Here is a 230,686-nt window from a genome sequence, read left to right as displayed (position 1 = left end):
TCGAAAACGCCCGGTCGGCGAAGCTCTGGTAGGCCAGCACGGTGTCGATCTCCATGCGCAGCAGGCCATAGACATCGCTGCCCAGCGCATTGGTTTCCAGTCGGGTTTCCAGGGTTTGCACCGGCCGGGTAATGAAACGTTCGTACCAGTGCTGCTGGCGCTGGTCTTGCTCGGCAGAGCGTTCGGCGAGGGGCGAGCCGAGCTCGTCGATAATGGCGACATAGGTGACAAAGTCGTACACGAACATGCCATTGGCCACTTCGCTGGCCAGGTTGTAGTCGAGCGTGTGCACGGCGCGAGAGGCGGCAAAGCGAGAGGCGTCCATTACCCGTTCAATGGAGGCGTCGAGTGAGTTTCGTTCCACGCGAAAGTCGTTATAGACCTGATAACCGGAGCTGACCAGACTGACGAGCAGCGCCAAAATAACACCACTGCGGGAGAGCCGAAACGACAGGCGATGTAAAAATCTTGGTTTGAAAACCTGTGAAGACATCCGCTGCACGCCACCATAGGGCCGGAAAAAGGGCCGCAAACATACTGAATGCTTACAGGTTAGTCAAAATCCCGCTGTGCCGCCATGCGTTTTAGGTGTTGCCAGCGTGATACACACCAGATAGCCAAAACCGGGTTGCCCAGGGTCGGCAGTGTGATCAGCAACAGCAGGCGAACCCAGGGGTTGGGTTCGAACAGCCAGGCCAGCGCCAGGGCAATGAAAAAACCGCTGTACAGGTCGAGCAGTGAAATTTGCCCCCAAACCTGGCTGGTCAGCCACTGGCCCTGTTCAGAGAACAGGGGCCAGGGGTTGTAGATCAGCATCCAGCTAATGAGGGTCAGCGAGAGGCCGGTGCCCAGAATCAGAAAAACCAGTGCCAAACGGCTTTTTGCCCGGTTTGGTTTCATGGCTGGTCACCCTCCGGGTAGGTGTATTCGATGTTGGCGCTGTAGTTGCCACCGCCGGGTTTGGGCAGGTTGGTCAGCCCGGCGTAACGCAGCAGTCGCTGGGTTTCTATATCGTAGGTCAGTTCAATGTCGCTGATCACCAGGCTGAGCAGGCGGTTGCGAACATTGAGTTCGAGCATCAACTGACCATCGGCTTGCTCGATGGGGCGCAGGCGCAAGCCCAGCCACCGGGTTCGGGTGGGGGCCAGAAACTGGAATTCGACACTGTCGCCGTCGAGTAAGGTGTCGAAATGGTCGAGAATGAAGTAGTGGAAGCCGCCATCAATGACGTAGCCCTCTGCATCGGACCAGTCGAGAAAACCGGACTCAACCGACTCGATCGATACCCCATCGGTGTTGGGCTCAACGGTTTCGGTTCGTTGCGGGTCGACGACCGTTAACCGGTAGGCGGGGCGGGCCGGTTGCCAGTAGGTCATGTCTTTTTGGGCGAGTTCATCCCCTTCTGGCGTCTTATAGAAGACGGTTTCCCGCTGAGGCACACCGTCGACCCGCTCCAGTCGGTGCTCTTCGGTATACAGAAGGTCGCCACTGTCCAGATCGTAGGCGTTGCCGGTGAACTCGGTCGTGTCGGATTCTTCAGCCACACTGGTCAGTGCCAGCCCGGCCAGAAGCAGGCCCAAAAGCACGGGTTTGGTGGCCCTGGTCCGGTGGCTTGGGGTGCTGCAAACTAACAGGGATGTCATGTCGTCTCTATTTGAGTTGGATGCGTGTGATTCGGCCGATCAATCCACCAGTAGAACAGGGGTAACCAGAGCCCCCAGGCCAGTGGCACGGCAATCAGTGCCCAGGGTTCCATGGTGGCGGCACCGAACTGGGTGCCGGCAACGTAACTGCCCCCGCCGCCGACTACACCAAGTACGATCTGCAGGCTAAGGCGACCTTTCAGCCAAGCCAGTGAATGGTTCAGCGTCAGCGGAAACATCAGCCAGAGCCCGACCAGCCAGAGCGGTACTGGTTGCCCGGTGCCCAGGAACTGAACAGCTGGGGTCAGATGCCAGATAAGATCCACCAGTAAACCCATAATCATGATCGGGATCACCGCCTGCCATTCGCGCCGGCTGCCAAACAGGGCGGCGTGCATGGCTACAAAGCCCAGCGCCCAGAAAATCGCCCAGGCCGACTGGGTGAGCACCAGCAGGAACCAGCCAATCTGGAAACCGGCGTAGTTGAGTACCGCTTTGCCTGCGTTCAGTTTCATTGGGCCGGGTCTATCCAGGTCTGGCGGTTTTTGTCTTTGGCGAACATCACCTGATGCGTGCCGATGGCGCGTTCGGTAAAGCCGCCTTCGCAGTAGGCAAAGTAGTAGCGCCACAGGCGGTAGAAGGTGTCGTCGTAGCCTAGCTCCAGAATTTGATCACGCGCGGCCACAAAGCGGTGATGCCAGTCTTTTAGGGTGCGGGCGTAGTGATCGGTCATGTCTTCCAGGTGCACCATTTGCAGATCGGTGTGACGCTTCATGTTGTCCAGCAGAATCGACAGCGACGGCAGGTGGCCGCCGGGAAAGATGTATTTGCGGATGAAGTCGACCGAGGAGCGGTACTCCTGATAACGCTGGTCGGGCATGGTTATGCACTGGATCAACGCAGCGCCGTCATCGGTGAGGCGTTCTGACAGCACCTTGAAATAGCTCGGCAGGTAATCGTGACCAACCGCCTCAATCATCTCGATTGACACCAGCTTGTTGTATTGGCCAGTGAGGTCGCGATAGTCCTGTTTGAGTAGGGTGATTTTATCGGCCAGGCCCAGTTCATCAATGCGCTTGCGGGTGTAGTCGTGCTGCTCATCGGAAATGGTGGTGGTGGTCACTTTACAGCCATAATGCTTCGCGGCGTGAATCGCCATGCCGCCCCAGCCGGTGCCGATCTCGAGCAGATGATCGCCCGGCTTCAGGTCCAGCTTCTGGCATACCCGGTCGAGCCGGTGGCGCTGAGCCTCTTCGAGTGTGGCATCAGAGCTTGGATAAATAGCGCTGGAGTACATCATGCTGTCGTCAAGAAAGGCTTCGAACAGTTCGTTGCCGAGGTCGTAGTGGGCGCTGATGTTTTTGCGCGAACCGGCCTTGTCGTTGCGGTTGAGCCAGTGGGCCAGCCGCAGAACCGGTTTGGTAACCAGCCCCAGTGTTTTATTCAGTTTTGACGTAGTGTCGAGGTTCACCGCGAACACGCGAACCACTGTGGCCAGGTCTGAGGTGTCCCAAAAGCCGGCGACGTAGCATTCAGCGGCGGCGAGTGCGCCACCGGTGAGCATTTCCCGGTAGGTGCGGGTGTTGTGGATGTGGACGCTGGCGTGGGGGCCGTCCTGGTCCGGGTTGCCGAATACATAGGTGCCAGACTCATCGTGCAGTGTCAGTGACCCGGTGTGGAAGCGGTTCAGGGCCTTGAACAGCAGGCGCTGAGCCAGCGGACCCTGGGTCCCGTCAAAACGCGTCGGAGTGGCCGTTGTCATGCCGTTGTTTCCTTTTTCTCTTTGTTCGGGTGTGGGATGAAGGGAACCTTCTTCAGCCACAGTTTGAAGGCTTGCCAGTGTATGCCCGTTACCACCTTTACGGTCATCGCCGGAAAACGGATGAGGGCGCGGCGCATGGCGCGGGCGCTGATCGGCGCGGCGTCCATGACCAGGGTGGCATCGAACACCTTGTGCTGCTCGCGGTGGTTTTCCAGATGAATGCGCAGCGTTGGTTGCGGCAGGCCGAACACCCAGCGGTAATTCATGTCCATCGGTAAAAAGGGCGAGACATGAAACGCCTTGCTCAGCCGGTATTCGCGATAGTGCCGGTGAACCCGGTGCGGTTCGTAATGGGGGTTAGAGGGTGTTGGGGTGGTGTTGGATGATTCGGCCAGCAGCACGTAGGCGTGGCGCTCTTTCCAGGGCGTGTTGGTGACTTCGGGCATCACGGCCAGTAAGTTGTCGTTGTGGTCGAACACATAGTAGACCGACACCGGGTTGAACACGTAGCCAAGGTAGCGCACATGGGTCAACACCCGTACCGAGGCAATGTGCCGGGGTTCCAGTTCGCTGTGCATGCACACCTTGTTGATGACGGCCTGTTTAAGGTCAGGCGTGTTCGGGTCGAAGTAATCGGCCCGGCGAAAACTGGCCCAGTTGAAACGCTCGATCGACCAGAACCGGGAGCTGCCGAACACCTCGTCGATTTCATCGAGATCGAGATAAAGCATGAACAGCGGGTAGGTGAAGCGGTGCTCTGCCGGGCTGTAACGGCGGTGACGCACCCAGCCCTCGTAGAGGCAACTGTTCAGTGCCATGGCTCAACTCCAAAACTGGATACAACGCGCAAGGCACTGTTAACACCGTCTTCGTGAAAACCATTGAACCAGTAGGCTCCGCAAAAATGGGTGCGGTTCTGGTTTCCAATCCGATCGTATCGGTTCTGGGCGTCAATACCGGCTTTGGTAAAGACCGGATGGGCGTAGTTGAAGCGGTCGATGATTTTCGCCGGGTCGATGTCTGCAGTGCGGTTCAGCGTAACGCAAAAGGTGACCGGCGCGTCGTCGAAATTCTGCAGAATGTTCATGTTGTAGGTCAGCCCGACCGCATCGGCCGGGTTGCGCGGAATGTGGTAGTTCCAGGCGGCCCAGGCTTTTCTGTGTTTGGGCAGGAGGGTCTCGTCGGTGTGCAGTACCACCTCGTTGTTGCTGTAGGGCAGGGCGCCGAGAATGTCGCGTTCGTCGTCGGTCGGTTCGGCCAGCATGGCCAGCGCCTGATCGCTGTGACAGGCAAAAACAACCTGGTCGAAGCGCTCGGTTTGGCCGTCGCCAAAGGCGAGCGTAACACCCCCGGCATCGCGCTCGACCCGGGTGACGCCCCGGTTCAAGTGTATGCGGTCTTTGAACGGTTCAGTCAGCGGGGCAACATAGGCACGCGATCCGCCGCTGATGACATACCACTGCGGCCGGTTTTTAACCGACAACAACCCGTGGTTCTTGAAAAACCGAACGAAAAACAGTGCCGGGAAGGCTTCCATTTCGGTTTCGCCGGAAGACCAGATAGCCGCACCCATGGGCACGATGTATTTGCGGATAAAGGTTTTGCCGAAGCCTTTTTGCTGAAAGTACTCACCCAGCGTCAGATCGGGTGTCAGTATGCCAGCGTCGAGGTCTTCGAGGCTCTCTTTGTTGAAGCGCAGAATGTCGCGAATCATGCCCAGAAAACGGGGGTTCAGCAGGTTCTTGCGCTGCGCAAACAGAGTATCGAGGTTGTGGCCGTTGTACTCCAGGCCAGAGGCGTCGTCGCGCACGCTGAAACTCATTTCGGTCGGTTCACGGTTCACAGCCAGGGGCGCCATCAGTTTATTAAAATTGTGGTACACCCAATCGTTATAGACGATAAACCCGGTGTTCACACCCCAGGTGCGACCGTCGATGGTCACATCCCGGGTGTTGGTGTGGCCGCCAATGTAATCATTCTGCTCGAACACCTGAATATCGTGATGCGGGTGCAACAGCCGGGCGGTGGTCAGCCCCGCGATGCCGGTTCCAATGATGGCAATGCGTTGTTTCATTGAGTGTCCTGTCGGTTTTAACGGTGTTGTGTTGTTCAATTCAAATCAGTTTAGTCGGCCTTTTAACCAGCCCAGCAGTGAACCCAGAGCGGGTACGTGATCGAAAATCATCTGGTTGCTGTCGAAATAATCCTGATGGCGGGTGATCTTTTCAGCGAAGGTCAGGTAGGTGACACCGGGTATCAAAATGGGCGCGCCACCTTTGAGCTTTGGGTGACGGAAGGTCATTTCCCAGCGCAGCATGGCTTCGTTGTTCTGTTCCCATTGGGTGAGGTAGCGGAACGAAATTTCATCCACATTTTTGTACATGCCTTCGAAATAACGCTGCAGGTTTCCGAGGCCTTCAATTCTGTGCAGCGGGTCGATAAACACGATGTCGCGGTCATAGATGTCGCCGAGCAGGCCGTCTTTCACCGTATCCCGGTTTAGCCGGTTATACACATCCTGCATTTGTTCAAGCATAGGAATCTCCCAGGAGATAGTTTTGAGCGTCGAGCTGCGAGTTCATAGCTAACAGCTCGAAGCTCACAGCTCATAGCTGTTTAAATAATTCCAACGTCTCTGCGCGGGCTCGTTTGTAGTTAATCAGCGGCCGTGCATAACCGAGATGTCTGGCGAGTTGCTGCGTTGGTTCGTGTATGGCTTCGGCCGGCACGCTGGCCAGCTCTGGTACCCAGCGGCGAATGTATTCGCCGCTGGGGTCAAAGCGTTGCGACTGGGTATGAGGGTTAAAAATGCGAAAATAGGGTGCCGCATCGACGCCGGTTGAGGCACACCATTGCCAGCCGCCGTTGTTGCTGGCGAAATCGATATCGAGCAATTGCTGTGCAAACCAGCGTTCGCCCTGGCGCCAGTCAATTTTTAGCAGCTTGACCAGATACATGGCAACGATCATCCGCACCCGGTTGTGCATCCAGCCGGTTCGGGCGAGCTGGCGCATGCCAGCATCGACGATGGGCACTCCAGTCTGCCCTTGTTGCCAGTGGTGCAGGGCGGTTTCATCCTGCTGCCAGGGAAAGGCATCCCAGCGCGGGTAAAAGGGTTCATGACGGGCGATGTCGGGTCGCCAGTAGAGCAGGTAGTGATAAAACTCACGCCAGATCAGTTCAGACAGCCAGGTTTGCACGCCGGCACTGTCGAATTTGGGGTGCGAAAAAGCGCTGTGCATACACTGGCGCAGGCTGATCGCTCCACTGGCCAGAGCAGCCGACAGGCGCGATGTGCCTTCGGTGGCGGGCAGATCGCGCTGATCTTTGTAGCGGGGCATGGCGTCAGCGAATTGGCCGAGGTGCTCATGGGCATCGTGCTCGTTCAACGGCAGTTCGGCGGTGCCGGTCCAGGCCACTTCGGGGATGTCGGGGAGTTCGGTCAGCGCAGGTGCCCTGGCCGATGGCACCGGTAGCGGTGCGGCCAGTGGCGTTTCGGCATGCTGACTCAGCCAGCGTTTCTTGAATGGGGTGAACACCCGGTACATCTCTCCCTGGCCGGTTAACAGGGTGGCCGGGTCGAAACCGACCCGGTCTTCCCCGACCCAGGTGGCGATGTCGGCTAACCGGGCTTGCTCGATAGCATATTGGTCGCGCTGTACTTCATCCCAGCCGAATTCTCGGTGGAAGGCGAGTTGGCGAACGCTGTGCTGGCGGGCAAAGTTGATGAGCTGATCGACTCCCGAGAGCCAGGTGTCGGCTTGCAGGATCGTCAGTGGAATGCCGAGTTGGGCCAGATCCCGGGCGACGGTGACCAGGGCAGATCGAAGGCTGTATTGGCGGGCCAGGCCGTAGTCGTGCTGCTGCCATTGCTTCGGCGTCCACAGAAAAATGGCTTGGACGTCAGCACCGGGCGCCTGGCAAGCCTCGGTCAGGGCGCTATGGTCACTGACGCGTAAATCGTTTCGGAACCAGACTAGTTGGGTCATTAAAAACTCTAGACAGAAGTTAGACGTACCATAGATACGCCTAATAAGTGTGATTGGTTCAAATTATTTATTTGGCGGGTGAGTCAGACTAAATCGGGTTTCTCAACCCCAGCGCTTCCGGGTAGGGGTTCAGAAACGTCTGATTCATCAGGTAGGGGAACTGGTCGCCGTGCAGAAAGGTGTAGTGCTTGAGCAGTGAGACCGGGACGATGAAGGGGACTTCGCTGGCTTTGTACTGTTCGATCGAATGAATCAGCGAGGTTTTTTCCTTTTCGGACAGCTGGTTTTTGAAATAGCCCATCACATGTTGCAGCACATTGACCCGGTGGCCCCGCTTGGGAATGTTCGAGAGCGCTGACATCAGTTCTACCAGGTATTCCTGGCCAAAGGCTTCCCGGTCTTCGATGTCTTTTAAGTTGGAAAGCTTTTGCCCCAGGCGTTTGTAGGTGGGGTAGTCGTGCATCATCAACAGGTATTTCTGCCGGGCGTGAAAGTCGATCAGCCCTTTGGCGGTGCGCCAGGGTTGCCCGGTGCGCCACTCGTGGTAAACGTAAACGCGCTGCACGAAGTTTTCCACCAGGTTCGGGTCACTCAGACGGCCGCTTTCTTCAAAGGGCAGGGCCGGTGCGTGGCGTTGCAGCACCTCTGTGTACAAGCCGGCGGCGATTTTCTCGGGAATCATGTTCTTGTTGTACAGCTTTACTCGCTCCATACCGCAACTGGGCGAGCCTTGCATGACGACATAGCCGTCGAGTGCATCGAGCTCGGGGACGATGCTTTCGGCGTAGTGCTGTAATTTCTCGGTGTAGTCGTCAGTCAGGTTGACTGAATCGACGGCCCGGGTGCCATGGTCGGTGCTGATCAGCCGGATTGGGTTGCGCGGTATGCCCATACCGATGGCGACTTCCGGGCAGTAGGGCACGAAATCGGCGTACTGGCCAAAGGTTTGTGTCAGCCAGCGGTGGTGTTTGTGGCCGCCGTTGAAGCGGACTTCATCGCCCAGCAGGCAGCTGCTGACGCCCAGTTTAAGTTTTGTCATTGCGTGAGATGTTCCTGTCGCCCGGTTATGGGTGGCCGTTTCCTGAGGTGCGTAATCGCTTGGTATCGTCGGGCGATACGCACCTCAAGTCCAGCCTGGATCACTGTGCGCCGGCGCGCAGGCTTTGCAGTTGCTGTTGAAAGTCGCTGGCCAGAGTCGACAGTGTATCGCTGAGCGTTGTGGCTTGCTGGCTTTCGCTGGCGGTTTCTTCCGACAGGTTGCGTATCTGGATGATCAGTTCGGCCAGTGAGCCGGCGACGCTGGTTTGTTCTTCAGCGGCGGTGGCGATTTGCTGGTTTTTGTCGTCGATGGTATGAATCGCCGCGAGAATCTCCGTCAATTGTTGCTCGGCCTGGGTAATGTGTTCGCCGGTGGAGCGGGTTTGCACCAGGCCGGTTTCCATCGCCTGGTTGCTGTTGCGTGCACCGGTTTGAATGGTCTCAACAATGGCGCGGATTTCAACGGTTGATTGCTGGGTTTTCTGCGCCAGTTGACGCACTTCATCGGCAACCACCGCAAAACCACGGCCCTGGTCACCGGCCCGGGCCGCTTCGATGGCGGCGTTCAACGCCAATAAGTTGGTTTGTTCGGCAATTCCCTGAATCACACTCAACACCGACCCGACGTTTTCAGACTCCTGCGCCAGGCTGTTGATCAAGCTGGCGGTAGTCTCGTTGTCGCTGGCCAGCTTGGCCATGGTGCTCTGGGCGGTATGCATGGCCTGGCTGCCTTGTTCGGCCAGTTGGCCGGTATGGCGGGTTGAGTCGGCGGTATCGGCCGCATTGGCGGCGACTTCCCGTGAGGCAGCTTCCATTTCTTCAATGGCGGTGGCGACTTGCTGGCTGAGATCGTGCTGCTGAGCGGTGGCCGAGGTGATGGACCCGGACATCACGTCGAGCCGGTTGGTGGCATCGCGCAGGGCGTTACTGTTGCGCTCAAGGTCGGTCACCATGGTTTGCAGGAACAGGCGCAGGTAGTCGAGTGTTTGACCCAGTTGGCCAAGCTCATCTTGCCGTTTCAGTGTAATCGGCTGATCGTAACGCCCGTTGCGGATGTGGTTAACGCCGTCGGTCAGGCCGTGTATGGGCTTGATGATGGCACTGCGAACAAACAGGAAGATCGCCGCCAGAATGACCAGGCTAAGTACTATGGCAACGGCGACCGCCAGGCGCACGGTCTGTCTGGCGCTGGCCTGGGCTTCGGCATTGGCAGCGATAGCCAGGCGCGATAATTCGTTGCCCAATTCAGACATCGCGGCCGAGGGTGCCCGGTCTATGCCAGAGACGGCTGCATCGCCTGCGGTGTGATCGAAATTGCTGTTTATAAAGGCTTGCCGGCCTTCAGCGTAAGCGGTGGCCATGGTTTGATGGTCTTCAAGAAACTGCGTGGCAATGGCCTGCAGCTCGGGGTAAGCCCCCAGGTCGTTCGCCAGGTTCGTGACCAGAGCGTTGACCCTGTCTGATTGTTCATTGAAGGCCGTCCAGTAGCGGTCCATGCGGTCCGGGTCCTGGCCGCGCAACAGAATGTTCTTCCATTCCTGCACCTGGGTCTTGAATTCAAGATGGGCGGTGTCGGCCCGTTTCTCCAGTTGTTTGACCCCCTCAGCGACGCCCACCAGGCGGTTGACTGACTGATTCATCGAAAAGATGCCTACAAAGGCAACGATGGCCATGGCCAGTATGCTGAGCATGATGCTCATGAGCAGACGAAACTGAATAGAACCTGTCTTCACGGTGCAACCTCCGTGTTGTGACCGTTTTGACAACGGGTCGTTTTCGGTAAGCCAACCCGTCTGAAATCGTGCTGGCACTGCATATACGGGGTTATCGACCCGTTCGATCAAAGCTGTAGCTAGAGTAAGCGTAGTTCGATTTAACCCATGCCCTTGAGTTTTTTTAAATCATAGGCATAATGCCGCGCTCTGCGTTAGGGTGGCTCTGCCGGTCCCCCCGCAACGAACGGTCGTAAACCCCGCCAGGCCCGGAAGGGAGCAACGGTAGCGACTTTCTCGTGTGCCGGGGTGTGGCTGGTGGAGCCGCCACCCATCTTTGTACTATCTTGCTGTTTTTAGTGATGTCCCGTACCACCTGGTTTCATTGGGTTGCCCGGCCATGCTTGACGACTAACTTCTTGTTTTATAGACGCTTTTTTTATTCTGGCAGCCTTCCTTGTTCCAAGTTAGGATACGGTTTCGTTTCTCCGGTTTCATGAGCCTTCATGTCTTATCAGGTATTGGCCCGTAAATGGCGACCCGCCACCTTTGAACAAATGGTGGGGCAGGCCCACGTCTTGAAAGCGCTGGTCAACTCGCTCGATCAACAGCGGTTGCACCATGCCTATTTGTTCACCGGCACGCGCGGGGTGGGAAAGACCACCATTGCCCGTCTGCTGGCGAAAAGTCTGAACTGTGAAGTGGGCGTCAGCTCCAAACCCTGCGGCAAGTGCTCGGCCTGTACCGAAATTGCCGAAGGCCGCTTTGTCGACCTGATAGAAGTGGATGCCGCCTCGCGCACCCGTGTTGAAGACACCCGCGAACTGCTCGAAAACGTTCAATACGCGCCGACGCGGGGCCGTTATAAGGTCTACCTGATCGACGAAGTGCACATGCTCTCGGTCAGCAGCTTTAATGCCCTGCTAAAAACGCTGGAAGAGCCACCGCCGCACGTCAAGTTCCTGCTGGCCACCACCGACCCGCAAAAATTACCGGTGACGGTGTTATCGCGGTGCTTGCAGTTCAACCTGAAGAACATGACGCGCGAGAGCATAGTCAGCTACCTGAACTCCATTCTGGGGCAAGAGCAGGTGCCCTTCGATGAACCCGCCCTCTGGCTGCTGGCCGAAGCAGCCAACGGCAGCATGCGTGATGCACTGAGCCTTACAGACCAGGCCATTGCCTATGGCGAGGGTGAACTGAACGAGACTGACGTGGCCACCATGCTGGGCACGGTCGACCTGAAGCGGGTGTTACACCTGGTAAAAGGGCTGATCGAGAAAGATGCCGACAACCTGATGCAGCAGGTTGCCGGCATCGCCGAACACGCGCCGGATTACCGCACCCTGTTGAATGAACTGTTGTCGACCTTGCATCGGGTCGCCATTGCCCAGGCTGCCCCTGCGGCGCTTGATAACAGTAAGGGCGACCGTGACGCCATTGCGGCGCTGGCCTCGCAGGCGCAGGCGGAAGACATCCATTTGTTTTACCAGATCGGCACCCTGGCCGCCAAAGACCTGGCGCTGGCCCCCAGCGAACGGGCCGGGTTCGAAATGGCGCTGTTGCGCATGCTGGCCTTTAGCCCAAGCCCGGCGCGCAATGTGAGTGATTTGCCCGCGCTGGAAAGCCGTGTCAGTGCCGAGGGCGTGGGTGATGCTTCCCCAAAGCCACAACCCGCTGTGCAGGCACCTGAGGAGCCTGCTGCCGTCGCAACACCGGAGCCAGTTGCTGAATCGGGCACTACTTCCACAGAATTACCCGACACCGGCGCTGTAGTAGCCGATGAACCGGCCAGTTCTCAAGGTGCAATAACGGCAGAAACGGTAAAACCGGAAGCAGACGCCGCAGAGCCGGTAACAGAGCCTGTGGCTTCCGTGGTCGAAGCAGAGCCCGAAGAACCCGCAAGCCCGGCTCAGGCCGCGGCCAATGAAGCGCCACCCAAACCCGCCAGCCAGGAAGAAGACCGGGCACCCTGGGAAGGTGACGATGACGAGACCGGCTGGGCGCCTGCCCCCCGGCCCGTTGCCGATTTACTGGCCGATCAGCCAGCCGCCAGGCCCCAGGCCTCGGTTGATGCCCCAGAACCCGTCGCTGAAGCAGAAAATGCGGCGCCCGCCCGGTCGTCGCCGCTCGATGCGCTGGCTCACGCCGAGGTGATGGACCCAGAGCCGTCGCTAGCCAGCGAACCTGAAGCAGCTCCGACGCCCAAAGCGGCGGAACCAGTGCAAAGCCAGGTACCGGTCAACCATGACCCGAATCAGTTGATTCACCCGGAAACCAACCCGGCGCGCTGGCCGGATACCGACCTCGAAGCCGACCCGGTGTTCTGGTGGCAGGTGACCTTGCACAAGCTGGGTCTGTCGGGCATGACCAAAACGCTCTTTGCCCATTCCACCTGGGCTGGGTACGACAACGGCCGTTTACAGCTGATTATCTCCGACAACTATCGAAAACTGATGAATGAGACCCATATAGAACGACTCATGGCCGTGCTGGGTGATTTTCTGCCGGGCGTGACCGGACTCGATTATCAGTTTGGCGTGGCCGAGAAAACGCCCCAGGTCTGGTTCGACCGCTTGAATCATGCGGCCTATGAAATGGCGGTGACAGCCTTGCACGACGATCCGTTCGTGCAGTCGCTGGTGTCGCGTTACGACGGTGACTTGCAGGCCGATACGGTAAAGCCAGCGTATAGCCCGTTGCCGTCGGTATCGTGAACCGCCGGCGAGTCAGTGAGACCGAAAACAGAATACACGATCAGTAACAAGCCAATTGCAATGGTCGGCAACACCGATAACAGGAGCCTTGAGCGATGATGAAAGGTGGTATGGGAAACCTGATGAAACAGGCCCAGAAGATGCAGGAAGACATGAAGCGCATGCAGGAAGAAGTGGCACGCGCTGAAGTGACGGGTGAATCGGGCGCTGGCCTGGTTAGAGTCACCATGAACGGCCGGCACGATGTAAAACAGGTATCGCTGGATGAATCGGTGATGCAGGAAGACAAAGAGCTGCTCGAAGACTTGCTGGCCGCTGCCGTAAACGATGCCGTGCGTAAGGTGGAAGCCCTGAGCCAGGAAAAAATGTCGTCGACCACGGCCGGTATGCAGTTGCCCCCCGGCTTTAAAATGCCGTTCTGACGAACGAGGTCTGGCATGGCGTACAGCCCGCTTACAGAGCAATTGATGGAAGCTTTGCAGGTCCTGCCCGGTGTGGGTTCGCGCTCGGCCGAGCGCATGACGCTGCACCTGCTGGAGCGTGACCGCGAGGGCGGTCAGATGCTGTCGCAGGCACTGCAGCGCGCGCTCGATGGCGTGATGCACTGTGCCCGGTGCCGGGTGCTGACCGAGCAGGCCGTCTGTGAGCTGTGCCAGAATGACGACCGCGACCATAGCCGTCTGTGCGTGGTGGAAACCCCACAGGACCGCGAAGCCATCGAGGTGTCCGGCGGCTATTTGGGTGACTACTTCGTGTTGCAGGGGCACCTGTCGCCCATAGATGGTATCGGCCCGGATGAATTGGGAGTGCCCCTGCTGCTCGAGCGGGTCAAAAGCGGCGACATCGAAGAAGTGATACTGGCGACCAATGCCTCTATGGAGGGGGAAGCCACCGCGCATTACCTGACTGAACAGCTGCAACCGTTAAAGGTCGTAGTCTCCCGGATTGCCCGGGGCATCCCGGTCGGATCGGAATTTGGCCGCATCGATAGCCACAGCTTGTCGCAGGCTCTGCAAGATCGCAAACCATTGGGTTTTGAACATGATTGAACACTACCACTGGGTGGGTGATAACGATGCGCTGCGCCTGGCCTGTCAGCGCTGGAAAGCCGCTCTGGTACTGGCAATGGATACCGAGTTTGTCCGCACCGAAACCTTTTTTGCCAAACTGGGTCTGATTCAGGTCGGGCTGGAAGGCGAGGTCTGGCTGATCGACCCATTGGCGATCAGCGACTGGCAGGCGTTCGCGGCCGTGCTGGAAGACCCGGCCATTATCAAGGTGTTTCATTCACTGTCGGAAGATGCCGAAGTTCTGTTTAATGGCACCGGTGCCCAGGTCGCACCGGTGTTTGACACCCAGATTGCCGCGGCCCTGCTGGGCAACGATTTGCAAATGGGCTTTGCCCGGGCCGTTGAAGCTGAGCTCGGCGAAAGCCTGCCCAAAGACGCGACCCGCTCCAACTGGTTGTTACGCCCACTGGCTGAAGAGCAATGCCAGTATGCCGCCGCCGATGTGTTCTGGCTGGAGCAGCTCTATGAGCGATTCGCGCCCCGGCTGCGGGAAATGGGCCGCTTTGACTGGGTGCTGGAAGACAGCCAGCGAGCGGCACTCGACAGCTTTCCGCCGAGCCCTGAACAGTATTACCTGAAATTGCGCGGTGCCTGGAAGCTAAAGGGAACCCGTTTGTACTGCCTGCAACAGCTGTCACAGTGGCGCGAGCAACAGGCTCGTGAACAGGATGTGAACCGCTCGCGCATTTTGTCGGACGCCGAAATCATCCAGATCGCCCAGGCTATGCCGACGCAGCGCAGCGTCGTGGCTGGCCTGAAGGGCCTGCACCCGCGCAAGGTTCGCCTCTATGCCGATGCCGTGGTCGATATTGTGCGCCGCTGCAACGAAGCCAGCCGGGAGTTCTGGCCCGAGCGACTGGCCGGGCCGTTACCAGCCGACCAGGCCGCCCTGTACAAATCGGTCAAAGACCTGATCGCTGATCTGGCCCGGGAAACTGCGGTACCGGCCGAAGTGCTGGCCCGGCGCAAGCCGCTGGAGCAACTGGTCAGAAGTGGCTGTTACACCGGCGACTACGAGTGGCCGGAGATGATGACCGGCTGGCGCAAGCCGTTACTGGTCGATCCGCTGACCCGTCTGCTGGAGGAGCATCACCGTGAAGCCAACGACTGACCGGGTACTGGCCAGTATTTACCGCTCTTCGGCGCGTCAGGATATGTACCTCTATGTATCCCGTCACGAAGGGATGGCCCGGGTACCTGAGCCACTGCGCGAGCGCTTTGGCACCCCTATCCCGGTGATGGATTTGTTGCTGACACCGGCTCGCTCCCTGGCCCGGGTAGAGGTCGGTAAAGTCATGGCGAAGATCGTCGAGCAGGGCTATTACCTGCAAATGCCACCGCCGCGAGAAGAGGGCATGCTCGACCTGTACCGTGAACCCACAACCCCGGTGCACCCTCGCTGATGGCTGATCAACCTTTCTGGAAGCGCAAGACGCTGGCGCAGATGACGACCGACGAGTGGGAGTCACTCTGCGATGGCTGTGCCAAGTGCTGCCTGCAAAAACTCGAAGATGAAGACAGCGGGGAGGTATTCTATACCCGCGTGGTATGCCAGTATCTGTCCGACAGTTGCCGGTGCACGGTCTATCAGGAACGGCAACAGAAAGTCCCCAACTGCGTCTGGCTGAAACCGGAAGACGTCGATCAGTTTTTCTGGCTGCCCAGCACCTGCGCCTACCGGCTGGTAGCCGAAGGCGAAGACTTGCCGGAATGGCACCCGCTGCGCGCGCACGACAGCCAGCGCATTCATGCGGTCGACGCCTCGGTGCTGCACCTTGACCCGGTACGGGACAATGAAGTGCCGGAAGAAGACTGGGAAGACTACATCATCGATAACGTCTAACTCATTACAGCGATTTTTTGGAATTCAAATAACTCATGATTTATCAAGACATCTACTGGACGGCTGCCGTTGCCTACGGCCTGGGTGTGATTGGCTTCTGGCTGGTCGTGTGGCGGATTGGCCGGTTTCTGCCGTGGCGCCAATTGCGCTGGTGGATCACCTGGATCTACCTCTGTGTGGTCCTCACCCCCTGGCAGGGCACCGAACCGGAGCCCTATTACGCGCCCGCGATTATCGTCGCGGCGTTTGATTTCATGGATGTGGGCCTGGACGCCAGCCTGGCGATTCTGATGCCAATGCTGCAGGCAATGGTTGTGGGTACGCTGGTGATCGTGATTCTGGGCATCGTATTGCGACTGCGCAGCATGAAACAAGCCGGTGAGGCCCCCCGGGAAGCCGGTTAAAGTGTAAAAACACCGTCAGGTCTGTTATATCTACACGCCGTTTGAATGCCTTCCAGCTCCGGCGGCAGGCATTGACAGATTCATGATACCGCTGCCCGTGCCGATAGCGCGTGGCAGGGGAGTCCCCATAATAAATACCCGCAGTGGTGGTAAGGAGTAGGCATGGCCCTTCATATTTTCGTTCTGATCGCCGTAATGCTGATGTCGGGCGTTTTTGGTGGCCTGGTCAACTATTACATGTTGTCCCAATACGATCCGGATACCACCAGTCTGCCGCGCAGCCTGGTGGTCGGCATCGGGGCGGCCTTTCTGGTGCCGGTGGTACTGGCGCTGGTTAACAGCGATCTGATCGCCCAGAGCCAGGAAGATTCGAGCCGCTTTCTGATTTTCACCGGTTTTTGTTTGATAGCCGCCATCGCCAGCCGCTTTGTGGTGACCAGTGTGTCCGACAAGATTCTGGCTGAAGCCAGAACCGCCCGGCAGCAAGCCGACCGGGTAATGCATGAGCTCTATCTGGTTCAGGCAGAAATCAAGCCATTAATCGAAGCCGAAACCGAAGATGACCAGCCAGTACCGGCAGAAGCGCTGACGCCCGATGAAGAACTGGACGTCACCACGGCGCAAGTACTGAAAACCCTGGGCAACGGCCGCTATATTTTCCGCTCGTTGCAGGGCCTGTGCGACGAAACCGATGCCACCGAAGCGACCATGGTCAAAACCCTCGATATTATGGTTGCCCGCAATCTGGCCGGTCGCATCATGGGCAAGCACGGCATTCGCTGGCACATCACCGAAGCGGGCCGCCGCATGCTGGCCAGAATGGGGTGATGGCCTGCCAATGGCCCGTTGATTGCACAGCAGCTGTAATACAACGATCGTCGGCGACTGACCGGTAAAGAACGGCAACAAGTCGCCGATGTTATAGCCATGGGAATCTTTGGATGACAGCTATGCTGGGACAGTCAGGTTGGCCACGCCCTATTCATATGCGGGTGTTTGGTGTGCTTTTGGGGTTAGTTCTGGTCTCGCTTGTGCCTGCACAGGCAGAAACCCCGCCTCAACCGACCGCCAGCGACGTGCGCATTCTGATTGATATTTCCGGCAGTATGCGCGATACCGACCCCCAAAATCGCCGGACACCGGCGATTAACCTGCTGATCGACGCCATACCCAATGAAGCGACGGCCGGGATCTGGAGTTTCGGGCGCTACGTTAACCTGCTGGTACCTCACGACCCGGTGACGAATGACTGGCGCGCCAGTGCCCGTGCCCGGGTGGCCGATTTGCGCGCTATTGCCCAGCGTACCAACCTCGGCGCCGCCCTCGATGATGCCGCCTACGACTTTGGCTTCTCGACCTACAGCCCGCCGACCGACGTTATTCTGATCACTGACGGCCAGGTTGATATCGCCCCAAATACCGATGTGAACCGGGTCGAACGCGACCGGATTCTCGACACCGTCATTCCCCGTTTTGCCGCTGCCGGTGCCCGCATTCATACCCTGGCACTGGGTGGTGCTGCCGATGCGGGCTTATTGGAACAAATGGCGAGTCAGACCGGCGGTGTGTTTGCCGAAGTTCGGCAGCCAGCAGAGATGCAGTCGTTCATCGTGCGGGTATTGAATTCGGTTAGCCCGGGTAATGAGCTGCCATTCGATGGTCGCAGGTTTACCGTCGATGACGAGGTCACCGAACTGACTGCGCTGGTGATGCACGATGCGGGTGAGGTCGAGTTGCGCCAGCCTGACGGCACTTTGAATTCGGTCGCCTCACCCGGGTCACAGCGTTGGCAGGCCGGGCAGGGCTATACCCTGATCAGTATTGACAACCCCGAGGCCGGGCGCTGGGAAGTGCTGGGCGATATTAACGATGACAGCCGCATTCAGGTGGTCTCCGACGTTAACCTGTACTGGACTCAGCCAACTGGGTCGGTGGTGTTGCAGGACCAGCCACTGATACTGGAACTGGGCGTTGCCGATGCCTCGGGTGATGTGGTGCCCGACGCGCTGATTAACGTTATGACCCCTGCGTTACGGATCAATGGCCGTCAGGTCGATGGTCTGCGCTGGGATGGCAGGCAGCTTCGCGCCCAGATTCCCAATACCTACGGTGATGCAGACATCGAACTGGAAGTGACGCTCGATGGCGGTACCTTTCAGCGCCAGATCCGCAAGACCGTGGTGAACCGGCCAGCCTTGCTGTCTGAGCTGCTGGTGACGGATCAGGGCATTCAATGGCGCCTGTACCCGGCCGACCGCGGTCTGGTGTTTGAGCAGGTCGATTTGCAGGCGATGATTGAAGGCCCGGTGAGTCGCGAGCAAAGCTTTGAAAACCACGCCAGTGGCTACTTTTATGTCAATTTGTCAGCCGACCTGCCTGATGGCAATTACCGGCTGAGCCTGACGGGCGACGCCGACGTCAACGCCCGGCGAGTCTCACAATTCGGCGTTGCGCCGATAGAGCTCACATTGCCATTGCCCGCAGATTGGCCTCGCATACTCAACCCCGAGGCGCTTCCCGCCGAGCCGGTAACAATGACCGGGCCCGAAACCGAAGCGGCTTTCATTAAAGCGCCGATGCCCGAGTTCGAAGAATTGAGTGTGCAGACACCGGTTGCGACTGACAACACCCAAGCCGACCCGATGGCAGAGACCCAGGAACCGGCAGAACCCTTCCCGTGGCTACGCTATCTGTTGCTCAGCCTGCCAGGGCTGCTGATACTGGGGGCCTTTTTTCTGGTTTACCGTCGGCTCGACCAGCGCAGCAAGGGGGAATCAGAAGACTTGCTGGCTGAAGACCGGGGCCTGGCCGATGTTGCCATGGGTGATCTGGAAGGTCTGGAAATGACCGCTGATCTCGATGATGCCAGTATGGATCAGGGTATCGATCAGGCCCGAAACAGCCAGGCCGATGACCAGGAGGCGCCCGTTATCGACGATGTGTTCGACGCCGATGAGGCTGAGCCCTCACCGCCGGAACGCACTGAAGCCCCGCGCGTCAGTATGGAAGACAGCCTTGATACCCGGGCGCTGGATGAAGATGTCTGGGGTGAGCTGGACAGCGAGCCCGACCCGCTCGATGACCTGGATGCCGGTGAAGACGATGATCTGTTCGACATCAGCAATCTGGAAGATGGCCTGTCCGATCTCGAGAACCTGAACCTCGACGAGGACGATCCGTTCAAAGACGACCCCTTCGATGTCGCCGAAGACGATCCCGCTAAACGCTGACTGGCGAGAACTCCGACATTTGAACATCGGTTTAGGCTATTTACTCACAGATAGCCGGTTTACTGTGCGCTCTATTCATTAAAGAGTTGAATTCTGCTCGGTAAAAAAGAGACAATCGGGCCAGCAAATAAAACAAACGTTTGAATGAAGCCAGTGTCAGCCAGAGTAGTTGAAGGCAGGCGGGCATGCAGTCAGGCGGTATACGCATTGATCGACAATAAGAACGAGAGGAGTGTCCATGAGCGACGTTTACACCCATACGCAATACCCGGGCGGTATGAAAGCCACGGTCGACCCGGAAGCCTTCGACACAGTGCTCGATCTGTTCGACCAGAAAACCAAGGAATTCGCCGACAAGCCGGCCTACAGCTGCATGGGGCAGACGTTGACCTACGCCGACATCGATCGTCTGTCGGGCAACTTTGCCGCCTATCTACAGAACGAGACCGATCTGCAACCCGGCGACCGCATTGCGGTGCAGTTGCCCAACATTCTGCAGTACCCGATTGCGGTCTTTGGCGCACTGCGAGCGGGGTTGATCGTGGTTAACACCAACCCGCTGTACACCGACCGGGAACTGGAACACCAGATGAACGACTCGGGTGCCAAGGCGCTGGTGGTCTATGCCGGCATGGCTGCCCAGGCTATTCGGGTTCAGCCAAAAACCCCTGTACAACGCATTATCGTCACTGAAATTGCCGACCTGCATCCGGGCCTGAAGCGGGTACTGGTCAACACCGTGGTGAAGAAGGTCAAGAAAATGGTGCCGACCTACGACACCAGCAAGGTAGGCAGCTTCCGCGATGCTCTGAAAAAAGGCAGCACCAAAACCTACAAGCGCGCCGCAAGCGGTCACGATGACACCATTATTCTGCAGTACACCGGGGGCACAACCGGTGTGGCCAAGGGCGCGATGCTGACCAACCGTAACCTGATCGCCAACATGCTGCAGTGTTACGAGTTCTTCAAGCTGACGCTGAAAGACGGCCAGGAAACCTTTGTAGCGCCATTGCCGCTGTACCACATCTACGCCTTTACCGTGAACTGCATGACCATCATGCTGACGGGTAACCACAACGTCCTGATTCCGAACCCCCGCGACATTCCCGGTTTCGTCAAGGAGCTGGGCAAGCACCGGTTCACCGGTTTTGCCGGCCTGAACACCTTGTTCGTGGCGCTGATGAACAACGAAGACTTCAAGAAGGTAGACTTCAGCGCCCTGAAACTGACCATCTCCGGTGGTATGGCGCTGACGCGTGCGGCTGCCGAGCGCTGGGAAGAAGTGACCGGCTGCCCGATCTCGGAAGGCTACGGCATGACTGAGTCATCCCCGGTGATTTCGTTCAACCCGGCCGGCCATCAGCAACTGGGCACCATTGGCATTCCGGCCCCGAATACCGAAGTCCGCATCGCCGACGACGATGGCAAGCTGCTCGGCTTCGATGAAGCGGGTGAACTGCAGGTGCGCGGACCTCAGGTCATGAAGGGCTACTGGAACCGCCCGGATGACACCGCCAAAACCGTCGATGAAGACGGCTTCCTGAAAACTGGCGACATCGCCGTGTTGCAGAAAGACGGTTATCTGAAAATCGTGGATCGCAAGAAAGACATGATCGTCGTCTCCGGCTTTAACGTTTACCCGAACGAGATCGAAGACGTGCTGACGCGCCACCCGAAAGTGGTGGAATGCGCCGCCGTTGGTGTTCCTAGCGAGAAAACGGGCGAGGCGGTGAAAGTCTTTGTGGTGACCAACGGACCGGTCGAGGAAAAAGAACTCTCCGACTTCTGCCGTGAAAGCCTGACTGGCTACAAGGTACCCAAACAGTTTGTCTTCCGGGATGAACTGCCGAAGACGAACGTGGGCAAGGTGCTGCGCCGCGAGTTGCGTGACGCTGAAGTTTGAAAAGACGCAGGACATGATGAGACGTAGGACATGAAGTGACGCAGGACATAAAGCGACGTAAAACACGACAGTCGATGTTCTGCGTCTTTTTGTGTTTTGCGTCTTTTACTGTTTAGCGTCTCTCGATGTCTTACGTCATTCCATGTTTCAAGTCCTTCAATGTTGTTTTACGTCCCTTCCCCAGATGCCTATAATGCCGTCCCTTTTGGCAGACAGGTCCATGCATGCCGACCAGTGCAGTATCAACCACGGAAATGACACCCGATCTGGTTCAGCAGAACCTGTCGCAGTGCCTTGTTCGTGACCGGCATTATCTGACACAGCGCTGCAAGACCTGGCGTCAGCAACTTAACAAGGGGGAGGCATCGCCTTCCCTGGTGGCGGCCATTGAAAAAGCCTTCGTTCGTTCGCGAGAAGGGTTTGCGGCGCGCGATCAGCGGGTTCCCGAAATACGCCTGAACGAAACGCTGCCGGTTTCCGAACGAGCCGAGGATATTCTTGCGGCGATCAGCAACCACCAAGTGGTGGTCATCGCCGGTGAAACCGGCTCGGGCAAAACGACGCAGATACCGAAGTTGTGTTTGCGGGCCGGGCTGGGCCGCTCAGGGATGATTGGTCACACCCAGCCACGAAGGCTGGCGGCGCGCTCGGTGGCTGATCGCCTGTCTGAGGAATTAAATGTTGAGCTCGGGCACCAGGTGGGTTACCAGGTGCGATTCACCGACCAGTCCAACGACGACACCCTGATCAAGCTGATGACCGACGGCATTCTGTTGAACGAGATTCAGCAGGATCCGTTCCTGAACAAATACGACACCCTGATCATCGACGAAGCCCACGAACGCAGTCTGAACATCGACTTCTTGCTGGGCTATCTGAAACAGTTGCTGCCACGCCGGCCAGATCTGAAACTCATCATCACCTCGGCGACCATCGACGTTGAGCGTTTTTCGGAGCATTTCAGCCAGGCCCCGGTGATTGAAGTGGCCGGCCGCAGCTACCCGGTTGAGCACCTTTACCGGCCAATGAGCCCGGATGAAGACGATTACGCCTCTGACCTGCCCAGTGCTGTGCTCAATGCTGTTGAAGAAATCGAGCAGCTTGAGCGGGCCGGAAAGACCGCCAACAGCGGTGGCGATGTGCTGGTGTTTTTACCCGGCGAACGGGAAATTCGGGAAACGTTCAATACGCTGAAGCGGGCTCAGTTGCGCCATACCGAATTACTGCCGCTTTACGCACGACTGAGTGCCAGCGAACAGCAACGCATCTTTGCCAGCCACAGCGGTCGGCGCATCGTTTTGTCGACCAACGTTGCCGAGACTTCGTTGACCGTGCCGGGCATTCACTATGTGATCGACAGTGGCCTGGTGCGTATCAGTCGCTACAGCTACCGGTCCAAAATTCAGCGCTTGCCGATCGAGCCGATTTCCCAGGCGTCGGCCAATCAGCGGGCAGGGCGGTGCGGTCGTATTGCGCCGGGTCTGTGCATCCGCCTCTACGATGAAGAAGAGTTCCAGCAACGGCCGGCCTTTACCGATCCGGAAATACTGCGCACCAACCTGGCCTCCGTGATTCTGCAGATGCTGCACATGCGGCTGGGCAAGGTGGAAGACTTTCCGTTTCTGGAGCCCCCCGATAGCCGGATGATCCGGGATGGCTATACCTTGCTGACCGAGCTGGCCGCCGTGACCGACAAGGGACATTTGACGCCGCTGGGCAAGGAACTGGCGCGCCTGCCGGTGGATCCGCGCCTCGGGCGCATGGTGATAGAAGCCAACCGGCAAAAATCGCTGAGCGAGGTGCTGGTGATCGCCGCCGCGCTGTCGATTCCCGACCCGCGCGAGCGCCCTCAGGAAAAACAGCAGGCTGCGGCCGAAAAGCACGCTCAGGATAAAGACAAGGATTCCGACTTTCTGGCCTTCTGGAACCTCTGGCAACGCTATGAGGAAGAGCGCCAGACGCTCAGCCAGGGTCAGCTGCGCAAGTTCTGCAAGGCTCAGTTTCTGAACTATCTGCGCATGCGCGAATGGCGCGATATTCACCGCCAATTGCACTTGCTTGCAAAGTCACTTGGCTTTCGACTGAACGAGCAGGCGGCCAGTTATGAGCAGGTGCACAAGGCACTGGCGTCTGGTCTGTTGTCGCAGATCGCGACCTACAAGGAAGACAAGCTCTATACCGCGGCCCGGGGTCGCCAATGCCGGATTCACCCGTCATCGGCGTTGTCGCGCAAGGGCCCCAAATGGCTGGTGGCGGCGGAACTGGTGGAGACCACCCAGGTCTTCGCGCGCACGGTAGCGCGCATTGAACCGGCCTGGCTAGAGCCGCTGGCGATGCACATGGTGAAACGCAATTACACCGACCCGCACTGGGAGAAGAAGCGCGGTCAGGTTGTGGCCAAAGAAACGCTGATGCTCTATGGCTTGCCCATTGTGGCGCAACGGCCGGTGCATTTCGGGGCGATTGACCCGGCGCAGGCGCGTGAGATTTTCATCCGCTCGGCGCTGGTGGAAGGTGAGTTTCAAACCAAAGCGGCGTTTTTTCAGCGCAACCGGGCCATGCTGGCTGAAGTAACCGGCCTGGAAGACAAAGCCCGCCGCCGCGATATTCTGGTCGATGATGACCAGTTGGTGGCGTTTTACGACCAGCGCATACCGCACGACATCGTCAACGCCGCCGGTTTTCATGCCTGGCTCAAAAAACAGCCTCAGGATGCACTGGACCTGACGCCGGAAGCGCTGATGCAGCATTCGGCCGATCAGGTCACCGAGCAGCAATACCCCGATTTCATCACCGTCGGTCGCATGAAACTGCCGCTGAAATACCAGTTTGAACCGGGCACCGACGCCGATGGCGTCACCATGACCGTGCCCGCTGGTGCGCTGGCGCAATTGCCCGCCGGTCGACTGGAGTGGCTGGTACCGGGCATGCTGCGCGACAAAATCATCGCACTGATCAAAGCGCTGCCGAAATCCTACCGGCGCAACTTTGTGCCGGTGCCGGATTTTGCCGATGCGTTGATGAACAGCCTGGCCGCCGATGACACCCCGCTGACCAAAGCCATCGGGGAACGCCTGTTCCGTATGACCGGAATTCGCGTACCGCAGGATGAGTGGCAACCCGACAAACTTGAAGCACACCACCGGTTCCGGTTCGAGGTGGTCGACGATGCCGGTAAGGTCATCGCGTCGGGTCGGGACCTCGATGCGCTGAAATCACCCGCCAATGCCCAGGCGGCAAAAGACCGGGCGACCGCTGGCAAGAGCCGTGAGCAGGAAGCGGGGCCCGCCCATTATACCGACTGGTCGTTTGCTGACCTGCCCGAGGTGGAGCACCGCATTCAGGCCGGAATTCATATTGATGTCTTCCCGGCGCTGGCCGACAAGGTGAATGCCGTCGCGATTGAGTCTTTCACCCAGCAACCCTGGGCGGAGCAGCAGCACCGCCAGGGCTTGCTGCGTCTGGCCTGGTTTCAGCTGGAGCAGCCGCTGGGGTATCTGGCCAAGCGACTACCTGCCTTCAAGGAAAGCGCCTTGCTGTTCGCACCCTACGGCAAAGCCGACCCATTACGACAGGATATGCTGTGGGCAACCCTGGCGCGCACGCTGGACCGGGGCGGCAAGTTGCCACGCACCCGGTCGGCATTCGCCGCCTGGGTCGAGGCTGGTCGGGGCGAACTGGTTGAGCAGGGTGAACAGCTGGCCCGTCAGGTGCACGATGTGCTGCACCGCCACCATCAGGTTCGTAAACAATTGAAAGGGCGCGTGACCTTTGCCACAGCCTTCCTATACGCTGATGTGGCTGCCCAGCTCGATCAACTGGTGTATCCGGGGTTTGTCAGCGCCACACCGGCCGAGTGGTTTACTGAGTTGCCCCGGTATCTGGATGGCGCCGACCGGCGTCTGAACCGGGCCGGAGGCATTCCTGCCCGGGAGCAGTTCTGGGTGGATGAACTGGCCGGTTTCTGGCAACGTTACCAGAGCAAGCAGCGCACCCTGGCCGAACAGCAAATGGTCAGCCCGGCATTGACCGAGTTTCGCTGGCTGCTGGAGGAGTATCGGGTCTCTCTGTTTGCGCAAACACTGGGAACCCGGGTGCCGGTCTCGGCCAAGCGACTGGAAAAACAATGGCAACAGGTACTCGCTGAATGAAGCATGGCATCAAGGAATATCGGCTTAAGGTGCCGACCTGGCAGGGCGGCCAGCTGTTCGTGCGTCAGTTTTTACCGGAAGCTCCCCAGGCGTTGGTGGTGTTGTTGCATGGCCTGGGTAATAAAGGCGACATTTTTTGCCATCAGGGTCATGGGCTGGCGCAGTTTCTGGCCGATATGGGCTTTCATTGCCTGGTGCCCGACCTGATCGGGCACGGCCAAAGCTGGCCCAACCTGAGCCGACGGCTCGACCACGACGCCAACCTGATCATTCGCGAAGACCTGCCCCGGCTGATGGCAGAAGCCCGTCGCCAGGCCGATGGCTTGCCGATTTTCCTGGTTGGTCAGGGGTTTGGCGGCGTGTTGCTGGCGTCTTCGTACGCCCGCGAACCGGGTGTCCGCCCGGGCGTTCTGGGTATGATTCACCTGGGTACCCGGCGCAATGCCACTCTGGGCGGGGTGCATCATTCAACCCTGGCCCGCCTGACGACGGATGCGTTGTTACCCGCGTTGGGCACACTCAAAGGCGCGGTCCCCATGCGCTGGCTGGGCAAGGGCCCCGAACCCGAATATCTGACGCTCTATCGGGATTACCTGCGCTGGTCCAACGGCCCCTGGGTCGCACATGACGATACCGGTTTTGACTATGCCGCCGCCGCTCAGCACCTCGATTGGCCGCCCAGCCTGTACCTGGCCCGACGCAACGGTGGCTACACCGACCACGTCGCCGATGTTCGCGAATTCATGCGCGAGCTGGGTACCCACAATGGCCGGCTCTGGGTGCTGGGCAAGCGTGATGGCAATTTGCGCAACTACAGTGCCCAATCGATGTTGATTCACGACGACGCCTGGGTAGACCACTTTCCCGTTCTGCTCGACTGGATCAACGAGCGACTGCGCCAACTCCCCAAGGGCGTCCGCATCCGCCATCTGGTGTCGGTCGATAGTTCCAGTTAGTCACTGGAATCAGACCCGGAATACGCTTCCCGAACCTTCTGATAGGCTGAGCGAGTCGCTGTGGGCGAGAACCCTTCGGGCACTTTATCGCGCAGGAAAAATGAAAACGCGAGGATGCCGGCGACCCATTCATACAGGGCTGGCGGGATGTCCTGGCCGGTGTTGAGGCGGGTCAGAATATTGACCAGGTCTTCATCCTGATAGATGGGTACGTCGTGCTCTTTGGCCAAAGCGACAATGGCGTCGGCCATCTCGTCGGTGCCCAGGGCGCTGACGATGGGGGTTTTCTGACCCTTGTATTCGAGAGCGGCGGCCTTGTTGCCAGACGTTTCTTCGGTCATGTGCGAATGTCTACCAGGGGTTTGAATTGGTCGGGTTCCGGCGTGGTCTTTTTCGGCGGCATCCCATGTCGGGTATGCAAGTCGCGCTCGCCGAGGCCCTGAGTCCACTGTTCCAGGGTGTCCAGATTGCTATTAATGATGCTCAGTGTGCCCTGATCCTGCGACCAGAAGATGACATCGGTATGGTCGGGCGTCCAGTGCAGGTCGGCGCACAGTGGCGCCAGCGGTGCGAGTTCAAAAAACAGGCGGAAGCGAAAAGGGCGTTTACCGGGCGAATCGGATTCTGCCTCTTCATTCTCGGGTTTCTCCTGCCACCATTCCATGTTTAGCCAATGGTTTGGCCCCAGCCAAAGCATCGGAATGCTCAGTTGTTGCACCGGTGGTGCCTCGGGGTTGGCCAAAGCGCCGAGTGCTTGCTGGATAGCGTTGTTCTGCGTCTTGCCCTGCAGGCTTTCCAGTAGCGTTCTTAGCTGCAACAGCGGTTGCAGGTCGTCCTGTTTAATGGCTGAACCACCGCTTGGATTCTGCACAGTGACACCCGGCGCATATCCGGTCGGTGGCGCATTCAACAGACGCTGAGCCTGCTGGGCCAGGGCTTGTTGCAAACTGGCCGGGTGCTGCTGAATGCGACTGTCGAGCACAGCCAGCCACTGAGACAACCGAATCTCTACGGGCACTGCCTGTGCAGGGTCGCGCGCTCCCAGTGAGGGTGCTCCGGGAGGCGGTGCCAGGGTGCTGAACCGGGTGGGCGCCAGCAACGGATCCGATGACATGGCCGTTGGGTTTGGGTTAACCGACAGGTTGCCTGGCTGACCTGGGGTGGAGTTCGGGGTAAGGGGCGGGCTGGTACCCCCCGTCGAAGCGGCTGTTGGTTGAGCGGCCGCTGGAGAACCGGTCGGCAGAGTGACCGGTGTCGATTGCGCTGCGGCCGATGTGTGTGGATTCACGACCACAGCGAGGCGCAACAGTGCGGGCGCTGCCTGGCTTCCATCGGCAGTCGTGCGTTGAGGCGTTGGCAACACACCCTGAGTCGGGAGGTTTGACTGGGTTCTGTCTGTGGCGATTGTGATCACCATTGCCGTACCGGAGGGCAGCGCCGGTGCACCGGGTGTCAGCGGTATCAGCATAACCGGTGCCCCGGTGCCGGGTACATTAGGTGCCAAATTGGGCGAATTTCCAAGCAACGGCGTACCGGCCGATTGCACAGAAGCAATGGCATTCAACAAAGGCGCCAGGGGTGCCGTGCTTAAAGTGTTGATGGCAGTGCTGGCCAGGTGAGTGGAAGGCGCGCCTGGGGCAGCAATGGCTGGCTGTGCCGGTGACGGGATCAGCGGAGTCGCCGGCAAACTGGCAACCAGCGGCCGCAACAGAGCCAGCGGGCTGAACACCTGCATCCACTGAGCCACGGTGCGAGCCGAAAGTGCGGGCTTTTGACTCAGCCATTGCACCAGCGACTGCAACTCCGGCGCATCGCCGGCCAGCCTTTGCAGGGCAGGGAAGGCGGGCGGGGCAGGCATTTGGGTGGTGTGCGCCCGGGGCAACGAATGGGCCTGCCAGAATTGCAGCGAGGCCTGCATCATCCGGTTGAGCTGAGCCGTATCGACCTGGGGCAACACTCGTAACTGGTTCTCCGGCGTTGCTTCCACCATCAACACCGTACCCGGGGGAAAGGCACGCTCACTCTGCACCCGAACCCACTGCTGATTCAGCGAGAGCACCAGGTCATACAGGGGTTTGTCCCGGCTCCCCATGACCGTTTGTTCCACCACAACGGCGAGTGCGGGCAGGGAGGGCCGAAGCGCGTCGAGGCTATCGGCCCGCACGCGAACCACAGGCTCACTGCCACGATCGAGTGTTCGCGGTGTCAGGGTGCTGTCTGTAGGACGCTTGATCGCGTCGGTCCGATCTATGCCAGCCATGTACAGGTCCGTACGTGCAGGGAAATCTCACCATACCCGGGTTATTGGGAAATACCAGCCAGGTTCCGGGCAAGAGTCGGCCATTTAACGCTTGCAGCTGAGCTGGGCAGTCTCGAAGTGAGCCGAGCCTGGGAACCGTGTCGACTGCCGGGTATACCTATCCGGGGTAGTCTGAGGCATGGATGCCGAAGCCTAGGCCCCATGGACGGGTTCACGCCGGCCCCGGATAGGTATACCCGGCAGTCGACACTCTATTCAACCAATGAGGTTAACGGCCCAGCGGCCTGAGACTGTAGCTCGTGAACTGGCCAATACAGGCCAGACTTTCGTATTCCAGCCTCTGAGTGGGTATAATCCCGCGACCTTTTTTCAGAGACAGACCATGGCCCGAGTGTTGTCCGCAGTGGGACTGGATTGCGAGCGTGATGACCGGCATCTTTTCAGGGAATTGTCGTTTGATGTAGCAAGCGGTGAGATCCTGCATCTGACGGGCCCTAACGGGTCCGGCAAGACGACCCTGTTGCGTCGACTGGTGGGCATTAGCTCCGTGGTTGACGGGGACGTTACCTGGTTTCCGGATTCTCCCGAACGCACCGTCGAACCCTGTGAAAAGATTTGGTATATCGCCCATAGGCCAGCAGTGACGTTGTTACAATCGCCGCTCGAAAATATGGCCTATGCGCTGGCATTGCACGGGATTCAGGTGCCAGAGTCAGTGGTTTGGGACGCACTGGAAACCGTCGGTTTGCGTGGCTTTGAAGACGTGCCCAGTCACCAACTGTCGGCAGGGCAACAGCGTCGGGTCGCATTGGCCAGGCTTTATCTGCCGCTGGAACCGGATCGGGTGCGCGCCTGGGTGTTGGACGAACCGCTCACCGCCCTGGATATCGAGGCCGTTGATCGCCTTAAAGCCCGAATCATCGACTATGCCCGGGCTGGTGGAAGCGTGATTATGACCAGCCACCACGGGCTGGATAGCGAAACAGTGCGAACACTGGAACTGGGGGCCGCGTTATGACGTTCATGCCCCTGCTGAGATCTGTGTTCCAGCGGGAAATGCAGCTTGCGTATCGGCGTCGTTCAGACCTCGCCAATCCTCTGCTGTTTTTCCTGATCGTCGTGGTGTTGTTCCCGCTGGGCGTAACACCCGACATGACCAAGCTGGCGGATATGGCCCCGGGCGTGCTTTGGGTGGGCGCTTTGCTGGCGAATTTGCTGTCACTCGATCTGCTGTTTCGCAGTGACTACGAAGACGGCTCGCTGGAACAGATGCTGCTGGCCTCATTGCCACCGACCTCGCTGGTGCTCTGTAAAGTCTGGGTGCACTGGCTGGTGACCGGGTTGCCGCTGACGGTAATGGCACCGCTGTTATCGATCATGCTGGGCCTGCCTGGCAGCGCCTTGCCGCTGCTGATGCTGACGCTCGCACTGGGCACTCTGAGCCTGAGTCTGATTGGCAGTATAGGTGCCGCTCTGACCGTGGGTTTGCAAAAGGGCGGGTTGTTATTGACCCTGCTCATTATGCCCTTGTTTGTACCGGTTATTATCTTCGGAACCGGTGCTGTGCAGGCGCAGGTGGCCGGTTTGCCCTGGGAGGCGCACTTGGCCATGCTGGCGGCGATGACCACCGGGTCGCTGGCATTGTCGCCACTGTTGACCGTTGCTGCCCTCCGCATTGCGGTGGGCGATTGAATTCGAACAGGCTGCCCGGCAGGACCGGGTGGTGGGAGTACCTCTAGCATGTGGCAAGCCTTTGTCCGGTGGTTTCACAAATGGTCATCGCCGAAATGGTTTTACACCATGAGCCAGCCCTGGAGCTTTTGGCTCGGCTGGGCAGCGGCGGTGATCATCGCCTCAGCGCTGGTTTGGGGGTTGATGTTCGCGCCCGTTGAACGGTTGCAGGGCAACAGCTATCGCATCATCTTCATTCATGTTCCCTCGGCGTTTTTGTCTCAAGCCATTTACGCCGCCATCGCTGTGCTGGGCCTGGTTGGCCTGGTCTGGAAAATGAAACTGGCTTTTTTTGTCGCCAAACAGTGCATACCTGTGGGCGCCAGCATGGCATTTTTGGCTCTGGTAACCGGCGCTATCTGGGGCAAACCCACCTGGGGTACCTGGTGGGAATGGGATGCCCGGCTGACCTCGATGCTGGTTCTGTTGCTGCTCTATTTTGGGTTGTGGGCCCTGCACAATGCCATGGAGCGCCCTGAAAGCGGCGACCGGGCAGCGGCCATACTGGCGCTGGTGGGGGTTGTGAATTTACCGATCATCAAATTTTCAGTCGAATGGTGGAACACCCTGCATCAGCCAGCCACCCTGAAATTTACCGAAGCGCCGCCCATGCACCCGAGCATGCTGATCCCGTTTTTAATGGCCATTGTCGGGTTTTACCTGGCCAGCATGGCCTGGGTACTGATGCGTACCCGGCTCGAGATTCTGCAGCGCGAGCGCAAATCGCGCTGGGTTGAAGACGAGCTGAACCGTTTTGCAGAGGGGCAGTAATGGGCGCTTTTGATTCTTTTTCGGCCTTTCTGGCCATGGGTGACCATGGGGTGTATGTCTGGTCTGCCTATGCGGTCGGTGCCGCGGTTATTGCCTTTAACGTTATTGCGCCGCGTTTGCACCGCCAACGACTGATTTCTGATCACAAACGCCGGGTGCGGCGGGAGCAACGATGAATCCAAAACGTAAACAACGACTGATGCTGATTTTACTCGGGACTGGCGGTGTCGCGGTCACTGTATTGCTGGTGTTGTTTGCTCTGGGGCAAAACATGAACTTCTTCTATTCTCCGTCGGACATTGCCCGAGGCGAAGCGCCACTGGATCGTCAGATTCGCGCGGGTGGGATGGTGCGTGAAGGGTCCGTCAGGCGTGAGGGCGAGACGCTTAAAGTACAGTTTGTGGTCACCGATTTTGCCGCCGACGTTACCGTCGAATACGACGGCATTCTGCCGGATCTGTTCCGCGAGGGTGATGGCGTAGTTGCCATTGGTCAGTTGAACAGCGATGGCATTGTGGTGGCCAGTGAAGTGCTGGCCAAACACGATGAAACCTACATGCCGGTAGAAATTACCGATGCACTGGAACGGGCCGAACAGGCGTCCAATGCAACTGGCAGCAATGCCGAAGGCAACAGCACCCCCACCAGCAGCTACGGTTACTGAGGAGTTTTATGTTACCGGAATTTGGACAGTTTGCCCTGATCCTCGCGTTTCTGATGGCCATCGGTCTGGCCACTATGCCGCTGTATGGTGTGATCGCCGGTCATCCGGGCTTTCAGCGTACCGCGCCCGCCTGGACCTGGGGGCTCTTCGTGTTTCTGTGTATTGGGTTTGGTCTGCTGGTGGCCAGCTTTGTTAACGATGACTTCTCCGTGCGCATTGTTACGGAAAACTCCAACACCCGACTGCCCTGGTTTTACAAGATATCGGCAACCTGGGGCAACCACGAAGGCTCCATGCTGTTGTGGATTCTCATGTTGGCAGGCTGGGCCGTCGCGGTCAGTCTGTTTGCCCGCAGTTTGTCGCTGGAGCTGAAAAGCGCTGTGCTGGGCGTTATGGGTATTATTGCCGTCGCCTTTCTGCTGTTTTTGCTGGAAACCTCCAACCCCTTCGATCGCCTGTTGCCAATCCCCCCGGGCGACGGTGCCGATTTGAACCCCTTGTTACAGGATATCGGGCTGATTTTGCACCCACCGACACTCTACATGGGCTATGTGGGTTTCTCGGTGGCCTTCGCCTTCGCCATTGCCGCTCTGATTACCGGTCGGTTTGATGCCAGTTGGGTGCGTTGGTCGCGCCCCTGGACCAATGTGGCCTGGGCCTTTTTGACAATAGGCATAGCACTCGGCAGCTGGTGGGCCTATTACGAACTGGGCTGGGGCGGCTGGTGGTTCTGGGACCCTGTGGAAAACGCGTCCTTCATGCCCTGGCTGGTCGGCACAGCGCTGATCCACTCCCAGGCGGTGACGGAAAAGCGCAACCTGTTTAAATCCTGGACGCTGCTGCTTGCGATCATGGCGTTCTCGTTTAGCCTTCTCGGTACCTTTCTGGTGCGCAGTGGCGTGCTGACCAGTGTGCATTCGTTCGCCACTGACCCTGAGCGCGGTGTCTTTATTCTGGCAATCCTGCTGGTGACCGTTGGCGGTTCTCTGCTGCTTTATGCATTACGCGCCTCGCAAATACGCGTGGCCGGGGAATACCAGTTGTTGTCGCGGGAAACCTTCTTGCAATTCAACAACATCATTCTGGTGGTCATCACCTTCATGGTACTGCTGGGGACACTGTTCCCGCTGGTATTCGATGCGCTTAATCTGCGCAAGATTTCGGTTGGGGCTCCCTATTTCAACGCCATGTTCAATTTCTTTATGGTGTTCCTGCTCTCACTGGTCGCGGTAGGGCAACTGCTGCGCTGGAAGCGACACCCGGCAGACAACCTGACCACCTTGCTGAAAGTCGGCATTCCGGTAGCCATTGTGGCGGGCCTGGTATTGCCGTTGCTGATTTCAGGCCGCTTTCACTGGCAAGTCTGGCTCGGCCTGGCTCTGGCATTCTGGTTGCTGGCCGGCCTGGTGCGTTTGCTGCTTGATCGCACGCGCAATGCCAGCAATCCCTGGCGAGCACTTGCGCGCGCCGGCGGCGGCTTCTGGGGTATGTGGCTGGCACACCTTGGACTGGTGTTTTCGGTCATTGGCGTGGTGTTGGTCTCAAATTATGAGGTGACCCGCGATTATCGGATGGGGCCTGATGACCGGGTTACCATGGGTAACTATGAGTTCCAGTTTGAGGGAACCCAGGCGGTTGGTGCATCGAATTTCCGAGGTGATGAAGGCATTCTGAATGTCTTCCGCAATGACCGGCAGGTGGCAACTCTGACCCCAGAGAAGCGGTTTTATACGGTACAGTCCAGCACCATGACGGAAGCGGGTATTGATGCCGGTCTGTTCCGGGATCTGTATGCTTCCCTGGCTGAGCCATTAGACGACAGCCGTCAGGTCTGGTCGTTACGGTTGCAGGTAAAACCTTTTGTCCGCTGGATCTGGCTTGGGGCCATCTTCATGGCGCTCGGTGGCGTGGTCGCGGTGCTTGACCGGCGTTACCGCAGAAAATCGGGGGTAACGTTATGAGCAAACGACTGGTTTTTTTTATGCCGTTGGTGGCCATTGCCGCCATGATGGCGCTGTTCGCCTTTGCACTGTTGAGCGGGGTTAACCCGCAGGAGATGGATTCAGCGCTGGAAGGGCGGGAAATGCCTGCCTTTCGGCTGACCGATGTGAACGACAGCCAGCGAACCCTGACCGAAGAGAGCCTTGACGGCGAGCCTTACCTGATGAATTTCTGGGCAACCTGGTGCCCTTCGTGCAAGTTTGAACACCCCTACCTGAACAGCCTGGCCAGCGAAGGGGTGCGCATCATTGGTGTCAATTACAAGGATGACCGGGAACTGGCGGTTACCTGGCTGCGTGATTACGCGAACCCCTACGACATAGACGTGTTCGACCCCAATGGCGACCTGGGCTTTGAGCTGGGTGTCACCGGCGCGCCTGAAACCTTCTTTGTGGATTCTTCCGGCATTATTCGCCACCGCTTTCAGGGGCCGATTGATTCTGCCCTGTGGGAAAACAAGTTAAAGGCTGTATACGATGCGATGGAGTAACCGACTGATCGCGGCAGGTTTACTGCTGATTTCGCTGTTTGCCGTGGCCGAGCAGGAAACCCTGATATTCGACAACGACACCTTGCGGGAGCGATACCTCGATCTCACTCAGCAATTGCGGTGTCCCAAATGTGAAAACCAGAACATCGCCGGTTCCAACTCTTCCATTGCGGAAGACATGCGTAACAAGACCTACGAGCTGTTACACCTGGGCTATAGCGACGATCAGGTGGTCAATTACATGATCGACCGTTACACCGAATTCGTGATTTACCAGCCTCGTCTTAACTGGGGCACGGTCTGGCTCTGGCTGGGTCCGGTGCTGGCCCTGGTGCTGGGCGCCCTTTTGGTGACCTGGCTGGCGCGACGCTCGGGAACCGAGCCGCCGGACGAACTCAGTGACGATGACCGATCGCGTCTTCAGACCCTGCTGGATAAGGATTCTTAACCCCTATGGCCATTATTGTATTTGGCGCACTTCTGCTGGTAGCACTGCTGTTCGTGGCGACGCTGGCGCTGCGGCGCGGCAATGCCAACGAGCAGGACTCGGTGGCCGAGTCTATCCGCATTCACAAGGACCGGTTGCAGGCCCTTGACGAGGAACATCAACGCGGTGAGCTGGAAGACACCGATTATCAGCAGTTCAGGGCAGAGACCGAACGGGCCTTGCTGGAGGATACCCGCAAAGCCAGCGATACCGACCCCGGCCGGGCAGTGCCTCTGGCTGTGGTGGTTGGCGTTGGTGTTGTCATATCGGCCTCTGCCTGGTGGCTCTATGGTGTGTGGGGCGCAGCAGATGCGGTAGAGGTTCGCCAGAACTTCATCGACCTGGCGACAGCCCCGAACCCGACGGAAGCCCAGCTTAAGGAAACACTGGACGGCTATGAAGCCTTGCTGCAAGAGCATCCGGACGACATGGAAGGCTGGTTTCGTCTGGCCAACATGCAAATGGAGCTGGGGCAGTTCAGCCGGGCGCAACCTACTCTGGAGCGGGTGTTGACGCTGTTGCGTGAAGGCCCCCGCAATGCCGAAGACGAGTCGATGATTTTGGCCTACCTCGGCCAGACGCTCTGGGCTCAGGAGCAAGCCGAACCGGCACTGGAACGGTTTCAGGAAGCGCTCGAATACAATGCCCAAAATACACTGGCGCTCGGCTTTGCCGGACGCCTGACATTCGAGCTGGCGTCGTACCGGTCGTCCATCGATTACTGGACCCGACTGAAGCGCCTGGCAGGCGAGGAGGCCGATACCCAATTGATCGATGAATTCATCAGCCGGTCAGAAGCAGCCCTGGCTGAGCAGGGAATCGACTATGAAGCCGATGTCGGCCCCAGTATCGACGTAAGACTGGCACTGCCAACGGCCTGGGAAGGGTTGCCGGAGACGGCCGTGCTGTTTGTGTATGCACGACCGGTTGATGCGCGCATGCCCCTGGCCGTGAGGCGAGTGCCGGTTTCTGCTCGCCAGATGAGAGTTGTACTGACCGATGCTGACGCCATGGGTGGTATGGGTGGTCTCAGTGGGCAGGGCGAGATAGTCATTACGGCCCGGGTGTCCTTTGAGGGGGTTGCAGAACCCGCACCCGGCGACTGGGTGGCCGAGGACGTAACACTCGACCTCAGCGAACAGAACAGCTTCCAGGTCGACCTGGAGGTACGCCAACCCTGATGACGGGTCTGTTGTCTGGATGCGGGTTGACCGGAGTCACATTTTTGCGGGAAATCTAAGTCCTTGATCTGGCACTAAAAATCGACGCCGGGAGACGGTTTCAACCGGCCGCGATTGACGCTAGAATCGAACGCATTGATTCGATCGTGGGGCCTGGCATGATGCCGGGCCCGCCAGCCCTGGACTGACATCGCCCTATGCGATTGAAAAGCATTAAAATGGCCGGGTTTAAATCCTTTGTCGACCCGACCACCATTCCGTTCCCGACCAATTTGTCGGCCATTGTTGGCCCGAACGGCTGTGGTAAATCCAACACCATCGATGCGGTACGCTGGGTGATGGGGGAGTCGTCCGCCAAGCACCTGCGTGGCGAGTCGATGACCGATGTGATCTTCAACGGCAGTAACGCCCGCAAGCCGGTCGGCCAGTGCTCGGTCGAACTGGTGTTTGATAATTCTGATCACTCTCTGAAAGGCGAGTACGCCGCCTTCAACGAAATTGCGATTCGCCGCCGGGTCACCCGGGATGGCCAGTCCACCTATTTTCTCAACGGCACCAAGTGCCGCCGCAAAGACGTTACCGATCTGTTCCTGGGCACCGGCCTGGGCGCGCGCAGCTATGCGATTATCGAACAGGGCATGATTTCCCGGCTGATCGAAGCCAAACCGGAAGACCTGCGCAACACCATCGAAGAAGCGGCTGGCATTTCCCGTTACAAGGAACGCCGCCGCGAAACCGAAAATCGGATGCGCCGCACCCGGGAAAACCTCGAACGCCTGACCGACATCCGTGAAGAGTTGGAACGACAGCTGCAGCACCTGCATCGCCAGGCGCAGTCCGCCGAGAAATACAAGGAATTCAAGCAGGAAGAACGCACCACCCGGGCGCAACTGGCCGCCTTGCGCTGGCAGGGGCTCGACCGCGAAGTGGCCGAGCAAGACATGCGCATTGCCGAATTCGAAACTCGCTACGAAAGCTTCGTGACCGAGCAACGCCGCATCGATGCCGATATTGAAGCCTTGCGCGAAGCGCACCATACCGCCACCGAAGCGTTCAACGACGTCCAGGCGCAGTACTACCAGCTCGGCAACGAAATCGCGCGCTTTGAACAGACCATGCAGCACCGTCAGGAGCAGAGCCACCAGCTGGTTCAGGATATTCAGGACGCCGAGCGCACACTGCAGGAAGCCACCCAGGCCAGCCAGTCCGACAGCGACCGGGTGGAAGAGGCCCGTGAAACACTGGAAATGCTGGCCCCTGAGCTTGAGGCTGCCGAAGAACAGGTGATGCTGGCCGCCGATGAACTGGCGGATCTGGAACAGCGCCAGCAGGACTGGCAAAGCCGCTGGGACCAGTTCAACCAGAATGCTCAGGGCCCGAAACGCCAGGCCGAGGTTGCCCAGTCGCGCATTCAGCACCTGGAGCGTGTGATCGAACAATTGCACCGCCGACAGGAAACCCTCTACCGTGAGCGGGATCAACTGGCGGCTGATCCGGACGCGGAGAACCTCGAAGCCCTGATTGACCAGACCGATGAACTGGAGATGCGCGCCGAGCAATTCCAGACGCGCATGGATGAACTGGCCGAACAGCAACAGCGCAGCCGAGAGCAGGCCGAAGCCAAGCGGCGCGAACACGACAGCGTGCGCCAACAACTGCAGCAGAAGCAGGGTCGTCAGGCGACCTTGCAGGCACTGATCAAGGCCGCCATGGGCGATGAAGCTCAGGGTGTGCGCGATTGGCTGGCGAGTCATCAGTTGCGCGAAGCGCGGCGTCTGGCGCAGGAATTGAGCGTCGAGCCTGGCTGGGAAGCGGCGGTCGAGGCTGTATTGGGCGATCGGTTGCAGGCCATCGCCATCGATTCACTCGATTCGGTGAGCGGCGCCATCAGCCGCTTTCAGGACGGGACCCTGACACTGCTGTCGACCGAGCGCGCCCGTGATGTGGGCGACGCCAGTCAGTCATTGCTGCGTAAGGTACAGTGTGATCGTGATCTCTCGCCCTGGCTTGCCTCGGTTTATACCGCTACCAGCCTCGACGAGGCACTCGCGCGCAGAGACAGCCTGGCCCCGCACGAAAGCCTGATTACCCCGGATGGCGTCTGGATCAGCCATAACTGGCTGCGTATCCGGCGCGGGGAGGGCGGCTCCGACGGCCTGCTCAGCCAGCAGCAGGAACTGGAAACCCTGGTCGATGAACTCGACGAACTCGAGGCGGTAGAGGAAGACCTCGAGGTCAGCCTGAATATGGCACTGATGCAGCAGAAGGCCATCGAGGAAGAGCGGGAGCAGGTGCAGCGCGACAACCAGCAGTTGTCGCGTCAGTTAGCCGAAGCCAAATCGGAACTCAGTGGCCGCCGGGTGCAGGCCGAGCAGATGCGCGAGCGCCGCGCCCGCCTGAACGAAGATATTCAGGAAGTCGAAACGCAAATGGCCGCCGAGCGCGAAACCCTGGCCATGGACCGCGAAGAACTGCAGCAGTCACTCGATTCAATGGAAGAAGATGTCGACGAACGCGAAGCCCTGATGGCCGAGCGCGAAGAGCATCGCATCACCCTTGATGAAAAGCGCGATGCTGTGCGCCAGGCCCGCGATGCCCAGCATCAGTTGCAATTAAAGCAGCAGACGCTGCAGACCGAGGTGAATTCGCTGAATGGCGCGCTGGAGCGCGCAGCCCAGCAAAAAGAGCGCGCACAGGAGCGTCTGGAGCGCCTGAAAGCACAGATGGACGACCGCCAGGACCCGTTGGACGACCTGCGCGAGACGCTCGAGATCAAACTCGAAGCGCGACTGGAACTGGAAGAGTCGCTGCAAGAAAAGCGCACCGCCATGGAAAGCTCAGATGCCGAAATGCGCTCACTGGAGCAGCAGCGTGTGGTGGCTGACCAGCAGGCGATGTCGGTGCGCACCGAACTTGAACAGCACAAGATGGCAGCCCAGACCCAGATTACCCGGCGCGCGACGCTGGCCGAACAATTGGCCGAGCAGCAGTTCGACCTGGATACCGTCATCGCCAACCTGCCCGAGAACGCCAACGAGACAGAATGGGAAGAGGGGCTTGAACGGCTGGCGGCGAAAATTCAGCGGCTGGGGCCAATCAACCTGGCGGCCATTGAAGAGTACCAGACGCAAAGTGAGCGTAAACGTTACCTCGATGAGCAGGATCAGGACTTGCAGCGAGCGCTGGAGACACTGGAGAATGCCATTCGTAAGATCGATCGTGAAACCCGCACCCGCTTCAAGGAAACCTTCGATCGGGTGAACCAGGGGTTGCAGGAGCTGTTTCCCAAGGTCTTCGGTGGTGGCCATGCTTATCTGGAACTGACCGGCGATGACTTGCTCGACACTGGAGTGGCCATTATGGCCCGGCCGCCGGGCAAGCGAAACAGCACCATTCACTTGTTGTCCGGGGGCGAGAAGGCACTGACTGCCATTGCCCTGGTGTTCAGTATTTTCCGGCTGAATCCGGCGCCGTTCTGTATGCTGGATGAAGTGGACGCGCCGTTGGATGATGCCAACGTCGGACGCTATGCAAAATTGGTGGAGGCTATGGCCGAACACGTACAGTTTATCTACATCACCCACAATAAGATTGCGATGGAAATGGCGCACCAGTTGATGGGTGTGACCATGAATGAGCCGGGCGTGTCACGCCTGGTGTCTGTGAATGTTGAGGAGGCTGCCGAACTGGCAGCCATGTAACGGGGACCAGCGAATGGAATTGCGTGACGTACTGATCATACTGGGCATCGTGCTGATTGCCGTGATCGTCTGGGACGGGGTGCGCCGCATGAAGCTGCGTAAGCCCAAGCCCCGCCGCTCGGTAACCGATTTGGGGCCCGACCCGGAAGAAGAAAAGAAAAAAGCGGAACTGGCGCGCGAGCTGCCAAACGGTGGTGCGCGCGTGCGCGACATGACCGAAGAGGAGCGTGAAGTCATTTCCTCCAGGCTGAACTTGCGCGAGCGGGTACCCATGTTGATGGATTCGGTAGATGCCGAGCCCGAGACCGACCGGGAAACACAAGCGCCCGCCGATGGCCGGGTAGAGCAGCAGGCCCTCGACTTCGACCGGGAGCCCGACCCGCAAGAGCCTTTGGTTGACCCAAAGAAAGCAGCGGCGTCAGCGCCACAGGGCTCAGATTCGCAACCGTCGATTTCCGCAAAAGACAACGACACAGAGCACTGGGATTCAGACTGGCATTTCAGCGCTGTAGATGAAGATGCACAGGTCAACGCTGCAGCAGAGGCGGACACTGACGACGCGGCACCGTCCAATGAGCCCGATGTCGTCGACTCGCCCAACTACGAAGCTGATGACCCGATTGTTGATTACGAGTCTGACGAGCCGGACGCCCCCGAAACCAATCTGTCTCATTCAGAACCGGAGCCGGAGCCAGAGCCAGAAATAACCACCGACTCGCGAGCGGCGGATAAGCCGCAGCCGGATCCCGAATACAAGGAAGACACGCGCCCGGTCGAGGAACTGGTGATCATGCATGTGATGGCCCGCGACAAGGGCGAGATAGCTGGCGGTGACTTGCTGGAGCTTCTGCTGCGAGCTGGATTGCGTTTCGGCCCGCTGGATATATTCCACTATCGCAACCCCCAGGGTCAGATGGAATTCAGCCTGGCCAACTGCGTCCAGCCGGGTACGCTGAATCCGGACGCGATGGACCAAATGACAACGCCCGGCGTGACTATTTTCATGCAGTTGCCGTTGCGTGCCGACATGATGACGTCTTTCGATCACATGTACGAAATGGCGGTGTATCTGAGCAAAAACCTGGATGCGGACCTGCTCGATGAAGAGCACAGCACCGTCACGCCGCAACGGGTCGAACATTACCGCGAGCGGCTGCGCAACTTTGCCCGCTCGCAACTGATTCAGGCCCACGAATGATCAGACCAACGGCATGACCGAACCGAACACGACCCATCACAGCCGCACCGAACTGGACCAGTTGGTGGAGCGCATTCGTCAGCTTGATTACGAGTACTACGTGCTTAACGAGTCCAGTGTGCCGGATGCTGAATACGACCGGCTAATGCAGGCACTGATTGCCCTTGAGCACGAGCACCCAGACTGGGTGCGGGACGATTCCCCGACACAGCGTGTCGGTGGTCAGCCCCAGGCAGGCTTTACCCAGGTGCAACACGAAGTGCCGATGTTGTCTCTCGACAATGCATTCAGCGATGACGACATGGCAGCCTTCTACAAGCGGTTGCAAGACCGGATGAACACCACCGAGCCGCTGGAACTGGCCTGTGAACCCAAGCTAGATGGCATCGCCGTCAGCCTGTTGTATGAAAACGGCCGTCTGGTGCGTGGCGCCACTCGCGGCGACGGTGCCACCGGCGAAGACATTACCGCCAACGTTCGCACCATTCGCAGCATTCCTTTGACTCTGCGCGGCGATGACTGGCCAGCTGTGCTGGAAGTGCGCGGCGAAATCTACCTTCCGCGCGATGGCTTCGAGCGCATGAACGCTCAGGCACTGGCGCAGGGCGAGAAGGTATTCGTCAACCCGCGCAATGCCGCATCCGGCAGCTTGCGTCAGCTCGATCCTCAGCTCACCGCCAAACGGCCGCTGGAAATGTGCTGCTATTCGGTCGGTCGGATCGACGGCGGCCAATTGCCCGTTACTCATTACGATACGCTGAATGCGTTGGCAGGCTGGGGGTTGAAGATCAACCCGGAAAGCCGCGTAGTGACTGGTCTTGAGGAAATGCTGGCTTACTATCAGCAATTGCTCGACCGTCGTGATCAGTTGCCGTACGAAATCGACGGCATCGTCTACAAGATCAACAGCTTTCAGTTGCAGCAGCGTCTCGGTTTTGTTTCACGGGCGCCACGCTGGGCTATTGCCCGTAAGTTTCCCGCTCAGGAAGAGCTGACCCGCTTGCTGGATGTGGAATTTCAGGTCGGCCGCACCGGAGCCCTGACCCCGGTTGCCCGACTGGAGCCGGTGTTTGTCGGTGGAGTGACGGTCAGCAACGCCACACTGCACAATATGGATGAAATCGAGCGCATCGGTGTTCACATTGGCGATACCGTCATCGTGCGCCGCGCCGGTGATGTGATTCCACAGGTGGTGCGGGTTGTGGAAGATCAGCGCCCGGCAGATGCCCGGCCAGTTACCTTGCCAGCGGCCTGCCCGGTGTGTGGCTCGGCCGTAGAACGGGTGGAAGGCGAAGCGGTGTCTCGCTGCACTGGCGGCATTCACTGCGATGCTCAGCGCCGCGAAGCGCTCAAGCATTTTGTGTCGCGCCGGGCGCTCGATATAGAAGGCCTGGGTGAGAAGCTGATCGACGCCTTGCTGGAAAAAGGGCTGCTGCATACCCCGGGTGATATCTTTGAGCTGACCGCCGATCAGCTGATCGAACTCGATCGCATGGGTGAAAAATCGGCCAGTAATGTGATCGCGGCGATTGAGTCTGCCAAACAAACCACCTTGCCGCGGTTTCTCTATGCGCTGGGAATCCGCGAAGTTGGGGTAACCACGGCAGCCAACCTGGCCCAGCATTTTGGTGGCCTCGAAAAACTCTGGAATGCCACGGAAGAAGCATTGCTTGAGGTCGATGATGTCGGCCCCAAAGTCGCCGCCCATGTGAGACATTTCTTTGAAGAGCCCAACAACCGGCTGGAAATCGAGCGACTGGTCAGCCTGGGGATAACCTGGCCTGATCCGGCGCCAGCTTCCGGCTCTATGCCGCTGACGGGGCAGACCTGGGTCGTCACCGGCAAACTCGAAGCCCTGAGTCGCGATGAAGCCAAAGACTATCTGCAGCGACTGGGCGCCAAGGTAGCCGGCAGTGTGTCGGCAAAAACCACCCAACTGGTCGCCGGACCAGGGGCGGGCAGCAAACTGAAAAAAGCCACCGACCTGGATGTGCCGGTGATGGACGAGACGCAATTTTTAGAGGTTTTAAGGGAGCACCAGTTATGGCAATAACGGCCGGCCTAGCCGCCGATGCAAATAGATTGCCGCGGGAGGGTTGCTGAGATGGATCAGGAAACCCTGGTGTACGGCGTCATTCGCGATGTACCGTCAAACGATACACGCTTCCTGCTGAACAGCCGGCTGGTCAACTGCGATGCCATTCTTGGCCTGACTGATCTGGACAGCTTTCCCTACCTGACCACCAGCATGTTTTCGATTCCCACCGAAGAACTGGAGCAGGGCACCTACCAGACACAGGTCATCCACTTTGCGGCGTCCTATCAGGCGGTGGAATACCACTGGGAGGCCTGGATCGCCAAGTTTGAACAGTTGCTGAAAAAAATGTTCTGGGTCTCGGCCACGGTGCACCTTGAAACCGAGCTTTCGGGCAACCATACCTTTCAGTGGGACAGCCCGGGTGCCTACCATGCCCCGAGTGATGATCTGTCCGTACACTGCGAATGGGAGCATGAAGTGTCGTTTGGACGAGCCCGACCGTGATCATACCCGCTGAAGCGCTGGCGCCCGAAACGCTGGATGGCATTGTCCGGGAGTGGCTGATGCGCCAGGGCGAAGACTGGGGTCTGGTCGAGGGGGGTCTCGATGACGCCATTCCGCTGGCCCGGGCCCGCGTCTTGAAAGGTGATCTGGTGATACTGTGGAGCGAGACCGAAGAAACCCTGAATATCCTGCCTCGCGACGAAGTGCGCCGCAGCGATCAGAAAGAAGCCTGGGAGGACCAGACCGGCAGCGGTACTAACGAGCATGACAGGGATCAATCGGGCGATGCCTGAAGTAATTTCTAGCTGACCTGCAATCGCCTATCCGCCGTATCAATACCAAGCCCTTCATTCATCACCACCCAACCGAATCAGAGGTCGTTCCGATGAATTCCTGGATACTCTACAGCCTGGCGCTAGCCGCTATCGTTATCATCGCCGTACTGGCCGTCATTGCCTGGCGTTTGCAGCGTCAGGTTCGCCAGCAAGAGCAACTGCGCGAGCAAGCCCAGGCTGCTTACGATCAGAAGACCGAGGCGCGCCGGGCGTTTGTGCTGCAAAGCCTGGAAATCATTTCGACCAATGTGCTCGAAGAAGACCTGAACCTGACCGAGGCGACCATTCGCTGCAAGATTCTGCTCGACTCACTGGAGCTGCCGGAAGCAGAGCGTCAGTCGTATCAGGTTCTCGATCAGGTATTCGACCAGGTGCAGGGGTTCGATACCCACCAGGCCCGCAAAGACCTGACGCCGGCAGAGCGCCACCGCCAGGATCAGCGACGCGAAGAGATAGAGTCGGAATTTGAAGCCGCACTGAAAGACTGCTTCACCCGCCTGCAACAAATCAACCGGGCGACGGTTCAATAGTGTTGCCAATCGTCCGCAACGGGTAGCAGGGATGCTCTTGCGGGGGTATCTGAGGCAGGATCGCCGACGTTAAGCTTACATGGAAGTATTTACAGCGCCCCCGCAAGAGCATCCCTGCTACCCGCCGCTAGCTTTTAACCAAGTTATACTACCGACTTGCACACATTGTCAGGTTATTCACCTGCCCTAGGCACCCTCAAACGATAACTGAGCACAGCGCGTTCACCAGCAGGCAAACTGTAGATCAGCCACTGAATATAGCCAATCTCATTGGCGGGCATCTCGACACCTGCCGGAAAGAAGGTATTGCCATTCCGTGAAAGACGAAACTCGCCGTCGCGACCGTCTAGCTTTAACGAGCCTTCAATTAACTGAGCACCCCCGGTTGGTACTGTATTCACCAGCAATAAATCCGTGAGTGTCTGATTGCCAATATTAGCCGCCTCGACCTCCAGCTCCAGCAGATCGCCAGGGCGGGCTTCGGTGATTTCAGCGCGATTAAAATTGGTGTCACCGTCGGCTTTTGTTAAGCGGTAGAAGGTTTCCTTCACCTCGATCTGGCTTTCCGCAAGGGCGCCGACACTGATCAGGCACAGCAGGGTTACCAGCCAGAGGCGAGGGTGTTTAATCCATTCGAGCGTCCACTTCATGAGTCCCTCCCGAGAATCTGCACGGTCAATCTTTAAGCATAGTATCCATATATGACCGACTTTACACCGATTGCACCCAGCTTAACGAGCTCTGGTGTCATGAGTTGGAAATTCGTCATCAATCAACCGCCCAATACTCAAGGACCATCGGGTGCGCCTACTGGAGGCCGTTAGACAACAGGGATGTTGTCTCCGAGCCCCCATGGAAGGGTTTACGGCGTGCCTCCAGTAGGCGCGCGCGATGGTCCGACAGGCTACCAACTAAGGGTTGGCAATAGAGCAAGCTACCCTGCGAATTTCTGACTCAGGGCACCAGAGCGAACCACTAGGCGAATCAGATACCAGTGTCACGCCATTGCGGGGCCAGTTTGACCAGCCAGTCGGTCAGGCCGTCGGACATCAGCAGTGCATCGGTGCGGGGGTCGTCGGAGTCGGCGCTTTGCTCGATCAGGGTGTCGGTGAACTTAAGACGCTTCAGCGTGAAGGTGTCGTCGATGACCGCCTGGCAGTTATCGTTCAGCACGATGCCCATCTGGCGGATGCGCATGCCGCTGTCGAGGGAGTGGGCAATTTCCGGGGCTTCCAGATCCAGGTTGCGGTAGCGCGCCTTGATCGTCGGGTCTTCGGCCATAACCAGTTCGAGGTCTTCCAGCAGTTCGGTGCCTTCCGGGCGGCGTTCAGGCTGCTGAAACCACTCGGTTAGAATGGCACTGCCTGCGACGGATTTGCCAACGGGAATGACGGGCAACGAGCCAATACTGTCACGCAGGTGGGCGGTGAAATCATCGGCATTTTTTTCGCTGGCCGCATTGATTACCAGCCACTGGTGCTTCAGGTCGATCCAGGCGCTGGTGCGGCGGGTTTTGTGAAAGGCCCGGGGCAGCAGCTCGGCGCGCAGTTGCTCTTTGAGAGCCTCTTTTTCCTTGCGTCCCGGGCGGCGGCCTTCGGCTTCCTCTACGGCGTCTATTTTTTCCGCCAGCTGTTCGTTTAAGACACTGGCCGGAAGGATTTTTTCCTGAACCTGAGCGGTGATGAACAGGCGATCGCCGACTTTCTCGCACAGCATCTGGCTGTCCTTGAACGGGGCGACCCAGCCAAAGGCACTTTCCTGAAGGGCCGTCAGGCCCGTGAAGGGCGTTTGAGCCAGTTTTTCGTTGAGTTGGTCTTCAGAACCAGACCAGGCGTCGGTGAAACGATACACACGTGCGTTTTTAAACCACATTAAACCAGCTTCCCATCGGCAGTCGAAATCGAAAGGGGGGCAGTGTACTGGGTTCGCCCGGCCAGCAAAACCACTTTGCCGCATCCTGCCCAGGGTTTACCCTGAGGCTGTGATGAAGCACTGAATAGGAATCTCAAATGACCGTTTTACCCGGGCGTGACTGGCCGCGGTCAGTCTCCCTGTCGATCAGAATACTGCTGTCGATTTCCGGTCTGTGTCTGCTGGGTTCTCTGGCCGGCGTGTCCGACTGGCTGGAGTATCATCGCTTTGCCGTTGCCAGCGGAGACCTGTGGCGTCCGCTGACGGCCTGGGTAGCGCAGCTAAACCCCTCCCACTGGCTGGTGAACCAGGGTGGACTGGTGTTATTGGCACTGTTGCTGCCGGGCCAGTGGCAGCGTCAGGATACCCTGGCGTTTGTATGGGTGTGGTTGCTGTGCAGTCTCTGGCTGGCATTCGGACCCTATACCCAATACGCCGGGCTTTCCGGCCTGATGTATGGCTGGCTGATTTGGGGGCTGTGGCGCAGCCCGCATTACAGCGGGCTGGTTCGTTTGGTGGTAGCGCTGGTGCTGGTAGCCAAAGTTGTTACCGAAAACCTGTCCGGGCCTTACACAGGCGGTGCCAGTGGGGTATCGGCCTTTATTCGCGGTGATATCGCCGTGCAGTCGCACCTGGCAGGGCTGATTGCGGGGCTGTTGGCGGTGCTCTCAGCCTGGGGCTGGCGTGTTGCGCGCAATCGCCATTAACGCTTCAGCACCACGGCTCAGTGTACGCCCCTGATGCCAGATCACCCCCAGGTGGCGCGTAAGCTGTAACTGCTCCACTGGCAATACCCTGACGCTTTCATCGATCAGCCGTGGTGGCAGCAAACTCCAGCCCAGGCCGCTGGCGACCAGGGCGCGAATGGTTTCCAGATAGTTCACCGCCAGGGTGCGTGACAGCGGCAGGTGGTGCCGCTGGAACGTCTGCTCGATCAGCCGGTAGGTGGTGGTCTGGGCATCCGGCAGAATGGCCCTGAAATGCACCAGTTCATTCAGGCGTATCTTGCCCTTGCGCTGGGTCAGAGGATGATCGGGGCTGACCACAAATTCGAGTTTATCGGTCCACAGGGTTTCCTTGCGCAACTCACGCGGAAGGGTGGAGGGTAGCGTAATAAAGGCCAGTTCCAGATCGCGCCGGGCAATGGCCTGCAGTGTCTGTTCAGATTCCAGAAACTGCACATCCAGATGAGCATCCGGAAACTGATCGGTCAGTGACCGCAAAAGGGGTCCCAGGTAGTGCAGACCAATATGGTGACTGCTGGCAATGCTCAGTTGCCCAACCTGATCGCTGCCAGCCTGGCTAACGGCAAGGCGGGCATCCCGAATATCCTCCAGTATGCGACTCGCCCGGTCGACGAGCAGACGCCCGCTTTCCGTTAGATAAACATCCCGGCCTATCCGGTCGAACAGTTGCACCCCAAGCGATTGCTCAAGATTCGCCACCCGCTTGGAGATGGCCGGCTGAGTCAGAAACAGGCGTTCGGCGGCCCGGCTGAACGAGCCAGTCTCGGCCACGGCCAGAAAGGCTTCCAGGCTGGTGTGATCCATATCTATTCCAATTGGTTATGGAAAATATAAAAATAATAAATTTGTATTATTCATCAGTCTACATAGACTGTGCAGCACAAACAAATACCGTGATAAAAACCAAAAATCACCAGGCGTTGAGGCCTTTGGTTGCACAAGTTTCGGGGTTAAGTTTACCTCACTGGCATTGGTCCGCACCGGATACCGGGTATGCCTCTGTGGGGTCGGCGTAAATCCATCAATGGCGGTCCGACGTCTCGGGCCTAGGCCGCAGCATCCATGCTGCGGACTACCCCACAGAGACACACCCGGTACCCGGTGCTAGTCTTCTGAGCGAATTCCGAAACCAGAGTAAACAGAGGCGTCGAAGGTGGTTTTCCGCAGGAGGGGACGGCATGGCCGGCAAGACCTTGTACGACAAATTATGGGATGCCCATAAAGTATCCGAGCGCGAAGATGGTACGGCGTTGATCTACATCGACCGCCATCTGCTGCATGAAGTGACCTCGCCCCAGGCCTTTGAAGGCTTGCGGCTGGCGGGTCGCAAGCCCTGGCGGCTGGATACCAACCTGGCGACACCGGATCATAACGTCTCTACCGATCTGGCGGAACGCCAGGCCGGAGTGGCGGGTATTCGCGATGAGATTTCGCGTATCCAGGTGACCACGCTTGATGACAACTGCACGGCTTTTGGCGTTCGCGAATTCAGCATGAACGACATCAATCAGGGCATTGTGCATGTGGTTGGGCCGGAGCAGGGCGCGACCTTGCCGGGAATGACCATCGTTTGTGGCGATTCGCATACCTCGACGCACGGGGCCATGGGCTCGCTGGCGTTTGGTATTGGCACCTCGGAAGTGGAGCATGTGCTGGCAACCCAGTGTCTGATTCAGCGCAAGATGAAAAACATGCGCATTCGGGTCGAAGGTGACCTGGCGCCTGGCATTACCGCCAAAGACGTTGTGTTGTACATTATCGGCCAGATCGGCACCGCTGGTGGTACCGGTTATGCCATCGAGTTTGCCGGGTCTGCGTTGCAGTCTCTTTCGATGGAAGGTCGGATGACGGTCTGCAACATGGCGATTGAGGCCGGTGCCCGTGCCGGCATGGTAGCGGTCGATGAGACCACCATCGAGTATTTCAAAGGCCGCCCCTTCGCACCCAAAGCTGAGATGTGGGATCGTGCTGCCGACTACTGGCGCACCCTGGTCAGCGATGATGATGCGACCTTTGATAAAGAAGTCGTATTGCGGGCGGCGGATATTGAGCCACAGGTGTCCTGGGGCACGTCACCGGAAATGGTGGCGGGTGTGAGCGGCAAGGTACCGAACCCGAACAATGTCGCCGATGAAGACAGCCGCAAAGGTATTTTGCGTGCTCTTGAGTACATGGGGCTTCAGGCTGACCAGCCGATCGAATCAATCCAGCTCGACCGGGTGTTTATTGGCTCCTGCACCAATTCACGCATTGAAGATCTAAGGGCCGCTGCGGCTGTAGTGAAAGGTCACAGTGTTGCCAGCAGTGTCAAACAAGCGATGGTTGTGCCCGGCTCCGGCCTGGTGAAGCAACAGGCAGAAGCGGAAGGGCTGGATGCGATTTTCAGAGCGGCTGGTTTCCAGTGGCGCGAACCCGGCTGTTCGATGTGCCTGGCGATGAACGCTGACAAGCTGGGGCAGGGCGAGCATTGCGCCTCGACGTCGAACCGCAACTTTGAGGGCCGTCAGGGCTTTGGTGGTCGTACCCATCTGGTCAGCCCGGCCATGGCCGCTGCGGCCGCCATCAAAGGGCATTTTGTTGATATCCGCACCTGGCAGGAGGGCGCCGCATGAAACCATTTACGACTGTAGCTGGCCTGGTAGCCCCCATGGATCGGAGTAATGTCGATACCGACATGATCATACCCAAGCAGTTTTTGAAGTCGATCAAGCGCAGTGGCTTTGGCCCCAACCTGTTCGATGAAGTGCGCTATCTGGACGAAGGTCAGCCGGGTATGGATAACAGCAAGCGCCCGCTGAATCCCGATTTTGAACTGAACAAGCCGCGCTATGCCGGTGCTCAGGTGTTGCTGGCCCGGAAGAACTTTGGCTGTGGGTCCAGCCGTGAGCATGCCCCCTGGGCGCTTGAGGATTATGGGTTTCGGGCGATCATTGCGCCGAGTTTTGCCGATATCTTCTACAACAACTGCTTCAAGAACGGTTTGCTGCCTATTGTGCTTGCCGATGACATCGTCGATCGGTTGTTTGACGCGGTCGCCAGTACCGAAGGCTACAAGCTGACCATCGACCTTGAAAACCAGCAGGTGGTTACGCCCCAGGGCGATGCCTTTGACTTTGAGGTGAATGCGTTTCGCAAGCACTGCCTGATCAACGGCCTCGATGACATCGGCCTGACGCTGCAGGATGCCGACGCTATTCGCGCCTATGAAACCCGCCGCGAGCAGGAAACCCCCTGGGTATTCGGACACATTCGTTAAGGAAACGACATGACAGCTAACAATAACGCTTCCATTCTTATTTTGCCCGGCGACGGCATCGGGCCTGAAATTGTTACACAGGCCGAACGGGTTCTGAACGCCGTGGCCGAGCGGGAAGGGCTAACGTTGACACTCGATCACGCCCTGGTCGGTGGCGCTGCTATTGAGGCAACAGGAGGGCCGTTGCCGGAAGACACCCTGGCCAAGGCCCGGGCGGCCGATGCCATTTTACTGGGCGCTGTGGGCGGCCCGCAATGGGATAGTCTCGATATGGCGGTCCGCCCCGAGAAAGGGTTACTGGGGCTGCGCTCCGAGCTGGCGCTGTTTGGTAACCTGCGCCCGGCGATTCTGTATCCTCAACTGGCCAGCGCCAGCTCGCTCAAGCCCGAGATCGTTTCCGGGCTCGATATTCTGATCGTGCGCGAACTGACTGGTGGCATCTATTTCGGGCAGCCGCGTGGCGAGTTTGTCAATGATCGTGGCGAGCGTGAAGGCTTCAACACCTATCGCTATAACGAGACTGAAATCCGTCGCATCGGTCGGGTTGCGTTTGAAGCAGCGCGTAAGCGTGGCAAGCGCCTGTGCTCGGTTGATAAGGCCAATGTCCTTGAAGTTACGGTATTGTGGCGCAATATTATGAAGGAACTGTCAGCCGAGTACCCGGATGTAGAGTTGTCGCATATGTACGTCGACAACGCCGCCATGCAGCTGGTGCGGGCGCCGAAGCAGTTTGATGTGATGGTGACCGGCAACATGTTTGGCGATATTTTGTCCGATTGCGCCGCCATGCTGACCGGTTCCATTGGCATGCTACCGTCGGCTTCGCTCGACGCTGACGGCAAGGGCATGTACGAGCCGATTCACGGCAGCGCTCCGGATATCGCCGGCAAGGGCATCGCCAACCCGCTGGCAACAATACTGTCGGTGGCGATGATGTTGCGATACTCGCTCGGCCAAGCTGCGGCTGCCGATGCGATTGAGCGGGCGGTGAGTGATGTGCTCGACCAGGGGCTGCGCACAGCTGATATTGCGGCTACCGGTGAAGCGGCGGTCTCAACAGACGCCATGGGCGATGCCGTTGTCGCGACACTGACAAAGTAATCGTCGCCCGATTCGGACGACCAATGGCCCGGATGAGCCGGGTCTCGCTGAAGCTGCCGACAGGCGGCCAGCGCAAATACAGGTGACGCCAGCGCTGTGAGCGGGGCGTGAACACTGAGAGGAATAGGATGAAAGTCGGTTTTGTAGGTTGGCGTGGCATGGTGGGCTCGGTCCTGATGCAACGCATGCGCGAAGAAAACGATTTTGCAGGCATCGAGCCGGTATTTTTTACTACCAGCCAGGCCGGTCAGGCAGCGCCAGACGTTGGCCAGGGCCCGGCCGTGCTGGAAAAAGCGACGGATATTGATGCACTGGCAGCCTGTGATGTCATCATCACCTGCCAGGGGGGTGATTACACCTCGGAAGTCTATGAACCCTTGCGCAAGACAGGCTGGCAGGGCTATTGGCTGGATGCCGCCTCGACGCTGCGCATGGCCGATGAATCGGTCATCGTGCTCGACCCGGTTAACCGGGATGTGATTGACCGTGCCGTTGATGCCGGTACAAAAACTTTTGTCGGCGGTAACTGCACCGTTAGCCTGATGCTGATGGGGCTGGGCGGCCTGTTCCGTGAAAACCTGATCGAATGGGTGTCACCCATGACCTATCAGGCAGCCTCCGGTTCCGGTGCTCAGCATATGCGCGAACTGCTGCAGCAAATGGGCTCAGTACATAACATTTCAGAGCGGTTCCTGGCTGATCCTGCCTCGGCAATTCTGGAGTTGGACAAGACTGTTTCGGAATTCATTCGAAGCGCCGATTACCCGTGCGATCACTTTGGCGTGCCCCTGGCTGGCAGTCTGATTCCCTGGATCGACTCGGCATTGCCGTCTGGTCAGAGCAAGGAAGAATGGAAAGCCCAGGTGGAAGCCAACAAGATTCTTGGCCGCAGCGATTCGCCAATCCCGATTGATGGACTCTGTGTGCGGGTGGGCGCCATGCGCTCACACAGCCAGGCGATGACGATCAAGCTGCGCAAAGACGTACCACTGAGCGACGTTGAGTCGATTCTGGCCAGTGCCAACGACTGGGTTAAGGTGATCCCGAACGAACGCGAAGCGACCATGCAGGAACTGACCCCGGCCAAAGTCACCGGAACCATGTCAGTGCCGGTAGGGCGCCTTCGCAAGCTGGCCATGGGCGATGATTATCTGGGTGCCTTTACCGTGGGTGACCAGCTGTTGTGGGGGGCTGCAGAGCCGATTCGCCGCATGCTGGCGATTTTGAACCACAAAATCTAGGCGCTGAACGGATGAGCGCGGCGAACTGGGCAAAAGAGGTAATTCGCCGTGTTTTTCTTTTAATTTCAATTGCTTATTTATGACAAAGCGACGTGCCAGCGTCGCTTTTTTGCGTTTGGTCGCTAAAAAAGTGTGACCAAAGCGATAACAAAAAACCCCTTGTGTTGCGAAAAATCCTTTTATCAATAATACTTAGCGTAAGTTTTGAAAGTCCTTTCTAGTTTTCAAAGCCGTTAATTTGGGTGTGCAACAAAAATTGAGAACCAGTTCTCGAATTAAGGCGCCCTGACCATACAATAGCGAACTCCTTTTCAATATATTGGTGCCAAATGTGGTATTGATATCAGGGTTGAGGGAAGGGAAAAGGACGATGTTCAAAAAACAAGCGCTTGTATTTGCTATTTCTGCGCTGGCGTTTACAAATGTAGCGCATGCGCTTGGATTGGGTGATATTGAGCTCAATTCGAACTTGAATGAACCGCTCGATGCGGACATAGAACTCACGCAATTGCGTGGCCTGACTGCGGGTGAAATCATCCCGACCCTGGCCAGCAACGATGCCTTCGTGCGCGCCGGCATCGAGCGCAGTTTCTTCCTGTCCAACATTCAGTTTTCCCTCGAGGAGAACGAGGCGGGTGATCTGATTATCGCGCTGGAGACCCGTCAGCCAGTCCGCGAGCCCTTTCTTAACTTTCTGGTTGAAGTGAACTGGCCCGGTGGCCGGTTGTTGAAAGAGTACACCTTGTTGCTCGACCCTCCGGTATTCGATACGGGTGTGGTTGGCGAATCACTGGTGATCGACCCGGCTGCCCGTCAGGAAACTGCCCCAAGTCGTGAAATCAGCACCACCACAACGGTCTCTCAGAGCAGCCAGGAGACTGCGCCGGTGCCGGTTGAGACCGAACCTCGTGAAGACAACCTGGCTGGTGATGAATACCGCGTACAGCGCAACGACACTCTGTGGGAAATTGCCATGCGGGTGCCGGGACGCGACGGTTACAACATGCAACAGGTCATGCTGGCCTTGCAGGATGTTAACCCCGATGCCTTCCTGAACGACAACATCAATCGCCTGAAGGCCGGCAGCGTGCTGACGTTCCCGACGGCCGAGCAAATGGGCAGTCGCAGCGTTCAGGAAGCTATCCGGGAAGTTGAAAGTCAGAATCAGGGTCGGTCGGCTTCATCCAGGCCCACCACTGCCTCACCGGAAACAACTGAAGTTCAACTGTCTGCGACAGAATCGACCAGTTCTGCGTTGCCTGAACAGGACGGTGAACGCGACCCGGACGGTTACCTTGAAGTGTCGGCCGATGGCGAAGCAGGCACGAGCGCCGGTGGCGAAGCGGTCGATCAGGGTGAACTTGAGCGGCTCGAGAATGAACTGGCCATTGCCGGTGAATTGAACGACCAGTTTGAACGTGAGCGCAGTGAGCTGCAGAGCCGGGTTGCCGAGCTCGAAGAGCAGCTCGCCATCATGGAGCGGATGATCAATCTGCAAAGTGGTGATGCAGCGGCTTTCCAGGCAGAGCTTGCAGAGCAGGCAGATGAAGCGGCCGCGAACGAACAGAACGAGTCGGCAATGCCACCCGCTACGGGTGATGCAACAACCGACGGCCCGGATGACAGCACGGCAGCGCCCGTTGATCAGGGCGACGCTACTGAGCCCGCTGAAACAGAACCAGAAGCTGTAGCAGAACCAGAGCCTCAGCCAGAACCTGAACCGCAACCTGTAGTGCCACCCGCGCCCGAGCCTGGTGTAATGGGGTTTCTACAGCCGGCGATTAACTGGGTAACCTCAAGTGTTGCCAATATGGTCGCGGCAGCGGCGGGCCTGATGGTTATTCTGCTGTTGCCCTTTTATCTGCGCAGCCGCCGTAACAAGAACGAAGAAGAAAACCTGGTTGACCTCGACGATGCCGATACGGCCGATGTTGACCCGGGCTTCGACGAAAACTTCGACGACGACATGATCGACAGTTTCGATGCCGAAGACGATTTCGAAGACCTCGCCACTGATGACAGTGACGCCACCAGCGATGCGGTCATGGAAGCTGAAATGTACATGGCCTATCAGAAATACGATCAGGCTGAAGAGAAGCTGAAGTCGGCCTTTGCCGAGCAGCCGAACCGATCTGATATTGGCCTGAAGCTGCTTGAGGTTTATGCAGAAACCGGAAACAGTTCGGCGTTTTCTGAACTGGAGAGCAAGCTAAGCTTGTCGGCAGACCAAAAAGCCCAGGCGGATGAGTATCGTAACCGGATGCCGCTGCTGGGTTCTAACGAGTCGATGGGCTCAGAGTTGGACGATGACGATCTGGATTTTGGGAACTTCAGCGCGGACAGTGAAGACCTGACTTCCCTGGACGACCTGGAAGACAAGCCCGGTTCCAACGACATTGATTACTCGACCAGTATTGATGACCGTGAGTCATCGGGCCAGTCGTCCGATTCGAGTCTGACACTCGATTCTCCGGGCAGCGAAGCCAGTACTGATCTGGATTTCAGCCTCGATCTCGATGATCTTGAATTGCCGGAAGGCGACGACGATGAAGGCCTGGATTTCGACTTGCAAGAGCTGGGGCTGGACGACGAAGAGCCTGCAGCAGAGCAAGCAAAACCTGCGTCTTCCGAGCTGGATTTTGATTTCGACGAGTCTGACGATGGCGAGCTGTCTTCTGATCTGGATTTCAGCCTGGATGAAACGTCGCTCGATCCGGAACCGGAATTGCCGAAGCTGGACAGTGAAGACGACCTTGATTTCGATGCTGAGCTTGCTTCGCTTGACGGCGACGATGATGCACTCGAATCGGCTGAGCCAGACGAGTTGCCCACTGACGACAGCCTGAGCCTGGATAGCGATGAGGCCGACGATCTGTCCGTAGACCTGGCGGAAGATTCCGATCCGTTGCAGGATCTTGCAGACGCTTTGCCGGGTGAATCCGAGCTCGATGACGACGAGTTCGATTTCCTGTCAGGCAACGACGAAGCCAGTACCAAACTTGATCTGGCCCGGGCTTACATTGAAATGGACGACAAGGATGGCGCACGTGACATCCTGGAAGAAGTCACTCATGAAGGCACCGATGAGCAAAAACGTCTGGCCAAGGAATTGATGGATCAGCTCTGATCCTCAGCCTGGTCGGGTCTTTCAAACCGACCCGAATGCTGTAAACTGCGCCGCTCCCTGAGCGGCGTTTTTTTGGACTCATGACAGAAGCATTTCCCTTTTTAAAATCCGGGCACCGTTATCGGGTAGCCATGTGCGTGGAGTACCGGGGCACTGAATATTACGGCTGGCAGATCCAGAAGACCGGAGTGCGAACCGTTCAGGCTGAACTCACCAAAGCCATTTCCAAAGTGGCCAATGAGCCGGTTGATCTTATTGTCGCCGGTCGCACCGATGCCGGCGTTCATGCCAGCAATCAGGTTCTGCATTTCGATACCGCCAGCTACCGCAAAGCCTATGGCTGGACGTCGGGCGTCAATACGGAGCTGCCCAACGACATCAGTGTGCAGTGGACTCAGGCCGTGGATATCGATTTTCACGCTCGCTTCTCGGCACGCGAACGCGCATATCGTTACATTGTCTATAACGCCCCAATGCCCAGCGGTATTCTGCGCGATGGCATGACCTGGGAACGCCGTGATCTGAACCTCGAACGCATGCAGGCGGCGGCCAATCTGTTGCTGGGCGAGCATGACTTTTCCTCTTTTCGAGCGGCCAATTGCCAGGCGCACTCACCCGTAAAAGACGTTCGCGAACTCAGGCTGGTGCGCCAGGGCCGGCTGATCGTGTTGCAGGCGCGCGCTAACGGTTTCTTGTACCACATGGTGCGCAACATCATGGGCGTGCTGATGGCCATTGGTCGTGGCGACAAGCCGGTCGAATGGGCTCTCGAGGTGCTGGAAGGCCGCGACCGGAACCGGGGAGGCATCACCGCACCAGCAGCCGGCTTGTATTTTGTGCGGGCCCGCTACGAGCGCGGCGATTTGCCCGAGCGCGAAGCCGGGCCTGCCATTCTGGACGGGTTTGCCGGCCTGACAGAGGTTTAATCCCGAAAGGCGCGTAATACCGCCACTCTTTGTCACCAAGGGCATTGGGACTGGCCCCCGGCTTTGGTAAACTGGTATTGATACTTTCAGGAACGGACCATGAGCCCGGAAAACACGCCTCACGCAGGGTTGCACCCGCGGACCCGAATCAAATATTGCGGCATGACGCGCCAGAGCGATGTTGAATTTGCCGATCGGCTGGGCGTCGACGCCATCGGGCTGGTGTTTTATCCACCAAGCCCTCGAGCCGTTACGCCCGAACAAGCAGCCCCCCTGGCCAAAGCGGCTGGTGTTTTTTGCAGCCGGGTAGGGCTCTTTGTTAACCCCAGCGAAGCGGAGGTTCGGGAGACCCTGGGCCTGGTATCGCTCGATGTACTCCAATTTCACGGTGACGAATCCCCTGATTTCTGTGCCAGCTTTGACCGCCCCTGGATCAAGGCGCTGCGCGTTCGGGATTCCGAATCGCTCGCGCAGGCACTAGACCAATACCAGGGCGCAGATGGCTGGATTCTGGATGCCTACAAAGCCGGTGTTCCGGGTGGAACCGGTGAAACCTTTCAATGGACACTCATCCCAGAACGATGGCGACGCCGTATAGTCTTGGCCGGGGGGCTCACGCCGGCCAATGTGAATGAGGCGGTCTGTGCGATCAGACCGCAGGGCGTAGACGTCAGTGGCGGAATCGAGGCCGGAAAAGGCCTGAAATCGCCCGACAAGATGACTGAATTTATGCGCCAGGTAACCCTGGCCGATGCAGGAAGATAATACCGATGACAACGATTACCGAAGACTACCACGCTCATCCGGACGCGACCGGGCACTTTGGCCCATATGGCGGGCGTTTTGCTTCAGAAACCCTGATGGACGCGCTCGATGAGCTGTCGGCCATGTACACCAAGCTGAAAGACGACCCCGATTTTCGTCAGCAGTTCGATAAAGACCTGGCTCAATACGTAGGCCGCCCCTCACCCCTGTATCTGGCGGAACGTCTGACCAAAAACTGGGGCGGCGCCGACATTTACCTGAAACGTGAAGATCTGAACCACACCGGCGCACACAAGATCAATAACACCATTGGCCAGGCACTGCTGGCAAAATACAGTGGCAAGCCCCGGGTGATTGCTGAAACCGGGGCCGGTCAGCACGGCGTTGCAACCGCCACGGTCGCCGCGAGGCTGGGGCTGAAATGCGTGGTTTACATGGGGGCTGAAGACGTAGAGCGCCAAAAGCTGAATGTGTACCGCATGCGGTTGTTGGGTGCGGAGGTGGTGTCGGTAACCTCGGGGTCACGCACCCTGAAAGATGCGATGAACGAAGCCATGCGTGACTGGGTGACCAATGTTGATGACACTTATTACATCATTGGCACGGTCGCTGGTCCACACCCCTATCCGACGCTGGTGCGTGATTTCAATGCCATTATCGGCCGTGAAGCACGCCGGCAGATACTGGAGCAAACCGGTGAACTGCCGGATGCCCTGGTTGCCTGTGTCGGCGGCGGCTCGAATGCCATTGGCCTGTTCTGGGAGTTTCTGAACGACGAGGGTGTTGAGATCTACGGTGTGGAAGCCGGCGGGCACGGGCTCGACGGTGATGATCACGCGGCACCGCTGAGCAAGGGCCGCCCGGGCGTGTTGCATGGCAACCGCACCTACATCATGGCCAACGACGACGGCCAGATCAGCGCGACCCATTCCGTGTCGGCCGGCCTCGACTACCCCGGTGTTGGGCCCGAGCATGCCTGGTTGAAAGATTCGAACCGGGCAAAATACGTGGCCATTACCGATGATGAAGCGCTGGAAGCCTTTCGTGAGCTGACCCGGACAGAAGGCATTATGCCTGCGCTTGAAAGCGCTCACGCGGTTGCCTATGCCAAGAAACTGGCCAAGCAACTGGGCAAGGGCAAGCGTATCATCGTGAATCTGTCTGGCCGGGGTGACAAAGATGTTCACACCGTGGCGGCACTGGATGGTTTGTCAATTTAAGGATCGGTGAAGGGCCCTGATAGCAGGGCCCGTATCCGCTATCCCATCAAGGAATTGTTATGAGTCGTATTGCTGCTACCTTTGAGCGCCTGAAATCCGAGGGTCGCAAGGCCCTGATTCCCTTTGTAACCGCCGGTGACCCGCGCCCGGATGTCACGTTGCCGCTGATGCATGCGCTGGTGGAGCAGGGGGCCAATATCATTGAACTGGGTATGCCGTTCTCCGACCCCATGGCCGATGGCCCGGCGATTCAGCGCGCCAATGAACGGGCTCTGGCCAATGGCATGTCGCTGCGCAAAACCCTCGACATTGTCGCTGAATTTCGCAAAACCAATCAGGACACGCCCGTGGTATTGATGGGCTACCTGAACCCGGTTGAGTGGATGGGCTACGAGACCTTTGTAAACGCCGCGCACAAGGCCGGTGTTGATGGTTTGTTGATGGTTGATATGCCACCGGAAGAGGGTGGCGGTATCGTAGACTATGCGCAGGCCGTTGGTCTGGATCTGATCTACCTGGTTACACCCACGACAACCAACGAGCGTTTCGAGATTATTTGCAAACGCAGTACTGGCTGGATCTACTATGTTTCACTGAAAGGCATTACCGGGGCCAATACCCTGAACGTCGATGACGTGGCAGAGCGTATGCGCTGGATTGAGCAACACACGGACATACCGGTGTGCGTTGGCTTTGGTATTCGGGACGGTGAAACGGCGGCCCGGGTGGCCAGCGTTTGCAGCGGCGTCATTGTGGGTTCGGTGCTGGTGAATGCGATTGAGAAGCTGGAATCTGAATCAGCCATTGAAATTTCGTCACAAGTGTCTAAGTTGTTGGGTGATATGCGCACCGCCATGGATCGCGCATAATACTTAATTCGAACATCGAATGATGAGGAAGCGATGAGTAGCTGGCTGGACAAAATTGTACCGTCACTGATTCGGTCGGGCGCGAGTCAACGCTCCAGCGTACCCGAAGGTCTCTGGAAGAAATGCCCCAAGTGCAGCGCCGTACTGTACCGTCCGGAGCTGGAGCGCAATCAGGACGTCTGTCCCAAGTGTGAACATCACATGCGCATCGGCGCCCGGCGCCGCATTGACCTGTTTCTCGATGAAGAAGGCCGTGAAGAGTTCGCGACGGATGTGATGCCACGTGACCGGCTCAAGTTCCGTGACGGCAAACGCTACAAAGACCGGCTGACGGCTGCGCAAAAGGCCACCGGTGAAAACGACGCCATGGTTACCGTTAAAGGGACTCTGGAAGGTTTGCCGGTAGTGGTGGCTGCCTTTGATTTTAATTTCATGGGTGGCTCTATGGGGGCTGTTGTAGGCGAAAAGTTTGCCCAGGCGGCGACGGTTGCACTCGAAGAGCGTCGCCCACTGATCTGTTTTGCCACCTCGGGCGGGGCGCGCATGCAGGAAGCCCTGTTTTCGCTGATGCAAATGGCCAAAACCAGTGCCGCTATCGAAAAGCTTCGTGAAGCCGGTGTGCCGTACATTTCTGTCATGCTTGACCCCTGTTTTGGTGGTGTGTCTGCGTCGCTGGCCTTGCTGGGCGATGTCAATATCGCTGAACCGAACGCTCTGATCGGTTTTGCAGGACCCCGCGTTATTGAGCAAACCGTGCGTGAACAATTGCCGGAAGGCTTTCAACGCAGTGAGTTTCTGCTGGAAAAAGGCGCCATCGATATGATTTTGCATCGCCACGAACAGCGCGATCGACTGGCTGGCCTGCTGAAAAAACTCACCCATGCGTCCGCAGCCTGACGCAACACTCGACGACTGGCTGAGCTACCTCGAACACCTGCACAGCCAGGCCATCGACATGGGACTCGACCGCCTCCGGGCGGTCGCGTCACGTCTGGACCTGCCCCTGGCGTCAGCCGGGCGCACGCGGCCATTCGTGTTCACCGTAGCCGGTACCAATGGCAAGGGGTCCACTTGTGACGCCCTGCGCCAGATGAGTCTACTCGCGGGTTGCCGGGTTGGGCTCTACACCTCGCCGCACCTGCACCGTTTCAACGAGCGCGTACAAATAGATTCAACCCCGGTAAACGATTCATGCCTGATAGCGGCTTTCGAGCAGGTTGAGCTGGCCCGGGGCGACGTCACACTGACCTATTTCGAATTCACCACCCTCGCAGCCTTTGTGGTATTCCAGGCTGCCGATCTGGATGTTTGGGTGCTGGAAGTGGGGCTGGGTGGGCGATTGGACGCGGTAAACCTGGTGGATCCGAATGTCGCCATCGTTACCACGGTTGATCTGGATCATGCGGCCTTTCTGGGCACCGATCGCAATCAGATCGGCATCGAGAAAGCCGGAATCTTCCGCCCTGGTGTCGATGCCGTTCTGGGCAGTGATGACTTGCCGCCAACCGTGGTGGCTTGTGCCGAGGCACTGATGGCCCCCGTCTCATCGCTTGGCCAAACCCACGGTGCCAACGACGCAGAGCTATGGTGGACCGATGCCGATGGCAAGCACAGCTTGGAAGCGACCGGGCTGACGACCACAGTACCGCCGGACAATCTGGTGACAGCGCGCCGGGCCTTTGCGCATTCGCCATTCAGGCTGAGTGATGACCAGACGCTGGCAGCGTTTAATGCCGTGGTTCCGGCGGGCCGCATGCAGAGGATTCACAGAGACGGATGTGACTGGGTGCTGGACGTTGGTCACAATCCCCATGCGGCGCGTTACCTGGCACGCCGGCTGGGTGATCGTCGCTGGCATGTGTTGCTGGGCATGTTGGAAGACAAAGACGTTGAGGCGGTCACCCGGGCACTGGCACCATTGGCATACAGTTGGTCACTGGTGACGCTCTCGGTGCCACGCGGGCTAACCGCCGCAGAACTGAACGCCAGGGCGACAGTCAGCCCGGCCCGGTGCTATGATTCCGTTGCCGCAGCGGTGGCGGCTGCGCCGGAAGATGCACAGGGGTTACCGATACTGGTGTGCGGCTCCTTTTTTACCGTCGCCGATGCCTTGAGTCTTTTGTCGCAATAACCGGGGGCAGGCGGCGTCTGGTTCATTGCAGTGTCTATTGGAGCAAGGTTTGGACGTTCGAATTCAACAGCGCCTGGTCGGGGCGCTGGTCATACTGGCACTGGTGTTTCTGATTGCTCCGGTCGTACTCGACGGAGATGGCCGCATCCCGGAAAAAATCACACAGATTCCCCCCAAGCCCAAGCGGCCGGATGTCTCGCATATCCGGGTGGCGGAACCGGCAGCCGATGTTTTGCCGGCACTGCCGGACCCGCCACAAGCCCAGGCGGAGCAGGATGACGCCAGCCCGGAACCGGCCAATACCAGCCCGGAACCGGCCGAGACGGCACAGGTCGACCCTGAGCCGGCGGCTGCGACCGCCGAGTCTTCGCCAGAGACCCCAAGTGGGCGCGCCTGGAGCGTCCAGGTGGCCAGCTTTCGTGACAGTGCCAAAGCCGCTGAATTAAGAGACCAGTTACGTGAGCAGGATTACGACACCTATGTGAATGAGGTGTTGTTGTCCGACGGTTCAATCTTTACCCAGGTACTGGTTGGGCCCGACGGCGATCTGGAGCGGGTGCGACAGCTACAGCAAACCATACTGGATCAGACCGGGCTGCAAGGGCTGGTGGTGCGCTTTCAGCCATGACGGCCAGTGCCCAGGGGGAGTTGCTTAGAGGCTCCCTAGGTAACTGGCGCGGTTCACAATCGAAGCGGGTCTGTTAGAATGCCCGCGATTTCGAAATAGGATCACTATGACAGCCATCGACTGGACCATTCTGGTCATTCTTATCGTTTCGTCCCTGATCAGTCTGAAGCGCGGCTTTACCAGGGAAGCGTTGTCGCTGGCAACCTGGATAGTAGCGCTGGTTATTGCGCGCCTGTTCAGTGACAAGTTAGCGGTCGTTCTGGCCGGGCTGATTCAATCTGATGCCTGGCGCTACACGGCTGCATTCGCCATCCTCTTTGTCGCCACACTGGTCGTTGGCGCCCTGATCAACCATTTGCTCGGCGAATTCGTTCGCATGACCGGCCTGACCGGTACCGACCGGGTGCTGGGCATGGTGTTTGGCCTGTTGCGCGGGCTGGTCGTCGTGGTTGCCTTGCTGGCACTGGGGCGGTTGTTTGCACTCGATCAATTCTGGCAGAACTCGCTGCTGGTACCTTTCTTTGAACCGGTGATCAGTTGGACCGGTGAATACATCAACAAAGCATCCAATGCCATTCTGTCGGTCGGAGGTGAGTAAGCCATGTGCGGTATAGTGGGCATCGTTAGTGATTCTGCCGTTAATCAACAGCTGTACGATGCCTTAACGGTATTGCAGCACCGGGGGCAGGATGCCGCAGGTATCGTAACCGAAGACGCGGGGCGGTTTTACTTGCGCAAGAGTAATGGCCTGGTGCGCGATGTGTTTCGCACCAACCACATGCAGCGTTTGACGGGTAACATAGGCATTGGCCATGTTCGCTACCCGACAGCCGGGTCGTCCAGCACGGCGGAGAGTCAGCCGTTTTACGTCAATTCACCCTACGGCATTGTGCTGGCCCACAATGGTAATCTGACCAATTCGAGTGAGTTGAACAAGGCGCTGTACCAGTCTGATCTGCGCCATGTGAACACCACTTCAGACTCTGAAGTATTGCTCAACGTGTTTGCGCACGAGCTGCAACTTCAGGGCAAGCTGCAACCGGGCGCCGATGATATCTTTGCGGCGGTAGCGGCGGTACATCGCCGTTGCCGGGGTGGCTATGCGGCGATCGCCATGATCTCCGGTTATGGCATGGTTGCTTTTCGCGACCCCTTTGGCATTCGACCGCTGGTGATCGGGGAACGTACCAGCGACAATGGTCGTACCGAGTATATGATCGCCTCCGAAAGCGTGGCCCTCGATGTGCTCGGTTATAAACTGATGCGGGATGTTCACCCCGGTGAGGCGGTTTATATTGACCCTCAGGGGCAATTGCACACGCGCCAGTGCGCCGATCATCCGCAATTATCGCCGTGCATGTTCGAGTTTGTGTATTTTGCCCGGCCAGACTCCATCATCGACGGTATTTCTGTCTACAAGGCTCGGTTGCGCATGGGCGACGCCCTGGCCGACAAGATCACCCGAGACTGGCCGGACCACGACATTGACGTGGTTATTCCCATTCCCGATACCAGCCGCACCAGTGCGCTGCAACTGGCCAACCGGCTTGGTGTGCACTACCGGGAAGGTTTCATGAAGAACCGCTACATTGGCCGAACCTTCATCATGCCGGGCCAGAAGCAGCGCCAGAAATCGGTTCGCCAAAAACTCAATGCCATTGGCCTGGAGTTCAAGGGCAAGAACGTATTACTGGTCGACGACTCCATCGTGCGCGGTACGACGTGCAACGAAATCATCGAGATGGCTCGCGATGCCGGCGCCAAGAAGGTGTATTTCGCGTCGGCCGCGCCCGAAGTGCGTTACCCCAATGTCTATGGGATCGACATGCCTGCCGCCCATGAGCTGATTGCTCACGGTCGCGACAACGAAGAGATTCGCCAGATGATCGGTGCTGACAAACTGATTTATCAGGAACTTGAAGATTTGCGCCAGGCCGTGCAATCTCACAAGGCCGATGTGCGTGCCTTCGATTGTTCGGTCTTCAACGGACAATACGTGACCGGTGACATCGACGGCGATTATCTGGCGGCTTTGGAGGCCCTGCGCAATGATGCCTCGCAGGGAGAGCGGCGCAGTACTGATGATGAAACGCCCATGGTTGATCTGCACAACGACAACTGATCAGCCGATTAGCCGTCGCTTCTGGCAGGGAGGCGCCGGCCGTTTAGCCCAACGAAGCCCAATCGTTTAGATTACCAGGAACCGAGATGAACAAATTGCGTGAAGATGCTGTCAACCAGGCCCGGCCCGCGACGCAAGCGGTGCGAGGCGGCTACCGGCATACCGCTGAGATGGAGCACTCCGAAGCGCTGTTCATGACATCGTCTTATGTATTCGACAGCGCCGCCGACGCGGCCGCTACCTTTTCGGGTGATCAGGAAGGTAATGTCTACTCACGGTATACCAATCCGACGGTTCAGGCATTCGAAGCGCGACTTGCGTTGCTGGAAGGCGGTGAAGCTTGCGCCGCCACCAGTTCGGGCATGGCGGCAATCTTTAGCGTATGCATGGCCTTTCTGAAAAGCGGGGATCACCTGATCTCGTCGCGCAGCATTTTTGGCTCTACCAACGTGGTATTCAACCGCTATCTGGAGCGCTTTGGCGTGACCACTACCTATGTGGACCCCAAGGACGTCAGCGCCTGGCAGGCTGCGATACAGCCTAATACCCGGCTGATGTTTCTGGAAACGCCATCCAACCCTTTGTCTGAAGTGACCGATCTGGAAGCGGTGTCGGCGATTGCACGTGAAGCCAATGCGTTGCTGGTGGTCGACAATTGTTTCTGTACGCCGGCCTTGCAGCGGCCCCTGGAACAGGGCGCCGACATTGTCATTCACTCGGCGACCAAGTTTATTGATGGACAGGGTCGCGCACTGGGTGGTGCCGTGGTGGGTCGTGAAGAGCAAATCAACGAGATTGTCGGGTTCCTGCGCAGTGCAGGCCCAAGCATGAGCCCGTTCAATGCCTGGATCTTCCTGAAAGGTCTGGAAACACTCGATCTACGTATGAAACAGCATTGCGCCAATGCGCAGGCTCTGGCCGAATGGCTGGAACAACAGCCGGCAGTGACCAAAGTACATTACCTCGGGTTGCCATCGCATCCACAACACGACCTGGCCAAACGTCAGCAATCCGGTTTTGGCGGCGTGCTCAGCTTTGTGGTTAAAGGCGGGCAGGAAGCGGCCTGGTCGGTGATTGATGCGACGCGCATTTTGTCGATCACAGCCAATCTGGGCGATACCAAAACCACCATCACCCACCCCTACACCACAACGCATGGCCGGGTGGATGAAGCGACCAAAGAAACGGCTGGAATTGTGCCCGGTCTGATTCGCATCGCGGTTGGACTGGAAGACGTTGAAGACATGAAAGACGATCTGGCTCGCGGTCTCAATGCATTGAGCTGATGCCTTGCTCGGCGGTCAAACTACGGAGTCAGGGTCAACTAAGTGGTATTGGCCCGCAGCGGCTGCCTGGGATGTCCCTGTGGGGTCGGCGTAGATCCATCCATGGAGCCTAGGCCGCAGGATATGAATCCCCTCCATGGGATTCACCCTTCGGGCTCGCTGCGCTCGTGCTAAAACGCTCCTGGCGTTTTAGTCCCTGCTGCGGACTACCCCACAGTGACACCCCAGGCAACCGCTGCTCGTCAATTCTGCAAACGCTATACTGAGAACTCGATAACTTAATAAAAGGAACGCGCTGCATGACCGATATCGCCACGGTAACCCAACAATTGCTGGCACAGGCTGGCAAGGTTGTGTCCGGCAAGGACGAGGTTGTGCGGCTGGCCTGGGTGGCGATTCTGAGCGATGGCCATGTGTTGCTCGAAGACCTGCCTGGCGTTGGCAAGACGTCGCTGGCGCAGACACTGGGTCGTCTGTTGTCGCTGGATTATCAGCGGGTTCAGTTTACCTCGGATCTGCTGCCGGCCGATGTGATCGGCGCTCAGGTTTATCGGCGGGACGAAGAGGCCTTTCAGTTTTATCCGGGTCCTGTCTTTACCCAGTTGTTGCTGGCTGACGAGCTGAACCGGGCGACGCCCAAGGCGCAAAGTGCCTTGCTGGAAGCAATGGAAGAAGGCCAGGTCAGTTCAGACGGGGTGACCCATGCCTTGCCGGTGCCTTTCCATGTAATCGCCACCCAGAATCCGCAAAGTCAGGCCGGAACCTATCCCTTACCGGAGTCTCAACTTGACCGGTTTTTCATGCGGTTGAGCCTGGGGTACCCCGACCTGGAGTCGGAAAAAGGTCTGCTCAGTGGAACCAGGGGACGTTCGCTACTGGCCGAACTTAAACCGGTGCTGACGGCTGATCAGTTACAGGCACTTAAAGCTGAGGTTGAAACAGTCAAGGTATCGGATGCCGTATTGAGCTATGTGATGCGGCTGGTGCACAGCTCGCGTGAATCTGGCCTGTGCCGCCTGGGCTTGTCGCCGCGGGGTGCGTTGGCGCTGATGACGGCTGCGCGCGCTATGGCACTGGTGGAAGGGCGTCGCTATGTGATGCCGGATGATGTGCAACGCGTCTTTCCTGCCGTGGCCGGGCACCGGATACAAGGACAGCGTGAACACGATACGGCCGTACTGGTGCAGCAACTGCTGGACGAAGTGGATGTCATTGCAGCCTGAGGCGATGCTCTGATGCGCTGGCCAGCTCCCGTGCAGCGTCGCCTGGACGCCTGGGTGAGCAGACGATTGCCACCAAGCCGACAGGTGACCCTGAACCAGTCCCGAATTTTTATTGTGCCCACGCGCCAGGGCCTGCTGATGCTTGGATTGGCCGTAGTAGTGCTGTTGCTGGCGATCAATTTCGAAAGTTCACTGAATTACGCGCTCGGTTTCTGGCTTGTGGCGATGCTTTGGGCGGCCGTGCATCTGACTTACCGTAACCTATCCGGGCTGGTCGTGCAGGTCGAAACGGGGGGGCTGGTAGAAGCTGGTGAAAACGTAAGCTACTCCCTGATGTTGTCGTCACCCCGGTTACGGTATCGTGGCCCGCTGGAATTTCGCCACGAAGACTGGGGGCAGTTAGGGGTGGAAATGGACGGTCGGGATACGCAGGTTACCCTGAGTCGGCCCACTACTCAGCGCGGGCGCCAGCCCTTGCCGCGGTTCCGGCTGGAGAGCCGTTATCCCTTTGGTCTGGTCGTCGCCTGGTCTCATATTAAGATGGATCTTGATGCCTGGGCCTATCCCGAACCAATCGAACAGCCCCTGCAACCCGTTGGCACCGAGCCGGAAGGTGATGTCAGTAACGACCATTTTGTGCAGGCCGGAACTGAAGATTTTCATTCGTTACGTGAATATCAGGCTGGCGATTCCGTGCACCGGATGCACTGGCCGTCTTTTTCGCGTGATGAACTGGTGGTCAAACATTTTGTGGATTACCAGGCCGCAGACCAGTGGCTGGACTGGCATGCGTTACCGGGCCTGGCGGTTGAAATGCGACTGTCGGCGCTGGCCTGGCATATGCTGCGCTGTCAACAGCAAGACCGGCCCTTCGGATTGCGCCTGCCGGGCTTTGAGATAGAGCCGGACAAAGGCCAGCGGCACCTGGAACGCTGTCGCCGCGCCCTGGCTGAATTTGGAGAGCCAACATGACCCAGTACGTACCCATCATGCACCGCGTTATGCCGTTGTCGGTATTGTGGGTGCTGTTGCTGGTGCAGGGCGTGATGGTGGTGCCGTTTTTGTTCTACCTGCCACTCTGGCTGGGTGTGGTCTTTGTGCTGGTGCTGATTTGGCGCTGGCGAGTGACGCATGGGGACGTGCGCAAAGCGCCACGCAGCCTGATTATTCTGGCCATTCTGGTCGGTATTGGTGGGCTCCTGTTGAGTGGGCTCAGAGCCTATAATCTGGACAGCGCCGTAGCGCTTTGTGTGCTCGGGTATTTGCTCAAGTCACTGGAGGTCATGCGTCGTCGCGACGGCATCTTTCAGGCCTATCTCGGGTATTTTCTGACCGGGATTTTTCTGTTGTACAACTACACGCCGGTTGGGGCGCTGGTCGCCATTGTGATGGTATTGGCCAATACACTCGCCCTGCACGCGGTGACAGCAGATCAGACATTCCGCTGGAAGCGCGGCACCAAAATGAGCCTGGCACTGATGGTGGCCGCGGTGCCCATCATGATTGCCGGTTTTCTTTTTTTCCCCAGGTTGCCCCCGTTGTGGTCCATTCCCAACGATGAGCGGGGTGCTCAGACTGGCATGTCAGACGAAGTTGACCCGGGCAGCGTGGCGTCCCTGGCCCAGAGTACCGAACCGGCGTTCCGGGTTCAGTTCGAGGGTGACTCGCCTCCACGCCAACAATGGTATTGGCGGGGCACGACACTGGGCGACTTTGATGGCCGGGTCTGGCGTGCCCGGTTTCGTGATCGAAATCGCTTTCAGTGGCCGCGAGGTCAGTTACCCTTGGCGCAGCCTGGGGCTGAACAGTTTGAGTATTCCGTGCTGCTGGAGGCAACCCAACAACACTGGCTGTATTTTCTGGATTGGCCGACGCAGGTGCGCGGGCAGGACGCTTACGTGTTACCCGATGGCCGCGCTGCCCGGCGCAACAGCCTAAGCCAGACTTACCGCTACGAGGGGCAGTCTGCTGCGGCCGTTAGCTGGCCGAATGAAACGGCTTTGCAGTGGTATCAGCGTTTGCCGGAGCAGGGTAACGAGGCGTTGCGGCAGTGGGGGCTCGAGCTGCGCCAGACGGCAGGGTCTGATGTGGCCTATATCGATGCGATCTTGGACCACCTTCGCACTGAACCGTTTCGATATACCCTGCAGCCCCCGCTGTATCCATCGGCCGACAGCCTGAGTGATTTCTGGTTCGACGGTCGGCTGGGTTTCTGTTCGCACTATGCCAGTGCCGTCGCTTACCTGGCGCGGGTGGCTGGCATACCGTCACGACTGGTGGGCGGGTATCTGGGCGGAACCTACAATCAGAGCGGTGACTTTATTCAGGTTCGGCAAATGGAAGCCCATGCCTGGGTGGAACTCTGGCTGAATGACCAGTGGCAGCGGGTAGACCCGACCGCAGCAGTAGCACCCGGGCGTATCGACCTGAACCTCGATGACTGGCTCAGTGAGGACAATCCGTCCGACCTGCCGTTTGGGGCTCGATTTGGCCGAAATTTGGGGCCATTTAATGACCTGCGATTCTGGTGGGATTCCGTCCAGTATCAATGGCAGGTCTCGATTCTGAATTATCAACAGAGTAATGCCCTTGGCTTGCTTGAAGCCCGTTTCGGGCGCATTAACCCCTGGCACGCGGCGGCAGCCATGGCTGTCTTTCTGGGGGTTCTGGGCCTGTTGATGGCCTGGTTTACCGGGCTGCTGAAGTTACCCCGGCGTCAGTCGGAACCCTGGGCCAGTTTGCGCCGGGTTGAACGCCAGTACGGCGACCGTCAGGTGGGCGAGACCGTCAGCGATTTCATGGCTCGACTGGCTTATGAACATCCGGGTCAGCGTGAAGCGCTGGCACGATTGGCACAACTGATAGATACTTTGGCCTATGATCCTCAGGCAATGCTCGATGCGCCACGGCGCCGGGACCTCAAACAGCGAGTTGAGGCCTGCCTGAAGTAATTAGGGCCTTCCACGGGCCTGGGTCTGAACGGATTCCAGGTGGATGTTTGCGTCACCCCCGTATCGATTTCACAACGTTGAATCCTAAATGGCCGATAAAAAAGCAGAAAAACTCGCTGAAATTAAACGCCACTTCGGGCGCCGGGTCATGGACCAGGCCCGGCTGGTTATTCAAACCTGGCAATCGCTGGACGATGTGCTGTGGAACCCCGACTGGCATCAGGAATTTGTGCAGCATTGCACCAAACTGAATACGCTGGCCTCGCGCTATGAGCTTGACGGTCTGGAGCAAACTGCTGCGCAATTGATTGCCAGCCTGGCCGATACCCAGCCCAACAAACCCCCTAACAGTGAACGGCTGCAGGCCCTGAGCGACCATGTTCATTTACTCATTGAGCACAGCGCCCGTCGCAGTGACAGCGACGACGGTCGTCAGTCGCTGGGCGGTCGCAAACCGGTCTATGTGTGTTTTGCGGACCAGGCGCTGTCTCTGGCATTGTGTGAGCAGCTGCAGTTTTTCGGCATCCCGGCCCAGGCCATCGACGACGACGACGCCCTCGATCACGTGATGCACCATCGCCTGCCCGCCGCTCTGATCGTGGGAACCGAATTTGCCGGCGACGGCATTCAGGCCGCACGGGCTGCACAGAACATGTTGAGTACGCCGATTCCAGTCTTCTTTCAGTCTGCAAGCGAACCGGACATCACAATGCGACTGGAAGCCACCCGAGCCAACGCCGTCTATTTTCAGGAAGGTACGCTCGACATCGGTTTGCTGGTTCAGGGGCTTAGCAAGGTCTACAACTTTCGCGCCGAGCGCCCCTACCGAGTGCTGGTGGTGGATGACTCCCGCTCACAGAGCCTCTACACCGAACGTACACTGAATCAGGCTGGCATGATTACCCGGGCGGTAAATGACCCGATGACGGTTCTGGAAGCGTTGCAGGTGTTCAAGCCCGATGCGGTACTGATGGACATGTACATGCCGGGTTGTACCGGTATTGAGGTGGCGCGCATCATTCGCCAGCAACAGGTCTACAACACGCTGCCAATTCTGTATCTCTCGGCCGAGCAGGATGTCGGCAAGCAAATGGATGCGATGGACCAGGGTGGAGATGATTTTCTGACCAAGCCGGTGGCCAGCGATGTGCTGATTGCCACGGTAAGGCACCGCTGCATTCGCCATCGCAGCCTGAAGGACCAGATGATACGCGATAGCCTGACCGGCTTGCTGGATCACAATACCATTCTTGATGCGCTCAAACAGGGCATCGCTGAAACTCAACAGAAACAGCAACCATTGTGTTTTGCGATGATCGATATAGATCACTTCAAGGCCGTTAACGACAATTACGGACACCCGGTGGGTGACCGGATTATCCGGTCACTGGCCCTGTATTTGCGCCAGCGATTCCGGGCAACCGACAGCGTCGGGCGATACGGCGGAGAGGAGTTTGCCCTGGTATTGCCGAATACGCCTCTGGACGATGCAGAACGGTTGCTCAATGAGGTTTGTGCCGGCTTTGCCCGCATTGACCACGAAGCTGGCGGCACGCCACTGAAAACGACCTTCAGTGGCGGGGTTGCGGCTTATCAGGAAGGTATGGATGCGTCCGAACTGAGTCAGGCGGCCGACCAGGCTCTGTACCAGGCCAAACATGACGGACGAAATCGGGTTCGCCGCGCCTGACCAGACCCTCGCAGTAGGGAAAGATGGAGTTCAATGCCAGCTGTAATGCTCGCAGGCAAAGGCAACCGACAGGGTGCGTGGCCCCAGATTGACCCCGCCAGACAGTGACATGGGCGTCACAATGACATGGTTTTTGTGTTCTTTCGCGACGGCCTGCAGGCGCTGGAACTCGGGCAGGGCGGTGATGTCGTCGAGGTGTCCGGCGTAGCTGACGCAGACAAAAGGCGACAGCAAACCGTGTTGAATTTTCTCGGTCGTGTGTTCGAGCAAGGTTTTGATCGCCAGATCATGGCCGCGAATTTTTTTGATCGGGAAGGTTTTGTCGTCCAGTGCCAGCACAATGGGGGCGATGTTGAGCGTGCGGCCCACGATGGCCCCAAGCCAGGAAATGCTGTTGTCGCCTTTGCGACGGGCCCGTTCCCGAAGGTAAAACACATCGGCCGGCACCTGGTAGGCATGTACCCGGGAGCTGAGCCGGTCGACCTTGCGCCGCAACGCCGTGCCATTGACGCCCTTGCGTAACAAGGCGACGGTATGCGCCGCCAGCACACCCTGGCCGGCAAACACCGTGCGGCTGTCCTGTACGCGAATGGAAACTGATTTCTGATTCCTGGCCGCGGTCTTCTGAGCCCGGTTGGCGGCTTCGGTCGCGTGTTCGAAAGTCGGACTCCGGGTGCGGCTGACGGTCTGAATCAGAATTTCCTGATGCCCTTGTTTAATGGCTTTTTCAACCAGGTTCTGAATGGTTTGGGCTGATGTAGGTGCTGTGTCGCTTTCATGGCCTTTATCGAGCACACCGCTTTCATACAACGCAATGGTCTTCTCGGTATTGCGGTAGTCGGGCACTGAATGGCCATCGTACAGAATGGTCGCCGGCAGCACTTTTATGTCGTATTTGTTGAGGAACGACTGAGGCAAATCGCAGGCGGAATCGACAAAGAGGGTGGTGCTCATTAAAAAATTATCTCCGTATACATACTGACATTTCCTATACGCACTATAGTGCCATTGTCATCCTGATACAAAGCCGGTGCACCGTCCTAAACGATTAAGCGTTAGCTGGCCGGTCGTTGCTCAAAAAAATAAGGCGTTTTCTGGAAATAATTAACCCTGTCCGCTGGTACTAAAATTCCGTAACTCTCTTTCAAACGATCCTTGCGAAGAATCGCCTGCATGCTCAAGGCCGGATGGCGGTGGTGGGGTGGTTGCTGGCGCTTAGACCTTTCTTGCGCCGTTGTACCCGCCAATCAGATGGTTGGTAGTTCGCTTTCGACTCAGATTCAAGGTCACTTTGTGGTAATAAACTTTCAAACCAGCCAGGTGATCGCAACGGGCTCACTATATTGACAATTTATTTCTGACAAACATGCTCGAAACAGTGAGGGCCCTTATCTAGAATCCTTTTCAACCCGGATTATATCGGGATTACAAACTACCGACTATTCGAGTCAACCCTGGAAGGTTGTCCGGACTCAACGACCCAATCACCTGGAAAGAGGACTGAGTGTGAATCAAGCTGCCATAGATCAGACCCTGCTGCGCTGGCAGGAAAAGGAAGCCCTGGCCGAAGCCATGATCCCGATCATCGGGCGTCTCTATCGCAAGAACAATGTGATTACGTCTATTTATGGCCGTCAGATTATCAATCAGTCCGTAATACAACTGCTGAAAAGCCACCGTTTTGTGCGTCAGGTGGAAGGCCATGAATTATCGGTTAATGAAACACTGGGCGTGCTGGAAATCATTGACGAAATGAACCTGGCACCGGCGCACATCGATATTGGCAAGCTGGCACTCAAGCACAAGTCCCAGGCCATGGGCACACCGCTGCGTCATTTTCTGGAAGACGAGCTGGCCGACCTGAAAAACGGCTACGATGCCAACGCGCGCTACCAGACTCCGGCCAAGGATGTGGTGCTCTACGGCTTCGGCCGGATTGGCCGCCTGCTGGCCCGCATTCTGATCGAAAAAGCCGGGGGATCACCGCTGAGGCTGAGAGCCATTGTGGTTCGCCCGGGCGGTACCGATGATGATTTGGTCAAACGGGCCAGCCTGCTGCGCCGCGATTCCGTGCACGGCAGTTTTGAAGGCACCATCACCGTCGATGCCGAACACAATTCACTGGTGGTCAACGGCACTGCTATTCAGATTATCTACGCCAAAACACCGGCCGACGTCGATTACACCCAATATGGCATTCGCGATGCGATCGTCGTCGACAATACCGGCATGTGGCGTGATCGCGATGGCCTGGGCCAGCACCTGAATTGCCCGGGTGCGAGTCGGGTGTTGCTGACTGCACCGGGTAAGGGCGATATCAAGAACATCGTTCATGGCATCAATGACGCCTCGCTGACCGACACCGATACCATTGTATCGGCTGCTTCCTGCACGACCAACGCCATTACGCCAGTGCTGAAAGCGCTGAACGATGAATTCGGTATCGAAAACGGCCATGTTGAAACGGTTCACAGCTACACCAACGACCAGAACCTGATCGACAACTTTCACAAGGGTGAGCGCCGAGGCCGCAGTGCGGCACTTAATATGGTACTGACCGAAACCGGTGCCGCCAAAGCCGTTGCCAAGGCTCTGCCAGTGCTCGAAGGCAAGCTGACCGGCAATGCGATTCGGGTGCCGACGCCAAATGTGTCTATGGCTATTCTGAATTTGAACCTGGAACGGGAAACTACGCGCGACGACCTGAACGATTACCTGCGTCACGTAGCCCTGTACTCAGATTTGAACAAGCAGATCGATTACACCAACTCACCCGAAGCGGTGTCTTCAGATTTTGTCGGTAATCGCAAAACCGGCATCGTCGACAGTGGTGCCACCATTGTGACCGGCAAACGTGCGGTGGTGTATGTCTGGTACGACAACGAAGCGGGCTACAGCGCTCAGGTTGTGCGCACCATTCACGACATGGCCGGCATTCATTATCAGATTTATCCGAAAACGGTTTAGTAAACTGCCGGAGCCTGGAAGGCTCTGCTGATGGTCTGAATCCGGTCGACTGCCCCGACCGGGCATGAACCCTGCCTCTGGCAGGGTTTTTTTATGGCGTTTGTCGGGTGCCGGCTATGCCTGATCCGGTGTGTTCTCCACATCACCCCGGGCTTTTGGGGGCAGGGGTGACACATATCCGACCACCAACAGCAACAACCCGACGACAATAAAGGCAATGATGCCTTCCAGTGTATTGGCATCGCCCATATCGACCAGGAACAGCTTGACTACCACAATACCCAGCAAGGCGGCCGCGACCATCCAGACAGGTCGCCAGCCCCGTTGGGTCGCCAGCACCATGACGGCCAGGCCAGATAAGGTCCAGAACACCGAAATCGCCGCTTGCGCCAGGCTGGAGGCCAGAATGGCGTCGATGTCCCAGGCCAGTCCGGTCCAGTGGTGCAACGTTCGGATCAACACGGTGTTCAGCCAGAGGAAGAGCAGGGCGGCCAGGCCAGCCCTGCCCTGGTGCAGCGTTATCGTCCGGTTGGTGCCGGCGCACAGCGCTTTCCAGCCCGCATAGCCGGTAAACAGAACCAGAAGCTGGGTGAGATCGAGCGGATTCAGCAGTGGCACATAGGGCAGGGCGCCAAAGGAGCCACTGCTGGCCGTGCTGATGAAGGCCGTCCAGTTCACCAGAAACAGCAAGAGCGGAGCACCCACCCAATCGGTATAGGTTGTCTGGTGTGCGGCCACTGGCCAGAAACGGGCGCGTAACACCAGCCAGTAGAAGGGCACCACAATCAAGACCTGTGCAACGATCGGCCAGTCCGACTCGGGGCCGGTGATATGCGCCACCCACCAGACCAGCTCAACTCCGAGCAGCAAGACCAGCAGCAACGCACCTGTTGAATGCAGGCCTGTCAGCAGCCGGGGCCAGGCTGGCTCGCGTCGGTCCCGTAGCCACAACAACCCATAGAAGGCACTGAACAACAGCAGCCAGCCGATGGCGCCATACTCCGCCATTGGATGATTCAGGATATAGAGCGCAGGAGCAGCGGCCAGTGCCATTGCCATGAGCAGGCCGACCGGAGTGAAGCGCAACGCGGACCAGTCGAGCTTCCGTTCCAGCCAGCCGAGAACGGCGGCAGAGAGTGCCACGAAACCGAGCACCGTTGCCCACTGAGCGTCGGGATCGACAAAATAGAGAATCTCCACCAGGCCGTTCCCAAACCACCAGAGCAATCCCCAGACCAGTAACGGTACTGTTAAAAACGGCGTTGGCAACGGCAGTGCCAGTTTGTTTGACCGGAGTAACAGGTAACTGCTGAGCAGGCCCGCGACGGCGACAAACAGCCCGCCGATAAAGACGGCATTGAGCACCATCCAGTCGGCATGCCGGTCCAATGCCTCGGGGAAAAATAGCGCACCCGCCCCGAGTTGCAGGGCGATAGCAAACAACGCGCCCAGGGTACGGTTCTGGCGCAGACTGATCCACAGCACTGCAGCGCCTTCAAGTGCCCAGGCTGTCGCCACCCATTCACCATCCAGCGCGAAGGGGATGGACAGGGAGACGAACACCAGCGCCAACGCCAGGTAGGCTTCGCTCAGTAACCGATAGGCGGGCCCCCCAAATCGGCGGCACGCCACCGTAAGCGTCGCATAAAAAACACCCAGCAACAGCCCTGAAATGGCCAGACCATACTCAAAGGTGTGGACCAGCCCCGCTTGCAAAGCGAATCCGACAACCGGCACACCAAACACCAGAGTCCCGTCGACATAGCCCTTAAGTCTGGGCGGCTGGCGGCTGGCAAACAGCAGCGCAATCAATACATAAAACAGGAAAAAGAGAATCAGAAACGCCTGGGCACCAGGCAAAAGGTCGGTGCTGTAGCGCAACGTTCCCCAAAGGGTGCCAATGACAAAAGTGAACAGAAAGCCGACCAGGTTAAGTACGCGCCAGGCTTTGAACCAGGCCATGCCCAGAATGCCAGCGTTCAGTACCGCGTAGTAACTGAACAGGGCGATGTGGCTGCCTTCTCCGGTTGAAGCCAGCACCGGTGCGAGAAAGCCACCGGTCACCGCCATGATGGCCAGGGCAGGGGCGTTTTGCAGCACCGCCAGCGTAGCGGACAATAGTACCATAACCAGCAAGAGGGCAAACCCGACACTGGCCGGCACCAGTTGGAACAGGCGCAAGGCCGTGAAGGCAGTAATATAGAGAATGCCGACGCCACCACCCTGAAGGACAAGCGCATAGACGCCCCGGGAGTGGCGCAGCCACCAGCCGAGCCCCAGCAACACCAGCCCGAGCGCGGCCACAAAGAACACTTTCAGCTCTACTGGCAGAACGCCCTGAGCGTTGGCATAACGCAGCAGAAAAGCGACGCCAAAGAACAATACGATGACGCCCACCCGCACAATCAGATTGCCTTCCGTGAAATAGCGTTTCACCCGATCAAAGGCCTTGTCCAGAAAGGAGGGCGCACGCGGACTTGGCTGAGGAGCACTGGGCTGCCAGGGGTTTTCAGCAACATCGGCCTCAGACTGTGTGGCCGATGGCTCCGGCGATGCCGGGCGAGATTCGCTTGCAGAAACCGCAGACGTTGCAACCGGGGCTTGCCAGTCACTGTCTGCCACCGTCGGCGGAGGTTCCGGTGATTGTGACCATGCCTGCTCGTCAGCCGCTGGTGCTATTGCTTCGACAGACGGCCCGGCTTCGAGCCGTTGTTCCAGAGCCCTGACGGTCTTTTCCAACCGGCGAATCCGAACCAGCAGGTATACCAGTCCGGCGATCATTAACACCCATAAAACCATAACCGACGTTTCCCTTTGGATCGGTACAAAGTCGCATCCTATAACATTGGGGTGACCCAGCGGAAGGCGGCACAGCGCCAAGGCTTATCGAGGCCCTTGGTTACCGCTGACCGGAACCGGTATACTGCCGCCTTTTCTCACGGTATATAAGAGACACCATGGCTATGACTAAGATTCGCACCCGTATCGCTCCGTCGCCCACCGGCGACCCGCACGTTGGCACCGCCTATATTGCGCTGTTCAATCGTGCCTTCGCCAAGAGCCAGGGCGGTGAATTCGTTCTACGCATCGAAGACACCGACCAGGTGCGTTCAACGCCAGAGTCCGAAGCCGCGATTCTCAATTCGCTGAACTGGCTCGGCCTGAGCTGGGATGAGGGCCCCGACTGCGGTGGCCCACACGGCCCCTACCGGCAAAGTGATCGCAAGGCGATCTATCAGGACCATGCTCAGACGCTGCTCGACGAGGGCCATGCGTTCCACTGTTTCTGTACCGCTGAACGCCTGGATGAGATGCGCAAGCAACAGCAGGAGACGGGCCAGTCCGGCTACGATGGTCACTGCCTGGCGCTCAGCGCAGACGACGTTAAATCGCGGCTGGATGCCGGTGACGCTTCGGTTGTGCGGATGAAAATTCCCGAAACCGGGCACTGTGAAGTGGCCGATTTGCTGCGCGACCCAATCGAGATCGAATGGTCGCAAATCGACATGCAGGTGTTGCTGAAATCGGATGGTATGCCCACCTATCACCTGGCCTGCGTGGTCGATGACCATTTGATGGAAATCAGCCACGTGCTGCGTGGCGAGGAGTGGATCTCCTCAACCCCGAAACAGATTCTGCTGTATCAGTACTTCGGCTGGGAACCCCCTGTGTTCTGTCATTTGCCGTTGTTGCGCAATGCCGACAAGTCCAAACTGAGCAAGCGCAAGAATCCGACGTCGATCGATTATTACCACAGTCTGGGCATCTTGCCGGAAGCGCTGATCAACTTTCTCGGCATGATGGGCTGGACCATGCCCAATGGCGAAGAAAAGTTCACGCTCAATGACATGATCGCCAACTTCGACGTAAAACGTATTTCACTCGGCGGCCCGGTATTCGACCCGGAAAAACTCGACTGGCTGAATGGCCGTTACCTGCGTGAAGATCTGACGCCAGAGCAACTGCTGCAGCGCCTGCTCGACTGGAAATTCAATGCCGACTACGTCAACCGATTCATGCCGCTGGTGCAGCAACGCATCGAGCGGTTGAGTGATGTCGCGCCCCTGGCTCAGTTTTTCTTTCAGGGCATGCCAACGCTCACGCCGGCCAGTTTTGAATCGGTAAAACTGGATGAAGACACCCTGAAGAAAACCCTGCAGTTGATTCTGTGGAAATTGGAAGCGCAACGTCACTGGGGCAAAGACAACATCATGGCCGATGTTAAGGCTGTGTCCGATCATCTTGAGCTTAAAATGCGCGATGTCATGGCGCCGCTGTTCATCGCCATCACCGGCTCTGCCGCTTCGGTTTCGGTGCTGGACGCCATGAATATTCTCGGCCCGGATATGACCCGGGGTCGTTTGCGCCACGCCATTGAGATTCTGGGTGGCCTCGGCAAGAAAAAATTGAAGAGCCTGGAGAAAGAACTGGCTGTCATCGGTTAATCCACCCAACTCGGGTGCAAGTTGTTGAATTAAAAGCAAAAACAGCTTGACACTCGAGGGGCTGCTTTCTATTATTGCGCCCACTTCGAGGTGAGTGTTCGACATCGCTTTGAAGTCACCGAAACATCGGGGCTATAGCTCAGCTGGGAGAGCGCCTGCATGGCATGCAGGAGGTCTGCGGTTCGATCCCGCATAGCTCCACCATATTCCATAAAAAAACCGGTCCCTGTGACCGGTTTTTTTATGGAAGTTTGTTTTTTTGACTGTGGCTCTGGTGACGGCAGTGGACCGGGTAGCGCTCAAGAAAACCAACCACGCCACCAAATCTCACCACATCCAATTCCGCAACCTAAGCAACAATCGTTCAGGCTCTGAAAGCTCAGCTCGTTCGGCGAGCAGTGACGCGAGCAACTCGGGTCGGTCGGTGATGATGTTGTCGACGCCCTGGTCAATCATTCGCGATAGGGAGCGGCGGTCATTGACGGTCCAGACATGAACTTCCTGATCTTGCTGGCGAATCGTGCTGATGCGGGCCGGGCTGATCAGTGCATCACGCAGGGCCAGTACATCGAAGGGTTGGCCTTCAAGGGCGCCGATGACCGAATGAACCAGCAGGCTAGTGCGCAGGCTGGGCTCTAGCTGTTGCACCTCTCGCAGAACCGGAGGCTCCAGGGCTGCAACCAGGGTGTGTTCGAGCATGTTTTCTTCACGCAGAACCTCTACCACCCGGGGTACCAGACCCGGGCTTTGCGGGCTGCTTTTTACTTCCAGGTACAGGTGAGCCCGGCCGCGCATTAGCGCAATGGCTTCGGCCAGCGTTGGGATGCGGGCGTTGCCCGGGTTGGCTGATGAGGTTCGATCGGTATCCAGAGCCTGTACTTCGGCGAGGGTCAACTCCCAGATATCCCGCGGGTCGCCAGCGATTCGGAGCAAGTCTTTATCGTGCAGCAGTACCAACTGGCCATCGCCAGTCTGGCGAACATCGAGTTCGATGTAGTCGGCGCCGTCCTCTATCGCATACTGAATAGCCGCCAGCGAATTGTCGGGAGCTTTCAGTGAACTGCCCCGGTGTGCGGTTATGGCAATGCTTTCCGGTGTGTTCCAGCTGTTGAACACATAGCCGACCTGAACCAGCGCCAGAATGACCACGAACAGTTCTATTCCCCAGGCAAACGCGCCCACCTGGCGCGGCTCCGGGTCTGGAGGCAGGCCAATGTGACGGCCCTGTCCACGCTGATAGAGCTTCAGAATGACCAGGCTGTTAAGGCTAACACCGATAAAACCGGCCGCGACCGCGAGTACGGCGTAAATCAGAATCAGCACGACCATCACCGGGATCAGCAGGCTGTAAAATTCGGGCAGAATGGCCAGCAGAGCCTTGGCCAGACCCTCGAACACCAGGGCCAGAACCAGGGGCAAGAGTGCGATGCCGCCGCCGGCGGTCATCAGCAGTGCAGCGATATTCAGTCTTGCGCCTTTACTGAGTTGTGCACTGCGTTTTAGCGCCTGGCGAGGGGGTAATTCTTCGAGTAACAGAATCGGCAGTGCCAGCACCCAGCGCAAGTAAAGGCTGCCATTGACCACGGCAATGATGGCGAGCATCGCTCCCATGATCGCCAGAAAACCCCAGTAGGCGGGTGGTTGCTCGGTAATGACGTAGTAAAGATCGTAGCCAGTGAGCAGGGTGTTGAACGATACAATGATGATCAGCAGGAACGGTGCGGCAACCAGCAATTGCACGAACACCTGAATACCGGCCAGACGTAATAACCTGGGCAGCCGGTGTGCGACACGCCACAGGGCGCTGGCCGAGGTATGAAAGCGGTTGTCACGGCCATGCGAAACCACCAGCATCATACCGGCGTGTTGCAGGAATACCGCCACAATGGCGAGTGTTCCCGACACCAGAATCCACAGTAGACCGGCTGGTGAGATCAGGAACCGGGCCAGATCAACGTTGCTGATCAGCGATGCATCGGCGAGGTTGACCAGGACCGACAGCAGCCAGCCCGAGACCGGAGAGAGCAAACTGAACGCCAGTATGGTGAAATAAAGGTGGAACGCGAGCAGAGGTCGCCGGTGATAGCGCAGGCTGGCCAGGGCGTGTCGAAACAGATGTCGGTTGGTAACCATAGCCTCCGGGACACTGTACAGTTGATGTCGGCCGTTGATTCAAACAATTAGCGGGGTTATGTCCCGATTATAACTGAATGACCCCAAAGCGTCTGCGCCGGAGCGGGGGAGTGGTATTCTCGGGGCTGTTATTTACAACAAGCGGAGTTACTCATTGACGAACGTGGGACCCTTCACTATTCGAGTGTTTGGGGTATTTATTGCCCTGGTTATTCTGGCATTGCCCGTGGTTTGGGCCGACCGTTTTGGTCTGTCTCTGACGCCAGCTCAGCTGGATTGGGTCGGTGCGCGCATTTACCAGAACGAATGCGCCAGCCGCCCTGAATGTCTGGTGCACTGGAATGAAGGCGAAGACTTCCCTTCGCTGGGTATAGGTCACTTTATCTGGTACCCCGGCGGCGTTGACGGACCTTTTGTGGAAAGCTTTCCCGGGCTGGTTCGCTTTGCCCGGCAGGCCGGTGCTGCCGTGCCAGACTGGCTCGCTGAGTTATCGCCGATGGACGCTCCCTGGTCCGACAGATCAGGCTTTCTAGCGGCGCAATCAGAGCCCCGAATGGCATCGTTGCGCCAGTGGCTGGCCGATACGCGGGGTCTGCAGGTGGCTTATATTCTGGACCGGGCTCAAGCGTCACTGGCACAGGTTGTGGCGGCAGCACCGGCCAGCCAGCAAGCCAGTATGTCCCGACGCCTGGAGGCGCTGGTCGCCACGGCAGGGGGCAGTTATGCGCTGATTGACTACGTCAATTTCAAAGGCGAAGGTCTGGCGCCCGGTGAAGCCTACCAGGGCCAGGGTTGGGGCTTGTTGCAAGTGTTGCAGCAGATGGCGCACTACGAAGCGTTGCCTGCTCTCGATGCCTTTCGACTGTCGGCGGCAGACGTTCTGACCCGTCGCGCTGAAAACGCCGAACGCGATATTGAGCGCGAACGCTGGCTTCCCGGCTGGCTGAACCGGCTGGAAACTTACCAGGAACCCTAATTTTCATGCCCGAAGGCGAGGCTCAGTGACTGATTTTATGCCATCGCCACGACCATACATGACGTTTCGAGATTGCCTTCTATACTAAACTGCGAATCAGGCCTTCAGTGCGACTGGAGGCCTGTGCTGTTCAGGGATTCGAGCAGATCGATCGCGCCGTACGATTCCCGCAAGTCCGGGTTCAATCGTATGACACAGGAGGTGGCGGTGACGGCACAATTCAGAAATCTGGTATTTGAAGGCGGCGGTGTCAAGGGCATTGCTTACGTAGGGGCCATGCAGGTGCTGGCCCGGCGTGGCTATCTGGACCACATCACCCGGGTGGGGGGGACCAGCGCGGGTGCGATCAATGCCCTCATGTTTTCGCTGGGTTACGACATCCAGACTCAGCGTTCGATCATCCAGTCGGCCGACTTCAACGACTTCATGGATAATTCCTTTCTGTTCATTCGCGACATGAAACGCCTCTGGTCGGAGTTTGGCTGGAACAGGGGCGATTTTTTTGCCGAATGGGTGGGTGGCTACATCAAGCAACAACTGGGTAATGCCCGGGCCACCTTTGCCGATCTGGCTGCTGCCGGGCAGCCCGATCTGTATGTCGTTGGCACCAATCTGTCGACTGGTTATGCGGAGGTGTTTTCCCGCGAGCGCCATGCGCGCATGACCCTGGTCGATGCGGTACGGATCAGCATGTCCATTCCGCTGTTCTACCGGGCCGTGCGTCACGGACCGCGTGATGATGTGTATGTTGATGGTGGCGTTCAGCTCAATTACCCGGTCAAACTTTTTGACCGGGAACGCTATGTTGATATGGACGCCGAACCGGAAGCAGCGAGCCGGCCAGAGTATTACGAACGCGAGAACGATCGGTTTCTGCTGGAGCGGCCCGGACGCAGCCCCTACGTTTACAATCGCCAGACACTGGGCCTGCGCCTGGAAACCCGGGAAGACATCGGGATTTTTCGTTACGACGAACCACCCCGCAGTGAGCCGGTCAGGGATTTCGGTGGCTACGCCAAAAGCCTGGTTCGGTCGTTACTGAGAGTTCAGGAAAACCAGCATCTGCATGGCGATGACTGGAAACGAACGCTGTACATCGACACTCTGGATGTGGAAACCACCGATTTTAACTTGTCCGACTCAAAAAAACAGGCGCTGATCGAGCAGGGCATTCAGGGCGCAGAAACCTTTCTCGGCTGGTTTGAAGACCCGGAAAGCGTGCCACCAAACCGCCTGCCCGACGCCCGGGTACCGCGTGTGCTGTTGCAGCGGGGTGCCACCGGTGAGGCTGTCGTGGCATTGCAGTCACTGATGAACCGGGCCGGGACCATGCTGATACCTGATGGTGATTTTGGGCCGGGTACCGAACGGGCCGTTACGCATTGCCAGGCCTGGGCCGGGCAGCCTCAGTCGGGCGTGGTGGATGACGCCTTATGGACCTGGCTGGAGGCACTGCCAGAGCCATTCCCTCCCTTGCCAACTGAGGGTGTTGCCTTTATCGCGCGGGAAGAGACCGGCGGTCTGGCGTTTTATCAGGATCATACCCGCTGGCCGCATTACCCGGGTGAAGCCAGCGGCATCACCATTGGCCTCGGTTATGACTTGCGCATGAACACCCTGGCTGATTTCAAACGCGACTGGGCGACGGTGCTGCCGCCGTCTGTGTTCAAGGTGCTGGCTCTGGATATCGGTAAGGCCGGCTCTAAAAAGCGTGCCAAAGCGTTGAAAGAAGTGGGCATCGACATCCCGTTCAACCTGGCCTGGCAGGTGTTTACTGCCACAACGTTGCCGCGCTATTACGACCTGACGCAGAGTATTTACCCGTCACTCGACCAACTGCCCCCGTTGTGTCGCGCGGTGCTGGTTAGCCTTGTGTTCAACCGGGGAGCGTCGTTGCGCGGAGAAACCCGGCGTGAAATGAAGGCTATTCAAGCCTTGCTGGACCAGGCAGACAAAGCCTTGCCCGACCAGCAACGCTGGCAGGCCATACTGGTTGGCGTAGAGGATGAAATCGTGGCCATGAAGCGACTCTGGAGCTCTGGTTCCGGTCTGGTCAAACGACGTCAGGCGGAAGCCAATTTATGGCGTCGGGGCTTAGGCGTGGGTTGAATTTGCATTCAGGTGTAATGAATCGCTTTTGGTTTGAATTCATTAATAAGGGCCTGAGCGGGCGTGGCAGGCGGGTTGGATCATCAATAGCGGGAGGAAAAACCAAAAAAATGACATAAAAACATCACATTCTTGTCATATTTATATTAGATTCTATATTGAACGCTTGTTCAACAAAGCGCGTTCAGTCGATTGTGCGCTGTGCAAAGACCGAGGCTGACCGGATCTTGCGAAAAGAATTCTCAGGAAAGACAACTGGAGTGGGACCATGACCTTTACAAGACGGAAGTTTATAAAAACATCCATGGCTGCTGGCGCCGTTGCCGCCAGTCCCTTCTACATCAACCGCGCACTGGCCGAGAGCCAGGAGCTTCGGATCTACGCCTGGGCCGGCTACATCACCGACGAAATGCTGAACGATTTTCGGGAAAAGACCGGCATCAATGCAACCTTTACCCCTTATGGCACCAATGACGAGTTGATGAACAGCCTGCGTGCCACCGATGGTTCCGGCTTCGACATCATCATGCCGACGGTTGACCGCGTACCGGGTTATGTCGATTTTGAACTGGTGCAGGCACTGGATACCAGCCGCATCAACTGGGACGGTGCTCTGGAAAGCGCCATCGAAGGTTCTGAAGTGGGTGGGGTTGTTGACGGCAAGCGCTATTTTGCACCCTCCGACTGGGGCACCGAGGCCATTGCCTACCACACCGACTATTCCAGCATCGACCGCAGCAACCTGAGCTATGGCGATCTGTGGAACCCCGATCACGGCACCGGTGTGACCGTGCGCGGCCACTCAGCGCTGATCGGTATTGGACTGTGGCTTGAACAGCAGGGTCGCCTGCCGTTCCCCCTGCTCGACATGTTCCAGACAGAAGCCGCCGCACGCGCCAACTTTGATGAAATTCTCAAGGTTGCCGTTGAGCATAAGGGCATGATTGCTCAGTTCTGGAATACCGAAAACGAAGCCCAGGGCGCGTTCCGCACCAATGGGGCCGTAGCCGGTCAGACTTGGGACAGCACCGCCTTCAATCTGATTCAGGAAGGTCAGCCGATTGCCTACGCGGCGCCCAAAGAAGGGGCCCTGGCCTGGATGGAAGGTTTCGTGATTCCCAAAAATGCCCAGAACGTCGATGCGGTGTACGAGTTCATCAACTGGTACTACACGCCAGAAGCCGGTGCCATGTTTGTGAAGGCCACGGGCTACAACTCGACCTCACGCGGTGCCGAAGCCTTGTTGCCGCAAGCGACCAAAGACTTCTTCACCAATTCCTACACCGAGCAGGATCTGGCCAACCTCTGGTGGTGGCCCATCCAGGAACCCTGGTATGTGTCGATCCGCAACGAGTACCAGGACCGGTACCTGTCAGCCTGATCAGACCGGACAAAACCGCTGCAACAGCGGACTTCAAATAGCCCCGCCCCGTGCGGGGCTTTGGTCGTTCCGGGATGGAAGACCTGAATAATGTAGGTATCAGGGACGCTTAGACAGGAAGTAACTGCTATGGACAGTCGAGTCCATCTTGACAACATCTCCATGAAATTCGGCGACTTCACAGCCGTACATCCTCTGGATCTGGACATACAGTCCGGCGAATTTTTCAGTTTTCTGGGCCCTTCTGGCTGCGGCAAGACCACCTTGTTGAACATTGTCAGTGGTTTTTTGGAGCCCACGACCGGGTCGGTCAATATTGGCAATGAACCCATGGCTGCGGTGCCCGCCAACAAGCGGCCCACCTCGATGATATTTCAGAATCTGGCGCTGTTCCCGCTGATGAGTGTGGCGGAAAACATCGAATTTGGCCTTGAGGTTCGAGGCGTCAGCAAAGCCGAACGGCGCAAGGTATCCGACCGGTTGCTCGAACTGGTGGATCTGCCGGGCAGCGGCCAGTACCGGATCGATGATCTGTCCGGCGGTCAAAAACAACGGGTGGCCATTGCCCGGGCACTGGCGGTGGAGCCGAAAGTGTTGCTGCTGGATGAACCTTTGTCGGCGCTCGATTTAAAGCTGCGCCAGCACATGCGCACCGAGTTGAAAGAAATTCAGCGACGCACTGAAATCACCTTCATCTACATCACTCACGATCAGGGCGAAGCGCTGACCATGTCGGATCGGGTTGCGGTGATGTCGGCGGGGCGCCTGCAACAGGTTGACTCCCCGATTGAGCTCTACCGCAAGCCCAAAACCGCCTTTGTGGCCGAGTTCGTTGGCGAAAACAACCGGTTGCCTGGCAAGGTCGTCTCCATCGATGGTGAGCAGGTGGTGGTCGATTGCGGCGCAGCCGGCCAGTTCAGGGGCCAGATGGGTACCCGGCTTGAGCAGGGGCAGCCCTGCGGCCTGTACGTGCGCCCGGAAAGCCTGCAAGCGGCCACCGAGCAGGATGTTAACCGCCTCGATGTCAGTGTCGAAACCGTCAACTTCGAAGGCGCCCACCTGACGCTTGAGACGCGCCACGCCCAGTTGCCCGCTCAGATTCATGTGCAGGCCGATCAGCGCGCCTATGGTGGTCAGGTAGATCAGGGGTCGACACTCTCCCTCGGCTTCCAGGTTGCTGAAACCGTGGTATTGCCGGAAGACAGACCCCTGGAGACGGCTAATGATTAAGCAACTGACCGCCCGATTTGGCAGGCCGATGACGCTGGTGGTCTTGCTGTTGCTGTGGTTTTGGCTGATTGTGCTGGTGTTGTTGCCACAGCTGATCATGATCGACTATTCGTTCAAGCCAAACCTGATTCCGAGCCAGCTTGGGGGGCCGGAAGACGTCTACACTCTGGGCAACTACCAAACGCTGATTGGCAATGACATTCACCGAACCATCTTTTTCAAGACCATCTGGTCGAGCATTCTGGTGACGGTGCTGACCCTTCTGGTTTCCTATCCGGTGGCGTATTTTCTGGCGCAGCTGGCAACCGCCAAACAAGTGATGCTGATTGCGTTGTTGCTGGTCATTCCCTACTGGATCAACGAAATTCTGCGGACCTTTTCCTGGTACCTGATTCTGTCGTTTCAGGGCCCGCTGAATGCCCTGTTGCTGGGGCTTGGGTTTATCGACCGTCCGGTACGCTTTCTCACCGGCGATGGCGGCGTGCTGATAGGCATGGTGTACGCCTATATCCTGTTTATGGTGTTTCCGCTGTATAACGCCATTGAAAGCCTGGATAACAACCAGGTGCGGGCCGCCCGGAACCTGGGGGCAGGGTTACTTCGTATCCACTGGCGTATCGTGATTCCGCACGCCAAACCCGGTATCGCCACAGGCTGCATTATGGTGTTTATGCTGGCTGCAGGCAGTTACGCGGTGCCGGCACTGCTGGGTTCTCCGGGCAGCCGCTGGTTTACTCAGATCATCTACAACTGGTTCTTTGAAGGCGGTGACTGGAACATGGGAGCGGCGTATGCCTTTGTGTTACTGATTCTGTGTATCGGATTCATTGCCGCGGTAATGAAGGTGTTCCGCATCGGACTGGGGGATATTGGCAAATGACCTCGCAACGACTCATGTACTGGAGCATTCGCTTTTATCTTGTGGTGTTCTTTATCTATCTGTTCACGCCTCTGGTGATCATGTCGATTGCCACCTTCAACGACAGTCGTTTTCCTACGATCTGGCCCTGGCGGGAAACCACCTGGCGCTGGTTTGGTGAACTGGCCAACGATACGGCCATGTGGGAAGCCCTGCTCAACAGCTTTATTGTGGGCCTGGGCGTGCTGGCGCTGGCGGTGCCAATCGGGGTGTCAGCCGGGTTGTTTTTGTCGACCTATGAAGGCAAAGGCAAGAACTTCTATTACAGCCTGATGCTGTCTCCGCTACTGACACCGGGTGTAATTATTGGTATTTCCACGCTGATCTTCTGGCGTAACCTGGGAGTGAGTGGCGGTATAGGGCTGACGGTGATCGCGCAAACCACCTTTATTGCTGCCTACGTGATGCTGATGGTGCTAGCACGGCTACAACGGTTTGACCGAACGCTGGAGCGAGCGGCCTACAGCCTGGGGGCGACGCATTCCCAGGTTGTTCGCCGGGTGTTGTTGCCGTATCTCAAGCCCGCCATTATGACGGCGGCGGTGATTGCCTTTCTGCAATCGTTCGAGAACTACAACACCACGCTCTTTGTGCGGGGTTTCGATACGACGCTCACCGTCTATATTGCGACCAAAGTGCGCACGGGTCTGACGCCGGCAGTAAACGCACTGGGCCTGATCATGATTCTGGTGACCGTGGTACTGGCGGTGGCCTATGAAGTGCTGCGGCGCCGTGAACAGAGTCGAAAAGACGCGGCTGTCTGAGCGTATTTTCGACCGTTTAACGCGGTGATCCTGCCGGAACTGAGCAGAAATCACCGCGTTTAGCCCCTCTTTTTTACCCCGATATAAAAAAATTCCAATGTGTCCTGATGCCCGTGATAGCGGTCTCTGCGGCTTATCGTAACGGTGATTGTACCCGCGGCTCGGTGTACCAGAGCGGCTCACTGGCGTATGGTGGGACGCACCAGATCTCGCTAAAGAGGTTGGATCCATCTATCAATCAAAGAGGCATCTCTTATGAAGAAAGATCCAAACAAGGGTTATATAGCATTGCTGGGCTGGAGCCTGAATGCCATTGAGGCTGCAGAGAAATTCGACCGACGTTACGTCGTGGTCGCGCCCGACTGGGCCGAAGAATACTGTCTTGAACACAAAATCCCCTATGTCCCCTGGAATTTCGAACGGTTGAACGACCGGTCTATGGAAATTGCACAGACGCTGAAAGACATGGGCGTGGATGTGTCGATTCCCCTGTTCGAGGAAACCGTTGAATGGGCTGGTGCCATCAACTCGGTATTACTGGATAACCCACGTCTGTTGGGCCAGGCCATGCTGATGCGTGACAAGTCACTGATGAAGCGGCGTGCCCAGCTGGGTGGCATTCGGGTGGGTATTTTTGAAGAAGCCCATGACCGGGACGACATCATTCGTTTTTTAAAACGGGTTAACCAGACGCTGCTGAAACTCGATGGCGACCCGAACGATCCGATTCACGTCAAGGCGTTCGATAAAGCCGGTTGCCTGGGCCACCGGGTGATTCGCACCCCGGATGAAGTCGACAGCATTCCCGATGAGGAGTTTCCTTCTTTGATGGAGTCGCATCTGGATGGCTGGGAATTCGCGGTTGAAGCCTGGATTCACAACGGCAAGATCCGATTCCTGAATATTTCCGAGTACGTCAAGCTTGGTTATTCGGTCTACGTGCCGGCCTCCCCGGAACTGGAAGTCTACCGCGAGAAGATCACGGCTCAGATCGAACTGCTGATCAAAACGTTCGACATCGAGTTCGGGCTGATTCACCCCGAGTACTTCGTGACCAGCGATGGCACGATGTACTTCGGCGAAGTGGCTTACCGGCCGCCGGGCTTCAAGGTATTTGAACTGCTGGAGCGGGTTTACGAGGGCTTCAATGCCTATCAGGCGACCATGCTGGTATTCGACCCGAAATCGACTGACGAGGAGGTGGAAGCCTACTTCCCGGAGGCGGTTACCGATGCAAAGGCCCATGCCGGTTGCTTTGGTGTGTACCCGCGTCGCCGTGTTGTCAGCCGCCTGGAAATTCCGGAAGAGACGGAAGACCATCCGTATTTTGAGTCCCACGAGCTGACCACGCCTCAGGAAGAGATTGTGACCAAACGCACCGCCTTTGGTACCCACTGGGGTCTGCTGTTCTTTGTGGGTAAGGATGCCAAGGAGATGCATCGCTTGCTGGAGCGCCAGCAAGAACTTGATTTCTATATCTAGTCTGACATTCAGACTATGGCCAGCCAGTCGAGAATTGCTGGCTATGTCGTGACAGTCGCTCCTCAGGAGAGACAGGTGAGCTTTAATGGAGAACGACGGTGAGTCCGGATAATACAACGCCCTTTGAAGGCTCCAGACTGGACGGTCTGCTGGCACAAATGGATGACGCGACCGTCATACTGGCGCAAGCTCCGGCCTTTTCGAAGCCCGCCAAAATTGGCCGGGTATTCGATACGGCCCGGCGAATCATGCTGCAGGAGGGTGGCTGTGCTGCTCTGGAAACACGCATAAAATCGCTGGAAGACGCGGGTGTGTTCTGGGGCTCCGACTGGGCCAACCCGGGCGTTTTGATACCAACGCTGTCGCGATATTCCCTGCAAAGTCCTGTGGCTGAATCGGTCGTGATTGAGGCGCTAAGCGAGCTGCGATTTCTGGCGGTTGCCCAGGGTATTTACGCACATGAAGAGCTGTCGTCCGAGCAGGCCAGTCATTTCCTGAGCCAGGTGCTGGCTGCGAATCTGTCCCTGTTGTTCACGCCGCCGAGCGAGGCGGAACGGGAGACCCAGGGGCGGCTCGCGCAGTTGCCGCGAAACCTGCTGAAACACCTGGCAGAACGCATTGGTTATGAGCAGATTATCGATCAGCTGATCGACGAAATCTGGCGCATTCTGAATCAACGGCCTATCCAGGTTGATTCGATCAAACAGATGATTACTCAGATCGCCATTTGCCAGGCCAATCCGGAGATTGATCTGGGCACCAGCGGGCAGGGCGCTGACCGGCTGGTCAGCAGCCTGTATGGGCCGACTCAGGCGTGCCGGGATGACCCGGGTGTGGAAGCCTATCAGCACAGTCTCAATGCCATGGATTCCAGCGCTTTGCTCAAAGAGGCCACTGGCTTTGCCCGGGCCATGCACGATACTGGCCTCGTCTCGCCCTACCATGCCACGCTGTTACGGCATTTGCTGGAGTCCGATGATCATCTGTTGCCGGAAGCGCTCGGGTTGTCGACGACCGGTCGTGATTGTTTGTTGTGTTACCGCGAGCTTGTCTATGCCCTGATCCGCGAGGCGGTGCATCCGCAAACGGCACAGGCCATTTACGGGCTGGCGCTGACGCTGGAGCGGGGTATTCTCTATCACCCATCGGTCGCGCCGGCGATGTGGCGTCAGCTGGCGCTGATTCTGTCGGAGTGGTCGCGAACCCGGCTGTCGATAGCCTTTGGCGATGCGATTGAACCCCGCTCACGGCTGCTGGAAGGTGTGCTGTGCATGCTGGGTCAGCCGCTGGGTGTGGGGCAGGGCAATAACCCGACTTGTCAGTCGGCCCGGGCTTTATCGATGTGGGCTTACAACGACCCGGACTATCTTTTGCAAATGGTGGCCTGGGCCGCGCGGGATGACGAGATCATCATGCATTTTGAAGGTCAGCCCATTTCGTCCTGCGAGAGCGAGTCGGGCGTTGCCAGCAGTCTGCCAATCGATCTCGACGCCGTATCCCTATTGGTGGTGCCCCATCTCGACCGCATTTATGCCGAGATGGGCCGTCGTTGCATTGGCCGTGAAGGCGATCCGCATCGTTGGGTGAATCCGGAATTTCATGGTTGGTGGTCCGGTCGCGGCTTTAACATTAATGTCGATGTGGCCACCGGTTCGCTGGTAGACCTGGAAGATTTTCTGCGTCATTTTTACGCTTCCTACCACCCCTATTACAACGGCAACCAACCGCTGATCCACCCGCAACCGGCTGGCATTGCCGTGACCGACAGTGCGGCTCGGTTTATTGGCTGGCACGCTATTACCATACTACGGGTGGCGATGGACCCGGAGCAGGTCATGCGGGTGTATTTCTACAATCCCAACAACGACAGTGGCCAGAACTGGGGCGATGGGGTGGAAGTCAGTACCGCCGGCAAGGGTGAGCGCTATGGTGAGGCGTCTTTGCCGTTCGCCCAGTTTGCCTCAAGGCTATACATCTTCCATTTCGACCCGCTGGAACGGGGCGAGCTGGCACTGATCACCCGGGACGAACTGGACGAAGTGGTGGGCTATATCCACCGAAGCTGGGGCATCGGGCGTGTGCCTGCCGGAGAGTTGCAGGCTGACTCGGGGCATGGCCAATCAACAGACTCCGAACCTTGAGGTAATACCTCAAGGTTCGGAGGTTAAATATTACATACCGCCTAGAGCCCGCGACGGATGGCAGGTCTGCTCTTGCGGGGTCGCCGTGAATACCTCCATGTAGGCTTAACTTCGGCATCCCTGCCTCAGATACCCCCGCAAGAGCAGACCTGCCACCCATCGCTAAGCTATTGCAAAGTTAAAATCTTACTCAAATAAACTCTGTGAGTTGGTCGCTATCAATGCCGCTACGGTCGTGTAATCGGTAGTGCTACACTGTCGCGCATCTTTTCGATGAGTTGAGACCGACTTAATGCCATACCCGTATCAGCCAGAAACCCTGGTGGCCCAAGCTCTGGGCGACATCGATGCCACTACCGGTGCACTGATTCCTGCCATCCATAACAGCACCACCTATCAACGTGATACCGACAACGGTTACAGCCGGGGGCGCATTTATTCGCGTGCCGATAACCCCGGTTACGACCCGGTTGAACGGGTTCTGACCGAGCTGGAACAGGGCGCCGATGCGCTGGTGTTTGCGTCGGGCATGGCCGCCTCAGTGGCGGTGTTCCAGGCGTTGCAACCGGGTGCTCATGTCATTGCGCCGGTGGTGATGTACTGGTCGTTACGCAACTGGCTGAAGCAGTTTTCGCAGCAGTGGCAGATTGATGTCAGTTTCGTTGATACCAGTGATACCGCAGCGGTAACCGCCGCGCTCCAGCCTGGCAAGACCGAGCTGGTCTGGCTGGAAACGCCGGGTAATCCGCTGTGGACAGTGGCGGATATTCAAGCCATTTGTGGCCTGGCGCATGACGCAGGCGCACGGGTGGTGGTGGATTCAACGGTGGCGACACCCATCCATACCCAGCCGCTGTTGCTGGGGGCAGATCTTGTTATGCATTCAGCCACCAAGTATCTGAACGGCCATTCGGATGTGATTGCCGGTGCGCTGGTGACGGCCCGGGACGATGAGTTCTGGCAACGTCTGATCAAACAGCGCTCCCAGGGTGGTGCGGTGCTGGGGCCTTTTGAAGCAGCGCTGTTGTTGCGCGGCATGCGCACCCTGGCAATACGGGTGCGTGAGTGCTCGGCCAATGCTCAGCGACTGGCAGAGCATCTGAATGCGCACCCGGCCGTTGAGGAAGTGCTGTACCCCGGCTTGCCGGGCTTCGCCGGGCATGACGTTGCCCGTAAGCAAATGCGTAACGGCTTTGGCGGTATGCTCTCTGTACGAATCAAGGGAGGTGCTGCGGCAGCCATTCAGGTGGCAGCGACTTTGAAGGTTTGGAAGCGTGCCACCTCGTTGGGTGGTGTAGAGAGCCTGGTTGAGCACCGAGCCAGCATAGAAGGCGAGGGTACACCGGTACCGGATGACCTGTTGCGTCTATCGGTTGGGATCGAAGCGGTGTCCGATCTGATGTCTGATTTTGATGCGGCGCTGAGTCAGCTATAACGCCAGGGTTAACCAGCCGCTTGGCAATACTGGCCAGAGCGGCTAATGTAGACCTTTATCAGGCAAGATAAGCCAGCAGGAAGGGCATCCATGGCGCAGTTTTTCATTGCTCGACAACCTATTTACGATCGCGCGCTCAAGGTGATTGGCTACGAATTGCTGTATCGCGACAGCGATGTTAATGAAGCCCAGTTCGACGATCCCGATCGCGCCTCCAGCGAGGCCATTCTTAACTCATTTATTCACATTGGCATCGATACGCTTACCGGCAGCAGCCTGGTGTTCATCAACCTACCCAAAGCCTTTATCACAGACGGTGCGCTGACCCCGATGTTTCGGGAGCAGTGCGTACTGGAAGTGCTGGAAGATATTCGTGCCACGCCGGAGGTCATGTCTGGCCTGGAACGGTTATCGAAACAGGGGTTCAAGCTGGCATTGGATGACTTTGAGTTGACTGACGAGACCCGGCCGATGTTGTGCTGGGCGCACTACGTCAAGGTCGATGTGCTGGGTCGGGGGCGCGATGAACTGACGGCTTTGATGGCACAGTTGCGGCGTTACCCGGTTCAGGTGATCGCCGAGAAGGTTGAAACTCAGGCCATGAAGCAATTGTGTGAAGAGCTTGGTTTCGACTGTTATCAGGGGTATTTCTTTTGCCGGCCGCAGGTAGTAATGCGCAAGAGCGTAGCTGCGAACAAGGCGGTGGTTTTCGATTTGCTCAACAAATTACAGCAGCCCGATGTCGGCCTTGATGAACTTGAAGCCTTGCTCGCGCACGATATTTCCCTCAGCTACAAGTTGCTGCGCTACATCAACAGCGCGGCGTTTTCATTGCGTCGTGAGGTCGATTCGATCAAGGATGCCATCGTGCTGCTGGGCATCGATAACGTGAAACACTGGGTATCGCTGATACTGATGACGCGGATGGACGACAGCAAGCCGCGCGAACTGATCACCACGGCACTGGTGAGAGCTCGCCTGTGCGAACAGGTTGCCGATCTCTGGCACCCGGAAGTACGCCATCAAATGTTCATTGTCGGGTTGTTCTCGGTGTTGGATGCTCTGATGGATCAACCCATGGTCGAGTTGCTCGATACCATCATTCTCAGTATGCCGGTCAAGCTGGCCCTGCTGGAGTACGAAGGCGTTGCCGGTGACGTGTTGCAGCGGGTGCTGGCCTATGAGCAAATGGACTTCGACTCTCTGGAGCAAACACCACTGACGCCAGCGCAATGGGCGACGGCCTATCTGGACGCGGTCCGATGGGCTGATGAAAGCATGGTCACCATTGCGCCCTAGTGGTCCATGCGGAAAGTTCTGTCACTGTTCACTTTGCCATCAAGCCCAGAGTTTTGTTGTCAAACCTTGAAATAGCGGTGCTATTCCGGTGGTTTTCCGCCTCGCTCCGAACTTGATGGCGTCGTTCCCTAGTAACAGAACTTCACGCATGGACCACTAGCCACTTTCTGTGTCTTCACTCCGGCGCACCCAGTCTTCGAGCGTTTGATCCTTAAACGCAGTGATCATCGCTTGCTTGATGGTCTCTTGCATCGCCGATGTGTAAGGGGGTGTTGATACTGTGGAGTCTGGAGCACGGATGGTGTGCAGCAGGTCAGCCAACGCAATCTGATCCAGCGGCCGGGCCGGGGTTAGACGGTGTTCTTCGCTGCGGACGATCAGTTGTGCTTCGAGCAGCTTGTCCATCAGGCGGTCGACGACCGCCGCATCCACGTTCATTTCACTGCTTAATGAAGCGGCCTTGACGCCAGGTTCGTTCCTATCGAAGCAGCGCGCAATCCGATACATCAGGGTAAGGCCCACAGCTTCATCGGTTTCTGCGCTGGGCAAAACGGTCTGACGCTGACGGATAAAACGGAAATTCTGGCTGTAATAGGCCACCGTTGCACCGGTCAGTAGCACCAGCCAGGACAGGTAAATCCACACCAGCAGCAGGATACCCACTGCAAACCCGGAATAAATGGCCGTGTACTGGGTGGAGCTGGTGACAAAAAGCGTGAACAGATAACCCAGGCTTTGCCACAGAAAACCTGCCACGGAACCGCCGATAAACGCATGGCGAAACTTTACGTGGGTATTGGGAATGAAGTAGTACAGAAAGGTAAACAGCGTAATGATGACCACGTAGGGTGCCAGCCGGGAAAGCAGGCTGAATACCCACCCCAGCGGGGCGATTTCCAGCATGGTCGCAACGGTATCGGAACTGACCAGGGCTGCGGTGGCGCCGAGCGTCGAAAAGGCCAGTAGCGGCCCGATCAGAATGACACTCAGATAATTGCTGAAACGTTGAGCCAGCGGCCGAATCTGGCTGACTCGCCAGACCTGGTTAAAAGCTCGCTCCACTTTTTGAACCAGAGAAATGACGGTATACACCAGAATGCCGAGACCAACGGCGCCAAGCACTCCAACCCGAATGTTGTCGACAAAGTTGAGGACATTGCTGGTGATTTCTTCGCTGCGTTCGCCCAGCGGGGCCATTAGCAGGCTTTGCAGCAGGGGTTCGAGTTGATTATGAACGCCAAAACCCTTCAGAACGGAAAAACTGAGCGCCAGGAATGGGACAATGGAGAGCAAGGTGGTATACACCAGGCTCATCGCATGAAGGTTGGTGTAACCCCGCGCCAGATCCTTGATCACGGCGAAACCTACCCGGGCAATCCGTATACCCAGTCGTCCTGGTCCTGGCAACTTGGACAGATTGGGGTGCCACAACCAGTCCTGTGCCTGGGAAAGCCAGTTTTTAGGGGTGGAGTCAGTCACGTGTCCCTTTCCTCAGAGTGCTTGCGTTGAGTATCACAGGAAACCAGCGTAACTGACAACCGCACCTCCGGTCAGAGTTCGTCGTATCCCAGGGTGGGTCGCAGCCAGCGCTCTGCGGTCGTCAGATCCCAGCCTTTGCGCTCAGCATAGTCGTCAACCTGGTCGCGGTCGATCTTGCCCAAGCCAAAGTAGCGACTCTCCGGGTGCGCAAAATACCAGCCGCTTACAGCGGAAGCCGGCCACATGGCGAAGCTGTCGGTCAGCGAGCAACCGGTCGCCTGTTCGGCATCGAGCAGCTGGAACAGAGTGGCTTTTTCACTGTGTTCCGGACAGGCCGGGTAGCCTGGAGCCGGGCGAATGCCCTGATACTTCTCGGCGATGATGGCCTCGTTGTCCAGCTGTTCATCGCCCACGTAGCCCCAGAGCTCCTTGCGCACCTTTTCGTGCAATACCTCGGCAAAGGCTTCGGCAAAGCGGTCGGCCAGCGCCTTGATCATGATGGCGTTGTAGTCATCGTGCTCGGCTTCATAGGCTTTGGCACGTTCGTCGGCGCCGTGGCAGGTAACGACAAAGGCGCCCATGTAATCGTGAACGCCACTGTCCTTTGGCGCTACAAAGTCGGCCAGTGACCGGAAGGCGCGGCCGTCCGGGCGCTCGGCTTGCTGACGCAGGTGGTTCAGGGTTACCAGGGCTTCATCGCGCGCTTCATTGACGTAAATTTCGGTTTGGTCACCCGCTATCCCGGCAGCCGGGTAGAGCCCGACAACGCCGTTGCATTGCAACCAGCCTTCGTCGACGATTCGGTCGAGCATGGCGGTGGCGTCTTTAAACAGCTTGCTGGCTTCCACCCCCACGACCTTGTCGGTCAGAATTTTTGGGTATTTGCCGTGCAGTTCCCAGGTTTTGAAAAAGGGTGTCCAGTCGAACCGCTCTTTGATCTCGGCCAGGGGGTAATCGGTAAAGGTCCGGTTGCCAATGAACGACGGTGTTGTTGGCTGGTAATCCGCCCAGTTGGGCTGGTAGGCATTGGCCCGCGCAAACGCCAGGCTGGCGAATTCTTTCTGGCCGCGTTTGCGGGCATTGCCTTCGCGTAACTGCTGGTAGGCATCGCGCAGTTCACTGACATAGGCCGCTTTGTTCGACGACAACAACTGACTCACGACGGGAACGGACTTGGACGCATCCAGAACGTGCACCACCGGGGCTGAATACTGTGGCTCAACTTTCACCGCGGTGTGAATTTTCGACGTCGTTGCACCGCCGATCAGCAAGGGCTTATTCATGCCGCGCTGTTCCATCATTTGTGCGACGGTCACCATTTCGTCCAGCGAGGGTGTGATTAGCCCGGACAGTCCAATGACGTCGGCGTTGTGCTTTTCGGCCGCATCGAGGATGTCTTCCGCCGGCACCATGACACCAAGATCAATCACTTCATAGTTGTTGCACGACAAGACAACTCCGACGATGTTTTTACCGATGTCGTGCACGTCGCCTTTCACGGTGGCCATAATGATCACGCCGTTGTTTTCGGCTTCACGGCCTGAAAGACGTTTCTCTTCTTCAATATAGGGCAGCAAGTAGGCAACGGCTTTTTTCATTACCCGGGCGCTTTTGACTACCTGTGGCAAAAACATTTTGCCGGCCCCGAACAGGTCGCCCACCACGTTCATGCCCACCATTAAAGGGCCTTCGATCACCTCGATGGGTTTGTCGGCCTCCTGGCGCGCTTCTTCGGCATCGGCTTCAATGAATTCGGTGATGCCTTTGACCAGGGCGTGAGTGATGCGATCTTGCAGGTCGCCTTCGCGCCATTTCAGCTTGTCGCTTTCTTTGGCATCGGCCGTTTGGCCTTTAACGCTTTCGGCGAAATCGACCAGGCGTTCGGCGGCATCGTCGCGGCGGTTCAGTACAACGTCTTCAACGCGTTCGAGCAGGTCTTTGGGGATATCGTCGTAAATGGTCAGCATGCCGGCGTTGACGATGCCCATGTCCATGCCGTGTTTGATGGCGTGGTACAGGAACACCGAGTGCATGGCTTCACGCACGGTATTGTTGCCGCGGAAGGAGAACGACATGTTCGAGACACCGCCGGAAATCTTGGCGCCGGGCAGGTTGTCTTTGATCCAGGCGGTGGCTTTGAAAAAATCGACACAGTAGTTGTCGTGTTCGGGAATACCGGTTGCCACCGGAAAAATATTCGGGTCGAAGACGATGTCCTGCGGGTTGAACTTGACCACGTCGACCAAAATATCATAAGACCGTTTGCAGATGTCGATTCGACGCTGGTACGTATCGGCCTGGCCTTTTTCATCGAACGCCATGACGACCACGGCCGCACCGTAGAGTTTGATGCGGCGTGCCTGTTGAATGAAGACGTCTTCGCCTTCCTTCAACGAAATGGAATTGACGATCGCCTTGCCCTGAACGCATTTCAGGCCCGCTTCGATGATGCTCCATTTTGAGGAGTCGATCATGAACGGCACCCGGGCGACATCCGGCTCGGCTGCCAGCAGGTTGAGGTAGCGAACCATGGCCGCTTCGCCATCGAGCATGGCGTCGTCCATGTTGATGTCGATGATCTGGGCTCCGTCGTCGACCTGGGTGCGGGCGATGTCGACGGCCTCCTCGTATTGTTCTTCCTGGATCAGGCGCGCGAACTTGGCTGAACCGGCGACGTTGGAGCGCTCGCCGACGTTAACGAAGCCGGTGGTTTCATTGACGACTAGTGGCTCCAGGCCACTGAGAACCATGTCGGGCAGGGCACGTTGCTTAGGCTTCATCGGCAACCTCCGCGGCCAGATCGCGCAGCGGGCGCGGTGAGTATTCATCGGCCAGCTTTCTCAACTGGGCAATGTGTTGCGGTGTGGTACCGCAGCAGCCACCGATAATATTGACGTGGCCTTCGCTCAGAAAGGGACGTACCTGTTCCGCCATTTGCTCGGCGGACTGATCATATTCGCCAAACTCGTTGGGCAGGCCCGCATTGGGGTGAGCCGAAATCAAACAGGTGGCGTGTTTGTCGAGCGCCTTGATATGCGGCAGCATGTCTTTGGCGCCCAGGGCGCAATTCAAGCCGATACTGAACAGCTCACCGTGCTCTAGCGACACCCAGAAGGCCTCAGGCGTCTGGCCCGACAGAGTGCGGCCACTGGCATCGGTAATGGTGCCGGAGACCATCAGCGGAATGTCCAGTCCACGTTCCTGTTTCAGCTCAAGCACCGCGAAGACAGCGGCCTTGGCGTTGAGCGTATCGAATACCGTTTCGACCATGATCAGATCGACACCGCCATCGATCAGCGCAATGGACGCTTCCTTGTAGGCCTGAACCAGATCGTCGAAGGAGACCAGGCGCTTGCCCGGGTCGTTGACGTCGGGCGACATTGAGGCGGTTCGGTTGGTGGGCCCCAGGCAGCCGATGACGTAACGTTTCTGCTCCGGTGTCTTCATTGACCACTTGTCGGCACTGCGCCGGGCACACTGGGCCGCCGCGTAGTTGATGTCGTATACAGCGTGTTCGAGGTGATAGTCGGCCTGGGCAACGGTGGTGGCGCTGAACGCATTGGTGCAGGCGAAGTCGGCACCGATCTCGAAGAAGGAGTCGTGAATTTCCTCGATGATGTCGGGGCGAGTCAGCGACAATAGGTCGTTGTTGCCTTTGAGCGGGCTCGGGTGGTCTTCGAAGTGCCTTTTACGGAAGTCGGCTTCCTCGAGTGGGTACCCCTGGATGGAGGTGCCCATGGCACCGTCCAGTACCATGATGCGGTCTTGGAGCGTACGGCGGAGTTCGTCCGCGACTGAGCGAGTCATTGTCTCTTCCAGTTCAGTTGGCTGTGACAGAAGGCGTGGATGGGTTGTTTGCTCCGTAAATAGTGACAGACCGTCACGGAGGGTCCACCCCTGCCTTAAAGAAGGTGCCCTATGAAACACCAAACAGGGTGTTTTTTCAATCTATATCAAAAAGTATTGATATAGTAGTTATACCGTTATCTGTCGCAACCTCACAGATTTTGGTGCGCGTAGTATCTGATTCCAGGCCACTACGGGGTCCTATGGTCAGTGCGATAGGCCTTTCTGCTCTAAGTTCAATGGTTCGCCTTGAATTCACTGATAGCAGGCCACATCTGTATAACCAAGTAAAACACTCAGGTATTCAGTTGGCGGACAAAGTTCGATAGAATACCGCCCATTCAACATTCCCGATTAATCGTCCAACTACGGAGTCTGTGGCATGGATATTCAGATGAACATTACCGATTCCGCGCAGAATTATCTGGCGGGTCTGCTGGCCAAGCAAAGCACGGACGGTGTCTCCGTTCGTATGTTTGTGACCCAGCCTGGCACTAAATTCGCTGAAACCTGCCTGGCATACTGCCGTCCGGGTGAAGAGAAAGAAAACGACGAAGTCATCGAGCTGACACAGTTCCGGGTCTATCTGGAAAAGCACAGTCTGCCGTACCTCGATGAAGCTGTTGTCGATTACGCCGAAGACAAGATGGGCGGTCAGCTGACCATCAAGGCGCCCAATGCCAAAATGCCCAAGGTGAATGCCGACAGCCCGCTGCAGGATCAGGTTAATTACATCTTGTTTACCGAGATTAACCCGGGCTTGGCGTCACACGGGGGCGAGGTCAGCCTTGAAGAACTGACGCCCGAAGACGTTGCGGTGCTGAAGTTCGGCGGTGGCTGCCAGGGTTGCTCAGCGGTCGACATTACGTTGAAAAATGGCGTTGAAGCAACCTTGCTCGAAAAAGTACCGGGCTTGAAGGGCATTAGGGATGTTACCGATCATACCGTGACCGAAAACGCCTATTATCAGTAAGGTGCACCGGCAGTAAGATCGATTGGCTTCCGGGTGACGTCGCTGCCAGGCAAGGTCACTTGCGGTATTTTTGCTGATCTTTCAGGGTGTCGTAGGCCTGTTGAATCCGCCCGAATTCAACAGCGTCACCGCCCTTGTCCGGATGATGAGCGTTGGCCAGTTGCCGGTAACGGGTCTTGACGTCAGAAAAGCTGGCGGAAGGCCCCAGGCCCAGGGTGGCAAGCGCATCGGGCGCTTGCTCTTCACCCAGTAAACGGCGCCAAAACCCCTGCAACAACCGCTCTACACTGAAACCGTCTTCTTTTGTCAAATTGCTGAAATCCAGATAATAAGCCGCCAGCGACGGATTCGGGCTCACGGCCTTGCCCTCGCCGCCGGTTGCCGCCAGCCACTGAATCCGCAGTGGGCTGATCGACAGCCTCCGGGACTTCTGGTGGTTGTCCTGCTGCAGGCGGTACAGCAGGTGCATCAGCACAAAATGGTGCTGAAACAGCAGTAGCGGGTCGCCCAGGTTGGGCTTGGGAAAAAGCGCAGGGTAGTGCCGGTCCAGAGCCTGTATCAGGTCGTACTCCGACAATCCGGCGGGTGCTTCTGTCAGCAGCTCGTCCACAGCCTCCATCAGGCCGGGTGGCAGGTTGACATCACGCATCGGTCGTCGTCAGCCCAAGTTCGGTTGTTAGCGGGTGTTGCTCGCCAGGCTGCAGTTGCCTGCTGTCATCGGCGGCGTTGGCCGCTTCCAGGCACAGCATGGAGCGGTAGTCGTCGTCATTGAAGTTCGAGAGGGTTCGGCTCTTGGCGATCCAGGGGTTCCAGACCACCAGCGACCGGCTGCCTTCGCGCTTGATGAAACGGCGCACCTTGCCCGGTTCGTCCAGCATGACGGGTTGCCCTTCATCCAATACAATTCGGTCAATTTCCTGATCCACTGCAAACGGCTCCGGCCACGGCTGGCGTGTTCCGGTCAGTTTGTCGAGATAGGGGTAGCCGGTCAAACCCGTCAGGCAAACGCAGTCAGGCGAAGAAATCGGCAGGTAGCTGTGCAATGCCTGGCTGAGCGTGAATGGGCTGTCGCCAAGGTTGGTGGTAATCAGACTGAGGGTCAGAGAGTCAGCGACCGTTACCACCAGTTCAACCCGGGCCCGGTGGGCAAAACCAGAGTCTGTCCCGCCGGTTTCGAGCCAGAGGCGCAGTTGGCTGATCTTGGCGTCATCGCGCACAACCTCCCAGTTCCATAGCTCTGTCCTGACCAGTCCGTGTGACGGATAGGGTGCGCCGTCCGGGTGGGGGCCAAACCAGGGCCAGCAGACCGGAATGCCGCCGCGTAAGGCCTGGCCGGGCTGGTAAGGCTCGGCGTCAGACACCCATAACAGGTCATCCTGACCGTGCGGCCGAAACGACGTCAAATGGGCGCCTTGGAGGTAGAGCGTGGCGACTGCGCATTCATTGACCACGCACAGGCGTTGTAGCCCGCCAGGTGTGGTTTCTAGCGTGATTCGATGGCTTGCTGTTTGGGTTTCAGGCTGGTTCACAAAGGCGTTCCTGTAGGACTGCTGGCGTATGCAAAGCGCCGCAGCATACTGGCGCGGGCCTGTTCTGGCCAGTCATCGGGTACGATGAACCAGTGCCCGTCGTGGGACTCGTTGGGCAGTCGGCCCAACCACTGTGCCGGTGCCGGGTGTTTGCGAGCCTCTTCTGGCCCCGGGTGCTGAGACAGCCACTGGCTTTTGTTGATCCAGCGACCGGCCAAGCCCTGTTGCCGGGCCTGGGTTTCCGTTAGCCAGGGGCGGATCAGTGCATTCGGGGCGATCAGCGGCCACCGAGACGCATTGTTTCTGTCGTCGAAAGGGACAAAACCACGACCCGTTACCCAGCCCTGGGAATGATCGGGCACTGGTAAGTGCCGGGGCCAGGCACCTTCCCGTTCAGCGCGCTCCGGTAAGGTCAACTGGTGCGACAGCAGTCGCTGCGATTTTACGGTCATGAAGTCTTTAAAACCGGATCCAATCCAGCGGCATTCGGGGGCGATACCTGCGCCGGCAGAAATAAGCAGGTAAAACTTGAGCGCCAGCTCAAGGTGCAGAATTCGCCCCTGGCGGCGATCTTCCAGCAACAGGTCAAGCTCGCCGAGGGTGCGTGTGGCGCCACGTATGATGCAATTGCTGGCCAGAATCCGGTAATTCGGCGAGGCGCTGAACAGCGACTGTACCAGGGCCTCGAAATAATGGCCCAGCTTACCATGCCGGGCTTGTTCGAGTGCGTCGCCACGGGTGGCAATGATCGGGTCAATCAGGTCGATTGAGAAGGCATCGCCGGGGCGCCAGTTCAGTTCGGGCGCAGGCAGCAGGGCAGGGGCCTGCAGGATCCACGTCAAATCCTGTCGCAATTGCGTGCTGACGGCTTCGTCCATGCGCTTCCCTTCTGGTATGCTTCGGAACCCTGGACGATAACCGAAGCGACCTGAATGACCAAACCCGAACACACCCAATCCTTCGAACGGATTGGCATTGTCGGCCGACTCGACAGCGACAGCGTGGTTGACTCTGTCCGCCGGCTGACACACTTGCTGAGCGAGTTGAACCGGGCCTGTCGCATCGACTTGCCGCTGGCAGAGGCCATACCGGGGTTGAATTGTGAAGCCCTCGACCGACCGGGCCTGGGGCAGTGGGCCGATCTGATCATTGTGGTCGGCGGCGACGGCACACTGCTGGGTGCCGCTCGTGACCTCGCAGAATTCAATGTGCCTTTGCTGGGCATCAACCGCGGCCGTCTGGGTTTTTTGACCGACATTATGCCGGTGGAGATGGAGCAGAAGGTGCGGGATGTGTTTTCAGGCCGCTACGTCATTGAAAACCGCTTTTTGCTGCAGGCGAGCATTATCCGGCACGGCAAGGTACTGGAAACGGGCCGGGCGCTGAATGACGTGGTGCTGCACTCCGGTCAGAGCATCCGTATGATCGAATTCGAGCTCTACATCAACGGCCAGTTTGTCTACAGCCAGCGGTCCGATGGCCTGATCGTTTCGACCCCCACCGGCTCTACCGCCTATGCGCTCTCGGCGGGCGGACCTCTGGTGCACCCGAGCCTCGATACCATGATTCTGGTGCCCATGTTTCCGCATAGCCTGAATAACCGGCCCCTGGTGGTCGGTGCCGACGCCAACCTGAGCATTCAACTGGGCGAAGACCACGGGTTCGAACCGCAAATCAGTTTCGATGCCCAGCACCACATCGCCATCGCACCGGGCGATGAGCTGCGCATCAGCCGGTTCCCGCAGGCGTTGCGACTGTTGCACCCGGAAGATCACAACTATTATGAGATATGCCGCACCAAACTGGGCTGGGGCAACCGTCTCGAAGACTAACCGTTATGAATGCCGCCCTTGTGTCTGGCCGCTTTGACCGCACATGAGGACACAGCAGGGTGGAAGAGGGTGAACCTATGAATTTTGATGCCGTCGCAGGGAGTTTGTCTCCCGAAGTGTACAGCCGGCTGAAAGAAGCCGTTGAGCTTGGTAGATGGCCCAATGGCGTGGCGCTGACCAAAGAGCAAAAGGCTCTGTGCCTCGAAGCCTGTCTGAAATATGAAATCAGTATTGGCGTGCCTGAACAGGCCCGCACGGGCTACATTGATCGGCCCGAGTCGGTTAAGCGCAAGGCGGAAAAGCTGAATGATATCCAGGTGATCAACTTGCCCGGCGCCGGAGATACCTTGCAATGAATCTCGACCTGTTTAGCGAGCCCGGTGAAAACGCGACTGAGCTCGGTCGCGGCGGGCTGGAAAAAATGCTCAGCGATGCCACCTCGCCAGTGCATTACCGGCTGCGGCTCGGTGACCACGAGATCGACATGAATGCGCGGATTGGCTCGCCCATCCGGCTAGAGTATTTGGGTGAGATTCGCTGCGTTTATTGCGACAAGGTCACTAATAAAAGCTTCGGCCAGGGTTATTGCTACGAACATTTCACGACGCTGGCGCAATGTGACAGCTGCATGATGAGCCCGGAAAAATGCCACTTCGATCAGGGTACCTGCCGCGAACCGGAATGGGCGGAAGTGACCTGCATGCAATCACATTACGTCTACCTGGCCAACGCCAGCGGCATCAAGGTGGGCATTACCCGTGGCGGACAGGTGCCGACGCGCTGGGTCGACCAGGGTGCGACCCAGGCGATGATCATTGCCCGCGTCTCCTCGCGCAAACTGGCCGGCTTACTGGAAGTGGTCTTCAAGCAGCATGTCGCCGATAAAACCAACTGGCGCACCATGTTGAAAGGCACCTCCGAGCCGCTGGATTTGCCCGCTCTGCGTGACCAGCTGGTGGCCGAGTGTCGCCCGGAACTGGATGCCCTGATCGCAGACTATGGTTTGCAGGCCATTCAGTTGATCAACCACGCCGATGTGCGGTCGCTGGATTATCCGGTAGACCAGTACCCCGAAAAAGTCAGCAGCCTGACGCTCGACAAACAACCGGTTGTCGAAGGTACTTTGCTCGGCATTAAAGGCCAGTACTGGATTCTCGATACTGGCGTTATCAACATTCGTCGCCACACCGGCTACCAGGTGGTGTTGCGTTAACGATTGGCTGTCGGGCTTTTACCTGAGCCTGATATCTGGCCATTGCATCGGCTGTTACACACGGCCTTTCCGACCCGACCCTACAAGGGCAAAAGTGAGACACTGATGAGAACACAGGATCCGAAAACCATTTACCTCAGTGAGTACCAGCAACCGGCTTTCTGGGTAGAGCACGTTAATCTGACCGTGAGCCTCTTTGATGGCTATACCGAAGTCTCGTCAGAGCTGACCCTGAAAAAAAATCCCGACGTCGCCAGTCGCGAACTGGTGCTAAACGGCATTGATCAGGACATTCAGTCCCTGCAGTTGGACGATAAGCAACTGAGTAGTGCCGACTATCACTATGCGGATGGCGTGCTCACTCTGAATTGCGATTCAGAACAGCTCATTTTTCGTGCCGTAACTCGCATAGATCCGCAGAACAATACCTCGCTTGAAGGTCTGTACCAGTCTGGCTCAATGTACTGCACCCAATGCGAGGCGGAAGGTTTTCGCAAAATTACCTTTTACCCCGATCGCCCTGATGTGATGGCGACCTTTACCACCCGCATCGAAGCCGACGCCGGCCAGTTTCCGATTCTGTTGTCGAACGGGAATCCGGTAGACAGCGGTGCTCTGGAAGGCGGACGACACTATGCCGTCTGGGAAGACCCCTTTCCGAAACCGAGTTATCTTTTTGCGCTGGTCGCTGGCGACCTGAGCAGCAAGGATGACCGGTTCACCACGCGCAGCGGTCGTGACGTCACGCTGAGAATTTTTGTTGAACCGCAGAATGCACACAAGGTTGATTTTGCGCTGGACTCCCTGAAAAAAGCCATGCAATGGGACGAAGAAGTCTATGGACGGGAATACGATCTGGATCTGTTCATGATCGTCGCCTCCGACTTTTTCAACATGGGCGCCATGGAAAACAAAGGCCTGAATATTTTCAACAGTGCTGCTGTACTCGCCTCGCCTGATACCTCGAACGATCAGCGCTTTGAACGCATCGAAGGCATTGTCGCGCACGAGTATTTCCACAACTGGAGTGGCAACCGCGTAACCTGCCGTGACTGGTTTCAGCTGTCGCTGAAAGAAGGGTTTACCGTTTTTCGCGATACCGAGTTCAGCTCCGACACACACGACCGTGCGGTGAAGCGAATAGAAACCGTCGCCGGTCTGCGGGCTGTTCAGTTCCCCGAAGACAACGGCCCGATGGCGCACCCGGTTCGGCCCGATTCGTACATTGAGATCAATAATTTCTACACCGCCACCGTGTACGAAAAGGGCGCCGAAGTTGTGCGCATGATTCACACTCTGGTCGGTCCGGATGACTTTCGACGCGGTTCCGATCTGTACTTTGAACGCTTTGACGGCCAGGCAGTAACTACCGATGATTTCGTGGCCTGCATGGAGCAGGTGTCCGGTCTCGATCTGACCCAGTTCAAGCGCTGGTATACCCAGGCGGGTACACCCCGGTTGTCGGTCACCGACGACTACGACGCAGACAGCCAAACCTACCGGCTATTTTTTCATCAGTCGTGCCCGGCAACACCCGGGCAGACCGATAAACGCCCCTTTGTGATTCCGGTCAAGCTGGGTCTGTTGGGTGCCGATGGCAACGACTTGCCAATTCACACCAGAGGCAACTACAACGCTGGCACCGAGGTGCTGACCCTCACCGATGAAGTGACCGAGGTCGTCTTTACCGGGGTATCGGAACGGCCCGTCCCCAGTTTGCTGAGGGACTTTTCGGCCCCGGTGAAGTGGTCGTTTGGTTACAGTGACGAGCAACTCGCGTTCCTGGCCGCCAACGATGCCAACGGGTTCAACCGATGGGACGCTTTGCAGCAACTGTATAGTCGCGCCATTCTGAGCATGGCGGAGGATCACCGTGCCGGTCGCTCTCTGACACCGCCTTCGGTGTTGGTGGAGACAGTGGCCAATGTAGCAGGCGACGCCTCCCTGTCCCACGCCATTCGCGCCAGCATGCTGACCTTGCCCGGCTATGCCATCCTCAAAGACGCCGTCGACGTCGTCTACATTGACGATCTGATAGCTGCGCGCAAGCACCTGGTCAAGACACTCGCCACCCGCTACCGGGACATCTGGCGGTCTCTGACCGAGAAGCTAAGCAGCGATGCACCCTATGAATTCAATGCCGAAGAATCCGGTCGTCGACAGCTGCAGGGCCTGAGCCTCTGGTACTGGTTAAAGGCCGGTGATCAGGCTGCGTTCGATTTCGCCGCAGAACTGTACGCCAGCGCCACGAATCAGACCGATCGCAGCAACGCCCTGCGAGCGGTGCTGGCGGGCGATGCCGAAGCCTTGCAACAATCGTTACTGAGCGATTTTTACGAGCGTTGGCAGTCGGATACCCAGATGGTTGAGCAATGGCTGACCATGCAGGCGGGAACGCCGGGCATGACGGTCCCGGGCATTGAAACGCTGATGCAGCACCCTGCGTTTGACATCAAGAACCCGAACAAGGTGCGCAGTGTCATTGTCGGCTTTGCGATGAACACCGAGTCGTTTCACGATGCCAGGGGAGAGGGGTATGCCTTACTCGCGAAGGTGGTTCAGCAGTTGAACGCCCTGAATCCGCAACTGGCTGCCAGGCTGGTAACGCTGCTGTCTGACTGGAAACGCTACGATGCAGACCGTGGCAAGATGATGGCGTCAGCTCTGGAGACCATTCTGGCCACCGATTCACTGTCATCAAACGTCTTTGAGATGGCACAGCGGGCTCTGAAAGACTAAACAGGGTGTATAACTGCTTGAAATACAACACAAAGTATTGACAGCGGGTTCGGCGCCAGTAGAATACGCAGCGGTGTCAGACGGGAGTCCGGCACCGATTTGGGGCTATAGCTCAGCTGGGAGAGCGCCTGCATGGCATGCAGGAGGTCTGCGGTTCGATCCCGCATAGCTCCACCAAATTCAAAAAAAACCGGTTCTTGTGGCCGGTTTTTTTATGGCTGAAGCTCAGCTGGGAGAGCGCCTGCATGGCATGCAGGAGGTATCGCCGGGGTCGCGCACGACTTCGATCCCGCATAGCTCCACCAAATTAAAAAAAACCGGTTCTTGTGGCCGGTTTTTTTATGGTCGCTATTTATTGGGATGTCAGCGGTTCTAGAATAATTTCAATGCGCCGGTTCCGCTGTCGACTTGCGTCATCTGTCTCTACTACCTGTGGCTGAGTGTCGGCCACACCGGTTGCACTCAGACGCTGGGGGTCTATGCCCAGTTCCGTTAGGCGGTGCACGGCGGCGCTGGCTCTGGCTGAGCTCAACTCCCAGTTGGTCGGGTAGAGGTTTCTCATCGATACCACGGGCAAGCTGTCGCTGTGACCGACTACTCGGATGTTGTATTGCTCAAAACTTTCTATGGCTTCAGCGACGTCTTCGAGTACGGCAACGGACTGGCTGTTTAACTGAGCGGAACCGGAATCAAACAGGATGGCTTCCGGCAACTGGATCACGGTAGAGCCATCGTCCCGTTGCTCAATCGACTGAGTGCGGTTGTCGCTCAACGCCGCCAGTTGTTGCTCCAGGGCATCGATGGCCTGTTGTTCACGCTGCAGACGGATCTCCAGGTCTTCTACTTCTTCTTCCCGACCGGTCAGGGCGGTATTGGCCGCCTGCAATTGCTGTTGGTAGCGTTCGTTGAGACGAATTTGCTGCTCCAGCTGCTCGGTCAATTCGCGATTTTCCTGAGCCCGGGCATCGGCTTCCGACTCCAGTCTCGACAGTTCCTGTTGACGACTGGATGCTGCCTCTAGCCGTTGCTGGGATTGTTGCTGTGTGGCAACCAGGCTGGTGTATTCCTCGGTCACCTCGTTTAGCCGGGCCTGTAGCTCCGCCACTATGTCCGACAGGTCTGTCTGCTGGCTCGTGAACTGACCCAGGCGTTGTTCGAGCTGGCGGTTGGTTTCGGACAGGGTTTGCAGACGAGTACGGGCAGCGAGCAGATCTTCCGATTGATCACTGACCTGTTGTTCCAGTGTTTGGGTCGAACGGGTTAGTTGCTGGTTATCCCACAGCACGTAAGCCGTAAACAGCGCGAGCAGCAGGGCGGCAGTCAATGCCCAGAGGGTCGATCTTGGCATGGCATTTTCCTTTGTCAGTGATGTGTCAAGCATGACCCAAAACCCGGGCGGGTGTCGACACTCTTTCGTCACCAATCCCTCTTAGGGCATCGCCGTGGTTGCCTAATAGTTGAAGAACGGTCAGGTAGTCAGCCATGAAGTGCAATATACGTGCGTTTGCACAAACACTGGTGAATACTGCTAAGGTTATTTTCAGTGTGCATGCCCCGCCGGGATGACACCCGAACGCTGGTATCGACACCTACAAATAAAAACAATGGAAACGTCATGAACAATACCAAACAAGAACGCCATTATCAGACACCCTTGCAGGAACTGGCGCGCCATGTGCGAGAGCGGGGCGATGAAGCCTATTTGCACCAGCCTGTTAACCGACAATTAACCGTGTGGACCTGGCAGCAGGTTGATGAGGATGCGCGCAAAATCGCTCAGGGCCTTAAATCCCTGGGGTTAAGCCCGGGCGACCGGGTTGCCATTTTTGCCAAAAACAGTGCCGAATGGTTTATCGCAGACTGGGCCATCATGATGGCCGGCATGGTCAGTGTGCCCATCTATGCGACAGCGGGTGAATCGACGCTGCAATACATACTCGATCACAGCGAAGCCAAAGCAATCTTCGTTGGCAAGCTGGACGACAAAACCGCAGGGTCCCAGGTATTTGACGGCTCGATCCCCCGAATCGGGTTTCCCTACGATACGGTCGAGCACGATATTCGCTGGCAGGACTGGATCAGTCAGCAAACGCCATTGGCCGATGTAGCCGAGGCGGGTCTGGACGACATCATGTCCATTGTTTACACGTCGGGAAGTACCGGTAACCCGAAAGGTGTGGTCCTGAAGTTTGGTCAGTACGCCGCCGCCGCGACGGCCAATCGAAGCGTGATCAATTTGCGGCCGGACGATCGCACGGTATCGTATTTGCCACTGGCTCATATAACCGAGCGTACCGTGATACAGGGCACTTCGCTCTATGCCGGTGGCCCGGTCTATTTTGTTGAATCGCTCGATACCTTTGTCGACGATTTGAAAGTGGCACAGCCGACCGCCTTTTTATCGGTACCGCGGCTTTGGGTGCGCTTTCAGGCTGGGGTGCATGAGAAGATGCCGGAACAAAAACTCCAGAAGCTATTACGTATTCCGCTGCTTGGTAAATTGGTTGCGAAGAAAATTCGCCAGGGGTTGGGCTTGAATTCGGTGCGTATTTTTGGATCGGGTTCGGCGCCTATCTCACCCAGTACCTTGCACTGGTACTACCGACTGGGCATTCCCATCTGTGAAGCCTGGGGCATGACGGAAACGGCGGGCTTGTCGACCACCAATATGCCGTTTCGCGAAGACAGGCTGGGCACCATTGGGGTGCCCATCGATTGCCTCGACATTCGCCTGAGCGAGCAGGGCGAGATGCAGGTGCGTGGCGACACTGTCTTCGAAGCCTACTACAAAAACCCGGAAGCAACGGCCGATTCATTTGAAGATGGCTGGTTTAAAACTGGCGACAAGGCCATTAAAAACCCGGATGGGTCCTACACCATCGTGGGGCGGTTGAAAGAAGAATTCAAAACCGCCAAGGGCAAGTACGTTGCACCGGTTCCCATTGAAAGTCAGCTGGCGGGCAACCCCGACATCGAACAGGTCTGTCTGATGGGCAGTGGGCGAACGCAACCGGTGGCCGTGGTGGTAATGGCCGAGCATTTGCGCAAGTCTGACCGGGAACCTCTGAGGGCTTCGCTACAGCACACGCTGTCGGCCGTTAATGCCGGCCTGGAATCACACCAGCGCTTAGATGGAATTCTGGTAGCGGATGATCTGTGGAGCATAGAAAACGGTCTGCTAACGCCAACACTGAAACTGAAGCGAGCCGACCTTGAGCGTCAGTATCAGGATCGTCTGGCTAATGTGTCGGCCGGTAAAGTGTTCTGGGAAGATGAGACCGTGACCGGTTAGCACGACGTTTTACCGAGTTTTTAGCGAACACCGTCATCAGTAAGCCCGATCCTCGATAGGGCTTTTTTTACTCCGAAAACTTGTGGTGTTAAAGCGCTAAGTTGAGGCTTTCGGGCAAAATATGCATCAATGTGGGGCTTTATTAGACGGGTAGCTACCCGGACAGGGTGCGTTCTGGGCAGGCAAGCTTATTGCATAATTGATATTGGCAATCGCTTTATTGTCGGCCTTGCGGAATCAATTTCAGCACAGGAGTCGAGTATGTCAGAACAACAACACTGGTTGATCAAACCCGAAAATTACCGGGCGCTGCAGAATATTCGCAAACGCATTCGTGCCATTTACGGTGACGACATTCGCATTACATCGACACAGGATCTGGCGATTCTGACCCGCTATCGCAACGATAAGGATGCAAAACTGAATGCATTATTGTCGGAGTTTGAGGCGCGTGCGCCGTTCGAATTAACTGACTGGGAAAAACCAGCAGCGCATGCAGCCGGGCAGTCACAGCGGGTGTATCGCGGGCAGATCGTGGCGTAAGCCTAGCCAGTGAACTGGTAAATCAGCCAGGCCATGCCGTAGAGAGGAATCTGGTGAACCATATAGAAACCGAGGCTGTGTCGGCTGAGCCAGATAAAAGGGCCGCTGGTCGGCAGAAACGGCAGTTGCCTAATGCCAAATAAACGCTGATGACCGAGATAAATGCCAATATAAACCATGCCCAGCCAGGGAATCAGCCGCGTAAGATCCATGGTTCTATCCGGCAGATTCAACGGGTCTTGCAATGACTGATACAAGGGCGCCAGATTGAACCAGTCAGTCAGGTTGAACAGGGCGATGATGGTGATACCCGCTAACAGGGCGAGATGGGGGGTATAAAGCAATGGCAGCGCCAGTAAGCTGGCGATCGCAATAAAGTGAAGCACGCCAAACCAGATCCAGTTGCCTGGGTATAAAAAGAAGGTGGCGACACTGAACGTTAAAGCCCCGGCCAGTATTCTGGCTTCCCGCACCCAGAAGGCCCGCCAGCGAATGCCATGGGCGTTCGCCAATACCAGGCTGGCCCCAACACTCAGAAAAAACAGGGTAACAATAATGCTGCGAAAGCTAGCCCAGAAGGGGGCTTTTGCATCGAAACTCAGGTAGCCAAAGACACTCAGATCGTAGCCAAAATGAAACACGGCCATTAACACCAGTGCCAGGGCACGCATCTGGTCAATGCTGACCAGCCTGCGATCATGAGTTTGCGCCCAGGGGGTCTGGTTTGCTCCGGAAGCCGTGGTCAAAATGGGCTGGTCCCCAAGTCAGATACGTCTGCACCATTGACCGGGAGGTAGATGATCTGGTGGTGGGGGCGGCTTCCATTCCAGGCGAGTTGCTGGGTAATCAGCGTCTGGTCTGTGCGCCACTGGGTTTTCAGAATGACGGCATCCCGTTCCAGGGCATCGGACCAGTTATCTGGTGGGTTATTGGACGATCCTGCCGGCTGGAGAACCTGTTGATGTGCCGGTTCGCCGTACTGCTGGGTGATCAGGGCTCGAACGCTCTCAAATTGCGCCAGCCAGACGTTGGTTGGGCTTCCCGGGGAGACGTTGAATATAAAGCGACCGGTTTCCAGCCGGCCGTCTTCAAACTGGTAGACCAGGCGTGTTCGGCTGATGCCCGGTAAACTGGCCTCGTAAATGAGGTAATCGCGTTCGGTCAGCGGGGTTAGGTTAGGGCGCTGTTCCAGGTCGCGAACCGCCATGGCGCTTTGCCCCCAATTGGCGACGCCGAAATCTTCAGCGCCGGCCAGAGGGGTGACGATCAGCAAGCTGAGGGCAAGCCATACCTTACTGAGCGGTCGCATGGCGTTAGCTCCGCTCAAAACGTTCGAGCAACTCGTCGCCACTCAATTCGTCGAAATCAGCTGTATCCGGGTCATCGAACGGTTCTGGCTCGGAAAATGGAGCGGATTTCGGGTCACCCGTATTCGCGACGCTTGGCTTGACGGGGGTTTGACCCGCGCTGGTGTCTTTACCTCTGTTTTCTTCCAGAAACTTCGCATAGGCCGACTTGCTGCGGTTCTTGTGCTTGGCCAGACGGTTTTTACTGGGGATCTTGCCTTTGTCGCCTTTGCTGATAAAGGTTTTCTTGGACCCGGTTTTGATGCCGAGCCGGTCTTTCAGCGAACGACTCTTTTTTCTGCGTGACATGCTTTTCCCATCGAATTGGGTTGAATGTGCCCCTATTATAGACGCTTACTGGCGAATCTAAATGCACAGAATAGGGTAATTCATGGAATACAGAGAATTAGGCCGCTCCGGCATCAAGGTGTCCAGCATTGCACTGGGCACGATGACCTGGGGGCAGCAGAATACCGAAGCCGAAGCACACGAGCAGATGGATTACGCGCTGGAGCGTGACATCAATTTCTTTGACGCCGCTGAAATGTATCCGGTACCTCCCAAGGCTGAGACCTATGGCCGAACCGAAGAATACATGGGTACCTGGTTCAAGCAACGAGGCCAGCGTGACCGGGTTGTGCTCGCCACCAAGGCCATCTCGCGGGGAGATTTCGACTATATTCGCGGCGGCCCGACCTTGTCGCGGGAACACATCAAACAAGCCTGCGAAGCCAGCCTGCGTCGCCTGCAGACTGATTACATCGACCTGTATCAACTGCACTGGCCCGATCGCAGCACGAACTTCTTTGGCAAACTTGGGTTTCAGGGGCTGAATGCGAACGAGGCGGCCGTGAGTATCGAAGAAAGCCTGTCTGCCCTGAACGAACTGGTGCAGGAAGGCAAGGTACGGCGCATTGGTGTTTCCAATGAAACGCCCTGGGGTGTGGCCGAGTATTTGCGTTTGAGCGAGCGGGCTGGTCTGCCGCGCATTGACAGCATTCAGAACCCTTATAATCTGCTCAACCGCAGTTTTGAAGTGGGCCTGGCTGAATTCACCTGTCGCGAACAGGTCGGTTTGCTGGCCTATTCGCCGCTGGCGTTTGGCATGCTGGCGGGCAAGTATCTGGATGGCCAGCGCCCCGAAGGCGCCCGCCTGACGTTGTTTGAGCGTTTTCAGCGCTATAACAATACCCAGGGCTTTGCAGCAACAGCCGACTACGTGCAGGTTGCGCGTGACCACGGCATCGACCCGGCCCAGATGGCGCTGGCCTACGTGACCAGCCGTCAGTTTGTGACCAGTAATATCATCGGTGCGACCAGCATGGAGCAGCTAAAGAGCAACATCGACAGTGAAAGTCTGGTGTTGTCGGACCAGGTGCTGGCAGATATTGAAGCTGTGCATCAGCGTCAGCCTAACCCCTGCCCCTGATCTGACCCTTTCCCGGTGGCGCGATAGTCCGTCACCGGGCTCTGTGTCTGTTTATTAAGGCTGGTGCGTCAGTCGCTGATGATTTTCAGCCCGATACCAGAAGGGGCGTGCCGAACAACACGCATCATCACGACAGGTGCGGGCATGGGTAGACCCTGAACCTGGCTTCGTACCTGGGTCCCCAGGTTGAAGTGCTGCTTCTGGGCCGGAGTCAGCTCTACAAAGGTGCCGCCGTCCGAGATGTTCCAGGTCTTTGCTTCGGTGCGATAACCGGCGCGCGTCACCAGTTCGATGGTGACCTCCAGCCGTGTTCGCGGGTGTCCCCGCTGATCGCGACTCACCACTGATCCCTTAGCTGACGCAGCGCTGTAAAACGGTCTTGCCTGGTGTCAGTTCGAAACCCCCGATCATTGAGCACCTGCGCCAGGGTGTCGTCTTCGAGCCGGAAAAACAGGTTGATGTCGGCCTCATCGGCCAGGGTCGTCGTCAGGCGGGTATCCGGTGTTTGCTGTTCGCTGGTGGCTTTCATGGCTTCGGCGGGTGAATGGCCCGGCAGGATGCTGAGTGTAAAGGCCAAATTGGTTGGCAGGTAGTCGTGCCCGGGGTAAATGCGCGTTTCCGGGTGGGCCCGCTGGCGAAGTTGTTCAATGCTGTGAAACAGGGTGTCGGTATCGCCGGAACGGGTATTGCCAACACCGGCATTGAACAGGGTGTCGCCACAAATAAGCGCGGGTTCAGGCTCGGTCAGATAAAACACCCCATGCCCGGGAGTGTGACCGGGGGAGGCCCAGAAATGCGCGGTGGACTGGCCCAGGGTTAATTCGTCGCCGTCTGCCAGCCACTGATCGGCCTGAAAACGACCCTGGCAGGAAGCCGGAGCCCGAACCCGGGCGCCGGTCTTGGCCTTCAACTCGTCCAGATGCCGGATATGATCGCCGTGTTCATGGGTGATCCAGATATCGGTGATGCGCAACCCCTGATCTTCTGCCAGCGTGAGCAAGTGGTCGGCATCGTAGGGATCTACAGCCGCTGTGGCCTGGCTGTGCTCGCACACCACCAGATGATTGTAGTTCTGCAAAGAGTTTGGAACGAAGGTTCGAATGACTCTCATGATATACTCACTGGCATTATTTCTATTAACCCTATGCAAAAATCCCGTTTGAAACAATGATGCTGTCATGGAATGCTCGGCAGGATACGCCAGACCCATGCCAGCCGGTAGGGCCGCTACCAGCAGGGCAGGCCACTGCTCAACCATCTTACCAGGAGGAACCGTTCCAGATGCCAGCCGTGATGTCGGTTATTTCACCCGCCAAAAAACTGGATTTCGAAACAGCAGCCCCCGTCGACACCCTAACCGAAGGGCGGTTTAATCAGGAGGCCGCTGAGCTGGTCGATCTCTTGCGGACCTGCACCGTCGGTGACCTGCAGGGCCTGATGTCGCTGAGTGAATCACTGGCCAGTCTGAATGTGGATCGGTTCAGTCGTTGGCAGTTGCCTATGGATCCCGCCAAGAGTAAACCGGCGCTTTTTGCGTTTATCGGGGATGTCTACCAGGGTCTGGAGGCTGCAACACTGACAGCGCCACAGATTGACCGGGCACAAGAGCAGGTGCGCATCCTGTCGGGTTTGTATGGTGTATTGCGACCGCTAGACCGTATTCTGCCCTATCGGCTGGAAATGGGTACCCGGTTGTCCAACCCGCGTGGACGTTCCCTCTACGACTGGTGGGGTGATACCCTGACGGATGCGCTGGCGGAGGATGTGCGTAAAGCCGGTGCCAAAACACTGGTCAACCTGGCATCAAACGAATACTTTAAAGCGGTAAGGCCGAAACGGTTGCCGGTTCCGGTAGTGACACCGGAATTTCGGGATCTGAAGAACGGGCAATACAAAATCATCTCGTTCTATGCCAAGAAAGCGCGAGGCCTGATGGTCCGGTACATGCTGGACCATAACGTCGATTCGGTTGAAGACCTTAAGGCGTTTGACTGGGCGGGTTATCGTTTTGATGCTGAACGGTCCACGGCCAGTCGCTGGCAATTCTTGCGCGACGAGGTACCGGGTGTAAGCTGACCCGGGCTTTGATACTCAATTCACTACAGAATTCAGGAGTGTGTCATGTTGACGGCTATTCGCGGTTTATGGGTAGGCGGTGCAGCCTTGTTACTGGCTGGTTGTGCCCAGTTTTCACCCCAGCAAATTCAGTTTCAACCCTCGTTAGAGGCAGGCAGTCTGCCATCCGGTAACGGAGCGTCAGTCTATGTGTTCGCAGAAGATAGCCGTTCCAGCAATCAGATCGGGGTGCGCGGCGGTGCCTATACAGACAGCAGCGTCATTTCCGCACGGGGCGATCTGCGGGCTGACCTGCAGCAACTGTCCGAACAGGTCATGGAACGGGCGGGCTACCAGCTCGTTGAAATGAATGCGGATGTGGAGCTGACCTTTGCCCTTGAAGAGCTGTCCTATCGGGTAACCAGCATCGATGCAGCCCGCAAGGAGGCTACCGGTGCAGCGCGCTTTTCGGTACAGGCGGTCGCTGACGGGGCGGTCTATTCCAACAGCTTTCGGGCTCAGCGCATGATCGAAACCTTGCGGTATCCCAGCGAGGAAGAGAATGCCGAGTTAATGAACTACGTCTTCGACGCCGCACTTGAACGGATGTATTCAGACCCGGGCCTTGAGTCTTTTCTTAACCAGCAATAAATAGGTTGTCGCAATTCAGGCCGCCCGGGGCGGCCTGAACGAGAAATCAACCGGTTTTGTCGAGATCGTGCTCTTCAAAGTAGGCCGCCATAAAATCAACAAAGGCGCGGCTTTTCGCTGAAAGGTAGCGGTTCTCTGGATACACCACATGAATGGTGCGGCTGGGGAAAATGATCTCCGGAAGCAGATGCACCATTTTCCCGCTCGCCAGTTCGTCACGCACCATGTAATAGGGCAGGGCCGTGATGCCCATGTCGTTCATGGTCGCCTCGCACAACGTATCCAGATCGTTCACCGTAAAACGCCGGTCCTTGTTTTGCAGGCCGGCTTCTTTCAGAAACCGTTTGATCCAGCGCGGTTCGGCGAAGTCGATGCCCGAGACCATCAGAATATGGTGTTCGTAGAGGTCACCGAGCTTCTTCGGGTGACCGTGTTCATCGAGGTATTTACGGGTACCGGTGAGGATGACTTTCTGCTTGGCCACGGGCCGGGCGACCAGGCGGCTGTCTTGCAGGGAACCCAGGTGAATGGCCAGGTCGATGCCCTCGCGTACCAGATCGAGCCCCTTGTCTGCCAGAATCAGATCAAAATTCACATTGGGATACTGTTCCAGAAACTTGGAGAAGATCTTCATCAGCATCGACCGGCCAAAGGTCGGTGTGGCGGTGATCCGCAGGGTGCCGCGCGGGGAGGTCTCCAGGTCTTTAACCATATGCTCGGCTTCTTCGAGGTCTTCGAGAATGCGGCTGCAGCGATTAAAGAAAAGCTGACCAGCCTCAGTAGGGCTGACCGAGCGTGTGGTCCGGTTGAGTAAGCGTACGCCGAGTTTGTCTTCCAGCAAGCTGATCTGCTTGCTCACCGCCGAGGGTGTCAGGCCCAGTTGATGGGCGGCATTGGTGAAGTTGTTGGCTTTCACGACGGTGGTAAAAATGATCAGTGAGTCGAGTCGCGCCATGGTATTACCCTGTTTGGTTTCATGAAACGGTGTCAAAACGCCTTATTAGCGAGCTGGAGCTGATAATAATCGCACTCTATCAATAATCCAACTGTATTGATGATTAAATTTTGATAATCGTTTGGCACTTTTCAGACTGCGTTTACACGGGCTTGCAAATCGTTACCCAAGGATTCAATTATCTGGCTCAAGTCATTAAAGATCACCGTATTCAGGCCGCTAACGCCTTTAAGCCGCCGTATACATTCACCGCGTTACCGAAATGCAGGGGAACACTATGAACAGTGCCATTGGTCAATGGAGTCCGCTACCGCAATCACTGCCGACCCAGAACCGGCCTTCACAGGAGGGTAATCCATCTGCCCGTGCTGGCATTGACGGCCCTGGACGAGGTGTTGGCCAGGGGCTGGCGACGGCACCGGGCCAGAATCGCGGTGTTGAACGTGCGGATCAGACAGCGCCGGCGCCGGGCAAGGCCTTTGATGTCGATGGACTGGTCAAAAACCTGTGGAGCTTTATGCAAGGGCGACTGGCCCAGGCTGAAGCTTCGGGTGCCTCTGAGGCTGAGATGGAAAAAATGTGGCAGGCGGCTGAAAAGGGCCTGAAACAGGGGTTTGGTGAAGCTCGTGACGCGCTCCAGGCCATGAACAAGATGAACGATGGACTGGATGCCAAAATCGACAGTGCCTACCAGGGGTTGACCGATATTCTTGAATCCCGGGATCTGTCGGCGAAGGCTCCGGTTACCGAGACGCCAGACAATGAAACGGTTGCCACCGAAAACCGGCGCATCAGCGTGTACCAGTATCAGGAACAATCGTTCTCACTCAACCTGAAGACCCTTGAAGGCGACTCGATACGTATCCAGGTTCGCAACACCGAAGAGGCCGGGGCAGACTTTCAGCGCAATCAGAGTGGTGAATCGCTGAGCTGGGGGCGTACCAACAGCAATGATTTTCAGTTGATGATTGAAGGCGACCTGAATGAAACCGAACGAGCCGATCTGAATGCCTTACTGGCCGATGTCAACGAATTGGCTAACGAATTTTACGACGGTGACATGGCGCTGGCCTGGGAGCAGGCGCAAGCGCTGAGCATTGATGGGACCAGCCTGGCTTCGATGGATCTGCGCATGCGGGAAGTGGAAGCTAAGGGCGTAGCAGCCTATCAGTCGGCCAGTTCAGAAACCCAGTTGCCGCGCGGTTTGGAGTCGTTGCGCGATTACGCCCGTGACATGCTGGCGGCCCAGCAAGAGTGGCTAGACCGTTTTAACAGCCGGGATGCCCTGCCCGAAACGATGAAAAACCACCCGCTGAACGATGGGCGTCTTGAAGCCTTCACTCGTTCACTACTCGGCGGTGAGTGAGCTGGCCCGGTGATTCCCGTTTTATAGATCATCGTGACCAGTTCACAAAATTCGGTCGCGCTTGCTGGTATTGACTGTCTGCGGTTCTACAATGTGGGTTCATTCAAAAATTGGAGCCAGGTGTGTTGAACCTGACGTTGTATACGACCGATGGCTGTCACCTCTGTGATTACGCCGAGACCGTTCTGCAGGAGGTGTTGCAGACGGAGCCGGAACTACGTTGGTCAAACGTGGATATTGCCAGTCAGGATGAACTGGTCGAGCGATATGGCATTCGGATTCCGGTGATCAGACTCGAAGGCGCTGATTACGATTTAGGCTGGCCATTTTCCGCTGACGATGTCATCCACTATCTGGCTCAATTCAAAACTCAAATCAGTCCCTAGAACCGTGGGCCCAAATCGGCTCAGACTGACGGATGAGTCCGTTAGATATCGTGTTTATGTTCAGGATGGGCCAAGACGCGCGGGGTGTCGGGCGTTATACTGGTCACTTCAGTGTTTGTTTTATTTCCCGATGGAGTTGTAGATGGTCGTTAGAACCTGCTCGCTGGTGGCCGTCGCTGCCACTGTATTGGCTGGGTGTGCCAGCCTGCCCACCCCCCGCAGTGAAGCCATTCACTATGCCCTGACCACAGATGCCAGCCTGCGCGAGCTGGCCAGTCAGTGCCAGTCGCTCAGTCCTCAACTCGAATCCAAGGCAACCCAGACGCAACGCGACTGGTGGCGTCGCAACGGTGCTGCCGTCAGTGCGGCCGACTATGGCTTGTTGCAATTGAACTGGGATCAGCAAACGGCCCCAATTGAAGATCAGCGTGCTTACCTGTCGATGCAGGTCATTGAGATGGTGCAGTCAGACGCCAGCGAGCAGGTAACCGATTGGCTGGACGACCGGCCCGAACGCAACTGCGAGCGCGAATTGACGGCATTTCAGGACGGTGAACGGGACCTGAGCCGCAATTCCGATCATTTCGAAACGCTGGTGACCTTACAGAACGACGAAAAACAGCAAATGGCTGATGTGGATCAGGCAAGGGTGATCAATGCCCGCTATCGCCGCTATGGCCGATCTCTGTTTGTGGTCGAGCAAAAACTTCAGGCGCAGGGGTGCAACCAGCCTCAGGTTTCCATTCTGCGCAACGAGTGGCCGCTGGAAGTTTACGATGCCGTGTGCAGCGACAGCAGTTATGTGCTGATGCAATGTGAGTGGGGTCGTTGCGATACGCTTCGATAAATCGCAAATGGCGTATGAAGGTGATCGCTCGCAGCGCACGAGGCCGTGGCGAGCAATACTCGGGGTAGCGGTCGGTGCGCTGCTTCTTGCCGCTTTGACTCTTGGGTTTCGGGCGCACTATCTTGGCTGGTTTGGTGAGTCGGTCACCGACGTCGCAGCCTGGGGTGCCGACTGGCAGACCTGGCTCGATGAGCAGCCACTGGAACACCCGGCCCTGGTGCATCTGATGCCCAAAGGGTGCCTGTGCCGATTTTTCACCGGCGAGCATGCGGCTGACCTCAGTAGCCGCGCCCTGGAGCTGGGCTATCACCGCTATCAGGCAGGTGATGCGTTCTTGGACGCTGACCTGGCTGACCCCTTGTCCCCCGCTTATTTTCCCGATTCCCCCGGTCCAATGCTGGCCCTGACCGGAGCCGATGGTCAGATCCGTTATCTTGGTCCTTACAGCGATGGCTTGCGGTGCACCTCGGCCAACAGTCTGGTGGATGACTGGTTACCCCTGTCTCGCGTAGGCCGTGTCTTGCAGGTAGACGCCAACAGTTGTCGTTGTGCTGGCTTTGCTTCCCCCGTAGCCGGTAGTTAAACATCGTGTTTTAGCTCTAGCTCTACTAAACTGAGCCGATACATTGAATTATTAACCGCGTCAATGAGTCGGGAGAGTCGGATGGCGGGTGTACTCAGCAGTGTCGATAGTCGCACCAACCTGGTTGGGCAAAACCGTCTTGAAATTCTGATGTTTCGTCTGAACGGGCAGCAGACCTACGCGATCAACGTGTTCAAGGTTCAGGAAGTGATGGCGTTGCCCAAAGTAACCCGCATGCCACAGCGTCATCGGGCCGTCATCGGCGTAGTTTACCTGCGCGGCCGCGCCATTCCGGTTATGGACCTCAGTCTTGCCATTGGTATGCGGGCTACCCCGGAAACCGAAGACTCGACCATCATTGTCACCGAATACAACAGCACGGTTCAGGCGTTCCTGGTCGGTCAGATTGATCGTATCGTCAACCTGAACTGGGAAGAAATTCTCCCGCCGCCTTCCGGGGCCGGTCGTCATCACTATTTAACCGCCATTACCCATCACGAAGGCCGCATTGTTGAAATCATCGATGTCGAGAAGGTGCTGGCTGAAATTGCACCGATGGATGCCCGCCTGCCCGATGAAATCATGCAGGGCGACTTTGTCGCCAAAGCGCAGGGTCGTGAAATTGTTATGGTCGATGATTCCCACACGGCGCTGACGCAGGCATCGTCAACCTTTGAATCATTGGGTTTGATCGTGCACCGGGCGATGGATGGTGTTGAGGGGTTGGCCCTGTTGCGCCGGCTGGCGGATGAATCCGATACGCCTTTGGAAAAGCGGCTGCTGATGCTGGTAACCGATGCCGAGATGCCACGCATGGACGGCTATCGGATGACCACGGAAATTCGCAGCGACCCGAAGCTGAAAAATCTCTATATCGCGCTGCACACCTCTCTGAGTGGTCAGTTCAATAAGGCCATGGTTGAAAAAGTCGGCTGTGACGCCTTTTTGTCGAAGTTTCACCCGGAACAACTGGCCAACCTGGTGAAGGAACGCATCGAAGCACTGGAAGACTGAGGCCGTCTCTGCTCCAATAGCCGACTCAATGTCGGGGGGAGCACAATGCATGTCTTATCAGGTGTCAGTCAGGGAGCTTTGGGTTTACCCGGTCAAATCGTTGGCCGGTCTTCAGGTAGATTCCCTCAGTTTTGATAACAACGGCCCGGTCGGGGATCGCCGCTGGATGCTGGTCGATGAGCGTGGCCGGTTTGTTACCCAGCGCAGTCAGATGTTGATGGCGTTGTATCGGCTGGCTCAGGTTGATGGTCGCATTCAGATTACCTCACCCAAAGGTCACACCCTCCTGTTACCTGTCCCTCAATCGTCGCAGACGTATCCTGAAATCACGGTTACCGTCTGGAAGGATGAATTGACCGGCTATGAAGTAGACACCACAGCCTCTGAATGGTTTTCTGAACAGCTGGGTATGCCCGTGCGACTGGTTTGGCTGGGCGACGCCAGTGAGCGTCGGGTTCCCGATGCACAGGCCAGTGATGACGAGCGCGTGGGCTTTGCCGATGGGTATCCGTTGCTGGTGTGCAATCAGGCCAGTCTAGACGAGCTGGTTAACACCACGGGCCTGAGTCTCGAACAGCGCCGTTTCAGACCCAATGTGGTGGTTGACGGCCTGCCGGCGGGTGAGGAGCTTGCTCTTGGCGAGTGGCACCTTGGCGAGGGCACGCTGGCCTTGCTGAAGGTGTGTGAACGTTGCAACATTCCATCGATAGATCCGGAGACCGGAACCTTTGAGAAAGCGACAGCGTCATTGCTGAAGTCAGCCTGTCGCTTCGATGGCCGTACCGTCTTTGGTGTTAACGCGGTAAGCCGCGGCGTGACCAAACTGCGTACCGGGGATCGCGGAGATTGGGTGTCGAATTAATCGTCGAGATCCGCGACCTGGTCCGGTTGTAGCCATTGCGCCAGTGTCCAGTCGATCTGGTCCCGGTTGGCATAGATCTGGGCGTAGGTCAGAACCGATTTGACGTAGCCACGGGTTTCGTCGAAGGGGATCGATTCGATCCAGACGCTCAGATCACTGGGGTAGCGCTCCTTCCACCGGTCTACCCGGGATGGCCCTGCGTTATAGGCAGCCGTTGCGTAGACGGGGTTGTCGTAGCGGGCCATCATGCGGGCCAGGTAGCGGGCGCCAAGATCCAGATTGATTAACGGTTCCGTGATGTCAGAGTCGGTGGTCAGCCCCAGGCCATCCGTATCCGATAAATGCTGGGCGGTGTAGGGCATCAGTTGCATTAACCCCATAGCGCCTGCCGACGACACCGCCCGGGTCATATAGCCACTCTCCTGACGAATGACCCCGTAAATCCAATAGGGCGGCACCTGATGCTGTTCCGAGACTTGCGTGACCAGGTCGTTCCAGGGGGTTGGGTAGCGCAGATCCAGCTCGTCAAAGCGGCCGCTCCAGCCGACTGTTTGCGATGCCTTGTGATACCACTGCCATTCGGCCGCGAGGTGGGCAGCTGCAAACTGTTGCTCGGCCGACAGAGGTCTTACATCCAGGTTCCATTCAATTTGCGCGCGTTCGAGATCACCCGCCATAAACAACAGGCGAGCGCGCTGTAATGCTGCACGCTGTGACAACGCCCGTTCAATATCATCAAGCCGCAGGCTATTTGCCGGATTCAGGGCGGCTGGACGACCCAGGTGACTGGCTGCCAGAAAACCATAATAGGATCGTTGTTGCGACACGGCTTCCAAGCGAGTTCGGGCAGCCGCCTTTTCGTCGTTGTGATACAGCGCTTCAGCGGACCAGTATTGCCACTGGTCGCGGTATTTGAGGGAGTCGGGCAATGCTTCGTACAGGTCCAGCACCCCTGGCCAGTCGTTTCTGACCAGTGCCAGTTGCAACCGCCAGTGTTGCACCTCGTTGGACTGGCGCTCCGGGTCGGCAATGGCCAGCCAATAATCGGCCTGGGGCAATGCCAGCTTCGCCATGGCAATGCCCAGATGTTCGGACACTTCCCGCACCTGCGCCTGGGTGAAAGACGGGGTGCTGCGAATCAGGGCGACCCAGAGGTTCGACGTGTTCTCTGGCTTCAGATAGGCCATACGGTCTACCGCTGCCAGTGCCAGCTCACGATGCCAGGCTTTGTCCGGGTGGTAGAACTGGGAGGCAATGCGCGTCGGGTCGTTGTAGACCTCGACCAGCCAGTCACCGCGCGTTTGCCATTCAGGCTCGGTATATCGGGTATTCAGGTAGTGGATCAGGCTGCCGCTGCGAGCAGAAAACGCCAGTAACTGACGCTGCCAGACCAGGTCGTTGAACTCGTCGAGCCCGCTCAGGCGGTCCAGGTAGGGACTGCAGGCATCGGCCAGGCCGCGGCCAACGAGCCAGGTTGATTTGATTTCCTCAATCGGGATGGTTTCCCCCAGCGCTTCCCGTGCGCGTAATGGCTGGCAATCGGCTCCTGCGCTGTCACTGGCGGCCAGATAATTTAGGTAAGGGGACCAGGCTTCGCGCCGAGCCAGTTCATTCGACCAGGCGCTGCGGGTTGTCCAGGCGGCTGGCTGATGCTCGGGCGTTGCCAGAAAGGCCTGAAACCAGGCCGTATCGGTACGCTCAAGGTTGTGCTCTACCCAGTGAGTGGCCAGGTGAGGGTAGAGGGGATGATCTTCGCGGTCTCGCAATTGCTCGAAGGTGAAAGCGTTGTTCTCGATCTGATTCAGCCAGGCAGTGTAGTCACGGGCCAAGTCGGCAAGGTCGGTTTCGGCGTGGGCTTGAGACCCGTGCGCCAGACTGAATCCGATAATCAGTATGCAATAAAACCCGTTTCGCATGCGATGAATCGCCTTTAAAGAGGATGAGCCGGGAGGGCCTGAACGCATTGACACCTTGCTTCTAAAGGCTAAACAAACGCTCGGGTAACGCAAGGCGTAGAGTGTAAAGGAGGGTAAGAACGCTGAATAAAAAAACCCCGGCCAGTGCCGGGGTTGGGTGCCTTGTTGGATCAGGCGTCGGATTCGCGCACTTTGGCTCTTCGCCGGGAGAATGGCGATAGCCGGCCCAGAACCTGTTTCAAGGTGCCACCGAAGCCTCGTGCCTGTTCAATCAGTATTAGCATGGCGGGCGTGAAAATCAGCGTCAGGATGGTCGCAAAGATTAGCCCGCCGGCAATAGTGGTCGACAATTGAGTCCACCATTGTGACGACGGCGCACCAACCGACCATTGGCGGTCGAACAGGTCGATGGTTAGCTGGTACACCATCGGCAGCAGACCCAGAATGGTGGTGATGGTGGTCAGCAATACCGGGCGTAAACGCTGGGCGCAGGTAGTCAGCGCTGCATCGATGGGAGGTACACCCTGAGAGCGGATCAGATTGTAGGTATCAATCAGAACGATGTTGTTGTTCACGACAATCCCCGCCAGGGCGATGATACCGACCCCGCTCATCACCACACCAAAGCTTGAGCCGGTAATGATGATCCCGACCATCACACCCACCGTCGACAGCAGAATAGCGGTCAGTATCAACGCCGTTTGCATAAAGCTGTTGAACTGCGTTACCAGGATGATGATCATGATGAAGATTGCCACACCAAAGGCATTGCCGAGAAAGGTCATTGTCTCGGCCTGTTCTTCCTGATCACCCACGAAGCGGTAGGAGACAGCGGACGGCAGTTCACCCGACGAATAGGCCGCTTCAAGTTGCTCCTCGATGGCTGCAATGGCCGAACCGACCGGAACGCCCGGGTTAACATTCGCCTCGATATTGAGCGTCAGCTTGCCGTCGGTGCGAAAGATATCACCCTGCTTATTCTGGGCTGTCCGGGTAATGAAGTTGCTGATCGGTACCTGCTCTCCGCGGGACGTCACCGTCAAACGGTCGATTTGATCTAGTTCACGACCATCAAAGGGGTAGCGGATGCGGATATCCAGTTCGTCATCGGCATCATTTGGACGATAGCTGCCCACGTTCAGGCCATTGGTGATCATCTGAATTGAAGAACCTACTGTGCCCAGATCCACGCCAAAGCGACTGGCCTGTTCACGATCAACCTGAACCAGCCATTCCAGACCAGGTAATGGGCGATTGTCACTGACGTCGTGGATGCTGTCATTCTGCCGAATCTGGTTGACCACCTGATCGACTGTTGCATACAGCGCCTCGATGTTATCGGAGAAAAATTGCAGTTGGATGTCGATGCCGGTGGTAGGACCCATCTGGGCTTGCTGGGATTCCACAATGATACCAGGAATGTCCGACGCCACCGCCACCGCGTTATTCATGACGGTTTCGGAACCAGGCCGGAGTGTCCAGTCAACGAATTCAAGCATCAACACACCGACAGCGTCTTCTGCATAATCACGCAGTGGCACGGCAGTTACTTTAGAGGTAACTGTTTTGATAGCACTTTGATCGACCAGCCGTTCTTCAACCTGTCGAACCAGCGCATTGCGCTCTTGCAGAGACAGATTACCGCGAGCCCGCACTACGAGGCTGCCAAAGTTGGAATCAACTTCGGGGAAAAATTCAACATTGGTCGAACGTGCGGAAAACAGGGCAATTATGACCCCGATGATGACCGCAATGAGCAGCAGGGCAAGCCAGGGGCGAATCAGTAAAGGTTTCAGAAACCGGATATACACACCTAGCCCGCCGCGAATGTCGTCCAGTTTGCCATGGTCAATGGCATCCATTGCCAGTCGCTTGCTTTCCGATACTCGGGCCGGCTTGCCTATCAGCGTTCCAAACGCAGGGACAGCAATCAATGCCATCACCAGGGAGGCGGTGAGCGTAATCAGGACAGTTTTGGGCAAAAACCCCATGAATTCGCCGGCAATGCCCGGCCAAAACAGCAAAGGCATAAACACCGCAAGGGTGGTCGCGGTCGAGGCTGTGATCGGCCAAGCCATTCGGGTTGCCGCTTCTCGGTAAGCACTGCGACGATTGGACCCTTCCGACATGCGCCGGTCGGCGTACTCGGTCACCACAATGGCGCCATCGACCAACATGCCGACGCTGAGAATCAGGGCGAACAAAACCACAATGTTAAGCGTAATCCCCAGCATATTCAGCACCAGTATGGCCGCAAGAAAGCTGGATGGTATGGCGAGGCCAACCAGAATGGCGCTGCGCACACCCAATGCCCACACAATCACGACAAACACCAGTAGCGTAGCCAGCAAGACCGAGTTGAATAGGTCATCGAGCTGCTGAATAACCTCCACCGACTGGTCCTGCGTGTAGGTTACCTGAATGTCTGCAGGCCAGTTTGGTCGGACTTCGTCAATGACCGTCTTAACCTGCGCAATGGTGTCGATGATGTTTTCGCCTGCGCGCTTGGTGACCTCCAGCGTAACGGCCGGCTGGCCGTTGACGCGGGAGATGTTATCGGCGTCTTTATAGGTTCTCTGTCCAACAGCGATGTCCCGGAACCGGACTACTGTGTCGCCGTCAACTTTGACGGGCAGGTTGAGGATGTCTTCTTCGCTCTCGATCAGTCCAGGGACCTTAACCGAGAACCGACCGGCACCCGTGTCAAGGTTGCCCGCTGCAATCAGCTGATTGTTGCGACTCACCAGTTGAGCCAGCTCACCGTGTGAAATGTTGTAGCTAGCCATCAGTGCCGGATCGATGATTATTTCGGCGACTTCCTCGCGCTTGCCACTGATCGGGGACTCAAGGACACCACGAACCGCTTCAATACGGTCTTTGAGGTCTTCCGCGACACTGAACAGGACGCGCTCGTCGACATCGCCGGACAGAGACACGTTGATGACCGGAAACAGGGACAAGTTGATCTCCTGCACGGACGGATCGTCGGCTTCACCGGGTAGGTTGTTTTTTGCTTTGTCGATGCGGTCGCGAACGTCGGTCAGCGCTTCGTCGATATCAACGCCGATATCAAACTCTAGGGTTAGGGTGGCACGCCCTTCACTGGCGGTACTCACCAGTTCTTTCATGCCTTCCAGACCCTGGAGCTCTTGCTCGAGTGGACGCACGAGCAGTCGATCGGCATCTTCAGGAGAAATCCCCTCCAGGCCAGTGCCGACGTAAACATAGGGAATGGTAATATCGGGTGACGCTTCTTTCGGGATGGTTTGCAAAGCAACCAGCCCGGCAATGAAAATCAGGGCAAAGAACAGCAGAACGGTCCGAACCCGGTTCAGCGCTGCGTGGATGATGCTGAGCATGGTGTTCTCCTGTTACAGGCCCGCAGCCAGATTGTCTTCCTGCTCGACCATAATTGGGTCGACTGCTTCACCAGTATTAACGAACCCCTGACCAACGACGATTAGCCGGGCCTGATCCGGAATGCCGGACACCCAGACACCGCCGGTATCGGAGCGAATGATGGTCAGCTCACTGAATTGCACGGTATCGTCCTCGGTGAGTGTCTTCACCCCCAGTTTGCCGGCCTCATTAATGTTGAGCAGAGCGGGGCTGATGTAGTGACCTGGTAGCTGGTCAAGCTGAACAACGGCGGTTGCGGTGGCGCCTGCTACTTGCTTGGGGCTGTCTTCAACCACAATTTCGACTTCGAAAGTACGGGTCGCCGGGTTGGCAACGGCGCCGATGTAATCGATGGTTCCATTCATAGTCTCGCCGGTCAGCAAGGTCACGCTGGCCTGTTGGCCAAGACGCAACGGGCCAACATCGGCTTCAGGAACATTGCCGATGACTTTCAGTTCCGAGAAATCATAGAGTTCAGCGATGGCATCGCCCGGGCGAACATAGGTACCAATCTCGATCGCACTGCTGTCCATCACGCCGGCAAAGGGCGCCCGGATCGAGGTGTTTGCCAATGAGCGTTCCAGAGAGTCGAGCTCGGCCCGGGCCTGTTCATACTGGGTCAGGGCGGCAGCGGCCTGAGCCCGGTTTTGCAGCCCTTCATTGCGCAAACGCTGGGCGCCTTCGTACTCAAGGCGGGTTTGCTCCTGATAGGCTCTTGCCTGGCGCAACCGGGCTTCAAGATCCTGAGGATCGAGCCGGGCGATGACTTCATTCGCCGCTACCCGCTCACCTTTGGATTTGAGCACTTCAACAACACGACCCGTCGCTTCGCTGGTGACCGACACAGTTCTGGCTGGTTGTGTTACGCCATTGAGTTCCAGAGTCCGGCGAACCGACGATTCGTTCAGCACCGTTGCCTGTACTTTGGGCACCAGGCTGCGCTCTGCCGGTGATTCTTCTGGTGTTTCGGCCGCTACCTCGTCACTGTTGCCGGTATAAAGCCAAGCCCCCGCGCCAATCACCATCAGAACTGCGATAATAGGGCCGGTTGGAATATGTTTTGCCACGAATGTATACCTCTGGGAAAATCTCGCCCACCATAGAAGAGTGTCTAGCGCCCTGACAGTGCCAAAAGTAAGTCGGCACCGCCTGCGCGCTACTCTACGTCCCTACTATTAATAAGGATCATGAATGAGTCTGGTTGTGTTTGACCGCGTCACCTTTGCGCTGGGCGCTGCGCCGTTGCTTGATGAGGCGTCGCTAATTATAGAGCCTGGTGAGCGCCTTTGTCTGGTAGGCAAGAATGGTGCCGGTAAATCGACGCTGTTAAGTTTGCTGAACGGGCAGCGCACCCCCGACGACGGCCAGATTCGGGTTCGCCAGGGTGTCACCCTCGCGCAATTGCAACAAGACCTTCCCGAAGGAGATGACCGGCTGGTCAGTGAAGTGGTGCTTGAAGGCCTGGGTGAGCTGGGGCGTGCGCTTGCGGCTTACGATCATGAAAGCCTGCAGCCTGACCCGAATCTGTCGCGCCTGGAGTCGTTGCAACACACGATCGAACTCGGTGATGGCTGGCAAATACACGCGACCCTGGCCGCCGTGCTGACCCGGTTGAAACTGGATGGCGATGTTGCTTTTAAAACACTCTCCGGCGGCTGGCGTCGTCGGGTGCTGCTGGCTCGGGCGCTGATCAGCCGGCCTGATATTCTGATTCTCGACGAACCGACCAACCACCTCGATATCGCCATGGTGGAATGGCTTGAAGGTTTTCTGCTCGATTATCCGGGCGCCATTGTCTTTGTGTCGCACGATCGGCGTTTCATCGATCGGGTGGCCACCCGTATTGTCGAGTTGGACCGGGGGCACCTGAATACCTTTCCGGCGCCTTACGATGCCTATCTGGAAGCCAAGGATGCCCGTTTGGCCGAAGAAGAGATTCATCGTCGCCATATGGATAAAAAGCTGGCGGATGAAGAAGTGTGGATCCGCCAGGGCATCAAGGCGCGGCGTACCCGTAACGAAGGCCGTGTTAGGGCATTGCAGGCATTGCGCAAGGAGGTCAGCCAGCGGCGTGGCCAGACCGGCCAGAGCGACTTTGAAATCGAAGCGGCCGATCGCAGTGGCAAACAGGTTGTCGTACTTGAACATGTCACTTTTGGCTACGGTGATAACCTGCTGATCGACAAGTTTACGGGCCTGATCAATCGCGGGGACCGCATTGCCTTGCTGGGCCCGAACGGGATCGGCAAAAGCACCCTGATCCAACTGATGCTGCAACAGATCAAGCCGACTCAGGGCGTGGTAGAGCAGGGTACCAAGCTGGAAGTGGCCTATTTCGATCAGGCCCGGGCACGAATGGACCCGGAGAAAACGGTGATGGACGCCGTTGCAGAGGGGCGTGAATTTCTGGAGCTGGGTGGACGCCGGCGTCACGTGATCAGCTATCTGGAAGACTTTCTGTTTGCTCCGGAACGGGCCCGCATGAAGGTGAAGCAATTGTCGGGCGGGGAAACCAACCGTCTGTTGCTGGCTCGGTTGTTCAGTCAGCCGGCCAACTTTCTGGTACTCGATGAACCGACCAACGATCTGGATATAGAAACGCTGGAAATGCTGGTTGACCGGCTCAGTGAATTTGATGGGACCTTGTTGCTCGTAAGTCACGACCGGTATTTCATCGATCAGCTGGCGACCCGAACCTGGGCGTTTGAAGGCAATGGTGCCCTGCGTCAATACGCTGGGGGTTATGAAGACTGGAAGATGCAGGGCGGCCAATGGCCGGATACCAGCCAGCAGACACCAAAGGCCGCGCCCGGGCAAAAGGAGAAAGAACCGGCCGCTACACCAGCCAAACCGGCGTCGAAGCCTGCGAAAAAGCTTTCGTTCAAGGATCAGCGGGAGTTTGATCAGTTACCGGCCGATATTGAAACGCTGGAACAGGAGATTGCCCGGCTGGAGCAGGAGCTCAACCAACCCGGGTTTTATGAGCAACCTTCCGACAAGACCCAGCCGGTATTGCAGGCACTAACCAGGGCTCAGCAGTCTCTGGAAGCACGATTCGAACGCTGGGCTGAACTGGAAGAAAAACAGGGTTAAAAACAGGCAGGGCCGGCAGGACAGCTGCCGGTCTGCGCACCTTATCTGCATCGTGATGGAAACAGGACGCCGTCAATGAGTATTCGATACGAGTTTAATTTCCCGGAAGACGGGACCCAGCTGGTCGTCGAGACACAGGCATCGCGGGACAGGGAACCCGACCCCGGCGTCCGCAACAATGCCGCCTGGACCCGGCTGGACTATTGTCAGTGTTCAAACTGTCCGTTATCCAAGAAAGACGTTGAGTATTGCCCGGCGGCGGTTGATATGCAGCCCATTGTAGAAGACTTTCGCAGTTTGCCCGGGTTCAAGAAAGCGGACATTGTGGTGACTACTCAGGAGCGACAGTATCGGAAAAGCACCGGGCTGGAAGAGGGGTTGCGGTCTCTGATGGGCCTGGTAATGGCTAATAGCCAGTGTCCGATTCTGAAAAACCTGAAACCCATGGCCTTTACCCATTTGCCCTTTGCCACACAGGAGGAGTTCATCTTCCGTGCCGTAGGGACCTACCTGCTGCGGCAGTACTACAAGAGCCACGATGGGCAGGAAGGCGACTGGGATCTGGAGGGGCTTGTCTCGCTGAACCGGGAGCTGCAGATGGTGAATCAGGCGTTGTGGCAGAGAGTTCACACAGCCTGTGAGGGCGATTCAAACCTGAAAGCTTTACTCAGCTTTTTCACGCTATCCTCCAGCGTGTCCTATTCACTGGAAAGCCAGTTGCTCAAGTTGCGACCGGCGTTTATGGCAGACACGGGCGGTCTGCAACCATTTGAACAGAGGGAGTGAGCCGGCATGTTTGCCAACCTAGCAATTATTGGCGCTATCCTGATATTGGCCGGTGCCTTTATGTGGCTGAAGCCATCGCCGAGGGATCGTCACCTCAATACACTGCGCACCGCGGCATTGTCGGCCGGGTTTAAACTCGACAGCATCCGCATTCCGGATACCAGCATTGAAGGGCGATTGGCTGAAAAGTCGTCGTTAATCACCCTCTACCGCTTGTTGCACCGATTCGAGAAAGGTAAGGCACCGCGCTTTACCGTGCAACGCACCACCGGCGTTTCCAGTGCCTTCTTGCCCGATGGCTGGAAATGGGCTGATGAGCATCGCCCCGGTGAAACCGTTACACAGGATTTACACGAGGTTCTGGTCGGTCTGCCCGACCAGTATCTGGTGCTGGATGCTCAGCCGGACGGCGTGGGGCTGGTCTGGGATGAGCGAGGCAATGCCTCGGCATTACCCGCGATTCGGGAAACGCTGGAGCGCCTGATCGCACAACTCTCTGCCTGAGCGCAATAATCTTCCTTTCTGTCCGGGTCGCCAGCGTTGCCGGTTGACATCCTGTCGCCAGTGTCTATCGTATGAACCACAATCAAACAGTCGTTTGAAACTTGTGTTTGATTCAGGCAATCAGACCCGGTATTCAAACAAGGTAGACCGCGATACGGGTGGGTGTTTGGCCCTATTCGAGACAATAAACGGAGAGCTTCCATGATTTATCAGGGTAAAGGCATAACCGTCGAGGCATTGCAGAACGGCGCCGCCGAACTCATCTTCGATTTGCAGGGCGAGTCGGTCAACAAGTTCGACCAGGCAACGCTGAGAGAGCTGGCAGAGGCAACCAAAGCCATTGCCGCCAGCGATGCCAAAGGGGTGTTGGTCAGCAGTGCGAAAGACAGCTTTATCGTCGGTGCGGACATTACTGAATTTCTGGAATGGTTCGATAAGGACGAAGAAGGCATCATCAGCGACATTCTGGCTGCCAACGATATTTTCAGCGCCTTTGAAGACCTGGCGATGCCCACCGTGGTGGCCATCAACGGTATGGCGCTGGGCGGTGGTTTCGAAATGTGCCTGGCGGCCGACTACCGGGTCATGTCGACCAAGGCGAAAGTGGGCTTGCCCGAAGTCAAACTGGGTATCTACCCCGGCTTTGGCGGCACAGTTCGGTTGTCGCGTGTCATTGGTGCCGATAACGCCATCGAGTGGATCGCCTCTGGTAGTGAAAAACGTCCCGATGCCGCCTTGTCGGATGGCGCTGTGGATGTCGTCAGCGAGCCTGAAGCCCTGCACGATACGGCCCTGGCATTGCTTGAACGGCTGATGTCCGGTGAAGTGGATTACCAGAATCGCCGCCAGGCCAAACAAGGCAAGCTGCAACTGAATAACATCGAAAGCATGATGGTGTTTGAAACCGCCAAGGGCTTTATTGCAGGCAAGGCCGGTCGCCATTACCCGGCGCCGGTTGAAGCGGTCAAAACCATTCAGAAGCACGCCAATTTTGACCGCGACAAGGCCATCGCCATTGAAGCGAAAGGCTTTGCAAAAATGGCCAAAACACCGGTCGCCAAGAATCTGATTGGTTTGTTTCTGAACGATCAGAAGATCAAGAAGATCGCCAAAGATCACATCAAACAGTCGAAAGACGTCAGCAAGGCGGGCGTGCTGGGCGCGGGCATCATGGGCGGTGGAATTGCCTATCAGAGTGCCAGTAAAGGCACCCCGATTATGATGAAAGACATTGCCGAGTCGGGCTTGCAACTGGGCCTCGATGAAGCCGCCAAACTGCTCACCAAGCAGGTCGAGCGCAAGAAGCTGGACGTGCGTGGCATGGCAGACACTCTGAACCGCATTCGTCCGACCCTGTCGTACGGTGATTTTGGCGATGTTGACGTCGTTGTTGAAGCGGTAGTCGAGAACGTCAAGGTGAAGAAAGCCGTTCTTGCCGAAGCCGAAGGCCAACTGCGCGAAGACGCCATTCTGGCTTCGAACACCTCGACTATCTCCATTACTGAACTGGCCACGGCACTTAAGAAACCGGAGCAGTTCTGTGGCATGCACTTCTTTAACCCGGTGCATCGTATGCCACTGGTTGAAGTGATTCGCGGTGAAAAAACCAGCGATGAAACCATCGCAACCGTTGTCGCCTATGCACAGAAAATGGGCAAGACGCCTATTGTTGTTAACGACTGCCCGGGCTTTCTGGTAAACCGCATTCTGTTCCCGTACTTCGGTGGCTTTGCCATGATGCTGCGTGACGGCGCCAACTTTGAAAACGTCGACAAAGTCATGGAAAAATTTGGCTGGCCGATGGGCCCAGCGTATCTGATGGACGTGGTCGGTATCGACACCGGCGTTCATGCCCAGGCCGTTATGGCCGATGGCTTCCCCGAACGCATGAAGCAGGATTTCAAATCGGCGATGGATGTTATGTACGCCGAAGAGCGCTTTGGTCAGAAGAACGGCGTTGGTTTCTACCGCTACGAGACCGATAAGAAAGGTAAGCCGAAGAAAGTATCCGATGAAAAAGCACACGAACTGGTCGCCAGTGTGCGCGCGTCCGAAAGCGAACTGTCAGAAGATGACATCATTAACCGCCTGATGATTCCGATGTGCCTGGAAACGGTGCGTTGCCTGGAAGATGGCATCGTCAATACCGCTGCCGAAGCCGACATGGGTCTGGTATATGGCATCGGTTTCCCGCCGTTCCGCGGTGGAGCCTTGCAGTACATCGATGACATCGGCGTCGCAGCCTTTGTTGAGCTATGTGATCGCTATAAGGATCTGGGCAAGCTCTACGAGCCAACCGACAAACTGCGCGATATGGCTAAAAACGGCCAGACCTTTTACGGTTAAGACGGGAGAACAGCAACCATGACTATTCGAGACAATGACGCAGTAATCGTCGACTTTGCACGCACCCCTATGGGTCGTAGCAAGGGTGGCAGCCACCGTTTTACCCGTGCTGAAAACCTGAGCGCCGATCTGGTAAACGGCTTGCTGGCTCGCAATGAAGCCCTGAACCCGGCCGATATTGACGACATCATCTGGGGATGCGTAAATCAGACTAAAGAGCAAGGCTGGAACGTCGCCCGCATGATGCAATTGCTGACCGATATTCCACACACGGTACCGGCGCAAACCGTCAGTCGTTTGTGCGGTTCATCGATGTCGGCGCTGCACATCGCAACGGCGAACATTCAGTCGGACAACGGTGACATTTATGTCATCGGGGGTGTTGAGCACATGGGGCACGTCGACATGATGCACGGTGTCGACCCGAACCCCATGTTGTCGCAAAAGGCCGCAAAAGCATCAGGCATGATGGGACTGACAGCCGAGCTGTTGTCCAAGATGCATGGCATCGGTCGTGAACAGCAGGATCAGTTTGGTCTGCGTTCGCACGTGAAAGCCCATGAAGCCACTCAGGCCGGCAACTTCGACAATGAGATCGTTGCCCGTACCGCGCACGATGCCGACGGCAACCCCTACCTGATGAAACACGACGAAACCATTCGCCCCGAGACGACGCTGGAAGGTCTGGCGTCGTTGCGCCCGGCCTTTGATCCGAAAGCAGGGACTGTCACTGCCGGTACCTCGAGCCAGATCACCGATGGCGCATCGGCGATGGTGGTCATGTCATACCGCAAAGCCAAGGCGTTGGGTCTGAAGCCTCGCGCTGTGGTGCGTGGCATGAGTCTGGCGGGCGTTGATCCGTCGATCATGGGGTACGGCCCTGTGCCGGCGACCAAGAAGGTACTCAAGAAACTGGGCATGACCATTGAGGATATCGACTACGTCGAGCTCAACGAAGCCTTTGCCGCTCAGGCGTTGCCAGTACTGAAAGACCTGAAATTGCTGGAGAAAATGGACGACAAGGTTAACCTGCACGGCGGCGCCATCGCCCTGGGTCACCCTTTCGGCTGCTCCGGCGCACGCATTACCGGCACGCTGTTGAACGTTATGGAACAGAACGATGGTCAGTTTGGTCTGTCGACCATGTGCATCGGTCTGGGACAGGGCATCAGTACCGTTATTGAACGTGTTTGATCCCAATGCCGCCTGATTCAGGCTGGTTAACGCACGTTTGAAAAAGAAAATCGCTGGTTAAAAAGCCGGCCTGGAAGTCACCGGGCCGGCTTTTTTATGGCTGAAAGCTATTCAGATCAGTAGCCTGGCTCGTCGCCGGGTACACCCAGCACATCGACAACACCGGACCTGACCAGTTCACCGGCGGACGGATACCACATTTGCTGGTGCGGCGTTGCCATGATCTGGGCTAAGAAGGCTTCATCCACGTTCGCCCGGCGAAACAGGTTTAAGTCTCTTTGCTGCTCTTCTTCCGGGTCCTGCTTCATCAGAAACTCCATTACCGGAGATTTTTGAGCATACCGATGGAAGCCAAGGCGAGCATCCGGTTCAAGATAGCGTGTTTGGCCGGCGATAAAGACCAGGGTGCAGGCAGAGGCGCAATCGCCGTAGGCAGAGGTGGTGAGGCCGAATTCATTGACCAGCCGTACCAGCCCACGAGCCTCAGCGACCAGGCCTCCGCGACTTTGCAAGCGCAAATGCACGACCGTGTCTTCCTGTTCAAGCAGAGTGCTGAGTGCTTGAGTGACGCCAAAATCAATGTAACCTTCCAGCCTGATGTGATCTTTTTGGTTCGACAGCATCAAATCAAAGCTGGGCAGCACATCGTCATTCGGCGCATTGCCTCTGAGCACATTAGCGGCGACGGCGAACAACAAGGCAAAACACGCCAGACCCACCAGGGCAGTAACAGTGGGGATGACCAGCCAGTGAAGCCGATTGTCTTGCCAGGGTCTGTTAGTCATGAGACTCCGCAGAAGTGATGGGTATGGGGTTAACTGGTAGATCTGCTCTGGCCGGTCTGGATTCACAGTATGTGACTTCGCAGTGGCAGGTGGTGATTTGCGAAAATCCGGGCCTGACTTGGAAGCAGTGCCAGGGTGCATTGCATTGGAAATATAGAAAGGAAGTGGCCGATTCGCAAGGCGTGACCGTTACCGTGCGAGGTCGTAGCTAGATTCGCCAAACATTACTTATAGGAGCGCCTCATGAAACCCCTAACCGCAGGCATTTACCGGCACTACAAGGGAAACCGCTACCGCGTTATTGGCGTAAGCCGGCACAGCGAAACCAATGAGCAGCTTGTGGTATACCAGTGCCTGTATGGAGACTACAGCCTCTGGGTGCGGCCGCTGGCCATGTTTACCGAGTTGGTACGGATCGACGGCGAAGACATACCCCGTTTTGAGCGGGTTCAGTCTCTGGACGAAGCCGACTGGCTGTCACTGGCGGCTGAGGTGTCCTCGCCCATTGTTGAATCGTAGAGTCCGGAAATTAACTGGGAGATTTTCTTAATTTGCTGCGGTTTGTCGTTTAAGTGAATGTCACTGTGGATCAGCAGGTCTTTCGCATGCTTGTAGAACGACGAGGCCGCTGAAAGGTCGTGCTGGTCACGGGCTTCCAGGCCCTGGCGTTTGTAGGCTTCCACCTCAAGCATCAGGCTGTTGCGGGTGAGGCGGGCAAGGTGCTCATGGCTTTCCACCTCGGAGATAAGTCCACGCCCATTAAGGGTTCTAACCCACTTCATGGCCCGGCCGAAGTGTCGTTTCATCAGATTGATTTGCCGGTCACTGGACGGGATTTCTGGCTGGTGGGCCTTCTCGCCCAGGCTACTGATGTCGTCAGCCAGTGATTGGTAATACGCCACATCCCGCTGGGAGTCCTGATTGGTGGGGTCGATGGCCAGCAGGCTTTCGGCTTCTTCCGCCAGGTTTTGCTGAATAAGGTGCAGCAGGTCGGGATCACGGTCGTAGACCATCAGGGTGGAGAACAATTCTTCATACTGCGTTTGCTGGGATCGTAGCTGGCGAAGGCGGGCTTTAACCGCCTGAGCTTCCTGTTCTTTCAGCGTTGCAACCCGGCTCATGTAAAGGCCGCCGATGATCAGTCCAACCATCGAAATCATGAATAAAATGGCAAATAAAGACACTCTGGTAGGCTCCTGAATGGGGTTCCGTGATCGAACAACCACGGGTAACCAGGCTATCCAGCCTGTACGCTTTGCCCGGGTTCGTGCATAGTACGGCGCTGAATGGTCGCCGGGGTTTGCACTGCAAACCCTGCACGTACCGGTTCCTCGCTGCGCAGCGGCGACTTGACCTTAAGGGGTCAAACAGTTTATACGTCTGCGCCGCTTGCGTTCCCCGGGGTTCGTAAGCTAAGTATATAAAAGGAAGCAACAGGCGGAATTATAGCGCATGGGTAAATCTCTGGTCATTGTCGAATCACCCGCAAAAGCCAAAACGATCAACAAATATCTGGGAAATGACTTCATCGTCAAGTCCTCGGTAGGTCACATCCGTGATCTGCCCACCAGTGGCCAGGCCAAACCGGTGGACGCCAAGGCGCGTGCGCGCCAGGCAGCTGAAACACGCAAATTATCGCCCGAAAAGAAAGCGATCCATAAAAAGCAAAAGGCCAAGGAGCAATTGATCGCCCGCATGGGCATCGACCCCGATAACGGCTGGACAGCCCAGTATCAGGTGCTGCCCGGCAAAGAGAAAGTGGTCGACGAATTGCGTCGCCTGGCCAAGACAGCCGACACCGTCTACCTCGCGACGGATTTGGACCGCGAGGGGGAGGCGATCGCCTGGCATTTGCAGGAAAGCATCGGTCTCGCCCCTGAAAAGTACCGTCGGGTGGTGTTTAACGAAATCACCAAGAAAGCCATCAACGAGGCCTTCGACCGCCCAGGTGAGCTGGACCTTAACCGGGTCAATGCACAGCAGGCGCGTCGATTCCTGGACCGGGTCGTTGGCTTTATGGTGTCGCCACTGCTGTGGGCCAAGGTAGCCCGGGGCCTGAGTGCGGGTCGGGTTCAGTCAGTAGCGGTACGGCTGATTGTCGAGCGCGAGCGCGAGATTCGAGCGTTCAACCCGGAAGAGTTCTGGGACTTGCACGTTCAGACGCGCGCCAAGAACGACGCTGAAGTCCGTTTTGAAGTCGCCCGTTATCTCGGCGACAAGTACCGGCCGGTCAACAAAAGCCAGAGCGATGAGCATGTTGAGCGACTGCGCGATGCGGCATTGCGCATCACCGACCGCGAAGACAAGCCAACTTCATCCAAGGCGGCGCCCCCATTTATTACCTCGACCCTGCAACAGGCGGCCAGCACGCGCCTCGGCTACACCGTCAAGAAAACCATGACCATGGCCCAGAGGCTCTATGAAGCCGGTCACATCACTTATATGCGTACTGACTCGACCAACCTGAGCCAGGAAGCCGTTGCCTCGGCGCGTGATTACATCGCCGACCAGTACGGCAAACAATACCTGCCCGAGAAGCCGGTCACCTACGGCAGCCGGGAAGGGGCCCAGGAGGCGCACGAAGCGATTCGTCCGTCCTATGTGGCCCGCAAGAGCGCTGATCTCTCCGACATGGAGCGCGATGCTCAGCGGCTCTATGAATTGATCTGGCAGCGTTTCGTGGCCTGTCAGATGGTACCAGCCAAGTACAAGAGCACGGTGCTGACGGTCGCCACCGGCGATTATGAGCTCAAGGCAAAGGGCCGGGTGCTGGTATTCGACGGCTACACCCGGGTCATGACTCAGGTCACTAAGGGCGATGACGCCATCGAACTGCCAGATCTGAAAGTGAGTGACGAGCTGGCGCTGGTGGCTTTGGAGCCACGCCAGCACTTCACCAAGCCGCCAGCGCGCTTTACGGAAGCCTCGCTGGTCAAAGAGCTGGAAAAACAGGGTATTGGCCGGCCATCGACCTATGCCTCCATTATTTCGACGATTCAGGATCGAGGCTACGTACGGCTGGTCAGCCGCCGCTTTTTCGCTGAAAAAATTGGCGATATTGTGACCGACCGGCTGACCGAATCGTTCAAGGATCTGATGCAGTATCAGTTCACTGCGCGTCTGGAAGAGTATCTGGATGACATTGCTACCGGTGAGCGCACCTGGAAGCAGGTGCTCGACAGCTTCTACGACGACTTTACCCGCCAGTTGGACCAGGCTGAATCCGACGAAGACGGTATGCGCTCCAACGAGCCGACACCAACGGACATCGAGTGCCCGAAATGCGGGCGCCCGATGATGATTCGTACCGGTACCACCGGCGTGTTTCTCGGCTGCTCCGGCTACAGTCTGCCACCCAAGGAGCGTTGCAAGGGCACCCTGAACCTGATTCCCGGCGAGGAAGTGCTCGACCTGGAAGACGACGATGAGGCAGAAGCCCAGGCGTTGCGCCACAAAGAGCGCTGCGACAAATGCGGCACGGCGATGGACAGCTACCTGATCGATGAAGGCCGGAAACTGCATATCTGCGGCAACAACCCGGATTGTACCGGCTTCAAGGTCGAGAAAGGCCAGTACAAGATCAAGGGCTACGACGGTCCGACGCTCGAGTGCGACAAATGCGGTTCTGAAATGCAGCTCAAGAGCGGGCGTTTCGGCAAATACTTCGGTTGCACCAATGACGAGTGCAAGAATACCCGCAAGTTGTTGCGCAACGGTGAAGCGGCGCCACCGAAGATGGATCCGATTCCGATGCCGGAGCTGAAGTGCCTGAAGGTGGAAGACACATACGTGTTGCGTGATGGCGCAGCCGGTTTGTTTCTGGCGGCCAGTCAGTTCCCGAAAAACCGGGAAACCAGGCCGCCACTGGTGAAGGAACTGGTAGCCCACGCCGATGAGTTGCCAGAGAAGTACCTGTACCTGACCAAAGCGCCCAAAAAAGACGACGAAGGTCGGCCCACTGTCATCCGTTTCAGCCGCAAGACGAAAGAGCAGTACGTCATGACGGAAAATGAGGATGGCAAGGCATCTGGCTGGAAGGCCTTTTATCAGGGTAAGCGTTGGGTGGTTGAAGAGAAAACTGGTAAAGCGGCCAAGGCCTGAGTAACTGGCACCCTTGAACCAAAAAAAACCGGCAGTTGCCGGTTTTTTTATCGCTGCGTTCCAGTGAAGGAACGCTCAGCTTTTGGGAAAGTCCCGCTGGGTGTGGCCCTTGTAGAGCTGACGGGGCCGTCCAATGCGGTAGCTGCCACTGATCATCTCTTTCCAATGGGCAATCCAGCCCGGCGTGCGGCCAACTGCGAACAAAACCGTGAACATGTCGTTCGGGATGCCGAGCGCCTTGAAGATGATGCCTGAATAGAAATCGACGTTGGGGTAGAGCTTCTTCTCGACGAAGTAGGGGTCCTCCAGCGCAATTTTTTCCAGACGCATGGCGATTTTCAGCAACGGATCGTTGTTGATGCCCAGCTCGCCAAGCACTTCATCGCACGTGGCTTTCATCACCTTGGCGCGTGGGTCGTAGTTCTTGTAGACCCGATGGCCAAAGCCCATCAGACGGAACGGATCGTCCTTGTCTTTGGCGCGCTTGATGTACTCTTCGATGTTGGCTTCATCACCAATCTCTTCGAGCATGTTCAGCACCGCCTCGTTGGCGCCGCCGTGTGCTGGCCCCCAGAGCGCTGCTATGCCGGCGGCAATGCAGGCGAACGGGTTGGCACCGGATGAGCCGGCCAGCCGCACCGTTGACGTTGAGGCGTTTTGCTCGTGATCGGCATGGAGAGTGAAAATCTTGTCCATGGCCCGCGCCAGGACGGGGTTCACGGTATATTCCTCGGCCGGTGTGCTGAACATCATGTGCAGAAAGTTGCCACCATAGGACAGATCGTTCCGCGGGTACATGAATGGCTGACCCATTGAGTACTTGTAGGTCATGGCCGCCAGCGTCGGCATTTTGGAAATCAGACGGTGCGCAGCGACTTCACGATGGTGATCGTTGCTGATGTCGAGCGAATCGTGATAAAAGGCCGATAGGGCCCCAACCACGCCAACCATGATCGCCATGGGGTGGGAGTCACGGCGGAACCCCTGGAAAAACACATGCATCTGCTCGTGCACCATGGTGTGGTGCATGATGATGTTCTTGAACTCGCCTTTCTGGGTGTTATCTGGCAGATCTCCATACAACAACAGGTAGCAGACATCCAGATAGTCGGCATTCTCGGCCAACTGATCGATAGGGTAGCCCCGGTGCAGTAAGACACCTTTATCACCATCGATATAGGTGATTTCAGATTCGCAGGACGCGGTTGAGACAAAGCCCGGATCATAGGTGAACAGGCCGTGAGCGGTCAGCGACCGCACGTCTACAACATCCTGACCCAGCGTGCCGGAGTAAATCGGCAATTCAATCGGGTCGCGTCCTTCGATGACCAACTTGGCTGTCTTGTCAGTCATGAGGCCTCCTCTTCAAAGCAGTGTTGGGCGCCGGAGTATCGGCGCAGGATGGGGTGAACTCGTGTTGGGCCTGTAGGGCAGGCCCCGTGCGACGTGCATTGCCAGCAAATAAGTGCCCTCAAAGCAACGCCGGATGATACAGTTGTGACTCAGAGTTTAAAATCGGGGCCAACTATAGAGCCTTGGTCGGGATTGTCAATTTGACTTCAGTCTTACGGCTTGAACGCAAAAAACGATGTCTCCCCCTAAAGTCGAAGTGGAAACCTTTTATCAATCGATACAATAGCGACCGCTAATGAATCCCGGATCAGGCGGGCTGATCACGGGAGTGTTCATTTGTAATTGTGTTCGACGGTCTCTATAATTCCGCCGCATTTCGGGGTTGGGCTTAATTGTCCAACAACTCCAAACACCCCGGTTCAGGGGTTCGCACCATAAGAAGAGTGTACTGCCGTGAAAGATCACCGACCGAAAAACCTCGATCTGGCGACGATCCAAATGCCGATCACCGCCATAGCGTCGATTCTGCACCGAATCACCGGCGTCATGCTGTTTGTCGCCGTGGGCTTTCTAGTCTGGGCTTTAAGTCTGAGCCTCGAGTCCCGTCAGGGGTTTGACCAGACAGTTGCCGTCATGACCCACCCACTCGCCAAGCTGATTACCTGGGGCATTTTGTCTCTGGTCATCTACCACCTCTTTGCCGGCATCAAGCACCTGATCATGGACGCCGGTTTCGCTGAAACGAAGGAAGGGGGGCCGCTGGCGGCCAAAATCACCCTGGTCCTGACTGTCGTTGTGATCGTGTTGATGGGGATTTGGGTATGGTAAAAAGTGTGACGAATCTAACCCGTAGCGGCCTTTCTGACTGGCTGGTGCAACGTGTCTCAGCGGTTCTGCTGGCACTCTATACACTCTTCATTCTTGGTGTGTTCTTCGCCAACCCGGACCTGGGTTATGACGAATGGGAACACCTCTTCTCCTTGTTCTGGGTCAAACTGTTCACGCTGGCCACATTGCTGGCTCTGGTCGGCCATATCTGGATCGGCATGTGGACCGTCGCGACCGATTACCTGAAAAACACCTGGGTTCGCTTCTTCTTTTTATGTGTGATCGCTGTAACCGCTTTTGTTTACCTGGTTACCGGTGTTACCGCTGTATGGGGTGTATAAAGCATGGCTAACATCAAGACAATGACATATGACGCCATCGTGGTTGGTGGCGGTGGTTCGGGCCTGCGGGCGGCGTTGCAGCTGGCCGAATCCGGATTGAACACGGCGGTAATCTCCAAAGTTTTCCCAACCCGTTCTCACACGGTATCGGCCCAGGGTGGCATCACCTGCGCCATCGCCAGTGCCGATCCGGATGATGACTGGCGCTGGCACATGTATGACACCGTCAAAGGTTCCGATTACATCGGCGACCAGGACGCGATTGAATACATGTGTTCAGTGGGCCCTCAGGCTGTGTTCGAGCTCGATCATATGGGGCTGCCGTTTTCACGTTTTGAAAATGGCCGCATCTACCAGCGCCCCTTTGGTGGGCAGTCCAAGAACTTTGGCGAAGGCGGCCAGGCTTCTCGTACCTGTGCTGCGGCCGACCGTACCGGTCATGCGCTGTTGCACACGCTTTATCAGGGCAATCTGAAGGCAGGTACCAGCTTTCTGAACGAATGGTATGCCGTCGACCTGGTCACCAACGACAGCAACGCCGTTGTCGGTGTGGTGGCGATTGATATCGAAACGGGTGAAACCGTGCATATTCAGTCCAAGGCCACGGTTCTGGCGACCGGCGGTGCAGGGCGCATCTATGCCTCCACCACCAACGCTTTGATCAATACCGGCGACGGCATTGGCATGGCATTGCGCGCGGGCTTCCCGGTGCAGGATATGGAAATGTGGCAGTTCCACCCAACCGGTATTTACGGCGCCGGTACTCTGGTAACCGAAGGGTGCCGGGGTGAGGGGGGCTACCTGATCAACAAAGACGGCGAGCGGTTTATGGAACGCTATGCGCCGAACGCCAAAGACCTGGCCGGTCGTGACGTTGTTGCGCGGTCAATGATTCTGGAATTGCTGGAAGGACGCGGGGGCGGCCCGGAGGGCGATCACGTCTTCCTGAAACTCGACCACCTGGGTGAAGAGCTGCTCCAAAGCCGCCTGCCTGGCATTGTCGAGCTGTCCAAAACCTTTGCTCACGTTGACCCGGCCAAGGAACCCATTCCAGTGGTGCCGACCTGCCACTATATGATGGGCGGTATTCCGACCAACATCGGCGGCCAGGCTCTGACCGTAGATGCCTACGGCAAAGACCACGTCATTGACGGTCTCTACGCCTGTGGCGAAGCCGCTTGTGTTTCGGTTCACGGGGCTAATCGTCTGGGCGGCAACTCCCTGCTGGATCTGGTGGTCTTCGGTCGTTCTGCCGGTATGCAGATCGAGAAAACCTTGCGTGAAGGCTTTGAAACCAGTGCTGCCACTCAGGCGGATATCGAGCGTGCCATGGCGCGACTGGATGCACTGGAGAATGGCAAGGGCACCGAAAAAGTGGCCGACGTCAAAAAAGACCTGCAGAACTGCATGCAACTGCACTTCGGCGTGTTCCGCGAAGGCAAGAGCATGGGCGAAGGCCTGGCCAAGCTGGCCGAGATTCGCGAGCGCGTGGCCAATATTGGTCTCGACGACAAGAGCCGTGCCTTCAACACAGCACGCATAGAAGCCCTCGAGCTGGCCAACCTGCTGGAAGTCGCCGAGGCAACTGCGGTGTCGGCCGAACAGCGAACTGAGAGCCGCGGTGCCCATGCCCGCGAAGATTATCAGGAGCGCGACGACGAAAACTGGCTGTGCCATTCCATCTTCAAGCCAGGCGAGAAAGTGATCAGCAAGCGGGCGGTGAACTTCACACCGAAGACCGTTGATACCTTCCAGCCTAAAATCCGGACTTACTAGGAGCGTTGTATGAAAGTCAGCCTGTATCGCTACAATCCGGAAACCGACAAGAAGCCCTACATGCAGGATTACGACATCAATGTCCCTGCAGACAAGGATCTGATGGTTCTCGATGTTCTGAATCTGGTGAAAGAACAGGACCCCTCTGTATCCTATCGCCGCTCCTGCCGTGAAGGTGTCTGCGGCTCAGACGGTTTGAACATCAATGGCAAGAATGGCCTGGGCTGCATTACGCCCCTGTCCGAAGTGAAGGGCGGTCGCGACAAACTGGTCGTGCGCCCGTTGCCGGGCCTGCCGGTCATTCGTGACCTGGTGGTCGACATGAGTGTTTTCTACAAGCAGTACGAGAAAATCAAGCCTTTCCTGATCAACGATCAGCCGGCACCCGCCATTGAGCGGCTGCAAAGCCCGGAAGACCGGGAAAAGCTCGACGGCCTCTACGAGTGCATTCTTTGCGCCTGCTGTTCAACCTCCTGTCCGTCGTTTTGGTGGAACCCGGACAAATTTGTCGGCCCGGCAGGTTTGCTGCAAGCCTACCGCTTTCTGGCAGACAGCCGCGATACCGCTACTGCGGATCGTCTGGCAGAACTGGACGATCCGTTCAGTGTCTTCCGTTGCCGTGGTATCATGAATTGTGTCAGTGTGTGCCCCAAAGGGTTGAACCCAACGCGTGCGATCGGTCATATCCGGTCTATGCTGTTGGCCAACGCGACCTGATCACTGTTTATAGGCGATTACGTTAAGTGATGGCTAAGTAGCAGCCGCTTCACTCTGCGGTTGAACCCCGGTATCGACAGATACCGGGGCGTTTTGCGATCAGCTGGTTGTTTTTCGGGTCGGCCGGGCGCATTTGAGTGATGAAAATTGAGCCGATGTCTTCTGGCATCATTATTCTCCGCGGTATTGAACAAACAGGGTTCAAGCAATGCAAAACGGCACCATGGAGGAACTTTGGTCTACATCCCATCTATCGGGCGGTAACCAAGCCTACCTTGATGAAATGTTCGAAGCCTATCTGGCTGACCCCAATTCCGTCACCGAGCAATGGCGCGCGGTGTTCGACAAACTCCCCAACATTAACGATAAAGTCACGACCGACACGCCTCATGCGCCGGTTCGCGATCATTTCCTGCTTCTCGGCAAATCCCGCAACGTCGCGGCTAGTACACTCGCTCCCAGCATCGTCACTGAGCACGAGCGCAAGCAGGTGCAGGTCCATCAACTTGCAACGGCCTATAGGTTCCGTGGACATCAGAAAGCCAAGCTGGATCCGCTCGGCATTGCCATTCGCGGCGACGTTCCGGACCTGGAATTGCAATACCACGGGCTTTCTGCGGCTGACGAAGACACGATTTTTCAGTGTGGCAACCTCTATATTGGCAAGTCAGAGGCACCACTGAAAGACATCGTCAATGCGTTGGAACAGACCTATTGCTCATCCATTGGCACCGAATTCACCCATATTGTCGACACCGCAGAACGTCGCTGGATAGAACAGCGCATCGAGTCGGTTCGCTCCAAGCCCGATTACTCGCCGCAAGCGCGAAAGCATATTCTTGAGCGGCTGACGGCCTCGGAAGGGTTGGAAAAATTCCTCGGCTCCAAGTACCCCGGTACCAAGCGGTTCGGGCTTGAAGGCGGCGAAACACTGGTCCCGCTGATGGATGAGCTGATTCAGCGCAGCGGCAGCTACGGTGCCAAGGAAATTGTGATCGGCATGGCCCACCGCGGCCGTTTGAACATGCTGGTCAATATTCTGGGCAAGAACCCGTCTGAACTGTTCCAGGAATTTGAAGGCAAGTCGTTCCTTGATCAGGGGTCCGGTGATGTTAAGTACCACCAGGGCTTTTCGTCGAATGTGATGACCGAGGGTGGCGAAGTGCATCTGGCGCTGGCCTTTAACCCATCTCACCTGGAGATTGTGTCTCCGGTGGTAGAAGGCTCGGTTCGTGCCCGTCAGGATCGCCGCAAGGACAACACCAGAGATCAGGTGGTGCCGGTCAATATCCACGGTGACGCCGCCTTTGCTGGCCAGGGCGTGGTGATGGAAACCTTCCAGATGTCCCAGACCCGGGCGTTCAATACCGGTGGGACCGTTCATATCATCATCAACAACCAGGTCGGGTTCACCACGTCGAAGCGCGAGGATGCGCGTTCGACCGAGTACTGCACCGACATCGCCAAGATGGTTCAGGCGCCGATCCTGCACGTCAACGGCGATGACCCCGAAGCGGTAGTGTTTGCGACCCAGGTGGCCGTCGATTACCGTCAGCAGTTCAAGAAAGACGTAGTGATCGACCTGGTCTGTTACCGTCGCCGCGGCCACAACGAGGCCGACGAGCCGGCGATGACCCAGCCGATGATGTACCAGGCAATTCGCAGCCGCAAAACATCGCTGGCGCTGTACATCGAATCCCTGATCGAACAGGAAGTCATTACCGAAGCAGACGCCAAGGCAATGGCCGATGAATACCGGGATCTGCTCGACAACGGCGAGCACGTGGTCAAGTCACTGGTCAAAGAGCCGAACAAGACGCTGTTTGTCGACTGGTCACCCTACCTGAACCAGCCGGTAGTCGATGATTACGACTCCAGCTACCCGTTGAAAGACCTGCAGGATCTGGCTAACCAGATGAACACCCTGCCAGAGGGTTTTCCGCTGCAGCGTCAGGTCAACAAGATTCTGGAAGACCGGGCCAAGATGGCCAAGGGTGCCTTGCCCATTAACTGGGGCATGGCTGAAATGCTCGCCTACGCGACGCTGATAAAAGACGGTCATCCGGTACGGATGACCGGGCAGGATTCCGGCCGGGGTACTTTTGTTCACCGCCATGCGGTCTTGCACAATCAGAAAGACGGCAGTACCTACACGCCGCTGGCTCACCTGTCGGATGATCAGCCGAGCTTTGAAGTGTTCGATTCGTTTCTGTCTGAAGAAGCGGTAGTGGCCTTCGAGTACGGTTATTCAACCACAACGCCCAACTCCCTGGTGATCTGGGAAGCCCAGTTTGGTGACTTCGCCAATGGTGCGCAGGTGGTGATTGACCAGTTCATTACCTCCGGTGAACACAAATGGGGGCGTCTCTGTGGCCTGGTGATGCTGTTGCCACATGGCTATGAAGGGCAGGGGCCTGAGCATTCATCCGCTCGGCTCGAGCGCTTCCTGCAAATGTGCGCCGAGCAGAACATTCAGGTATGCATGCCGACCACACCGGCTCAGGTATTCCACATGCTGCGTCGTCAGGCTCGGCGGAACCTGCGCAAGCCGTTGGTGGTGATGTCTCCGAAGAGCCTGTTGCGCCACAAAGACGCCGTCTCCAGCCTGGAAGAACTGGCCAATGGCAGCTTCCAGACGGTACTGCCGGAAGCCGACAGCAGCATTGATCCGAAGAAAGTGACCCGGGTCGTGCTGTGCTCCGGCAAGGTCTACTACGACCTGACCGAGAAGCGCGCCAAGGAATCCGCCAATCACGTTGCCATCATCCGGATCGAGCAGTTGTACCCCTTCCCGGAAGACCGGTTGTACGAAATCCTTCTGGCATACCCCAAGCTAAAAGAGGTGATCTGGAGTCAGGAGGAGCCCATGAATCAGGGCGCCTGGTATTCCAGCCAGCACCACATGCGCAAGGCGTTGCAACGGGTTAACCCGAAACTGCACCTGAGCTATGCCGGACGTGAAGCATCGGCGTCACCGGCAGCCGGGTATATGGCATTGCACCTTGAACAGCTTGAAAAATTCCTTAATGAAGCAATTTTGCTTGATCAATGATCGACGGCTAACCGACTAAGGACCCACTACATGGCTACAGAAATTAAAGCTCCCCAGTTTCCAGAGTCCGTCGCTGACGGCACCGTTGCTACCTGGCACAAACAGCCGGGTGAGGCTGTTTCGCGTGATGAGCTGATCGTCGACATTGAGACTGACAAAGTCGTACTGGAAGTCGTTGCACCGGCTGACGGCGCGATCAAGGAAATCACCAAAAACGAAGGCGACACCGTTGAAAGCCAGGAAGTGATTGGCTATTTCGAAGCGGGCGCTGGCGGCGGTGATGCCGACTCGAAAGAAAAAGACACAGCCAAGAAAGATGACTCGAAAGACGCCTCGAAAAAAGAAGAGGCGTCGTCGTCTTCAAGCGCAGGACAGGGCGATGCGGACGCGGCCATGAGCCCGGCCGCACGCCGCCTGGCCGACGATCATAATCTCAGTGCCCAGGACATCACCGGCACGGGCAAAGGTGGACGCATCACCAAAGAAGATGTGGTTAATGCCGTTGAAAGCAACACCAAGTCTAGCCCGGCTGAAGCACCATCGAACAGCATGCCTGGGATGATGCCGCAAAGTCAGAGTACGTCCTCTGCGGGTGTGGCAACTCAGCCGGGCGAGCGTTCTGAAAAGCGCGTTCCGATGACCCGGTTGCGCAAGCGGGTGGCCGAGCGGTTGCTGGAAGCGAAAAACAGCACCGCCATGCTGACGACGTTCAACGAAGTCAACATGAAGCCCATCATGGATCTGCGCGCCAAGTACAAAGAAGAATTCCAGAACGCCCACAATGGTACGCGTCTTGGGTTCATGTCCTTCTTTGTTAAGGCGGCAACCGAAGCACTGCGTCGCTTCCCGGACGTCAATGCTTCTATTGATGGTGACGACATTGTGTATCACGGCTACTACGATATCGGTGTGGCTGTATCCAGTGACCGTGGTCTGGTTGTCCCGGTTCTGCGCGATACCGAGCAGATGAGTCTGGCGACCATCGAGAGCACCATTCGCGATTTCGGTTCTCGTGCACAGTCTGGCAAGCTCGGTCTGGAAGACATGCAGGGTGGTACTTTTACCATCACCAACGGGGGTGTTTTTGGTTCTCTGTTGTCGACGCCTATTCTGAATCCGCCACAAACTGCCATTTTGGGTATGCACAAGATTCAGGAACGTCCTATGGCGGTGAACGGTGAAGTGAAGGTTCTGCCGATGATGTACCTGGCGTTGTCCTATGACCACCGACTGATCGATGGCAAAGAAGCGGTACAGTATCTGGTTGCCATTAAAGACATGCTGGAAGATCCGGCGCGTATTCTGCTCGAGCTGTAATGCCAGCCTTCGGTCAACGAACAGGCGCGTAAAGGAACAGGATTCGAAAGGGCAGCAGTAATGCTGCTGCCATCGCTAACAGTTAATAGAAGGGTCAGAGAATATGGCACAACAATTTGATGTAGTGGTTATCGGTTCAGGACCGGGCGGCTATGTCGCGGCCATCAAGGCTGCGCAACTGGGTCTGAAAACAGCCATCGTCGAAAAGTGGCTGACCAAAGATGAAAAACCGTCTTACGGTGGCACCTGCCTGAACGTCGGTTGCATTCCGTCGAAGGCCTTGCTCGAATCGTCTGAGAAGTTTCACGAAGCGCAGCATGATTTTGAACTTCATGGTATTGGCCTGAAAGACCTCAAGGTCGACGTCAAGGCCATGGTCAAGCGTAAGGAAGACATCGTTGGCAAACTGACCGGCGGTGTTGCTGGCTTGTTAAAAGGCAACGGCGTTACTGCCTTCGAAGGCAAGGGGATGCTCAAGGCCAACAAGGTTGTGGAAGTGACCTTGCACGATGGCAAAACAGAAACGCTGGAAGGCAAGAACGTCATTCTTGCGACGGGCTCCATCCCGATCGAGATTCCACCAACGCCAACCAACGGCGACACCATTGTCGATTCTGAAGGTGCTCTGGAGTTTTCGTCAGTGCCCAAGCGCTTGGGTGTTATTGGCGCCGGTGTTATTGGTCTGGAGCTGGGCTCGGTCTGGAAACGCCTGGGCTCCGAGGTGGTTGTTCTGGAAGCCATGGATACCTTCCTGCCGGCTGCCGATCAGGCTATTGCCAAAGACGCCTTCAAGTTTTTCACCAAGAAAGCCGGCCTTGATGTTCGCCTTGGCGCGCGCGTTACCGGTTCTGAGGTGAAGAAGAACAAGGTAGAAGTAACCTTTGAAGACAGCGAAGGCGAGAAAAAAGAAACCTTCGACAAACTGATCGTTGCGGTAGGCCGTCGGCCTTACACCGAAGGCTGCCTCGACAAGGGCTGCGGCGTTTCTCTCGACGAGCGTGGTTTTGTTCAGGTTGATGACCAGTGCCGTTCCACCGTACCGGGTGTTTACGCCATCGGCGACGTGGTTCGCGGCCCGATGCTGGCTCACAAAGGCTCGGAAGAGGGCATCATGGTGGCAGAAATCATCGCCGGCCATAACGCCCAGATGAACTACGACACCATTCCGAATGTCATCTATACCCACCCTGAAATTGCCTGGGTCGGCAAGACCGAAGAGCAACTGAAATCAGATGGCGCCGACTACAAAGTGGGTTCTTTCTCCATGGCGGCCATCGGTCGTGCCATGGCGCAAAATGCCACCGACGGCCAGGTCAAGATCATCGCCGATGCAAAGACCGACCGTATTCTGGGCATGCATATTTTCGCGTCGGGCGCGTCAGAAATGATCGCTCAGGGCGTGATTGCGATGGAGTTTGCCTCCAGCGCTGAAGACTTGCAGCTGACCTGCTTCGCTCACCCGACTAACTCGGAAGCGGTGCACGAAGCAGCATTGGCTGTAGATAATATGGCAATTCACAAGGTCAATCGCAAAAAGCGTTGATTATAGAAAGTTACCGGGAGATTGCTCCCGGTTTCTTTATTCGCTAATCAGAGTGCCTTGCGGGTGAAACCCACTAGAACAAAAAATTCTCCCAAACACTCGAGTTCACAGAACGGAAAGAACGATGAACCTACACGAGTATCAATCGAAGCAGCTGTTCAAAGAGTACGGTCTGCCTGTATCCGATGGCTATGCCTGTGATACGCCTGATGAAGCGGTTGCTGCCGCCAAGAAAATCGGGGGTAACATGTGGGTGGTCAAGGCTCAGGTACACGCGGGTGGCCGGGGCAAGGCTGGCGGCGTAAAGCTGGTCAAAACCGATGACGAGATTCGCGCCTTCGCTGAAAAGTGGCTGGGTCAGAATCTGGTTACCTTCCAGACCGATGAAAAAGGCCAGCCAGTCAGCAAGATTCTGGTTGAAACCTGCACCGACATCGCTAACGAACTGTACCTCAGTGCCGTTGTCGACCGTGGTAGCCGTCGCGTTGTTTTCATGGCATCGACCGAAGGTGGCATGGACATCGAAACGGTCGCCGAAGAAACGCCCGAGAAAATTCTGCGCGTTGTTGTCGATCCTCTGGTCGGCGCTCAGCCTTTCCAGGCGCGTGACGTGGCATTCCAGCTCGGCCTGAAGGGCGAGCAGGTTAAGCAGTTCACCAAAATCTTCCTGGGTCTGGCGAAGCTGTTCGTCGATAAAGACCTGGCGCTGATCGAAGTAAACCCGCTGGTCATCACCGACGAAGGCAACCTGCACTGCCTCGATGCCAAAATCGGTGTCGACAGCAATGCTCTGTTCCGTCAGAAGCAAATCTCCGACATGCGCGACCCTTCACAGGAAGACGAGCGCGAAGCGCAAGCCTCAGCCTGGGAACTGAACTACGTTGCACTGGACGGCAACATCGGTTGCATGGTCAACGGTGCTGGCCTGGCGATGGGCACCATGGACATCGTGAAATTGCACGGTGGCCAGCCTGCCAACTTCCTTGACGTAGGCGGTGGCGCGACCAAAGAGCGCGTTGCTGAAGCGTTCAAGATCATCCTGTCCGATACCTCGGTCAAGGCGGTTCTGGTCAACATCTTCGGCGGCATTGTGCGTTGCGACATGATTGCTGAAGGCATCATCGGCGCGGTAGAAGAAGTCGGCGTGAAAGTACCGGTTGTTGTTCGTCTTGAAGGCAACAACGCTGAACTGGGCACACAGAAACTGGCCGAAAGTGGCCTGAACATCATAGCGGCCACTTCGCTGACTGACGCTGCCGAGAAAGTGGTACAAGCAGCCGGAGGTGCAGCATGAGCGTATTGATCGATAAGAACACCAAGGTAATTTGCCAGGGCTTTACCGGTTCACAGGGCACCTTCCACAGTGAACAGGCGATTGAGTACGGCACGCAAATGGTCGGCGGTGTATCGCCGGGCAAAGGCGGCACCACGCACCTGGGCCTGCCTGTATTCAACACCGCTCGTGAAGCGGTAGAAGCAACAGGCGCCACTGCCTCCGTGATCTACGTACCCGCACCGTTTTGCCTCGACGCCATCATCGAAGCAGCCGACAGCGGTGTTGAGCTGGTGGTGTGCATCACCGAAGGCATCCCGACGCTGGACATGCTGGTTGCCAAAGAGTACGTCGACCGCAAAGGTGTGCGTATGATTGGCCCGAACTGCCCGGGCGTGATCACTCCGGGAGAATGCAAAATCGGCATCATGCCTGGTCACATTCACAAGCCAGGTAAAGTGGGCATCGTATCGCGTTCCGGTACCCTGACCTATGAAGCCGTTAAGCAGACCACTGACCATGGCTTTGGTCAGTCTACCTGTGTGGGCATCGGTGGCGATCCGATTCCGGGTTCAAACTTCATCGACATTCTGGAAATGTTCGAGAAAGACCCGGCAACCGAAGCCATCGTGATGATTGGCGAGATTGGCGGTACAGCTGAAGAAGAAGCCGCGGCTTATATTAAAGCCAATGTTTCCAAGCCAGTCGTCTCCTACATTGCCGGTGTGACTGCCCCTGCAGGCAAGCGCATGGGCCATGCGGGCGCCATCATTGCCGGTGGCAAGGGTACGGCGGACGAGAAGTTTGCTGCCCTGGAAGACGCCGGTGTTAAAACCGTTCGCTCTCTGGCGCAGATTGGTGACGCTTTGAAAGAAGTCACCGGCTGGTAAGCACCTGACGATCGCAATCTGACGCGACGTTTTGATAAAGGCAGCTGAGGCTGCCTTTTTTATTGGGTGAGAATAAGTCGGCAGTCAGGCAGGGGCTGTTAGGCTAGACTCTGCCGATACACAGGACACGACATTTAAGGATAGGCAGGACATGTTACATCTCTTTGATTGGCTGGCGTTGCTGGTGTTTTTCACCAGTTGGGTGGTCTATACCCGCTATGCATCCCGCGAGGCCAAACGCAGACACAGTTTATCGTCGATCATGCATCATTTTCGGGTGGACTGGATGCATCGGCTGTTACGCCGTGAGAACCGGGTGGCTGATATGTCTGCAGTGGGTAATCTGGAGCGCAACTCTGCGTTCTTTGCCTCCAGTTGCCTGTTTGTGGTGGCGGGTCTGATTACCGTGCTGGCCGCCTCGGAACAGGTAGTTAGACTGCTGAACGACATCTCCTTTGTACAGCCCGGGACCAAGGCGCTGTGGGAAGCCAAGGTGGGCGTGCTGGTGGCGATTTACGTGTACGCTTTTCTCAGCTTTACCTGGAGTATGCGGCAATTTGGTTTTCTGTCGGTGATGATTGGGTCGGCACCGACCCCGAGCGAGAGCATCGCTGATTCCGTCAAGAAAGACTTTTCCGTTCACACCGCCAAGGTAATGGATCTGGCGGGCAAGCAGTTCAATCTGGGTTTGCGGGCGGTTTATTTCAGCCTCGCCGTCGTCGGGTGGTTCCTGGGGCCACTCTGGTTCGTGGTGCTGACCAGTGTGATCATCGGCGTCTTGTATCGGCGGGAATTTCGCAGTACAACGCTTAAGGAGCTGGTAAGGGCTCGTGGCCTGGACCCAAAGCAAGACATAGGCCTGGGCAGGAATGTGGAGGATTGACCGGGCTGGCCCTCGTTTAACGAGAGCCAGCCCCAATCGATTTTATACGCCGGGTTCCGCGCCGGCAGGCATTGATCGTTGATCCTGAATCGCCTGACGCAGGGGGATGCGCAACAGCAGGATGCCTCCGGCTATGAAATAGAGCATGATCACTAATAGGGCCTGGTGCCGGCCAACGGCGTCGGAAATGGGGCCGAAGGTCATGCCGATAATGATGGCAAAGCGCCCGAAAGTGCCCCACAAACCGAACAGTAAGGCAGAGTCTTTCGGGTTCGCCAGTAAACCGACCACGGCCCGGCTGGCGCTCTGTGTAGCCCCCATGGCACTGCCTGCCACAAAGGCGACCACCACAAACAGGGTAGAGACCGTCATCCCGGTCAGTGCGACAAGCACATCCAGATAATAGATGCCCAATAGGCCCATTAGCCACCATCCCAGGGTTAACAACAGGGTGTTCTTGGAGCCAAGTGTGTCTTCAATAAAGCCGAACCCGATAGCGCCAATCATAGAGGCGATCTGCAGCGTAGCGCCGATGATCAGTAACTGGGTGCCGCGAATGCCTATTTCTTCCTGAGCGTAGATTCCGAAGAATTTAACCACAACCGATACCCCGGCCATGTACACCATAAACGCGATGAAAAAGCGAAACAGGACCGGGTAATCGGCAATAATGCTGCGCATTGCGAGTAACCGTGCCCCCGCGGCTTTCAGCAGCACCGAAAAGCGGGCGTGCTCGAACTCGGGCATGGGCTCAGCCCGTTCTTTGACGAACAGGAATGTAGGAAGGGCGCCTAGCCCGTAGAAAAGCGCAACGACGACCATGGCCAACTGGTTCTGGTCGATATAAAGCGAGAGATTTGAGCTGGCGCTTTCGGTAACCACTACGATGATGATCAGCAGGCTCAACAACCCTCCAATATAACCGATACCCCAGCCTATGCCGGAGATCCGCCCCATGTTGTCCTTGTTTGCCAGTTCGGTCAGAAAACTGGCAATGAAGGTCTCTGACAGCATCCAGGCGGTGTTGCTGCAAATAAGAAACGCCATGCCGAGCCAGACTGACCCGGGCTCCACGAAATACAAACCGCCGGTCGCCAGTACCGACACCCAGGTGCACCAGGCCAGGTACCGCTTCTTGCGGCCGCTGTAGTCGCAAATAACGCCCACCAGAGGTGCCAGAACGATAGCCAGCCCCGTCGAAATGGCCACGCTGGCTGCCCAGAAAGTGTTCTTCAAATGGTCGAGTTCGGGCGGAACAATGTAGGAGATGAAAAAAGCACTGTAGATAAAGCTGACTACGACCGTGGTGTAGCTGCTGTTGGCGAAGTCATACATGGCCCAGCCAAAGATCTCGCGCTTGCGAACCGGAGCGTGGGGAGTGGGTGTCGACATCCTGGAGTTGCTTCCTTGTTATGGACAGGCGGTTGTCACAGGCTCGATGGGTATGATTGGGAACGCCAGCGAACCTGCCGGTTTCAGGTTCAAGTGTGCACCAGTGCTGGCGGTGAGGAAAGTCCGGGGTGGTAAATGATAGGGGCAGCGCTTGAAATGCATCACAAGGCCCATAAATAGAGGGAACCATTGTCTAAGTCTTTGATTTGAGGTGAATTCCATGTCTGAAACCCAACAAGAAACGCTCAGTTTTCAGACAGAAGTCAAGCAACTTCTGCATTTGATGATCCACTCCCTGTACTCCAACAAGGAGATATTCCTGCGCGAGCTGATCTCCAATGCATCCGATGCCTGCGACAAGTTGCGCTTCCAGGCGTTGAAGGATGATGCTCTGCTTGCTGAAGACAGTGACCTGACTATTCGGGTCGAGTACGACAAAGAAGCCGGCACGGTTACGCTGACCGACAACGGCATTGGTATGTCCCGTGACGACGTCATCGCCAATCTGGGCACCATCGCCAAGTCCGGCACGGCTGACTTTCTGAAGAATCTGACCGGTGACGAGCGTAAGGACAGTCAGCTGATTGGGCAGTTTGGGGTAGGGTTCTACTCGTCGTTCATCGTTGCCAGTGCTGTTGATGTCTATACCCGACGCGCGGGCACTCCGGCCGAAGCTGGTATCCACTGGCGCAGTGAAGGCGAGGGTGAGTTCAGTCTGGCCGACGTAACACTGCCGCAACGGGGCACTCGCATTGTGTTGCACCTCAAACCGGAAGAAACCGAGTTTGCTGATGGCTGGCGTCTGCGCAACCTGATCCGCAAATACTCGGATCACATCGCCATTCCGGTACAGATGCTGAAAGAAAATTATGAATCAGAAGACGGCGAAAACGCCGAAGAGAAAACGATCGAGTGGGAAACAGTAAACAGTGCCAAGGCGCTGTGGACCCGGCCCCGCAGTGAGATCTCCGACGATGAATACAAGGAGCTATACCGCCACATTTCGCACGATTTTGGCGATCCGTTAAGCTGGAGCCATAATAAAGTTGAGGGCAAGCTGGATTATACCAGCCTGCTGTATATTCCGAAAAAAGCCCCCTATGACATCTGGAATCGCGAGCGAATTCGTGGACTCAAGCTGTATGTGCAGCGCGTTTTCATCATGGATGACGTTGAGCAGTTTCTGCCGATGTATCTGCGCTTTGCCAAGGGGATTGTCGACTCCAACGATCTGCCGCTGAACGTCAGCCGTGAAATTTTGCAGAGCGATGACGCCATCGACAGCATGCGCTCGGCGCTGACCAAGCGGGTTTTGGATATGCTGGCCAAACTGGCCAAGAAAGACCCCGAAGGCTATCAGACTTTCTGGGACGAATTTGGCCAGGTATTGAAGGAAGGGCCGGCGGAAGACGCCGCCAACAACGACAAGATTGCCAAGTTGTTGCGCTTTGCCACGACCCATACCGGCGAAGCCGCCCAGACTCAGTCGCTGGACGACTATGTCAGCCGGATGCAGGAAGGGCAGGATAAAATCTATTACGTGGCCGCCGACAGTCACCAGACCGCCTGGAACAGTCCACACCTGGAAGTGTTCCGCAAGAAAGGCATCGAAGTGCTGCTGATGAGCGACCGGATCGACGAGTGGCTCATGGGTTACCTGCGTGAATTCGACGGCAAGTCGCTGGTCGATGTTGCGCGCGGTGGACTTGATCTGAGCGGTGTCGAAACCGAAGAAGAAAAAGAAGCACAGCAAAAAGCCAACGACGATCACAAGCCGCTTCTTGAGCGTCTGAAAACACTGCTTGCCGACGATGTGGAAGAGGTTCGCATGACGCACCGGTTGGTTGAATCACCAGCTTGCATCGTAGTAGGTGATAACGACATGGGTGCCCAGATGCGCCGTATCATGGAAGCTGCCGGTCAGGCCGTGCCAGAAACCAAACCGATTTTCGAGCTGAATCCGGAACATCCGCTGGTTCAGCGGCTTGAACAGGAAGCCAGCGAAGACCGCTTTGCCGATCTGGCCAACATTCTGCTTGAGCAGGCACGACTGGCCGAAGGCTCTCACCCCAAGGATGCTGCCGGGTTTGTAGGTCGATTGAACAAGCTGCTGCTGGATCTTTCCCGCTAGGCGATGCGCCTTATCCCCAAAAGGCCGGCTAAGGATTCAATTTATGAGTCCAAAACCCGCAACGGGCCACAGTGTGGCCCGTTGCTTGGTGTCGGCACCGGTAGAATTCAGTACAATGCCGGTTAATTTCAATTCTGGAGTAACGAAATGATCTTCAAGAACTGGCTCGCAGCCTGTGCCGTACTGATGCCATTGGCCGCCCAGGCGGGTGGTTCGCTGGACATCGCTTTGTCCAATACCTCGGTCAGGCTAGAACATGAGGCAGTCCGGGTAGGCTCTGGTGCACACATCACCACCGGCCTTGCCTACAGCGAAGACAATCAGGCTTATGCATTCAGTGCCGGTTTTAATGCGGTCGATGCCACCATGGCGAATCGTGAACTCATTGGCGGCATCGGCTTTAAAGGCTTTTTGTTCGATGCCGGTGAACCGGGTTTTGCTCTGGGTGTCGGTGGCTTTTTGCGCTGGCAACCCGATTTTATGAATGGCCTGGGTACCGAAGCACAGCTGTATTACGCACCCGACATTCTCAGTTTTGGAGATGTGGTTGCCTTCCAGGAGGTCATCGCGCGGGTTACCTACAAAGTGCTGCCTCAGGCGCGCGTCTTTGTAGGCTGGCATGACATCGCCGGTTACTATTACGACACAACTGGTGGCCCAAGCCGAATAGACAACACTTTCAACCTCGGTTTCCGGATGAACTACTGAGCCATGAACCGTCGCGGTCTGACCAACGCCTTGCTTTACCAGGCCAGGCTCATGCTGGTGCTGGCTGAGCAGGAGGCGGTGCCGGCGCAACGTCAGGCCTGCGCGTCTTCATTTGAAGTGTTGGCTCACAGAGCGTGGCTCGCGGCTCTGTGTGAAGTGGCTGAGTCTTACGGCGTGTCACTGGCGCCGGAGACACCCCTGAGTGACCTGTTGGACGCCTGGCGTGAAAGACGCCCTGATGCCTGGGAGCTGAATGCGGTGCAAGCAGGCCTCGGGCAGTCCGGTCACTGGATGCAACAACTGCATCGCAATCTGACCCATTGGTCGACAGGTGTGATACCGGAAGGCGTCAAAAAAGCCGACCCAAACCGCATTGCGCTGGTCTCTGACGATAACCAAGAACCTACAAATCATTACCGCAGAATTCTGAATGAGCTGCAACAATGGGTCGATGATGTGAGAGCTCAAGGCGACCACAGTTAACGAACCGGTTTGGCTGACCCCGCGAGCCGTAGCGGCCGAAATCGGGTTCTGCCTAAAGTTGAAACTAAGGGCCATATGTACTGGGAAATTATCGAGCTGGCTAACGGCGAAGTGGCATTGCGCCGGGCCGATTCCAATGACGATCCGTTGCTGGTCATCCGCTTTTCGGATGAAGCCAAGGAGCGCCTGAAAGAGCAGCGCCTGGATGTTGCCCGCGCCATGATTTCAGCCGGCGTGCAGGTGGCAACGGAAATAGAATCTGGCGAAGAGACCGAAGACATGGACGACGACGAGATGATCGTCCACTAACCAAACCCGTACAGGGCGGTAATGGGCGGCCGTTTCCGTTAGCGCTGGTGTGCTGCACCCTCCTGTTAGACCCTTATGTAATACCCTCCTGGGTTCCTTTCTCACGTTCACCCGCTACTGGTATTCTCGATACCAGCGCTTGACCGCGGCTACGTACTGTTCAGTTTCAGGGTAGGGGGGAATGCCCTGGTAGCGGGCCACGGCGGTTTCCCCGGCATTGTAGGCCGCCAGTGCCAGATCAAGATCGCGATAGCGTTGCATCAGATACTTGAGGTGGGCGGCACCGGCGTGAATGTTCTCTCTCGGGTCGGTGATGTTGCGCACCCGATACTGGGCTGCTGTTGCCGGCATCAACTGCATCAGGCCCATGGCACCTTTGTGCGACCGCGCATTGACCTGAAAATTGGATTCCTGCCGGATAACCGCACGAATGAGATTCGCATCCAGCTGGTACTGACTGGCGGCCGTGTTGATGTGTTGTTCGATCTCGGCCCGGCCCCGAAGTCCATCCGGGTCTCTGAGCCGCTGACCGGCATGGCGCGCATTCAAACCACTGTGTTCCAGAACGTAACCGGGCAAGGTTACTGGACGGTTGGTTACTACGCGTTCGCCGGAAGGCGTCAGGTAGATGTACAGATCGGCTGCGGCGGCAGGTAATGTTGTCAGCCAACAGATAATCAGCTTCAGGAGCCAGCCGTTTGGCAAGACAGTAGGGCGCACGATCAGTGCGTTCACTCTGGTTTGACGCAAGGGTTACTGCTCCCGCGTTATTCGTCGTCGAAAAAGAAGGCGTCGTGGCCGACCAGTGATGTCAGTATAGACAACCGAACCGCATTGTCCTGGCTGCCAAGATCCGATGCGCTGATGCATTTTTGCTCGCACAGCCAGCGTAACCCATCGGCGGGCAGGTCGGTTTCTATGGCTTCGCCATCCACAAAGAGCATTCCGGGTTGATAGGCGAGCCTGACCGCGGCATTGCGGATCAGTGGTTGCCGTTGTAACTGGCGGGCGATATCAGCCTTGCTCAGTGAGGGCTCTTCAAGCGGGGCGTCACCGTATTTGGGCTGGGTCATGTAGCTGCCGAACCATCGCGCCATGGCCTCACGGTCTTGTACCAGGCTTTGCAGCATGGTCTGAATGCGGTCTATATCGGCGCTGGTAATGCGGTGGCTGTCGTCGCGGGCGTCCAGATCTGCGTCCTGGTAGCGGTCAAAATCCGAACTGGTATTGGCCAGGAACTGGGCAAAGTCTACCAGTGTTTCAGCCTGGCTGGGTGCGCGAAAGCCAATGGAGTAGGTGATGCAGTCTTTGCTCAGGGCTTCTCCCCAGTGTGCGATTCCCGGCGGCACGTAGAGCATATCGCCCGGTTTCAGAACCCAGCGCTCCTGTTCGTCGAAGTGGGCGAGTATGCTCAAATCGGTATCGTCACGGCGATCATCGGCTTCGGTACAGGATTGGCCGATGCGCCATTCCCGCTCTCCTTCAACTTGAATTAAAAACACATCGTAGTGATCAAAATGCGGCCCGACACCGCCGCCGGGGACGGCATAGGAAATCATAATGTCATCCATACGCCAGGCGGGTATGAAACTGAAGGCATCAAACAGCGCCGCTATTTCGGGCACCCAGTGATCGACGGCCTGAACCAGCAGCGTCCAGTCTTTTTCCGGCAGTTGGGAGAAATCATCTTCGAAGAAGGGACCGTGGCGCAATGTCCAGTCGTTGGCTGTTACCAGGCGTGATTCCACGTCCGGTTCGGTAGCCAGGCCAGCCAGCTCATCGCCACTGATGCCGGGCAGGCCATCGGGGAAGGCCTGGCGTACCAGGTAGGGAGTCTTTTGCCAGTACTGGCTCAGAAATTCCTGGCCACTGAGGCCGCCGAGCATATCCATGAGGGTTACCTGAGTCGGAGTAGTATGGAGCAGCAACTGCACAGTCAGTTTTGCAGCAAACCAGCGATAGTACAAGGCGGGTGAGTCGGGCAGATTGTCGTCTGCCCGACCGGTGGGGCATCAGAGTGAGTCGATGCTTTTGGCCTGCTCGGCAGCATTGCCCAGATATGTGGCCGGGGTCAGTGCCAGCAAGGCTTCTTTGGCGCTTTTAGGCAAGTCGAGCTGGTTCACGAAATCTTGCATCATGGGCTCGGTAATGGCCTTGCCGCGGGTAAAGGCTTTCAGCTTTTCATAGGGCTCTTCAATGCCGTAACGACGCATAACCGTCTGAATAGCCTCAGCCATGACTTCCCAGGCCTGGTTAAGATCCTGGTTCAGTCGATCCGGGTTGGCTTCCAGTTTTCTGATGCCTTTTTGAGTGGCCTGGTAGGCGATAAGGCTGTGCGCCAGGCCGACACCCATTGAGCGCAGTACGGTAGAGTCGGTCAGGTCTCGCTGCCAGCGGGAAATCGGCAATTTGGCCGTCAGGTGCGCCAGAATCGCATTGGCCAGGCCCAGGTTGCCTTCTGAGTTCTCGAAATCGATCGGGTTGACCTTGTGCGGCATGGTCGAACTGCCGACTTCACCGGCGATGGTGCGCTGCTTGAAGTACCCCAGTGAAATATAACCCCAGATGTCCCGGTCGAAATCGATCAGGATTGTGTTATAGCGGGCGATGGCATCAAAGAGTTCCGCCATGTAATCGTGTGGTTCGATCTGGGTGGTATAGGGGTTGAGTGTCAGGCCCAGTGACTGGATAAAGGTATCGGCGTTGGCGACCCAGTCGATGTCCGGATAGGCCGACAGATGGGCATTGTAATTGCCAACGGCCCCATTGATTTTCCCCAGGTATTCTACTGACTCGACCTGGCGGATCTGACGATCCAGGCGGTAGGCAACGTTCGCCATTTCCTTGCCCAGGGTGGTGGGTGAGGCAGTCTGGCCATGTGTGCGGCTGAGCATGGGCTGGTCGGCGTGTTTTTTTGCCAGGGCAGCAATGTCGTCACGAATCGTGCGCATCTGCGGCAGCAGTACGTCGACAATGCCGGTTTTCAGCATCAGTGCATGTGACAGGTTATTGATGTCTTCCGAGGTGCAGGCAAAGTGAACAAATTCAGTCACCTGGCTAAGTTCGTCCAGCTCACTTAAGCGAGTTTTCAGGAAATACTCGATCGCTTTGACATCGTGGTTGGTGGTGCGCTCAATGGCTTTGATGGCTTCGGCATCGGCCAGTGAGAACTGATCTATGATGGCATCCAGAAAGGCATTGGCTTCGTCTGAAAAAGGCGCCAGCTCGGCAATGTCAGCGTGACTGGCCAGTTGCTGCAGCCAGCGCACTTCGACCGTGACCCGGGCTTTGATCAGGCCATATTCGCTGAAAACAGACCGAAACGCTTCGGTTTTGGAGCCATATCGGCCATCTATTGGGGAGATCGCGGTGAGCGCATTTAATTCCATGGTGCCAGGTTCCCGTCAGTGCATGCGTGAAGGCGGGCGATTATACCGGTCAGCCGCCAGACAGGCCAATGCTTCGGGCGCGAATGCTCGGGCTGGCTGCATCGCCTCGAGGCCTCGACGGGTGGCAGGGCTGCTCCTGCGGGGGCGCTGTGAATACTTCCATGTAGGCTTAACTTCGGGATATGAATCCCATCCATGGGATTCACCCTACGAGCTCGCTTCGCTCATGCTAAAACGCTCCCGGCGATTTAGTCCATGCCTCAGATACCCCCGCAGAAGCAGCCCTGCCACCCATCGCTCTTCTGTTGCTAACTCCGAAACAAACACTTAAAGATGCCGAATGGTTTGTCTAAATTCTGGCAAGCAGCTGCTCAGCGGTATCATGCAGTTTTGAGCGCTTCACCACGATATGCCAGCGGCGGCCGCCCAGTTGATGCCACAAGTGGGCGCTGCGTATGCCAAACAGCAGAGCCGTGCGAACCTGTTCGGCGATGTTCGGGTTCTGCAGGTAGGAAGGGTTGCCCATAACCCGGATGCGAAAATCCAGTTTGCTGACGCTTTGCTGGTAGCTGTTGGCGACGGCGGCAATGACCGATTCATGCAGGGCATCATCGAAATAAGCGCACTGATCAACCGCCCGCGTCAGGTGCTGGCTGAGCGCCTCCATCAAGTCATCCCGTGCCGTGAGCTTTTTTTGGGCATGCAAAATGCCCATGGCATAGCGCAGTACATCCGGTGACATACCCTTGCCACGCTTTGCCAGCACTTCCTTAAGCCCCTCAAGCCCGGTTTTCACGCCTACAATGCCACCATAGACCTCTTCAACCGAGCTCGGATTCAGGTTAAGCACGGTGCGAATACTCTGCTCAAGTCGAGGGCGCTCCAGGCTGCCCTGGCGTGCCAGCTGCTCGACCATCAGAGCGGACTGGAATACGCCAGACAGTGCCAGAACCTGATTGCTAAACTGATTCATTAACTTCCTTAATGCTTTTTATATCAAAGGGTTGAGTAGCATTGTTAATGTTGAATATGTCTTATTGGGCGATACCTAATCCCGGGGTTCAGCCGTGGTACTTCACCAGGTGCGCTCGATAACACCACCACCGAGGCAGACTTCGCCATCGTAGAAAACGGCAGATTGTCCGGGGGTAATGGCCCGCTGTGGTTGTTCAAACTCAACCCGGTAGCCGTTGTCGGTTGCGGTAATCTGACAGGCCTGGTCGGGTTGCCGGTAACGGTGCTTGCACATCAGTCTGGCTGGCAGTGCAGGGGCTTCACCGGCCACCCAATAGACCGAAGGCAGGGCCAGTTGCTGAGTGAAGAGCGCTGGGTTGTCCGTTCCCTGCACCACGGTCAATACGTTCCGTTCCAGGTCTTTGGCTGCGACAAACCAGGGGGCTTCGGGGTGGTTGCGGGTACCGCCGATGCCCAGCCCCTGCCGCTGGCCGATGGTGTAGTACATCAGCCCCTGGTGTTCTCCGATTACCTCGCCGCTGTCGGTTTCTATCGTTCCCGGGCGGGCGGGCAAGTATTGCTTCAGAAAGTCACTGAAGCGGCGCTCGCCAATAAAACAAATGCCGGTGCTGTCTTTCTTGCGGGCTGTCGCCAGCTGGTACTTTTCGGCAATACGGCGTACTTCCGGTTTTTCCAGCTCACCGACCGGAAACAGGGTTTTCGCAAATTCTTCGTGGCCGACAGCATGCAGGAAATAGGACTGGTCTTTATTGGTATCCAGGCCGCGCAGCAGTTGGGTGCCCTGGTCTGTGGTTCGGGTTCGGGTGTAGTGCCCCGTGGCGATTTTGTCGGCTCCGAGCGTCAGGGCGTAGTCGAGAAAAGCTTTGAACTTGATCTCCCGGTTGCACAGGATATCCGGGTTGGGGGTTCTTCCAGCCTGGTATTCTTCCAGAAAATGTTCAAATACGTGATCCCAATACTCCGCCGCAAAATTAGCCTTGTGCAGGTGAATGCCCAGCCGGTCGCTGACGGCTTGGGCATCCGCAAGGTCTTCCTTTGCTGTGCAGTATTCAGTGCCGTCGTCTTCATCCCAGTTTTTCATGAACAGGCCTTCGACCTGGTAACCGGCCTCCAGCAGCAATGCTGCCGTTACAGAAGAATCGACACCGCCGGACATACCGACGATGACTTTGGTTGAGGCAGCTGAAGTCATGGGGTTAAAGGCTCCCGGGGGCAATCATGGGGTGAATGAGTGACAGAGGATACCGCTGTCCGGCCTGATAATCGGCCAGTGCCTGGCTGACCAGTGCGCTGCGCAGCGGGTAGTGACCAGCAAGCAGCTGTTCCACAGACAGCCAGTCTACGGCCAGAATATCGGTGTCACGCGGGCTGTTTTCAACCCATTCGGGCTGATCGGCTGTGAAGCAAACGCGCAAATAATGAATGCCGGTGGTGGGGTGCACGGATTGATAGATGCCAACCAGTCCGGTCAGACGCACCTGGTACTGGGTCTCTTCCAGCGTTTCCCGGCGCGCGGCATCCAGAAGAGACTCTCCCGGTTCGACATGACCGGCAGGCTGGTTCCATCCATTTATACCGTTATCATTTTCATTGACCATCAATATGCGCTGGTTTTCTTCTACAATAACGGCTGTTGTGAGATGGGGCATTTCAGGTGCTGCAGCCATGTTGTCTCCTGTAGCGGCAGTGTAAATGAAGCCGTTCGTTTGCGCCGCGGTGTTGCAACGAACAGGAACAGGGTACGCTTTAGCATCTGGACACTGTTCGTATCCGTCACAAGTCTTTTGCATTCAAACCAGAGCGTTGGCAGCCTACTGGACGTAAAATGAATCATAACAAGAGCGTTACACTGACGTCTGCTGCGCTCATACGCGAACCGAGATTAAGGAACCCGGCATGATCATCAAACCCAAGGTACGTGGTTTTATTTGCACCACCGCACACCCAACGGGCTGTGCTCTGCACGTTCAGGAGCAGATCGACTATGTAAAAGCCCATCCGCCTGCTGCAGAAGGCCCCAAAAACGTGTTGGTGATTGGCTCTTCAACTGGCTATGGCCTGGCGTCGCGCATTGTCTCTGGCTTTGGCTTCAAGGCCAATACTCTGGGGGTCATGTTCGAAAAAGAACCGACTGAGCGTCGCACTGCCTCGGCGGGTTGGTACAACACCCGAGCCTACGAGAAAGCTGCAACCGAGGCGGGATTATACGCTATAACCTTCAATGCCGATGCGTTCAGTCACGAATGCAAGGCAGAAGTGATCGAAGAAATCAAGGCGTCAATGGGCAAGGTGGACCTGGTGGTCTACAGCCTGGCCTCTCCGCGTCGCAAAGACCCCGATACCGGCGACGTCTATATGTCGACCTTGAAGCCAATCGGCGAGGCGGTGACCCGCAAGAGTTTGAATACCGATACCCGGGAGGTGTCCGAGGTCACTCTGGAACCGGCGAATGACGATGAAATCGCCAATACCATCAAGGTGATGGGCGGGCAGGACTGGGAATTGTGGCTAAAAGCACTGGCTGACGCCGATGTATTGGCCGAGGGTGCCAAGACAACAGCCTACACCTACATCGGCCGCGAGCTCACGTTCCCTATATACGGCGAAGCCACCATTGGCCGCGCCAAGGAAGACCTTGATCGCGCAGCGGCGGCCATTGACCATTCACTGAAATCCAGCCTAGGTGGCAGTGCACGTGTCTCGGTACTGAAAGCACTGGTTACTCAGTCTAGTTCTGCCATCCCGGTCATGCCGTTGTACATCTCTTTGCTGTATCGGGTGATGAAAGAGCAGGGCACGCACGAAGGTTGCATTGAGCAGATCAATACGCTGCTGACGGGCGAGCTTTACTCGGGGAAAGATGAGCTCACGCTGGATGAACATGGCCGGGTGCGTGTGGACCTGAAAGAGCTGACCGACGAAGTGCAGAGTCGGGTTGAGACATTGTGGCACCAGGTAACAACGGAAAACCTTACCGAATTGTCCGACTTCGAGGGTTACCAGAGGGAGTTTTTCCGCCTGTTCGGCTTCGGCTACGACCAGGTGGATTATGACCAGGACGTTGACCCGGTCGTTTAATCCCCTTAGCTCCTATAGATGAGGCGCCTGGTGGGCGCCTTTTTTTACCCTTGACGTTTATACCGTTATCTAAAACGCACCCTATCGCGATTTCCCGAAACTCCCCACTTGCCAAATCATCGAGCGCACAATGACCGATTTTCCAGCGAATCAGCCTTAGCGTCGGGTAGCCGATATGAGCGGTCATCCGCCGTACCTGACGGTTTCGTCCCTCGGTGATGACCAGTTGTAACCACTGGGTCGGGATGTCTTTGCGCTCTCTGATGGGGGGGTGTCTTGGCCATAACGCTTCAGGCTCATCGATGAGTGTGACCTGTGCGGGTTGTGTCATGCCGTCTTTCAGTTTTACGCCCTGGCGCAACAGTGCGAGATCAGCTTCTGAGGGTATGCCTTCCACCTGAACCAGGTAGGTTTTTTCAATCTTGTTGGCTGGGTGGGCCAATTGATGTATCACGGCACCATCATCACTGAGCAACAGCAAGCCTTCGGAATCAAAATCCAGGCGACCAGCAGCGTACACCCCGGGAATCGGGATAAAATCGGCCAGGGTGCTGCGGGGGAGTCCGGAACGTTCGTCGGTAAACTGACATAGCACCTGAAAGGGTTTGTTAAACATGATTAAGGAGGTCATTGCGAGTGTTCTGGGCCTTTTAGAGGTGTTATCCGTGCAACCCGGCGTGCAACGCATGGTACCAAAGTCACATCCGTTGGTGCTGTAAGTGGACAAACGATTCCGTTATACTCCGCCGCCGTTGAAACCATAATACACAGATGGAGTGAACCATGGGATATCAGAAAATTGAAGTGCCGGCCGGCGAGAAAATCACGGTCGACGCCAAAGGTACCCTGACTGTACCCAACAACCCTATTATCCCGTTCATCGAAGGCGATGGCATCGGCGTAGACGTAACACCGCCGATGATGGCGGTTATCGATGCTGCGGTCGCCAAGGCGTATGGCAGCGAGCGCAAAATCAGCTGGATGGAAGTTTACGCGGGTGAAAAAGCCACCACCATCTACGATGCAGATACCTGGCTGCCTACCGAAACACTGGATGCCTTCCGTGAGTTCAAAGTGGGGATCAAAGGCCCGCTGACCACGCCTGTAGGCGGCGGTATTCGCTCACTGAACGTTGCCATCCGCCAGGAACTCGATTTGTTTGTTTGCCAGCGTCCGGTGCAGTGGTTTACCGGTGTACCTAGCCCGGTAAAAGCCCCTGGCGACGTCGACATGGTGATCTTCCGTGAAAACTCCGAAGACATCTATGCCGGTGTTGAATGGAAAGCAGGCAGCCCTGAAGCTGAGAAGGTCATCAAGTTCCTGCGCGAAGAAATGGGCGTCACCAAGATTCGCTTCCCTGAAATGTGCGGTATTGGTGTCAAGCCAGTGTCGGAAGAGGGCACCAAGCGACTGGTGCGTCAGGCACTGCAGTACACCGTTGATAACGACCGTGACAGCCTGACTCTGGTTCACAAGGGCAACATCATGAAGTTCACCGAAGGTGCCTTCAAAGACTGGGGTTACGAGCTGGCCAAGGAAGAATTTGGTGCAGAATTGCTCGACGGTGGCCCCTGGATGCAGTTCAAGAACCCCAAAACAGGCAAGAACATCGTGGTAAAAGATGTTATCGCCGATGCCATGCTGCAACAGATTCTGTTGCGTCCGGCCGACTATGACGTTATAGCCACATTGAACTTGAATGGCGATTACCTGTCTGATGCCCTGGCGGCGGAAGTAGGCGGTATCGGTATTGCACCGGGAGCCAACCTGTCTGACGACGTGGCCGTGTTTGAAGCCACCCACGGTACAGCGCCGAAGTATGCTGGCCAGGACAAGGTTAACCCGGGTTCACTGATTCTGTCTGGCGAGATGATGCTGCGTCACATGGGCTGGATCGAAGCGGCTGATCTCGTACTGAAAGGCATGGCCGATGCCATTGCTTCCAAACGCGTAACTTACGATTTCGAGCGTCTGATGGACGGTGCGACCCTGGTGAAGGCTTCCGAGTTCGGGCAGGAAATCATCAAGCAGATGGATAACTGAGCGTAATACGATGGTGAGGGGTCTTTAACGAGACCTTGCACATCCAAAAAAGCCTGGCAATTGCCAGGCTTTTTTTATCCTTCAACGGAAGTTGGCTGTCTGTGCCAGCCAATTCGGTTTAGTCAGGGTAATCGCTGGTTGCGCGCTCCTTGGCAGGCTGGGCTGTTTCAGTAGACTGGGCAGGGGAGGCGGCTGTTTGCGCACCGGGCTCAGGTAATGCACGAATGTTAACAGCATGAATGCCGCGATCAGCCTTGACGGTGTCAAATTCCACCGGTTGTCCGGCCTTGAGTGTCTTGTAGCCTTCCATCTGAATGGAGGAGAAATGGGCAAACAGGTCTTCTTCATGTTCGTCACAAACGACGAAGCCGAAACCTTTTGCATTGTTGAACCACTTTACTTTCCCTACGGGCATAACGGACTCCTTACGACCACGTTAAATTACAACTTGAAAGCGACCAGGCCCACTTGCTTGACCGGGTCAACCCCTGTTCACAATGACACCTAGGTAGAGATGGACAGCCACTCATTGGCAGGGTGTTGTTCAGTCTCCGGCCAGCCTCTTCCCTGAGTCTCGTGAGAGACTTGTTGGTTTGAACCGTTCCACCCAGCGAGTTGCATTTCGAGGTAACGATATGCAATGCTCTGTAAGGTTCATACCCAACCCGTCCACAGCCAGACGTTACACGCCTTGCAGGGGAAATACCGACGACTCGTTGGCATACCCAACGGTTATTCACTAACCTTACCTGCGTTCTGTGAGCGGTTGTATTCAACAGCCACGATACATCGACTACTAGGACTACCAGGCCTCATCGACCACCGATTCGAGCTGTACAGTATTCATACAGATCTAACGGTTAGGCTATGGTTGGTTGTTGAACCATTGAAGTCAAGCACCAACTCGCTGAGTTATGAAGCAGCGCACGTTGTGTTCACCTGATGTTACTGAAAATACGCCCGGTTCAGCGCGGCTACGGGAACTTTAACACCGGTCGATTGCTTGAGCCCGGCGATATGTCACGCATAATTGGGCTTGCAGGAAAACATCCTGTCGTTGAGTCATTGGAAAACCACCGGGTCAGCCCCACCGTATAATCTGAATGAGTTTGAACATCGACCTATGACCATTACTACTACTGGAAAACCAGATCTGTACGACGCCGGAATGAATAGTATTCACGCTGGCACCCCACGGCTGGGGCCCGACGAGCCCGAGCAGGGAGACGACTATGGCGTCGCCACCCGGACTCAGGATCCGGAGCTTAAGCAACCCCCTCTTTACCGGGTGATTTTGTTGAACGACGACTACACCCCAATGGAGTTCGTGGTACACATACTCGAGAACTTTTTTTACATGTCCCGGGAAAAGGCGACTCAAGTCATGTTAGCAGTGCACACTCAAGGCAAAGGTGTGTGCGGCGTCTATACTAGAGATATCGCGGAAACCAAGGCAGCCATGGTGAACCAGTATTCCAGGGACAATGAACATCCCCTGGTGTGTGAGGTAGAAAAGGCAGATGACCAGTGATCAGCAAGAGGGTTATATACCATGCTAAGTAAAGATCTCGAATTGACGCTGAATAATGCGTTCAAAGATGCGCGGGGCAAGCGGCATGAGTTCATGACCGTGGAGCACCTGTTGCTGGCGTTGCTGGACAATCATGCTGCAGCCGAAGTGCTGACGGCCTGTGCTGCCGACATTCCGCAACTGCGTCGCGACCTGACGGAATTCATTGATTCCACAACTCCCCTGATTCCGATTGACGATGAAGACCGTGAAACCCAGCCAACCCTGGGATTCCAGCGGGTCTTGCAGCGTGCTGTGTTCCACGTTCAGTCGTCCGGCAAGAAAGAGGTAACTGGCGCTAATGTGCTGGTGGCCATTTTCTCCGAGCAGGAAAGCCAGGCGGTGTTCTTCCTCAAACAGCAAAGCATCTCTCGCATCGATGTGGTGAACTTTATTGCCCATGGCATCTCCAAGGTGCAAAGCGAGAATGCCCAGCCGAATGAAGACTTTAACGCCGATCAGCAAGAAGAAGGCGGTGGCGATGGTGTTCAGGGCAGTGCACTGGAGAGCTTTGCCTCTAACCTGAACGAATTGGCCCGCAAGGGGCAGATCGACCCGCTGGTAGGGCGCGAGCACGAAGTTGAGCGCGTCATTCAGATCCTGTCGCGGCGGCGTAAGAATAATCCGCTGCTGGTCGGGGAAACCGGGGTGGGTAAAACCGCCATTGCCGAAGGCCTGGCCAAACGTATCATTGACAATGACGTGCCAGAAATCATGGAAGGGGCTCAGGTCTTTTCCCTGGATCTGGGCGCCTTGCTCGCCGGTACCAAGTATCGGGGTGATTTCGAAAAACGCCTGAAGACGCTGCTGGCCGAGTTGAAGAAAAAAGAAAAATCGATTCTGTTTATCGATGAAATCCATACCATCATTGGTGCCGGGGCGGCCTCTGGCGGCGTGATGGATGCCTCCAACCTGCTCAAGCCGATGCTCAGCTCGGGAGAGCTCCGGTGCATGGGGTCTACAACATTCCAGGAATTTCGTGGAATTTTCGAGAAAGACAGCGCATTAACCCGTCGTTTCCAGAAAATTGACGTCAATGAGCCGTCGGTCGATGAAACCTATCGCATTCTGAAAGGGCTGAAGTCGCGTTTTGAGGAGCATCACCACCTCAAGTACACCGATAAATCCCTGAAAGCGGCTGCAGAACTGTCGGCCCGGTACATCACCGACCGCCACCTGCCGGATAAAGCCATTGATGTCATCGATGAAGCGGGTGCGGCTCAACGTCTGTTGCCTGCCAGCAAACGCAAGAAGTCGATTAACGTCAGTGATGTTGAAAAAGTCATCGCCTCAATTGCCCGCATTCCGGAAAAAAGTGTCAGCCGTAACGACAAGGAAGTGCTGGAGCATCTGGAGCGTAACCTGAAGATGACCGTCTTCGGGCAGGAGCAAGCCATTGAGCAACTGGCCTCGTCGATCAAGCTGGCCCGTGCTGGTCTGAAATCGGTCGACAAGCCAATCGGGTCCTTCCTGTTTGCCGGCCCGACCGGGGTGGGCAAAACAGAGGTGTCGAAACAACTGGCCGATTCTCTGGGTATTGAGCTGTTGCGGTTTGATATGTCGGAATACATGGAGCGTCACACCGCGTCGCGTCTGATCGGGGCTCCTCCGGGGTACGTCGGGTTCGATCAGGGTGGCTTGCTGACCGATGGGGTGTCCAAACATCCGCACTGTGTGCTGTTGCTCGACGAAATTGAAAAAGCGCACCCGGATGTCTTCAACTTGCTGCTGCAGGTCATGGACCACGGTACTTTGACCGACAACAATGGGCGCAAGGCAGATTTCCGTAATGTCATTCTGATCATGACCAGCAACGCCGGTGCGCAGGAAATCAATCGCCGGTCTATGGGCTTCCTGGAGCAGGACAATAGCACCGACGGGATGGAAATGATCCGCAAGCAGTTCACGCCGGAGTTCCGCAACCGTCTGGATGCCATCGTTCAGTTCAAGGCACTGCCGATTGCCGTGGTTACCAGCATTGTCGACAAGTTCCTGACCGAGCTGCAGGCTCAGCTGGATGACAAGCGCGTCATGATGGAGGTGGACGATGAGGTTCGCGCCTGGCTCGCCGAGAAAGGATACGACGAGCACATGGGCGCCCGCCCAATGAGCCGTCTGATTCAGGAGAAGGTGAAGCGCCCATTGGCCGACATGATTCTATTCGGCCCGCTGTCTCGTGGCGGTACCGTCTACGTGCACATCCGTAACGATGAGCTGACGCTGGAAGTCGAGGAAGAAGCAGAGACGGTCTGAGGTGTAAGAACGTTAGGTATTATTAAAAAGGCACCTCCGGGTGCCTTTTTTTGTTTGTCTGAGTCGTGTGCAGAGCGCACAGACAAAAAAACACCCGTAGGGTGTTCTTTTACATGGGGTCTGGCGGTTGTTTTAGGTCGCATGACCCAGACTACGTGCGTTAGCGGGCGCGGTAAACGATACGACCTTTGGTCAGGTCGTAAGGTGTCAGTTCGACCTTGACCTTGTCGCCCGTCAGGATGCGAATGTAGTTTTTACGCATTTTCCCTGAAATATGGGCAGTAATGACATGGCCATTTTCGAGTTTGACCCGGAACATGGTGTTGGGAAGGGTATCGAGAATCTCGCCTTCCATTTCAATAACGTCTTCTTTTGCCATATATGCTTGTACACACCTTTGATTAAGACCGCTGAGGCTGACTACTGGGTGTCAACCTCATGTAAGTATGGGAACCGGCGGGCATTCTGCCTGAATTTCCGGCATTTATCAAAAAACTGGGCAAATTCAGGTATTTGTCTGGAAAATCGGTACCTTGGGAGGCAGGGTGGTGCTCTCAATTACTCAATACCAACGGCGTCGATCAGGTGATCATCGAGCAGCCGCCAGTGCCGGTTGATCAGCACTTCTAGCGGCCGGTAATCGGCCTTGTAGGTCATTTGCGCCGACCCCGGCACCCAGTAGCCCAGATACAGAAATGGCAGGTTCAGGGTTTCGCACAGCTGTATCTGAGTCAGGATGCTGAACACCCCCAGTCCGCGCTGGCTTTGAGCGGGATCAAAAAAGGTGTAAGTGGCTGACAATCCGGTTTCCATGCGGTCGGTAAAGGCAACCGCCACGACCTGATCGTTCTGTCTGACTTCAAGAATGAACGCAAGATCGGGCCGGCTGACCAGAAATTCACGATAGCTGTCTTCCGATGGTGGGTACATGTCGCCCTGGTAATGCCGGTGACTGATGTAAGCCTCATACAGGCGATAATGCTCGGAATTGTACTGACAGGGCAGGCGACGCACGCTGAGGTCCTGGTTTTTAGCCAGAATGCGCCGGAAACGACGCTTCCAGTGAAACTGAGCGACGCGCACCCGGGATGGCATACAGGCCCCGCAGGCTTCGCAATCTGGCCGGTACAGATGGTGACCGCTGCGCCGGAAACCCAGGTGCATCATCTGTTCATAGAGGGGCAGGGAGAAGTGCAGATCCGGATCGAGAAACAGGGTCCGTGCCTGCTGTCCGTCCAGATAGCTGCAATTGTGCTCACCGGTTCGGTACAGCTTGATGGTGTCTTCCTGTTGCTCGGACTCAGGTTTCATTGGCAACATCCCGAACAGAAGAAATTGATGGTGCAGCCGGACTGCCCTGGTTGATGCGACTTGAGATAGCCTGGTTCAGGGCTACCGCATCGGGAAACGACACTGCGCGACGTTGTCGGGGCAATTGTTGCTCGAACCATGGTCGTTCAACCTCCCGGGCACCGAGACTTGCCAGGTGATCATTATAGACCTGGCAATCGATTAGGCGCAGCGATTGCAGCAGAGCGGCTTCTTGCAGCGCCAGCAAAGCCAGTTTAGAGCCGTTGGTGCGCCGCGAGAACATACTTTCGCCGAAAAAAACGCCATCAATGCCGATACCGTAAAGGCCACCTAGTAGATTGTCATCCCGCCATACCTCAATGGAATGAGCCCAGCCCAACTGATGCAGTTCTGTATAGGCGTCGCGCATTGGCGCGGTGATCCAGGTGCCTGGTTGACGGGCTCTCGGGGCCTGACAAGCCTCTATAACCCGGTTAAAGGCGGTGTTGACGGTGACCGTCGGTGGTGCCTGGCGGTAGGCTTTGCGAAGGCTGCGAGACAGGTGCATCTCGCCCGGTAACAGCACCATGCGCGGCTCGGGAGACCACCACAGAATGGGCTCGCCGTCGCTGTACCAGGGGAATATGCCTCGCTCATAAGCGGTCAGCAGCCACTCGGGAGTCAGCGCGCCGCCCGCCGCCAGCAAGCCTGGCGGATTGGCCAGAGCCTTGGTAGTCGGTGGAAACCAGGCGTTCTGTTCAGCCTCCAGCCAGCTTAGTTGTGGCATAAAAATGCTCGGTGTATCAATAAGTTGGGCTTCATACTGTGGTATCTTAGTGCTCTTTGACATGGACTGCCACGCCCGGACGGATCAGCGTATCCTCAGGCTGTGTTGAACGGCCGCCGAGTGCTTTCTGTGCCCGGGGTGCTTCAGCTAGAATGCGAGCCTGCAACGATATGCAGGGCAGGGACCTTAAAGCCAAACATGACCGACCCACTAAACAGGTAACTTCGATTTGACGCAAAAGAACGCTTCGGCACGCAAGGAACTCTCACGAGCGCGTGACGACCACAGAGTTCTGGATGTAAAACAGCGCTTGCTGCACGAGGGCAGTTTACTGCTGTCTCTGGCGGTGGGCGTCTATCTGCTGATTGCTCTGGCCTCTCACCATCCGTCCGACCCGGGCTGGGCCTACTCCGGTGCGGGCGAAGGGGTCCGCAACATGGCGGGCACGGCTGGGGCCTACCTGTCGTCATTGCTGTTCAGCCTGGTCGGTGGTCTGGCCTATGGCTTGCCGGCCATTTTCCTGTTTAGGGCCTGGGCAACGTTTCGCGATCGCAAGGCCGGGCTGCACTGGAACCCGCTGTTGATCGCCATCCGCACACTCGGCTGGGCGCTCTTTGTCTGTGTCAGCAGCGCCCTGGCAACGGTGCATATTGCCAGCAATCAAACCGCAAGCGCCGGAGGCTGGCTGGGCATTGAACTTTCGGAGTGGATATTCCCAATTCTGGGCATGACCGGTACGACTTTGTTGCTGGTCGTACTGTGGTTCATCTCGCTGACGCTGGCTATGAATGTGTCCTGGTTGCGGTTGATGGAGCGCATTGGTCGATTGCTGCTTTCCGGCGTCACTGCGTTGCGTGACAGCCTGCAGTCGCGCCGTCGCCGTAAGGCGGAAAAAGCCCAGGTCAGGCAGGTGGTTGAAACCCGTAAGGCCAATCTCGACATTCAGATCGAGAAACAGTCGAAGCGCAAGCCGCCTCAGATCAAGCCGTTGCAGCCTAAAACCACCGAACCCAGCGAACGCATGCAGAAAGAGAAGCAGCAGCCGCTTTTTACCGGGGGCGACTCCAATACCCCGCTGCCGGCTCTGAGCCTGCTGACTTCTGGTGAGCACGACACCAATAATGGCTACAGCCAGGAAGCGCTGGAAGCCATGTCACGCATGCTGGAAATCAAACTCAAAGACTTTAATGTCGATGCCGAGGTGACCGAAGTCGCTCCGGGCCCGGTCATTACCCGCTTTGAAATTCAGCCGGCAGCCGGGATCAAGGTGTCTAAAATATCAAACCTGGCGAAGGACCTGGCGCGTTCAATGGCACTGGTCAGCGTTCGGGTCGTGGAGATCATTCCCGGCAAAACGACCGTGGGTATCGAGATCCCCAATGAAAAACGCGACATTGTGCGGCTGAGCGATGTTTTGCAGTCCAGCGCCTACGACAAAGCCAAATCAGCACTGACGTTGGCCCTAGGCCATGACATCGGCGGTGCCCCCGTTGTAGCCGATCTGGGCAAAATGCCGCATTTGCTGGTCGCCGGTACCACCGGGTCCGGTAAGTCGGTCGGCGTAAACTCAATGCTGTGCAGCCTGCTGTTTAAGGCAACACCGGAGGAAGTAAGGCTGATTCTGGTTGACCCCAAGATGCTGGAACTGTCGGTTTATGAAGGCATTCCCCATTTGCTCACGCCGGTGATCACCGATATGAAAGACGCGGCCAATGGCCTGCGCTGGTGTGTTGCCGAGATGGAACGTCGCTACAAACTGATGTCGAAGGTTGGGGTGCGCAACATTGCCGGCTTCAACAAGAAGGTTGAAGATGCCCGGCGCGACGGTGAACCATTGCTCGACCCGCTCTATGAGCCCTTTGACACGCTTGATCCGCACGCACCAACCCCGGAACTGGAAACTCTGCCGTTTATTGTGGTGGTGGTCGATGAATTCGCCGACATGATGATGATTGTCGGTAAGAAGGTGGAAGAACTGATCGCCCGGCTGGCGCAAAAAGCCAGGGCGGCGGGTATTCACCTGATTCTCGCCACCCAGCGGCCCTCGGTGGACGTGATTACCGGTCTGATCAAGGCCAACATTCCCACCCGCATAGCGTTTCAGGTATCTTCCAAGATCGATTCCCGGACCATTCTGGACCAGGGCGGCGCCGAGCAGCTGCTGGGCCACGGCGATATGTTGTATCTGCCGCCGGGCACCGGTTTGCCGGTTCGGGTGCACGGTGCCTTTGTCGACGACGATGAGGTTCACCGTGTGGTGGCCGAGTGGAAGAAGCGCGGTCAGCCCGACTACATCGAGGAGATTCTGGCCGGTGGCGAAGCCGACCTGCCGGGCGTTCCTTCACTGGACGATGGTGAAGACAACCCCGAAAGCGACCCGCTGTTCGATGAAGCAGTGGCCTTTGTCACCCAGAGCCGTAAAGCCTCGATTTCTTCAGTACAGCGTAAATTACGCATTGGCTACAACCGGGCCGCTCGTCTGGTTGATACGATGGAGGCCGCCGGGATTGTCAGCTCGGCCGGCCACAATGGCAGCCGGGAAGTGCTGGCACCACCCCCGCCAGCGGGGTAACTGGTTGATATTAACCGCCTGTATATAGCTAGTGGCTCAGGAGAGCGATTCATGTTGACATTTTTTGCCCGGTCCAGCGTTGCGGTGCTGCTCAGTTGGGCAGCCATTACGCCCCAGGTTCAAGCCGATGACGCCGCCCGACAGCGTCTGATCGATCTGCTGCAAGCGACGGAAACCCTGCAGGCCGAGTTTCGTCAGGAGACTTATGCCGATGGCGAGCTGCGCGGCGACCAGGCTCGGGGCATTATGAAGATTGCGCGCCCGCTCAAGTTTGTCTGGGAGGTATCTGCGCCCTACGAGCAATCCGTCATTTCCGATGGTGAGACACTCTGGGTTCATGACCCTGACCTGCTGCAGGCGACCTACCAGCCTGTTACCAATCAATTGCAGGAATCTCCGGCGATGATCCTCAGTCAGCCCGAATCCACGCTGAGAACCTCCTATGATGTCACAGAGGCGGCGAACGAGAGCCTGACGGCCTATCGCCTTTACCCTCTGGATGAAGACGCTGTCTTCGAGGACATGACGCTGCTGTTTGAAAACGGCCGCATCAGCGAACTTCGGCTCAGTGACAACCTGGGGCAGGACACCCGAATCACCTTCAGCAACGTTGAAACCAACCTGATGCTGGATGCCGCAGACTTTGAGTTTACCCCGCCTGAGGGCACCGACGTCTTCGAACAGATGTAACCCACATGGCCGACCTGTTCAGCACAACCGAGTCCAACCCCTTCGCACCACTGGCCGAGCGGATGCGACCCAAAACCCTGTCTGGCTACATCGGCCAGTCGCATATTCTGGGGCAGGGGCAACCCCTGCGTCGGGCCATTGAGCAGGATCAACTGCATTCCATGATTTTCTGGGGCCCGCCCGGCGTTGGTAAAACAACCCTGGCACGGCTGCTGGCGCATTCAACGTCTTCGAGGTTCGAGGCGCTGTCGGCGGTTCAGTCGGGCGTTAAGGACATCAAAGCTGCTGCTGAACGCGCTTTGCAGGCCAAAGCCGAAGGGCGGCGCACCTTGCTGTTCGTCGATGAAGTGCATCGCTTCAACAAAGCGCAGCAGGATGCCTTTCTGCCTTACGTTGAAGATGGCACCTTCATTTTTGTGGGGGCAACCACCGAAAACCCCAGCTTTGAACTCAATGCCGCACTGCTGTCTCGCGCACGGGTCTATCCGCTAAAACCCGTTTCGCTGGACGACATGGCCGCCTTGCTTGACCAGGCCCGGGGGCAAGACAGCGCGGTTGCAAAGCTGGCAATTGAAGACGACGTGCAGCAACGGCTGTTTGCCCTGGCCGATGGTGATGCCCGGCGTTTCTACAATCTGCTTGAGTTATCGGCGGATCTCTACGCTGATGAGCCCGGCGGTCTCACTCTGGAACGGCTGTCGCAGTTAACTCAGGGCCAGACACGCCGGTTCGACAAGGGCGGTGATGCGTTTTACGACCAGATCTCGGCCATGCACAAAAGTGTTCGCGGCTCCTCGCCAGATGGCGCGCTGTACTGGCTGTGCCGCATGCTCGACGGCGGCTGCGATCCGATTTATATCGCGCGTAGACTGGTTCGAATGGCCAGTGAAGACATCGGCAATGCCGACCCGCGCGCCCTGACCCTGGCTATGGATGCCTGGCAGGTTCAGGAACGCCTGGGCAGCCCGGAGGGGGAGTTGAGTCTGGCTCAGGCCGTGGTCTATCTGGCGTGTGCACCCAAAAGCAACGCCGTCTACAAGGCGTTTAACGAGGTGATGGCCCGGGTTCAGTCCGATCAAAGCCATGAAGTGCCGGTGCATTTGCGCAACGCGCCCACAGCGCTGATGAAAGAGCTGGGCTACGGCCACGACTACCGCTACGCCCACGACGAACCCCATGCCTACGCCGCCGCCGAGCACTATCTGCCCGAAGCGCTGGTTGATCAGCGCTTTTATCAGCCAGTGGATCGCGGGCTGGAGAAGAAAATTGCCGAGAAACTGGCCTTTTTGCGTGATCTGGATGAGCAGCATCGGCAATAATGCGGGTACAGTGAGATCAGCAGGGAGTGTGAATGCATGTCGATACCCTTTAGCCACTGGTTGGCCATCGCCCTGGGCGGCAGTCTGGGCGCCATGGGCAGATTCTGGGTGGTTACCTTCTTTAACCGTCTACACGGTAGCCATTTCCCGCTAGGTACCTTCACCGTTAATGCGATTGGTAGCTTTGTTATGGGGCTGGTCTTTGTGGTGTTAATGCTGCGCTTCACCGGAACCGATACACTCTGGCACCGGTTGCTGCTGGTCGGCATTCTCGGGGCCTTTACCACCTTTTCCAGTTTTGCTCTTGAGAATCTGGTGTTGCTGCAACAGCAGCAGTACTGGATGGCACTCGGTTATACCTTCGCCAGTATCCTAACCTGCATAGCCGCCGCAGCGCTGGGCTTTGGGGTGGGTAAGCTGGTATTCTAGGCGCCCGCCGAACGGGAATCGGAACATGTGTTTCCCAATGGCGATCTACTAACTCCCAATCGACTCTAACAGGACAGAAACGCCCATGCTGGACATAAAACGGCTGAGACAGGACATTACCACGCTTGCTGATCAACTTCGGGTGAAACACTACGAACTCGATGTGTCGGCTTTCGAGTCCCTGGAGTCGAGCCGCAAGTCCGTTCAGGTCGAGACCGAGCAGCTGCAGGCGGAGCGCAAAAAGGCGTCAAAGCAGATCGGGCAGCTGGTCGGGCAGGGCATGTCGGTCGACGAGGCCAAGGCTCAGGTACAGAAGACACTGGATACCATTGCCGAGCAACTGGGTGCTAAAGAGGCAGATCTGAAGCAGATTCAGGCGCAACTGGACGACCTGCTGCTGGGCATTCCCAACGTACCGGATGCTGCCGTGCCCGAGGGCAAGAGCGAAGACGACAATGAAGAAGTGTCTCGCTGGGGCACGCCGCCAGAGTTCGATTTCGAGGTAAAAGACCACGTCGACCTCGGTGCCGTCTCAGGTGGTCTGGATTTCGAGCGCGCGGCCAAGCTGACCGGCAGCCGTTTTTCGGTAATGAGCGGCGGCATTGCACGGCTGCACCGGGCTCTGGCTCAGTTCATGCTCGATACTCACGTTCAGGAGCACGGTTATCTGGAAACCCAGGTGCCGTTCATTGTGAATCAGGAGTCATTACTGGGAACCGGCCAATTGCCGAAGTTTGAAGAAGATCTCTTCAAGCTGAATACCGATCACGCCAGCGATTATTACCTGATTCCAACCTCGGAAGTGCCGCTGACCAATCTGGTGCGCGATGAGATCCTCTCCGATGCGGAACTGCCGCTGATGTTCGCTTCGCACACATCCTGCTTCCGTTCAGAGGCGGGCAGCTATGGTCGCGACATCCGCGGCATGATTCGTCAGCATCAGTTCGAGAAAGTCGAATTGGTACACATTGTGCGCCCAGAAGCCTCAATGCAGGCTCTGGAAGCACTGGTTGGTCACGCAGAAAGTATTCTGCAACGTCTGGAGTTGCCTTACCGTAAAGTTCTACTGTGTGGCGGAGACCTCGGGTTTGGCGCCGCCAAAACCTACGACCTGGAAGTCTGGCTGCCAGCCCAACAGGCCTACCGGGAAATCTCTTCATGTTCGAACATGACCGACTTCCAGGCACGCCGCATGCAGGCCCGTTACCGCAACCCGGAAACCAATAAGACCGAACTGGTTCACACCCTCAACGGCTCGGGCCTGGCAGTCGGCCGGACTCTGGTCGCAGTACTGGAGAATTACCAGACAGCAGAAGGGCGTATTCGGGTGCCAGAGGCTCTGAAATCCTATATGGCTGGCCTGGATCTGATCTAAAGGCCTGACTAACTCATATTGCTCTTGGTCTGTGTTTAAGGGCTATTTTTGTGATGAGCTGAGTGTTGGGTGCCGGGTATACCTATTCGGGGTAGTCCGCAGCATGGATGCTGCGGTCTAGGCCCCATGGATGGGTTTACGCCGACCCAGAATAGGTATACCCGGTGGCCAACACGGCCTCGTGGCGTCCAGCAAGCCTAACAATTTCAACCACCGAGTCGAACCCGGTGGTATTTGACTGACCCAACGGCGGGTCTAACACCGGCATCAAAAAGCCAGTGCCCGCCGTGTCGGGCCCGGCGAAAGCTATTAGTGTCGGGTTCTTATTTTAGGAGTGGTCATGCAATACTTTCCGTTGTTCCATAAATTATCCGATAAGACCATTCTGGTGGTTGGCGGCGGGGATATTGCGGCACGCAAGATTCACCTGCTGCAGCGATCGGGGTGTCGAATTCAGGTTGTGGCTCCTTCAATTCTCCCGGTTATTGCCAACAACCCCAATTGCCACTGCGAATTGCGGGTTTTTGAGGCGGCTGACATCGATGGCAAGGCGCTGGTCGTCAGTGCCACGGATATCGAGGCAGTGAACCAGCGTGTCTCTGCTGAGTCGCGGGCTCGGGGCGTGCTGGTCAATGTGGTCGATTCCCCTGAACTGTGCGATGTGATTTTCCCTTCTCTGGTCGATCGCGACCCGTTGATCATTGCCATTACTTCCAGTGGCCAGGCGCCGGTGTTGGCACGCTCGGTGCGGGCGAAACTGGAGAGTACGATTCCAGCGAGTTATGGCCACCTGGCGCAACTGGCATCTCGCTTTCGTAATGCTGTTAAGCAACGCTTTACCAGCCTCGATGACCGGCGTTACTTCTGGGAAAAGGTGCTGGGTGGCACGGTGGCCGAGCATGTTTATGCCGGTCGGATGGAGCAGGCTGAGCATCAGCTAAAGGCGATGATTGATGCCCCTGGTGATGAGCAGCATGGCGAAGTCTACCTGGTCGGTGCGGGGCCTGGTGATCCGGACCTGCTGACCTTCAAGGCGCTGCGGCTGATGCAGCAGGCCGATGTGGTGCTCTATGACCGACTGGTCTCGGACGCCATAATGGACCTCGTGCGACGGGATGCTGAACGACTTTATGTGGGCAAACAACGGTCCGAGCACGCGGTACCGCAACAGGACATCAATCAGCGATTGGTGGACCTCGCCCGGGAAGGCAAAAAAGTGCTGCGCCTGAAGGGCGGTGACCCCTTTATCTTTGGCCGGGGTGGTGAAGAGATCGACTTGCTGGCCGAGCATGGCATTCCGTTTCAGGTGGTGCCGGGTATTACCGCAGCTTCGGGCTGCTCAACCTATACCGGTATTCCGTTGACTCACCGAGACTATGCCCAGTCGGTGCGTTTTGTCACCGGGCACTTGAAGGATGGCAGCCTGAATTTGCCCTGGAGTGAGCTTGCAAGCCCCCAGCAGACCGTGGTGTTTTACATGGGGTTGATGGGGCTGGAGAAGATCTGTAACAAGCTGATTCAGCACGGTCGCTCGGCTGACACGCCGATCGCGCTGGTACAGAAGGGTACGACGCCGGAACAGCGGCTTTGGGTCGGTACACTGGCCACTTTGCCGGATCTGGTGCGTGAAGACCCGCCTCAGGCGCCTACGCTGATCATTGTGGGCGAGGTGGTGTCGTTGCACGAGCGTCTGAATTGGGTGGGCTCTACGGTGACCGTCAATCAGTCATGATGGCTGATCGGTCATGCCCGCCAGTTTGACTGGCAGGCATCGCGGTCGCCACAGCTGATTTCAGGGTTCTGGAGCCGATCTGATCAGTGCGATAGGAAGACTGCAGCAGAGACTGAAGCGATGCCGCTGATCAGCGGGGCTAGGCCGTAACCGGCAGACGATACCGGTAGCAAACCCAGAATGGCCGCGCCCAGTACGGCAATGGCAACCGACACCAGTGTAATGCCGATGAAGAAGACGGCACCCATCAGTATTTTCAGTTGTTGGGCGTTTAAATGCAGGGGTAGGGGTTCGGTCATAACTACAGCCTCCGAGCGTCGCTTTGAATCACAGTCTTGGGTACTGCGCTCACTTTTGGTGCGATATCGGCGGTTTTTTAAGGAAGTAACCCCCGATACAGGGGTTATTTCAAGATGCGTGCCACTTTTATTACTCTGCTAACAGGCTTAAGGCGTCCGTGAAGGTTAAAGAGTGACCGACCGCTGCTGCCAGAGTCTTTCCGCTTTCTCGCGGGCTTCCTGGAGTGAGATTTCATCAGCAACCATCAGTACCAGGGCCATGGTGTCCTGAATGGCGGCCAGGCTGTAATCCGACTCAGCCTCGCCCGCCCAGGTCGACTGCAGCAGCGCCATTGAGGGCTCGTCCGGGCGCACCGCCCGTTTTGGCAGTCGCCTGGGTACCTCTATTTGCTTCGGGTGCTGCGGGCAATGAACCAGCACGGTAGTATCCGAATCCGGTCTGACTTCAAATTCGCCACTGTCACCTTTGAGAACAACGTTATGGGAATCACCCAGTAAGCCTGCGGTGTCGTGGTGCAGGGCTTTATAGCTGGGGTGAAACATGCCTTGCACCGTAACCCGTGCGCCGGTCGGGTTCAGGTTGCGAACCAGGGTATTGACCGGTGAGCGTAACCCCAGCTCCCGTTTCATATCAATGATGTGCGACAGAGTGGGGGCAAAGCTGACCAGCGGGCAGTAGACCATAGCGTGGTCCCGGCTCAGTCTGGCAGCTTCCTGCCACGAGGCTGCAACGGGAATGCCCAGCGCGTCGCACACCGGGCGGGCATACTGACGCCCAGCCGTATGTTCACCACCGCCGTGCATAAAAACCGGATAGCCACCCTGCGCCAGGGCTTTGGCCGCTAACACATACCAGGAGGGTTGGCGGCGTTTTCCGGCGTAGGCTGGCCAGTCGATCTGCATGGGTTGGCCGGCCCATAGCTCGAGTTCATCGCGTACCGCCTGAGCCATGCCGGCCAGCTCTTCCGCCGTTTCTTCCTTGACGCGCATCAGCATCAACAGGGCACCCAGCTGCGCCTGGGTTTCGCGCTGATGCCAGATCTCCTGCATGGCAAAGTGGGCTTCTTCACGGCTCAGCGATCGGCTGCCGTTCTTACCCCGGCCCAGGGCCCGGATCAGGTCGGCAAACTTCAGGGTATCGGTCATGGTTTATCCAGCGGTGGCAATAAATGGATTACAGGCAGTTTTTGGGCTTGGGCAGTCCGGCTAGCAGAGCCAGCATACGGGCCGGGCTTTCGCCAAAACGCTGCATCAGGAAAATACTGTTGCCCACCTCGGCTCCGAACCGGGCTTTCAGATGCTTGACCAGAGGGCGCATGGCGGGCGACAAGTCGTATTCAATGTAGAATTCACGCAGTGATTCAACAATGGCCATATCCTGGTCGGTCAGCGAGAGCCCTTGCTGACTGGCGATATCGAGGCACCAGTCTCGCGTCCAGTGCGTTGCATCGAGCAGAAAGCCAAGATGGTCGGTCTCTAAGCTGGCCGTCAGTGTTTGTTCATTCATCTCGTTTACTCAGGTTTTCTGTGGTGTTGAGCGGGCGTCAGGGGCTGGCTTTACCAGGTCAGTTGTGGCTGATGTTCAGCAATCAGATCGGCCCATTCCTGATCGCTGATGACCGCCCAGTCCGGGTGGCGCTGGCCGCCCAACGCATCGGCATCGGCCTGGCGGATACAGCCCCGGGCAGGCATCGGGTTGGGCTGCCACATCAGCGGGCGGGCATCTTCGCGCACCACAATGACATCTCCGGCTTGCAGCCAGAGATCAAAGAGTTGCCGTTGTGCCTCGCCAGGCACGGCCGTGAGTGTCAGCAGGGCCATCAGAACACCTCCACATAGCGCGCATGGCGGAGCCAGTAAGCCAGTTGACCCAGCGAGCAAGCCTGAATGTCATCCCGGTGAATATCCTGACCCAGAACCCGGTGTTGATGACCGGCGCAGTAAAACAGTGCTTCACTGCCGTATAGGGGCAGTGCACTCAGTTGTTTGTTGAGGTTCTTGCTGTCAACGGGTGCCTGGTTGTCGGCCAGCCAACCCAGGCCCTGATCAAAGAACACCACCGCATGGTCACGGTCGAATAGCGCCAGGCTCATGACCGCTTCCAGTACTTCCTCACTCTGCCGGCCCTGGTACGGCGGGCGGGTGATTAGCACCAGAGTGTCAAAATGATCTGAGCCTGGCTCAGTTGTTGAATTCGCCGTCATGTTCATCGAAAACTCACTACCTTGTCGGCTTCACCATAGCCCAGTGCCCACTGGCCCAAACCGACCAACTGAAAGGGCTCTGTGACGGTCGAGACTGAGCTTTGATAGCGTTGTGCTTCAGTGTCATTCAGTAACCCCCGGTTGGCCGAGGCCGCAATGCACAGCAATAACTCGCAACCGGATTCGGCGGCGAAGTCGAGCCAGGCTTGTCTCAGGTCGATTTCATCGGAGGCTGGAGACTGTGTGATCAACCCGACATAGACGGCATCCATAAAGAAAAACACACGCTCAATCCGGTCTCCCCGGGCGAAGCTAGCCCGGGCGTAGGCCAGGGCGTCCCGGTGACTCACATGGTGCCAGGGTGCTTGGTAAAGGTTCAGTTGAATGTTCATGGGCGCATCATATCACACACAAAAAAGGCCGCTTTAAGCGGCCTTTGTCTCCAAACGGTTCACTCCGGTCAGTCGTCGGACAGAGCACCGACCAGCACCAACAGGTGAACAAAGAGGTTGTAGATGTCGAGATACAGTGACACCGTCGCGCGAACGTAGTTGGTTTCACCACCGTTCACAATGCGGCTTGTGTCGAACAGGATCAGCAGTGACATCAACAACACCACACCAGCGGAAATGGCCAGGCTCAAGACCGGGATCGACAGAAACAGGTTGGCCAGAATCGCGACCAGCACGACAATCATGCCAACCATGACGAAACCGCCCAGGAAGCTGAAGTCTTTTTTCGTGGTTACGGCATAAGCCGACAAACCGAAAGTGACCAGTGCTGTACCACCCAGCGCTTGCGCGACGATGGAAGGGCCATTGGCCAGCGACAGGTAAGCGGTCAGCATGGGACCCAGACTGGCCCCCATTAGGCCAGCGAAGGCGAAGGTCCAGACAATGCCCATGCTTGAGTTGTACGCGCGTGGCAGTACGAACCAGACGATGCCGATCGCGGCAAGCATCATGATCAGTGCACCACCCTGAGGCATTCCGACAGCCATGGCGATCATTGCCGTAACGGCACTAAACACCAGTGTCATCGACAACAGCAGATAAGTATTTCGTAGTACTTTATTGGTCGCCAGCGCCGATTCCGAACGCGACGTGACGGTACCTTGATAGTCAGCCATGGGCAAACCTCCATAATGTGAACCCGAACCAATAGTATAGGCCGGTTGCCGTTTTTCAAGCGATATCGCTCGCCAGCACACCAGCTATACCTGCCGTTGACAGTACAGGATAAGCCCCGGAGTGTCAGCTTCGATCGGTGTTTTTACACCCTGGGCGCTACGTTAACTGCAGGGTAGGATGCGTGCCTGTCCGACCGGGTGAAAAAGGCCTGCAAACTGGCCATAAGTCATGTATATTCTCGTTTTAAACGGTCGTTTTAAACAATCGCACGAAACCATAAGCGTCGACCGTAAACGAGTAACCAGTGACTGGGGTTGTAGTCAGCCTCGCCTTTGCCATATCCGAGACCGAACCATGAGCCAAGCCGATACCGTCACCCGCATTCTGGATTCAGCCGAAGAGCTCTTCGCTGAGAAAGGGTTTGCCGAAACCTCCTTGAGGATGATCACAACCCGGGCCAAGGTTAACCTGGCCGCGGTGAACTACCATTTCGGCTCGAAGAAAGACCTGATTCAGGCTGTTTTTGCGCGCTTTCTCAGCCCTTTTTGCAGCAAACTGGATAAAGAGCTGACTGTCATGGCGGCAGCGGTCCAGGAACCCAGTCTCCACGATGTTCTGGATGTACTCGCCCGAACCATGCTGACCGGTGTTCACTCCACCGTTGGCACCCGTAAGCTGTCGGTGTTCATGCGCCTGCTCGGCTTGGCCTATACGCAGGCCCAGGGACATCTGCGTCGTTTTCTGAAAGAGCACTACCACCAGACATACAGCCGCTTTATTTTATATCTGCGCGCAGCCCACCCGGAGCTCTCACCTCGCGAAATCTTCTGGAGAATTCATTTCGCCATCGGCGCTTGCGTGTTCACCATGTCGAGCATTGAGGTGTTACGAGACATGTCGATGGCCGACACCGGCGAAGATTCAGGCGTCGAGGATGTGATGAATCAATTGATTCCGTTTTTGGCGGCTGCGTTAGAGCGCTAGTCTTTTTCTGGACCAATGGTAGTAGCACGACCACTCGCTCGCCGCTTCCGAAGCGTTTCCGACTGGGTCAGCCGGACATCCGTTGAGCATTCGATCATGGTTTCCAGCAGGGCTTCGTCGTATGGCTCATTGGCCACAAGGTTGAAGGTTGCCTTGGTAACCTGAAGAGAGTTCTGGCTGCGAGACAGAATGCCACGCGCCAGCACGGTGGCGATCGCTTCCAGTTCATCGCCAGGTACCAGCCGATGCACCAGCCCCAGGCGGGTCGCGGTGTAGGCATCCATGATTTCCCCGGTCAGTGAGTAATATTTGGCGGCGCGTTCGCCCAGAGCCTTGGTCAGATAGGGGCTGCTGAGCGCAGGCACCTGGCCAAACAGCGACTCGGTAATACAGAACGAGGTTTTTTCACTGGCCAGAACCATATCGCAACAACTGGCAATGCCGACCGCCACCGCATTCACATCGCCACGCACGGTCAACAGTACAGGCACCGGGAACTGATAAAGGGTTTCCAGCAGACGCGACATCTGTTCGGCGTCCTGTTGGTGCTCGGCGCGGCCGACGCCTTCACGGCGTTTCAACCATTGCCTATCTGGCCCGCTGCAAAAATGCGCTCCCTTGCCACTGAGCCAAATCAGCTTCAGTGATGCATCGTCGGCCAGATCATCCAGGGCCGTGACCAGAGTGCAAATCATTTCATCGTCGTAGGCATTGCCCGTCTCAGGCTTGTTAAGAATCACCCGGGCAAGCCCATCTTCCAGACGCTCGATCAGTACGGTTTCCTTCATGGCTTTTGTTGTTCTTTTTTAGCGAAGGGTCATTTCACACTAAACCAGAAAGACAAAGGCCGCCACTCGTTGACGGCCTTTGCTTCTGTATGTTTTGTGTATAGAGCGGGGGTGCCGGGTCAGACGGTACCTGGCGGGGCGCAAAGAATCATCCGCACACCGACTGGCTGCAACTCGACATCATCCCATGCCTGGCGCTGCATTTCGGCCTGCATTTCGGCTTTTACCACATCCTGTTCGTTCACCAGCGGGTTAACGCTGGCCAGGTAACGCGTGCGTTCGATCTTGGCGTCACTGGCGGCCTCGTGTTCGCGGCGGGCATCCGCTACCGCAACATCGAATTGTGCCTTGGCGTGGCCCAGACCAACGTCGTAAATGGGCGGAATACGCTCTTTGGCCGATTGAATCAGCTTGCGCACCATCTTGACCGGCAACGTCTTGATCTGAGGGGCGAGCGACGCTTCTGTCAGTGCCGATGACAGATCGGCGGTACCGCCCTCCAGGGTGAGGGTGCGCAGCAGGTTATGGTTCAGGTAAGGTTTTAGTGCGTGAGCGAGCCGTGGCGGAATGGCAATTTGCCACTGAACTTCCAGCAACACCTGGCCGGCCGGTACTTGCTTGGTTTCAAGCAGGGCAACGCTGGCCTGACCGAGCTGGGTGCCGGACAGAATGTCCATCAACCCCACGATCAGCGGGTGCTCCCAGGAGACAAAGAGAACATCTTCACGCACCAGAGCCCGTTGCCGGTCAAAGGTAATGACAGCGCCGCCTTCCGGAATGCCGGGAATAACCGGAATCATCATGTTGTCTGACGGTATCAGCTCGAAAATGCCGTCATCCAGGGTCTCAAAATGCAGGTTGAGGAGGTTGGCAGCCATTTCCACGACGTTTTCCGCCGTGTTCTGTTCCAGTTCGGCGACCTGAAGGGCGAGTTCGTCTGCTTCGGGTTGCCGGCAGGAATTCAGTTCCAGCATGACGTCGCGGCCGGATTCAAGCTCCCGGTTCAGTTCATCCAGCGATTGCCGGACTTCCGCCGTCAGGGCACTGTCATCCGGGTTGGCGAACCAGGTGTCCGCATAGCGCTCGTGGATGGCACCGGCGGCCGGTTGTAGCGTTTCGATACAGCCGAGCACGTCGTGATACCAGCGCAGACGCGCGGCATCGGGCCCGTCGGGCAAAAAGGGCAGGTGGATGTGAATCGTCTGGTCCTGCCCGATACGGTCCAGCCGGCCGATGCGCTGTTCGAGTACGTCCGGGTGGTGAGGCAGGTCCCACAGCACGAGGTGATGACTGAACTGAAAATTACGGCCTTCACCGCCAATTTCTGAACACACCAGAACCTGGGCACCGTCCTCGTCTTTGGCGAAGTGCGCGGCGGCGCGGTCTCGCTCAATCAGGTTCAGCCCTTCATGAAAGGCCGTAGATTCCAGCCCATGATCGTGCCAGAGGTGGTGTGACAGCTCCTGAGCGACTTCTGCGGTCTGCGTAATAAGCAGTACTTTCTCGCTCCGGTTGGCTTTCAGCCAGTCGACCAGCCATTGCTGACGTTCAGCTTCAGACTCTGCGGGGTGTGTATGTACCTCGCGCGGGAAAAAGCCGGAGACGCCGCGCCGGGTGTTGCGGTAAACAACACGACCGGGGCCATGCCGGTCCAGTACATCGGCGAGGGCGCGTCGACTGTCGTTATGCCACTCAATGCCCAGTGAAGCCAGTCGGTCGAGCAGGGCATCGTCGATGTCGTCGTTGTACAGCGCTGTTGCAACCGAAGACAGTTCAATAAAGTGGGACTCATCGGCCTGATAATCTTCAAAACGGGTAAAGCGGGAGGCATCAAGCAATTGCAGCCGCTGAAAATGCGCTTCCTGGCCCAATTGCTCCGGCGTGGCGGTCAATAACAGCAAATGGGGAGTTTTTCGGGCGAGCGCCACCCAGCTTTCGGTGTCATCCAGGCCTTCGGCGTCATCGAGCGACAGGTGATGCGCTTCGTCAACCACCAAGACATCCCATTCCTGGGCAGTAATCCAGGGCATTTCTTCGATGTCGTTCAATAACCGGTGCGGGATCAGGTGCACCTGACCCATGCCAAAATCGTGGTCTTCCGACTGATAGAACTCACAGTGCAGGGAGAAACGGCGCACCAGCTCAACCAGCCACTGTGCCTGAAGAGCATCGGGCACGGCAATCAGGACCCGACTGGCCCGACCCTGCTGCAACAGGCGGTTGATGATCAACCCGGCTTCAATGGTTTTACCCAGCCCCACTTCATCGGACAACAGGGCACGAACCCGGGTGCGTTCAGTCGCCTGTTTTGCCACATACAGCTGATGAGGCAGTAAAGCAGAACGAGTCCCGAGCAGGCCATTCAAGTGGGCCGACCAGATGGCCTGGTGCCCGGCATTCAGGGCAGCGCGAAAATTAAACCAGTTGGGGTGGTCAGTCTGGCCGGTCATCAGCCGGGTTAGCGGGCTGTTTCTATCCAGGGTATCGGCCAGTTCGGTTTCCGGTACCATCTCGCCATCGAGCGTTTCGTACACATGAAGCCCGTTGAGATCGTGCACCGCCTTAACTTCCGCCTTGCGCTGATCGCGGCGCTGGAATTCCTCGCCGCGCTCGAAGCGAATGCGGGTCAGGGGAGGCTGGCGCAGCGCATAGCAGCGCTCATCGTCGACAGCAGGGAAATAGAGAGTGACAGTGCGCGCATCGGTACCTTGCACCATTCCGAGCCCCAGCTCGGGCTCACCATCAGCCAGCCAGCGCTGGCCCTGTATAAAGTCTGACATGGCGTCCTCGTATCCCCAAAAGGGCCGCTATTCTACGGAATCTGTCGAGTCATGAAAGAGATAACCGCGAATTGGCGTGATTCGATGACTTTCAGTCTAGTAAAACAACGTCTGTTTGTCGGATTCATCAAAGCGATAGCCTGGTTCGATGGTCATAAGAGTGCAAAATCATGCATTTGGGGCTTGCCAGTTGGCCCCATTGCCCCATTATTAGGGGTACATTAATCAAGGTATTTTCGCTGTATGACTCTTAATGCGCACACCGCTTTCGACGCCATCGAATCCCGCACCATCGACTCACTGAATGTGACGCTGGAACATTACCGGCATCGCAACACCGGAGCTGATCACTTTCACATCAGCTCCGATAACCCCGAGAATGTCTTTATGGTGGCGTTGCGCACCATGCCCAAGGACTCCTCAGGTGTAGCGCACATTCTTGAGCACACGGCGTTGTGTGGCAGCGAGCAGTTCCCGGTGCGTGATCCGTTTTTCATGATGACACGGCGATCGCTGAATACCTTTATGAACGCCATGACCAGTAGTGACTGGACGGCTTATCCGTTTGCCAGTGAGAACGATCAGGATTATGAGAACCTGCTCAGCGTCTACCTGGACGCCGTGTTCTTCTCCAACCTGAACGAACTCGATTTCCTTCAGGAAGGGCATCGCCTGGAATTTACCGAACCGGATAACCCGGCGTCGCCACTGGCGTTTAAAGGCGTTGTGTTCAATGAAATGAAGGGCGCCATGAGTTCGCCGGTCAGTCAGTTGTATCAGGCGGCCAAACACTACCTGTTTCCCAACAATACCTATCACTTCAACAGTGGCGGCGACCCGGAGGCGATTCCGGATCTGACCTATGAAGACCTGAAGGCTTTCTATAAAACGCATTACCACCCCAGCAACGCGACCTTTTTTACCTTTGGTAACCGCCCGGCTGTGGACGTACAAAAGCGTGTTCACGAACAGGCGTTGCACCGCTTTGAAGCACTCGACCATAAGCTGTCGGTGCCCTTGGGGCGGCGCTATAATTCGGTTTTGCGGGTTGAGAATGCCTATGCTGCCGAACCCGGTGATCTTAGCGGTAAAACACACCATGTTATGGGCTGGTTACTGGGCGAATCGACTGATTTGCTGGGGCAGCTGGAAGCTCACCTGTTGAGCGATGTGTTGCTCGATAACAGCTCTTCACCGTTGCGCAAGGCACTCGAACAGACCGACATCGGTAGCAATCCGTCGCCGATGTGCGGCCTTGAAGACTCAAACCGGGAAATGATGTTTCTCTGTGGTCTGGAAGGCAGTGAGCCTGAGAAAGCCGCCGATTTTGAGCGTCTGGTCATCGAAACGCTTGAGCAGGTAGAGCAAACCGGTGTGCCCTATGAAGACGTGGAAGCCATGCTGCATCAGTTGGAACTGTCGCAGCGCGAGATCACCGGTGACAGCGCGCCCTATGGTCTGCAACTGATCTTCTCGGTGATTGGGGCGGCCACGCATGGAGGTTCGGTGATGGAGTCACTCGACATTGACCCGACCCTGGCCATTCTGCGCGAGCGCAGCCAGGACCCGGCTTATATTCCAGGCCTGATTCGCAAGCTGTTACTCGACAACGTACATCGGGTTCGCCTTACTCTGCGGCCCGATGCGGAACTTCACCAGCGTCAGCTCGATAACGAAGCGGCCCGCCTGGCCCGCATTCAGGCGGGTCTGACCGATGAAGAAAAACAGCGCCTGGTTGAGCAGGCCAGCAAGTTGAAGGCCCGGCAAGAACAGGAAGACGATGTCGGTCTGTTGCCCAAGGTAACGCTGGCCGACGTTAAGCCCGATGTAAAACGTATCGCCCCGGCTGCCAGCGACGACATTACTCGTTATACCGCCGGCACCAATGGCATTGCCTATGAACAATGGTTCGTACCGCTGCCAGCCTTAACCGCCGACGAACTGGCACTGCTACCGGTCTATACCGCCTTGCTCACCGAGATTGGTGCCGGCGATAAGGACTACCTGGCTATGCAGCAATGGCAGGCCGCCCGCACTGGCAGCGTCAGTTTCTACAGCCAGTTCCGTAACCCGCTGGAAAGCGCTGATGAGGTCGCGGGCTACGTGGTGCTCTCCGGCAGAGCTCTGGTGCGGCACGTTGATGAGCTGACTCAGATCCTGACTCAGCACTGGTCTGCGCCGCGTTTTGATGAAAGCGCCCGCGTCTTTGATTTGCTCAAGCAGTTGAGTGCACGGCGTCAGCAAAGCGTGACGGGCCAGGGCCATGTACTGGCCATGCAGACCAGCAGCGCCTTCCACACCCGCGCCAGTGCACTGACCTACGATATGGGCGGCTTGCCTGCCATTCGCCGAGTGAAGGGCTGGGTCGATGCGTTTGCTGATGATCAGGCCGCCTTAAACGAATGGCTGGCAGCCATTAGCAGTCTGCACCAGAAGATTCAGCAACAGCGCTCTCATGCAGTGCTGATCGCCGAACCGGGCGAACTGGACACGCTTACCGGTGTACTGAGGGAGCAGGGGTTACAAAACCGCGAATCAAGCCTTGAACCAACCACCCAAAAGGCCGATTGGCTGATGCCCAAACAGAACACCGCCTGGAGCGTTAACACTCAGGTGAATTTCTGCTCAGCGGCCTATAGAACAGTGATGCCGGGTCATGAAGATTCAGCACCTTTGACGGTTCTTGGTGGTGTACTGCGCGATAACTTCCTGCACCGAACAATCCGTGAGCAGGGCGGAGCCTACGGTGGTGGGGCGTCGCACGACAGCAATACTGGCACCTTCCGCTTTTATTCCTACCGCGACCCGCGCATTGAAGGCACGCTGGACGATTTCCGCGCCAGTCTCGATTGGGTAACCGGGCAGGGCGTTAACCAGGAGCAGGTCGAATCCTCGATTCTGGGTGTCATCAGCTCAATGGATAAGCCCGGTTCACCGGCCGGTGAAGCCAAGCAAGCTTTTCAGAACCGACTTTTCGGACGCTCCGATGAGTTCCGCAAAGCCTATCGTGAGGCCTTGCTGGGCGTAACAGCGGCCGACGTGAAGCGCGTTGCCGGGACGTACTTTGATGAGAGCAACGCCTCAAAAGCCGTGGTTACCGATCGCAAGCATGCGGATGAGCTGGCCGGAAAAGGCTTTGAAGTAGAATCGCTGAGTTAGGCGACGACGAAAGATGCAAGTCGTTAGGTAATAGAGCCGCCGTAAGGCGGCTTTTTCGTTTAACCAATCACAGCGCCAGATGGCCCAGGGTCAAATCCAGATCCAGCCAGACCGGTGCATGATCTGAAGGCTTTTCCAGACCCCGGGTCTCATAATCGATGCCAGCGCCTGTAATTAGCGGTACCAGCGGCTGGGAGACCATAATGTGGTCGATGCGCAGGCCGCGTTTGGGGTTATCTTCAAAGCCTCGTGAGCGGTAATCGAACCAGCTGAAGCGGTCGTCGGTGTCTGGATACAGGTGGCGGTAGCTGTCGGTCAGGCCCCAGGTGCGCAGCTTCTCGAACCACGCTCTTTCCTCCGGCTGGAAAGCCGATTTGCCTTCTCGCAGCCAGCGTTGGGCGTTTTTCTCACCGATGCCGATGTCTTCATCCACCGGTGCGATGTTGAAATCGCCCAGGATGACCAGCAGGTCGTCGGGCTTGGCTTCGGTTTCCAGCCATTGCGTCAGATCGGCGTAGAACTTCCGTTTGGCGGGCCACTTGGTCTCGTGACTGACGTTCTCACCCTGAGGGAAGTAGCCGTTGATAACCGTCAGGTGTCGTCCGTCTGTGAGGGGGTGATGAGTGATGATCAGGCGTTTCTGATCGTCTTCTGAATCATCGGGAAAGCCGCGTTGAACCGTTTGAGGCGGTTCTGCGGTCAGGGTGGCAACGCCATAGTGGCCTTTCTGGCCATGGGTCACCGACCCGAAGCCGGAAGCCGCTTCGACCGCCGGGTGCGGGTACATATCGTCGTGTACCTTGATCTCCTGCAGACAGAGGATATCCGGCTTTTGCCGGTCGCGCAGTGCTTCCAGTTGATGAAGTCTGGCACGTATGCCATTGATATTGAACGATATGATGCGCATGGCTGCCCTGTTCCCGATGAGTTCCTGAATTCATGAAATCGCCCGTTTTACCTATAACGGGGATCAATCGCACGCTATTATTCCCCCTCAACCGCTGTATTGAAACCCCGGATCAGGATGCCCCCATGGCTCAGCTCTATTTTTACTATTCAGCAATGAATGCTGGAAAATCCACCTCATTGCTGCAATCGGAATACAACTACCGGGAACGTGGCATGACAACGCGCCTGCTGACGGCGCAAATTGATCAGCGCTATGGGGCAGGGCGCATCAGTTCACGCATCGGCCTGGAAAAAGCCGCCGACACCTTTACCGAAACGACCGATCTGAAAGCCTGGTTTGCCGCATATGAGGGCCACACCGATTGCATTCTGGTCGATGAGGCCCAGTTTCTGACCACTGAGCAGGTTAACCAGCTCTCCGATCTGGTGGATGAAGCCGGGGTGCCCGTGCTGTGTTACGGCATTCGTTCAGACTTTCTGGGCAACCTGTTCCCGGGTTCAGCCCGTTTGCTGGCACTGGCCGATAAACTGAATGAACTGAAAACGGTTTGCCACTGCGGGAGAAAAGCCATCATGGTGGCCAGGCTGGATGAGCAAGGCCAGGCAATCAGCGAGGGGGATCAGGTTGAGATTGGCGGCAACGACCGTTACGTGTCGATGTGCCGGAAACACTATAAAGAGGCCGTAAAACCTGCCTGGTCAGCCTCCATTTCATCTACACGGTAGTCAATTAAACCTGTGAAGCCCGCAGTATTAGCGGCTCTTCGGGAATCAAATCAAATTCCCGGTCATTAATAGCCTGAACTTCGACGTCGACCCGAACCTCGGTCTGCACAAACAGTGACTCGAATTGTTTGTGCCTGAGCCGGGGGTTCATCCAGTCCTCCAGCTCTTCCGGTCGCAAAACCAGTGGGAACGATTTGGCGTGAACATCCAGAAACGCCGGGTGCGGGGGCAGGGTGATCACACCCACCGACACCTTGGGGTTACCTTCAGAGTCCAGCCAATGTTTGCACAGGGCACCAAGCAGCATCAATTCTCCGGGCCGGTGAATCCAATGGCGTTGCTTGGATTGGGGTCTGGGCAAGTGTTGCTGCTCTTCAGCCGACAAGTCGGAATAAAGCCGGCCACCGGCGTAGCGCGGCTGCCATTCATAGAACCCATCGGTAACCACCACCGCCCGATAACTTCTGGGCGCCATTTGGTGCAGGGGGGATTTCAGAATCTGGCCCGAACGGCAGTTGAAAGTATTCCAGCGCGTATCCGGCAGCAGGGTGTCGGGGTCCAGCTTCAGCCACCAGGTGGCCGCCATCAGCCGCGGTCCATGCTTCGTTGGCACCAAGGCCAGCACGTCATCGGTTGGTCGGCATTCGCGTTTGTTAAGAACCGAGCGGATTTCCGCCTCCGAATAACCGGCCAGCCCCAGTAATGGGTCGAGCAGCGGGAAATCGGAGACGTTATTGATGGCGCCGCACATCGTTTCACCTCAGTCGTTGCAGGGGTGTCTGGTTCTATTAGCGTCCCGGTGTCCGGTTGACCAGGGTTTGCAACACATCATAGCCCACCACTTCGGGAACATAACGGTACAGAGTGCCGTGTTCGATTGGGTTGAGCATCAGAACGGTATCAGCCAGGTTGGGCTTTTTGGGTTTTGGGGGGCGCACCCGGCCTTTCTGAATGGGGGCTCTAACCGGTGGTTTGACTTCCGACAAGAGCGCAAAGTCGAAGACCGAACCATCGTTAAGCGTAATCCAGCAGTAGTAATTGGGGCGAGCACCTGAATCTGCTGACTGATAGGCTTCGATGATCGCATTGGCCGACACATTGCTAACCAGATGTTTGCCGCGACGCACCAGGTTGCCCAGGGTGACTTCATGTTCAAAGCCCGCTTCGGTCAGGGCGCTACTGGCGGCCAGGCAAATCTCGGGCGCGTTGCGCAACGGGTCTTTTGAAGTAAAGGTCAGGGCATTTCTGGCCGCGACACCCAACATCATGCAACGTTTCAGCTCGGCCGTCTGCAGCGATTCTCCGTCGTATGACAACGCCTTGTGGGGGAGGTTGTTGGCAGTAGACTTTTGCTCAGCGTTCAGGATCAGCTCGCGGTAATTGATGGTCTTGTTCAAGCGGTCGTTCAAACAGTAACTCCTGGTTGGTCGGTCATCCCGGTGCGGGATGGCGAGTATAGCAGTCCGGGCCGGGTTACCCTAAGCGTGTGTCATGGCAGGAAGACTTCGTTTTCTGACAACAAAGCGTCATACATGAACCGCTAACGGTTGAAATTGGTGGATCGACATGCACATGGGTAGTACCAGCTATACATGAGTGGGAGCACATTTTGGACATCAAAACGTTTGAAGATCTGATCGACTGGAGTCGTGAGTTACACCAGCACCTGAGCCGTTGCATGACTGACAGTGCCCGGTCTCAGCCTGACGATAGAGCCAGGGCCTTACTCGAATACCTGGCCGATCACGAAAAAGCGCTGGAACAGATGGTGGGTCGTTTTGAGCAGGAAACGGATCAAAAGGCATTAAAAACTCATGTTTATGATTATCTGTCGAATGGACCGGTCAAGTCGCACAGAACCTGTACCGTGCCGTATGCCGAGCTCGACTATGAAGCCATCTGTCGCGAGGTTTTCGATTATCACACGCAACTGATTAATCTGTATCACAGCCTGATTGGCAAGGCCGAAACAGCCACCTCGCGCGAGTTGATGCTGTCGCTTCTCGAACTGGAAGAGCACGAAGCCATGCGGCTGGCAAAACAACTGGATACCGGCCGCGCACTTTAAAGCAGCATTCGTTCGTTATTAGGAGAAAACCCGGGTGGCTGAAGCCAGATCAAAGGCGGTAAGAGCGAGATGGAACCAGGGAAGGTAGTTGGGACGGATCATGCTAACCCCCTATTTCCTGTAATCTTTATTACAGGAAATAGGGGGTTAGTTGAAGATAAAGCCCTAAAATAAGCTTTTCTACACCGACTATCCGGTAACGCCATTTTAATTCCACGTCTATATTACGAAGCTTACCATCGTCACCTGATCATTCACTAATGACCCAATGCGGCAAACCAATATTCTTAAGGTACTCCGTTGCGGACGCACCTTGCAGCATGGCCAGGCTGGCAACGAGTCCGCTCTGTATGCAACTGGGCGCAGCCACAGTGACAGATCGCGGGGCTTGTTCGATCGGCCAGCCGGTATTGGGATCCAATAAGTGGCTATAGCGTTTGCCATTGCGCAGCAGATAACGACGGCTATCGCCCGATGTTGCTAATCCTCCGCGCCACAATTCGAGCATTAGCGGCGGTTGGTCATCTTCATATGGCGATTCCACGCCAACGCGCCAGGGTTGCTCCGGTGCTCTTGGTCCATTGCAGGCCAGATCACCCCCCAGATTGACGAGCATACCGGATTGACGCCAGCGTGATGGGATGGCTTTCATGCAAATGCCCAGAGCCCTGTCTGCGGCATACTCTTTACCAATGCCGCCGAAGTCCAGCTCCATGCCCTCGGGCAGCGTCAATGAACCACCGGCGACCTCGCCCGACGAATCCACTGTTCCGCTGAGCCAAGTGACTCGCTGCCAGCCGATCAGGGGCAAGAGCGCTTTAATGGCGTCATCGTCAGGCAGACGATCGCTGCCATCAAAGGTCCACACGCGTCGCAATAGCCCCGAGGTCACATCAAACCTTCCGCTTGAAAGACGCCACGCCTGATCGGCAAAGTTCAATAAACGGGCTGTTTCGGCATCGACCCGCTGAGCTTGCCCAGGCCGGTTGTGCAACGCCGCGAACAGATTGTCCGGGCGGTAACGGCTGTATCGCTGTTCGATTCGCCATACTTCATTGGCAGCCAACCGGACTAGACGCCCTGCCAGCTCAGCCTGCTCAAATGGCAATGCCAGCAGGATCTCGCAGGAGCTGGCCATGGCATCAAAGTGCCCTGCCCATAGGTCGCCCTGCCATCTGACACCAACCTGGCCCGAGGTCATTAAAACGACACTCCAACCGTCAGCATCAATGCCGTCATATCCGGCAAATCAGCCGCATCGGCAGGCGTGACATCTGACTCAACGTCGCGAGGCATTTGCCGATAAGCCGCCAGACGGGTATAGACCTCCCGATCATCCGTAAAGCGATAGCCGTAGCGCAGACCCAGTGTCCAGGCGTCAAAATCACCCAGACGATAGTCCGCGGTCAGAGCTTGCGGGTCTTCTGCCAACTGCGCCGTGGTGATGTATGGCTGGTAGGCGTCAGCGGCGGACTGACGATACCAGCGCACCTGAGGCTCCAGATATTGGTTGGCAAAACGCCATCTGTATTTTAGATCCAGGGTGTGCGAATCCAACCCCCAGTCGTCAAACAAATAGCGATAGCTGCCTTCGATGATGTCATCATTCGGCGCCTGGTACTTGGTCTGCCAGAACACGGCTTGCTTCAACCGGCTATCTGGCCGGGCTTCGTACCGGTAGCCTTGTATAGTACCGCCAGCCTGGTCGTACACACTGACCAGTTTATAAGGATCGGTCTGATAGCCATCACTTAAGCTCAGGCTGTAGTTGAACTGCATCAGGGTCTGTCGATTGATGATCTGGGTGACGCCAAGCACCAGATCAAGGATTTGCTTGTCGGCCGTCGCCCCGTCACGACTGTTGGCAAAATCAGACGAAAAGGTAGGACTCCCCCACTCTGCGACTTCACTCAGCCCGACGGGCACGCCACCTTCCGGGTTGACGGTGTCCAGTGACAGGTTGGAGGCGAGGGTTAAGGTTGTGTTTTTCTGGTTAAAAAAGCGCGAAACGCTGGCATTAACGCCTCTGGATTGATAATCGTGCTCGGCTGAATACTGAAGCCCTCCGGAATAACTCCAGTCCCGCCCGAGAGGAGCAGACCATTGTGCGGCAACGGTTGTGCGCTCATCATGAAACGTATCATCAAGCGGCAGGTCGCCGCCGGCTACCGTATAGCGCCCTTTGCCGGATGGACGGGTAAAGGTTTGCGGCTGGTCATCGGTCATGGCACCGTTGGGTGAAGCCCCGGTCAATGAATCAAAAGTCAGCTTGAGGTTCAGGCTGGTCTCGGTATCAAAGTTGCGCGTTGCGCCGACCACAGCTTCGGTGGCCTGCACCCGATTATCGCTTTCAACATACTGCAACACGGCAGCATCGAAGTCCCATTTTTCCAGTTCACCGGCTGCCGCCTGATTGGGTAGGCCATACAGTACGGCGCAACCGATGGCGGCCAGCATACTGGCCAATTCAGCACCTTGAGGGGGGCGGGTGTTGATATGAGTCATTGATCGTCGCTCCTAGTTGCAACCACAGCCGCCGCCGCCAAAACTGCGACCTCCGCTGCTGCCTTCTTTACTGAAATACACATGATCATCGAGTGATGCTTCGATTGGATCGCTCACCAGTTGCATATCGGTCTGCGCCAACAGATCCCGCTCCCAGGGCTTAACCCCCAGACTCGAACACCCAGCGAGCAGCAAAATCAGCGATAACGTCATCAATGGCTTCATGTTGGTACCCCCTACTCTGCCAACAGTTGTTGAATGCTGGCTTCATACTCATCGACCCGGCTTGCATGGAAACCGGTGTGAGTAGCCCGGATACGTCCCTGACGATCAAGCAGATAACTGGAAGGCATGCCGATCAGGCCAAAGGCTTCCGGGAGATGAGCATCCGGGTCGCGCGCCAGGGTAAAATTAGCCGGCACTGTTTTTAGAAAGGATTCAGCTGCGGCGGCGTCCTGATCCAGGTTAATACCCAGCACTACCAGGCCATCGTCCTGATAACGTTGCTGAATCGTGTTCATCCACGGAAAGGACTCGCGGCAGGGGCCGCACCAGGAAGCCCAAAAATCAACCAGTACCACCTGCCCTTGCAGTTCAACGAGACTGAGTTCACCACCGCCCATTTCAGACAGATTGAAGTCACGCATGGGCGCTAATTCGGCTTGATTGACCGGCGTAATATCGGCCGCTTGAGCCGACATCAGTGGGAGCAGGATCAGTCCCAGAGAAACGGCAGCTCGCTGTAAAATAGAAGGCGATAGGATTCCAACAGAGCGAAACATCATGGCTTACCTCGTCATGGGTTAGGCAGTCAGGATGAAACCAATTACTTAAGGCTTTCTTAAGAGCCGCTTAAGATTGACTTAAGGTTGCGCAGTGATGATGGGTGAATCATCCAGTTGGAGATTCCGTTCATGACCTCAGCCTCTATTCGATGGGCATTCGTGCTGCTGACCACGTTAATGTCGTTTGCCATTGCCGAAGAGTTCCTCCCGCCGGATCAGGCCTTCTCGCCTTCGATAACTCAAAGCGATGAGCATCCCGGGCGCTTTGAGGCCCGGTGGGCCATCGCCGATGGCTATTATTTGTATCAGTCGCGAATCACGCTTTCCGTTAACGGCGAGGCGCTTACACCCACCTATATCACCCTCCCGGAGCTGAAGCAGGATCCCTACTTCGGAGAGGTGGATGTCTTTCATGAGCAGGCCGGTTTGCAGGCGAACTTGCCGAACAACAGCGCTCAGCCTCTTGAGTTGACCGTGCAATACCAGGGGTGTGCTGAAGAGGGTTTATGTTACACACCACAAACCCGAACGTTCACAGTCATCGGTGGTAACGCTCAACCGTCACAGGTTAACGTGACGACAGAGGTACCTGCAGTGACGGTCACCGGTGAGCAGAATTCCGGCGCCCTGGCTACCTGGATGGCCTCGGCCAGCACACTCTGGATCATCGGAACCTTTTTTGTACTCGGTTTAGGGCTCACCTTTACGCCCTGTGTTTTACCCATGATCCCGATTCTGGCTGGCATCATTGCCGGTCAGGGCGAGCAAATCACCACCCGCAAAGGTCTGAGTTTGTCACTGGCCTATGTGCTCGGCATGGCCACCACCTACACACTGGCCGGTGTGTTGGTCGGTTTTTTCGGTGCCCGGTTCAATCTGCAAAGTGCGCTGCAGAATCCTGTCGCATTAAGTATCTTCGCCGGCGTATTCGTCATGCTGGCCCTGGCCATGTTTGGCTTTTATGAACTTCAGGTCCCGGCTTTTCTGCGCAATCGTCTCAGCCGGGTCAGTCAAACTGATTCGGCAGCCTCCGGCGGTGCTGGCCGATATGCCAGTACAGCCTTAATGGGACTGGTATCTGCCTTGGTTGTCTCGCCCTGTGTCTCAGCGCCACTGGCCGGCGCTCTCATCTATATCAGTACAACCGGTAACGCCTGGCTTGGTGGTGGTGCTCTGTTTGCGCTTAGCCTTGGCATGGGTGCTCCCCTGCTACTGGTGGGTGCGGGTGGCGGGCGGCTGCTGCCAAAAGCGGGCATGTGGATGGTGGCCGTTAAGAACTTCTTTGGAGTGGTCTTGCTGGCCATTGCCATCAGCCTGGTGGCGCGCTATGTTCCCGGCCATCTCAGTCTGGCGCTGTGGGGCTTGCTGGCACTGGTTTATGCCGCTCACATTGGTTTGGGGGGCTCGGTGCAGACAGGCTGGCAGAAAACCCGGCGCGGCCTCGCGGCGGCTCTGGCCATCTATTCAACCAGCTTGTTGTTGGGCGCGATGGCCGGTCATACGGATCCGCTGCAACCTCTAGCGGGCATGAATTATACGGCTGGGCAGGCGGGCGACCGTGTCGAAGCGGAACCTTTGTTTCAGCGTACGGCCAGTGTCGACACGCTAACCGCTCAACTGCAAACCGCGCAATCCAGAGGCCAGGTCGCGGTGTTGGATCTCTATGCTGACTGGTGTACCAGTTGCCAGGAAATGGAGGAAAAGGTGTTTAGCCGGACCAGTGCCCAGCGTTACGCCGGCGACGTCCGCTTTCTACAGCTGGATATAACCCGCAACAATGCCGAGCAAATTGAATTTCTGCAGCAAAGCGGACTCTTTGGCCCGCCCGCCCTGCTCTTTTTTGATACAGCCGGGAACGAGCAGACCCAGCTGCGTACACTGGGCGAAATCGACCTTGAACAATGGCAGGCGCAATTGCAAACTCTGCAGAATGCTGGCTCTGGCTCACTCTGAGTGATGATTTCATGCGGTTACTACTGATTGAAGACGATGCATCACTGCGGGAAGGCATTCGCACGGCACTCAAGTCTGAGGGGTACACCCTCGACTGCCTGTCAGACGGTCTTCAGGCGGTTCACGCCCTAGAACATGAGGTGTTCGATCTGGTTCTGCTTGATCTTGGCTTGCCCGGCCTGGACGGTTTGTCGGTTCTGAAGGCATTGCGTGCGGGAGGGAAAGCGACACCAGTGTTGATACTGACTGCTCGTGATGCAGTGACTGATCGTATTACAGGGTTGGACAGTGGCGCCGACGATTACCTGATAAAGCCGTTTGAGATAACCGAACTCAAAGCCCGCATTCGAGCCCTGCTTCGCCGCAGTGCTGGCCGGGCCAATAGCCAGCTGGACCTGGGCATTCTGCGTCTGGATTTAAACAGCCAGGCGGTGTTTTATCAGGATGCGCCAGTCAGTCTGACACGACGCGAGTTCGCCCTGCTTCATGAGTTGGCCCATCAGCCAGGGCATGTCTTCACACGGGATCACCTTCAACAACTTCTGTATGGGTGGGATGAAGACGTTGAGAGCAATGCGTTGGAGGTGCACATCCATCATTTGCGCAAAAAGCTGTTCCCGGGGCTAATTCGTACATTACGTGGCGTGGGGTACGCTCTTAATAAGGACGCGAGGCCATGAAACTGAGGTCCATCCGCACGCGAACCCTGGGTGCCGCACTCATTTTATTTCTCGGCGCCAGTGCGTTGATGGCCTGGACCAGCTTTAACGATGCCGCTCACGAAGTGGAAGAGCTGTACGACGCTCACCTGGCCCAGCAGGCTCGTATTTTGAGCAAGCTGATTACGGGCCTTAACGATACGCCGTTGAGCCAGGTCGAAAAGCTTCGTCTGCTCAGCACGCTGGAAGAATTGAATACGCTCGAGGAAAACCGCGGTGGTCACCCCTATGAGAGTAAAGTGGTCTTTCAGGTCTGGCAGGATGGCAATCTGATTTTAAGATCCTTTAATGCGCCAGCAGAACAACTGACCAACATCACCTCAGGCTACGCTGATGAACTGGCCAGTGGTGACCAATGGCGAATCTTTGTGCTTCCAGGTTTGAATGGCCAGAACCGGATCCTGTTTGCCGAGCGTCAGGATGTGCGGGGTGAACTGGTAACCAAAATCGCTCTGCGCAGCCTATTGCCAGAGCTGCTGGGGGCACCTCTGCTGGCTTTGCTGCTATGGCTCGCCATAGGTTATGGGTTAAAGCCGCTGGAGAAACTGGCGGAAGACGTTCGTAACCGGGATCCTCGTTCATTGAACCCTCTGCCTGAAGCCAACTTGCCAGCTGAATTGGCGACCATTCAGCAATCGATCAATTTCCTCCTGGCACAAATAAAGGATATGCGTGAACGGGAGCAACATTTCATTGCGGATGCCGCTCACGAGCTGCGCACCCCTATGTCAATCCTGAGCTTGCACACCCAAAATGCACTGGCCAGCATCGATGAAACGGATCGCCAGGCATCTCTGGTGGCATTGAAAGCTGGCATCGAACGCACGACCCGGGTCGTTTCCCAGCTCTTGACGCTCGCTCGCCTCGAACCGGATAACCCATCCCCTAAGACAGAGATCGACCCCCTGGCCGTTAGCCGACAGGTACTTGCCGGTCTGGCGCCACTTGCCTGGCACCAGAGCACTGAACTGCTTTTACGAAACGAAGAAAGTACCGGATGGTCCCTGACTCTCGAGCCCGGCAGTCTGGATATTTTGCTGCAGAATCTGGTTGGTAACGCTCTGCAACATGCCGGGAAGGGAGGCAAAGTCGAGGTGCTTTGGCAACCGGGGACAGGTGGTCTGGAGCTAACAATTCAGGATAATGGACCCGGCGTGAGCGATACTGACAAACACTTGCTGTTTCAACGCTTCTACCGGGGTAGCGGGGAACATTCAGGCGCCGGGCTGGGTTTGGCCATTGTTGCCCGCATTGTTGAGCGACACCAGGGCACGTTAACCCTGTCTGACACAGACAATGGCGGATTAACCGTCATGGTCTTCTGGCCAGAATGACCAGACAAGGGCCTTTCAGTGATGCCGCCAGTGTGGGTCGGGCACGCTCTTACGGCCCGTTGTCTGTGGTGTTCTAAAAGAAGACCACTCGCTGGTTATCCCTGTTTTTTGGAGCCCAGTTTCAAACCAATGGCCTGAATGGCATCTCCCTCCATTTGGCGAATGGTCAGACGCAAGCTGCCCAACCGAATCCGGTCACCCTCGACAGCGTGTTTGCCAAGACGCAGCTGCAGAAGCTCGGCTACTGTCATCGACTGTTCTGTTGGCTCAGCTTCAATACCATAGGACTTCACTAGATCATCGACCAATGCTTCGGGCCGGATCACGAATTCGCCGTAGAAATTCTGAGCCGTCAACATGCCTTGTTGTTTTTGCCCGCTGAATTGTTTCGCCACGTCATCGACGTCTTCCGAGTGCAGTAGCATCCAGACCCGGTCTCCCACCTTGAACCGAATGGCACCGTCAACATCCATCGGGCGTTTGTCCCGAATCAGGGCAACACATTGAGGGTTGGCGCTGTCGTTCTGGTTGGCGTTAAAAAATGGCGACAAGACCGGCGCATTGGGCTGTACGACGAATTCATCGACTTCCAGGGAGAGGTCCGCTTCGTTGAGCAAGGTGTGGCGGTTAACCGGGGCCGGTGGTGCCGGAATCAGGACGTTCAGCAAACGAGCAACAAGGGGTACTGTCGTTCCCTGAATTAACAGGGATACCAACACTACGGCAAAGGCAATGTCGAACAATAACTGGGAGTTTTCCAGGCCTGACATTACCGGGTAAACCGCCAGAATAATCGGCACGGCGCCGCGCAAGCCCACCCAACTGATGTACCAGCGCTCCTGCCAGCGAAACCGGAACGGAAGCAGGCAGAGAACGACGGCCAGTGGCCTGGCGAACAGGATTAGAAACGCAGCAATGGAAACAGCGGCCAGCGCGTTGTCGAGCATGTTGGCCGGGCTAACCAGCAGCCCAAGAATCAGGAACATCCCCGCCTGAGACAGCCAGGCAAGCCCGTCCATAATTTGAGAAACCGACTCCGGTGGCTTGGTTTTGGCATTACCGACGACTAATCCAAGCAGATATACAGCCAGAAAACCGCTGCCGCCGAGGCGGTTGACGCCAGCAAAAACGACGAGACCAAAGGATACAATCAGGATCGCGTACAGGCCCTCGGCCAGATGCAATCGTTTCAGCAAGGCGACCAACAGCCACCCGCCGAGCACGCCAATGGCGCCACCCAGCAGGAATTGAAGCAGAACCAGCTGCAGCAGAGAGCCGACAGTGAACTGGGCCGAGCCAGTCAGCAACTCGATCATGATCACCACCAGCAGAATGGCCATCGGATCGTTGGCACCCGACTCGATCTCAAGCGTGCCCCCTACCCGTTCATTCAGCCGTATTCCACTGTTGCGCAGCAGGTTGAATACCGCAGCCGCATCGGTAGAGCCGACAATGGCGCCCAGCAGGAGACCATAGCGCATATCAACCCCGAGCAACCAGGTTGCGAACAGCCCTACCCCGGTGGCCGTCAGGATTACCCCGGCCGTGGCCAGCGTAACCGAGGGCCAGAGCGCCGCCCGGAAGGTGCTGCGCTTGGTGCGCATGCCGCCGTCCAACAAGATGACCGATAACGCCAGGTTGCCGACCAGAAAAGCCAGATCGAAGTTATCGAAGGGAATGCCGCCCAGGCCGTCTTCACCGGCGAGCATTCCGACACCCAGAAACAACAGCAGGAACGGCAACCCGAGCCGCACCGTCAGCGAACTGGCAATGATGCCAATCAGCAGCAGCAATCCTGCAACTAACAAAAATGTATTGGTATCGACCATCGCAGCCGTCGTTCCCTTGGGGTGTTAGTGAGTGAGGCGGGCGCGAACCCTGTTTTTAGCCGAGAATCGGCCGATTGTGCCTGTCGCTGGTTTAATCAGAGCTCATTATCAGGGATGCGTCCACCCCCGACAGCATTCTGTGTAACCGGTTTGGCGGATAAATAAGCCGTTGCTGGTTTGCCCAAATGAATCTGGTTCCAAACGAGATCTTCAATAAAGCGCTCCTTCAGCATCTGAGCCTTGTGCCGGTCCGGGTCTCGCTGGTACCACTGGAAGGCAATTCGGCAAGCCGTCGCCAGGCTCCGGTCATTGCGCGCTGCGGTCAGGTACTGGTCAGCGTTGGCGATTAGATCAAGTTCGGTCCAACTGGCCAGCGTCTGTTCCAGGTCGGTCTTCAGGGTCTTCTGAGCATGGGCTTCAAGATCAGCGATCAGGGCTGGCAATGCGTCTACCAGGGCGTCACTTAACGTGGCAAAGCGCCCTGCCCGTGCCAGTTGTTTTAACCAGTGATGGGCCTGAGTAGTGAGTGTCAGGTTAACTGGAGATTGCGCCAGGCGTTTTTCTCGCCGGCGCCGGCGCCGCGCTGACAACGTTTTTCGCAACCGGTCCCAGTCTGGGCGGTCGAGGTTTTGCTCAAGCAGGGTTTGCAATGCATCGCAGTCCGGATGCGTCGGCGACTGAACATAGCGACACTGATGCAGGCGCTCGGTCAGATGGGCCAACCCCTGCTGATGAACGGGGTGTGTCTCGTCCAGCAACCAGCCAGGCTGAGAAAGCTGATACTCAAGCCAGTCGAGCGTATCGAACCAGTCGTCAGGCGTGATGTGAAAGCGTGGACGGGCCATATTGTCTACACGGTAGATTCTATTGCGTCAGTATCGCGACTTTCACCCGAGGGTACAACCCCCTGGCCTGCCGGCCTTGATTCAGATCAACCCCAGCTCCAATGCTTTCAATACCGCCCTAGTACGATCCCGGACATTCAACTTGGCGAGGATATTGGACACGTGATTCTTGATGGTGCCTTCGGACTTGAAGATGGCCCGTGAAATCTCCTTGTTGCTGTAGCCACCAGCCATCAGCCGGACAATTTCGATTTCCCGCTGCGTCAGCGGTTCCTGAATCGGGTCTCGTTCTACCTTGCTTTGGGTTTGCAACTCGGTAAAGCCTTTGAGCACCCGTTCGGTGACAGCGGGCTGAATCAGTGTTTCACCACGATGCACGGCATCGATCGCCTCGACCAGGCTTTCCAGTGAGACGTCCTTGAGCAGAAACCCGCGGGCGCCCGCCCGAATGGCACTGAGCACCAGTTCATGGTCATCGAAGGTGGTGAGGATGATGACCGGTATGGCACTGCCCTGCGCGGTCAGCGTTTTGAGCGTTTCAATGCCGTCCAGACGCGGCATTCGAATATCCATCAGAATCACGTCGGGGCTGAGTGTATTAAGAGCTTCCAGCGCTTCCACGCCGTCGCTGGCCTCGCCAAGAATCTCGATATGCCCGGCCAGCTGCAGCAGTGATTTGATGCCTTCACGCACCAGGGTCTGGTCATCAACCAGCATAACGTTGACTGACTCGCTCATAGCGACTCCATAACAGGGATGGTGATATTAAGTTTGAAGCCGGCACCGGAGGCGACATCCAGCTTGCCCTTAAGCGCTTCAATGCGTTCGCGCATACCTCTGAGCCCGGCGCCTTCGCGCCAGTCGAGCTGGCAACCGCCATTGTCGGTAATGGTGAGCACAACGTCATTGACGCCATGTTGCAGGTCGATGTTCATCTCGCTGGCATTGCCATGTTTCAGGGTATTGGTTACCGCTTCCTGGATGCAACGAAACAGGGCCTCCGCTACTTCGATGTCGGCAACACTGATGTTGTCGTCCAAGCGCAGGTTGATCTGCAACCGGGGAATCTGGGAGATCAGTGCTTCGAGCGCCTCTTTGAGTCGAATGCTGGAGTCGCCGCGCATTTCATGCACGGTATTGCGCACATCGGTCAGCAACAGGCGCGACAGCTGGTGGGTTTCCTCGATGCGGGTGCGGGTTTCCCCTTCCGTGGTATGCGTGAGGTACTGCAGCTTGAGAATCAGGGCGGTCAGATGGTGACCTAGGCCATCGTGCAGGTCCCGGGCAATGCGGATGCGCTCGGTCTGTTTGGCCGACTCTTCCAGTAAGGCCTGGGTAGCCAGTAACTCGCGGTTCAGGATCGTGATCTGATCGCGTGCTTCCTGCTCCTGAATCACCCGTTGACTCATCAGCAGGGCGAACACGTGGAAGGCAGCGCCCAGAGCCGTCCAGATAATGGCATCGGGCTCACCCCAGATAAAGGCCAGATCGATCAACACCAGCACCAGTACCGTCAGATAGGAGAACGTTCTGGACATCAGAAACGGCAGTTGCGCCGCCAGGGAAACGCTCAAAATGGCGATAACCCCGGATTCAGCAACAAAACGAATGCCCAGCACCGCCAGGAACTGCACGGCAAAGGAAAGCTGCCGGATACGGGTGTCCATGCGCTGGTATTGCTGCTCTCGGGTGGTGTAGAAGAAGCCAACGATAAAAAGCAGTAACAGGGCCACTATGACAAACAGCCGAATCTGCCCGGCCTCGGTATTGGCTGGTGCATTACTCAATGTCAGATAGCAGACAATCGCCCAGGCGATATAACCCATAACGCCTTCCAGCGATTGAGTCAGCCGGTGCACCGGTAAGCCATGTCGGGATGTGAATCGGTTCATGGGGCTAGTGTATCCTGTGTGCCGCGCAGCGCCCACATCCGAAGGTCACCTTGTCAGCTCCGGTGTGGGACGCGCATACTTTAATGATTGAAACCACATTCTGGTTAGTTAACCTTGATGCCTGAGGAGAACCTCTGTTGAACGCCCCCTACCCGGCCCCCACTCCGGTGTTTGATAACCTGTCTGAAATGGGTAATCCGTTTCGGGATCGGGTGGAGCCCGGCGATGTTCTCGATAAAGCAGCCCGAATTGAGGCTTCGCAGTTGCAAGCCGACTTGCAGCGATCGACCGAATTTCTGTACAGCTATCGTGGTAGCCCGGATACCTTTGCTAGCTACCGCCGGGAAATTGAGCGCTTTGTTCAATGGTGCTGGCTGATACAGGGGCTGACGCTGGCCGAGGTGCGGCGTCAACACATTGAGCAGTTCATTGAGTTTTGCCAGAATCCGCCCCGCCACTGGATCGGCACCAAAAGCGTCGCCCGATTTATCAATGCAGGCGGCGGTCGTGCCATCAACCCGGAGTGGCGTCCTTTCGTCGCCAAGGTGTCCAAACGTGATCACAAGCTGGGCGTCTCCGCAGACCCCAAAGCCTATGTTCTAAGTCAGGGCGCCCTGCAGGCGATCTTCTCGGTCTTGAGCACTTATTTTAATTATCTGATTCAGGAAGAACACGTTGAGCTAAATCCAGTTGCCCAGATTCGCCAAAAGGGCAAGTTTCTGCGCAAACGCCAGGGATCTCAGGCGATCCGCCGTCTGTCGGAAGCCCAGTGGCATGAGGTACTGAATGCCATGGATCAGGCCATGCCGGAAGACCCGCCCCGCTTCGAACGCGCACTGTTCATCATGAGCTGCCTGTTCGGCATGTATTTGCGCATATCGGAATTGGCAGAGTCTGACCGGTGGCAACCCAGTATGGGCGATTTCCGGCAGGACAGCCAAGGCAACTGGTGGTTTACCACCGTGGGTAAAGGCAACAAGGAACGCGATATTTCGGTCTCCGACGCCATGCTGGACGCCTTGCGCCGGTTCCGGGGCTTTCTGGGCATGACACCACTGCCCTTACCCGGAGAATCGAGCCCGCTGATCCCGAAAATTCGCGGCAAGGGTGGCATCAGCAGCACCCGGCAGATCCGATTTATCGTTCAGGACAGTTTCGACCGCGCCATCGACCGGCTCAGAGCCCAGGGTGAGCCCGAAGAAGCCGATGCCCTGCAAGCGGCCACCGTGCACTGGCTGCGCCACACTGGCATCTCAGAAGACGTAAAAATGCGTCCCAGGGAACATGTGCGCGATGACGCAGGTCACGGTTCCAGCGCCATCACCGATCGCTACATCGATGTCGAACGCCAGGCACGCCACAACTCAGCCCGGGGCAAGAAAATAAGCCCGGTTTAATCGTCTTCACTGTCTCTACCGATGATTCTGGCCGGAGAGCGCATGGTGACGAATTCTTCTGCGGCGGTTGGGTGAATCCCAATGGTGTGGTCGAAGTCATCCTTGGTAGCACCGGCGGTCATCGCTACCGCCAGCCCCTGAATGATTTCACCGGCACTCTCGCCCACCATGTGAGCCCCTATCACCTTACGTGAGTCGCAATCGACCAGCAGCTTCATCAGCGTGCGTTCCGGGTTACCAGAGAGGGTGTTTTTCATGGCCTTGAAGTTGGCCTGGTAGACTTCGACACGCTCGTAGCGCTTTGCCGCCTGGGCTTCTGTCATACCTACCGTACCAATCGGGGGCTGGCAAAAAACAGCGGTGGGGATGAGATCGTAGTCGACGGGGCGTGGCGTGGATTCGCCAAAGAGATAATCTGCGACGTACATCCCTTCAGCCAGGGCCACCGGCGTCAGCTGGATACGGCCAATGACGTCACCCAGCGCGAAAATGTGCGGGACATTGGTCTGATAATGGTCGTTCACCTCCAGATGTCCTTTAGGGGCGGCCTTTACTCCGGCCTTCTCGATGTCCATGCCGTCTAACAAGGGGCGGCGTCCAATGGCACTGACGACCAGGTCGGTCTCACGGACGCTGCCGTCTGACATAGTGACTCTGAACCGGCCTGATTCCAGCGCTTCTACCTTGGCGATGTCGCGATTGTAGAGCAACTGAATGCCCGCCTGCTCCAATTCACTGGAGACAAACTCGCGAATGTCGTCATCAAACCCGCGCAAGACCGGCTCGCCGCGATAAAGCAGGTGGGTTTTGGCACCGAGACCGTTGAAGATGCCGGCAAACTCAACCGCAATATAGCCCCCGCCGATAACGATAACGTCTTTGGGAAAGGTCTCCAGATAGAAGACTTCATTGGAACTGATAATGTGCTCGGCACCTTCGACATCCGGCATAACCGGCCAGCTACCGGTTGCAATCAAAATATGGGCAGCGCTGATCTGGCGGTCGTCGACGGCTACTCTGTGGTCATCGATAAAGCGACCATGGCCGTGGATGATGTCTACCCCGGCGCGGCTTAACAAGCCATCATAAACTCCGTTTAACCGTTTGATTTCATTGGTTTTATTATCTCTCAGGCGAGCCCATTCAAACTCAGGCTTTTTATCTACCGTGTAGCCAAAACCGGCGGAATCCTTAAATGCCTGAGAGAATTCAGAGGCATAGACAAAGAGTTTCTTCGGCACACAGCCGACGTTAACGCAGGTACCACCCAGGTAACGGGATTCGATAATGGCGACTCTCGCCCCTTTAGTGGCCGCCATGCGCGCCGCTCGCACACCGCCGGAGCCGGCGCCAATAACAACAAGGTCGTAGTCGTAAGATGGTTTGGTCATAGTCATTCCCGGTTAAAACGTGAAAAACCCCGGCATAACCGGGGTTTCTAGAATTATGGGCGGCAAGCAGCGAGTTCGGAGTACTTAACTTAAAGCTCGCAGCTCGAAGCTAACAGCTCAAAAGCCTTCAAGCAGCCTGTTCTACGTAATTGGGGTTGGCTTTGAACAGTACAACCTCAGTCAGGTCGTTACCCATTTTGATGTCGGCGAAGCGCTCGTAGCCGAGGCTTTCATAGAATGTCAGGTAGCGGGTGTTGCCCGTATCGAGAAATACACCGATAGACTGGGCATCGTCACTGACCTGTTGATGCACGGCTTCCATCAGCAGGCGCCCGAGACCCTGCTTCTGAAATTCGGGGTGGATACCGATCAGGCTAACCGTGCGATGCGCCTTGTTGGGCAAACTGCTTTGAACGTCGTTGAAATACTGGATATACCGGCGGGTTCCTTCAAACCCGGCGGTCAGGGTCATTTTCAGGCGCCACAGGAACTGGCGGGATATGTCCATTTTCAGTTCAACGTCGCTGACGAAGGCCACGCCAAGTACCCGGCGATCCTGCTTGTGAACCACGCCCAGTACCGTTTCGCCGCGCTCGAAATGGAGGCGAATAAGCTCCCGTATGGTGGCTCGGATTCGTTGCTTGTAACCCGGGCGACTGCTGTCGAGCAGGTACTTGAAGGTGGGTTCGTCTTTATAGGAATGGTATAACAGCGACCGAGCCTGGCGACTGCAGCGTTCATCCAGTGCCATGAGTTCAACGTCGTTTAGATCAATAGTCGCCATACGGATTCCATACCCTCTGAGTTATTATGCTTTTATTGTTGACCATTGTAATGGTTACTATCAGGTATCTTGCCAGTATTTAGTCGACGATGAAATGATCCAGATCAGCGACTGAAACTGGCCTGCACCGAGACCTGCCCTGCCCGGTCAGTCGCCTCAAGCGTCAGTTGCGGTGCGCCAATGCCCCTGGCTTCCAGGGCGCCCAGCCAGCGCATCAGATTGGTAAAGCGCACGCTGTCGACACGAACCCGAATCTGTTCTCCGTCCGGTTCAAAGCTCTGGATGACCACACCGAAACGATTCGCCTGGTTGCGCACCTCAGCATTCAGAGACCCCCCTGCTGCTGGCCCCTGAGCACTGCTTCCCGCAGAGGCCATGGCCAGCGGTGCTCGCTCGACCAGTTGCCGGAAGGTCTCTTCAGCGGCTCTCAGGTCGGACCGGGTTGACTCGCGCCAGTTTAGTGTTGGGTTGATGATGCCGAACCAGAGCACCAGTAGTGCGCCCGTAACTAGCAGCACCGACAAGGCGCGGCGATCACGCGTGGGCAAGCCTTGCCAGCGCAGGGCGAGGGGTTCAAACAAAGTGGTTGCCTGAAGTGTCATGATTGTACCTCCCGGGTGGCCCGGTAGCGGCCACGAACGGCATCCCGATCCTGACTGGCTGAATATTCAACCCGATAGCCGGCTTGCTCGAGGCGACGTTTCAACTGTTCAAATTCGCCAAAGGCGTCGGATTCAGCGTTGCCATTACGGATGACGGTAAACAGCATTTCCCGCCGACTGGCCTGATAGCGAAAATCTTCCAGTAACAGGCCGGAATCGAGTGTACCGAGGGCATCCATGGCGGCAAGTACCGAACCGCCGCTAGCGTCATCGGGCTGCTGCATGGCTTGAATCCGGTTGTCCAGCTCACGCACCATCAGTGGTTGCTGGATGCGTTTGTTCTGTCCGAACACCTGTTTAAACACGGTTTCACTGGCGGTCCAGGTCGAAGCGGCCTCGGCTTTGTCCTGCCAGCCCTGGCTGATGGTCAGGCCGGTCCAGACGGCCAGGGCAAAACCGGCAGCGAGTGCCGTTGGTACCCAGTAGGCCGTGTGACTGCTGGATTTACGCAGCGCGAATGGCCCAGTCATCAGGTTTCCCTGATAGCGGCTATCGGCAACGGTTTCATCCCACTCCGGCAAGTCGGTTTCTGGTTTAACCTGCCAGTTGACGTCATCGCCCGCGGCTTCGAGCTCTGTTTTCAAGGTGCGCCCGAGGTCGTCGGCACTGCGGCTGGTCAGGGTAATTTGCAAGGCAGTCTCGCCCAGCCCCTGGCTGCGCTTCCACAATTCGAACCACTGCGAGAACCCATTCGGGTGGATCTGGTGTAATTCCCAACCGGCGCGGCAAAGCACCCGGCCAGAGGTAACGTCGATGCTGACATCCTGGGTTTCCGGCTTGCTGACCTGGCAATAGCCGGCATCGAAGGCCTGTACCAGCGTGAAGCCGCCCTCTGCCAGTGTCTCTTGCAGCTCGCGCAGACGCTGGGTTTCAATCACCACTACGGGCAGGCTGCCCTGGTTGGGTCTGGCCAGTGGAACGATGTGCAAGCTGTCGATGTCCTGAGCCAGTTGCTCTTCGGCGGCGAAGCGCAACACGGCCTCGGGAATTCTCCGCGCGCCACCGGGTACCGAGACCTGCAGTGCGGTAAAACCCTGATGCGGCAGATACACTCGAGTAGAGACCGCATCGAGGTTCCGATTCTGACGTTCCAGTTGTACGTCGTCCCAACGGCCTTCATGAACCTCGGTAGAATCGGACCAGCGCCAGCGCAGGCGGGTGGGGTCTTGCCAGAAAATCGAAATCTGCACGTTCATGAATACTCCTGCGCAATCATAGGGGGTCGTCCTTGGTGGTATCGCCCGGTGTCCGGTTCGCTTCAGTGCTGGCCTGGGATCTGAGCACAACACGAGCCGTGTCGTCGTCACGCAATAGCTGGCTGCTCTGGGTCAGGGTTCGGCCATCGAGCGTAACTTCAGCAAATAAGGTGAACCAGTCGGACGCAACAGTCAGGTTGTCGTTTAACAGGGGTACCGGCTGTTCGTCTTCTTCTACCTGAAACACCGCCTGATTCAACAGATCATCAACCGATTCATAGGGTTCTTCCGTTCGTTCCTGAACAAAGGTATCGACATCGCCCTCACTGAGATAAGGGGCAATGGTCATCAGTACCTCGGCCGGCGCTGTGTTAATGTTCAACTTGGTCTTCGGTGGCAAGGCGGCCACAAAAGGCTTCAAAACAGCCAGTACATCCCGGTCTACAGATTTTAGCAACAGCAGCTCGCTGCTGTCCGCCATTGGCTGAAAAGAGGGTGTATAAGGTGGCTCCTGGTCGCTGTAGTTAAATTCAGCACCACTGTCCGAATCGAACCAGTCGCTCAGTTCGTCGGCAATGTTCTCGTCGAGCCCCAGGGTTAACAGCAGCCGCTTCAACCCCGTTTTCGCGCCTTCCGGGTTGGCGGCTCCGGGATGCAGTGAATTCAGGTTAAATCGGCCCTGCAAGTCGTTCATTTCGAGGGAGATCACCCCCTGTTCTACCGGAAACGAGACGGCTGGCTGGTTCCAGAGTTCGCCCAGATGATCGGTTTCATTGTCTTTCCGGTCCAGTGCCAGCCCGACCCGGGCAATGTCTTCCGCACTGTCGATATAAGCCTGAGCCTGGCTCAGAAACAATGACTGATAGGCCCGTTCTATCTGAATTTTTTGTTCATACTGCAGGCGCGCAACGATGATCGCCAGCATGGCGAACACCAGTAACACCTGAATCAGGGCAAAGCCGCGCTCAGTCTTCATTGGCGGTCTCCGATACCCGGTAACTCTGGGGCACTCTGACCAGACGGCGGATGGCATCGTCCTGCCCGGTCTGCAGTTCAAACTGCACAGCCAGTAAACGGGGTACGGTATCCGGGTCGAGCAGGCCTTCAGGTGGCCAGGTATCCTGCCAGTTTTGTTCCTCGCCGATCTCAACAAGAAATTGCCATTGTAGCGATTGCACCGGCCGCATCAGCATCTGGTGTTGCCATTCAAGGCGACCGTCGTCATCCAGATGCTGTCGCTGGCTGCGAATCAGGCAATAGTGGCGTTCCCTGGGCTGAGGTTGCTGGTTGTCATCCAAATTGGGGCACAACTCACTGCCCTGCTCCGCCAACTGATAGCTGATGCGCTGCAGTGTTGACCGCTCGGTTTCCACGAAACGGCTCAGTGCCCAGCCGTTACGGGTCAGATACAGTGCATCCAGATCAAGCAGCATGGCATCCTGGTAATCGCCAAAAGGGTCCCTGACCGGACGATCCGGCGACCACTGGTGCAAGTCGGTCACCAGGGTGCGAACCACGCGGGTCAATTGTGAATAGTATTCGTTCTGGACGACCAGGGTGTCCTGAGTCTGACGTGATGCCTGCACCAGATAAAAGGTGCCAACGGCCAGAATGGCTGAAATGGCCATGGCGATAATCAATTCAATCAGGGTAAAACCGGAATGCTGGTCTGGTGCCGTCACGGGGTCGCTCCCAGCACCGCAATGAGAGCATCAACGGATGCGTCACTGTCCGGCGGAAAGGCGCGCAGCTCTACCCGCCGTAAAAAAGGACCCAGCAATTCCATTTCAACGGCGGTTACCGTTACTTCAACGCGCCAGGTCTGATCGTTGAAAGTTACCTGTTCAGTTTGAGTGCCGGGGTCGGGCAACCCGGTCATGCGTAATTGGCTGAGCACCGTATCGTTTACCCAGCGTGCCTGGGTTTGTTCCTGAATCTGCCGGGCGGACATCAGGTTCTGGGTATTGGCCAGTGACACGGCCCCGGCCATTACCGCAAAAATAGCCAGCGCGACCATGACTTCAATGAGTGTAAAACCGCGTTCAGCGTTCATCGCGTAACACCTTCGGCCGGTTAAACCCATCGGCCCGCACCCGAACCTCGTCGTTAATACTGCTGGTCAGGCTCAGCGTCAGATCATAGGCCGGGGTATAGTCTTCAGAGGGCAGCAGAATCACGTGTGGCTCCAGAGCAAACTGCTCGGTTGGTAGCGCCTGATTGAGTTCAATCCACTGGTTTTCGAGCGTCAGGCCTAATTGGATATCCTCTGATACGCCCCAGACTTTCTCTTCTTCATACAGCGACCAAACAATCTCCGGTTCGCTGAACATCTCGTCGCCTTCACGCCATTCCAGCTGATAAACACCATCCTGAACAAATATCAGGCCGCGCTCGCGGTTACTCAGCAAAACCTGATCCTGAATACGTTCCATTCGGTAGGCGTACTGACCCGCAGCTTGTTCCAGTTCCTGAACCGGGTCGTTGCCGGTCACCGCCAGTCTAACCGCGCCCGCCGCTATGCCGATGATGACAATTACAACCATCAGTTCGAGCAGCGAAAACCCTCGGGTTCCCTGGCTGCTGTGTGAGCGACGGATGGATTTCATTCCGTATCGTTGGACGAAATATCCTGGTTCAGCTCGTCGCCCCCTGGCTGTCCGTCTGCACCGTAGGAAATCACCTCGAAATTATTGTTGTTGTCATTGATGTAGGCGTACTCACTGCCCCATGGGTCAGTGGGTGTCTGACGCAAGTATGGGCCGCGCCAGTTACGGGGTTCCGGATTACCGGATGGCTTGGTCACCAGCGCATCGAGCCCCTGGTCGGTCGACGGATAGTGCGAATTGTGCAGGCGGTATGTCTCAAGCGCGTTCTCGATGGTCTTGATGTCCGTCTTGGCACCGGTAACCCGGGCTTCATCACCCCGACCGGTTACGTTGGGGACGACCAGGCCAAACAGGACGCCGAGAATAACCAGCACCACCATCAGTTCGATCAGCGTAAAGCCCTGTTGGTTAACCGGGCCCTGCTTGTGTGTATTCGGTTTGCGTTTCATCATTGTGTCCTAACCTACAAAGCTGTTCATTTCCATTATGGGCAGTACGATCGCCAGTACGATGATCAGTACAATGCCCCCCATCAACAACACCATCAAGGGTTCGAAGAGCCCCAGAATGGTGGCGATGAGTTCCTTGACCTGCTGGTCCTCGGCATCGGCTGTGCGCTGCAACATGCTGTCCAACTCACCACTGGCTTCGCCACTGGCGATCATGTGCAACATCATTGGCCGAAAGTGTCCGGCGTCGGCCAGGGCCTTGCCCAGACTGCCGCCTTCCGACACCCGTAAAGCGGCTTCCTTTACGCGTGCCTGAATTTCAAGATTAGTCACCACCTCGGACGAGATGCGCATGGCTTCAACCAGCGGCACCCCAGACCCGGAAAGAATGGCCACCGTGCTGATAAAACGGGCGGTATTGAAGCCGCGCGAGACCCGGCCAATCAGTGGCAGGCGCAGCAGCACTCTGTGGGTAATCCGGCGCCGGCGCGGAGCCCGGTTCCAGAGCATCAGCGCGATCACCATAGCCACGATTACCAGGCAGGATACCAGCCACCAGCTCTGAATCCACTCGCTGGCGGCGAGCAATGCCCGCGTCGGTCCGGGCAGCGCTTCACCGGTCGAGGAAAACACCCCAACGATGTCGGGCACCACAGAATTGAGCAGAAACACCACGATGCCAACAGCGACCAGTGTCAGAAAGGCCGGATAGATGGACGACATCTGAACCTGTTTGCGGGTTCGCTGCTGGTCTTCCATGTAGTCGGCCAGTCGCAGCATGACCCGGTCGAGGTGACCACTGTGCTCGCCGGCATCGACCGTTGCCCGGTAAAGCGGCGGAAAAGCCCTCGGAAAATCTTCCAGCGCTTTCGCCAGACTGTACCCTTCCATGACCCGGGCGCGAACACCGAGCATCAGACTGCGCACCCGAGCCCGTTCAGATTGCTCCGCGACAGCCCGGATGCACTCCTCCAATGGCATGCCAGAGGCGACCAGTGTCGACAATTGCCGGGTCAGCAAGGCCAGATCGGCTATGGACACCGACGGGCCACCAAAAAGGCCGGCAGACCGGGACTGACGCCGCTGAGTCATCTCTACATCGACCGGGAACCAGCCTTTGTCGCGCAATTGCTGGCGCACCTGTCGACTGCTGTCTGCTTCAATCACGCCTTTACGGCGTTTGCCCCTGGCATCGAGCGCCGCGTATTCGAAAGCCGCCATACTCAGTAGCTCCGATACACGCGCAGTACTTCCTCAACGGTGGTAAGACCCTTCAGTACCTTGTCTTTTCCGTCTTGCAATATGCTCGGCGACAGCGTCCGGGCGTGGCGCTCCAGATCAATATCACCGGCGCGGTCGTGGACCAGCTGGCGCAAGCCTTCGTCTACCCGAATAAACTCATACAGACCCAACCGGCCGCGATAGCCGGTGCTCTTGCAGGCCGAACACCCGGCGGCATGGTAGATGGTCGGCTTGTCAGTGGTCGAAATGCCCAGGAATTCGCATTCTGCTTCATCGGGCTGGTAAGGTGTTTTGCAATCCGGACACAGAGTACGGACCAGCCGCTGAGAGACCAGGCCGATCAGGCTGGAGGCCAGCAAAAAGGGTTCGATGCCCATGTCCTGCAAGCGGGTTACCGCGCCGGTAGCACTGTTGGTGTGCAGGGTCGATAACACCAGGTGACCGGTCAGGCTGGCCTGGACGGCGATGTCAGCCGTTTCATAGTCGCGAATCTCGCCGATCATCACAACATCCGGGTCCTGGCGCAGAATGGCGCGTAGCCCCCGGGCGAAGGTCATATCGACCTTGGTGTTCACCTGGGTTTGGCCAACCCCTGGCAGGCTGTATTCGATGGGGTCTTCCACCGTCATGATATTACGGCTGTGACTGTTCAGAGACTGCAGGGCCGCGTAGAGCGTCGTGGTTTTACCGGAGCCTGTCGGCCCGGTAACGAGAATAATGCCATGCGGGCGTTGAATCAGATCGGTGATGGTTTTCAAATCGCGCGGGTTTAACCCGAGCTGGTTGACGTCCAGACGCCCCGCTTGCTTGTCGAGCAACCGCAACACCACTCGCTCTCCGTGGTTGGAGGGAATGGTCGACACCCGCAAGTCCACTTCCCGGCCCGCAACCCGCAGCGCTATACGCCCGTCTTGGGGGACGCGCTTTTCGGCAATGTCGAGCCGCGACATGACTTTAATACGGGAGACCAGCAAGGGCGCCAGTGCCCGCTTGGGCTGCACCACTTCACGCAACACACCATCGACCCGAAACCGGATCGACAGGCGTTTTTCATAGGTTTCGATGTGAATGTCCGACGCCTGCTCGCGAATGGCTTCAGACAGAATGGCGTTGATCAGGCGAATGATGGGGGCATCGTCTTCCTGCTCCATCAGATCTTCGGTTTCTGGGACGGAGTCGGCCAGAGAGCTGAGATCCATGGTGTCGCCAAGCCCTTCCACCATCTGCATCGCGTCGTCGGAATCGGTGTGATAGGCACGGTTCAGGTAGTCGGAAAATTCCTGTTCGTTTACCTGCATGTGCGGGAAGACGCCCTGCATCAGGCGCTGAGCCTCCTGCAAGGCATTCAGATTCACATCCGGCCGGTACAACAGGCGTGGGCCATCTGCGTGGTCGTAATCGATCACCACACCATGGCGTTTGGCGAATGTGAATGGCAGGCGTCGTTCCGTAACGCCCTGGGGTACCGCATTCATTGCTGTGTCCTGTACTGAAGTCCGTTGTGTGCCGGCATCTTCGCAAGCGTCTTGCCCGCCCGATGCGTGAGTCCTGCCTTAACGACGGACGGTAACCATTTGAATTTGCGGAAGAATATCATTCATTCCGGGGGTATCAACCTACCCATCGTTGAATCAGTGTGATCAGGTTCTCATAGGTAACCGGTTTGGTCATAAAATCGTCCATTCCGGCCGCCAGACAGGCCCGTTCCTGTTCCGGCGTGTCTTCTCCGGTCAGCGCGATGATCGGCAAATGGGTTCCAGTGCCCATCTCCCGTTGCCGGATGATTCGGGTCGCCTCCAGCCCATCCATGCGTGGCATCAGACAATCCATAATCACCAGATTATAGGGTGGATCCTGAATTGCCTGTTGCGACGCTTCCAGACCGTTCACGCAGGTATCGACCTGCGCGCCCATACGACCCAGCAACCTCACCACCACTTTCTGGTTAACCATGTTGTCTTCCGCCAGCAACACGCGCACCTGATCACACCGGTACTCTGCCGCCGTGTCGACCCGGGTTGCCTCATGGGATTGCCGCAACATTTGCAACAGCTCATCCCGGGCGGCCGGTTTCTCTATAAACCGGAAGCCAAGCTCCAGATCCGCCAGCAAGCCGCGCTGCAACTGAGACGCATAGAGGAATACAGTGGTCTGTGGTGCTTCGGTTTGCAACCGGCTTTTTAGTAGCTTTACCTGTTCCAGATAACTTTGGGCACGGGCGTCCTCGACGGGCAGGTTGATCAGGATAAAGTCGGTAGGCTGAATCGAATCGCCTTCGAGCAGTCGCTCCAGCGTCCAGGTGGATACCGTCATTTCCCAGCTGTAAAACTCGGCACTGAGCGCGCGCTCGGTGACCGGGCTCAGATCGACCAGTGTAATGGACCGGCCGGCCATGTATTTGGCCGGTCTGAAGGAGCTGGCTTGCTGGGAACTGGCCTGAATGGGCAGTGAGACCACGATCTTTCTCAGATCCTGTTTCGACGATACGGTAAGCTTGGCATTCATCGATTTGAACTGCGCCGCAGCAACCATCAGGGTCAACTGGTCGGAGACGTCTTCGTCTTCGGGCAGGGTGTTCATGTTGCGGTTAATGGCGGCGCGCAAGTCCTCGTCACTGACCTCGGTATTGATGAAATAGAAAGACAGCAACAGGTTGTCTTCACCCTGCTCGGTATCCCCGTCCATGGCAATGCGAACCGTAATTTCACCCTCTTCCGCGCTGTCGAGCGTAAAGTCTAGCAGGCGGCGAAAGGCATTCGACAGCCACTGCGGGTCGAGCTCTATGCGTTCGGGTACCGAGGGGTGATACAAATAGGCCAGCTCAAGGCCGTGCTCATGCGCTTTGCTGCCCATATCGGACAGAGCATGCTCCAGTGTCTTGCGCAGATTGAATACGATTGACTGAGGCACCCGGGACTGGTCCCGCTGTTCGATAAAGGCCTCGAGATCAGTCACCAGATCCAAAATAGACCGGCCACTGCGACGGGCGATACTGAGCATCCCCTGGTGTTCCGTCGACTGTTCATCATGACTGAGCATGCCTAACACACCCAGCAACCCGCTCAGGGGCGTTTTAACCCGGTGCAACAGCTGATTGACGAAGCGCCGGTTGGTAGTGGCCTGCAACACATTCTCTTCACGGGCTTCTTCGAGCGCCTTGAGGCGCATCTTGAGTTCGTGGTTGTGCGTCAGAAAACTCCAGACCAGCTCTGAAACCCTGCCGGCCGTACTCACCAGGTAGAAATAAACGGCGATAAAGGCAATCCCGACCCAGACATGACCGGATGATTCCGCACGGATCAGGTAATAAAGACCAATAGGCAGTAATAGCACGGCGAGATACACACGAACCGTGCGGCCATAAAGGGAATACACAAAGGTGCCGCCCGCCGCTACCGACAGGGTGTACAACAAACCCAGCAAGGCAATCGGGTGTTCGGGCCCGTCCAGACGGTAAACCAGATAGGCCGTCCAGACCGCGGCGTGGAGAAAACCCGAGAGAATAAAGGTATCGCGCCAGCGAGCCGGGCCGCGGGCATACCAGTCGGAAAACTGGGCGATCATGATAAAGCGCCAGGCTGCCATAATGACCAGCGCCAGGCCAAAGACATAACTGGCATTGGGCGTAGGTCCCACGGCCAGCCACTGCCATTCCAGCAACAGAAACACCACAAAATGCAGGACAGCACTGGGCAGTCCTTGCCGGCTCAGGGTTTCATCGATTCGCTTCAGAATGGCGCGATCTTTCTGGGCTTTGTGCTGTGGCGTAAAAAACCAACTCATAGATAGTCATCCGACGCCGCTGCGTCCTGCAAAGACCGCCACTATACCCTCTGTTGGCCCGCCGCCCAACCGTGAGCGGGCCAAATCGGGCGGCTTTCGAAATTCAGTTTACTTCAAGGTGTTGGCCCGCAGCGGATACCGGGTATGCCTCTGTGGGGAAGTCTGCAACATGGATGTTGCGGCCTAGGCTCCATGGACGGATTAACGCCGACCCCAGAGAGGTACACCCGGTGCCTGACACGGATTCGTGGCACCAAATCACAAGCAAACTCCAAACTTGGATTATAAAAAAACCCGGCAGCGCCGGGTTTCTGAATCACAATCAAACCATGGCTCAGAGCGCTTTTTCAAACTCAGGCAAGGCGTCAAATAGGTCAGCTACCAAGCCGTAGTCGGCTACCTGGAAGATGGGTGCGTCTTCATCCTTGTTGATGGCGACAATCACCTTACTGTCTTTCATGCCGGCCAAATGCTGAATCTGACCGGAAATGCCGACGGCGATGTAGAGTTCCGGCGCTACGATCTTACCCGTCTGGCCAACCTGCATGTCGTTCGGCACGAAACCGGCATCAACCGCGGCGCGCGAGGCGCCGACGGCCGCGTCGAGTTTATCGGCCAGGGTGTACAGCAGTTTGAAGTTGTCGCCGTTTTGCATGCCACGACCACCGGAGACCACGATGCGGGCAGCGGTCAGTTCAGGGCGGTCCGACTTGGCCAGGTCTTCACCGACAAAGGCGCTGATGCCTTTATCGTGACCGCCGGTTACCGCTTCAACGGATGCAGAGCCATCCAGTTCACAAGCGTCAAAGGCGGTACCGCGCACGGTGATCACCTTGATGCTGTCGCTCGATTGCACGGTGGCAATGGCGTTACCTGCATAGATGGGACGCTTGAAGGTATCAGCCGATTCCACGCTGAGAATGTCTGAAATCTGCTCAACGTCGAGCAGAGCAGCCAGACGCGGCATCATGTTTTTGCCGTTGGTCGTTGCCGGGGCCAGTATGTGGCTGTATGACTTGCCCAGTTCAGCCACCAGGTCGGCCAGGTTTTCGGCCAACTGGTGGCCGTATGCCGCATCGTCGGCAAACAGAACTTTGCTGACACCAGACAGTTTGGCGGCTTCATCAGCCACGGACTGGGCGCCGGAACCGGCAACCAGAACATCGATGTCGCCTCCGATTTTAGCGGCAGCCGTGACCACATGGGACGTTACCGGAGCCAGCGATGCATTATCGTGTTCAGCTATGATCAGAATACTCATGACAGCACCTTCGCTTCGTTTTTCAGTTTGTCGACCAACTCGGCCACCGAGCCAACGGTAATGCCACCCTTACGCTCGGCAGGTGGCTCTACGCTGAGCACTTTAACGCTGTTGCTGAGCGTTACGCCGTAATCCGCTGCGGTTTTCTTGTCGAGCGGTTTGCGCTTGGCTTTCATGATGTCCGGCAATTTGGCATAGCGCGGCTCGTTCAGGCGCAGGTCAGTGGTGATGATGGCGGGTAAATTCAGAGACAGGGTCTGCAAACCGCCATCGATTTCACGGGTTACCTGAGCCTTGTCGCCATCTATTAACAGTTGGCTGGCAAAGGTGCCCTGGGCCATGCCGGTCAGTGCGGCAAGCATCTGACCAGTCTGGTTGTTGTCGCTGTCGATAGACTGCTTGCCCAGCAACACCAGGCCCGGTTGCTCTTCATCGACAATCGCCTTGAGCAGTTTAGCCACGCCCAGTGAGCTGGGGGCTTCGTCGGTAGTGATCAGGATGCCGCGGTCAGCACCCAGCGCCATGGCCTTGCGGATTTGCTCTTCGGCCTTGGCTTCACCGATCGACACGACCACAATTTCGGTGGCGGTGCCCTGCTCTTTCAGTCGCACGGCTTCTTCGACGGCAATTTCGCAGAACGGATTCATATCCATTTTCACGTTGGCCAGATCCACATCGCTGTTGTCTGGCTTGACGCGGACTTTGACGTTGTAGTCCACAACACGCTTTACCGGAACCAGAATTTTCATAGTGGTCTCGTGTCCTCATGGTCAGTTGACCGTCGAATTGGCGGTCGAAGTTTGGGGTTGGCGGCTCACCATCAGGGCATTGCCCTGGCAACCACGCACGGCGGACATTTAATCCGTTTTAAACGAAAATTTCAAACAGTTGTTTTAATTTTTCCGGTTGAGCAGGTAAACTCGGTGCCAAATCGAGGTGGCGCCGCAGCTCTGTCTTTACCCAGACGGTGACCTGTACGCTCTCTATGGCGCCAAACCCGGTCATTACAATCGTATGCGAGTCACAGGTTGCGCGGCCGAGACCGGTTTCGCCATCCCGTTACCGTAAAGCCCAGTTACCGGGCCGTTCGCCCCGGTAATTCGTTCAGGAGGTCCCTATGGAACGCGAATCCATGGAATTTGACGTAGTTGTTGTCGGCGCAGGCCCGGCCGGTCTGTCTGCAGCCATTCGGCTGATGCAAGGTGCGGCCGATGCTGGTCAGGAATTATCCGTCTGTGTCGTGGAAAAGGGATCCGAAGTGGGAGCCCATATTCTCTCTGGCGCCGTCTTCGAGCCACGTGCCCTGAATGAACTGATTCCCGACTGGAAAGACAAGGGTGCCCCGCTGAACACCTCCGTGACTGGCGATGACATCTATATGCTGCGCAATGAAAAAGCGGGCATCAAGGTGCCCAATGCGTTTGTGCCTGCAACCATGCACAACGAAGGCAACTACATCATCAGCCTGGGCAACCTGTGCCGCTGGCTGGCTGAACAGGCCGAAGGTCTGGGCGTTGAGATTTTCCCCGGCTTTGCCGCGGCCGACGTTTTGTATGGCGAAGACGGTTCCGTCGAGGGCATCATCACCGGTGACATGGGTGTCGCCGCTGACGGTTCAGAAAAAGACGGCTACATGCCTGGCATGGAACTGCGCGCCAAGACCACCCTCTTTGCCGAAGGCGCACGCGGTCACCTGGGTAAAAACCTGATTCGCACCTTTCAACTGGATGCCGGTAAAGACCCACAACATTATGGGCTGGGCATTAAGGAGCTGTGGGACGTCGACCCTTCGGTTCACCAGCCAGGCAAGGTGGTTCACACCGCAGGCTGGCCGCTTGCTGAACACGGCGCTCACGGCGGTTCCTTCATGTACCACATCGAGAACAACCAGGTAGTACTGGGACTGATCACCGATCTGGGCTATCAGAACCCCTACCTCAGTCCGTTCGATGAATTTCAACGCATGAAACACCACCCGTTGTTTGCCAACACGCTGAAAAACGGCAAGCGCGTCTCGTACGGTGCCCGCGCTATTGCCAAAGGCGGCTTGCAAAGCCTGCCCAAAATGCACTTCCCCGGTGGGTTATTGATTGGTTGCGATGCTGGCACGCTGAACTTTGCCAAGATCAAGGGCAGCCATACCGCCATGAAGTCTGGCATGGTCGCTGCTGACGTCATTCTGGAACGCGCCAAGGGAGACTGGCAAGCCGGTCAGGACCTGGCGGAATACGCCACGGCGTTTGAACAATCCTGGGCACACCAGGAATTGCATCAGCAACGCAATTTTGGCCCGGCGCAGCACAAGTTCGGTAATGTGCTCGGCTCGGCCTATGCCTTTATCGACATCAACCTGTTCCGCGGCAAACTCCCCTGGACCATGCAGGACACGACGCCGGATTATGCTCAGACGAAACTGGCCGGTGACTGCCCGCAACTGAGCTACCCCAAGCCGGATGGCGTGTTGAGCTTCGATAAGCTGAGCTCGGTGTATCTGTCGAACACCAATCACGAGGAAGACCAGCCGGTGCACCTGAAACTGGCGGATGCCTCCATTCCAATAGCCAATAACCTGCCAAAATACGCCGAACCTGCCCAGCGTTATTGCCCGGCTGGTGTTTACGAAGTGGTTGAGGATGAAACCGGGGAAAAACGCTTCCAGATCAATGCGCAGAACTGCGTGCATTGCAAAACCTGTGACATCAAAGACCCGGCGCAAAACATCACCTGGGTTACGCCAGAAGGTGCGGGTGGCCCAACCTACCCAAATATGTAAGCTTGGATCATCCCGGGCACTGACTTACGGCACAGGCGCCCGGATTACTCAAGTTTCGGAGTTCGGTTGTGCCTTGGTACCATGAGTCCGTGGCAGGCACCGAGTGTACCTATCTGGGGTCGGCGCGGACCCATCCATGGGGCCTAGACTTCGGCATCCATGCCTCAGACTATCCCCAGATAGGTACACCCGGCACCTGACACTCAATTGGTTGCGCAAACTCCTAAGCTTGGGTATGCATTTGGCAAGCGACGGGTGGCCGGGCTGCTTTTGCGGGGGTATCTGAGGTATGGATCGGTACGACGCCTCGGCCGAAGTTAAGCCTACACGGATGTATTTACGGCGCCCCCCGCAAGAGCAGCCCGGCTATCCGTCGCGGGTTCAAGGTATAAACCCAATTTGGACTCCGAACCTTGAGTTCCTAGCCTTCCAGCTCAGCCAGTAAGAATCTTGTCCCGCCACTGCTAAGCCAAAGCTTACCCTGATCGTCGGGCGACGCTGCTTCCAGCGCGCTGGTCTGCCATTGATACATCACATTCTGATGAATGCGTGCGGGTAGGTTTCGTCGCCACTGCATAACCGGCTCGCCGGATGGGTCGGTGATATCGAGCGGGTGTGATGCGTCGAGTGGCTGCTGCTCACCCAGGTTGTTGGTTACGATCCAGGTATCATCAACGCGCTCAGCCGACACGGCGACGAAGGGGGTTGCCTCGACTCTAATGCCCACCTTCTCGACCGGCGTCACCAGAAAGTAGTCGTCCCCTTCCCGTTTTAGGATGGATGCAAATAATTTGACCATGGCAGGCCGGCCAATGGGGGAACCCTGGTACGACCACTGACCGGACCGGTGAATCACCATATCCAGATCGCCACAGAAGTCCGGACTCCACTGGTCTACCGGTGGAAAGTGTTGGTCGCCTATCTGTCGCAGCAGGTCATCCAGTCTCATCAGGGCTCTCCTCGGGCTCCGGCCTGTTCGGCCAGGCGGGTCAAAAAGCGTTTAAAGCCGCGCCGGTCCTGAACCAATTCCAGATACATGGGGTTGTTTCTCAGTGACACCATGCCATCGGCCAGCAACCAGACCAGAGAATAGAGGTAGCGCAGGTCATCGTCGTCCTGATGGGACTCCACCCCCCATTGGTGGCGCGCCAGTTCGGTAAACTGCTCCACATGGTTGCGACGCAGGCGCTGCCATTGCTGAAACCGTTCCAGGGACGAGTCACTGGCGTTCAAATGACTTTCAAGACGAATAAAAAGTCCATAATTATCAATGGATTGCAGTCGGTAGTTAAGAAACTCTCTCATCAGATGCGCGATGCCCAGTTCCGGCGATTCACGGCACTCTTTGAACAGGGGGCTCAGCCCCAGCTCGTCATTCAACAGCAACGCAGCGTAGACATCGTCCTTGCCACTGAAATAGTGGTAGAAGACAGACCGGCTGATGGCGGCGGTTTGAATTAGGCGGGTGACGGACACCTGCTCTTCACCAACCAGCATAAAGAGGTTCAGTGCAGAGCTTAGAATGGCCACTTCGGTGGGGTGCTGGTCGGATACGCTGGCTATCGGCCTGAACATGGTCTAGCTCGTCAGTCGCGGAAAAGCAGGCTGCGCGGTTCCTCGCTTGAAGGTCAACAGCGCTGTCACCTTACATGGTATGAGTGGGTTTTTCGGAATTCAGTGCACCGGCCAGATAGGTTTCGATCTTATCTTTGGCCAGCTCATTCTTCTTGCTGAACTGAACCCCAATGCCGGTCGCCCGGTTGCCCTGGGCGCCCCGGGGGGTGACCCAGATGACCTTACCGGCTACCGGTATCTTTTCCGGCTCTTCCATCAGGTTCAGCAACAGAAAGACATCGTCACCCAGGTTGAACTTCTTATTGGTGGCGAT

General features: G+C 56.9%; 202 protein-coding genes, 2 tRNA genes and 1 other RNA gene (2 of these 205 only partly in view). 118 read left to right on the top strand and 87 right to left on the bottom strand.

Going from position 1 to position 230,686, the window contains the following annotated elements; all coding sequences use genetic code 11:
• From ABJT94_RS11985 to ABJT94_RS11935, 11 genes are all read right to left on the bottom strand, one after another.
• Positions 1-493: the beginning of an EAL domain-containing protein gene (locus ABJT94_RS11985; protein ID WP_348475054.1), read on the bottom strand. Its footprint begins 1,982 nt before the window's first position; 493 of the gene's 2,475 nt are visible here — the first part of the coding sequence; the start codon lies at positions 491-493; the stop codon falls past the left edge of the window.
• A 59-nt stretch (positions 494-552) separates the two neighbouring features.
• The gene (locus ABJT94_RS11980) at positions 553-900 is read right to left on the bottom strand and encodes a hypothetical protein (RefSeq protein ID WP_348475055.1); all 348 of its coding nucleotides are present in this window, start codon (positions 898-900) and stop codon (positions 553-555) included.
• Positions 897-1,643, bottom strand: a complete 747-nt coding sequence (locus ABJT94_RS11975) for a hypothetical protein (RefSeq protein WP_348475056.1) — start codon at positions 1,641-1,643, stop codon at positions 897-899. The genes ABJT94_RS11980 and ABJT94_RS11975 overlap by 4 nt, the downstream gene beginning before the upstream one ends.
• Positions 1,640-2,158 (bottom strand): DUF2878 domain-containing protein, encoded by a 519-nt coding sequence (locus tag ABJT94_RS11970; RefSeq protein ID WP_348475057.1) that lies wholly within the window; start codon positions 2,156-2,158, stop codon positions 1,640-1,642. Before ABJT94_RS11970 ends, ABJT94_RS11975 begins: the two co-directional genes overlap by 4 nt.
• Positions 2,155-3,405, bottom strand: a complete 1,251-nt coding sequence (locus ABJT94_RS11965) for a cyclopropane-fatty-acyl-phospholipid synthase family protein (RefSeq protein ID WP_348475059.1) — start codon at positions 3,403-3,405, stop codon at positions 2,155-2,157. Before ABJT94_RS11965 ends, ABJT94_RS11970 begins: the two co-directional genes overlap by 4 nt.
• Positions 3,402-4,223, bottom strand: coding sequence for a DUF1365 domain-containing protein (locus ABJT94_RS11960; RefSeq protein ID WP_348475060.1), 822 nt, complete (start codon positions 4,221-4,223; stop codon positions 3,402-3,404). Before ABJT94_RS11960 ends, ABJT94_RS11965 begins: the two co-directional genes overlap by 4 nt.
• Positions 4,214-5,479, bottom strand: coding sequence for an FAD-dependent oxidoreductase (locus ABJT94_RS11955; RefSeq protein WP_348475062.1), 1,266 nt, complete (start codon positions 5,477-5,479; stop codon positions 4,214-4,216). Before ABJT94_RS11955 ends, ABJT94_RS11960 begins: the two co-directional genes overlap by 10 nt.
• A gap of 45 nt (positions 5,480-5,524) precedes the next feature.
• Positions 5,525-5,941, bottom strand: coding sequence for a nuclear transport factor 2 family protein (locus ABJT94_RS11950; RefSeq protein WP_348475064.1), 417 nt, complete (start codon positions 5,939-5,941; stop codon positions 5,525-5,527).
• Positions 5,942-6,011: 70 nt separating this feature from the next.
• Entirely contained in the window at positions 6,012-7,394 is a 1,383-nt protein-coding gene (locus ABJT94_RS11945; protein WP_348475065.1) for an FAD-binding domain-containing protein, read from the bottom strand.
• An 88-nt stretch (positions 7,395-7,482) separates the two neighbouring features.
• Positions 7,483-8,433, bottom strand: a complete 951-nt coding sequence (locus ABJT94_RS11940; protein WP_348475066.1) for a DUF1722 domain-containing protein — start codon at positions 8,431-8,433, stop codon at positions 7,483-7,485.
• A gap of 100 nt (positions 8,434-8,533) precedes the next feature.
• Positions 8,534-10,165, bottom strand: coding sequence for a methyl-accepting chemotaxis protein (locus ABJT94_RS11935; protein WP_348475068.1), 1,632 nt, complete (start codon positions 10,163-10,165; stop codon positions 8,534-8,536).
• 206 nt (positions 10,166-10,371) lie between these two features.
• Here ABJT94_RS11935 and ffs point away from each other — a divergent pair.
• The 13 genes from ffs (at position 10,372) to ABJT94_RS11870 (ending at position 26,418) form a co-directional block, all read left to right on the top strand.
• Positions 10,372-10,468, top strand: an RNA gene (ffs, locus tag ABJT94_RS11930) — signal recognition particle sRNA small type.
• Between the two features lie 182 nt (positions 10,469-10,650).
• On the top strand, positions 10,651-12,861 hold the full coding sequence (gene dnaX / locus ABJT94_RS11925; protein ID WP_348475069.1) for a DNA polymerase III subunit gamma/tau: 2,211 nt from the start codon (positions 10,651-10,653) through the stop codon (positions 12,859-12,861).
• 95 nt (positions 12,862-12,956) lie between these two features.
• Positions 12,957-13,283 carry a YbaB/EbfC family nucleoid-associated protein gene (locus ABJT94_RS11920; protein WP_348475071.1) on the top strand — a complete coding sequence of 109 codons (327 nt, stop codon included), beginning with the start codon at positions 12,957-12,959 and terminating at the stop codon, positions 13,281-13,283.
• A 15-nt stretch (positions 13,284-13,298) separates the two neighbouring features.
• Positions 13,299-13,910 (top strand): recombination mediator RecR, encoded by a 612-nt coding sequence (gene recR / locus ABJT94_RS11915; RefSeq protein WP_348475073.1) that lies wholly within the window; start codon positions 13,299-13,301, stop codon positions 13,908-13,910.
• Positions 13,903-15,042, top strand: coding sequence for a ribonuclease D (gene rnd, locus ABJT94_RS11910; protein ID WP_348475074.1), 1,140 nt, complete (start codon positions 13,903-13,905; stop codon positions 15,040-15,042). Before recR ends, rnd begins: the two co-directional genes overlap by 8 nt.
• Entirely contained in the window at positions 15,026-15,334 is a 309-nt protein-coding gene (locus ABJT94_RS11905) for a YcgL domain-containing protein (RefSeq protein WP_348475075.1), read from the top strand. Before rnd ends, ABJT94_RS11905 begins: the two co-directional genes overlap by 17 nt.
• Entirely contained in the window at positions 15,334-15,774 is a 441-nt protein-coding gene (locus ABJT94_RS11900) for a YcgN family cysteine cluster protein (protein ID WP_348475077.1), read from the top strand. The genes ABJT94_RS11905 and ABJT94_RS11900 overlap by 1 nt, the downstream gene beginning before the upstream one ends.
• A 35-nt stretch (positions 15,775-15,809) precedes the next feature.
• A complete protein-coding gene (locus ABJT94_RS11895; RefSeq protein WP_348475078.1) occupies positions 15,810-16,178 on the top strand; it encodes a hypothetical protein in 369 nt (122 codons plus the stop codon).
• 162 nt (positions 16,179-16,340) lie between these two features.
• A complete protein-coding gene (locus ABJT94_RS11890) occupies positions 16,341-17,006 on the top strand; it encodes a YEATS-associated helix-containing protein (protein ID WP_127555526.1) in 666 nt (221 codons plus the stop codon).
• Between the two features lie 122 nt (positions 17,007-17,128).
• Positions 17,129-19,408 (top strand): vWA domain-containing protein, encoded by a 2,280-nt coding sequence (locus ABJT94_RS11885; protein WP_348485211.1) that lies wholly within the window; start codon positions 17,129-17,131, stop codon positions 19,406-19,408.
• Between the two features lie 238 nt (positions 19,409-19,646).
• Complete coding sequence (locus ABJT94_RS11880) at positions 19,647-21,311, top strand: AMP-binding protein (protein ID WP_348475081.1); 1,665 nt, start codon at positions 19,647-19,649, stop codon at positions 21,309-21,311.
• Positions 21,312-21,535: 224 nt separating this feature from the next.
• Positions 21,536-25,462, top strand: coding sequence for an ATP-dependent RNA helicase HrpA (gene hrpA, locus ABJT94_RS11875; protein ID WP_348475082.1), 3,927 nt, complete (start codon positions 21,536-21,538; stop codon positions 25,460-25,462).
• Positions 25,459-26,418 carry an alpha/beta fold hydrolase gene (locus tag ABJT94_RS11870; RefSeq protein WP_348475084.1) on the top strand — a complete coding sequence of 320 codons (960 nt, stop codon included), beginning with the start codon at positions 25,459-25,461 and terminating at the stop codon, positions 26,416-26,418. Before hrpA ends, ABJT94_RS11870 begins: the two co-directional genes overlap by 4 nt.
• Here the strand turns inward: ABJT94_RS11870 and ABJT94_RS11865 are convergent.
• Together ABJT94_RS11865 and ABJT94_RS11860 are read right to left on the bottom strand one after the other, a co-directional pair.
• Entirely contained in the window at positions 26,415-26,759 is a 345-nt protein-coding gene (locus tag ABJT94_RS11865; RefSeq protein WP_348475085.1) for an EscU/YscU/HrcU family type III secretion system export apparatus switch protein, read from the bottom strand. The two genes, ABJT94_RS11870 and ABJT94_RS11865, sit on opposite strands and share 4 nt — an antisense overlap.
• Positions 26,756-28,678, bottom strand: coding sequence for a hypothetical protein (locus ABJT94_RS11860; protein WP_348475086.1), 1,923 nt, complete (start codon positions 28,676-28,678; stop codon positions 26,756-26,758). Before ABJT94_RS11860 ends, ABJT94_RS11865 begins: the two co-directional genes overlap by 4 nt.
• A 382-nt stretch (positions 28,679-29,060) precedes the next feature.
• On the opposite strand from ABJT94_RS11860, the gene ccmA reads away from it, so the two are divergent.
• From ccmA to ABJT94_RS11785, 15 genes are all read left to right on the top strand, one after another.
• A complete protein-coding gene (gene ccmA / locus ABJT94_RS11855) occupies positions 29,061-29,696 on the top strand; it encodes a cytochrome c biogenesis heme-transporting ATPase CcmA (protein ID WP_348475087.1) in 636 nt (211 codons plus the stop codon).
• Positions 29,693-30,370 (top strand): heme exporter protein CcmB, encoded by a 678-nt coding sequence (gene ccmB / locus ABJT94_RS11850; protein WP_348475088.1) that lies wholly within the window; start codon positions 29,693-29,695, stop codon positions 30,368-30,370. The genes ccmA and ccmB overlap by 4 nt, the downstream gene beginning before the upstream one ends.
• Positions 30,371-30,478: 108 nt before the next feature.
• The gene (locus ABJT94_RS11845) at positions 30,479-31,180 is read left to right on the top strand and encodes a heme ABC transporter permease (protein ID WP_348475089.1); all 702 of its coding nucleotides are present in this window, start codon (positions 30,479-30,481) and stop codon (positions 31,178-31,180) included.
• Positions 31,180-31,356: a heme exporter protein CcmD gene (gene ccmD, locus ABJT94_RS11840; protein WP_348475090.1), complete on the top strand. Its 177-nt coding sequence runs from the start codon at positions 31,180-31,182 to the stop codon at positions 31,354-31,356. Before ABJT94_RS11845 ends, ccmD begins: the two co-directional genes overlap by 1 nt.
• Positions 31,353-31,844 (top strand): cytochrome c maturation protein CcmE, encoded by a 492-nt coding sequence (gene ccmE / locus ABJT94_RS11835; RefSeq protein WP_348475091.1) that lies wholly within the window; start codon positions 31,353-31,355, stop codon positions 31,842-31,844. The genes ccmD and ccmE overlap by 4 nt, the downstream gene beginning before the upstream one ends.
• A gap of 8 nt (positions 31,845-31,852) precedes the next feature.
• Entirely contained in the window at positions 31,853-33,805 is a 1,953-nt protein-coding gene (locus tag ABJT94_RS11830; protein ID WP_348475092.1) for a heme lyase CcmF/NrfE family subunit, read from the top strand.
• Positions 33,802-34,335: a DsbE family thiol:disulfide interchange protein gene (locus ABJT94_RS11825; protein ID WP_348475093.1), complete on the top strand. Its 534-nt coding sequence runs from the start codon at positions 33,802-33,804 to the stop codon at positions 34,333-34,335. The genes ABJT94_RS11830 and ABJT94_RS11825 overlap by 4 nt, the downstream gene beginning before the upstream one ends.
• Positions 34,322-34,783: a cytochrome c-type biogenesis protein gene (locus ABJT94_RS11820; protein WP_348475095.1), complete on the top strand. Its 462-nt coding sequence runs from the start codon at positions 34,322-34,324 to the stop codon at positions 34,781-34,783. The genes ABJT94_RS11825 and ABJT94_RS11820 overlap by 14 nt, the downstream gene beginning before the upstream one ends.
• A gap of 5 nt (positions 34,784-34,788) precedes the next feature.
• Entirely contained in the window at positions 34,789-36,003 is a 1,215-nt protein-coding gene (gene ccmI, locus ABJT94_RS11815; RefSeq protein WP_348475096.1) for a c-type cytochrome biogenesis protein CcmI, read from the top strand.
• A gap of 197 nt (positions 36,004-36,200) precedes the next feature.
• On the top strand, positions 36,201-39,704 hold the full coding sequence (gene smc, locus ABJT94_RS11810) for a chromosome segregation protein SMC (RefSeq protein WP_348475097.1): 3,504 nt from the start codon (positions 36,201-36,203) through the stop codon (positions 39,702-39,704).
• 13 nt (positions 39,705-39,717) lie between these two features.
• Complete coding sequence (gene zipA, locus ABJT94_RS11805; RefSeq protein WP_348475099.1) at positions 39,718-40,902, top strand: cell division protein ZipA; 1,185 nt, start codon at positions 39,718-39,720, stop codon at positions 40,900-40,902.
• Between the two features lie 13 nt (positions 40,903-40,915).
• Positions 40,916-42,955, top strand: a complete 2,040-nt coding sequence (gene ligA, locus ABJT94_RS11800; RefSeq protein WP_348475100.1) for an NAD-dependent DNA ligase LigA — start codon at positions 40,916-40,918, stop codon at positions 42,953-42,955.
• 51 nt (positions 42,956-43,006) lie between these two features.
• Positions 43,007-43,444: a hypothetical protein gene (locus ABJT94_RS11795; RefSeq protein ID WP_348475102.1), complete on the top strand. Its 438-nt coding sequence runs from the start codon at positions 43,007-43,009 to the stop codon at positions 43,442-43,444.
• A complete protein-coding gene (locus ABJT94_RS11790; RefSeq protein WP_348475104.1) occupies positions 43,441-43,737 on the top strand; it encodes a YheU family protein in 297 nt (98 codons plus the stop codon). The genes ABJT94_RS11795 and ABJT94_RS11790 overlap by 4 nt, the downstream gene beginning before the upstream one ends.
• Positions 43,738-43,829: 92 nt before the next feature.
• Entirely contained in the window at positions 43,830-44,309 is a 480-nt protein-coding gene (locus ABJT94_RS11785) for a DUF2489 domain-containing protein (RefSeq protein WP_348475105.1), read from the top strand.
• A 173-nt stretch (positions 44,310-44,482) separates the two neighbouring features.
• Here the strand turns inward: ABJT94_RS11785 and ABJT94_RS11780 are convergent, their stop codons facing one another.
• Together ABJT94_RS11780 and ABJT94_RS11775 are read right to left on the bottom strand one after the other, a co-directional pair.
• Complete coding sequence (locus ABJT94_RS11780) at positions 44,483-44,959, bottom strand: hypothetical protein (protein ID WP_348475107.1); 477 nt, start codon at positions 44,957-44,959, stop codon at positions 44,483-44,485.
• Between the two features lie 334 nt (positions 44,960-45,293).
• The gene (locus ABJT94_RS11775; RefSeq protein WP_348475109.1) at positions 45,294-46,181 is read right to left on the bottom strand and encodes a recombination-associated protein RdgC; all 888 of its coding nucleotides are present in this window, start codon (positions 46,179-46,181) and stop codon (positions 45,294-45,296) included.
• Between the two features lie 137 nt (positions 46,182-46,318).
• Between ABJT94_RS11775 and rrtA the strand changes: the two genes are divergently transcribed.
• Complete coding sequence (gene rrtA / locus ABJT94_RS11770; RefSeq protein ID WP_348475110.1) at positions 46,319-46,927, top strand: rhombosortase; 609 nt, start codon at positions 46,319-46,321, stop codon at positions 46,925-46,927.
• Here the strand turns inward: rrtA and ABJT94_RS11765 are convergent.
• Positions 46,889-47,770, bottom strand: coding sequence for a LysR family transcriptional regulator (locus tag ABJT94_RS11765; protein WP_348475111.1), 882 nt, complete (start codon positions 47,768-47,770; stop codon positions 46,889-46,891). The genes rrtA and ABJT94_RS11765 overlap by 39 nt on opposite strands.
• A 374-nt stretch (positions 47,771-48,144) precedes the next feature.
• Here ABJT94_RS11765 and leuC point away from each other — a divergent pair, with 374 nt between their 5' ends.
• From leuC to ABJT94_RS11670, 19 genes are all read left to right on the top strand, one after another.
• Positions 48,145-49,578 carry a 3-isopropylmalate dehydratase large subunit gene (leuC, locus tag ABJT94_RS11760; protein WP_348475112.1) on the top strand — a complete coding sequence of 478 codons (1,434 nt, stop codon included), beginning with the start codon at positions 48,145-48,147 and terminating at the stop codon, positions 49,576-49,578.
• On the top strand, positions 49,575-50,222 hold the full coding sequence (gene leuD / locus ABJT94_RS11755; RefSeq protein ID WP_348475114.1) for a 3-isopropylmalate dehydratase small subunit: 648 nt from the start codon (positions 49,575-49,577) through the stop codon (positions 50,220-50,222). Before leuC ends, leuD begins: the two co-directional genes overlap by 4 nt.
• Before the next feature lie 9 nt (positions 50,223-50,231).
• Positions 50,232-51,323 (top strand): 3-isopropylmalate dehydrogenase, encoded by a 1,092-nt coding sequence (leuB, locus tag ABJT94_RS11750; RefSeq protein WP_348475115.1) that lies wholly within the window; start codon positions 50,232-50,234, stop codon positions 51,321-51,323.
• A gap of 128 nt (positions 51,324-51,451) precedes the next feature.
• A complete protein-coding gene (gene asd / locus ABJT94_RS11745; protein WP_348475117.1) occupies positions 51,452-52,564 on the top strand; it encodes an aspartate-semialdehyde dehydrogenase in 1,113 nt (370 codons plus the stop codon).
• Between the two features lie 370 nt (positions 52,565-52,934).
• Complete coding sequence (locus ABJT94_RS11740; RefSeq protein WP_348475118.1) at positions 52,935-55,691, top strand: FimV/HubP family polar landmark protein; 2,757 nt, start codon at positions 52,935-52,937, stop codon at positions 55,689-55,691.
• A gap of 80 nt (positions 55,692-55,771) precedes the next feature.
• Positions 55,772-56,617: a tRNA pseudouridine(38-40) synthase TruA gene (truA, locus tag ABJT94_RS11735; RefSeq protein ID WP_348475120.1), complete on the top strand. Its 846-nt coding sequence runs from the start codon at positions 55,772-55,774 to the stop codon at positions 56,615-56,617.
• Positions 56,618-56,716: 99 nt separating this feature from the next.
• Positions 56,717-57,382 (top strand): phosphoribosylanthranilate isomerase, encoded by a 666-nt coding sequence (locus tag ABJT94_RS11730; protein ID WP_348475121.1) that lies wholly within the window; start codon positions 56,717-56,719, stop codon positions 57,380-57,382.
• Positions 57,383-57,387: 5 nt separating this feature from the next.
• Positions 57,388-58,602, top strand: coding sequence for a tryptophan synthase subunit beta (gene trpB / locus ABJT94_RS11725; RefSeq protein WP_348475123.1), 1,215 nt, complete (start codon positions 57,388-57,390; stop codon positions 58,600-58,602).
• A gap of 59 nt (positions 58,603-58,661) precedes the next feature.
• Positions 58,662-59,471: a tryptophan synthase subunit alpha gene (gene trpA / locus ABJT94_RS11720; RefSeq protein ID WP_348475125.1), complete on the top strand. Its 810-nt coding sequence runs from the start codon at positions 58,662-58,664 to the stop codon at positions 59,469-59,471.
• Between the two features lie 33 nt (positions 59,472-59,504).
• Positions 59,505-60,368: an acetyl-CoA carboxylase, carboxyltransferase subunit beta gene (gene accD, locus ABJT94_RS11715; RefSeq protein WP_348475127.1), complete on the top strand. Its 864-nt coding sequence runs from the start codon at positions 59,505-59,507 to the stop codon at positions 60,366-60,368.
• Complete coding sequence (gene folC, locus ABJT94_RS11710) at positions 60,352-61,602, top strand: bifunctional tetrahydrofolate synthase/dihydrofolate synthase (RefSeq protein WP_348475128.1); 1,251 nt, start codon at positions 60,352-60,354, stop codon at positions 61,600-61,602. The genes accD and folC overlap by 17 nt, the downstream gene beginning before the upstream one ends.
• 49 nt (positions 61,603-61,651) lie before the next feature.
• On the top strand, positions 61,652-62,230 hold the full coding sequence (locus ABJT94_RS11705; RefSeq protein WP_348475130.1) for an SPOR domain-containing protein: 579 nt from the start codon (positions 61,652-61,654) through the stop codon (positions 62,228-62,230).
• Between the two features lie 106 nt (positions 62,231-62,336).
• Positions 62,337-62,828, top strand: a complete 492-nt coding sequence (locus ABJT94_RS11700) for a CvpA family protein (RefSeq protein ID WP_127555488.1) — start codon at positions 62,337-62,339, stop codon at positions 62,826-62,828.
• Positions 62,829-62,831: 3 nt separating this feature from the next.
• Positions 62,832-64,352 carry an amidophosphoribosyltransferase gene (gene purF, locus ABJT94_RS11695; RefSeq protein WP_348475131.1) on the top strand — a complete coding sequence of 507 codons (1,521 nt, stop codon included), beginning with the start codon at positions 62,832-62,834 and terminating at the stop codon, positions 64,350-64,352.
• A gap of 86 nt (positions 64,353-64,438) precedes the next feature.
• Positions 64,439-65,638, top strand: a complete 1,200-nt coding sequence (locus tag ABJT94_RS11690; protein ID WP_348475132.1) for an O-succinylhomoserine sulfhydrylase — start codon at positions 64,439-64,441, stop codon at positions 65,636-65,638.
• 299 nt (positions 65,639-65,937) lie between these two features.
• Positions 65,938-66,861 carry a MoxR family ATPase gene (locus tag ABJT94_RS11685; protein ID WP_348475133.1) on the top strand — a complete coding sequence of 308 codons (924 nt, stop codon included), beginning with the start codon at positions 65,938-65,940 and terminating at the stop codon, positions 66,859-66,861.
• A gap of 12 nt (positions 66,862-66,873) precedes the next feature.
• Positions 66,874-67,833 (top strand): DUF58 domain-containing protein, encoded by a 960-nt coding sequence (locus ABJT94_RS11680; RefSeq protein WP_348475134.1) that lies wholly within the window; start codon positions 66,874-66,876, stop codon positions 67,831-67,833.
• On the top strand, positions 67,830-69,812 hold the full coding sequence (locus ABJT94_RS11675) for a DUF3488 and transglutaminase-like domain-containing protein (protein ID WP_348475135.1): 1,983 nt from the start codon (positions 67,830-67,832) through the stop codon (positions 69,810-69,812). The genes ABJT94_RS11680 and ABJT94_RS11675 overlap by 4 nt, the downstream gene beginning before the upstream one ends.
• Before the next feature lie 88 nt (positions 69,813-69,900).
• A complete protein-coding gene (locus tag ABJT94_RS11670) occupies positions 69,901-71,502 on the top strand; it encodes a diguanylate cyclase (RefSeq protein ID WP_348475137.1) in 1,602 nt (533 codons plus the stop codon).
• A 30-nt stretch (positions 71,503-71,532) separates the two neighbouring features.
• Here ABJT94_RS11670 and ABJT94_RS11665 read toward each other — a convergent pair whose 3' ends face one another.
• Positions 71,533-72,456: a DegV family protein gene (locus ABJT94_RS11665; protein WP_348475139.1), complete on the bottom strand. Its 924-nt coding sequence runs from the start codon at positions 72,454-72,456 to the stop codon at positions 71,533-71,535.
• A 552-nt stretch (positions 72,457-73,008) separates the two neighbouring features.
• Here ABJT94_RS11665 and ABJT94_RS11660 point away from each other — a divergent pair.
• Entirely contained in the window at positions 73,009-74,469 is a 1,461-nt protein-coding gene (locus ABJT94_RS11660; protein ID WP_348475140.1) for a glyceraldehyde-3-phosphate dehydrogenase, read from the top strand.
• A 114-nt stretch (positions 74,470-74,583) separates the two neighbouring features.
• On the opposite strand, the gene ABJT94_RS11655 is transcribed toward ABJT94_RS11660, so the two are convergent.
• A complete protein-coding gene (locus ABJT94_RS11655) occupies positions 74,584-77,268 on the bottom strand; it encodes a DUF2339 domain-containing protein (RefSeq protein WP_348475142.1) in 2,685 nt (894 codons plus the stop codon).
• Positions 77,269-77,432: 164 nt separating this feature from the next.
• Between ABJT94_RS11655 and gltX the strand changes: the two genes are divergently transcribed.
• Positions 77,433-78,914 (top strand): glutamate--tRNA ligase, encoded by a 1,482-nt coding sequence (gene gltX, locus ABJT94_RS11650; RefSeq protein WP_348475144.1) that lies wholly within the window; start codon positions 77,433-77,435, stop codon positions 78,912-78,914.
• Positions 78,915-79,042: 128 nt separating this feature from the next.
• A tRNA-Ala gene (locus ABJT94_RS11645) sits at positions 79,043-79,118 on the top strand.
• Between the two features lie 123 nt (positions 79,119-79,241).
• Here the strand turns inward: ABJT94_RS11645 and ABJT94_RS11640 are convergent.
• A complete protein-coding gene (locus ABJT94_RS11640) occupies positions 79,242-81,047 on the bottom strand; it encodes a glycerophosphodiester phosphodiesterase family protein (protein WP_348475146.1) in 1,806 nt (601 codons plus the stop codon).
• Between the two features lie 163 nt (positions 81,048-81,210).
• Between ABJT94_RS11640 and ABJT94_RS11635 the strand changes: the two genes are divergently transcribed.
• The 10 genes from ABJT94_RS11635 to ABJT94_RS11590 all read left to right on the top strand — a co-directional run bounded on the left by ABJT94_RS11635 (position 81,211) and on the right by ABJT94_RS11590 (position 94,783).
• Positions 81,211-82,023: a hypothetical protein gene (locus ABJT94_RS11635; RefSeq protein WP_348475787.1), complete on the top strand. Its 813-nt coding sequence runs from the start codon at positions 81,211-81,213 to the stop codon at positions 82,021-82,023.
• Positions 82,024-82,230: 207 nt separating this feature from the next.
• Complete coding sequence (locus ABJT94_RS11630) at positions 82,231-84,132, top strand: patatin-like phospholipase family protein (protein ID WP_348475147.1); 1,902 nt, start codon at positions 82,231-82,233, stop codon at positions 84,130-84,132.
• A gap of 268 nt (positions 84,133-84,400) precedes the next feature.
• Positions 84,401-85,513, top strand: a complete 1,113-nt coding sequence (locus ABJT94_RS11625; RefSeq protein WP_127555474.1) for an extracellular solute-binding protein — start codon at positions 84,401-84,403, stop codon at positions 85,511-85,513.
• A gap of 129 nt (positions 85,514-85,642) precedes the next feature.
• Positions 85,643-86,743, top strand: coding sequence for an ABC transporter ATP-binding protein (locus ABJT94_RS11620; RefSeq protein ID WP_348475148.1), 1,101 nt, complete (start codon positions 85,643-85,645; stop codon positions 86,741-86,743).
• A complete protein-coding gene (locus ABJT94_RS11615) occupies positions 86,736-87,623 on the top strand; it encodes an ABC transporter permease (protein WP_348475149.1) in 888 nt (295 codons plus the stop codon). The genes ABJT94_RS11620 and ABJT94_RS11615 overlap by 8 nt, the downstream gene beginning before the upstream one ends.
• Positions 87,620-88,426 (top strand): ABC transporter permease, encoded by an 807-nt coding sequence (locus ABJT94_RS11610; RefSeq protein ID WP_348475151.1) that lies wholly within the window; start codon positions 87,620-87,622, stop codon positions 88,424-88,426. The genes ABJT94_RS11615 and ABJT94_RS11610 overlap by 4 nt, the downstream gene beginning before the upstream one ends.
• A 255-nt stretch (positions 88,427-88,681) precedes the next feature.
• Positions 88,682-89,908, top strand: a complete 1,227-nt coding sequence (locus tag ABJT94_RS11605) for a carboxylate--amine ligase (RefSeq protein WP_348475153.1) — start codon at positions 88,682-88,684, stop codon at positions 89,906-89,908.
• Positions 89,909-90,066: 158 nt separating this feature from the next.
• On the top strand, positions 90,067-92,049 hold the full coding sequence (locus ABJT94_RS11600) for a hypothetical protein (protein WP_348475788.1): 1,983 nt from the start codon (positions 90,067-90,069) through the stop codon (positions 92,047-92,049).
• Between the two features lie 292 nt (positions 92,050-92,341).
• The gene (locus ABJT94_RS11595; protein WP_348475155.1) at positions 92,342-93,484 is read left to right on the top strand and encodes a PLP-dependent aspartate aminotransferase family protein; all 1,143 of its coding nucleotides are present in this window, start codon (positions 92,342-92,344) and stop codon (positions 93,482-93,484) included.
• 90 nt (positions 93,485-93,574) lie between these two features.
• Positions 93,575-94,783, top strand: a complete 1,209-nt coding sequence (locus ABJT94_RS11590; protein WP_348475156.1) for an HDOD domain-containing protein — start codon at positions 93,575-93,577, stop codon at positions 94,781-94,783.
• Between the two features lie 156 nt (positions 94,784-94,939).
• Here the strand turns inward: ABJT94_RS11590 and ABJT94_RS11585 are convergent, their stop codons facing one another.
• From ABJT94_RS11585 to ABJT94_RS11575, 3 genes are all read right to left on the bottom strand, one after another.
• The gene (locus ABJT94_RS11585) at positions 94,940-96,262 is read right to left on the bottom strand and encodes a YhjD/YihY/BrkB family envelope integrity protein (protein ID WP_348475158.1); all 1,323 of its coding nucleotides are present in this window, start codon (positions 96,260-96,262) and stop codon (positions 94,940-94,942) included.
• A 71-nt stretch (positions 96,263-96,333) separates the two neighbouring features.
• Positions 96,334-99,042, bottom strand: a complete 2,709-nt coding sequence (gene metH, locus ABJT94_RS11580; protein WP_348475160.1) for a methionine synthase — start codon at positions 99,040-99,042, stop codon at positions 96,334-96,336.
• Positions 99,032-100,069, bottom strand: coding sequence for a homocysteine S-methyltransferase family protein (locus ABJT94_RS11575; protein ID WP_348475161.1), 1,038 nt, complete (start codon positions 100,067-100,069; stop codon positions 99,032-99,034). Before ABJT94_RS11575 ends, metH begins: the two co-directional genes overlap by 11 nt.
• A 421-nt stretch (positions 100,070-100,490) precedes the next feature.
• Here ABJT94_RS11575 and nfuA point away from each other — a divergent pair, with 421 nt between their 5' ends.
• Positions 100,491-101,081 carry a Fe-S biogenesis protein NfuA gene (gene nfuA / locus ABJT94_RS11570; protein ID WP_348475163.1) on the top strand — a complete coding sequence of 197 codons (591 nt, stop codon included), beginning with the start codon at positions 100,491-100,493 and terminating at the stop codon, positions 101,079-101,081.
• Between the two features lie 55 nt (positions 101,082-101,136).
• Here nfuA and ABJT94_RS11565 read toward each other — a convergent pair whose 3' ends face one another.
• The 3 genes from ABJT94_RS11565 to ABJT94_RS11555 are packed head-to-tail and all read right to left on the bottom strand — an operon-like array spanning position 101,137 to position 103,488.
• On the bottom strand, positions 101,137-101,730 hold the full coding sequence (locus tag ABJT94_RS11565) for a DNA-J related domain-containing protein (RefSeq protein WP_348475164.1): 594 nt from the start codon (positions 101,728-101,730) through the stop codon (positions 101,137-101,139).
• Positions 101,723-102,610: a D-hexose-6-phosphate mutarotase gene (locus ABJT94_RS11560; RefSeq protein ID WP_348475165.1), complete on the bottom strand. Its 888-nt coding sequence runs from the start codon at positions 102,608-102,610 to the stop codon at positions 101,723-101,725. Before ABJT94_RS11560 ends, ABJT94_RS11565 begins: the two co-directional genes overlap by 8 nt.
• Positions 102,607-103,488 (bottom strand): DUF1853 family protein, encoded by an 882-nt coding sequence (locus tag ABJT94_RS11555; RefSeq protein ID WP_348475167.1) that lies wholly within the window; start codon positions 103,486-103,488, stop codon positions 102,607-102,609. Before ABJT94_RS11555 ends, ABJT94_RS11560 begins: the two co-directional genes overlap by 4 nt.
• A gap of 54 nt (positions 103,489-103,542) precedes the next feature.
• On the opposite strand from ABJT94_RS11555, the gene ABJT94_RS11550 reads away from it, so the two are divergent.
• The 5 genes from ABJT94_RS11550 to ABJT94_RS11530 all read left to right on the top strand — a co-directional run bounded on the left by ABJT94_RS11550 (position 103,543) and on the right by ABJT94_RS11530 (position 108,571).
• Complete coding sequence (locus tag ABJT94_RS11550; RefSeq protein ID WP_348475169.1) at positions 103,543-104,442, top strand: NAD(+) kinase; 900 nt, start codon at positions 103,543-103,545, stop codon at positions 104,440-104,442.
• Between the two features lie 77 nt (positions 104,443-104,519).
• Complete coding sequence (locus tag ABJT94_RS11545; protein WP_348475171.1) at positions 104,520-104,798, top strand: DUF1315 family protein; 279 nt, start codon at positions 104,520-104,522, stop codon at positions 104,796-104,798.
• On the top strand, positions 104,795-105,655 hold the full coding sequence (locus ABJT94_RS11540) for a DUF2797 domain-containing protein (RefSeq protein ID WP_348475173.1): 861 nt from the start codon (positions 104,795-104,797) through the stop codon (positions 105,653-105,655). Before ABJT94_RS11545 ends, ABJT94_RS11540 begins: the two co-directional genes overlap by 4 nt.
• 105 nt (positions 105,656-105,760) lie before the next feature.
• Positions 105,761-108,394, top strand: coding sequence for an aminopeptidase N (pepN, locus tag ABJT94_RS11535; protein WP_348475174.1), 2,634 nt, complete (start codon positions 105,761-105,763; stop codon positions 108,392-108,394).
• Between the two features lie 101 nt (positions 108,395-108,495).
• A tRNA-Ala gene (locus ABJT94_RS11530) sits at positions 108,496-108,571 on the top strand.
• Between the two features lie 175 nt (positions 108,572-108,746).
• Here the strand turns inward: ABJT94_RS11530 and ABJT94_RS11525 are convergent.
• Entirely contained in the window at positions 108,747-109,742 is a 996-nt protein-coding gene (locus ABJT94_RS11525; RefSeq protein ID WP_348475175.1) for an OmpA family protein, read from the bottom strand.
• A gap of 267 nt (positions 109,743-110,009) precedes the next feature.
• On the opposite strand from ABJT94_RS11525, the gene ABJT94_RS11520 reads away from it, so the two are divergent.
• Positions 110,010-111,686: an AMP-binding protein gene (locus ABJT94_RS11520; RefSeq protein ID WP_348475177.1), complete on the top strand. Its 1,677-nt coding sequence runs from the start codon at positions 110,010-110,012 to the stop codon at positions 111,684-111,686.
• A gap of 261 nt (positions 111,687-111,947) precedes the next feature.
• Positions 111,948-112,229: a hypothetical protein gene (locus ABJT94_RS11515; RefSeq protein ID WP_348475178.1), complete on the top strand. Its 282-nt coding sequence runs from the start codon at positions 111,948-111,950 to the stop codon at positions 112,227-112,229.
• A gap of 2 nt (positions 112,230-112,231) precedes the next feature.
• Here ABJT94_RS11515 and ABJT94_RS11510 read toward each other — a convergent pair whose 3' ends face one another.
• From ABJT94_RS11510 to ABJT94_RS11500, 3 genes are read right to left on the bottom strand one after another with little or no spacing between them, the layout of a single operon-like run.
• A complete protein-coding gene (locus tag ABJT94_RS11510; protein WP_348475180.1) occupies positions 112,232-112,975 on the bottom strand; it encodes a heparan-alpha-glucosaminide N-acetyltransferase in 744 nt (247 codons plus the stop codon).
• Positions 112,972-113,538 carry a hypothetical protein gene (locus tag ABJT94_RS11505; RefSeq protein ID WP_348475181.1) on the bottom strand — a complete coding sequence of 189 codons (567 nt, stop codon included), beginning with the start codon at positions 113,536-113,538 and terminating at the stop codon, positions 112,972-112,974. The genes ABJT94_RS11510 and ABJT94_RS11505 overlap by 4 nt, the downstream gene beginning before the upstream one ends.
• Before the next feature lie 4 nt (positions 113,539-113,542).
• Entirely contained in the window at positions 113,543-113,884 is a 342-nt protein-coding gene (locus ABJT94_RS11500; RefSeq protein ID WP_348475182.1) for a hypothetical protein, read from the bottom strand.
• 82 nt (positions 113,885-113,966) lie between these two features.
• Between ABJT94_RS11500 and ABJT94_RS11495 the strand changes: the two genes are divergently transcribed.
• On the top strand, positions 113,967-115,004 hold the full coding sequence (locus ABJT94_RS11495; RefSeq protein WP_348475183.1) for an NADP(H)-dependent aldo-keto reductase: 1,038 nt from the start codon (positions 113,967-113,969) through the stop codon (positions 115,002-115,004).
• 68 nt (positions 115,005-115,072) lie between these two features.
• On the opposite strand, the gene ABJT94_RS11490 is transcribed toward ABJT94_RS11495, so the two are convergent.
• Together ABJT94_RS11490 and ABJT94_RS11485 are read right to left on the bottom strand one after the other, a co-directional pair.
• Positions 115,073-115,345 carry a PilZ domain-containing protein gene (locus ABJT94_RS11490; protein WP_348475184.1) on the bottom strand — a complete coding sequence of 91 codons (273 nt, stop codon included), beginning with the start codon at positions 115,343-115,345 and terminating at the stop codon, positions 115,073-115,075.
• On the bottom strand, positions 115,342-116,115 hold the full coding sequence (locus tag ABJT94_RS11485) for an MBL fold metallo-hydrolase (protein WP_348475185.1): 774 nt from the start codon (positions 116,113-116,115) through the stop codon (positions 115,342-115,344). Before ABJT94_RS11485 ends, ABJT94_RS11490 begins: the two co-directional genes overlap by 4 nt.
• A 170-nt stretch (positions 116,116-116,285) precedes the next feature.
• Here ABJT94_RS11485 and yaaA point away from each other — a divergent pair, with 170 nt between their 5' ends.
• On the top strand, positions 116,286-117,080 hold the full coding sequence (gene yaaA / locus ABJT94_RS11480; protein ID WP_348475187.1) for a peroxide stress protein YaaA: 795 nt from the start codon (positions 116,286-116,288) through the stop codon (positions 117,078-117,080).
• Positions 117,081-117,125: 45 nt separating this feature from the next.
• On the top strand, positions 117,126-117,710 hold the full coding sequence (locus ABJT94_RS11475) for a YajG family lipoprotein (RefSeq protein WP_348475188.1): 585 nt from the start codon (positions 117,126-117,128) through the stop codon (positions 117,708-117,710).
• A gap of 46 nt (positions 117,711-117,756) precedes the next feature.
• Here the strand turns inward: ABJT94_RS11475 and ABJT94_RS11470 are convergent, their stop codons facing one another.
• Complete coding sequence (locus ABJT94_RS11470) at positions 117,757-118,665, bottom strand: LysR family transcriptional regulator (protein ID WP_127555448.1); 909 nt, start codon at positions 118,663-118,665, stop codon at positions 117,757-117,759.
• 277 nt (positions 118,666-118,942) lie between these two features.
• On the opposite strand from ABJT94_RS11470, the gene ABJT94_RS11465 reads away from it, so the two are divergent.
• The 6 genes from ABJT94_RS11465 (at position 118,943) to ABJT94_RS11440 (ending at position 123,723) form a co-directional block, all read left to right on the top strand.
• A complete protein-coding gene (locus ABJT94_RS11465; RefSeq protein WP_348475189.1) occupies positions 118,943-120,031 on the top strand; it encodes a DUF5610 domain-containing protein in 1,089 nt (362 codons plus the stop codon).
• A gap of 122 nt (positions 120,032-120,153) precedes the next feature.
• Positions 120,154-120,417 (top strand): glutaredoxin family protein, encoded by a 264-nt coding sequence (locus tag ABJT94_RS11460; protein WP_348475191.1) that lies wholly within the window; start codon positions 120,154-120,156, stop codon positions 120,415-120,417.
• Positions 120,418-120,559: 142 nt separating this feature from the next.
• Complete coding sequence (locus ABJT94_RS11455; RefSeq protein ID WP_348475192.1) at positions 120,560-121,264, top strand: hypothetical protein; 705 nt, start codon at positions 120,560-120,562, stop codon at positions 121,262-121,264.
• A complete protein-coding gene (locus ABJT94_RS11450) occupies positions 121,233-121,847 on the top strand; it encodes a DUF6436 domain-containing protein (protein WP_348475193.1) in 615 nt (204 codons plus the stop codon). The genes ABJT94_RS11455 and ABJT94_RS11450 overlap by 32 nt, the downstream gene beginning before the upstream one ends.
• 81 nt (positions 121,848-121,928) lie before the next feature.
• Complete coding sequence (locus ABJT94_RS11445; RefSeq protein ID WP_348475194.1) at positions 121,929-122,861, top strand: chemotaxis protein; 933 nt, start codon at positions 121,929-121,931, stop codon at positions 122,859-122,861.
• Positions 122,862-122,910: 49 nt separating this feature from the next.
• On the top strand, positions 122,911-123,723 hold the full coding sequence (locus ABJT94_RS11440; protein ID WP_348475196.1) for an MOSC N-terminal beta barrel domain-containing protein: 813 nt from the start codon (positions 122,911-122,913) through the stop codon (positions 123,721-123,723).
• On the opposite strand, the gene ABJT94_RS11435 is transcribed toward ABJT94_RS11440, so the two are convergent.
• The 3 genes from ABJT94_RS11435 to ABJT94_RS11425 form a co-directional block, all read right to left on the bottom strand.
• The gene (locus tag ABJT94_RS11435; protein WP_348475197.1) at positions 123,720-125,639 is read right to left on the bottom strand and encodes a transglycosylase SLT domain-containing protein; all 1,920 of its coding nucleotides are present in this window, start codon (positions 125,637-125,639) and stop codon (positions 123,720-123,722) included. The two genes, ABJT94_RS11440 and ABJT94_RS11435, sit on opposite strands and share 4 nt — an antisense overlap.
• Positions 125,640-125,809: 170 nt before the next feature.
• Positions 125,810-128,998 carry an efflux RND transporter permease subunit gene (locus ABJT94_RS11430; protein WP_348475199.1) on the bottom strand — a complete coding sequence of 1,063 codons (3,189 nt, stop codon included), beginning with the start codon at positions 128,996-128,998 and terminating at the stop codon, positions 125,810-125,812.
• A 12-nt stretch (positions 128,999-129,010) separates the two neighbouring features.
• Positions 129,011-130,105 (bottom strand): efflux RND transporter periplasmic adaptor subunit, encoded by a 1,095-nt coding sequence (locus ABJT94_RS11425; protein WP_348475201.1) that lies wholly within the window; start codon positions 130,103-130,105, stop codon positions 129,011-129,013.
• Positions 130,106-130,229: 124 nt separating this feature from the next.
• On the opposite strand from ABJT94_RS11425, the gene ABJT94_RS11420 reads away from it, so the two are divergent.
• From ABJT94_RS11420 to fadA, 5 genes are all read left to right on the top strand, one after another.
• Positions 130,230-132,131: an ATP-binding cassette domain-containing protein gene (locus ABJT94_RS11420; RefSeq protein ID WP_348475202.1), complete on the top strand. Its 1,902-nt coding sequence runs from the start codon at positions 130,230-130,232 to the stop codon at positions 132,129-132,131.
• A gap of 75 nt (positions 132,132-132,206) precedes the next feature.
• Entirely contained in the window at positions 132,207-132,917 is a 711-nt protein-coding gene (locus tag ABJT94_RS11415; RefSeq protein ID WP_348475204.1) for a hypothetical protein, read from the top strand.
• Between the two features lie 6 nt (positions 132,918-132,923).
• Positions 132,924-133,421, top strand: coding sequence for a hypothetical protein (locus ABJT94_RS11410; RefSeq protein WP_348475205.1), 498 nt, complete (start codon positions 132,924-132,926; stop codon positions 133,419-133,421).
• A gap of 201 nt (positions 133,422-133,622) precedes the next feature.
• Positions 133,623-135,767, top strand: coding sequence for a fatty acid oxidation complex subunit alpha FadB (gene fadB, locus ABJT94_RS11405; protein ID WP_348475206.1), 2,145 nt, complete (start codon positions 133,623-133,625; stop codon positions 135,765-135,767).
• Positions 135,768-135,785: 18 nt separating this feature from the next.
• Positions 135,786-136,961, top strand: coding sequence for an acetyl-CoA C-acyltransferase FadA (gene fadA, locus ABJT94_RS11400; RefSeq protein ID WP_348475207.1), 1,176 nt, complete (start codon positions 135,786-135,788; stop codon positions 136,959-136,961).
• Between the two features lie 116 nt (positions 136,962-137,077).
• Here fadA and ABJT94_RS11395 read toward each other — a convergent pair whose 3' ends face one another.
• Positions 137,078-137,746, bottom strand: coding sequence for a hypothetical protein (locus tag ABJT94_RS11395; protein ID WP_348475208.1), 669 nt, complete (start codon positions 137,744-137,746; stop codon positions 137,078-137,080).
• Positions 137,747-137,989: 243 nt separating this feature from the next.
• Here ABJT94_RS11395 and ABJT94_RS11390 point away from each other — a divergent pair, with 243 nt between their 5' ends.
• On the top strand, positions 137,990-138,265 hold the full coding sequence (locus ABJT94_RS11390) for a DUF1653 domain-containing protein (protein ID WP_348475209.1): 276 nt from the start codon (positions 137,990-137,992) through the stop codon (positions 138,263-138,265).
• Here ABJT94_RS11390 and ABJT94_RS11385 read toward each other — a convergent pair.
• Positions 138,196-138,930, bottom strand: coding sequence for a hypothetical protein (locus ABJT94_RS11385; protein ID WP_348475210.1), 735 nt, complete (start codon positions 138,928-138,930; stop codon positions 138,196-138,198). The two genes, ABJT94_RS11390 and ABJT94_RS11385, sit on opposite strands and share 70 nt — an antisense overlap.
• Before the next feature lie 268 nt (positions 138,931-139,198).
• Here ABJT94_RS11385 and topA point away from each other — a divergent pair, with 268 nt between their 5' ends.
• Complete coding sequence (topA, locus tag ABJT94_RS11380) at positions 139,199-141,847, top strand: type I DNA topoisomerase (protein WP_348475211.1); 2,649 nt, start codon at positions 139,199-139,201, stop codon at positions 141,845-141,847.
• Positions 141,848-141,922: 75 nt separating this feature from the next.
• On the opposite strand, the gene gltA is transcribed toward topA, so the two are convergent.
• Positions 141,923-143,200 carry a citrate synthase gene (gltA, locus tag ABJT94_RS11375; RefSeq protein ID WP_348475213.1) on the bottom strand — a complete coding sequence of 426 codons (1,278 nt, stop codon included), beginning with the start codon at positions 143,198-143,200 and terminating at the stop codon, positions 141,923-141,925.
• Between the two features lie 453 nt (positions 143,201-143,653).
• Between gltA and sdhC the strand changes: the two genes are divergently transcribed.
• From sdhC to ABJT94_RS11325, 10 genes are all read left to right on the top strand, one after another.
• Positions 143,654-144,028 carry a succinate dehydrogenase, cytochrome b556 subunit gene (sdhC, locus tag ABJT94_RS11370; protein WP_348475214.1) on the top strand — a complete coding sequence of 125 codons (375 nt, stop codon included), beginning with the start codon at positions 143,654-143,656 and terminating at the stop codon, positions 144,026-144,028.
• A gap of 5 nt (positions 144,029-144,033) precedes the next feature.
• Positions 144,034-144,369 (top strand): succinate dehydrogenase, hydrophobic membrane anchor protein, encoded by a 336-nt coding sequence (sdhD, locus tag ABJT94_RS11365; protein ID WP_342662965.1) that lies wholly within the window; start codon positions 144,034-144,036, stop codon positions 144,367-144,369.
• A gap of 3 nt (positions 144,370-144,372) precedes the next feature.
• Positions 144,373-146,145 carry a succinate dehydrogenase flavoprotein subunit gene (sdhA, locus tag ABJT94_RS11360; RefSeq protein WP_348475216.1) on the top strand — a complete coding sequence of 591 codons (1,773 nt, stop codon included), beginning with the start codon at positions 144,373-144,375 and terminating at the stop codon, positions 146,143-146,145.
• Positions 146,146-146,154: 9 nt separating this feature from the next.
• Positions 146,155-146,862: a succinate dehydrogenase iron-sulfur subunit gene (locus tag ABJT94_RS11355; protein ID WP_127555427.1), complete on the top strand. Its 708-nt coding sequence runs from the start codon at positions 146,155-146,157 to the stop codon at positions 146,860-146,862.
• Between the two features lie 208 nt (positions 146,863-147,070).
• A complete protein-coding gene (locus ABJT94_RS11350) occupies positions 147,071-149,914 on the top strand; it encodes a 2-oxoglutarate dehydrogenase E1 component (RefSeq protein ID WP_348475218.1) in 2,844 nt (947 codons plus the stop codon).
• Between the two features lie 30 nt (positions 149,915-149,944).
• Positions 149,945-151,231 (top strand): 2-oxoglutarate dehydrogenase complex dihydrolipoyllysine-residue succinyltransferase, encoded by a 1,287-nt coding sequence (odhB, locus tag ABJT94_RS11345; RefSeq protein ID WP_213677875.1) that lies wholly within the window; start codon positions 149,945-149,947, stop codon positions 151,229-151,231.
• Positions 151,232-151,334: 103 nt separating this feature from the next.
• Positions 151,335-152,774 carry a dihydrolipoyl dehydrogenase gene (lpdA, locus tag ABJT94_RS11340; RefSeq protein WP_348475220.1) on the top strand — a complete coding sequence of 480 codons (1,440 nt, stop codon included), beginning with the start codon at positions 151,335-151,337 and terminating at the stop codon, positions 152,772-152,774.
• A 124-nt stretch (positions 152,775-152,898) separates the two neighbouring features.
• Positions 152,899-154,068 (top strand): ADP-forming succinate--CoA ligase subunit beta, encoded by a 1,170-nt coding sequence (gene sucC, locus ABJT94_RS11335; protein ID WP_127555423.1) that lies wholly within the window; start codon positions 152,899-152,901, stop codon positions 154,066-154,068.
• Positions 154,065-154,937 carry a succinate--CoA ligase subunit alpha gene (sucD, locus tag ABJT94_RS11330; RefSeq protein ID WP_127555422.1) on the top strand — a complete coding sequence of 291 codons (873 nt, stop codon included), beginning with the start codon at positions 154,065-154,067 and terminating at the stop codon, positions 154,935-154,937. Before sucC ends, sucD begins: the two co-directional genes overlap by 4 nt.
• Before the next feature lie 151 nt (positions 154,938-155,088).
• Positions 155,089-155,820: a DUF599 domain-containing protein gene (locus ABJT94_RS11325; RefSeq protein ID WP_348475221.1), complete on the top strand. Its 732-nt coding sequence runs from the start codon at positions 155,089-155,091 to the stop codon at positions 155,818-155,820.
• Positions 155,821-155,862: 42 nt separating this feature from the next.
• On the opposite strand, the gene ABJT94_RS11320 is transcribed toward ABJT94_RS11325, so the two are convergent.
• Positions 155,863-157,212 carry an MFS transporter gene (locus tag ABJT94_RS11320; RefSeq protein WP_348475223.1) on the bottom strand — a complete coding sequence of 450 codons (1,350 nt, stop codon included), beginning with the start codon at positions 157,210-157,212 and terminating at the stop codon, positions 155,863-155,865.
• 220 nt (positions 157,213-157,432) lie between these two features.
• Here ABJT94_RS11320 and htpG point away from each other — a divergent pair, with 220 nt between their 5' ends.
• The 4 genes from htpG (at position 157,433) to ABJT94_RS11300 (ending at position 160,843) form a co-directional block, all read left to right on the top strand.
• The gene (htpG, locus tag ABJT94_RS11315) at positions 157,433-159,343 is read left to right on the top strand and encodes a molecular chaperone HtpG (protein WP_348475224.1); all 1,911 of its coding nucleotides are present in this window, start codon (positions 157,433-157,435) and stop codon (positions 159,341-159,343) included.
• Between the two features lie 147 nt (positions 159,344-159,490).
• Positions 159,491-160,051: a YfaZ family outer membrane protein gene (locus ABJT94_RS11310; protein WP_348475226.1), complete on the top strand. Its 561-nt coding sequence runs from the start codon at positions 159,491-159,493 to the stop codon at positions 160,049-160,051.
• Between the two features lie 3 nt (positions 160,052-160,054).
• Positions 160,055-160,534 carry a DUF6586 family protein gene (locus tag ABJT94_RS11305; protein ID WP_348475227.1) on the top strand — a complete coding sequence of 160 codons (480 nt, stop codon included), beginning with the start codon at positions 160,055-160,057 and terminating at the stop codon, positions 160,532-160,534.
• Between the two features lie 75 nt (positions 160,535-160,609).
• Entirely contained in the window at positions 160,610-160,843 is a 234-nt protein-coding gene (locus ABJT94_RS11300) for a hypothetical protein (protein WP_348475228.1), read from the top strand.
• 114 nt (positions 160,844-160,957) lie between these two features.
• Here the strand turns inward: ABJT94_RS11300 and ABJT94_RS11295 are convergent, their stop codons facing one another.
• The 6 genes from ABJT94_RS11295 to ABJT94_RS11270 all read right to left on the bottom strand — a co-directional run bounded on the left by ABJT94_RS11295 (position 160,958) and on the right by ABJT94_RS11270 (position 166,874).
• Positions 160,958-161,593: a lytic transglycosylase domain-containing protein gene (locus ABJT94_RS11295; protein ID WP_348475230.1), complete on the bottom strand. Its 636-nt coding sequence runs from the start codon at positions 161,591-161,593 to the stop codon at positions 160,958-160,960.
• Positions 161,594-161,610: 17 nt separating this feature from the next.
• Positions 161,611-162,735, bottom strand: a complete 1,125-nt coding sequence (locus tag ABJT94_RS11290; RefSeq protein ID WP_348475231.1) for a cupin domain-containing protein — start codon at positions 162,733-162,735, stop codon at positions 161,611-161,613.
• A gap of 120 nt (positions 162,736-162,855) precedes the next feature.
• Complete coding sequence (purB, locus tag ABJT94_RS11285; protein WP_348475233.1) at positions 162,856-164,232, bottom strand: adenylosuccinate lyase; 1,377 nt, start codon at positions 164,230-164,232, stop codon at positions 162,856-162,858.
• Positions 164,233-164,581: 349 nt separating this feature from the next.
• Positions 164,582-165,205 (bottom strand): high frequency lysogenization protein HflD, encoded by a 624-nt coding sequence (gene hflD, locus ABJT94_RS11280; RefSeq protein WP_348475235.1) that lies wholly within the window; start codon positions 165,203-165,205, stop codon positions 164,582-164,584.
• A 102-nt stretch (positions 165,206-165,307) separates the two neighbouring features.
• On the bottom strand, positions 165,308-166,399 hold the full coding sequence (mnmA, locus tag ABJT94_RS11275) for a tRNA 2-thiouridine(34) synthase MnmA (RefSeq protein WP_348475237.1): 1,092 nt from the start codon (positions 166,397-166,399) through the stop codon (positions 165,308-165,310).
• 4 nt (positions 166,400-166,403) lie between these two features.
• On the bottom strand, positions 166,404-166,874 hold the full coding sequence (locus ABJT94_RS11270; protein ID WP_348475238.1) for an NUDIX hydrolase: 471 nt from the start codon (positions 166,872-166,874) through the stop codon (positions 166,404-166,406).
• A 229-nt stretch (positions 166,875-167,103) separates the two neighbouring features.
• Between ABJT94_RS11270 and fabV the strand changes: the two genes are divergently transcribed.
• Positions 167,104-168,285 (top strand): enoyl-ACP reductase FabV, encoded by a 1,182-nt coding sequence (fabV, locus tag ABJT94_RS11265; RefSeq protein ID WP_348475239.1) that lies wholly within the window; start codon positions 167,104-167,106, stop codon positions 168,283-168,285.
• Here the strand turns inward: fabV and ABJT94_RS11260 are convergent.
• Positions 168,179-168,916: a pseudouridine synthase gene (locus ABJT94_RS11260; protein WP_348475241.1), complete on the bottom strand. Its 738-nt coding sequence runs from the start codon at positions 168,914-168,916 to the stop codon at positions 168,179-168,181. The genes fabV and ABJT94_RS11260 overlap by 107 nt on opposite strands.
• Before the next feature lie 152 nt (positions 168,917-169,068).
• On the opposite strand from ABJT94_RS11260, the gene icd reads away from it, so the two are divergent.
• A complete protein-coding gene (gene icd, locus ABJT94_RS11255; RefSeq protein WP_348475242.1) occupies positions 169,069-170,328 on the top strand; it encodes an NADP-dependent isocitrate dehydrogenase in 1,260 nt (419 codons plus the stop codon).
• Positions 170,329-170,446: 118 nt separating this feature from the next.
• Here the strand turns inward: icd and ABJT94_RS11250 are convergent, their stop codons facing one another.
• On the bottom strand, positions 170,447-170,743 hold the full coding sequence (locus ABJT94_RS11250) for a cold shock domain-containing protein (protein ID WP_213677891.1): 297 nt from the start codon (positions 170,741-170,743) through the stop codon (positions 170,447-170,449).
• A 753-nt stretch (positions 170,744-171,496) separates the two neighbouring features.
• Between ABJT94_RS11250 and clpS the strand changes: the two genes are divergently transcribed.
• Positions 171,497-171,859, top strand: a complete 363-nt coding sequence (clpS, locus tag ABJT94_RS11245; protein WP_348475244.1) for an ATP-dependent Clp protease adapter ClpS — start codon at positions 171,497-171,499, stop codon at positions 171,857-171,859.
• A 21-nt stretch (positions 171,860-171,880) separates the two neighbouring features.
• On the top strand, positions 171,881-174,151 hold the full coding sequence (clpA, locus tag ABJT94_RS11240) for an ATP-dependent Clp protease ATP-binding subunit ClpA (protein WP_348475246.1): 2,271 nt from the start codon (positions 171,881-171,883) through the stop codon (positions 174,149-174,151).
• Positions 174,152-174,311: 160 nt separating this feature from the next.
• Here the strand turns inward: clpA and infA are convergent, their stop codons facing one another.
• The 3 genes from infA to aat form a co-directional block, all read right to left on the bottom strand.
• Positions 174,312-174,530, bottom strand: a complete 219-nt coding sequence (gene infA / locus ABJT94_RS11235) for a translation initiation factor IF-1 (RefSeq protein ID WP_008043370.1) — start codon at positions 174,528-174,530, stop codon at positions 174,312-174,314.
• Positions 174,531-174,709: 179 nt separating this feature from the next.
• On the bottom strand, positions 174,710-175,462 hold the full coding sequence (locus tag ABJT94_RS11230; protein WP_348475248.1) for an arginyltransferase: 753 nt from the start codon (positions 175,460-175,462) through the stop codon (positions 174,710-174,712).
• Positions 175,452-176,228 carry a leucyl/phenylalanyl-tRNA--protein transferase gene (gene aat, locus ABJT94_RS11225; RefSeq protein ID WP_348475249.1) on the bottom strand — a complete coding sequence of 259 codons (777 nt, stop codon included), beginning with the start codon at positions 176,226-176,228 and terminating at the stop codon, positions 175,452-175,454. The genes ABJT94_RS11230 and aat overlap by 11 nt, the downstream gene beginning before the upstream one ends.
• Before the next feature lie 292 nt (positions 176,229-176,520).
• Here aat and ABJT94_RS11220 point away from each other — a divergent pair, with 292 nt between their 5' ends.
• The 6 genes from ABJT94_RS11220 to cysG all read left to right on the top strand — a co-directional run bounded on the left by ABJT94_RS11220 (position 176,521) and on the right by cysG (position 184,345).
• Positions 176,521-178,800, top strand: coding sequence for a DNA translocase FtsK 4TM domain-containing protein (locus tag ABJT94_RS11220; RefSeq protein ID WP_348475789.1), 2,280 nt, complete (start codon positions 176,521-176,523; stop codon positions 178,798-178,800).
• A gap of 51 nt (positions 178,801-178,851) precedes the next feature.
• The gene (gene lolA, locus ABJT94_RS11215; RefSeq protein ID WP_348475251.1) at positions 178,852-179,490 is read left to right on the top strand and encodes an outer membrane lipoprotein chaperone LolA; all 639 of its coding nucleotides are present in this window, start codon (positions 178,852-178,854) and stop codon (positions 179,488-179,490) included.
• Between the two features lie 5 nt (positions 179,491-179,495).
• The gene (locus ABJT94_RS11210) at positions 179,496-180,809 is read left to right on the top strand and encodes a replication-associated recombination protein A (protein WP_348475253.1); all 1,314 of its coding nucleotides are present in this window, start codon (positions 179,496-179,498) and stop codon (positions 180,807-180,809) included.
• A 36-nt stretch (positions 180,810-180,845) separates the two neighbouring features.
• Complete coding sequence (gene crcB / locus ABJT94_RS11205) at positions 180,846-181,238, top strand: fluoride efflux transporter CrcB (RefSeq protein ID WP_348475254.1); 393 nt, start codon at positions 180,846-180,848, stop codon at positions 181,236-181,238.
• Between the two features lie 85 nt (positions 181,239-181,323).
• A complete protein-coding gene (gene serS / locus ABJT94_RS11200) occupies positions 181,324-182,613 on the top strand; it encodes a serine--tRNA ligase (protein ID WP_348475256.1) in 1,290 nt (429 codons plus the stop codon).
• Positions 182,614-182,953: 340 nt separating this feature from the next.
• The gene (gene cysG, locus ABJT94_RS11195) at positions 182,954-184,345 is read left to right on the top strand and encodes a siroheme synthase CysG (RefSeq protein WP_348475257.1); all 1,392 of its coding nucleotides are present in this window, start codon (positions 182,954-182,956) and stop codon (positions 184,343-184,345) included.
• Between the two features lie 83 nt (positions 184,346-184,428).
• Here the strand turns inward: cysG and ABJT94_RS11190 are convergent, their stop codons facing one another.
• The 7 genes from ABJT94_RS11190 to ABJT94_RS11160 all read right to left on the bottom strand — a co-directional run bounded on the left by ABJT94_RS11190 (position 184,429) and on the right by ABJT94_RS11160 (position 187,977).
• The gene (locus ABJT94_RS11190; protein ID WP_348475258.1) at positions 184,429-184,644 is read right to left on the bottom strand and encodes a hypothetical protein; all 216 of its coding nucleotides are present in this window, start codon (positions 184,642-184,644) and stop codon (positions 184,429-184,431) included.
• Positions 184,645-184,809: 165 nt separating this feature from the next.
• Positions 184,810-185,790, bottom strand: a complete 981-nt coding sequence (locus tag ABJT94_RS11185) for a glycosyl transferase family protein (RefSeq protein WP_348475259.1) — start codon at positions 185,788-185,790, stop codon at positions 184,810-184,812.
• A 28-nt stretch (positions 185,791-185,818) separates the two neighbouring features.
• A complete protein-coding gene (locus tag ABJT94_RS11180) occupies positions 185,819-186,151 on the bottom strand; it encodes a TusE/DsrC/DsvC family sulfur relay protein (protein ID WP_348475261.1) in 333 nt (110 codons plus the stop codon).
• 50 nt (positions 186,152-186,201) lie between these two features.
• Positions 186,202-186,465, bottom strand: coding sequence for a hypothetical protein (locus tag ABJT94_RS11175; protein WP_348475263.1), 264 nt, complete (start codon positions 186,463-186,465; stop codon positions 186,202-186,204).
• On the bottom strand, positions 186,465-186,854 hold the full coding sequence (locus ABJT94_RS11170; protein WP_348475264.1) for a DsrE family protein: 390 nt from the start codon (positions 186,852-186,854) through the stop codon (positions 186,465-186,467). The genes ABJT94_RS11175 and ABJT94_RS11170 overlap by 1 nt, the downstream gene beginning before the upstream one ends.
• Complete coding sequence (tusD, locus tag ABJT94_RS11165) at positions 186,851-187,240, bottom strand: sulfurtransferase complex subunit TusD (protein WP_348475265.1); 390 nt, start codon at positions 187,238-187,240, stop codon at positions 186,851-186,853. Before tusD ends, ABJT94_RS11170 begins: the two co-directional genes overlap by 4 nt.
• 68 nt (positions 187,241-187,308) lie before the next feature.
• A complete protein-coding gene (locus ABJT94_RS11160; RefSeq protein ID WP_348475266.1) occupies positions 187,309-187,977 on the bottom strand; it encodes a Bax inhibitor-1/YccA family protein in 669 nt (222 codons plus the stop codon).
• Positions 187,978-188,332: 355 nt separating this feature from the next.
• Between ABJT94_RS11160 and ABJT94_RS11155 the strand changes: the two genes are divergently transcribed.
• Positions 188,333-188,962: a TetR family transcriptional regulator gene (locus ABJT94_RS11155; protein ID WP_348475267.1), complete on the top strand. Its 630-nt coding sequence runs from the start codon at positions 188,333-188,335 to the stop codon at positions 188,960-188,962.
• Here ABJT94_RS11155 and ABJT94_RS11150 read toward each other — a convergent pair.
• Together ABJT94_RS11150 and ABJT94_RS11145 are read right to left on the bottom strand one after the other, a co-directional pair.
• Positions 188,959-189,750, bottom strand: coding sequence for an enoyl-CoA hydratase-related protein (locus ABJT94_RS11150; RefSeq protein WP_348475269.1), 792 nt, complete (start codon positions 189,748-189,750; stop codon positions 188,959-188,961). The genes ABJT94_RS11155 and ABJT94_RS11150 overlap by 4 nt on opposite strands.
• 119 nt (positions 189,751-189,869) lie before the next feature.
• Positions 189,870-192,530, bottom strand: a complete 2,661-nt coding sequence (locus tag ABJT94_RS11145; RefSeq protein ID WP_348475271.1) for a helicase-related protein — start codon at positions 192,528-192,530, stop codon at positions 189,870-189,872.
• Between the two features lie 243 nt (positions 192,531-192,773).
• Here ABJT94_RS11145 and ABJT94_RS11140 point away from each other — a divergent pair, with 243 nt between their 5' ends.
• The gene (locus ABJT94_RS11140) at positions 192,774-195,689 is read left to right on the top strand and encodes an insulinase family protein (protein WP_348475273.1); all 2,916 of its coding nucleotides are present in this window, start codon (positions 192,774-192,776) and stop codon (positions 195,687-195,689) included.
• A 67-nt stretch (positions 195,690-195,756) separates the two neighbouring features.
• On the opposite strand, the gene xthA is transcribed toward ABJT94_RS11140, so the two are convergent.
• Positions 195,757-196,596 carry an exodeoxyribonuclease III gene (gene xthA, locus ABJT94_RS11135; protein ID WP_348475274.1) on the bottom strand — a complete coding sequence of 280 codons (840 nt, stop codon included), beginning with the start codon at positions 196,594-196,596 and terminating at the stop codon, positions 195,757-195,759.
• 125 nt (positions 196,597-196,721) lie between these two features.
• Between xthA and ABJT94_RS11130 the strand changes: the two genes are divergently transcribed.
• Complete coding sequence (locus ABJT94_RS11130) at positions 196,722-197,324, top strand: thymidine kinase (protein WP_348475275.1); 603 nt, start codon at positions 196,722-196,724, stop codon at positions 197,322-197,324.
• A 4-nt stretch (positions 197,325-197,328) separates the two neighbouring features.
• On the opposite strand, the gene ABJT94_RS11125 is transcribed toward ABJT94_RS11130, so the two are convergent.
• Positions 197,329-198,075 (bottom strand): SOS response-associated peptidase family protein, encoded by a 747-nt coding sequence (locus ABJT94_RS11125; protein ID WP_348475276.1) that lies wholly within the window; start codon positions 198,073-198,075, stop codon positions 197,329-197,331.
• A 37-nt stretch (positions 198,076-198,112) separates the two neighbouring features.
• On the bottom strand, positions 198,113-198,733 hold the full coding sequence (locus ABJT94_RS11120) for a hypothetical protein (protein ID WP_348475277.1): 621 nt from the start codon (positions 198,731-198,733) through the stop codon (positions 198,113-198,115).
• A gap of 200 nt (positions 198,734-198,933) precedes the next feature.
• Between ABJT94_RS11120 and ABJT94_RS11115 the strand changes: the two genes are divergently transcribed.
• A complete protein-coding gene (locus ABJT94_RS11115; RefSeq protein ID WP_348475278.1) occupies positions 198,934-199,392 on the top strand; it encodes an ATPase in 459 nt (152 codons plus the stop codon).
• Between the two features lie 250 nt (positions 199,393-199,642).
• Here ABJT94_RS11115 and ABJT94_RS11110 read toward each other — a convergent pair whose 3' ends face one another.
• Genes ABJT94_RS11110 through ABJT94_RS11095 form a run of 4 tightly spaced genes read right to left on the bottom strand, consistent with a single transcriptional unit; the run spans position 199,643 to position 202,682 of the window.
• Positions 199,643-200,593: an FAD:protein FMN transferase gene (locus ABJT94_RS11110; protein WP_348475280.1), complete on the bottom strand. Its 951-nt coding sequence runs from the start codon at positions 200,591-200,593 to the stop codon at positions 199,643-199,645.
• Entirely contained in the window at positions 200,593-201,897 is a 1,305-nt protein-coding gene (locus ABJT94_RS11105) for a DUF3570 domain-containing protein (RefSeq protein ID WP_348475282.1), read from the bottom strand. Before ABJT94_RS11105 ends, ABJT94_RS11110 begins: the two co-directional genes overlap by 1 nt.
• A gap of 12 nt (positions 201,898-201,909) precedes the next feature.
• The gene (locus tag ABJT94_RS11100; RefSeq protein ID WP_348475283.1) at positions 201,910-202,122 is read right to left on the bottom strand and encodes a DUF4266 domain-containing protein; all 213 of its coding nucleotides are present in this window, start codon (positions 202,120-202,122) and stop codon (positions 201,910-201,912) included.
• Positions 202,123-202,133: 11 nt separating this feature from the next.
• On the bottom strand, positions 202,134-202,682 hold the full coding sequence (locus ABJT94_RS11095; protein WP_348475284.1) for a TlpA disulfide reductase family protein: 549 nt from the start codon (positions 202,680-202,682) through the stop codon (positions 202,134-202,136).
• A 129-nt stretch (positions 202,683-202,811) separates the two neighbouring features.
• Between ABJT94_RS11095 and dsbD the strand changes: the two genes are divergently transcribed.
• Genes dsbD through ABJT94_RS11080 form a run of 3 tightly spaced genes read left to right on the top strand, consistent with a single transcriptional unit; the run spans position 202,812 to position 206,688 of the window.
• On the top strand, positions 202,812-204,635 hold the full coding sequence (dsbD, locus tag ABJT94_RS11090) for a protein-disulfide reductase DsbD (RefSeq protein WP_348475286.1): 1,824 nt from the start codon (positions 202,812-202,814) through the stop codon (positions 204,633-204,635).
• Between the two features lie 11 nt (positions 204,636-204,646).
• Positions 204,647-205,315: a response regulator gene (locus ABJT94_RS11085; RefSeq protein WP_348475288.1), complete on the top strand. Its 669-nt coding sequence runs from the start codon at positions 204,647-204,649 to the stop codon at positions 205,313-205,315.
• Positions 205,312-206,688, top strand: a complete 1,377-nt coding sequence (locus ABJT94_RS11080) for an ATP-binding protein (protein WP_348475289.1) — start codon at positions 205,312-205,314, stop codon at positions 206,686-206,688. Before ABJT94_RS11085 ends, ABJT94_RS11080 begins: the two co-directional genes overlap by 4 nt.
• 95 nt (positions 206,689-206,783) lie before the next feature.
• On the opposite strand, the gene ABJT94_RS11075 is transcribed toward ABJT94_RS11080, so the two are convergent.
• The 4 genes from ABJT94_RS11075 to ABJT94_RS11060 all read right to left on the bottom strand — a co-directional run bounded on the left by ABJT94_RS11075 (position 206,784) and on the right by ABJT94_RS11060 (position 211,254).
• Positions 206,784-208,517, bottom strand: a complete 1,734-nt coding sequence (locus ABJT94_RS11075; RefSeq protein ID WP_348475291.1) for a potassium/proton antiporter — start codon at positions 208,515-208,517, stop codon at positions 206,784-206,786.
• A gap of 95 nt (positions 208,518-208,612) precedes the next feature.
• Positions 208,613-209,362 carry a hypothetical protein gene (locus ABJT94_RS11070; protein WP_348475292.1) on the bottom strand — a complete coding sequence of 250 codons (750 nt, stop codon included), beginning with the start codon at positions 209,360-209,362 and terminating at the stop codon, positions 208,613-208,615.
• 81 nt (positions 209,363-209,443) lie between these two features.
• Complete coding sequence (locus tag ABJT94_RS11065; RefSeq protein WP_348475293.1) at positions 209,444-210,100, bottom strand: response regulator transcription factor; 657 nt, start codon at positions 210,098-210,100, stop codon at positions 209,444-209,446.
• The gene (locus tag ABJT94_RS11060) at positions 210,097-211,254 is read right to left on the bottom strand and encodes a sensor histidine kinase (RefSeq protein WP_348475294.1); all 1,158 of its coding nucleotides are present in this window, start codon (positions 211,252-211,254) and stop codon (positions 210,097-210,099) included. Before ABJT94_RS11060 ends, ABJT94_RS11065 begins: the two co-directional genes overlap by 4 nt.
• Before the next feature lie 137 nt (positions 211,255-211,391).
• On the opposite strand from ABJT94_RS11060, the gene ABJT94_RS11055 reads away from it, so the two are divergent.
• Positions 211,392-212,651 (top strand): site-specific integrase, encoded by a 1,260-nt coding sequence (locus ABJT94_RS11055; protein ID WP_348475295.1) that lies wholly within the window; start codon positions 211,392-211,394, stop codon positions 212,649-212,651.
• On the opposite strand, the gene gorA is transcribed toward ABJT94_RS11055, so the two are convergent.
• From gorA to ABJT94_RS10985, 14 genes are all read right to left on the bottom strand, one after another.
• Positions 212,648-214,042, bottom strand: coding sequence for a glutathione-disulfide reductase (gene gorA / locus ABJT94_RS11050; protein WP_348475296.1), 1,395 nt, complete (start codon positions 214,040-214,042; stop codon positions 212,648-212,650). The two genes, ABJT94_RS11055 and gorA, sit on opposite strands and share 4 nt — an antisense overlap.
• A gap of 127 nt (positions 214,043-214,169) precedes the next feature.
• Positions 214,170-214,826 (bottom strand): GNAT family N-acetyltransferase, encoded by a 657-nt coding sequence (locus ABJT94_RS11045; protein WP_348475297.1) that lies wholly within the window; start codon positions 214,824-214,826, stop codon positions 214,170-214,172.
• A 104-nt stretch (positions 214,827-214,930) separates the two neighbouring features.
• The gene (locus ABJT94_RS11040) at positions 214,931-215,428 is read right to left on the bottom strand and encodes a type II secretion system protein M (RefSeq protein WP_348475298.1); all 498 of its coding nucleotides are present in this window, start codon (positions 215,426-215,428) and stop codon (positions 214,931-214,933) included.
• On the bottom strand, positions 215,425-216,684 hold the full coding sequence (gene gspL, locus ABJT94_RS11035) for a type II secretion system protein GspL (protein WP_348475299.1): 1,260 nt from the start codon (positions 216,682-216,684) through the stop codon (positions 215,425-215,427). Before gspL ends, ABJT94_RS11040 begins: the two co-directional genes overlap by 4 nt.
• A 16-nt stretch (positions 216,685-216,700) precedes the next feature.
• The gene (gspK, locus tag ABJT94_RS11030; RefSeq protein ID WP_348475300.1) at positions 216,701-217,660 is read right to left on the bottom strand and encodes a type II secretion system minor pseudopilin GspK; all 960 of its coding nucleotides are present in this window, start codon (positions 217,658-217,660) and stop codon (positions 216,701-216,703) included.
• Positions 217,650-218,366: a type II secretion system protein GspJ gene (locus ABJT94_RS11025; protein ID WP_348475301.1), complete on the bottom strand. Its 717-nt coding sequence runs from the start codon at positions 218,364-218,366 to the stop codon at positions 217,650-217,652. Before ABJT94_RS11025 ends, gspK begins: the two co-directional genes overlap by 11 nt.
• On the bottom strand, positions 218,363-218,737 hold the full coding sequence (gene gspI / locus ABJT94_RS11020; protein WP_164743792.1) for a type II secretion system minor pseudopilin GspI: 375 nt from the start codon (positions 218,735-218,737) through the stop codon (positions 218,363-218,365). Before gspI ends, ABJT94_RS11025 begins: the two co-directional genes overlap by 4 nt.
• The gene (locus tag ABJT94_RS11015) at positions 218,727-219,290 is read right to left on the bottom strand and encodes a prepilin-type N-terminal cleavage/methylation domain-containing protein (protein ID WP_348475302.1); all 564 of its coding nucleotides are present in this window, start codon (positions 219,288-219,290) and stop codon (positions 218,727-218,729) included. Before ABJT94_RS11015 ends, gspI begins: the two co-directional genes overlap by 11 nt.
• Entirely contained in the window at positions 219,287-219,742 is a 456-nt protein-coding gene (gspG, locus tag ABJT94_RS11010; RefSeq protein ID WP_348475303.1) for a type II secretion system major pseudopilin GspG, read from the bottom strand. Before gspG ends, ABJT94_RS11015 begins: the two co-directional genes overlap by 4 nt.
• Before the next feature lie 6 nt (positions 219,743-219,748).
• On the bottom strand, positions 219,749-220,960 hold the full coding sequence (gspF, locus tag ABJT94_RS11005) for a type II secretion system inner membrane protein GspF (protein ID WP_348475305.1): 1,212 nt from the start codon (positions 220,958-220,960) through the stop codon (positions 219,749-219,751).
• 2 nt (positions 220,961-220,962) lie between these two features.
• Positions 220,963-222,456: a type II secretion system ATPase GspE gene (gene gspE, locus ABJT94_RS11000; RefSeq protein WP_127555359.1), complete on the bottom strand. Its 1,494-nt coding sequence runs from the start codon at positions 222,454-222,456 to the stop codon at positions 220,963-220,965.
• Between the two features lie 136 nt (positions 222,457-222,592).
• A complete protein-coding gene (locus tag ABJT94_RS10995) occupies positions 222,593-224,764 on the bottom strand; it encodes a response regulator (RefSeq protein ID WP_127555358.1) in 2,172 nt (723 codons plus the stop codon).
• 334 nt (positions 224,765-225,098) lie between these two features.
• Entirely contained in the window at positions 225,099-226,025 is a 927-nt protein-coding gene (locus ABJT94_RS10990) for an FAD-binding protein (protein WP_348475307.1), read from the bottom strand.
• Positions 226,022-226,774, bottom strand: a complete 753-nt coding sequence (locus ABJT94_RS10985; protein ID WP_127555356.1) for an electron transfer flavoprotein subunit beta/FixA family protein — start codon at positions 226,772-226,774, stop codon at positions 226,022-226,024. Before ABJT94_RS10985 ends, ABJT94_RS10990 begins: the two co-directional genes overlap by 4 nt.
• 368 nt (positions 226,775-227,142) lie before the next feature.
• On the opposite strand from ABJT94_RS10985, the gene ABJT94_RS10980 reads away from it, so the two are divergent.
• A complete protein-coding gene (locus tag ABJT94_RS10980) occupies positions 227,143-228,798 on the top strand; it encodes an electron transfer flavoprotein-ubiquinone oxidoreductase (protein WP_348475309.1) in 1,656 nt (551 codons plus the stop codon).
• 421 nt (positions 228,799-229,219) lie between these two features.
• Here the strand turns inward: ABJT94_RS10980 and ABJT94_RS10975 are convergent, their stop codons facing one another.
• The 3 genes from ABJT94_RS10975 to ABJT94_RS10965 all read right to left on the bottom strand — a co-directional run.
• A complete protein-coding gene (locus tag ABJT94_RS10975; protein WP_348475311.1) occupies positions 229,220-229,747 on the bottom strand; it encodes a DUF1285 domain-containing protein in 528 nt (175 codons plus the stop codon).
• The gene (locus ABJT94_RS10970) at positions 229,747-230,373 is read right to left on the bottom strand and encodes a TetR/AcrR family transcriptional regulator (protein WP_348475313.1); all 627 of its coding nucleotides are present in this window, start codon (positions 230,371-230,373) and stop codon (positions 229,747-229,749) included. Before ABJT94_RS10970 ends, ABJT94_RS10975 begins: the two co-directional genes overlap by 1 nt.
• 70 nt (positions 230,374-230,443) lie before the next feature.
• Positions 230,444-230,686 carry the 3' portion of a PilZ domain-containing protein gene (locus tag ABJT94_RS10965; protein WP_028669935.1) on the bottom strand. It continues 111 nt past the right edge of the window, so only the last 243 of its 354 coding nucleotides appear in the window; the start codon falls outside the window, past its right edge; the stop codon is at positions 230,444-230,446.

Origin of the sequence: Saccharospirillum sp. (genome assembly GCF_039982735.1) — a bacterium.
Classification (GTDB): domain Bacteria; phylum Pseudomonadota; class Gammaproteobacteria; order Pseudomonadales; family Natronospirillaceae; genus Saccharospirillum.
This window is presented reverse-complemented; position numbering and strand designations above follow the sequence as displayed.

Excerpts from the sequence above, each read along its gene's own strand:
- ccmI (WP_348475096.1), top strand. The coding sequence starts at position 34,789 with ATGGCCATTATTGTATTTGGCGCACTTCTGCTGGTAGCACTGCTGTTC.
- ABJT94_RS11690 (WP_348475132.1), top strand. The coding sequence starts at position 64,439 with ATGAACAAATTGCGTGAAGATGCTGTCAACCAGGCCCGGCCCGCGACG.
- ABJT94_RS11740 (WP_348475118.1), top strand. The coding sequence starts at position 52,935 with ATGTTCAAAAAACAAGCGCTTGTATTTGCTATTTCTGCGCTGGCGTTT.
- ccmD (WP_348475090.1), top strand. The coding sequence starts at position 31,180 with ATGGGCGCTTTTGATTCTTTTTCGGCCTTTCTGGCCATGGGTGACCAT.
- ABJT94_RS11665 (WP_348475139.1), bottom strand. The coding sequence starts at position 72,456 with ATGAGCACCACCCTCTTTGTCGATTCCGCCTGCGATTTGCCTCAGTCG.
- ABJT94_RS11620 (WP_348475148.1), top strand. The coding sequence starts at position 85,643 with ATGGACAGTCGAGTCCATCTTGACAACATCTCCATGAAATTCGGCGAC.
- ABJT94_RS10985 (WP_127555356.1), bottom strand. The coding sequence starts at position 226,774 with ATGAAAATTCTGGTTCCGGTAAAGCGTGTTGTGGACTACAACGTCAAA.
- cysG (WP_348475257.1), top strand. The coding sequence starts at position 182,954 with ATGCAATACTTTCCGTTGTTCCATAAATTATCCGATAAGACCATTCTG.
- ABJT94_RS11955 (WP_348475062.1), bottom strand. The coding sequence starts at position 5,479 with ATGAAACAACGCATTGCCATCATTGGAACCGGCATCGCGGGGCTGACC.
- hrpA (WP_348475082.1), top strand. The coding sequence starts at position 21,536 with ATGCCGACCAGTGCAGTATCAACCACGGAAATGACACCCGATCTGGTT.
- tusD (WP_348475265.1), bottom strand. The coding sequence starts at position 187,240 with ATGAACATTCAACTGAACCTTTACCAAGCACCCTGGCACCATGTGAGT.
- ABJT94_RS11475 (WP_348475188.1), top strand. The coding sequence starts at position 117,126 with ATGTTGACGGCTATTCGCGGTTTATGGGTAGGCGGTGCAGCCTTGTTA.
- ABJT94_RS11270 (WP_348475238.1), bottom strand. The coding sequence starts at position 166,874 with ATGGCTGCAGCACCTGAAATGCCCCATCTCACAACAGCCGTTATTGTA.
- ABJT94_RS11940 (WP_348475066.1), bottom strand. The coding sequence starts at position 8,433 with ATGACAAAACTTAAACTGGGCGTCAGCAGCTGCCTGCTGGGCGATGAA.
- crcB (WP_348475254.1), top strand. The coding sequence starts at position 180,846 with ATGTCGATACCCTTTAGCCACTGGTTGGCCATCGCCCTGGGCGGCAGT.
- serS (WP_348475256.1), top strand. The coding sequence starts at position 181,324 with ATGCTGGACATAAAACGGCTGAGACAGGACATTACCACGCTTGCTGAT.
- ABJT94_RS11820 (WP_348475095.1), top strand. The coding sequence starts at position 34,322 with ATGCGATGGAGTAACCGACTGATCGCGGCAGGTTTACTGCTGATTTCG.
- ABJT94_RS11435 (WP_348475197.1), bottom strand. The coding sequence starts at position 125,639 with ATGCGAAACGGGTTTTATTGCATACTGATTATCGGATTCAGTCTGGCG.
- gspF (WP_348475305.1), bottom strand. The coding sequence starts at position 220,960 with ATGGCGGCTTTCGAATACGCGGCGCTCGATGCCAGGGGCAAACGCCGT.
- ABJT94_RS11320 (WP_348475223.1), bottom strand. The coding sequence starts at position 157,212 with ATGTCGACACCCACTCCCCACGCTCCGGTTCGCAAGCGCGAGATCTTT.
- ABJT94_RS11040 (WP_348475298.1), bottom strand. The coding sequence starts at position 215,428 with ATGACACTTCAGGCAACCACTTTGTTTGAACCCCTCGCCCTGCGCTGG.
- recR (WP_348475073.1), top strand. The coding sequence starts at position 13,299 with ATGGCGTACAGCCCGCTTACAGAGCAATTGATGGAAGCTTTGCAGGTC.
- ABJT94_RS11155 (WP_348475267.1), top strand. The coding sequence starts at position 188,333 with ATGAGCCAAGCCGATACCGTCACCCGCATTCTGGATTCAGCCGAAGAG.
- metH (WP_348475160.1), bottom strand. The coding sequence starts at position 99,042 with ATGAAGCCTAAGCAACGTGCCCTGCCCGACATGGTTCTCAGTGGCCTG.
- ABJT94_RS11325 (WP_348475221.1), top strand. The coding sequence starts at position 155,089 with ATGTTACATCTCTTTGATTGGCTGGCGTTGCTGGTGTTTTTCACCAGT.
- gspK (WP_348475300.1), bottom strand. The coding sequence starts at position 217,660 with ATGAAGACTGAGCGCGGCTTTGCCCTGATTCAGGTGTTACTGGTGTTC.
- ABJT94_RS11605 (WP_348475153.1), top strand. The coding sequence starts at position 88,682 with ATGAAGAAAGATCCAAACAAGGGTTATATAGCATTGCTGGGCTGGAGC.
- ABJT94_RS11625 (WP_127555474.1), top strand. The coding sequence starts at position 84,401 with ATGACCTTTACAAGACGGAAGTTTATAAAAACATCCATGGCTGCTGGC.
- ABJT94_RS11965 (WP_348475059.1), bottom strand. The coding sequence starts at position 3,405 with ATGACAACGGCCACTCCGACGCGTTTTGACGGGACCCAGGGTCCGCTG.
- ABJT94_RS11190 (WP_348475258.1), bottom strand. The coding sequence starts at position 184,644 with ATGACCGAACCCCTACCCCTGCATTTAAACGCCCAACAACTGAAAATA.
- ccmE (WP_348475091.1), top strand. The coding sequence starts at position 31,353 with ATGAATCCAAAACGTAAACAACGACTGATGCTGATTTTACTCGGGACT.
- purB (WP_348475233.1), bottom strand. The coding sequence starts at position 164,232 with ATGGAATTAAATGCGCTCACCGCGATCTCCCCAATAGATGGCCGATAT.
- sdhA (WP_348475216.1), top strand. The coding sequence starts at position 144,373 with ATGGCTAACATCAAGACAATGACATATGACGCCATCGTGGTTGGTGGC.
- truA (WP_348475120.1), top strand. The coding sequence starts at position 55,772 with ATGACAGAAGCATTTCCCTTTTTAAAATCCGGGCACCGTTATCGGGTA.
- mnmA (WP_348475237.1), bottom strand. The coding sequence starts at position 166,399 with ATGACTTCAGCTGCCTCAACCAAAGTCATCGTCGGTATGTCCGGCGGT.
- ABJT94_RS11350 (WP_348475218.1), top strand. The coding sequence starts at position 147,071 with ATGCAAAACGGCACCATGGAGGAACTTTGGTCTACATCCCATCTATCG.
- fadB (WP_348475206.1), top strand. The coding sequence starts at position 133,623 with ATGATTTATCAGGGTAAAGGCATAACCGTCGAGGCATTGCAGAACGGC.
- ABJT94_RS11065 (WP_348475293.1), bottom strand. The coding sequence starts at position 210,100 with ATGAGCGAGTCAGTCAACGTTATGCTGGTTGATGACCAGACCCTGGTG.
- nfuA (WP_348475163.1), top strand. The coding sequence starts at position 100,491 with ATGGATATTCAGATGAACATTACCGATTCCGCGCAGAATTATCTGGCG.
- gspL (WP_348475299.1), bottom strand. The coding sequence starts at position 216,684 with ATGAACGTGCAGATTTCGATTTTCTGGCAAGACCCCACCCGCCTGCGC.
- ABJT94_RS11415 (WP_348475204.1), top strand. The coding sequence starts at position 132,207 with ATGAGTATTCGATACGAGTTTAATTTCCCGGAAGACGGGACCCAGCTG.
- sucD (WP_127555422.1), top strand. The coding sequence starts at position 154,065 with ATGAGCGTATTGATCGATAAGAACACCAAGGTAATTTGCCAGGGCTTT.
- ABJT94_RS11395 (WP_348475208.1), bottom strand. The coding sequence starts at position 137,746 with ATGACTAACAGACCCTGGCAAGACAATCGGCTTCACTGGCTGGTCATC.
- ABJT94_RS11070 (WP_348475292.1), bottom strand. The coding sequence starts at position 209,362 with ATGGCCCGTCCACGCTTTCACATCACGCCTGACGACTGGTTCGATACG.
- gspG (WP_348475303.1), bottom strand. The coding sequence starts at position 219,742 with ATGATGAAACGCAAACCGAATACACACAAGCAGGGCCCGGTTAACCAA.
- ABJT94_RS11680 (WP_348475134.1), top strand. The coding sequence starts at position 66,874 with ATGCGCTGGCCAGCTCCCGTGCAGCGTCGCCTGGACGCCTGGGTGAGC.
- ABJT94_RS11230 (WP_348475248.1), bottom strand. The coding sequence starts at position 175,462 with ATGAAACCTGAGTCCGAGCAACAGGAAGACACCATCAAGCTGTACCGA.
- accD (WP_348475127.1), top strand. The coding sequence starts at position 59,505 with ATGAGTAGCTGGCTGGACAAAATTGTACCGTCACTGATTCGGTCGGGC.
- ABJT94_RS11550 (WP_348475169.1), top strand. The coding sequence starts at position 103,543 with ATGACCAAACCCGAACACACCCAATCCTTCGAACGGATTGGCATTGTC.
- ABJT94_RS11920 (WP_348475071.1), top strand. The coding sequence starts at position 12,957 with ATGATGAAAGGTGGTATGGGAAACCTGATGAAACAGGCCCAGAAGATG.
- gltA (WP_348475213.1), bottom strand. The coding sequence starts at position 143,200 with ATGACTGACAAGACAGCCAAGTTGGTCATCGAAGGACGCGACCCGATT.
- ABJT94_RS11160 (WP_348475266.1), bottom strand. The coding sequence starts at position 187,977 with ATGGCTGACTATCAAGGTACCGTCACGTCGCGTTCGGAATCGGCGCTG.
- ABJT94_RS11515 (WP_348475178.1), top strand. The coding sequence starts at position 111,948 with ATGTCAGAACAACAACACTGGTTGATCAAACCCGAAAATTACCGGGCG.
- ABJT94_RS11300 (WP_348475228.1), top strand. The coding sequence starts at position 160,610 with ATGTACTGGGAAATTATCGAGCTGGCTAACGGCGAAGTGGCATTGCGC.
- ABJT94_RS11150 (WP_348475269.1), bottom strand. The coding sequence starts at position 189,750 with ATGAAGGAAACCGTACTGATCGAGCGTCTGGAAGATGGGCTTGCCCGG.
- yaaA (WP_348475187.1), top strand. The coding sequence starts at position 116,286 with ATGCCAGCCGTGATGTCGGTTATTTCACCCGCCAAAAAACTGGATTTC.
- ABJT94_RS11470 (WP_127555448.1), bottom strand. The coding sequence starts at position 118,665 with ATGGCGCGACTCGACTCACTGATCATTTTTACCACCGTCGTGAAAGCC.
- ABJT94_RS11355 (WP_127555427.1), top strand. The coding sequence starts at position 146,155 with ATGAAAGTCAGCCTGTATCGCTACAATCCGGAAACCGACAAGAAGCCC.
- ABJT94_RS11880 (WP_348475081.1), top strand. The coding sequence starts at position 19,647 with ATGAGCGACGTTTACACCCATACGCAATACCCGGGCGGTATGAAAGCC.
- fabV (WP_348475239.1), top strand. The coding sequence starts at position 167,104 with ATGATCATCAAACCCAAGGTACGTGGTTTTATTTGCACCACCGCACAC.
- clpA (WP_348475246.1), top strand. The coding sequence starts at position 171,881 with ATGCTAAGTAAAGATCTCGAATTGACGCTGAATAATGCGTTCAAAGAT.
- ABJT94_RS11775 (WP_348475109.1), bottom strand. The coding sequence starts at position 46,181 with ATGTGGTTTAAAAACGCACGTGTGTATCGTTTCACCGACGCCTGGTCT.
- ABJT94_RS11700 (WP_127555488.1), top strand. The coding sequence starts at position 62,337 with ATGACAGCCATCGACTGGACCATTCTGGTCATTCTTATCGTTTCGTCC.
- ABJT94_RS11015 (WP_348475302.1), bottom strand. The coding sequence starts at position 219,290 with ATGAAATCCATCCGTCGCTCACACAGCAGCCAGGGAACCCGAGGGTTT.
- ABJT94_RS11655 (WP_348475142.1), bottom strand. The coding sequence starts at position 77,268 with ATGGTTTTATGGGTGTTAATGATCGCCGGACTGGTATACCTGCTGGTT.
- ABJT94_RS11675 (WP_348475135.1), top strand. The coding sequence starts at position 67,830 with ATGACCCAGTACGTACCCATCATGCACCGCGTTATGCCGTTGTCGGTA.
- ABJT94_RS10970 (WP_348475313.1), bottom strand. The coding sequence starts at position 230,373 with ATGTTCAGGCCGATAGCCAGCGTATCCGACCAGCACCCCACCGAAGTG.
- ABJT94_RS11180 (WP_348475261.1), bottom strand. The coding sequence starts at position 186,151 with ATGAATGAACAAACACTGACGGCCAGCTTAGAGACCGACCATCTTGGC.
- ABJT94_RS11885 (WP_348485211.1), top strand. The coding sequence starts at position 17,129 with ATGCTGGGACAGTCAGGTTGGCCACGCCCTATTCATATGCGGGTGTTT.
- trpA (WP_348475125.1), top strand. The coding sequence starts at position 58,662 with ATGAGTCGTATTGCTGCTACCTTTGAGCGCCTGAAATCCGAGGGTCGC.
- ABJT94_RS11830 (WP_348475092.1), top strand. The coding sequence starts at position 31,853 with ATGTTACCGGAATTTGGACAGTTTGCCCTGATCCTCGCGTTTCTGATG.
- ABJT94_RS11500 (WP_348475182.1), bottom strand. The coding sequence starts at position 113,884 with ATGTCACGCAGAAAAAAGAGTCGTTCGCTGAAAGACCGGCTCGGCATC.
- ABJT94_RS11600 (WP_348475788.1), top strand. The coding sequence starts at position 90,067 with ATGGATGACGCGACCGTCATACTGGCGCAAGCTCCGGCCTTTTCGAAG.
- infA (WP_008043370.1), bottom strand. The coding sequence starts at position 174,530 with ATGGCAAAAGAAGACGTTATTGAAATGGAAGGCGAGATTCTCGATACC.
- ABJT94_RS11465 (WP_348475189.1), top strand. The coding sequence starts at position 118,943 with ATGAACAGTGCCATTGGTCAATGGAGTCCGCTACCGCAATCACTGCCG.
- fadA (WP_348475207.1), top strand. The coding sequence starts at position 135,786 with ATGACTATTCGAGACAATGACGCAGTAATCGTCGACTTTGCACGCACC.
- rnd (WP_348475074.1), top strand. The coding sequence starts at position 13,903 with ATGATTGAACACTACCACTGGGTGGGTGATAACGATGCGCTGCGCCTG.
- ABJT94_RS11780 (WP_348475107.1), bottom strand. The coding sequence starts at position 44,959 with ATGAAGTGGACGCTCGAATGGATTAAACACCCTCGCCTCTGGCTGGTA.
- ABJT94_RS11670 (WP_348475137.1), top strand. The coding sequence starts at position 69,901 with ATGGCCGATAAAAAAGCAGAAAAACTCGCTGAAATTAAACGCCACTTC.
- gspE (WP_127555359.1), bottom strand. The coding sequence starts at position 222,456 with ATGAATGCGGTACCCCAGGGCGTTACGGAACGACGCCTGCCATTCACA.
- ABJT94_RS11730 (WP_348475121.1), top strand. The coding sequence starts at position 56,717 with ATGAGCCCGGAAAACACGCCTCACGCAGGGTTGCACCCGCGGACCCGA.
- ABJT94_RS11100 (WP_348475283.1), bottom strand. The coding sequence starts at position 202,122 with ATGAAGCCATTGATGACGTTATCGCTGATTTTGCTGCTCGCTGGGTGT.
- ABJT94_RS11975 (WP_348475056.1), bottom strand. The coding sequence starts at position 1,643 with ATGACATCCCTGTTAGTTTGCAGCACCCCAAGCCACCGGACCAGGGCC.
- ABJT94_RS11095 (WP_348475284.1), bottom strand. The coding sequence starts at position 202,682 with ATGATGTTTCGCTCTGTTGGAATCCTATCGCCTTCTATTTTACAGCGA.
- ccmA (WP_348475087.1), top strand. The coding sequence starts at position 29,061 with ATGGCCCGAGTGTTGTCCGCAGTGGGACTGGATTGCGAGCGTGATGAC.
- icd (WP_348475242.1), top strand. The coding sequence starts at position 169,069 with ATGGGATATCAGAAAATTGAAGTGCCGGCCGGCGAGAAAATCACGGTC.
- ABJT94_RS11305 (WP_348475227.1), top strand. The coding sequence starts at position 160,055 with ATGAACCGTCGCGGTCTGACCAACGCCTTGCTTTACCAGGCCAGGCTC.
- ABJT94_RS11555 (WP_348475167.1), bottom strand. The coding sequence starts at position 103,488 with ATGGACGAAGCCGTCAGCACGCAATTGCGACAGGATTTGACGTGGATC.
- ABJT94_RS11420 (WP_348475202.1), top strand. The coding sequence starts at position 130,230 with ATGAGTCTGGTTGTGTTTGACCGCGTCACCTTTGCGCTGGGCGCTGCG.
- ABJT94_RS11130 (WP_348475275.1), top strand. The coding sequence starts at position 196,722 with ATGGCTCAGCTCTATTTTTACTATTCAGCAATGAATGCTGGAAAATCC.
- rrtA (WP_348475110.1), top strand. The coding sequence starts at position 46,319 with ATGACCGTTTTACCCGGGCGTGACTGGCCGCGGTCAGTCTCCCTGTCG.
- dnaX (WP_348475069.1), top strand. The coding sequence starts at position 10,651 with ATGTCTTATCAGGTATTGGCCCGTAAATGGCGACCCGCCACCTTTGAA.
- ABJT94_RS11485 (WP_348475185.1), bottom strand. The coding sequence starts at position 116,115 with ATGAGAGTCATTCGAACCTTCGTTCCAAACTCTTTGCAGAACTACAAT.
- ABJT94_RS11765 (WP_348475111.1), bottom strand. The coding sequence starts at position 47,770 with ATGGATCACACCAGCCTGGAAGCCTTTCTGGCCGTGGCCGAGACTGGC.
- sucC (WP_127555423.1), top strand. The coding sequence starts at position 152,899 with ATGAACCTACACGAGTATCAATCGAAGCAGCTGTTCAAAGAGTACGGT.
- ABJT94_RS11545 (WP_348475171.1), top strand. The coding sequence starts at position 104,520 with ATGAATTTTGATGCCGTCGCAGGGAGTTTGTCTCCCGAAGTGTACAGC.
- ABJT94_RS10995 (WP_127555358.1), bottom strand. The coding sequence starts at position 224,764 with ATGAGTTGGTTTTTTACGCCACAGCACAAAGCCCAGAAAGATCGCGCC.
- ABJT94_RS11175 (WP_348475263.1), bottom strand. The coding sequence starts at position 186,465 with ATGGCCCTGCTGACACTCACGGCCGTGCCTGGCGAGGCACAACGGCAA.
- clpS (WP_348475244.1), top strand. The coding sequence starts at position 171,497 with ATGAATAGTATTCACGCTGGCACCCCACGGCTGGGGCCCGACGAGCCC.
- ABJT94_RS11895 (WP_348475078.1), top strand. The coding sequence starts at position 15,810 with ATGATTTATCAAGACATCTACTGGACGGCTGCCGTTGCCTACGGCCTG.
- ABJT94_RS11210 (WP_348475253.1), top strand. The coding sequence starts at position 179,496 with ATGGCCGACCTGTTCAGCACAACCGAGTCCAACCCCTTCGCACCACTG.
- leuC (WP_348475112.1), top strand. The coding sequence starts at position 48,145 with ATGGCCGGCAAGACCTTGTACGACAAATTATGGGATGCCCATAAAGTA.
- gspI (WP_164743792.1), bottom strand. The coding sequence starts at position 218,737 with ATGAACGCTGAACGCGGTTTTACACTCATTGAAGTCATGGTCGCGCTG.
- ABJT94_RS11565 (WP_348475164.1), bottom strand. The coding sequence starts at position 101,730 with ATGCGTGATGTCAACCTGCCACCCGGCCTGATGGAGGCTGTGGACGAG.
- ABJT94_RS11845 (WP_348475089.1), top strand. The coding sequence starts at position 30,479 with ATGAGCCAGCCCTGGAGCTTTTGGCTCGGCTGGGCAGCGGCGGTGATC.
- ABJT94_RS11445 (WP_348475194.1), top strand. The coding sequence starts at position 121,929 with ATGGCGGGTGTACTCAGCAGTGTCGATAGTCGCACCAACCTGGTTGGG.
- ABJT94_RS11110 (WP_348475280.1), bottom strand. The coding sequence starts at position 200,593 with ATGACCTCGGGCCAGGTTGGTGTCAGATGGCAGGGCGACCTATGGGCA.
- lpdA (WP_348475220.1), top strand. The coding sequence starts at position 151,335 with ATGGCACAACAATTTGATGTAGTGGTTATCGGTTCAGGACCGGGCGGC.
- ABJT94_RS11080 (WP_348475289.1), top strand. The coding sequence starts at position 205,312 with ATGAAACTGAGGTCCATCCGCACGCGAACCCTGGGTGCCGCACTCATT.
- ABJT94_RS11250 (WP_213677891.1), bottom strand. The coding sequence starts at position 170,743 with ATGCCCGTAGGGAAAGTAAAGTGGTTCAACAATGCAAAAGGTTTCGGC.
- ABJT94_RS11960 (WP_348475060.1), bottom strand. The coding sequence starts at position 4,223 with ATGGCACTGAACAGTTGCCTCTACGAGGGCTGGGTGCGTCACCGCCGT.
- ABJT94_RS10975 (WP_348475311.1), bottom strand. The coding sequence starts at position 229,747 with ATGAGACTGGATGACCTGCTGCGACAGATAGGCGACCAACACTTTCCA.
- asd (WP_348475117.1), top strand. The coding sequence starts at position 51,452 with ATGAAAGTCGGTTTTGTAGGTTGGCGTGGCATGGTGGGCTCGGTCCTG.
- ABJT94_RS11640 (WP_348475146.1), bottom strand. The coding sequence starts at position 81,047 with ATGGTTACCAACCGACATCTGTTTCGACACGCCCTGGCCAGCCTGCGC.
- ABJT94_RS11540 (WP_348475173.1), top strand. The coding sequence starts at position 104,795 with ATGAATCTCGACCTGTTTAGCGAGCCCGGTGAAAACGCGACTGAGCTC.
- ABJT94_RS11440 (WP_348475196.1), top strand. The coding sequence starts at position 122,911 with ATGTCTTATCAGGTGTCAGTCAGGGAGCTTTGGGTTTACCCGGTCAAA.
- leuD (WP_348475114.1), top strand. The coding sequence starts at position 49,575 with ATGAAACCATTTACGACTGTAGCTGGCCTGGTAGCCCCCATGGATCGG.
- ABJT94_RS10980 (WP_348475309.1), top strand. The coding sequence starts at position 227,143 with ATGGAACGCGAATCCATGGAATTTGACGTAGTTGTTGTCGGCGCAGGC.
- gorA (WP_348475296.1), bottom strand. The coding sequence starts at position 214,042 with ATGACCAAACCATCTTACGACTACGACCTTGTTGTTATTGGCGCCGGC.
- ABJT94_RS11950 (WP_348475064.1), bottom strand. The coding sequence starts at position 5,941 with ATGCTTGAACAAATGCAGGATGTGTATAACCGGCTAAACCGGGATACG.
- odhB (WP_213677875.1), top strand. The coding sequence starts at position 149,945 with ATGGCTACAGAAATTAAAGCTCCCCAGTTTCCAGAGTCCGTCGCTGAC.
- gltX (WP_348475144.1), top strand. The coding sequence starts at position 77,433 with ATGACTAAGATTCGCACCCGTATCGCTCCGTCGCCCACCGGCGACCCG.
- smc (WP_348475097.1), top strand. The coding sequence starts at position 36,201 with ATGCGATTGAAAAGCATTAAAATGGCCGGGTTTAAATCCTTTGTCGAC.
- leuB (WP_348475115.1), top strand. The coding sequence starts at position 50,232 with ATGACAGCTAACAATAACGCTTCCATTCTTATTTTGCCCGGCGACGGC.
- ABJT94_RS11290 (WP_348475231.1), bottom strand. The coding sequence starts at position 162,735 with ATGGATATGCTCGGCGGCCTCAGTGGCCAGGAATTTCTGAGCCAGTAC.
- ABJT94_RS11495 (WP_348475183.1), top strand. The coding sequence starts at position 113,967 with ATGGAATACAGAGAATTAGGCCGCTCCGGCATCAAGGTGTCCAGCATT.
- ABJT94_RS11890 (WP_127555526.1), top strand. The coding sequence starts at position 16,341 with ATGGCCCTTCATATTTTCGTTCTGATCGCCGTAATGCTGATGTCGGGC.
- ABJT94_RS11980 (WP_348475055.1), bottom strand. The coding sequence starts at position 900 with ATGAAACCAAACCGGGCAAAAAGCCGTTTGGCACTGGTTTTTCTGATT.
- ABJT94_RS11455 (WP_348475192.1), top strand. The coding sequence starts at position 120,560 with ATGGTCGTTAGAACCTGCTCGCTGGTGGCCGTCGCTGCCACTGTATTG.
- ABJT94_RS11520 (WP_348475177.1), top strand. The coding sequence starts at position 110,010 with ATGAACAATACCAAACAAGAACGCCATTATCAGACACCCTTGCAGGAA.
- ABJT94_RS11525 (WP_348475175.1), bottom strand. The coding sequence starts at position 109,742 with ATGCCAAGATCGACCCTCTGGGCATTGACTGCCGCCCTGCTGCTCGCG.
- ABJT94_RS11825 (WP_348475093.1), top strand. The coding sequence starts at position 33,802 with ATGAGCAAACGACTGGTTTTTTTTATGCCGTTGGTGGCCATTGCCGCC.
- ABJT94_RS11140 (WP_348475273.1), top strand. The coding sequence starts at position 192,774 with ATGACTCTTAATGCGCACACCGCTTTCGACGCCATCGAATCCCGCACC.
- ABJT94_RS11145 (WP_348475271.1), bottom strand. The coding sequence starts at position 192,530 with ATGTCAGACTTTATACAGGGCCAGCGCTGGCTGGCTGATGGTGAGCCC.
- ABJT94_RS11260 (WP_348475241.1), bottom strand. The coding sequence starts at position 168,916 with ATGACCTCCTTAATCATGTTTAACAAACCCTTTCAGGTGCTATGTCAG.
- ligA (WP_348475100.1), top strand. The coding sequence starts at position 40,916 with ATGACCGAACCGAACACGACCCATCACAGCCGCACCGAACTGGACCAG.
- ABJT94_RS11505 (WP_348475181.1), bottom strand. The coding sequence starts at position 113,538 with ATGCGACCGCTCAGTAAGGTATGGCTTGCCCTCAGCTTGCTGATCGTC.
- ABJT94_RS11900 (WP_348475077.1), top strand. The coding sequence starts at position 15,334 with ATGGCTGATCAACCTTTCTGGAAGCGCAAGACGCTGGCGCAGATGACG.
- dsbD (WP_348475286.1), top strand. The coding sequence starts at position 202,812 with ATGACCTCAGCCTCTATTCGATGGGCATTCGTGCTGCTGACCACGTTA.
- ABJT94_RS11575 (WP_348475161.1), bottom strand. The coding sequence starts at position 100,069 with ATGACTCGCTCAGTCGCGGACGAACTCCGCCGTACGCTCCAAGACCGC.
- ABJT94_RS11610 (WP_348475151.1), top strand. The coding sequence starts at position 87,620 with ATGACCTCGCAACGACTCATGTACTGGAGCATTCGCTTTTATCTTGTG.
- ABJT94_RS11870 (WP_348475084.1), top strand. The coding sequence starts at position 25,459 with ATGAAGCATGGCATCAAGGAATATCGGCTTAAGGTGCCGACCTGGCAG.
- trpB (WP_348475123.1), top strand. The coding sequence starts at position 57,388 with ATGACAACGATTACCGAAGACTACCACGCTCATCCGGACGCGACCGGG.
- ABJT94_RS11105 (WP_348475282.1), bottom strand. The coding sequence starts at position 201,897 with ATGACTCATATCAACACCCGCCCCCCTCAAGGTGCTGAATTGGCCAGT.
- ABJT94_RS11860 (WP_348475086.1), bottom strand. The coding sequence starts at position 28,678 with ATGGCTGGCATAGATCGGACCGACGCGATCAAGCGTCCTACAGACAGC.
- xthA (WP_348475274.1), bottom strand. The coding sequence starts at position 196,596 with ATGCGCATCATATCGTTCAATATCAATGGCATACGTGCCAGACTTCAT.
- ABJT94_RS11085 (WP_348475288.1), top strand. The coding sequence starts at position 204,647 with ATGCGGTTACTACTGATTGAAGACGATGCATCACTGCGGGAAGGCATT.
- ABJT94_RS11075 (WP_348475291.1), bottom strand. The coding sequence starts at position 208,517 with ATGGTCGATACCAATACATTTTTGTTAGTTGCAGGATTGCTGCTGCTG.
- ABJT94_RS11060 (WP_348475294.1), bottom strand. The coding sequence starts at position 211,254 with ATGAACCGATTCACATCCCGACATGGCTTACCGGTGCACCGGCTGACT.
- aat (WP_348475249.1), bottom strand. The coding sequence starts at position 176,228 with ATGCCACAACTAAGCTGGCTGGAGGCTGAACAGAACGCCTGGTTTCCA.
- topA (WP_348475211.1), top strand. The coding sequence starts at position 139,199 with ATGGGTAAATCTCTGGTCATTGTCGAATCACCCGCAAAAGCCAAAACG.
- ABJT94_RS11685 (WP_348475133.1), top strand. The coding sequence starts at position 65,938 with ATGACCGATATCGCCACGGTAACCCAACAATTGCTGGCACAGGCTGGC.
- ABJT94_RS11125 (WP_348475276.1), bottom strand. The coding sequence starts at position 198,075 with ATGTGCGGCGCCATCAATAACGTCTCCGATTTCCCGCTGCTCGACCCA.
- lolA (WP_348475251.1), top strand. The coding sequence starts at position 178,852 with ATGTTGACATTTTTTGCCCGGTCCAGCGTTGCGGTGCTGCTCAGTTGG.
- ABJT94_RS11410 (WP_348475205.1), top strand. The coding sequence starts at position 132,924 with ATGTTTGCCAACCTAGCAATTATTGGCGCTATCCTGATATTGGCCGGT.
- ABJT94_RS11045 (WP_348475297.1), bottom strand. The coding sequence starts at position 214,826 with ATGGCGACTATTGATCTAAACGACGTTGAACTCATGGCACTGGATGAA.
- ccmB (WP_348475088.1), top strand. The coding sequence starts at position 29,693 with ATGACGTTCATGCCCCTGCTGAGATCTGTGTTCCAGCGGGAAATGCAG.
- pepN (WP_348475174.1), top strand. The coding sequence starts at position 105,761 with ATGAGAACACAGGATCCGAAAACCATTTACCTCAGTGAGTACCAGCAA.
- purF (WP_348475131.1), top strand. The coding sequence starts at position 62,832 with ATGTGCGGTATAGTGGGCATCGTTAGTGATTCTGCCGTTAATCAACAG.
- ABJT94_RS11430 (WP_348475199.1), bottom strand. The coding sequence starts at position 128,998 with ATGCTCAGCATCATCCACGCAGCGCTGAACCGGGTTCGGACCGTTCTG.
- ABJT94_RS10990 (WP_348475307.1), bottom strand. The coding sequence starts at position 226,025 with ATGAGTATTCTGATCATAGCTGAACACGATAATGCATCGCTGGCTCCG.
- ABJT94_RS11795 (WP_348475102.1), top strand. The coding sequence starts at position 43,007 with ATGGATCAGGAAACCCTGGTGTACGGCGTCATTCGCGATGTACCGTCA.
- ABJT94_RS11185 (WP_348475259.1), bottom strand. The coding sequence starts at position 185,790 with ATGACCGATACCCTGAAGTTTGCCGACCTGATCCGGGCCCTGGGCCGG.
- ABJT94_RS11590 (WP_348475156.1), top strand. The coding sequence starts at position 93,575 with ATGGCGCAGTTTTTCATTGCTCGACAACCTATTTACGATCGCGCGCTC.
- ABJT94_RS11865 (WP_348475085.1), bottom strand. The coding sequence starts at position 26,759 with ATGACCGAAGAAACGTCTGGCAACAAGGCCGCCGCTCTCGAATACAAG.
- ABJT94_RS11595 (WP_348475155.1), top strand. The coding sequence starts at position 92,342 with ATGCCATACCCGTATCAGCCAGAAACCCTGGTGGCCCAAGCTCTGGGC.
- ABJT94_RS11785 (WP_348475105.1), top strand. The coding sequence starts at position 43,830 with ATGAATTCCTGGATACTCTACAGCCTGGCGCTAGCCGCTATCGTTATC.
- zipA (WP_348475099.1), top strand. The coding sequence starts at position 39,718 with ATGGAATTGCGTGACGTACTGATCATACTGGGCATCGTGCTGATTGCC.
- ABJT94_RS11945 (WP_348475065.1), bottom strand. The coding sequence starts at position 7,394 with ATGACCCAACTAGTCTGGTTCCGAAACGATTTACGCGTCAGTGACCAT.
- ABJT94_RS11310 (WP_348475226.1), top strand. The coding sequence starts at position 159,491 with ATGATCTTCAAGAACTGGCTCGCAGCCTGTGCCGTACTGATGCCATTG.
- hflD (WP_348475235.1), bottom strand. The coding sequence starts at position 165,205 with ATGAATCAGTTTAGCAATCAGGTTCTGGCACTGTCTGGCGTATTCCAG.
- htpG (WP_348475224.1), top strand. The coding sequence starts at position 157,433 with ATGTCTGAAACCCAACAAGAAACGCTCAGTTTTCAGACAGAAGTCAAG.
- ABJT94_RS11615 (WP_348475149.1), top strand. The coding sequence starts at position 86,736 with ATGATTAAGCAACTGACCGCCCGATTTGGCAGGCCGATGACGCTGGTG.
- folC (WP_348475128.1), top strand. The coding sequence starts at position 60,352 with ATGCGTCCGCAGCCTGACGCAACACTCGACGACTGGCTGAGCTACCTC.
- ABJT94_RS11170 (WP_348475264.1), bottom strand. The coding sequence starts at position 186,854 with ATGAACATGACGGCGAATTCAACAACTGAGCCAGGCTCAGATCATTTT.
- ABJT94_RS11970 (WP_348475057.1), bottom strand. The coding sequence starts at position 2,158 with ATGAAACTGAACGCAGGCAAAGCGGTACTCAACTACGCCGGTTTCCAG.
- ABJT94_RS11390 (WP_348475209.1), top strand. The coding sequence starts at position 137,990 with ATGAAACCCCTAACCGCAGGCATTTACCGGCACTACAAGGGAAACCGC.